Origin of the sequence: Paucibacter sp. KCTC 42545, from assembly GCF_001477625.1 — a bacterium.
Taxonomy (GTDB): Bacteria; Pseudomonadota; Gammaproteobacteria; order Burkholderiales; family Burkholderiaceae_C; genus Paucibacter_A.
Genome location: NZ_CP013692.1, coordinates 4633996 through 4859446, shown reverse-complemented (window position 1 = coordinate 4859446; position 225451 = coordinate 4633996). Strand labels below are relative to the sequence as shown.

Below are 225451 nucleotides of genomic sequence, written 5' to 3'. Positions count from 1 at the left end.
GCAATATTGCGGGCGTTGAACCTCAAGGTACTGCTTGCGTTGATGGTCCAGGCGGCGAAGAGGTCAAACCCACGTGAGAGGTTGGTTGTGTACAAGGTCGTCGGCGTAGCTTGCGCGGCATATCCTGGCCGATAAGTGAGTGTGGCTCCAGCGTGCAACGGCACTTGCTGCCAGCGATAGTCAACGCTTAGCAGCGCCGACCAGGGTTGCTGATTCTCCAAGCGACTGTTGGGTAGTTGCACCGCATCGACTTTTGACCAATACAGATTCAAGGCAGAGCGGACGTTCAACGGCGCCTTTGCGTCGATGAGAGAGGGAATCAGATCACCGGCGCGTCCTTTGACCTCAACCTCCAGCCCACTCGTCTGTGCCTTGGAAAAGTTTTGCGGAACCGCAATCCAACGGGGTACCTTGGCATAAGGCACATCCATTCGCGTGGTCACGTTCCTAATCAGGTCCCGGATCTCACGCTGGAAATAGCCAATACTCAAAAATGCACTTCCGGATAAGTACTTCTCAAAGGCTATGTCCAAACCGGTCGCCAGTTCGGGGCGCAAGGCCGAATTGCCAACCCTGTCCGGCGCGAGCTCGGTGTTACTGATTGTTATGTCGGGGAAAAGACCATTAATGATAGGCCGGGCCAACAACTGATTCAGCTCGGGAGCCTTGTAGGTGCGTGCCAAGCTCAGACGCACGATGTCGCGTTTCTTTGCGTCAAGGGCATAGTTCAAAGTTAACAGCGGAGACAGAACCGCGCTGGTGTTGCGCACGGGCGCGGTGGACACCTCAAGGACGCTGTTTGTTCGGATCTGCTCCCAACGTAGGCCGTAATAGGCCGACCAAAATGGCGCGATCTCCCATTCGTCTTGCACGTAAACTGCGCCGCGCGTCAACGTGGCAGCAAACGACTCGCCTTCGAGACTGTCGGTTTGCAGTATGCCGCGTTCAGTGACGGTGCGGCGCTCCTCCCGACGGCGTTGATCGAAGTCCCATCCCATGCTAACCGTATGCGCGTCTCCAGCGAGTTCCACGAGCTTACCGGACTGAGAAAGTCCACGTTCGTGGACATCTCCTAGGCTCAGGCGCTGGGGCCTCAACTCATTAGTCGACGTATCGCGGTAGAAAGTACTAGACTGAGACGCACTGTGGGTCTGTAGGCCGCCCATCTTCAACTCGAGTTTGCGCTCGGAAGTGAATACCTTGTTCCAACTCATGTTCAGGTTGACCGTATTGCCCTCGCCGCTTCCCACCGAATCGTCTTCTAGGCTTGGAAGACCAGCCAGAATCAGATTCGCATAGCTACTGTGGCTGTAGGATGCGATTCTCCTTAGGTAGGAATTCAGCCCAATCGTTTCATCGTCATTTAGCTTCCAGTTGAGGCGCGGTGCGGCGGTGATGAACCAGCCGCCGAACCCAGCTTGACCGCGTTGCACGGCGTGGGAAGGATTCCCATCCAGGCCTTCCATAATGCGCTCGTTGCGAATATTTTGGATACCATGCCATTCGAAATAGGCGAGCGGCAGGGTAGCCGACAGGCCGCCCTTGCGCTGCCCCCAGACATAGTTGAAGCCGGTAGTTGGATGCTCGGCATAATATTCGACGGTTGCTCGCAAATCATTCTGTGCACGACTAGGCGCCTCTTTCAGAATGATATTGATAGTACCGGCCACCGCTTGTGTACTCTGATCGGCGACGGCCGTTCTAGCAATTTCGATGCGTTCTACCAGCGCTGGGCTCATTTGATCCAGCGAAAATCCGGGAGGCGCGGGTTCGCCGTTGATCAGAACTTGCGTATAGCGCGCTGAAAGGCCCCGGAGTGTGGGCGAGCCGTTCTGCACATCGATGCCGGGAAGTCGTTTGAAGAGGTCTGGCAGCGTCGTGTCACCATACTTGTCGAGCTCTTCGCGGCCGAAGTACTGCTTGGCAATTTTCGACTGCCTGCGCAACTCGACGTCGGAAAGGGCACGCGAGTTGACTTCGACTCGTTCTAATTTGGTGCCGGCTGCGCGCCCGATGCCATCATTCTGTGGAATCTCTTGGGCTCGTATCGCAATGGGTATCACGGCAGTGAGCAAACAAGTGCGCCAAGCAAGTTGGTGTAGTACTGGTTTGTTCATCAGATAGGGGAGCAAAGCTTAGGCTGGCGAGCCGCGCGCGCCGCCAAGCGCGCCGACAGATCCTCAAGAATCGGCCAGAAATTAGTAAAATCGGGTACGACAGCGTGGGCGCCTAAGCACATCAGCTCGGTCGCCGCCGAACCCTCAGCAATCCCGATGAATGGGATTGCAACAGTGCCAGCGGCCTGCGCGTCCCAAACTCCGTCGCCAACGAAGACGGTCAATCCTCGTGCCGCTGGCGGGGTGTCCCGCCAACCTAAGGCGATCGCTTGAGAAAGAATATCGGGTCGCGACTGGAATTCCGAGGCGGTGCTCATGCACGGCCGTGCTAAGCCGAGGATGGATAACTTTTTAGTGGCGGATTCGCGCCAACAGCCTGTCGCGAATGCAAAGTTCCAATTTGGCTTAGTCTGCAGCCGAGCCAACAGGTCAAGCACGCCTGGCATCACTTGGCTGTCAACCGATCCAAGGGCGGCATACCGTGCAGCCATGGCCTGCTCGAAGCTCGCTTGCTCGCTACGGGTGGGCGTCCGACCATGGCGACGCTCGAAACTCGCCCGCAGGATGCCTGTATCGGTGCGATCGCTGAAAGTCGAAAAATCGAGCTCCTGCTCGATCAGCCCCGCATCCATCAGCAAAGATTGCAGGATGATCCGGTGCGGGGCGGCAGAGCGCAACACCGTGCCGTCAATGTCCAATACAAGCAGATGAGAAAGGCTGTCCAGGGGGGGGGGTGTGGTGGTCATAGTTCTTACGGGCGCACCCTCACGCCGCAACAAGGCTTGCCAAGCCACGCACGGAAATAGCACGCCTCCAGAGACCGGCCATGTACTCGAGGGCGCGCATTTCGAGGACACTGAGGTCTGGATGAAAAATATCGAACAACAACACGGTGCGCGAATTGTCCGAATCGTTCCATACCTCGTGTTCAAAAGTATCATCAAAAATCATCAGTCGGCCATCCTGCCAAGTTCGCACTTGTTCGCCTACGCGGATACGGCAGCCTTCTGATGTAGACAATGTCAGATGGCAGCGCAGATGGGCATTGGTGAAACCGCAGTGCGGAAGAATATGAGTGGTAGGCGCGATCGTCGAGAAGTACGTCATGCCGCAACTCAGAGCGCCCGGCACTTGGCGCAGTGCTTCGACAGTGTGGGGGAAATGTGCTCCCATCGCCGTGTTGTATTGACCAATGCGCGTTAGCGGATAGACGGACCAGTTACCCTTCCTAACACGCGTAGATTTGCGCTGCTGCTGCCCATGCATGGAAACGAATTCCAAATACTCCGATCTAATCTGTTGCGCGGCAGCTTCAATGGCCGCGGCCCAAGTGAATTCGCCATGATCCCAAAATGGAATGGCGCGCAAGTCTGGGAACCTGAAAGTGGGCTTTTGATCGTAGGCGGTGGCGTCCAAGACGCGCGCGCCCGTGGAACCACTTAGACCGACCAAGATACGTTCGATTTGTGCCGGTTCAATATTATTCCGAACCGCCCAGCGCTCCATAACAGTGCGATTCACATCAGGGTAAGACGTTTCTTCCATAGGACTAGTTCCAGCTTTCATTTAGATCGTTTTTTTATCCAAATCCAACAATTTATGTAAACGGTCAGATCGCACACGCGCTTGGCCGATGCCTATTGGTCGCGCGGCAAAACCGGTCATGCTGAGACGCCGAATTGCCCCTGCACTTGCGTCCACGCGATTGATAAAGTGGCAAGTACCGGCCTGCACCATGACCAGGCGATTGGGGCGCGGACGAATCGCGGTGAGGTTGGTGGACGACCGCTCGACAATATCTTCGATCAGCGAAAATTGCGTTTTCTTTGCGAGGTCTACCGAATCAACGTTTGCGGCTTCGTCCAGTATCATTAATTCACCACCCCAGCCGGGCTTCCATTCATCATGGAGATAAATAATGTATTCGCCGGTACGGCCGTTCCCGGCGTCGTTATGCCACCCAAGGCGTGTTCCAGCCTCGTACTGCCAAAACGAGAAGCTCATCTCCGTCCAATCCTGTTCGCTGCGGCCGTATATTTGCGGATGTGAACGCACCGCCTCTGCGAGTGCCTGCATCGCAGCTTGGAGGGGAGCTCCGATATCCCTATTTAACGAATTTAAGAGCCATCCTTTTGATTTAAATGCTGGTCCGTCGATACTCGGATCTACAACACTGTCAAATCGATTGAACTCGATACTGGTGAGATATTTGCGAAGTTCCGCCAGTAAGTCGACCGGTAAGAAGTTGTCGATAATTACGTAGCGTTGACCGAAAATAGGGCGGCGAATTTCGGCGTTGCTACGGCAGCCTCGCGCGCGCTCCAACGAATCCTCAAGCGCCGTCGCAAGACTCGCGACCGAAATGCTCGATTTCGCTAGAAATTCATCACTAATTTGAATGCCAAATTCGGCTTCGAGGCTAGTCAGGAGCTCCATCCAGGTGAGCGAATCAATGCCAAGTTCGCTCAAACTCAATGTCTCGAAATTTGGCATTGCGAGCAGTTCAGGCAGGCTCGGGCGCGCCGATGCATACTGTTCCGACTGATTAGCAAATAGTCGAGATGCAATGATCCCAATATAAAGTTCGCGGGCGCAGGGTGGTGATCCAGGCTGTTTCATGGGGAAGTTACGAATTTGACAAGGGCTGCGCGGTCAAGTTTGCCGATGGTGTTGCGCGGCAGGCTCGCACAGGTGACAACTCGAAATGATGGGGTGGTGACCCGGGCGAGCTTCGCGGCCAAGACAGCGGGCGTCAGGCGCGTCGTGGCGGCGACGAAATACAGAGTTTCGGCGCCCAGGCGATGGGGGTCAGCCACTACCAAGGCACAATGTTCCACGACTTCGGGAAGATCATCCAACAGGGCGTTCGGTGCTTCGATTGAAACGAACCTCCCGTCAATGCGGATCCGTGCTTCGCTTTGCCGGCACAGGTAGTGCAAGCCATCCTGCAGGTCGCGACGCACCAAATCGCCGGTCTTCCAGATGGTGCCGGGAGTGGCTTGATCGAAATACCCAAGAGGTGGACACGCTAGGCGCAGTACAAGTTCGCCCTCCATGCCGGACGCCGGCTCCAATATCTCTACCCCTTCGATCGCCGAGCCCATTCCGGTGAAGCCGATGAATGTCCCGCCGGTCTCAGTGGAGCCATAGCCAAAGATTGGCGGCAGACCGAAGCGCGCGTGAACAGCTTGCTTAAGTTCGTCGGAAGTTGACCCTGCTGCAATAAAAAACCGGGTCGGCAAACAGGGGCCATTGCGGACCGTTTTCACCAGCAGGCGCGCTATTGATGGCGTGACCACGACCATCTCGAACCGACCTGCGTCAAGGGCACTGGCGATCGCGGATGGCAGTTGCCTTTCGTCCACATGCAACTCGCATCCGGAGAGCAGCGCACTGAGCGCGATGCCGCTGCCGAGTGAATGTACGACTGGCAGAGGGAGCAGAACACGGTCACCGGGTCGAAGCCCCAATCCGTGGCGGTAACCTCGCGCTTCGGCGCGAAGACTTGCCGCACTTCGTTTAACGAGCTTGGTGGGTCCAGTCGAGCCCGAAGTGCAGTGAACAATCGCAAGCTCCTTACTCATAGGGGATAGAGGCGGCTTCGCGACACGCGTGAGGTGCTCCCCGTCCCAAATCACGGAGGCAGGGCCATCCTTGACTAGGGTAGCCATAGGCCATACAACTGCGCCGAGCGACCACGCCGCAACCATCGCGGCCAATGTTCGATCTGGCGACAGACTCGCTACGCCAACGATGTCCAAGTCACCGACATCGAGCTTTAGGAGGCGTTCGCGCGCCTTGTCGTATGAGCGGTGGAGCGGTGCTCCGTTTAGGTGGGCAGTTGAAGCCAGTAGATCGGCCGCCAGAGCCGTGCGAGCGTTAACCATCTCCCAGTGCTCGGCCGTTGGATTGAGGGGTCGAGTAGCGCGCGCAGCTGAGGATCGGCAGTACCGTCAGTACGGTGCCGACGACTGCGAGCCAAAGTGTCGGAATGGTTCCAAGCCAATAGGCCCCGGCACCGGCGAGCAGGCTTGCCGCCGGCATGGTGCCCCAGATAACGAACCGCATTGTTGCATTTACCCGGCTTGAAAGCGCAGCAGGGCAGAGCATCTGCCGCAGACTAATCTGAGAAACCGCAAAGGTAACGCCGCCGATTGCCGTGCCAAAAACAGATAGCATCAGTATCCCCAGCGCCAACTTGGGCGACGAGTCTGGCATTCCCATTGCCAGCGGCACAAGCGCCGTGGAACCGGCCGCGAGAAGCAGGCCACCGGCTAGCATTTGCCCGACCTCGAAATATCTACGTAATGGCGTAAGCAGCAAGGCCCCGAGAAAACCGCCAATTTCACCGGCCGTGTAGACGACTCCGAGGGAACCTGGGCCGAGTTTCAGGTGGGTAAGCACCAGGACAGGCATAAGCGTCGTAATCGCCGTAGCGAAGAAATTGGAAAATACTATGGCCAGCGCGATCGACCACAACACCGGCTCATTGCGAATGAAGCGAAAACCTTCCATCAATTCCGCGCGGAGATTGCGAGATGATGGCGCAGGCAGTTTCTCCTCTACTTCAGGCACGCGTCGTAACAGGGTGGCGCTGACAACATGCCCAAATGCATCGATGAGAAGCAAGAGCGGCGCGCTAATAGTCTTCATCGCCCAGCCTAATAGCGCCGGCGTGACCGCTCGCGCGGCGCGCGCAGTAGTTTCAATTTGAGCGTTGGCCTTGTAGGTATTGTTTGCGCCGACCAGCAAGGGGATATAGGATTGGTAGGCCGTGTCATAGAAGAGATTTGCCAAGCCGATCATGAACGTAACGGCCAGGAGAAATGAGAAGGATAATCCGCCGAGCCACCACAACAGCGGAATACTACAGAGTAGAAGCGCGCGGATAACTGCGGTAGACAGCATCACATTGCGCTTGCGCATTCGTTCAACCCAAGCTCCGGCAGGTAGGCCAAGAATCAAATAGCTGGCCGTCGATGCGGTGGCCAAATAGCCAATTTGGCGGCTGTCAGCCTGCAGAAATTCAATGGCGATGACCGGTAACGCCAACATCCAAGCTCGACCGCCCAGTCTCAGAGCGATGTCAGCAGCCCAGAATTGTCGAAATGCACTGGTCGCAGTACCGTGCCCGGCAGTGGAATTAGGTGTCATTGTCATATCAAGCCGCCAAAGTCGCGTCGATCGAATGTTCAAGATGAAGGCCCGCATCGGCAACTATTTTCTGCACATGTGAAGTGGTCACCACAAAGCGGTCCTTTCCATAGATCAAGTATTTGCGCTGATGCTCAAGTTTGGTGAAATTAACTGTCAAAACATTGGCGCCAGCATCTAGACCACGGCTTTGCCCACCGACACTGGTGCGTTCAAGAGCACTTACCGACGGGATCAAAATATTAGGATATAGAATTCGCAAACAGGCGATGGCATTTAGTGCCAAGTCATTATCTCCATTGGGTACATGCTCCATTGGCGTATTGGGCGCCGGGATGAACGGGCTCACGCTGCACATGTCGACACCCAATCTGCCCGCCAAGCGAATGTCCTCAGCGATACTTTCAAGGCTTTGGCCAGGAAGGCTTGAAATTAGGCCCGTACCAACCTTAAAGCCCAACGACTTGAGATCGTGTAGGCAGCGCAGGCGCTCTTCGAGACTTTCATGACGGAGCTGCCGGAATAACTCAGGATTACTGGTTTCGTGCTTGAGAATATAGCTACTTACACCCGCATCCCTTAGCCGATGATATTGGTTGGATGTGAAGTTTCCAAGATTAACAATAATCTCGAGTTTGGGGCCGTGGAACTTCATAAGGCGCCGGACTGCCGCTTCTACCACCGCGAGTAGCGTAGTGGTCTCACCGCCTTGGATGAGAATCACACGAATACCTGCCGCTACAATGGCAGCGCCCATTTCCACAATGTCGTCCTCGCTGAGTTGAAATCTTTCGTTTTGGCGAGTGTTTTCCCTGCGCATCGGGCAGTAGTCACAATTCACCCTGCAAACGTTGGTGACCTCGATGACACCACGTAATGTGATGGCATCTCCTGAACTGAGTTTGCGCGCTTGGCGCGCCGCCGCGAAAAGATTCTGCTGTTCCGTTCCGCGGGCGCGGAGTGCCTCGATAAGGGCACGTTGGTTGGTCATGCGTTTGCTCCAATTAATGGCTGAATGCAGTCCTCGGTGATTTCGAGGGATACGGCTTGTTCAAATATCAGTCCGGCATCCAGGGTGCTACGGTAAGACAGCACGACCGACGCCAAGGTGGGCTCAAATTCCACATGCCGGGCAACCCCATTGACGCTCACTAAGAGCGCTCCAGGGCGAACCAGCTTTCGGCTCAGGTTTAGAGTTAGCCGGGCAACGCCACGGGCTTGGATCTCAATGGCGTCAGGTGCAACCACTTGCGCCACCACGACCCCAGCACCACGGGGCTCACGGCGTTTGCTCACTTCGATCCAATGTGCACGCCCATGCGTCGCGTCAACCGTGCAATGCCGAACCAGGGTCGGCCACGCCACGCGCCTTTGCTTACCGAGCCACAGACCCAGAGCGTCGTAATGAGTTGAGCCCGGCATCAGATTCATGGTTTGCATCGGGTGGTCGCCGTACTCCACCAGGATCTGCCGTGCCGCGAAATGGCCGGCCGTTCGCAAACGCTCGATGGTCGACGCAGCTAACTCCGGCGGCACCTTTTGGTCCAACGTTCCGTTCAATGAGCGGATTGCGACTGGCAGTAGGTTTGCCTGTAGCTGAGCCGCTGCCATGTCAGGCCCGAAGCGCTCCCATACCGACAGTGCGCCATTGATCGAAAGGAGTGCGGCGAAAGACTCCCAGTGGCGCGCGGCAATGTTCCATGCGGCAATGGCACCCATCGAATGACCCGCTATGGCGCATCGATCGGGATCGACGTCGAGGTTCTGCAGTGCCCAGCGAAGCGCTGTCATCGGTAGGTCTTGCTGCCCGTAATGCCAACGCGCGTGGCGTACACGTGAGCCAAATAATCCGGCGAGCTCGAAGTTGCTAGTGTTGGTCACGCTAGTAACAGCCGTCGGACACAGTACGGCACATCCACTCAACGTGCCCCATGTGGTTGCCATCTTCGCGACGTCAGCGCCGCTGGAACCCGAACCATGTAAAAAGATCAGCGCACCTAGCCGTCCACTCGGTGGAAGCGGCGGGACGAATATCGTCATTTCGGAGCGGTCACCATTAGGAGCGACCAGTTCGATGGACCGGGTCCCTGGCTCCACCGGCGGCTGCGGAGCGGCTAGACTGGCCAAAACTTGATCCAGTTCCAAGCCTTCCGACTGCAGCGCAGCGCAGGCTTCCGATGCGGTTCCGCTCAGGCAAAGCCGGCGGATCCTTTGCGCGTCACTCGTCATAGAGGGGCCTCCGGATCGAATCGACGATGTCCGAGTTGCACAGGCGTGCGGCTCAACCGCTTGGCACCAATCGCGAGCAGACTCAGCGATGCCGCGAAATCCGCCGCCGGCACTTGCAACTCAAGAGCCGTGGCGCCGATGCGCCTGGCAACGGGCGCGAGTCTGTCTTTCAATGTCGGCAGATCGTCCAGAGTGACGCACGGATTCCCAGCAAGCACAATGCGGCGCCCGTCGCATACCCATCCATAGCAGTGCTCAGGTAGCGGCAGGAGGCTGCCGACGAGCGGCTGTGCCGTACCAAGCGCGATCTCAAGGGTGCCGCTCAGAGGCGCGCCGGGCGCATCCGCAAGTTCTGCTGCACAATTTTTCAGCGAAATATGGTATCTATGAACCCGCGTTCCGGCGGCGCGAATCTGCAACCGGGCAGCGAGGAAGCGCTCACGCTTGGCTGGTTCCACCCATACAGAAACTCCCGTCCAGCCACGGTGCCGCGCAGTTTGGGAAATGGCTTGTGCCAATCGTAAGGCGGCAGTAGTGCCCGTCAGTCGTCGATCGATCGTGACGCCCTTGAGCAGGAGGAAGCCTCCGATCTTCATGCCTCGATGAACGCCAGAAAGAGCCTGTCGGCCGTCCTCCAGCAAACCTATCCATATGTACGTGTCGGGTTGAGCCAATTCGCGTGCAAGACTTTCTCGCGGCAGACTTTCTGCCCCTAGAAACTCGTTCAACAGATCCAAGTCAGCTGGACCTAATATGCGTATTACGTCCATTTATCTTAACTACCAACCTTGGTGGGGACGGGCGCTCGACTGAAGGCAATAACCTTAGCTCCACAAGCGTTTTGGTTTTGAGACTGCGGCTGCGTTATTTTGGCCATACGCAGCAATGAGGCTCTTCCGGCCAAAAGATTGAGCATGCGGGAATTGGTCATGAAACGCTTATCCAAGTCGGAGTTGGCCCATTTGAATAAATCTGGATCGAAGGGATAGAATGTCGGGTAGAGCAGATCTTTCTCGTTGAGGCCGGTCTCAGCAGACAACGAGGTATGCGGCAGAATGCGGTACCCGACATGCATCGAAAGCTCGTCGGATGCGAGTTTCTCGTTGATATAACGGGCCGTGTTTGCAACTGTTTCACGACTCTCGTCCGGGCCGCCAAAAACTACGTTCACAGACATGCGAAGACTATGGCGGCGGCATATTTCGACGAATTTATCCATCGCGGCCAAATCGAAATTTTTGCCGAGCCGCTCCATTAGGCCTCCATCAAGGCTGTCTGGCGATACAACCACTGACTCAACGCCGCTATAACGCAACAGCTCCGCGAACTCTTCGTCGAATGGTCTTGCCGCGAAATAGGCCGACCAAGTCAAGCCTGGCCAGCGCTGTTCGGTCAGCATGCGCACGATTTGTTTTGCGAAGGTGATTCCACTATTAAAAATTCCGTCGGTGAAGAATATTCTTCGGAAGCCTGCATCGTAAATTCCAGAGATCTCCGCGCGCAACAATTCGAGGGGTTTCAGATCACCCGAGTTCTGACCAGTTATATATGCGTATGGGCAATAGACGCAGCGTTGGAAGCAAGTTTTGCGTCGCGTTTCCACACCGATCATCGAAAGACGATCATTCGCGTAAACGCGAACTAGATTGGGCTGGTGCGTTAGTGGCTCGGTGATAAATCCTTCATAACGTTGACCATCAATTACTTGAGGGCCAAGTTTGTAGCGACCGGGGTCATTGGCTATTTCCAGCATGACTGTCTCACCGGGGCCGCGTACTCCAACATGTAGGCCCAGCAGTTCAGTAAGACTGTCGGCAAAAAGGCTGTAGCCGGGGCCGCCGCCGACCAACACTGCATTCGGGTTGGCGACAGCCTTGACGCGGTTGGTAAAGCGCAGATAGTCGTCAATATGCCCTTCCCGGGCAAGGCCGATTGGATCGATGTTTCTGATAGCAAAACCAATCACGTCCCAATCGCCGCTCGCCCAAGTCAAATCGTCGAATGCCTGGGGAGTTTCCACGAAATCTACGACCAGGGTGCGATGCCCGGCCAAGTCGAGAGCCTGCTGTATGCAGCGTACGCCGATGGGGTAAATCGGTTCGTTACCCGGCATCGGCAAGCTTGACAGATTGATCAGCAGAATTTTTGACATAAAGAGCAGCGATAAGCGGGAAAGTGGCTGGGATATTGATACGAGATGAGGCGAGAAACAGGACGCGGTTGAATTACTGACCGCGTCCCGCGATCAATATTGCAGGCCGCGGTTAAATCCAGAAACTAACGCGGCAATGCAAAGCAATCAAGGCATTACTTATTGCCGACCGAACAGGATGGCTCATCCATGCATGCGATGAAGGACGGGTCCATCATTTCGAACAATTCAGCAGAGAGTCGATCAAAGCGCTCCGGATGGAATTCCATCAGGAATTCCATACCTTCCTTATGAAGGACGATACCGGCTTCGCCTAAGGTGGACTTGGGGTGCTCAGCCAGTGACTTCGAAAACTCTGAGTCATTCTTGAGACGGTCAATCAGGCGCTCCAAGCTGATAGCGGTAGCTTCAGCATATTGCTGCTGCTCGGCCACGTCGGGCTGCGGACGTTGCGCAACGATGGGCGCTTCTTCAATATGGTCAATCATGAATTTCCTTTCGTTGGAAAGCTGGGCGAAATGCCCAGGTTCGATTTCTATCACTGGAATCAAAACCATCTCGTCTCCCCCTTAAGGGGGAGGCAGCGAATGTCCGAAAAGCGTGCGCGCACTCAACCCCCATGTCATCAGGCCCTCCGCCCGGCTGACTTAGTCGCGGTGGAGTTTTCCCTGATGTTGGGAATTTTTCTTACCTGTAAGAGTTTGCTATATGAAATTTTCTAAATTAGTTAGAAAATGATTTATCCAGAGGATCCAACTTGTTTGCTTCAGGTTTGATGAGCACATCTTCTGAGGTTGAATATCGAACCGGAAGTGCTTTTCGGCAACGAGACTTCAATTCAGCCGTGCGCTCAAGGTCGAGGCTGTGAGACTGGTGATCGATCGCGGAGTGGCAGTTGCGCAAGTGGCGCGCGACTTGGATGGGCGTTAGGCGCAGCGGCGAGCCTAGAGGCGAGAGTTGATAGCGGATCAACAGCACGCTTTGCCGGGCAAGGACGTCATATAGCCTGGGCAAACCGAGATGAGTGGCGCAATAAGGAAGCCGCCACGCGCGCGCTAAATGGAACGCAACATATTGAAAAATGTCGCTGGTGCACCGGGAGGGCGGCATGCCTCCGGCCACCCCATCTTGAATTGAGGGATCGCGACTGCAAGGATCGTGGACGCGCTCAAGACCGAGATGTTTAGCCAGTGTGTGCGGCACTCCGACGGAACGTCGGCGGCGCTGTGGAAGGCAGGTGCAAGCAAGTCACATCGCTCCTATCTGTGGAGCTTTTGCACCGGCCTGATCAAGGATAGGCCGCAGACTGACCCACAACATCGCCGTGTGCCGCTCCGGCAAGCATGCGATGAAATTCCGGAGGTACAGAGCGGCGCGCTAGTCTGCGATGACTACTCTGGATACGGGGCGTTGCTAGCAAAACGCTTGCTGGAAGTCGGCTTCATGGCGCACGCGCGGCGCAAATTCTATAAACTCTGCGCAAATCATCGGCGCCGGATCAGAGATTTCAAGCCCGGCAGAGCTAGCCCAAGCGTTTAGCCGATGCACTAAAACTCTGGCTCATACTTCACCGATAGAAGGTGCCAGACGGCTCGGCCACATCCCAGGCAAACAACTACAGCCTCAACCGATGGGCGTGCTGTAGTCGTACGCCAAACCCAACTTGGCACCGATGGCGAGATCAAATGATGAAGAGAGGAGATTCCAGCGGTGCGACAGTAACTCGCCAATCCGACTGATCGGGTGCGCGAGCAGCCTTTCCGGAATGAAACAACAACAATGTTCAGCACGTGGATGATCCAAAACTAACAACCCTAGCCAAGCAAATTGGTGATCTCGACGATCTCGTGCAAGCAGTACGTCGCGGAACACCGGGCACGCAGACTTGGCAGCGTTTGCTTTCCGAGCATCTCGATGAAATTAACGGGATGATGCAAATATTGCGTATGACGGTTGTCATGGCTCGCCCTGATTCGGAAGTTCGAGATGCTGCTTTAGCGCTTCACGGTTCTTGCCGTAGAACTTCAGTCGCAATGTCTGGAACTCGAATCGACACGACATGCAGAATGGCTGTACAACTTGCGCTGGGCCTGTCCCAGGAGATTAAGTTGGCGGTGGAGTCCATCAACACCCAAACCTAACTCAGATCTGGTCAGGGCACTTAACAAGCCGGTAGCACTGGCGGTTACTCAAAAAGTCGGCGCTAGGAAGTCCCAGACCCTTCCTGCTGGGCCTGCGTGTCGTGAACGCCCAGGAAGGCTCAAGGACATGATTAACAAAGTCAATGTCGCTTTTCGCTCAAGTTGGAATCGCCAAGTACGGTAGGTTAAGAACTTGGCTTCCATGCCGCCGAACTTGGCGCGCCACCTGTAAAAGGTGGCATCCGAGAAGTCGCTCTTGCGGCAGATCTCAGCCACCGCCATGCCAGCCTTGACCTGCCCCCTCCCGCCGTACCAGCCATGCGGAAGTCCGGGTTGAAGGTTACTTGATCTCGTTGCGTGTAGCCGGTGGCGCCTGGTTCTTGGTGCGGTGGCGCTGCGCGAACTCGGCCGGCGGTATCCGACCCAGGCTGCTGTGCGGCCTCACCTCGTTGTAGTCCTGCCGCCAGATGGCGATCTCCGAGCGCGCCTGCGGCAGCGTCTGGAACCAGTGCTCGTTCAAGCACTCGTCGCGGAACTTGCCGTTGAAGCTCTCGATGTAGCCGTTCTGCATGGGCCGCCCTGGCTGGATGAGGATGTGCCGCACGTCGTGAGCTTGCGCCCAAGCGATGAAGGCCCGGCAGGTGAACTCCGGCCCGTTGTCGGTTCTCACCGCCGCAGGGTAGCCCCTGAAGATCGCGGCCCGGTCCAGCAACCGCGTCACGTACTGGCCCGAGATGCCGTAGTCCACGGCGATGTCCACACACTCGTGCGTGAAGTCGTCGGCCACAGTCAGGCACTTGATACGCCGGCCATTGGCCAGGCTGTCGGAAACGAAGTCCATGCTCCACACCTCATTGACTCGGGTCGGCACGGTGAGCGGCACGCGCTCGCTGGCTGCCCGTCTGATCTTCTTGCGCTTGCGCACCGCCAACTGCGCCTGGCTGTACAACCGATAGACGCGCTTGTGATTGACGCCTGGGAACTGTGGGCGCAGCACGTCATGGATGCGGCGATAGCCGAAGCGGCGCCGCACCTGTGCGATCTCGACGATCTTGGCGCTGAGTTGCTGCGTGGCCTCATCGACCACGGGCGGGTTGCGATAGCTGTCTCTGGAGAGCCCCACCAGGCGGCACGCGCGGCGTTCGGACAGATGGTGCTGGGCAATCATCTGGGTCGCCGCGTCGCGCCTGACCTGCGGGGCTAGGGCTTTACGCCGAAGACGTCCTTGAGCGCGTGGATGTCCAGGTGGGCCTCTGCCAGCAGGCGCTTGAGCTTGGCGTTCTCGCCTTCGAGCTCGCGCAGTCGCTTGGCATCCGTGGCCTGCATGCCGCCGTACTTGGCCCGCCACTTGTAGAACGTGGCGTCGCTGAAGCCGCCTTGCCGGCACAGCTCCTTGATCGGCATGCCGGCCTCGGCCTGCTTCAGGAACCCAATGATTTGTTCCTCAGTAAATCTGCTCTTCTTCATGTCCATCATTCTCCTGGTTGATGGACTTCCTCTCCATTACGCTGGTACGGCTGGGAGGGTGCAGGTCACGGTCACACAGCGATAGGGATTCCAAAAGTCAAGTAGGACGTCATATTCAGTGCCGTCGATGGTTAACTTACGGATATCTTGCGCAAGCTTGTCAGCAAACGTCGCGAGTTGATTGTCAAGCGGGACTGGGACTTCACAGATCTCGTTAGTAGGCGTACCAACGGTATCAATGTTTTCGCCTCCGACGATCTTGCCCTTGATGGACTTTCCTGAAGGAAGTGGCCTTCCGTTGATAGCAGTCCACGGACCTCGAACAACTCTACGGCGCTTGGGCTTACGTTGTTCAACAGGATCGCGGTCCAAAGGCCTGCTGACCATGACTTTGGCAAGCCCAGGAAAACGAGCCGTCAGAGTAGCAACGGCGGGCAGATCAGCCGCACCTTGTCCGTATCCGCCGGGTGCCTCATACATTTCAATCTCGGACGTTGGTCCAATACTACTGCTGCCAGTTGGCAACGGCTCTTTTGTTTGCTCCTCAGGCTCATCAAGTCTGGTTACCCTACGAGCCCGGCGCCCTCTTTCCCGGATGAGTTCCAGGGCAGTCCAGTTCGGATCAAGGTCGATAGACAAGATGTGGGTGAGCAATAGCGCATTGCCCACTTCGAGACCGCTGCATAACATCCCTAATGCGCGCAACTTGAAGATGCGGTGCAATACAGGGCATGGACAGTTTCTTCCTGATGGGTGCCAAGCCGCTGGTTCAAGACTCGCCGACGATGAAGTTGCACGAGTTGCTGGATTGGGTTGAGATCAGCCACAAGCTCAAAGGCTTGTACAAGCGTGAGGCCAGTAATGGCGGCGGACCTGAGCCCTATGCGCCGCTGGCGATGTTCAAGCTGATGCTGCTGGGCCAGTGGCATGGTCTGTCGGACACGCAGTTGGAGCATGCGCTCAAGGTTCGACTGGACTTTATGGTGTTCACTGGCTTCGAGCCCGGTGACGACAGCTTTCCTGATGCCACCACCATCTGCCGCTTCCGCAACCGATTGGTGACGGCCAAGCTCGATCAAGTGCTGCTGCGCCGGGTCAATGTGCAACTTGAAGGCCAGGGGCTCAAGGTGGCCGGCAGCCGGGGCGCCATCATCGACGCCACGATCATCGAGAGCGCGGCTCGGCCGAATCAACACATCGAAGTCGATGAGGACGGCCAGGCCGATGTGGTGGACAGTGCAGACGACGAAGCCCGCTGGGTCAAGAAAGGCAAGGACGCCTTCTTCGGCTATCGCGGCTACAGCGCGGTGGACACAGAAGATGGCTATGTCGAGCACGTCGAAGTCCACCCCGCCAACCAAGCCGAAGTCAACAAGTTGCCCGGCATCGTGGAGGCGCTCGCAGCGCAAGGCGTCCAGCCTGAGGGTGTGCTGGCCGACAAGGGCTACGCGAGCGCAGCCAACCGGGAGTACCTCAAGAACAAGGGCATCGGCGACCTGATCCAGTTCAAGGGGAGCCGAGGCAACCCGGTGCATCCTTTGCAGACGCAGATGAACCGGGCCATCGCCACGCTGCGCTACAAGGTCGAGCAAGGCTTCGGGACAATGAAGAGAAAGTTCCACCTGAGCCGAGCGCGGTACTTTGGCGCGGCCAAAACGCAGGCGCAAATGGCGTGGGCGGCGCTGGGTGTCAACCTGCTCAAGGCGATGAGGAAGCTGCAAAGCGGACGGCTGCAGCCGTGTGCAGGGAGTAGTCCGTCTTGATGGGCCAAAGGGCCCGAAGGAAGGGCCGAAAACCCTTCAAAACGCTCTAAAACCGAGCGATTTTTCCGCATCATGGAATCCTCGCCTGCCGCTGAGGTGGGCGAGTTTGCAGAGCGGGTTATGCAGCGGTCTCACTTCACGAAAGACGCCGGTAACGGCAAGGGGCCTTTCGAACGGTGGCCAAACCTCCAAAGGCAGCAATCCTTGCGGATCAGTCATACGCGCGCCTGCGATCCGCTTATAGATACGTTGACCAAGCTGTAAAGCCCCAGATTCCTTTAGTAAGGTAACCAGATATGGGGCCTCATCGTCGCTCCACCGATGTCGAACCTCGAAACGGATCGGGTTTGATTCCAGGTCCGTGTTATCCGGGTTGTAGATATACCGCTCAGGACTGAGTAGCTTTTCCGTGATGGATGCGTCAAGCAGAGGGGATGACACGGCCCAGAAGAATAAGAACAAGGTCGAACAAGGAATCAGGACTTCGGCTGTGGTCGCACTTGGCCGGACTCGGACTAAGAGCGAGTCGTACTCAAGTGTGCTTGCTAGCTCTGCCGTTAATCCTGCAAATGCGAGCGATGAACGTTTTACGAGACTCGTGTTCGCCGAATCGAAGTCTATTTCTACCGTCCGCTTGATCAACTTTGACGTGGGGCGAACCGGGGAGATCCTACCGGTTGGGCAGTCAATCTCTGCGCCGATATGGAGAAGAGGCATGTGAGCAAGCGAAACAAGGGCTCGCTCAATACGCCAATCTTCCTTCTGCACACCTGCTGAGAGGAAGAAGGTGTGAATGCCGAGTGCATCGGCCGCCCCAGGGAGAGGTGCCAGATTGCCGAACCAGATCACTCGCCAGCGTCCAAAAGGAAGGAGTAATCGAAGCTTGTTCTGTTTTGCCAAGGTGTCTCGCGATTGGCAACTGGGGCCACCCCGCCCTATGCCTGAGGAAGGTCAACTTTCTCATGCAATGGGTTCTGGCCTCGCAAACAATTTCACGAACCTCGCAAATAGTGAAAACTTCTCAAATAACGATCACGATGTCACTTGGGCAACTCAGCGGGTGCCAAATTCACAGTAATGCGCTTGTTATGAGGAAAACTCAAACCACTATTGAGCAAGGCCGCCCGCACCCGTTCGCGGGCCTCTTTGACCTCGGTATCGGCCAAACCGACCAAGGTGAAACTGGGCAGGCCATTGGCCAGATGGACCTCCACGCTGACGGCAACGGCGCTCATGCCATCGAGCGAGCGGCTATGAAGCAGGGCGAGTGACATGCAAAAACACTCCCTTGTGAGCGTTGGCAGCAGGCTTTGGCCGGGCTGGCGCACAGCGGCGGTGCGCGCACCAAGATGATGCAGAGGGCTTTGCGCACGACCCCCTTGCTGGTGCGCTCGTCGCCCACGTCACTCAGGGTAAGTGCTGGGATGAGCTGAGCGACTCAGGGCAGACCCGGGGGATGGATGGAGATTTGAGCACGCGGGCAGGCCATGGCTCTAGCTGGCACGGAAGCTGCAATGCCTGTAGCGAAGTGTTTCACCAAGCTTGTTCTCTCTCTTTCATTCGAAAACTGCCAGGAGTCTTGCCATGAAGTCAGCCTTCCCCGTCTCGCTCGCTCTCGCCCATGCCCTCGCTCTGGCGCTGGCTTCCACCGCCTTGCCCGCATTGGCCGAAGAGCCCGCTGCCGCAGCCGCCAGCCCGCTGAGCTTCAACCTCAGCCTGACCAGCGAATACCGCTACCGCGGCATTTCGCAGTCGCGTCTGGACCCCGCCCTGCAAGGCGGCGTGGACTACGCGGCTGAAAGCGGCTTCTACGTCGGCGCCTGGGCCTCGACCATCAAGTGGATCAAAGACGCGCCTTACAACGGCGGCGCCAATGCCGAGATCGACCTCTACGGTGGCTACAAAACCGAAGTGGCCAAGGGCCTGACCCTGGATGTGGGCGTGCTCAGCTACGTCTACCCCAGCAACAAGCTGGAAACCAGCGCCAACACCACCGAGGTCTATGGCGCACTGACATTCGGCCCGGTCACGGCCAAGTACTCGCACAGCGTGACCAATCTGTTCGGCACCGCCGACAGCAAGGGCAGCGGCTACTTCGATGTCTCGGCCACATTCGAGCTGGGCGAGGGCTTCACCCTGACCCCGCATATCGGCTACCAAAAGGTGAAGAACTTCAGCGCCGGCAGCTACACCGACTACGCCCTGACGGTGAACAAGGACTACGCCGGCTTCACCTTCGGCGCCGCCGTCATCGGCACCGATTCCGACGCCTATATGGGCGGCGCCAATGCCGACTCCCTGAAGAACCTGGGCAAGAGCCACCTGGTGGTGTCGGTCAAGAAGACCTTCTGAGCCACCGGCCTCACCGCATCAAGACAGCTAGAACCACGCGAGGAAACAACCATGAAAATGATCACTGCAGTCATCAAGCCCTTCAAGCTTGACGAAGTGCGCGAGGCGCTCAGCGCCATCGGCGTGCAAGGCCTGACCGTCACCGAGGTGAAGGGCTTTGGCCGCCAGAAAGGCCATACCGAGCTGTACCGCGGCGCCGAGTATGTGGTGGACTTTCTGCCCAAGGTGAAGATCGAAGCGGCCGTGGATGACGCAGTGGTCGACCAAGTGATCGAGGCCATCGAAGGCGCCGCCAAGACCGGCAAGATCGGCGACGGCAAGATTTTCGTCTCGCCGCTGGACCAAGTCGTGCGCATCCGCACCGGCGAAACCGGCAACGAAGCCCTGTAAAGCGCAGGGCGCGCCAGCGCCCGATTCCACACGCTCAACGCTCAATTTGCTCCCCCCGTCTGGAGACTCGAACATGAAGAAACTCTTTGCCAGTCTGGCCTTGGCCGCCACGGTGCTTGCCGCACCCGCCGCCTGGGCGCAAGACACTGCCAGTGCCGCGGCCTCTGCGGCAACCACCGCCAGCGCTGTTGTGGCTGACACCGCTTCGGCGCCTGCGCCTGCTGCTGCCACTGCGCCCGTCGCAGCAGCCGCAGCTTCCGCGCCTGCCGAAGCTGCCTCCGCCCCGGTGCTGGTGCCCAACAAGGGCGACACCACTTGGATGATGCTGTCCACCCTGCTGGTTATCATGATGACGGTGCCAGGTCTTGCCCTGTTCTACGGCGGCCTGGTGCGCAGCAAGAACATGCTGTCGGTGCTGATGCAAGTGATGGTGGCCTTCTCGATGATCGTGGTGCTGTGGGTGCTTTACGGCTACAGCCTGGCGTTCACCGAAGGCAACCAGTTCATCGGTGGCACTGACCGCTTGTTCATGAAGGGCATCTGGGACAACGTCACCGGCACCTTCGCCAACGCGGCCACCTTCAGCAAGGGCGTGGTCATCCCGGAAATGGTGTTTGCCGCCTTCCAGGCCACCTTCGCCGGCATCACCGCTTGCTTGATCGTCGGCGCCTTTGCCGAACGCGCCAAGTTCTCCGCCGTGCTGGCCTTCCTGGCCCTGTGGTTCACCTTCAGCTATCTGCCGATCGCTCACATGGTCTGGTTCTGGGCCGGCCCTGACGCCTACACCAGCGCCGATGTGGTCGACAAGGTCAACGGCACTGCCGGCATGATCTGGCAATGGGGCGCGCTGGACTTCGCCGGCGGCACCGTGGTGCACATCAACGCCGCTGTGGCTGGCCTGGTGGGTGCCTTCATGATCGGCAAGCGCGTCGGTTACGGCAAGGAAGCCTTCACCCCGCACAGCCTGACCCTGACCATGGTCGGCGCCTCGCTGCTGTGGGTGGGCTGGTTCGGTTTCAACGCCGGTTCCGCTCTGGAAGCCAACGGTTTTGCTGCCCTGGCCTTCATGAACACCTTCGTCGCCACCGCGGCTGCTGTGCTGGCCTGGTCGGTCGGTGAAGCGCTGCTCAAGGGCAAGGCTTCGATGCTGGGTGCTGCTTCGGGTGCTGTGGCTGGCCTGGTGGCCATCACGCCTGCAGCTGGCAACGTCGGCATTGGCGGCGCCTTGGTGATCGGCGTCATTGCCGGCTTCGCCTGCCTGTGGGGTGTGTCCGGCCTGAAGAAGCTGCTGGGTGCTGATGACTCGCTGGACGTCTTCGGTGTTCACGGCGTGGGCGGCATCGTCGGCGCCTTGCTGACCGGTGTGTTCAACTCCCCCGCCCTGGGCGGCCCCAGCTTTGTCGGTGACTGGGTCACGGCAACGACGGTGACGGCTGACGCCTACTCCATCGCCGCTCAAGTCCTGGTGCAAGCCAAGGCGGTTGGCGTGACGGTGGTCTGGTCGGCCGTCGTCTCGGTGATCGCCTTCAAGGTGGTTGATCTGGTGATCGGTCTGCGCGTGACGGAAGAAGAAGAGCGCGAAGGTCTGGACATCAGCTCGCACGGCGAGACTGCGTATCACAAGTAAGCACAAGTGATCCTTCAACCCGGCCCGCAAGCATGGCTTGGCGCGCCGAGGCGGTGACTGATTAGTTGGTCGCCACCACACAGCAAGGCCAGCGGGACGACAGTCCGGCTGGCCTTGTTCTTTTGTGCGCTCCCAAGTGGCGAAAACCTGCGGCCGACGCCTTCTGGCTGCGCAAAAATCTGGCATGGTGTCGGCATGAGCCATGCCAACAGCCCCCACAAAGAACTCCCCAGCTATTTCAAACTCGCCACCATCTGGCTTTTGCTGATGCTGCTGGTGTTCCTGGGCTTCAAGGCCTGGGAGCGCCAGCAAAAGCAAAGCCTGGTATCCATCAACGGCGGTGAGATCACCTTGCGCCGCGCCAGTGATGGTCATTTCCACTGGCCGGGCGAGGTCAACGGCGTGGCGGTGGACTTTCTGGTCGACACCGGCGCCACCAGCACCGCCCTGCCACAGGTCCTGGCCGAGCAAGTGGGGCTGCGGGCCGAAGCCGAGGTCGCCTCCAACACCGCCGGCGGCGTGGCGCGGGGCTACCGGGCCCGCGCCGATTTGCGCCTGCAGGGCGGCGTGAATGCGCAGCGCCTGCCCGTCACCGTGCTGCCCGCGCTCGACGCGCCCTTGCTGGGCATGGACATCTTGTCCAAGCTGAGCTTTACCCAGCATGGCGGCGAACTCTTGATCCGCAACGCCAAGCCATGAGGGCGCTGCTTGGCTTCGGTCTCGCCCTGGCGCTGAGCCTGCCGCTGCCGCAGGCCCAGGCCAAGCCCGTCTGCCCGCCACAAGCCGCCTTGCCCAGCGCAGCGCAAGCCGCCGAGCTGGCCGCCGCCGCGCCCGACCGCGGTTTTCTCTACCGCCTGCGCAAGGGCGGCCATGACTCTTATCTCTACGGCACCCTGCACATCGGCCGCATGGCCTGGTTCTTCCCAGGCCCGCAGCTGCGAGAAGCGATGAAGCAGAGCGATACCCTGGCCTTGGAGCTGGACCTCAGCGACCCCGCCACCCTGCAGGCCCTGAGCGCGCCACCCCAACATGCCCAGCCCTTTCATGCCAGCCCCGCACTGCAAAAGCGCCTGGCTGCCCAAGCACGCGCCGCCTGCCTGCCCGAACAGGCCTTGGCCCATCTGCACCCTTTGCTGCAGCTGAGCAACTACATGGCCCTGGACGCCCGCTGGGACGGCATGGACCCCAGCTTCGGCCAAGAGTTGATGCTCTCCACTTGGGCCCGCCAAAGCGGCATAACCATTCATGCGCTGGAAAGCGTGGACACCCAGCTGCAGGCGCTGCTGCCCGCCGATCCCAAGGAAGCGCAAACCCAGCTGCGCAAAGGCCTGCAACAGCTGGAACAAGGCCAGCTGCGCAAAAGCACGCGGCGCTTGGCGCAGGCCTGGGCCAACAGCGATATGGCCACCCTGAGCAACTATGCGGACTGGTGCGACTGCGTGGGCGACGCGCAAGACCGCGCCGAGCTGCGCGCCCTCAACGACGAGCGTAACCCCAGCCTGGCCGAGCGCCTTGCCGCCCTGCATGGGCAGGGCCGGCGGGTGCTGGCCGCCGTCGGCAGCCTGCACCTGAGCGGGCCGCGCGCCCTGCCCTTGCTGTTGCAGCAAGAGCACGGCTTCGAGGTGCAGCAATTGCATCCGTCGTACCATCAGCCCGCGTCATCCCCCTCGCATTAAACGACCCTCTTGAAGGAGCACAAAAGCATGGCCGACAACAGCTTCAGCAAATTCGTCCCCGGTTTTGATTTTCTGCAAGGCCTGGTGAAGAACGCCGGGGCGGCCTTGCCCGGCATCGGCCAGTGGGTGGCGCCGACGCTCAACCCGGAAGAGCTGGGAAAACGCATCGAAGAGCTGCGCACCGTGCAGTTCTGGCTCGAACAAAACGCCCGCATGTTGGGCGCCACCATCCAGGCCCTGGAGGTGCAGCGCATGACCTTGTCGACGCTGAAGTCGCTGAACGTACCGCTGGCCGAGCTGAGCAATGCCCTCAAGTTGCCCACCGCCGAGGCCATGTCCACCCCCGCTTGGCCGGCCATGCCTGGCATTCCCCCGGAGGTGATGGCCGCCGCCGCCCAAACGCTGCCCAAGACCCCTGCCCCAGCACCCAAGCCCGCCGCCAAAGCCAAGGCCGACAAATCTGAAACAGCAGCCCCGGCCATCCCGGCCGCCGTGGACCCGCTGCAGTGGTGGGGCGCGCTAAGCCAGCAGTTCACCCAGCTGGCCGCCACGGCGATGAAGGAAAACGCGACCGACGCCGCTAAGAACTTGGCCGGCGCCATCGTCAAACAATCGTTTGACGCCGCGGGCGACACCTTGCGCAAAGCCGCTGCGGTGCCCGGCGCCGTGGCCGGCAGCATGGTGGAATCAGTCAGCAAGAGCCTGGCGGCCAAACCCGCCACCAAGCCTGCCACCAAGGCCAGTGCCCACAAGCCGGCGGTGCGCAACGCCGTCAAGAAAAGCAAGCCCTGAGAGGCACCCCGCCCGTGAACGCAGCAACTAGCGCGACTGACGCCAAAGGCGCCTCCTCCGTCATCGACCCCACCCAGCGCGTGCAAGCGCAGGCCCGCGTGGTCGCGGCCCTGTCCAAACACCTGCCTAGCCACGCCCTGCTATGGCATGCCGAGGACACGATTCCCTTTGAATGCGACGGCCTGACCGCCTACCGCCAGCGCCCCTTGGTGGTGGCCTTGCCGGAAACCGAAGAACAGGTCGCGGCCATTTTGCGCAGCTGCTTTGCGCTGGGCGTGCCCGTGGTGGCGCGGGGCGCGGGCACGGGGCTGTCGGGCGGGGCCATGCCGCATGCGGCGGGCGTGACGCTGAGCCTGGCCAAGTTCAAACAGATCGTGCAGATCGACCCGGTGGCGCGCACAGCGCGCGTGCAATGCGGCGTGCGCAATCTGGCCATCTCAGAAGCCGCGGCCGTCCACGGCCTCTACTACGCCCCCGACCCCAGCAGCCAGATTGCCTGCACCATCGGCGGCAATGTGGCCGAGAACTCCGGCGGTGTGCACTGCCTCAAATACGGCCTCACCCTGCATAACGTGTTATCTGTGCGCGGCTTCACGATGGAAGGCGAGGCGGTGGAGTTCGGCGGTGCGGCGCTGGACGCGCCAGGCCTGGACTTGCTGAGCCTGATCGTCGGCAGCGAAGGCATGCTGGCGGTGACGACCGAGGTGACCGTCAAGCTAATCCCCAAACCACAACTGGCGCGCTGCATCATGGCCAGCTTCGACGATGTGCGCAAAGCCGGCGCGGCGGTGGCCAATATCATCGCCGCGGGCATCATCCCGGCCGGCCTGGAGATGATGGACAAGCCCATGACCGCGGCCGTGGAAGATTTTGTGCACGCCGGCTACGACCTGACGGCCGAGGCCATTTTGCTGTGCGAGAGCGACGGCACCGCCGAAGAAGTGGCCGAAGAGATTGAGCGCATGCAGGCCGTGCTGCTGAGCAGCGGCGCCAGCCGCATCGAAGTAAGTGCCGATGAGGCTCAGCGTTTGCGTTTTTGGAGCGGGCGCAAGAATGCCTTCCCCGCGTCTGGCCGCATCAGCCCCGACTACATGTGCATGGACTCCACCATCCCGCGCAAAAACCTGGCCGCCATCCTGCTGGCCATTGCCGAGATGGAAAAGAAGTACCAGCTGCGCTGCGCCAATGTCTTCCATGCCGGTGACGGCAATCTGCACCCGCTGATTCTGTTTGACGGCTCCGACCCCGACCAGCTGCGCCGCTGCGAGGAGTTTGGCGCCGAGATTCTGGAAACCAGCGTCGCCTTGGGCGGCACCGTGACCGGCGAGCACGGCGTGGGCATCGAAAAGCTCAACAGCATGTGCGTGCAGTTCTCGGCCGCCGAGCGGGAGCAGATGATGGCCGTCAAACGCGCCTTCGACGGCGCCGAACTGCTCAACCCCGGCAAGGTCATTCCGACCCTGCACCGCTGCGCCGAATACGGCCGCATGCATGTCAGCCGCGGCCTGCTGGCCCACCCCGATTTGCCGAGGTTTTGACCGATGACACTTGCCTTGACGGAGATTCAAGAACATATCCGCAGCGCCGCCGCCGAGGGCGCCCCGGTGCAGCTGCTGGGCTCGGGCAGCAAATCTTTTTACGGCGAAGTGCCGCAAGGTTTGCCGCTGCGCATCAGCGACTTCGCCAGCCTGCGCGGCATCAGCAGCTACGAGCCCAGCGAGTTGGTGGTGACGGTCAAGGCCGGCACGCCGCTGGCCGAGTTGGAGCAGGTGCTGGCCGAGCAAAACCAGCACCTGGCGTTTGAGCCGCCCCGCTTCGGTGGCCAAGGAACGGTCGGCGGCATGGTCGCCTGCGGCCTGAGCGGCCCGGCCCGCGCCAGCATGGGCGCCCTGCGCGAGCATGTGCTGGGCATCACCCTGCTCAACGGCCAAGCCGAGGCGCTGAACTTCGGCGGCACGGTGATGAAGAATGTGGCGGGCTACGACGTCTCGCGCCTGATTGCCGGCTCGATGGGCATTCTGGGCGTGATTCTGGAGGTCTCGCTGAAGGTGTTGCCGCTGCCGGTGGCCGAGGCCACTTTGCGCTTCGAGCAGAGCCAGGCCCATGCGCTCAATCAGCTCAATCGCTGGGGTGGCCTGCCCCTGCCCATCAACGCCAGCGCTTGGTGGGATGGCGCCCTGCTGCTGCGCCTGAGTGGCGCACAAGCGGCGGTGGACGCGGCCCGCCAGAGCCTGGGTGGCGAGCTGATTGCGCCCGAGCTGGCGCAGCCCTTCTGGCTCGGCCTGCGCGACCAAAGCGATGAGTTCTTTCAAGCGGCCCAGCGGGCCGTGCAAGGCGGCGCCGCGCTGTGGCGCTTGAGCCTGCCGCAAACCGCGCCGGCGCTGGACAAGCTGCACGGCGAGCAATTGCTGGAATGGGGCGGCGCCCAGCGCTGGCTCACCACCGCCATGCCCGCCGCCCAGGTCCGTGAGGCCGCCGCACAGGTGGGCGGCCACGCCAGCTTGTTCCGCGCCACGGACAAAAGCGCGGGCGTTTTTGCGCCGCTCTCGCCCCCCTTGCTGCGCATTCATCGCGAACTAAAAAAATCATTCGATCCCCAAGGGATCTTCAATCCGGGGAGGCTTTATGCCGGACTCTGAGCCGCTGGACCCCAGCGACTTGGCCATGCAGCGCTACTACGCCCAGCGCGCCAAGGAATATGAGGCGGTGTTTGAGAAGCCGCATCGCCAAGCCAATCTGGCCGAGATCAAAGCCTGGCTGCGCCAGCAATTCAGCGGCCGCACGGTGCTGGAGATCGCCACCGGCACCGGCTATTGGCTGCCCGCCGCCACCGCCAAGGCCAAGCACTGGCTGGGCACGGACATCAACCCCGAGACTCTTGCCGAGGCCCGCAGCAAGCCGCTGGACTTCGACAAGGTTGCCTTCATGCGGGCCGACGCCTATGCGCCCGGCCTTGTGGCGGCGGACACGCCCTCGCCTTTTGATGCTGGCTTTGCCGGCCTGTGGTTCTCGCATGTGCCCAAGGCACGCCAGCGCGAATGGCTGCTGGGCCTGCACAGCCAGTTGCAGGATGGCGCCCGCGTGGTGCTGATGGACAACCGCTTTGTGGAAGGCGACAGCACGCCCATCAGCCGCAAGGACGCGGAAGGCAATGGCTATCAGCTTCGCAGCCTCAGCGACGGCAGCCAGCACGAGGTGCTGAAGAACTTCCCCAGCGAAGCGCAGATGCGCCGCTTGTTGGCCGGTATTGCCGACGAGATTCAATGGCGTGAGCTGGACTATTTCTGGACCCTCAGCTACCGCGTACGACAGGAAAGCGCCTGATGCAAACCCAACTCGCCGAAGAGTTCAGCGGCACCAGCCACGGCAAGGCCGCCCAGGCCATTTTGAGCCGCTGCGTGCATTGCGGTTTTTGCACCGCGACCTGCCCGACCTATCAGCTGCTGGGCGATGAGCTGGACGGCCCGCGCGGCCGCATCTACCTGATCAAACAAGTGCTGGAAGGCGCCGAGCCCACCCGCAGCACCCAGCTGCATCTGGACCGCTGCCTGACCTGCCGCAACTGCGAAAGCACCTGCCCCTCGGGCGTGCAGTACGGGCAATTGCTGGAGATCGGCCGCGGCATCGTCGAGGCCAAGGTCGAGCGCCCCGCCGGCGAACGCGCCGTGCGCTGGCTGTTGAAAGAAGGACTGACCTCGCCCGCCTTTGCGCCCGCCATGCGCCTGGGGCAGCTGGTGCGCCCCCTGCTGCCCGCCACCCTGCAAGACAAAGTGCCCGGTAAAGCCCCCGCCAGCGCGCATGACTGGCCCCGCAAGCAGCACCCACGCAAGATGGGCTTGTTGCTGGGCTGCGTGCAGCCCAGCATGGCGCCCAATATCAATAGCGCCACGGCGCGCGTGCTGGATGCCGCCGGGATTCAGACTTTGGTGGCCGATGGCGCCGGCTGCTGCGGCGCCATTCGCAGCCATTTGAATGACCAGATGGGTGGCCTGGCCGATATGCGCCGCAATATCGACGCCTGGTGGCCGCTGGTGGCCGGACTGACCGAGGCCGGCAAGATCGAAGCCCTGGTGATGAACGCCTCGGGCTGCGGCGTCACGGTGAAGGACTACGGCCACGCCCTGGCCCATGACCCCGACTACGCCGACAAGGCCGCGCAGATCAGCGCCATCACCCGCGACCTGAGCGAGTTGCTGCCCGAGCTGGTGCCGCTGCTGCTACCGCAGCTGGGTACGCAGCAACAAGACACGCCACGCGAGAAGCTGGCCTATCACCCACCTTGCACCCTGCAACATGGCCAACAGCTGCGCGGCGGTGTCGAGCAAGGCCTGCGCGCCCTGGGCTTCGAGGTCAAGCTGGCCAGCTGCGACAGCCATTTGTGCTGCGGCTCGGCGGGCACCTACTCGGTCTTGCAGCCGCAACTGTCCAAACAGCTGCGCGACCAAAAGCTGCAAGCCCTGGCGCCCCTGCACGCGCAGACGATTGTCTCGGCCAATATCGGTTGCATCCAACATCTGCAAAGCGGCACCAGCACACCGGTGCGGCATTGGGTTGAGGTCTTGGCGGACTGCTTGCCTGGCGCCTGAGAACTTGTCCGTGGAAAACAGAGTTAGAACGCCTCAATGAAATCCTACGCAAACCTCGCAAGCCGCGTCGTCCGCATCCTCGGCCACCCCAATAGCGGCTGGTCGCCGGCTGATCTGGATGATGACAACGCACTCGAGCTGGAGTTCCGATTTGAGATCACCAGCGATGGCAACAAGAACTTCTTGCTGGTCTACCAATCCTTGGATGGCCGGTATGCCGCGGATTCTTGGCATGAAACCGAGGAAGAAGCGCTTGCCTGTGCGGAGGAATTGTTTGGCATCGCCCCCTCGGAATGGGTGAGGCCCGAGCCCTCGCTTTAGCCTTGTCGCTCCAGTAGTTTTCGGAGACGGGTCGCAAGGATTGCTCATGCAGCCCTGGATGCCCAGCACCCGCCTGCCGCCGCCAGGCTAGTCACGAACAAGCCCCAATTTGTTCGCATAGCGCCCACGCGTCACACGATCAAGGGCAAACCACAGCACCACTGTCATACCGATTTCGGACAATGCGAGCTCAGACAACAGGGGGAGGAGCCCGCAAGGGACCCTGTGCCAGCCAGTCCGGCGTTTGCCAGGACAAGCCAGCCGAGCCGAGAACCGGGCATCGCCATCGTGATGTCCGGTTTCTCTTTTTGGGCCCGCGCAAAACTTCCCCATCCCAAGAGGCGAAGACGCCGCTGAGCCAAGGCACACTGCGCCCATGTGGATAGGATTCTTGTTTGCCCTGGGCGCCGGCCTGATGTGGGGCCTGGTGTTTGTGGCGCCCCTGCTCTTGCCGGACTATCCGGCCGCGATGCTGGTGGTGGGCCGCTACCTGGCCTTTGGCCTGATCGCCTTGCCGCTGGCCTTGATGGATCGCGCGGCCCTGCGCGAGCTCAAAGCCGCTGATTGGCTGGAGGCCTGCAAGCTCAGCGCGATCGGCAATTTCCTTTACTACCTATGCCTGGCGGCCGCGATTCAGCGCGCCGGCGGGCCGCTGCCTACCGTCATCATCGGCACCCTGCCGGTGGTGATCGCCGTTATCTCCAACCGGCGCAATCGCGCGCGCGACGGCCTGCTGCCCTGGGCCCGGCTGGCGCCCTCGTTGGCCTTGATCGCGCTGGGCATTGCCTGCGTCAATCAGACCGAGTTGAGCCAACTCGCCGCCAAGCCGCAGGCCAATTTTCAGCATTACCTGGAAGGTGCTCTGCTGGCGGTGGCCGCCGTGGCCTGCTGGACTTGGTACCCGATCCGCAATGCCGATTGGCTGCGCGCGCATGCGGACCGCAGCCCGCGCGTCTGGGCCACCGCCCAGGGCCTGGTGACCTTGCCCATGTCTTTGCTGGGCGGCGCGCTGCTGCTGGGCCTGCACAGCGCCGGGCTGCCACCCTTGCCGGCGGACTTCAGCTTGCCGCTGGGTCCGCGGCCGTGGGCTTTTGTCGGCTTGATGCTGGCCGTGGGCCTGTTTGCCTCCTGGGTGGGCACCCTGTGCTGGAACGAGGCCAGCCAGCGCCTGCCCACCAATATCGTCGGGCAGCTGATTGTGTTCGAAACCCTGTCCGCACTGGCCTATGCCTTCACGCTCAGCGGCCAGGCACCCGCCGCCTTGACCTTGCTGGGCATCGCCCTGCTGGTGAGTGGCGTGTGGTGGGCGCTGCGCATCAAGCCTCAGGCCGCCACCAAGCCCGGCGCGTCGAGCAAGGCCTGAACCAGGGCGCCGATGCGGCGCAGCGCGGCCGGGTGCTCCGGCCCCCAACGGCCGCCCACGCCCAGGCGAATAAAGGAGCGAAAGCGCGGACTGACGCTGAACATCTGGCCGGGTGCGATGCAGATGTTTTCGGCCAGGCAGGCCTCGTAAAGCGCTACCGCATCCAGGCCACCGGGCAACTCCACCCACAGGATATAGCCTCCAGCCGGGTCGGTGACGCGGGTGCCCTTGGGGAAGCTCTGGGCGATCAAGCCACGCGCCTCGTCCACCCGCGCGGCGATGCTAGCGCGCATCTGGCGCAGCGCCGCTTCGTTGCCGGCCTGACTCAGCAGATCGGCCAGCGCCACCTCCAGCACAGCGGTTTGCGCGCCCGACTGCACGTCCTTGATCTTGCGTAGCGGCGCGGACCAGCGCCCCGCCTCCACCCAACCCAGGCGCAGGCCCGGCGCCAGGGTTTTGTTGAAGGAGCCGCACAGCATCACATGGCCGGTCGTGTCAAAGGACTTGACGGCGCGGCGCTTGTCATCTTGCTCTGCCAGGTCGTTGTAGATCACATCCTCGATCAAGGCGATGTCATGCGCGGCCACCAGCTGAGCCAGGCGCTTGCGTTCCAGCACCGGCATGCAAGCGCCCAGCGGGTTGGACAGCGTGGGCACCACCAGCACGGCCTTGACGTCTTGTGTCTCCAGCGCCAGCTGCAGCGCGTCCACCGAGATGCCGTGGCGCGGGTGGGTGGGAATCTCCAGCGCACGCAGATGCAAGCTTTGCAGAATCTCCAGAAAGCCGAAGTAAGTGGGCGACTCCAGCGCCACCACATCGCCGGGTTGAGTGACCGTCTTCAGGCACAGGGTGATGGACTCCATGCAGCCATTGGTCATGACGATGTCGTCGGCATGCAGCACGCAGCCCAGGCTCAGGCCATGCCGGGCCACGGCGCGCCGAGCCTCTTCGCGGCCCGAACCCAGCGGGTAGGTGCAGAGCAGATCACGCTGGCGCGTCACCACCCGGGTCAGGGCGCGGCGCACGCGTTCTTGGTCGAACATCTCCGGCCCCGGGCAGGCCGCGCCGAAGGAGACCATGTTTTGCTGCGCGGCCAGGTTCAGCACCTCGCGGCCTAAATCGCCCACCCGCACCGAGCAGCAGCGCCCGCTGGGGCGTGAGGCCTTGGGCTCAGGCAAAGGCTCGGGGCGGCTCTGCACGAAGTAGCCCGAGCGCGGCTTGGCGTGGATCAGCCGCGCATCTTCCAGCCAGTGATAGGCCTGCACGACGGTGGATTGCGACACGCCTTCTTGGCGCGCCAAGTCCCGCACCGAGGGCATGCGCTCACCACGCGCCAAGGTGCCCGCGCGGATGGAGCGCGCCAGCCGGTCGGCAATTTGAAGATAGAGCGGCTCGGTGCGGTTTGAATCGGTCATGGTCCGATTCTGTACGGTACACCGCGGTTACAAGCAATACAGATGAGGGCAAAGCCAGCCAACACAGTGCCGCCAAAACGCCCGCCTGTGCTTGTCCGCTTAGGGTAGCTGTGCCTCTGTTGCCGCCGGCGCGCAGGGCCCAAGCTTGCGGCCATGAACACCCTACTCAGAACCGATGCGCATTCCGCCGCCACGCTGCCAGGTTCACAGCGCCAAGCCGAGCTTCATCTTGCTGCCGCCCAGGCGCCGCTGGCACTGCCGTTGCGCGCCTGGCAATCGCGCACCGTGCGCGTCAGCCATGGCTGCCTGTGGCTGACCGAACAGGGCAAGCCGGAGGATGTGTTCATTCAGGCCGGCCAGCACATGCATCTGCTGGGCCCGGCGCGCTTCTACCTGAGTGCGGCCGGGGCGGCGGGGGTGCGGCTGAGCTTGACTTGAGCGGCTGAGTCAGTCGGGGAAAGAACCGCGAACGCAAGTCTCAGATTTTGGGGATCCGTATCCGGCTCACCATCAACGAGCCCGACACCGCGTACATCAGCGCCAGCGGGTGCAAGTAAAAACCGAACAGGTCCAGCTTGCCGCCCCACATCTGCTCGCCAATGGCGCCTTGCATGGCGGCCACGGCCAGCACGATCACCAGCAGCAAAGAGGTGGGGATGGGTGTGCCCTCGAAATACTTGACCTTGCTGCCGCCTTCGCTGAGTGCTTCGGCGGTGATATTGAAGCGGGCCAGGCGCGAAACGCCGCAGGCCACGAAGAAGACCAGGATGATGCGGTCGTACAAGCCCTGCATGCCGCAGGCATAAGCGATGGCCGCGGGCGCCACGCCGAAGGAGATGACGTCGGCCAAGGAGTCCAGCTCGCGCCCCAGCACCGACTGCTGCTGGCGCCAGCGCGCGATGCGTCCGTCCAGCACATCGAAGACAAAGGCCACCGGGATCAAGGCGCAGGCGTAGTAGATGTGCAGGATCTGGCCGGTCTGTAGATAGGACATCACCGAAAACAGGGCGCCCATGCCGGCGCAGGCATTGCCCAGGGTGAACCAGTCGGCGAGATGGAACTCGCGAATCATGGCGAAAGGTTTGTTGCGTGGCTTCATGCGCAAAGCATACGCGATGCGAGGGGCCGAGCGAGCGGGCCGCAGGACCGAACGGTTAGGCGGCCGGTGCCGCCGGCGTCGCCTCGTCTTCGGGCTCGCGCCGCAGCGCCTTGCGCAGCAGATGCGGCAGCAGCAGCCCCAAGGGCATGCGCATCCAATGCGCGCGCAGGTACAAAAAGCGCCGCGCGCTGCCGGTCCAGGCGTCCTCGCAGCTGGGGTGATCGGGCTGCAGGGCACGCAGGAAAACCGCGTCCATCAGCTTCAACACGCCAGTCGACGGGCCGGCCTGGCGCAAGGCCGCGCTGATCTCGGGCATGGGCGTGTGCAGCACCAGGCCGGTGTAGCGCAGGGCGTAGAACAGCACCCGGGCCAGGCCCAGTTCAAAAGCGCGCGCGCTGAGTGCGGGCCAGAAGGCGGGTTCGCTGCCAAAGTGGCGCAGCAGGCCGTCCAGATCCAGCAGGTCACGCAAGCCCTTGTCGAACTCGCCGTCGAGGAAAAGATGGCAGGCGCTATGCAAGACCATGTCCACATCGGCCAGGCGGTACAGCCCCGGCCAAGCGGCAATCGGCTGGGCATTCGCCAAGAGCTTGGCCGCATCGACCTGAATGCGCCCACTCAGCGGCAAGATGTTGTGGTGCACATCGATCACCGTCTCGCGCTGCACATGCTGCAGCGGCGGGATCTCGTGCATCCATTCCCGGTAGTAGCGCTGGTCGTAGGCATCATGGTGACCGGTCTGCCAGCCTTCGGCCATCAAGGATGCCTCGACACCGGGCAGGCGGTCCCGCGGCACCAGAATGTCCACATCCGAGAACAAACGCCCCTGCGCCAGCGGCAGTTCGCTCAACGCATAGGCCGCGCCCTTGAGCACCACCACCGGCATTTTGAGATCTTGCAAGGCCTGCGCGATCTTGCGGGCCTCCCAGCGCACGGCACGGCGCTGGCTGTCGGCCACGCGGCGCACCGAATCGAAATGCTTTTGCGGGCCGGGCGGCAACTGGGCCAGCACACCGGCGCGCTCAAAGGCAACCTCCAAGCGGCCCAGCAGATTGGCGCGCCGGCCTTGCTGCAGCAGCAACTCCCATTGGCGCAGCGTCCAGCTCAGGCAGTCTTGTGGACGCGCCAGGGCTTGCACCAGCAAGCTCGTGCCTAGGCTCATGGCGACACCTCCGCAGCATCCGCCAGCTGGGTGAAGAATTGGCAGGCCTGCTCCAGATCGCAGTACTCAAAGCGCAGGCAATGCGAGGCGGCCACGCGGTCCACCAAGGTCTCAAAGCCCTGGCGGCCATGCAAGTGGTAATTGAAGGCGTTGTCCACCAGGGCCATCATGGCCTCGGCGCGGGGCAAAGGCTTGGGCGTCACCGGGCTGCCAGCCACATAGCGCGGGAACACCACCCAGGCCAGCCGGGCGCGCTCGGTATTGCGCAAGACGCTGTCGGCCGGCGGCTTCATATGCGCGACCGTGCCCTTGACCGTGTCCCGCGTCAGCGGGCCGAACACGGCCTGCGGCGCAAAGGCCTTGATGACCTCGATGGAACGGTTCTTCAAGCTAACGGGTCGGGCCAGCGGCACCAGCTCGCCGGTTTGCGGGTCGATCAAGGTCAGCTCATCCGACAGCAAACGCCAGCCTCGATTCACCAGCCCGGCGCACAAAGTGCTCTTGCCCGAGCCAGGCGGCGCCGGCAGCACCATGGCGCGGCCACCGCGCTCGACCACCGCTGCGTGAATGATGATGTATTGGTGGCAGTGCCCGGACACACACCAGTTCAAGCCCCATTCCAGCATGGCCGAGGCATGCGGCAAGGCCATGGGCTTGAAGGGCCGAATGCCTTCAAACGAGAACTGCGCCTGTGGCCGCAACCAGTGGCGCAGGCCGTCCACCGCGTCAATGCGGGTGTCGAAATCGCAAAATTCCTCGGCCGTGCCCAGGGTTTGATCGGCATAGAGCGTGGCCAGCGCGTCGGCCACGCTGTCGAGCTGGGAGCGGATGCGCACCAGCACCGGGCCGGTGCGAATCAACAAGCCCTCGCCGCGCAGGGCTGATCTCAGGGCCGCAGCCTGCAGTTGCGCCAGTCTCACGAGGGCGATTGCTCGATCAAGCCAAGCTGCTCGAGGTAGTTCAGGTTTTGCGTGATGCGCGCCTCCAGCGCAGCATCACTTTCCCCCAGCAGCGCCTGGCTCAAGGCCGCGCTGGTCCAGGCTTGGGGGGAGGATTGAGCCAGAACGCTCAGCAATTCCTGGCCGCTGAAGGAGAGCAAATGGGTGTCGCCCGTCAGCTCATTGAACACCAGCTGCTGCTCATCAAGCAGGCGCATGTGCAAGGATGCCGAATTCAGCACCCGCCATTGGTGTATTTGTGCCCCCGGCACGCCCGACCCTGAACTTCGTCGCTTGAAATCAGAAGCTGACGACCACACCCATGGTGTAGTTCAGGTACTTGATGATCTTGGCATCATCCCAAGGCGATTCACCAGAGGGGCTGTAGTTCTTGTTCACGTGACCATTCCAAAGCGCAATGATCTGCGCCCGCGAAGGCACGGTTGTGGTGACCGAATTCAGAATCGCCGCGACCACCAATTGGGCGATTTGAATGCGCACTGAACCGCCTACCGCCATCGTCAGAACGCCGCCGAACGTTGTGCCGGTGGTGAAACCACTGTTCGGGAAATAGGTGGCGAACACCGTTCCGGAGGTGAAGCCTGTTGGGTAAGGAGTTCCCGCGACCGCCCAGTCCGCCGGGCGTTTGCGCGTGCCGCAGGCCGCATCAACCGTCTTACCCACAGCCCGGCTGACATTGGCCGACTGAAAACCCGTCGGGCCATGGCATTCGAGATTAGCGCCCAGCACTGGCCGGCTGGTCACGGTCATGGCCACAGGCGCCAGCGCCAGACCACCCTTGAGCAGGCGCCGACGAGCTTCCAGGCGAGACGCAGCTGTGGCTGCGACTTGGGGCATGGCGGGCTCTTGGCCTGAATCTAGCGGCTGTTGTTGATGCTGGTTCATGACAATTTCTCCCTGCGGCTTATCGGTACCTGACCTAGCGCAAGAGGACTAGAGTCGAGCGGTGAGACTTTGGAAGGAGTGTTCCACACAACGCACGCTGCCGCCATCGCGCGCCACCCCCTTGAACGGGTGGTGTCCCTTGAATTGAGGCGATATTTCGGCAATTCGGGAATTCTCCCGGGGCAAAGCTCAAACAGCACCGGCGCCAAGGGTGTTGCAAGCCTTCAGCTCACCCGCCGCCAAGCCGGTCTTGAACCAGCGCACGCGCTGCTCGCTGCTGCCGTGGGTGAAGCTTTCGGGCACGACCCGGCCTTGCGCCTGGCGCTGCAATTTGTCATCGCCAATTTGGGCGGCGGCATTGAGCGCTTCCTCAATGTCGCCCTGCTCCAACCAGCCCTTGCTTTGCTGCGAGAGCTTGGCCCAAACACCGGCATAGCAATCCGCCTGCAACTCCAGGCGAACGCTCAATGCGTTGTAGTCACGCTCGGAAACTCGCTGGCGGGCGCGATCCAGTTTTTCGGTCGTGCCTTGCAAATTTTGTAAGTGGTGACCAACTTCGTGAGCAATCACATAGGCTTGGGCGAAGTCGCCCGGCGCGCCCAAACGGGAGCGCAAGGTGTCGTAGAACGCCAGATCGATATAGACCGTGCGATCGGCCGGGCAGTAAAACGGGCCCATGGCCGACTCACCCATGCCGCAGGCGGTCTTGTAGCTGCCGCGAAACAAGCCCAATTTGGGCGGCGCGTACTGCTGCTGTTGAGCGGCGAAATAGCTGCCCCACACATCTTCGGTGTCGGCCAGCACTACGCTGACAAAGCGCGCGCCGACATCTTGCGGCTTGGCCCCAGGCGCATGTTGGACTGCGGGCGCGGACTGCGGCGCGCCGCCGCCATTGAGCAAGCCCAGAACCGTCATGGGATTAATGCCAAAGGCCCAGGAGGCCAGCAAAGCGATGACGATGCCGCCCAATCCGATGCCGCGGCCACCACCAAAGCCACCGCCCCCGCCGCCGCCGCCACCACTGCTGCCCCGCAAATCCTGGACGTTCTCGCTCTCGCGCTGACCTTCCCACTTCATCTTGGGCTCCTTGTGCTGTTCTATTCAACGCCCAGCGGCGCTACCGTCTATGCCGCGGATTGTGCGGCCTGTCGCGTCTCGCTTGGTGCGGCGGCATGGTCAACACCACACTGCGGGCAATTCTTACCCTTTGCTGGTGCCTTCAACGGCGCCATCGATTGCCAAATGCCACGCCAAGGAGCCGCCATGCCCAAGTTCAAACTGATCGCTGCCACAGCCCTGCTCGCATTCACTGGGCTCAGCCAAGCCGCCGACAGCAATGACTGGGAATTGCGCATCAAGAACCACGGCAATAGCTGGACGGCCAGTTTCAGCGGCCCGACGGACTACGGCCCCGCCGGCAAGCGCATCAAGGGCTCGGGCGTCATCGTCGAGAAGGCGCGCGCCCTGCGCCCCTTCAGCAAGCTGCGGCTCGAAGGCCCGATGAATGTGCGCCTCAGCCAGGCCAGCAGCGACGCCGCCCGCGTCTCGGCCGATGACAATATCGAGCCTCTGATCGACACCCGCGTTGAAGACGACACCCTGATCCTGCGTTTGCTGCCCGGCACGGGCTTCAGTACCCGCTATGCCCCCACCGTGTGGGTGGACAGCAAAAACCTACAAGCCCTGGTGTCCAGCGGCTCCGGCGATATCGCCATCGACAAGTTCAAGAGCGACAAGCTCAGCCTGAGCCTGAACGGCTCAGGGGACTTGCGCATCGGCTTGCTGGATGTGAACGAGCTCGACGCCAAGCTGTCCGGCTCAGGCGACTGCACGGTGGCCGGCCGGGCCGAGCGGCAGAACTGGCTGCTGCAGGGTTCGGGCGATGTGGATGCGCGCAGTCTCAACGGCAGCAGTGCCAAAGCCCAGCTGAGCGGCTCGGGCGATTTGAGCCTGGGCGTAACGCAAAACCTCGACGCCACCTTGCAGGGCTCGGGCGACTTGAGCTACGCCGGGCGCCCGGTGCTCAAACAAAACGTCAGCGGCTCGGGCGAGATCAGCCGCCGCTGAGGCGCGCCAGCCCGCAGACTTTCCCGCCGGCCGCCTCTGATTGGCTCAGAATAGAGCCATTCTCTGGAGGTGTCGATGAGCGACATGCAAGGCCTGCAAGTGCAGGATGAATTGGCCGGCATCTTGCTCGGCATGCATGAAGAAAGTCCCTTGCTGGTGGCGCTGTTTGATGCGCAGGATGTGCTGCGCTATGCCAACCGCGCGTTTCGCGCCGCTTATGCCGTGCAGCCCGACGGGAGGTTGAGCTGGTCCGACATGATGCGTGACAACTACGCCCACCGGCGCGGCGCCTTCATCGAAACCCAAGACATCGAGGCCTGGATCGCGGGCGTGCATTCCCGCCGCGGCAAGACAGCGCACCGCGCCTTCGAGGCCGATCTGTGCGACGGGCGCTGGATCTGGATGACCGAAAGCATTCAGCAACAGGGCTGGATGCTGTGCGTCGCCAGCGATATCAGCAATCTGCGCCAAGAAGGCCGCGCCCTGCGCCAAGCCCATGTCAAAGCCCTGGCCGCCGCCAATACCGACGCGCTGACCGGCCTGAGCAACCGCCGCCACGGCCTGCATCTGCTGGACCAGGCCTTGCTGGACAGCGAACCCTGGCCGCTCTGCGTCGCCCTGCTCGATCTGGACGACTTCAAGCAGATCAACGACAGCCTCGGCCACGCGGCCGGGGATCTGGCCTTGATCGACTTCGCCCGCCAGCTCCAGGCCGGCAGCCGCCGCGAGGACGGCTGCGCCCGCCTCGGCGGTGATGAGTTTTTGCTGATCCTGCCCGCTGCCGGTCTGCCGCAGGCCCAAGCCATCATCGAGCGCTTGCTGGAGCGGGTGCGCAAGGCCCGGCCCCTGCCCGATCATCCCGAGCTGGGTTACCACTGCTCGGTCGGCTTGGCGCAAGCCAGCTGGGGCGAAAACACCGAAACCCTGCTGTGCCGCGCCGATGCGGCGCTCTACGGCGCCAAACTGGCCGGCCGCAATCGCTACGTGCTGGCCGAATGAGGGCGCGCTAAATCCTGCGTGCTAAACCGCGTACCAGAGCGCGGCGAAGAAATGGCAGCCGCTGCCGGCCAGCACAAACAAGTGCCAGATGAAATGGCCATAGCGGATGCGGCCATCCAGCAAGAACACGATGGCGCCCAAGGTGTAGGCCAAGCCGCCCGCCACCAACCAGGCCAAGCCAGCGGCGGCCATGCGCGCCGTCAACGGCCCCAGGGCGAAGATCACCAGCCAGCCCATCGCCACATACAGCCCGGTTGACCAGAGCGGGTGGCGCAGGCGGTTGAACAGCTTGGCCGTCACGCCCAGGCCGGCAAATCCCCACACCAGGCCAAACAGCGTCCAGCCCCAGGCCCCATGCAGAACGCCCAGGGCGAAGGGGGTGTAGCTGCCGGCGATGAATAAATAAATGGCGGCGTGATCCAGCCGGTTCAGCCACAGCTTGGCGCGGCCCTCCGGCATGGCGTGAAACAGCGTGGACACCAGATACAGCAGCATCATGGTGAGCGAGAACACACAGGCCGCCACCACATGGCGTGTTTCGCCCTGCCGCGCCGCGGCAATGCTGAGAATGGGCAAAGACGCCACGGCCAGCAAAAAGCCAAGGCCATGACTGATGGCGTTGGCAATCTCTTCGCCCAAAGATTGATTTCGTGCGCTCATGCAGGCATTCTTGCAGTCTTCATGTGACCGTTGACGACAAGGCCCTTCAGATTCGACAAGCACTTGCGCCATGTCAGACCCCGCCCGCTTAAATCCGCCACTTGGCAACACCGATCACGGCTGGGCGCAGCCGAGCCTGACGCGGCGCCACTTGTTGGCCGCGACGGCGGGCATGGCGGTGGTGGCAGCTCGCGGGGAAGCCAAGGCGGCCGACAGCGAGCCCAGCCTGAGCGTGATGCTGGAGGAATTGCCGCCCTTTTCCTTCCGCGATGCGCAAGGCGAGCCCGCCGGCTACGCGGTGGAGCTGGTGCGCGAGATGTTGCGGCGGGCCGAGCTGAGCCCCAAGTTCGAGTTTTCGTCTTGGCAGCGGGTGATGGCCAAGGCGCGGGGCGACTCTGCCGTGCTGATCCCCACCATCGTGCGCCTGCCCGAGCGTGAGAAAGCCTTCTACTGGCTGGGCCCCATCTCCAAGCGCCACGGCATGGTGTACCGGCGCAAGGCCAGGCCGGATGTCAACGTGAGCAGCGTGCAGGACCTGCGCCAATACCGCACGGCGGTGGTGATGGGCGACATCTCTGAGCGCGAAATGCTTTCCCTGGGGCTGGACAGCGAACAGCACCTCGACCGCAGCACCGACTACGGCATCGCCCTGCGGCGCCTATTCTCCGACCGGGTCGAGCTGCTGGCCATCAGCCGAGTGCTGGCCCCGGCCATGCTCAAGCAATATGGCTATAACTTTGCCGATCTTGAGCCGGTCTTGAAGCTGCGCGAAACAGCCTCGTCGATGGCGCTGAATTTGGCCTCCGAGCCGGCACTGCGGCACAAGCTGCAACACGCTTTCGACGCCATGCGGCGCGACGGGGCGATGGCGACCACCATCGCCCGCTACCCCATGCTCAGCCTGGAGTAGCGCAGCCAAGGGGGGCAATCCCGCCCTGGCAGGGCGAAGCCAGCAGACTTACTTCAGTTCTGCAGCGACGGCGGGTTTGGGCAGGGGCAAGACCCGACCCTGCGCTTGCGCGGGCGAGCGTACATGCAAGATGTTCGCCAAGGTCGGCGCAATGTCAGCCACTTCCACCGGCGTTTTCACCTCGCCACGGCCCACCCAGGCCGGGCCCCAGCTCAGGATGGGCACATGGGTGTCGTACTCATACGGCGTGCCATGCGAGCTGCCGCCGACGCGGGAGCCGAACAACCAACCCGGCTTGACCACGATTTGCACCGGCGCGGCCACATCCGGGTGCCAGGACTTGCGCATGGCTTCCAGATAAGGCGTCTGCGTGTCCGTGCCCTGCAGCTGCGCCAGCGTGAAGACATCGGCCACACCCTTCATCTGCAGCAGCAAAGTCTTGGTTTCTTCGTAGACATCGGCGGGCTTCACGCCCTTGGCGGCGATCAGCTTGTCGTCGAACAAAATGCCCGCGGCCGAGAAGGCGGTGGCCCAGCGGCCCTCGCCGAACTTCTTCACCAAACCGCTATTCACCCAAGACAGCACCTGCGCCGGGTTGACCCGGTCCGCATCACGGCCCTGCGACTTGGCCCACTCGGGCGTGTCGGCAAAGCCGTGGTCGGCGGTCAGCACGGCCACATAGTTGCCGGCGCCGACCTTGGCGTCCAGATACTGGAAAAAGCCTTGCAGATAGCGGTCCAGATGCAGGAAATGGTCGTGCGAGAGGCGCGACTCCGGCCCGAAAGCGTGGTTCACATAGTCATGGCTGGACAGGCTGACCGACAAGATATCGGTCTTGGCGCGCACACCGCCGCCCAGGCCCTCGCCTTCGATGGCGGCGCGGGCAAAGGCCAGGGTCAGCTCGTCACCAAAAGGTGAGGGCAAGATATTGGCGTAGAACAAGGGGCCGGGCTTCTCGTGCTTATCACCCAAGATGGCCGGCAGCTTGTTGCCATTGCCCGAGTTGACTTGCCAGAACTGGCCATCCGGCACCGAGCGGGCATAGGCCGCTTCGGGCAGCAGCGGCGCCCAGGCCTTGCCGAAGAAAGCGTCGGCGGGCTTGGCGGCGTTGAAGTCCTTGACCCACTGCGGGTGGGCGGGCATGTAGTAAGTGCTCGAGGCGAACTGGCCCGTCTCACTCATATACATATAGGCCGTGCCCTTGTGGCCGGCCGGCAGGATGGCGCCGCGGTCTTTGCCGGAGACGGCAATCACCTTGGCCGCAGGGTCCACGCCGCGCAGCACATCGCCCACCGTCTCGGCGCGCAGATTGCGTGGGCTGGTGCCTGCCAACGGGGCGGTCTTGTTGCCGATGTAGGTGTGCGCCGCGTCCTGGGTGCAATAGACCATCTCGCCCGTCTTGGGGTCGCGCCACTCATTGCTGATGATGCTGGTGCGCTGCGGGTAAGCGCCTGTCAACATCACCGCGTGGCCAGCCGCCGTAACGGTGTGGCCATGGCCGTAATGGGCATTGGCAAACCAGGTGCCACGGTCGAGAAAGCGCTTGAAGCCATCGGGCTGCAGCTGGTCGCGGTAGTTCAGCACCTGGCGCATCGGCAAACCGTCCACCACCATGAAGACGACCAGCTTGGGCGGCGCCACATCCTGGCCCGCCTTGGCGATCAGCGGGGCCTTATCGGCGCTGGTGGCCTGCAGAGCTGGTTTGCCGCCGGACGCGCAACCCAGAAGGGCGCTGCTGGCCAGCAGGACGAATGAAATTTTGAGCTTGAACATGGGGCTGTTTATTGTTTTCGCAGCCCGCAAGCTTAGTCGATTCACTGGCGATCAAAGCAGCTTGCGCAGCACTGCGCCCGCCAGTTTTTCGCGCCAAGCGCACGCTGCTCGCCCAGCAAAGGCCGGGCTGCCGACTACTGGCCCTGCAAGCGGCCCTGCGCCAGCGCCAGCAACTCCGCAGCGCTCAGGCGTTGGCGCTCGCCGCAGGCGCTGGCCATGCGCAGGCTCAGGCTGACGCATTGGCCGTCAATCTCGTACGTGCCCGCCAGCTGTTGCTGCAAGCGCTGCTGCACCACTTCGGGCCGGGCCTGGGCCATATTGCCCAGGATCACCGCGTACTGGCTGGCGTCCAGGCGCACCACCACATCATGGCTGCGCACCCGGCCGCGCAGGCGCTCGCCCAGGGCGTGGCGCGCGCCGTTCAAATGCGCTGGGGTGACGAGTTGCTGGCCGTGGCTGCTCAAGCCCTGAATGGTGATCAACAGCAAAGCCGGCTCGGCGCCGCAGCGGCGGCTGGCCACCATTTCGCGCTGCAGCAGTTTCAGCAAGCCCGCCTCGTCCGCCACGCTCAGAACCTCCGGCCGGCCCGGGCGCTTGCGTGCGCCGGCTGGCGCGGGCGTTGCCACCAAGCTCAAACGTGCAGCGGAGGCGGCAGAGGCAATGGCGTTGTCGGTAGGCTGAAACATGCGCGGCGAACTCGTGGTTTCGTTTGTTCTGCAATGGATTGAGGCCATGTCTGCGCAGTGCGTTCTCCATGCAGGCCTCCCCAGACCTTGCCACGCAAACATGCCCTCATTGCTTAAAACGGATTGCCGCCGACAAACCCGACATCCGAATTGCAAAATTTTTTAGCCGGCACTGCCGCCCCTGCAAGCCAGGCGCTAGAGTGAGGGCAAAGGCGCCACGCCGCCCGGGCAAGACCTGCCCCCACGTCACCCGCAGCCGCCACCCCGGCCCCACGGTGCCGAGGCAAGAATCAGATAAACAAACAGTCAGACAGACGGACACCGAGGGATTGAGGACCACGTGAACACCAGCGCCAGCGACATCACCCAGATGCTGCAAGCCGCCGCCGCGGGCGACACCCAGGCGGGCGAGCGCGCGCTCAGCCTTTTGTATGGCGAGATGCAGCGCCTGGCGCGCAGCCGCCTGCACAAATCGGGCGAGCTGACCCTGCTGGACGCCACCGGCCTGGTGCACGAAACCTATCTGCGCCTGCAAGCCCAAGCCGGGCTGGACTTTGCCGACCGCCGCCACTTCCTGGCCTACGCCGCCAAAACCATGCACCACATCGTCATCGACCTGGTGCGCGCCGCCAGCGCCGAGCGCCGTGGCGGCGGGCAAACCCACATCACCCTCAACACCGCCCATGCCGAGCTGCCCCAGCAGCGCGACGACGAAATCCTGCGCGTGCATGAAGCCCTGGACGAATTGGCCGCGCTGGAGCCCCGCCTGGCCCAGGTGGTGGAGATGCGCTACTTCGGCGGCCTGCTGGAGACCGAAATCGCCGAGGCCCTGGGCCTGACCGAACGCACCGTGCAGCGCGACTGGCAAAAAGCCCGGCTGTTTCTCTCCCTCGCCCTGCAAGAGTGAATTGCCCCCGATGAGTCAAGCCAAGCGCATCATCAACAAAGCCCGCTGGCCCGAGCTCAGCCCCCTGCTGGACGAATTGCTGGACCTGGATCTCAGCGCCCGCGCCAGCCGCCTGATGGCCCTGCACCGCCAGGACCCCGAGCTGGCCGCCGACCTGGCCGAGCTGCTGGCCCGCCAAGCCAAACAAGAGGCGGCCGACTATCTGGCCACCCCCTTGCTCGGCCTGGCTGCACACGCCCTGGCCGCCGGCCAACTGGTGGGCGCCTACACCCTGGTGCGCGAGATTGGCCACGGCGGCATGGGCGCGGTGTGGCTGGCGCGGCGCACCGACGGGCGCTTCGAGGGCGAGGTGGCAATCAAATTCCTCTCGGCCGGCCTGGTCGGCCCGGGGGACGCCGGCCGCTTCGCCCGCGAAGGGCAAATCCTCGCCCGCCTGGCCCACCCGCACATCGCCCGCTTGCTGGACGCTGGCCTGGCCGCCGAGAGCAAAGCGCCCTATCTGGTGCTGGAATACATCGCCGGCCAGCCCATCGACCAATACTGCGACAGCCGTGGCCTGGACACCCGCGCCCGCGTGCTGCTGTTTCGCGATGTGCTGGCCGCCGTGGCCCACGCCCACACGCGGCTGATCCTGCACCGCGACCTGAAACCGTCCAACATCCTCGTGACCGCTAACGGCGAGGTCAAGCTGCTGGACTTCGGCATCGCCAAGCTGCTGGAAGCCGGCGACGAGGCGGGCGCGGCTGCTGGGGGTGCAGGTACGGGTTCAGCCACCAGTGCCGGCGCCGCCTCCGAACTCACCCAGCAAGCCGGCCGCGCCTTCACGCCCCGCTACGCCGCGCCCGAGCAAGTGCAAGGCAGCGAAGTCACCACCGCCACCGACGTCTATGCCCTGGGCGTGCTGCTTTACCTGCTGCTCAGCGGCCGCCACCCCACCGCCAGCAACGACAACGACGCCAACACCACCCCGCTGGAGCGCATGCGCGGCATCGTCGAGGTGGAACCCAAAAAACTCTCCGACGCCGTGCGCGGCAAGAGTGCGGAAGGCAAAGCGCAAGACCTCAGCAAAAAGAGAGCCGCCCGCGAACTGCGCGGCGACCTGGACACCATCGTCGCCAAGGCGCTCAAAAAAGTGCCCGCCGAGCGTTATGCCAATGCCGCCGCCCTGAGCGAGGAACTGCGCCGCTGGCTGGCGCATGAACCCATCAGCGCCAGGCCCGACAGTGCCGCCTACATCCTGTCCAAGTTTGTGCGCCGTCATCGCGTCGCCGTGGCGGCCGGCGCCCTGGGCCTGCTCACGCTCAGCACCAGCATCGGCGTGGCGCTGCGCCAGGGCCAGGAGGCGCAAGCGCAACGCGCCCAGGCCGAGGGCCTGATCGAATTCATGCTCGGCGATCTGCGCAAAAAGCTGGAGCCGGTGGGCCGGCTGGATGTGCTGGATGCCGTGGGCGAAAAGGCGCTGGGCTATTACGCCGCCCAACAAGCCGGCCGCCTGGACGCCGACGCGCTGGGCCAGCGCGCCCGAGCGTTGCACCTGATGGGCCAGATTGCCCAGCAGCGCGGCAAGCTCGACGAAGCCAGCCGCATGTATGACGCGGCCGCCGGCAGCACCGCCGAACTGCTGCAGCGCGCGCCCAAAGACGGCCAGCGCATTTATGACCATGCGCAGAGCGTGTTCTGGCTTGGGGAGGCGGCTTGGCGGCAGGGTCAGACGGACGAGGCAGAAAAACAATTCAAGCGCTACCTCGAATTGGCCGAGCAGCTGGGGCCGCTGGCGGCGGGCAAACCTGATTGGCTGGCCGAGCGAGCACATGCGGGGGTCAACCTGGGAGTCTTGCAGCTACAGGCTGGTCAGGCTCAGTCGGCATTGCAAAACTTTCAAAAAGCTTTGCTTGTCTATGAGCAACTGGCCCCGACGCAAACTGAATTGCGGGGGAACCAGATTGCAACGCTGGGCTGGATCTCCCGGGCGCATCAATACCTGGGAAGCTACGCCGAAGCCCTTGCGGCCGACCAGAACAAGCTGGCGGTGCTGGGCGGCATTCCCAACCGCGATCAAGACCACAAGTTGAAAGACCTAGAGGCCAATGCTCATCATGACGTCAGCCGTTCCCTTTTCTTTACGGGGAACAACGACGCTGCCCAGCTGGAATCCGAGAAGGCGGTCGCACAACTCGAGCAGCTGACTGCGGCAGACACGAGCAATCTTGACTCATTGGAACGACTCTGTTCCTTGCGTCTAGGCTTGGCCGAGATCCGCCTGGCCCGTGGTGGGCAAGACCTGACCCCCTTGCTGAACCAACTCAAGACCGATATTGCGCTCTTGCTGGCCACCGACGCCAAGCAGATGAGGTGGCAAGGCAATCTGCGAGGTCGCCTGCTGGCGTTGCGCGCCAATTTCGAGCGAAGCGAAGTCCTGTCTCATGCCTTAGCCCTAGAGATGACAAATTACTTGGCCGATATGAAGGCACGCGCTCAATCCGGTACTCGGATCAACAAAGAACAGCGACTGATACTGGCCCGAGTCGAGCTGAGCTTGGGCGAGCTTTTGGGCAGTAGCGAAGTCACCGAAGCCCAGTTGCATTGGCAAACGGCCGTCGAGCGCTTGCGTGCAGATGTCACAAAATCAGATGCGCCGGCGCTGGCCGTGACCGCATTGGCCCATTTCCGCTTGAATGCAATTGAAGAAGCGCGCCGATTGGCCGAAAAGCTGGATGCCTCCAGCTATCGGCATCCGGACTACCTCCGGCTCCGAACGCTGCTGCAAAAGGCGCCAACTTCTTCAGCTCAGCCAACAGGGAAAACATGACAACACCTAGCGACAAACCGGTTTTTACTTTCACCGTCAACGTCAGCGACGCCACCGACCCACCCACGGTCACCACCGTCCCCGCCGAAATCACCGTCGGCACCAGCAACGGCCTGATCGAGTTTGATCTGGCCACGCCGGGCTATAGCTTCGAGCCCGTAGCACCCATCGTCTTCAGCGAGCCGACAACCGACTTCCCCGACCTGTGGGCGGTCAGCGCGACCCAGGTCTTTATGCGCGACCGTTGCTCCAAGGCAGCCACGCTGAACTTCACCATCCATGTGGTTGAAGACAGCAGCGGCCGTTGCCTAAGCCACGATCCAATAATTACCAACCAACCGGATTGATTTCGACCTGCCCACGCTGACTTGCCGGGCTGCGATACTGCGCGCGCCGAACAAGCGCAAGCCTTGTGATTTTCTTTTGCTTCGCGTTTTGAGTTCGGCCATACAAAGCAGGCAAACACACAAGCTCACAGACTGGCAGCAGACCGCATGAAGCAACTCGCCCTCCTCCGCCCAGCCGCGCTGGCCCTCAGCACTGTTTTGATGAGCGCCGCGCCCGGCTGGGCAAGCGCCGCCGAGCTGTACAACAACGGCCCGGTGGTGGACGCTAACGGCTTGTCGATCAGGGCCGCCAAGGCCGCGACCTTCAGCTTCAGCGCGAAATCCGCTTCCAAGAACGCACTGGCCGAGGACTTCACCGTCACTGGCGCGGGCTGGCTGATCAGCAGCATCGACTTCTTTGCGCTGCAGAACAACGCCACAGCCTTCACACTGAAGGACGTCAGCTGGAGCATCCTGGCCGGCGACGCCAACAACGGCAGCGTCATCGCCAGCGGCATCACCGCGCTGAGCAACGGCGGCCTGCTCGGCTACCGGGTCACCGAGAGCAACTTGACCGACAAAACCCGGCCGATTTACCGCGCCAGCGCCGACATCGCCGATGTGAGCCTGAGCGCTGGGCACTACTGGTTGCGCTGGAGCATGACAGGCTCGCTCAGCTCCGGCCCTTGGACGGCGCCCACCTCGGACGCTCGCCTTGGCAATGCCATGTATTCGGCGGCCGGCAGCAGCTTCGCCGCCATCCTGGATGCCGGCAGCCAAGTCGGCGTGGAACTGCCTTTTGTGCTCAACGGCACGATGTTGGCCGCCGTGCCCGAACCGTCAAGCGCAGCCTTGGCGCTGCTCGGCGGCCTGGGCCTGGGCCTAGCCTGGCGCCTGCGCCGCAAGGGTCGGCCTGCGCAGGCGCGTTGAACTTTTCAGGGACGGAAGGTCGGAACGGGGTCAGGCCTTTACGTTGAAGTTTAAATTTGAGGCCAGACCTCGACCGCGCCAACCGCTCCCAACGGCCCTGACCCCAACCGCTCTAGCGGCGGTGCTGTGCAATGCGCTTTTGCAGAAACCCGTCGCCGACGCGCCTCGCACGCTGAGCGCTGCCGAGGCGGTGGCGGGTGGCCGGAAGTCCAGAACAAGGGCACCTAATTTGTTCGCCGGCTCGACGGCTGAACTCAAGCCGCCCTCAGTTAGGCTTGGGGGATGGCGCGCAAAAACTCCTCCTCCGCTTCTCGCTCTTCCGCCGCCCCTGCGGCGCACCAGCCTTCGGCCGCTCGGGCCGCCGCAGGCAGAGCCGCTGCAGCCAACAGCTCTGCACCCAACGCTGAATTCGGCAAGCCGCTGAGCGGCTGGCGCCTGCGTTGCTACACCATCATTTTTGAGGCCGACACGCGGGCCGGCCGGCGCTTTGATTTGGCGCTGATCCTGATGGTGCTGCTGAGCGTGGCCCTGGTGATGCTGGAAAGCGTGGGCAATTTGCGCGGCCGCTACGGCCCCTGGCTCACCGGCTTTGAGTACTTTTTCACCGCAGCCTTCACGGCGGAATACGTCTTGCGCCTGCTGTGTGTGCGCCACCCGCTGCGCTATGCGCTGAGCTTTTACGGCCTGGTGGATTTGCTGGCGGTGCTGCCCACTTACCTCGCGATTTTTGAGCCCAGCTTGTATGCGCTGGTGGATGTGCGGGTGCTGCGCCTGCTGCGGGTGTTCCGCATCCTCAAGCTGCAGGCTTATCTGCAGGAATACATCAGCCTGGGCCGGGCCTTGCGAGCCAGCGGGCGCAAGATTTTTGTGTTCTTGTCGGCCGTGCTGATGGTGGTGCTGATCATGGGCACGGTGATGTTCATCGTGGAGGGGCCGGAGCATGGTTTCACCAGCATCCCGGTGGGCGTGTACTGGGCCATCACCACGCTGACGACGGTGGGCTATGGCGACCTGACGCCCAAGTCGGATTTGGGCCGCGCGATTGCCTCGCTGATGATGTTGATGGGCTGGGGCGTGCTGGCGGTGCCGACCGGCATCGTGACCGCCGAAATGAGCGCCCAGCGCTTTCAGTTCCCACCCAAAACAACAACGCGCTCCTGCCATGAGTGCCTGACCGAGGGGCATCAACCGGACTCGAAGTTTTGCCGCAACTGCGGGGCCAAGTTGCCCACGTATCACAGCGAGTGAATGACTGAATGAATGACTCAATGAGTGAATCGATGGAGGCCCAAGGGATGAGCAGGACGACGATGGTGCGCACGGCGGAAGAACTGGCGCAAGCCCAATTGCTGGCCTACAACGCGAAGGATCTGGAGGCGTTTGTGGCCTGCTACAGCGAGGATGTGCGGGTTTGGCGCTTGGCGAGCGGCGCGGCCATGCTGCCATTGCCTTTGCAGCCGCAGTTGCAGGGGCGTGCGGCCTTTCGTGAGCTTTACCGCCAAGGGCCTTTTGCCGCACCGCAAGTGCAGGCGGAAGTGACGCAGCGCATCGTGATGGGCGATACGGTGATTGACCATGAGCGGGTGCATGGCCGGGGTGAGGGTGTGCAGCAGGTGGCGGTGGTGTATCGATGCCGGGAGGGATTGATCGCGGAGGTGTATTTCTTCTTGCCTTGAAGGCTGGAGGGGGCTGGCGCGGCGGGCGTTACGCGGCGATTGCCTGCTTGGTTTTTGTCTTGCTTTTGTCGGTCTAACTGCCGGTTGGCGGAGTCGACGTTGGGTTGCCGGGATTTCGCCCCGGCGGGCGACCTACTTTCTTGTCCGGACAAGAAAGTAGGCAAAGAAGCCGCCCCGAATGCCTGGCCCCTGCGGGGTCCGCTGCGGTGCTCGGCTTCGCCGGGCCGCGCCCAACTCACTGCGCTACGCTCCGTTCAAACAAAGGGCGCGAAGTCAGCCCTTGAAGGCGCTTCGCGCCGCCCGTCGAATCCTGTGCTCCTCGCCCAGGCAACACGGGGAGCCCCAAACGGCTCGCTGCGCGTCGCCTTGGTCCAAATCCAAGTCCAAACCCAAGCTGAAACCGTAGCCGTAGTCATCAGCGCAGCGCGTTCAGCGCGCGCCCCTCAAGCCGATGCGCAGCGAGGCGTGACTGTATTCAGTCCCGTTGAGCCTGGGTGAGGAGCGGAAGGTTTCTTGGGCGTCGCGAAGCGACTTCAAGGGCTGGCTTCGCGCCCTTTGTTTGAACGGAGCGTAGCGCAGTGAGTTGGGCGCGGCCCAAGGAACCTGAGCACCGCAACGGACCCCGAAGGGGCCAGGCGTCGGGTCGCCTTCTTTTGCTTACTTTTCTTGGCGAAGCAAGAAAAGTGAGTCGCCTGCCGGGGCGAATTCCCGGCTGGGCCTTCGAGCCAGCACCACCTCACCGCAGCAAGCTCAAGCACCACCACCAATCGCCCAGAATTTGCTTATTACCAATGAATTCTTGGGGAATCGAGGGTTTTCACTAGGATGGCGGCCTTAGCCCAAAAAGGTCGGGCGCCCCACCCACCTGAACGCCCACTCATCCCCCCGTGATTGAACTCCAAGACATTCATAAAAGCTTCGGCGCCAACAAAAAAGGCGGCGGCAGCAATGCAAAACAAGTCGTCACCGCGCTGGACGGCATCAGCCTCAGCGTCAAAGCGGGCGAAGTGTTCGGCATCATCGGCCACTCGGGCGCGGGCAAATCCACTTTGCTACGCGTGCTCAATCTGCTGGAGCGGCCCGACAGCGGCAGCGTTCGCGTTGCCGGCCAAGACCTGCTGAGCCTGGACGACGCGCATCTGCGCAGCGCCCGCCAGCGCATCGGCATGATTTTTCAGCACTTCAATCTGCTGGGCTCGCGCACCGTGGCCGAGAACATCGCCTGGCCGCTGCGCATTGCCCACTGGCCGGCCGAGCAGATCGCCCCGCGTGTAGCGGAACTTCTGGCCCGCGTAGGCCTGGCCGACCAAGGCCACAAATATCCGGCCCAGCTCTCGGGCGGGCAAAAGCAGCGCGTGGGCATTGCCCGCGCCCTGGCCACCGGCCCGGAGCTGCTGCTGTGCGACGAAGCCACCAGCGCGCTGGACCCGCAAACCACCCGCGCCATCCTGGACCTGCTGGCCCAGCTGAACCGCGAGCTGGGCCTGGCCATTGTGCTGATCACGCACGAGATGGATGTGGTGCGCCGCATCTGCGACCGGGTGGCGGTGCTGGAGGCCGGGCGGGTGGTGGAAATCGGCCCGGTGGCCGAGGTCTTCTTGCACCCCCAGCACGCGGTGACGCGCCGCTTTGTGCAGGAAGCGGAAAAGATCGACGAGAACGAGCTGAACGAAGACTACGCCCATGTGCCGGGTAGCCTGCTGCGCCTGACCTTCCAGGGCGAACGCACTTACGAGCCCTTGCTGGGCGAGGTGGCGCGGCGCAGCGGCATCGACTTTGGCATCTTGCATGGCCGCATCGACCGCATCAAAAGCACGCCCTACGGTCAGCTGACGATTGCCGTCACGGGCGGTGACCTAGCCGGCGCGCAAGCCCTGCTGGCCGAGCGCGGTGTGCGCGTTGAAGTGCTGCGCTGATTGCCCTGACAACAAGAAGAAAAAGTAAGAACCATGACCGAAATTCTGCTGACCATGGACTGGGCCGAAATCGGCACGGCCAGCGTCGACACCTTGTTGATGCTGGGCGGCGCCCTGCTCTTCACCGCCCTGCTGGGCCTGCCTCTGGGCGTGTTGCTGTTCCTGCTGGACCGCGGCCAGTTGCTGGACTCGCCGCGCGCCTACGGCCTGCTCTCGCTGGTGGTGAATGTGCTGCGCTCGCTACCCTTTGTGATTCTGCTGATTTTGCTGATCCCTTTTACCTTGCTGGTGACGGGCACCTCGCTGGGCGTGGCCGGCGCCATCCCGCCGCTGGTGGTGGGGGCCACGCCCTTCTTCGCCCGCTTGGTGGAAGCCGCCTTGCGCGGGGTGGATCGCGGCATCGTTGAAGCTGGCCAGGCCATGGGCGCCAGCCCGCGCCAGATCGTCACCCAAGCGCTCTTGCCCGAAGCCCTGCCCGGCATTTTGTCGGCGGCGACGGTCACAGCCATCACCCTGGTGGGCTACACCGCCATGTCAGGCGTGATCGGCGGCGGCGGCCTGGGTGACCTGGCCATCCGCTTCGGTTACCAACGCTTCCAGACCGAGGTGATGCTGGTCACCGTGGCCCTGCTCTTGGTCTTGGTGCAGCTGCTGCAGATGCTGGGGGATTGGGCGGTTAGGCGGCTGAATCGCCGTTGAGCTGATTGGCCAATCCGTTTCACACCCAGCATTCAATTTCCCCCGAGCCACAAGCTCATTTTTCTCTTCCTCTTTTCCTTTCTCTCACCCACATCCAAAGGGAACATCCACATGAAGCGCAAGACCCCATCGACCCTGCTCACCGCCGTTCTGAGCGCCGCCCTCTTGAGCGTGGGCGCCAGCGCCTGGGCTGAGAAGCTGAGCATCGCCGCCACCGCCGTGCCGCATGCGGAGCTGCTGGAGTTCGTCAAGCCCGGCCTGGCTCAGCAAGGCGTGGAGCTGGAGATCAAGGTCTTCACCGACTATGTGCAGCCCAATGTGCAAGTGGCCGAGAAGCGCCTGGACGCCAACTTCTTCCAGCACAAGCCTTATCTGGCCGAGTTCAACAAGGGCAAGGGCACGAACTTGGTGCCCGTGGCTGCCGTGCATGTGGAGCCTTTCGGCGCCTACTCGACCAAGCACAAGAGCCTGGCCGACCTGCCCGTGGGCGCCACCGTGGCCCTGCCCAATGACCCCACCAACGGTGGCCGCGCCCTGGTGTTGCTGGCGCGTGCCGGCGTGATCAAGCTGAAGGACATCAACAACATTCTGGCCACGCCCAAGGACATCGTGGAGAACAGCAAGAAGCTGAAGTTCCGCGAGATCGAAGCCGCCACCCTGCCCCGCATCCTGCCCCAGGTGGATCTGGCCCTGATCAACACCAACTACGCGCTGGAAGCCAAGCTGACCCCGGCCAAGGACGCCCTGGCGATTGAGGGCGCGCAGTCGCCTTACGCCAATGTGTTGGTGACGCGTGCCGAGAAGCAAAACAGCGACAGCATCAAGAAGCTGGCCGCGGCCTTGCAATCGGCCGAGGTGAAGAAGTTCATTGAGACGAAGTACAAGGGCGCGGTGGTGCCGGCGTTTTGAGTTTGTAGTGTTGAAGTTGTCGGCGGGCAGACGTCTGCCGAGTTGAGTTCATTGCACTTAGCCTGGCTTGCCTAGTACTCGCGCATTTGGCGCTAGTGCGAAGGCCCAGCCGGGATTTCGCCCCGGGGGCGACTCACTTTTCTTGCTTCGCCAAGAAAAGTAAGCAAAAGAAGGCGACCCGACGCCTGGCCCCTGCGGGGTCCGTTGCGGTGCTCAGGTCCGTTGGGCCGCGCAGAACTCGCTTCGTTCACTGCGTTCACTCCGCTCAAACAGCTGCGCGAAGTCAGTCGACGAAGTCGCTCCGCGACGCCCAACGAACCTTCCGCTCCTCACCCAGGCTCAACGGGACTGAAGACAGTCACGCCTCGCTGCGCATCGGCTTGAGGGGCGGCGCGCTAAACGCGCCGCACTGATGCCTTCGGCGACAGCGACAGCGACAGCTACGGCTACGGCTACGACTTTGGTTTCGGTTTCAGGTTGGGTTGGGGTTTCGACCGAGGCGACGCGCAGCGAGCCGTGTGGGGTTCCCCGTGTTGCCTGGGCGAGGAGCGCAGGCTTTGGCGGGCGGCGCGAAGCGCCTTCAAGGGCTGACTTCGCGCCCTTTGTCTGAACGGAGCGTAGCGCAGTGAGTTGGGCGCGGCCCGCCAAAGTCGAGCACCGCAGCGGACCCCGAAGGGGCCAGGCATTCGGGGCGGTTTCTTTGCCTTCTTTCTTGGGCGCCCAAGAAAGAAGGTCGCCCGCCGGGGCGAAATCCCGGCAACCCAACGTCAACCACGCCAACCGGCAGTTAGTCAGACACCTACCCAATGCCCAAACCAAGCCTCAAGCCACCTGAGGCAACGCCAACCGCTTGCTGCTCCGCGCATCAATCACCACCGTGTGTGCCGTCTTGTCCTGAATCGCCTGCCGGTTGCTGTCCCAAAACAGCTGAACAAAACCGGTCATGCCCGTCGCCATACCGGCAGCGTAGCCACCGTAGCGCTTGAAGCAAATCATCGGCGTCAGCGTCTTGCCGGTCAGCTCCACCACCTTCAGGCCCAGCAACTTCTTGCCCAGGGTCTGACCAGGCCACAAGACCGGCAGGATGGAGAAGTACAGCAGCGCCCAGAAATAGCTCAGGCCCACCTCGTTGATGATGCGCTTGAACTCGGCGCGCGGGTCAAAGTGATGTGCCTGAATCTCCGCTTGCTGGGCCTTGACCTGCGCCTCCAGGCGGGCGATGTGTTGGGCCTGCTTCTGTTGCTCTTGCTGCTGCACCATCAGCGCTGGAGCCGAAGCAGCGAGTGAACCAGGAGTTGAAGCACCCAGCGCTGCCGGATCAGCACTCACCTCAGTGGCAGCAACTTGAGCGCCACTGGCCGGCGCATCTTCGTTTTCATCGCCGTCGTTTGAGCCCGGCAGCGCTTTGCCGTACTTGACCGGAGCGGGTTCATGCAAATCATCCCAGGCCTGCGGCAGGCCAAGGCTCAGGCTGATGGCCAGCAAGATCCACAAGCCCACTGGCCGCCGCTTTGGTGCAGCAGCAGGGTTGGGCTGCGCAGCGCGATGCCGCAGCAGCAGCAAAAAGCCCGCGCCGATCGCCAGCAGCAAAAAGAAATTGCCCAGATTGGAAAAGGGCACCAGCACGGCCAGATCAATGCCCATGGCCAAAGCGCGCTGTTTGGGCGTGGCCAGGGGCAAGCCCAGCAGGCTGGGCGTCACATTCAGGTCTTCGGGCGTGACCCAGGCACGCGCGTCGAAGGCGGCGGGCAGGGATTCAGAGGCGGGGGGCGCTGTGTTCACGGCAGGTGCTGGCTTTGAAATTTGGCGCAAGCGTAGCGCATTGCACGCTGCGCGCCAGGCAGGCAGCGCCAGCAAAAAAACGGCTAGAGAAATTCAGCGCGGATGTCCACGCTGGACTGCTGACCCACCTCGTCCAGATGCTGGGCCAGCCAGGCCTGCGCTTGCGCCCGGCCGGCATCACGCAGGCGGCACAGAAAGGCCCAGTCGGTGTCCATCTTGGTAGTGACGCCTTGGGCGGCCATCAGCGCGTCGCAGCGGACGGAATGGATGCGCATGCGGCGGGCGTCGTGCGGGTCGAGCCGACCACGGTCGATCAGGCCGGTGACGAAGGCGATGGCGCGCATCTCGCGCATCAGCGAGGAGTTGAAGCTGATCTCATTGACGCGGTTGGCAATCTCGGCCGCGCTGCGCGGCACGCCTTTGCGCAGCACCGGGTTGACATGCACGATCAGTACATCGGCCGCCACATCGGCATAGATCAGCGGGAAGATGGCCGGGTTACCCATGAAGCCGCCGTCCCAGAAAAACTCGCCCTCGATCTCCACCGCCTGGAACAGCGTGGGCAGGCAGGCGCTGGCCAGCACCGCGTCAGGCGTGATGCCGCTGCCGGTGAAGACACGGATCTTGCCGGTCTCGACATTGGTGGCACTCAAAAACAGCTTGAAGGGCGCGTCCTGCTGCAAGGCATCGAAGTCGAACTGGCTTTGCACAATGGCGCGCAAGGGGTTGATATTGAGCGGGTTGAATTGGTAGGGCGAGAGCAGCTGCGTCATGGCCGAGGCCCACATCTGCAACGGCGACCATTCGGGCGGCAGCGCGTGGGACAGGCCATGCATAAAGGTCTCCAGCCAAGGCGCTGGCAGCAGCGGATTGACGCGCCCCGCCTGGGCCACGGCCGACCACAGCTCATGCAAGGCCTGGCGCGCACCATCCGGGCCGCCACGCCGCAGGCCGTCCGCCAGGGCCACGGCATTGAGGCTGCCGGCGCTGGTGGCGCTGACGGCATCGATGTGCAAGCCGCCGTCCGCCAGCAAAGCATCCAACACGCCCCAGGTGAAGGCGCCATGCGAGCCACCGCCTTGCAGGGCGAGATTGATCGCTTTGGGCTTGGCCATGACCGTGGCTGTGGGCTTGCGCGTGACGGGGCTGCTGCGTGGCATGAAGACTCCCGGGGGCCGTCGATGATGCATTCGAGTATGCCCGCAAGCCTGCATTTGTGTGACCCTTTGCGGGGTGACACACAGCAGTGCGTGAGCGCACCGCATGCTTCAGAATGACAGCAGTATTCATTCCCTCAGCCACTGCGTAGGCCCGCCATGAACGCCCAAGCTCACACCCACCGCCATGCCCGCCCCGCCTCGGCCCTGCTGCTGGCCGCCCTGCTGACCATGCTGCTCGGCGCCTGCGCCCAGCTACCCGGCAATTTCAGCGGTGTGCAGCCCGGCCTCAGCACCGGCGCCCAGCTGCGCGCGGCCCAGGGCCAGCCGGGCCGGGTCTGGCCCAATGCCGATGGCACGCAAACGCTGGAGTACCCGCAGCAGCCCTTCGGCACCCGCTGCATGATGATTACCGTGGATGCGAACGACAAGGTGCTGAGCGTGCTGGACGGCTTGTCGCCGCCGCAGCGCGCCCGCATTGAGGTGGGCATGAAGCCCGAACAAGTCAGCCGCATCCTCGGCCGCGAGCGCAGCCGCGTCTACTTCAGCAATAGCAATGAGGATGTGTGGGACTGGAATATCGAACCCGACCAAACGGGCTACCCCATGCGTTTCAATGTGCATTTCCAGAACGGCACGGTGCTGCGCACCAGCCAGAGCATGGTGTTCCCGACCCGGCCGTTCAGGGATTGAGCTGAGCTGAATGCCTCTCGCGTTCAGAACTTGTAGTTCAAGCCCACATTGGGCATCAAGCCGAAGCCCACTTCCTTCTTGCGTGTCTTGTAGTCGGCCGAGTACTGATAGCCCTCCACATTCTCGTGACCGTACGCATTGATCAGCTCGAAGGAGTAGCTCAGGCGCGGTGAGACGATCCAGTCGGCGCGCAGATCCAGGCGGTGGTAGGCCGGCAGGCGCTCGGAGTTGATCTCGCCGTAGACCGGCAGGATGCGGCCGCCGGCATCCGTGCGGCTGCCCACCACCGGGGTGGTTCGATTGCCGCTGTGATAACTCCACTTGGCGCCGAACTGCCAGCTGTCGGAGTATTTGTACTGGCCCACCAGATTGACCACCACCGGCTGGTCGTATTCGAAGCGGAACTGCTGGCCGGTCAAATCATTCTTGCGCTGCGCGCGTGACAGGCTCACCGAGGCCCAGCCGGAGAACTTGCTGTTGTTGATCGCATCCTTCTTGACGAAGAGCTCCAGGCCGGTGGCATCACCGCTGCCGCCGTTGATGTAGTTCAGCGCGGGGTCGCTGATGCCAAAGCCGCTGAGCTTCTTGACATAGGCCTCGGCCTTGACGGACCAGCCCTCGGGCAGGCGCTGATTGACGCCTACGACCGCCGCCTTGGCTCGCACATGTTCCAGCTTGGGGTTGCCTATGCCGGACAGGACCTGGGCGCCGTCGGGGAACTCATTGTGTTTGCCCAGGGCCAGGGTGAAGGTGGTGTTCTTCAGCGCACGCCATTCCAGGCCTAGGCGCGGCTCGGCATAGTTCTGCTTGAGATAGCCGTCGCGGGTGAAGTGCACGCCGAAGGTGGCAGCCAGCTCGGGGCTGATCTGCCAGCGGTCTTTGGCATAGAGATTGGCGTAGTTGACGGTCAGCTTTTCTTGCAACTTGACGCGCTGGCCGCTGCTGATGTCGCAGTTGGGATCGAACTCGGTGCAGCGCGCATCCAGCAGGTCCAGGCCCAGCTGGTATTTTTGCGAGAACAGAATCGTCCCCAGGGTCAGCTCATGATCCTCGGCCACGCGCAGGCGCAGCTGCTCGCGCACAAAGAGATTCTCGGTCTTGATGTCCACATCGGCCGCCAACCCTGCCTTGCTGCGGTTGCTGGAAGACCAATGGCCCACGGCCAGCTTGTTGCTGATTTGCGGGCTGATGCGGCTGTCCCACACCAGGGCCTGGGTATTGCTGCCGTACTTGGCCGAGGAGTCACCCACCAGCGCCGGCTGCTGCTGGCCCAGCCGCGTATCGGCCGGCACCGAGTAGTTGATTTCGTCCGCCGCGCCCAGGACGTAGAAGCTCAGCTCGTTGTCGGGGTTGAGCTTCCAGAGGTAGCGGCCCTGGTAGTCGTGGTACTTGGGCGCGGCGTAGATCAGGCCACTTTCTTCGTCGGTTTTCTTGCCGCGAATGAAGAGGTCGAAATAGCTGCGCTTGGCGGCGAAGTAAAAGCTTTGCGTTTCGTTGACCGGGCCTTCAAGCAGCAGGTCGGCGCCGGTCAGACTGGTGCTGATGCTGCCGCCGAATTTGTCCGTTCGCGGCTTGCGCAGCTGCACGTCGACGATGCCGCCATGCACATCGTCGTACTCGGGGCCGAAGGCGCCGGTGTAGAGGTCGAACTGCTGCACCAGATCGGCATGCACGGTGCTGACAAAGCCGCCGAGGTGGAAGACATAGCCCACCGGCAGAAAGTCGATGTAGTAGCTGTTGTCGCCGGGGCGCGAGCCACGAATGGCCGGCGCGGCATTGCCGTCGCTGGTCGCCACCACGCCGGGCAGGGTCTGCATGGCCCGCATCGGATCGTTGCCGCCGCCGGGCAGCTTGCTGAGTTCGTCCCGGGTCAGCACCTGCTTGCTGGCCTGCGGGCGGGCGGCGCTGACGGTGACCGGCGCGAGCTTTTCGGCATTGCCTTCTGATGCGCGTTCTGCGCTGCGTTCGGCAGCAGGCTCGGCGGCCGGCTCAGCATGGGCGGCCTGCAGCAAGGCCAGCAACAAGGCGGGCGCCAGGCAGGGGCGGGTTCGATGGGCGCGAATTTTCATGACAACTCTCAGGGCTTGCAGCCATGCCTCCCGCATGGTCTGGGGCTGCAAATGAACTGCAACGCGGCGCAGTCTCCCTGCGGAGAAGCCGCCGCGCAAAGCCCTTGGCCGAGGTAGCGCAGGCTGCACCGCCAGGGGGCGTTTGCCTGGGCTTTCAGCAGCAGCAGCGCCAGCTGCCTGGCCGACCTTGCTGCTGCGCAGTCAGCGCGCCTTGTGAACCCTCAGGCCGCCGGAGCTTGGGCGCTGAACCAGGCCGCCACCTGCTCACGCTGCGCCGGCGTGTAGTGCAGGCCCAGCTTGCTGCGGCGCCACAGCACATCGTCGGCGCAACCGGCCCACTCATGCTGCTGCAGATAGCGCAGCTCGGCCTCGAACAGACCGGGCGCCACTTCCGCGCCCAGGTCGCTGAGCTGGGTCGCCGAGCCCAGCAACTGCGTCAGACGCGCGCCGTAAGCACGCGCCAGGCGCCGCGCCAGCGCCACCGGCAAATAGGCATGGCGCAGGCGCAGCGCGGCCACCAAGGCCTCGTACTCCAGCTTGGGGTCCAGGCGCGGGCTGGGGCTTTGCGGTTTGATTTGCTGGCGTGAGATCCATTCCGAGAAATCACCGCCGGGCAAAAAGGCCTGCTCGGTCCAGGCTGCACGCCGCTCGCCACCCAGCATCTTGCCGACCAGATCGGCCGCGTCCTCGGCCAGCTTGCGGAAGGTGGTGATCTTGCCGCCCCACACGGTCAGCAGCGGCGCGCCGTCGCGATGGGTTTCCAGCAGATAGTCGCGCGTCACGGCGGAGGGGTCGCCCGAGGCGTCGTCCAGCAGCGGGCGCACGCCGGCATAACTCCACACCACATCGGCCTGCGTGACCGGCTTGGTGAAGTAACGGCTGGCTTGCTCGCACAAATACGCCACCTCGGCGTCCTCGATCTGCGCCTTGGCGAAGCCGTCCAGCGTGCTGCCGGGCACCTCCACATCGGTGGTGCCGATCAAGGTGAAGTCGCCCTCGTAGGGAATCGCGAAGACGATGCGTTTGTCGGGGTTTTGAAAGATGTAGGCATGGTCATGCTCGAAGCAGCGCTTGACCACGATATGGCTGCCCTTGACCAGGCGCAGGCTCTTGGTGGCCAGGGGCTCGCCCGCGGCCGGCAGGGCCACCTCGCGCAAGAAGCGTTCGGCCCAGGGGCCGGCCGCGTTGACCAGGGCGCGCGCTTGCACCACGCGTTCGCCCTGCGGGGTCTGGATGCGTGCCGTCCAGCCTTGGGGCCCGCGCTGGACGGACGTTACCGGGCTACGGCTGAGTAGCTCAGCGCCTTTGTCGCGCGCGTCCATGGCGTTGAGGATGACCAGCCGGGCGTCATCCACCCAGCCGTCGGAATAGACAAAACCGCGCCGGTACTGGGTCTTCAGCGGCGTGCCCAATTTGCTGCGCCGCAGATTGACGCCGCTGGAGCCGGGCAGCCACTCGCGCCGCGCCAGGTGGTCGTAGAGGAACAAACCCATGCGAATCATCCAGGCCGGGCGCATGGCCGCGTCATGCGGCATCACAAAGCGCAGGGCATGCATGATGTGCGGGGCGCTTTTGAGCAGCACTTCGCGCTCTTGCAAGGCCTTGCGCACCAGCGAAAACTCGTAGTACTCCAGATAGCGCAGGCCGCCGTGGATCAGCTTGGTGGAGGAAGACGAAGTGTGCGAGGCGAAGTCCTGCGCCTCAGCCAGCAGCACCCGCCAGCCGCGCCCGGCGAGATCGCGTGCAATACCCACGCCATTGATACCACCACCCACCACCAATACGTCAAAATCATTCATCACGCCATCCTAGCGCCAACGCCTGCGCCCTTCCTCATGACCACTTTTCTGCTCGCACTCGATCAAGGGACTTCCAGCTCACGCGCGATTGTTTTTGACGCGCAGGGGCAGATCAAGGCGCAAGCGCAGCGCGAGTTCCGCCAGCACTTCCCCCAGCCCGGCTGGGTCGAGCATGACGCCATGGAGATCTGGGACAGCCAGCTCGCCACCGCGCGCGAGGCCCTGGCCAAGGCCGGCCTGGTGGCCGCCGACATCAGCGCCCTGGGCCTGACCAATCAACGCGAAACCACCGTGCTGTGGAACCGCCAAACCGGCCTGCCCTTGCACCCGGCCATCGTCTGGCAAGACCGCCGCACCGCCGCGCTGTGCGCCGACCTGCGTGCGCAAGGCCTGACCCCCGTGGTGCAAGAGAAGACCGGCCTGGTGATCGACGCCTACTTTTCCGGCAGCAAGCTGAAATGGCTGCTGGACCATGTGCCCGGCGCACGCGAGCAGGCCGCGCGCGGCGTGTTGGCCTTCGGCACCGTCGACAGCTGGCTGCTGTGGCGCCTGACCGAGGGCCGGGTACACGCCACCGACGTGACCAATGCCTCGCGCACCATGCTCTTCAATGTGCACCGCAATGATTGGGACGATGAGCTGCTGCGCCTGCTGGACATCCCGCGCGAGGTGCTGCCGGCGGTGCACCCCTCCTCCCACCACTACGGCCAGGTGTCCGCAGCGCATTTGGGCGGTGAGATCGCCATCGGCGGCGTGGCCGGCGATCAGCAAAGCGCCCTGTTCGGCCAGGCCTGCTTCGAGGCCGGCATGGCCAAGAACACCTACGGCACCGGCTGCTTCATGCTGATGCACACCGGCGGGCAGTTCCAGACCTCGGCCAATGGCCTGATCAGCACCAGTGCCGCCCAGATTGACGCCAAGCCGCGCTACGCGCTGGAGGGCAGCGTCTTCATCGGCGGCGCGGTGGTGCAGTGGCTGCGTGACGGCTTGCAGGTGATCGAGTCCAGCGGCGCGGTGCAAGCCCTGGCCGCCAGCGTGCCCGACAGCGGCGGCGTGATGTTTGTGCCCGCCTTCACTGGCCTGGGCGCGCCCTACTGGAACGCCGATGCGCGCGGTGCCATCCTGGGCCTGACGCGCGGCAGCACCAGCGCCCACATCGCCCGCGCGGCGCTGGAAAGCATTGCCTTCCAAAGCGCCGCGTTGCTGCAAGCCATGAGCCGCGACGCGGTGGCCAAGGGCGGCATGGCGGTGTCTGAACTGCGGGTGGACGGCGGCGCTTGTGCCAACGACTTGCTGATGCAGTTCCAGGCCGATCTGCTGGGCATTCCGGTCGTGCGACCGCAGGTGATCGAGACCACGGCCTTGGGCGCCGCCTATCTGGCGGGCCTGAGCTGCGGGGTCTACGGCGGCTTGTCTGATCTGGCGGGCAACTGGCGCGCCGAGCGGGTGTTCCAGCCCGCCATGGGGCGCGAACAGGCGCAGGAATTGATGGCCAACTGGGAGCGCGCGGTGCGGCAGGTCTGCACCAACTGAACCCAAGCCCAAATGAAAAGACCCCCGCCGGTTGCCGGGCGGGGGTCAGGATTGGAGCTTGAACTCTAAATTACTTCAAGTGCGCCCAATCACCAAATGAAACGATGAAAGCGCATGGAGACAGTCGGCGCGCCGAGTTGCGTGCGCCCGAGTGACTGTTGATCGAATAGCCCGAAGGCGATTCGTAGCCATGCCAAACCTGGCTCTCCACGCTGAGCGAGGATGTGCCTCTAGCCCGACTGATTCATGAGGCCAAGTGCAATGGCGCACTGCTCATGGCATGCAAGGCTGCGCGCTCTTGGCAGCCGGCAAATTCCTTCCACCATGCCCGGTTTGTCCCCTGTCTGGCGGGCAGACCCTCGATGCGAAAAGGCAACTCGAAGGGTTTATCCCTGTGCTTGTTTGGTGGGGCCCGAGTGAAGAATTACCGACCGAACTTTACGGTCCGGAATTCCCTGGGCGGCGGTCGACGCGACATCGCCATCCCAATTCAACACCGTTGACCAAACTTGACTGGAGCTTTTGATGATTAAGCGAACACGACTTTGCCGTGCCTTGGGACTCATCTACGCGAGCGGGCTGACGCTGATGGGCAGCGCCGCCGTGGCGCAAACCACGCTGGAGCGGGTGGAAGTGACCGGCTCCTCGATCAAACGAATTGACGCCGAGACCTCGGTCCCTGTCACCGTCATCAACCGCGCCGCCATCGACAAGTCCGGCGCGTCCAATGTGCAAGAGTTGGTCAACGGGCTCAGCTCCAATAGTGGCGGCGGCCGCTCCATGGGCGAGTCCATCGGTGATAGTGACGCCACCGGTCAGGCCGGCGCTTCCATGCGCGGCCTGGGCCGCGAACGTACCCTGGTGCTGCTGAACGGCCGCCGCCTCACCCCCTATCCTTTCGCGGGGCAAGGCGTGGACTTGAACGCCATTCCACTGGCCGCCATCGAGCGCATCGAAGTGCTGCGTGACGGAGCCTCGGCCATCTACGGTTCCGACGCCATCGGCGGTGTGATCAACTTCATCACCCGCAGGGACTTTCAAGGCGGCGACATCACGCTCTCCTACGAATCGCCCGCACAGAAGGGCGGCAAAGTACGTGGCATCAACGGCGGCTTTGGCTTTGGCGACTTGAGCAAGGACAAGTTCAATGTCCTCGGCACGCTGAGCTACGAGAAATACGATGTGATTCGAGCGGCCGACCGTGATTTCGCCAAGACCGGCAACCGCCCTGACCTGGGCGTGGTCAAGTCCTCGGGCAATAGCTTCCCGGCGAATTCCTATCTCAACGACAGCTATATCGACCCCGTAACGGGCAAGGACAAGGCCGGCTCCTTTGTGCCAGGCGTCTCTGGCTTCCCCACCTGCAGCCCGCCGGACAGCTTCAAGGGCGGCTCAAACTGCCGCTACGACTACACCAGCAAAATCGACATCTCGCCCGCCTCCGAGCGGCTGGGTGGGCTGGCCCGCGCGACTCTCCAGGCAGCGAACGACCACACTTTGTTCGCCGAATTCGCCTACTCCAAGAACGAAATCACCTTCGGCTCATCGCAAACGCCGTCCAGCACGACAGGTCGGCCCGACTACCTCTACCCAGCCGGCGGCAAGTACTACCCCACTGCCGCCGTGGACGCCACCTTCCCTGGCTACCGCGGTGACCTGGTGATCGCCTGGCGCATGGTGGATGGTGGCCAGCGCCTGACCAAGACCACCAATGACATGACGCGTTTCCTCGTCGGTGCCGAGGGCAGCGTCGCCGGCTTCGACTACAAGCTGGGCTTGATGAAGGCCAAGGCCAAGGCAGTGGAGACATTCCTGACTGGCAATTTTTCCGACACCGAGTTGGTCAAGGTCTTGAAGACCGGCAATGTCAACCCCTTCGGCCCCAATGACGCGGCCGGACTGGCCTTGTTGAAGACTGCGGAACTGTCAGGTGAGAATCGCCGCTCGGAGACCACCACCGATGGCTTCGACTTCTCCCTCACCAAGGAGTTGTTTGCCCTTTCCGGCGGCAACGCCGCCTTGGCTGTAGGCATGGATCTGCGCAAGGAGAAGTACCTGGACGGCTACTCCGAGATCGCTGGCTCGGGTGACATCGTCGGCGGTTCCGGAAATGCAGGCAAAGTTCAGGCCGAGCGCGCTTCACAAGGCTTTTATGCTGAGCTGAACATGCCAGTTCTGAAGGCGGTGGAATTGAATCTGGCCTTGCGCCATGACCGCTACAACGGGTCCAAGGGTGAGTCGCGGGATGGCAAGTTTGACACTCCCGATGCCTCATCCACCAGCCCCAAGCTGAGTGTGCGCTGGAACCCGCTCCAGACCTTGTTGTTCCGGGCCTCGGTGGGCAAGGGATTCCGCATGCCCGCGCTGGACAATCTCTACAAGCCCAGGGCTGGCACCAATCTGGGTGGCAATTTCAATGATCCTTACTACAACACCCTGGTGGGCTGCTCCGTCACACCCAACCCCAATTACTGTGACACGCAGCTGACGGCTTACAACAATAGCAACCCCAAGCTCAAGCCCGAGAAGTCGGAGACTCTGGCGCTGGGCATGGTGTTCGAGCCGGTCAAAGACTTGTCGCTTGGCGTGGACTATTTCGATATCAAGCTCACCGACGGTATCAGCAATGTGACCGGCGACGACATCATGAAGGACTGGTACAAGAACCAGACCGGCCCCACCACGAGCAGCTCGGGTTACGCCTCTCGCTTGGTCTTGAATGCGCAGGGTTATCTGGACTACGTCAATGCGTCGATCGAGAACGTCAGCAAGCAGCGCGTTTCAGGCTTTGACCTCAGCGCCAAGTACCGTTTCAAAACCGACGTGGGCAGCTTCACCCCGGGTTGGGAGGCCACCCTGCTGACGCGCAGCAACAAGACCAATGTGGTCACCGGTGAGTTGGTGGAGAACCTGGGCAAGTACGACAAGGGCGGCCCTATCCCCAAGTTCAAACAAAACATCTCCTTGGACTGGGATGGTGGTGCCTGGGCTGCCGGCCTCAACTACTTCCGCCAAAGTGGTTATGAAGACTATGACCGCGTCAAGCAAGTCAGCGCTTACGATTTGTGGAGCCTGCAAGGTCAGTACAAGGGCTTTAAAAATCTGAACTTCACCGTGGGTGTGCGCAATCTGCTGGACAACAAGCCGCCGGTTACCGTGCAGGAAGACTACTTCCAAGTGGGCTTCGACCCCACTTACGCCGATGTGAAGGGCCGCACCTATTACCTGCGGGCGAATTACAAGTTCTGACGGTTTTTCCAAGAAAGCAAGCAAGCAGGCAGGCCTTCGGGCCTGCTTTTTTTGATCGATAGGAACGGCATGCACTACATCAACCCAGACTTGGACACGGCAAGCTTGTCCGCGACTTTTCAGCGCGAAGGTCGGGTCTTGATTCGCGACTTCTTTGAGCCGGTGGTCATCGAGGCACTCGCGCGCGCGGTCGATGGCATCGACTGGTCACTGAGCTTTCGCGATGCTGGGGGCGACCGTCTGCTGTCGGGCGAGCAACTGAGCCAGCTGAACCCCGAACAGCGCGCCGCCCTGGCCGATGGCATACACAAGCTGGCCGGCCAGGAGTTCCAGTTTTCCTTCTATACCGACTCTTTGGTGGCCGCAGCCAAACGCGGGGATTCGGATTTGCTGACGCGCTTCATGCGCTGGATGGCCGATGAGCAGTTCATGGTCAAGATTCGCGAGATCAGCGGGGTGCAGGAGATCAACCGCGTCTACGCCCAGGCCACCATGTACACCCGCGGCAGCTTTCTGGTGGTCCATGACGACCACGTGGACAACGAGAATCGCCGCCTGGCCTATGTGATCAATCTGACCCGGCACTGGCGGGCGGACTGGGGCGGCGCGCTGAGTTTTTGCGCGCCCGACGGCAGCATCAGTGAGAGCTTTTTTCCGCACTTCAACTCCCTCTCCCTGTTCCGCGTGCCGCAGAGCCACTTCGTGTCCTATGTGCCGCCCTTTGCCCAAGGCGAGCGCACCGCCATCACCGGCTGGTTGATCGCCGCCTGAGGCGAGATGGCCGTGCCAGGCCTCAGGCTTTTATCCTGGCCGTATAGGCCTCATGCCAGGCCGCGATGCTGCTGACCATGGGGGCGATCTCGCGGATCAGGGCAGTCAAGGCAGCAGGCACTTGCGCGGGGTCGCCACGGCCGCCGGCGGCCGTCTCCAAACTTTCGGCACTTTGCGCCAGCCGAGAAAGGCCGAGATTTCCTGACAAGCCTTTAAGCCGGTGCGCCGCGCTGGCCAGCGCGGGCAGGCCGGAGATGCGCGCTTCCTCGAACACGCTTTGGTACTGCGCATACTGCTTGGCAAAGGTGCCCAGCAATTTGGCCAGCAATTCCTGCCGGCCAGCGCAGCGGGTCAGCGCGGCTTCGAAGTCACAGCCTGGCAGATCGGGCCAGAAGCTGGTGCGCGCCGCAGGCGCGGTAGGCACAGTCGGCGCTGTCGGCACGGCCGAGTCTTGCGACTCGGTCGACACGCTGGTCGGCGGACTGGCCGGCGCCATAGCCGGCGCCCTAGGCTGCACATCTGGCGCCGCATCCAAGGGCACCAGCTGCGATGGGCTGATCGCGTCGGCAGCACGGCGCGGCAAGTCATGGCTGTGCTCAAGCAAGGCCTGCATCAGCTCGGCCTGGTCGATTGGCTTGGTGACATGGCCCAGCATGCCCGCCGCCACGCATTTGCGCCGCTCCTCCGGCAGGGCATGGGCGGTCAGGGCAATCACGCGCAGCCGGGGTGCCATTTGATGCAGGCGGCGCGTGGTCTCGTAGCCATCCATCTCGGGCATTTGCACATCCATCAGCACCAAGTCATAGCCCTCGGGCCCGGCCTCGCCAAGGCGGGCCAAGGCCTGCTCGCCGCTGTCGGCGCTCATCACCTCGGCACCGGCCAGGCACAGCAGGTCTTGCAGGATCTCGCGGTTGATGTCCACATCGTCCACGATCAAGATGCGCAAGCCGCGCAGCAAGTCCGGCGGCACCGCCGCATTGATCAAGGGCTGAGCATGGGCCTCGCCGCTGACCACCACACAGGGCAGGCGCAGGGTGAAGCAAGAGCCCTTGCCCACTTCGCTGCTGACGGTAATCTCGCCGCCCATGGCCTCGGCCAGGCGGCTGCTGATGGACAAGCCCAGGCCGGTGCCGCCGAACTGGCGGGTTACTGAACTGTCGGCCTGCTCGAAGGCTTTGAAGATGCGCGCCTGCTGCTCCGGCGCAATGCCCACACCAGTGTCTGTGACGCTCAGGCGCAGGCCATCGGCCGCTTGCGTCACGCCCAGCGTGACCCGGCCCTTGTCGGTGAACTTGATCGCATTGGCCAGCAAGTTGACGAGGATCTGCGTGACCCGCAAGGCGTCGATGGCCACCCAATCCTCGGCGACCTCATAGTCCAAGCGCAGGCGCAGATGCTTGGCCTCGGCGCGCTCGGCCACCAGGTCCAGCACCTCCCTGGCCAGGTGGCTGAGATTGCAGGGCAGCGGGTCAATTTCCAGCTTGCCGCTTTCGACCTTGGAGTAGTCCAGGATGTCGTTGATGACACTGAGCAAATGGCGGCCCGAGCGGGTGATGCGCTCGAAGCCGCTGCGCGCTGCCGCCGGGTCGCCGGCACGGCCCACCCCCAGCTGGGCCAGGCCCAGCACCGCATTCAAAGGCGTGCGGATCTCATGGCTCATATTGGCCAGGAATTCGCTCTTCACCCGCGCCAGATGCTCGGCCTCGTCTTTGGCCAGGCTCAGCTCGCGCTGCAAGCGCTTGAGCGAGGTCACATCGGTGCCCAGATTGAGCAGGGCATAAGTGCGCTTGCGTGCATCCAGCAGCGGCACAGTGGTAACCAGATAGTCGTGCATGCCGTCGACCGGATGCATGATTTGGCGCTCGGTGGTCATGCTGGCCTTGCCGGCGATCAGCTGGGCGTCGGTATCAGCGATTTCGGCCGCAATCTCGGCGGGCATGAAGTGGCGGGCGCTCAGGCCCAGCACCTGCTCGCGCCCGTGGCCGGTGGCCAGCTCGAAGCTGCGGTTGAGCAAGGTGTAGCGGCCCTGACAGTCGCGGATGCTCAGGGTGATGGGCAAGGCCTCGATGATGTCTTGCAGGCGCTGCTTCTCGGAGATCAGCTCGTGCGTGCGCTCATTCACCTGCTCTTCCAAGCGGGCGCGCTGCACGCGCAGCTCGTTCTCGGCGCGCAGGCGCTCGGTGATGTCGTGGGCGAAGGCCACCACAATGGTTTCGCCACACACATGCAAGCGCTCCAGCTTGATGTCCCACCAGATCGGTGTGCCGTCACGGTGGCGGGTTTGCCATTCGAAGTATTGCGCCCCCTGCGACAAGACCTCGCGCATATGCGCCAGCCCTTGCTCGCGCGAAAAAGGGTCGCCCGGAAAGAACAAGCTGGCATCCAGCTCGCTGATGCGCTCGCAGCCGTGCTTGAGCAGGGTTTGCGCATTGGCGAAGCGCAGCTGGCCGGTTTCGCCGTCCAGGATCAGGGTGCATGACAGCGAATGGTCCAGCAGCACGCGCATGCGGTCATCGCTGGCCCGCAACTCCTCTACCGCGGTTTGCTGCGCACGCAGCGTGTCGGCCAGCAGCTGGCGCGAACTGTCCAGCGACAGCATGACCTCTCGGAACAAAGTGCCATGGCGCAGCGCCAGCCAACCCACCACCAGGGCGCACATCACCAGCACCACCGCAAAGCTGGCCAGCGGGGGGAAGGTGTTGGGCTCCACCTTGCCCAGCAAATCCTGCTCCTGCATGAACCACAGGCCCAGAATGCCCAGCACCGTCAGAACGGTGCCGCGCACTGCCGCCCCCGGGCCCAGCAGCAGGCCCACCACTGCCAGCAAGGCCACCAAGGTGGCCATGCCGGAGGAGTACAAGCCGGTGCCGTAATAGGCCGCCGCCCCCAGTTGTAGAGCCAGTGCCGACCAACAGAAAAACAGGGTGCCGGCGCGCACACTGACGCGGTGGAGCAGGCCCAGCGACACCAGCGCAGCCCCCAGGTACAGCATGCCCGCAGCCATGCGCTGCAGGCGTGCCGCCCAGCTCAGCTCCGTCAGCATCAGCTTGGCGGCCAGAAAGGCCAGCACCCCCAACACCACCAGCAGCAAAAACACGCTGGCGCTGCGTTTGACGCGATCTTCCAGCCTGAGCTCGAAGTCCCTCAGCGTTTGCTGACGGCGTTGCCACGCCTTGGCACCACCCAATTCGAGTTTGGGCATGCTGCTGGGATCGGGGGGCGGGGCTTGCAAGCGCTGCTCCTCACCTGCGTGGCGCGGCCACTCAAACTTGCTGGTTCAGCTTGTCGATCACCCGCGCCAGGAACTGCTCCACCTCATGGCTTTGGCTGAAGGTGGTCATCACCGCATCCATATGCTGTTTGATGATGGTGCTGAGGTGGTCCTCTTGCGAGTGCGTCAGGCCCAGGTGCATAAAGCTGCTCTCAACCTGAGACGCCAGGCTCTCGAAGGTCGCCTTGACCTCCTCGATCTGCTTGTGATTGCGGGCCGAGATATCGGCCAGGGCATTGCGGGTCATGGCCACCAAATGACGCACATCGGCCAATTCACGCGCCGCCATCTCGGTGTCCAGCGCGGCCACGCGCACCAAGGCGCCCTCCACCAACATGGCCACGTTGTCGATGGCGCGGCCCATGCGCTCGGACTCGGCCTTATCCATCTCGATCGCGCTGCGGTCCATGCGCAGGTCGCGCACAAACACGATCACATTGCCATAGCTGAAACTGGTGTGCGCGCCCAGGGCGCGAATGCGCGCGCCGTCAGTCTGGGTTTGTAGGTGGTCAAGAATCGAATTCTCCAAGGCGCTGCACAGCCCGCGTGGATTGACCGACAGGTTCTCGCCGCGGCCGCGGATGCGCAGGCAGCCCTGTAAGGCATAGCGCTCCAAGGCGTCGAAGAAGGCCTTAGCCACGCCGGCGTAGTCTTTGCACACGCCCAGCTGACGCTGGTATTCCAGCACCACACCGGCCTCGCCCACCATATCGGCGGTGGAGAGCACGGCACTCATCACCTCATCGAGCTGGCCCGCCAGTTCACGCTGCTTGTCACGGCCGGCCAGCACCAGGCCGATCTTGGCCTGCAGCTCGGCAGCGTCAAAGGGTTTGGGCAGATAGTCGGCGCCACCGGCCGCATAGCCTTGCAAGCGCTCTTCGATGCTGGTGCGGGCGGAGTGGAAAATCACCGGGATCTCCGCCAGCTGCCAGTCGGCCTTGAGGCGGCGACAGGTCTCGTAGCCGTCCAGCCCGGGCATGTCCACGTCGAGCACGATCAGGTCGAAGACCTCGGTCGCGCAGCGCGCTAAGGCCTCCTCGCCACCGGTGACGCACGTCACTTGATACGCGCCCTCTAGCGTGGCTTCCAACATTTGGAGCGTTAGCTCGTCATCGTCCACCAGCAAAACGCGTGAAGATCCAGGCATAGGAGACCCCCTGATGACAACGGCAAATGGCAGTTGATCATCGCATAGGCCCGGCCGGCGCCAAACTTGTGCAACAGGGGAAATTTGCCCTCAAGGCAACAGCGCCCCTGCCTGCGAGGCAAGGGGCGCGCCTGTTTGCGATGGATGGCGGTGGGCTGGGCGGCCTAGGACGTTGGCCGGGTCAGAAGCCCAAGCTCTGGCCCACGCCCGCCAAAGTCGCCACGCCCAAGGCGGCGAAGATCAGCGCTGCAATGCCATGGACCAGGCGCACGGGGATCTTGCCGGCCATGCGGTCGCCCAAGAAGACGGCCGGCACATTCGCAATCATCATGCCCAGCGTCGTGCCCGCCACCACCGCCACAAAGGCGTTGAACTGGGCCGCCAGGGCGACGGTGGCGATCTGCGTCTTGTCGCCCATCTCGGCCATGAAAAAGGCCACGATGGTGGTGCCCAGCACGCCCAGCTTGAGCTTGCCGCCACCTTCCACTTCTTCATCGATCTTGTCCGGGATCAGCGTCCACACCGCCATGGCGATGAAGCCTAGACCCAAGACCCAGCGCATGGTCATGGGGCTGACCTGGGAGGTGATCCAGGCGCCGAGCGCACCGGCGCCGGCATGGTTGACCACGGTGGCAATGAAGATGCCCAGGCAGATCGGCAGAGGTTTGCGGAAACGTGCGGCCAGCAAAAAGGCGAGCAACTGGGTTTTGTCACCGATTTCGGCCAGGGCGACGACACCGGTAGAGACGAGGAAGGCTTCCATAAGGCTATGCGACTTCTTTCTTCTGCGGCCGGTGCTTGTTGCTCAACACGAAAAACCATTGACCACACCGAGACCAGCCGCGATGCAGGTCGATGTGGTCAAAGGTCTTGCCAGGTGTTGGAACTTCGGTACTGCGCGCGCCATGGTCATGTGGACCAAGTGTGTTGACGCGGGCCCGCCGGATCTAATCCGGGCGGCGGCTACTCCCCAATGACAGGCCAGAGTTTACCCTAGCCCCTTGCCTTGGCCGCGCGCGTGCCGGGCCGCATCCCTTAGGCTATGCGCTCCAACTCCCGCATCTGCGACAAATTTCATGCAATTCGCCTACACCATTGTTTATGTGGCCGATGTGGCCGCCTCCCTGGCCTTCTTTGAGCAAGCCTTTGGACTCAAACGCCGCTTTCTGCATGAGTCGGGCGCCTACGGCGAACTCGATACCGGCGCCACTGCCCTGGCCTTTGTGGATCATGAAACCGCCCGCGACAGCGTGGGTTGCGACTATGTGGTGGCGGCCAGCAGCGCCGCGCCGCTGGGGATTGAGATTGGCTTCGCCTGCGCCGATGTGGCCGCTGCCTTCGAGCGCGCCGTGGCCGCAGGCGCCACCGCGCTCAAAGCACCGCTGACCAAACCCTGGGGCCAGACGGTCGCCTATGTGCGCTGCCCCGACGGCACCCTGGTGGAACTGTGCACGCCGATGGGCTGATGCGCGGGCTCGGGCCCAAGAGTCGCGCTCAACTGGCCGAGTTGGGCATTCATGACCTGGCCCAGTTGCGCCAGCAAGATGCCTACGCGCTCTATGCCCGCCTCAAGGCGCAGTGGCCGGCCGCCAACCTCAATCTGCTTTACGCCCTGATGGGTGCGCAGGAAGACCGCGACTGGCGCGACATCGCCCGGCAGCGCCGCAGCGAAGTCCTGCTGCGCCTGGACGATATGGGCCTGGCACCCAAATGATCAAACGCCCCACCCTCGCCTGAGGGGGCGCGCAAATCCAGCCATGGATCCAGCGGCAGACGCCGATTGACAGCGGCAGGTAGACCGGGTGGAATGACCTGAGCACCGCCTCCCCGGGCAGTGACCGAGTGATTTGCCGAAGCCATCCATGTCAGGTTCCCGGAACGCTCTCCACTCCGCCAGCCCTGCGCAAGCCGATTACGCGAGCAAGCGCAGGCAACTCTTTGCGGGTGTCGGCGCCATCATCGCCCTGGCCTGCATCATGGCCTTGGCCGCCCTGTTCTACCTGAAACGCGATGCCGAGCAGCAGGCGCAAAGCTCGACGCAACATCTGGCCCGCTCACTGGTCCAGACCTTCGACGGCATGATCGATATGCTCGACCTGGCGCTGCAGGACACAGTGGACGAATTGGCGCGCCAGCACAGCCAGCCGCAGGTCGATGCGCAGCTCGTCAATCGCTACCTGATCAAGGTCAAAAATCGCCTGCCCAATGTGTCCTTTTTGCGGGTCACCGATGCGCAGGGACAGGTGATCTACGGCCTGGAGCCCTCCGCGGCGCCGGCCAATATGGCTGACCGGGAATTCTTCAAGCAGCTGCGCGACGCGGCCACGCCCGATGTCGGGCTGGCGGTGGCCAATCCGGTGCTTTCCAAAGTCAGCAAGCGCTGGGTCTGGACCTTCGCACGCCGCATCAACGGGCCAGACGGCCGCTTCGACGGCACCGTCTACGCTTCCATTTACATCGATGACATCGAGCACCTGCTCAGCCATATTCAACTCGGGCGCGGGGGCTCCATCGCCCTGCGCGACCGCGACCTCGGGCTGATCGCGCGGCAAACCTTCGAGCTGAGCAATCCGATCCCGATTGGCAGCCGGGTGCTGTCCAATAACTTTCGCCTGGCCTTGGCGGGGCATCCGGACGAAGGCGCTTATGTCGCCGACGCCAGCAGCCTCGATTCGGTCAGCCGACGCCACAGCTACCACCGCAGCCTGAAGTACGGTTTTTTGGTCAATGTCGGCACCTCCACCGATGCCATGGCCCAGGCCTGGTTGCCCAATGCGCTGGGCGTGGGCCTGCTGGTCGGCATGTTCGCCCTGGCCTTGGCTGTCTTGGCACGCCAGATCGACCATTCGTGGCGAACGCAGGATCGCTTGATCCTGCAGCTGCGCGCCCACACCGAGCAACTGGCACAGCAGCACCAGGAACTTGCCGGCAAAGAAGAACAGCAGCGCCAGTTGTTGACCAGCTTGCACACCGGCATCGTGGTGCACGCCACGAACACCCGCATCCTGTTTTGCAACCCCGCCGCAGCCACCATCCTCGGGCTCAGCCAAGCCCAGATGCTGGGCAAAGATGCCATCGATCCCAGCTGGTGTTTTGTTGACTGTGAGGGCCAAGCCCTGGCGCCCGAGGCCTATCCCGTGAGCCTGGTATTGGCCAGCGGTCAGGCCTTCGTCGACATGGTCATGGGCGTGCGGGTGCCGGGTGAGAGCGAGCTGCGCTGGGTCATGATCAGTGCCTTTGCCGAGCGGGACGACGCCGATCAAGTCCAGCATGTGGTGGTGAATTTCCATGACATCACCGAGATGAAGAATGCTGAGTCGCGGGTCTGGAGCGAGGCCAACTTCGACGCGCTGACCAAGCTGCCCAACCGCCGCCTGTTCCAGGACCGGATCGGCCAAGCCATCAAGCAATCGCACCGCGACCACAACCGCTTCGCCCTGCTCTTCATCGACCTTGATCACTTCAAGGAGATCAACGACACCATGGGTCACGACGTCGGCGACCAATTGCTGATCGAGGCCGCCCAGCGCATCCGCGCCACCGTGCGTGACTACGATACCGTCGCCCGCCTGGGCGGCGATGAGTTCACCGTCATCCTGACCGAGCTGCACGAAACCGAGGCGGTCGCCCAGGTGGCCGAGAAGATCATCAATCGGGTGTCAGAACCCTATTTGCTGCGCGACATTGAGTCCTATGTCTCCGCCAGCATCGGCATCGCGCTCTACCCCGACGACGGCAGCACGCAGATCGAGCTGACCAAGAACGCCGACCAAGCCATGTATGCGGCCAAGAGCAGCGGCCGGCAATGCTTCCGCTTCTTCACCAAGCCGATGCAAGAGGCCGCCATGCTGCGCATGCACATGGCCACCGATCTACGCCGCGCCCTGGGCAGCGGGCAGATCGAACTGCATTACCAACCCATTGTTGACCTCGCCACCGGCCATATCCGCAAGGCCGAGGCCCTGCTGCGCTGGCGCCACCCGGACAAAGGGCTGATCTCGCCGGCCGACTTCATTCCGGTGGCCGAAGAGACCGGCATCATCCACGAGCTGGGTGACTGGGTCTTCCATCAAGCCGTGCTGCAGGTGAAGCAATGGACCCGCAAATACGATCCCGCCTTCCAGATCAGCATCAACAAATCACCCGTGCAGTTCAGCAGCGAGCGCCCCGACCACCGCGACTGGATCGACCTGCTGAGCGAGCACGGCGTGCCGGGCCACAGCATCACCATCGAGATCACCGAGGGCGTGCTGATGGGCAATGACGCCCGTGTGGCCAAGAGCCTGCTGCAGTTCCGCGATGCCGGCGTTGCCGTGGCCATCGACGACTTCGGCACCGGTTACTCCTCGCTGTCCTACCTGAAGAAGTTCGACATCGATTTCCTCAAGATCGACCAGTCCTTCACCCACAATCTGCGCGAGGACTCCACCGAATTCGCCCTGTGCGAGGCGATTGTGGTGATGGCCCACAAGCTGGGCATCAAGGTGATTGCCGAGGGCGTGGAAACCGAGGCGCAAGCCCAGTTGCTCAGCCGCATGGGCTGCGACTTCGGGCAGGGCTATTTGTTCTCGCCCGCACTTGCAGCGGCGGACTTTGAGCGCCTGCTGCAAGCCGGACCTGCAGGTAGAGCCAGCCAAGCTGGCGAGCGCGCGATCAATTGAGGTGGCGAGCCTTCGCCGCCAAGCCTCAATCCCTGATCAATCAGCCAGGGCAGACAGCAACATGCCCTTGGTCTCGATGAAGCTCACCACCTGATCCAAGCCGCTCAGGGTCTTCAGATTGGTCATCACGAAAGGCTTGTCCGCCCCGCGCATGCGCAAGGTGTCAGCGGCCATCACGTCGAGGTTCGCGCCGACATGGGGTGCCAAATCTGTCTTGTTGATCACAAACAGATCGCTCTTGGTGATGCCGGGGCCGCCCTTGCGGGGAATCTTCTCGCCGGCCGCGACGTCGATGACGTAGATGGTCAGATCACTCAGCTCGGGGCTGAAGGTGGCGGCCAGGTTGTCACCGCCGGATTCAATGAACACCACATCGGCGTCGGGGAACTGGGCCAGCATGCGGTCGATGGCTTCCAGGTTGATGGAGGCATCTTCACGGATGGCGGTGTGCGGGCAGCCACCGGTTTCCACGCCCATGATGCGTTCGGCAGGCAGCGCGCCGCTAACTGTCAGGATGCGCTGATCTTCCTTGGTGTAGATGTCATTGGTGATGGCCACCAAATCCCAGCGCTCGCGCATGGCCTTGCACAGCATTTCCAGCAAGGTGGTCTTGCCGGAGCCGACCGGGCCGCCGATGCCAACGCGCAGCGGCGGCAGCTTCTTGCGGCGATTCGGGATGTGGTGCAGAGGCGTGGTGCTGGAGAGGCTCATGATCAGGATCGAAACAGGCGGGAGTACTGGGTTTCATGCCGGGCCGAGAGAATGGCCAACATGGGCGAAAAGACTTGTCGCTCGACGTCTGACAGGCTGATGGCCTGGGCCACCGCCGCCGGGATTTCGGCCGCCAGGCGGCTGAGCACACGCTGGCCGGCACTCTGCCCCAGCGGCACCGATTTGATGGCGGCCTGCACCATGTTCTCGGCCCAACCGAAGGCATAGGCCAGCAAGCCGTCTTGGGCGGGCGCGCCGCTCGCGGCCAGGGCCAAGGCCATCACCACCGGATAGCTGGGCGTACCTCCCAGCTCGGTGCAATGCTGCAGTTGGGCCGGCGTGGCGGTATCGTGATTGCGCAGCCAAGCCAGCAGAGAGCGGCCCATTTGCTCGGTTTGCAGGCGGAACTCCAGGCTCTCGCGGGTCTGCAGCACCCAGTCGTTGAGGCGCTGCAAACGCGCCACGTCAGCGGCAAGCCAGGCCGAGTGCGCCTGCGCCACCAGGGCCAGATCGCCACGCGCCAGGCTCAGGCCCAGCTGGGCCGACAGCCACTGCGCGGCCGAGGCTTCGTCGCGCACCTGGCCATGGTCCACCGCGGCCTCCAGGCCCTCGGAGTAAGAAAAGCCGCCCACCGGCAAGGCCGGCGAGGCCAGCCAGAGCAATTGCAAAAACGCGCTACTGGGGGCGGCGACTGACATCAGCTGTGCCCATGTCCGTGGTTGCAGCCTGGGCCATGCACATGCGGGGCCGGCGCTGCAGCATTCACCGCGATCTTGACGGGGATGCTCACCGGCTTGGGCGCAGCGGGCGTATGTGCATGCGCATGGTCATGTCCGCAGCCGGGGCCGTGCACATGGGCTGCGGCTGGCGCGGGGGCCGCATGGCTGTGGCCATGACCGTGCCCGGTGGTTTCTGCCGCATAAGCGCCGGCCTCGGGGTCGAAACCTTCGTTGACCTCGGTGACGGTCAGATGCATGGCGCGCAACATATCGGCCAACACATGGTCGGGCTCGATCATCAAATGGTCAGGTCGCAGGGCCAGCGCCACATGGCGGTTGCCCAGGTGATAAGCGGCGCGCGTCAGGTCAAAGGGCGAGCCATGCTCGCTGCAAGGCGTGATGCGCAGCAAGGGCTGCGGCTTGGCGATGACGCGCAAAAGCGAGCCATCTTCGGCCACCAGCACATCACCGCCGCGCACCAGGCTGCCGCGCGGCAGGAACACGCCCAATTCGCGGCCCGCATCGTCGTGCGCTGAGAAGCGGCTTTTCTGGCGCGTGTCCCAGTCCAGCTCGACCGTGCCGGCGCGCTTGAGCAGAACAGGAGCCAGGCCCTGGCCTTGAGGAAGGATTTTGGAAACTTGCAGCATGGTGTTGTTTGGCGCTGGTGAACGGAGTGAGCCTGAATTATCGGCGCCACCCCGGCGGCACGCTTGGGCGAGCCGGCAGTGGGGACTACAGCGCCAAGGTCATGTAGCGGCTGAAGGGGTCGAGCACATAGCTGCCAAAAGGCTCGCAAGGCACAAAGCCGCTGCTCAGGTAGAGCGCATGGGCGGGGGCGAAGTCGGGAGTGCTGCCGGTTTCCAGGCTCAGGCGCGCGAGGCCTTGGGCGCGCGCTTGGCCGAGGATGTGTTGCAGCAGGGCGCGCGCCACGCCACGGCCACGCGCCGCCGGCGCCGTGCGCATGGACTTCAGCTCGGCATGCTGCTCACCCAACAGCTTGATGGCCCCAGTGCCCAGCAGTTCCTCGCCTTGCCAGACAGTCCAGAACTGGATCTCGGGCCGGCGCAGGGCCGCCAAATCCAGCGCATGCACGCTTTCGGGCGGCGAAGTGCGGCGCATATCGGCGAGGTGATCTTCCAGGAAGGCGGCAATGCGCGGGTCCTGCAAATCGTCGAGGCGGATGCTCAGTTCGGTGCTCAAGGAGGGAGTCAGTGCGGCAGTCATGATCATTCGTTCATCAGAACAAGAAATAGCGCTGCGCCATCGGCAGCGAAGTCGCCGGCTCGCAAGTCAGCAACTGGCCGTCGGCCCGCACGGCATAGGTTTGCGGGTCCACCTCCATGCGCGGCAGGTAGTCGTTGAGGATCATGTTGCGCTTGCCCACGCCGCGGATGCCGCGCACCGCGGCCAGCGATTTATTCAGGCCATAACGCCGGCCCACATCGGCCGCCAGCGCGGCTTGCGAAACAAAGCTCAGGCTGCCGCGCGCCAGCGCGCCGCCGTAGGCGCCAAACATCGGCCGGTAGTGCACCGGCTGTGGCGTGGGGATGGAGGCGCTGGGGTCTCCCATGGCGGCCATGGCGATCATGCCGCCCTTGAGAATCAGCGAGGGCTTCACACCAAAGAAGGCCGGCTTCCAGATCACGATGTCGGCCCATTTGCCGACCTCGATGCTGCCCACCTCGTGGCTGATGCCATGCGCTATCGCCGGGTTGATGGCCAGCTTGGCCACATAACGCTTGACTCGCGCGTTATCGTTTTGCGGGCCATCGCCGGGCAAGGCGCCGCGCTGGGTCTTCATCTTGTGCGCCGTTTGCCAGCAGCGGATGATGACCTCGCCCACCCGGCCCATGGCTTGGGAGTCGGAGCTGAACATGCTGATGGCGCCGAGGTCGTGCAAGATGTCTTCGGCGGCGATGGTCTCGCGACGGATGCGGCTTTCGGCAAAAGCCAGGTCCTCGGCAATGGCGGGGTCAAGGTGGTGGCAGACCATCAGCATGTCCACATGCTCGTCCAGGGTGTTGATGGTGTAAGGCCGGGTCGGGTTGGTGGAGCTGGGCAGCACATTGGCCTCGCCCACCACTTTCAAGATGTCTGGCGCATGGCCGCCGCCCGCGCCTTCGGTGTGGAAGGTGTGGATGGTGCGGCCCTTGAAGGCGGCCACCGTGTCTTCGACAAAGCCGCTTTCGTTCAAGGTGTCGCTGTGGATCGCCACCTGGGTGTCGGTGGCCTCGGCCACGTTCAGGCAGTTGTCGATGGCCGCCGGCGTGGTGCCCCAGTCCTCATGCAGCTTGAGGCCGATGGCGCCGGCCGAGATCTGCTCATGCAGGGCGGCGGGCAGGCTGGCATTGCCCTTGCCGAGAAAGCCCAGATTCATCGGGAAGGCATCGGCCGCCTGCAGCATGCGCTCGATATGCCAGGCCCCCGGCGTGCAGGTGGTGGCAAAAGTGCCAGTGGCCGGGCCCGTGCCGCCGCCCAACATGGTGGTGACGCCGCTGCTCAAGGCTTCTTCAATCTGCTGCGGGCAGATGAAGTGGATATGGGTGTCCACCGCACCGGCGGTGACGATCATGCCCTCGCAGGCAATCACCTCGGTGCCGGGGCCGATGATGATGTCCACCCCGTCTTGCGTGTCTGGATTGCCAGCCTTGCCGATCGCGACGATGCGGCTGTTCTTCAGGCCGATATCGGCCTTGATGATGCCCCAGTGGTCGAGGATCAGGGCATTGGTCAGCACCGTGTCCACCGCACCTTCGTCCCGCGTGCGCTGCGACTGCGCCATGCCGTCGCGTATGGTCTTGCCGCCGCCGAACTTCACTTCTTCCCCGTAGCCGCCGGCCCGCAGGGTCAGGTCTTGCTCCACCTCGATGATCAGCGCCGTGTCGGCCAGGCGCAGGCGGTCACCGACCGTGGGGCCGTACATCTCGGCATAGGCGCGTCGCCCAATGGTTGCCATCACAAACTCCCTTGCACCAGGCCGCGAAAGCCGTAGACCACGCGATCGCCCGCCAATTCAACCAATTCCACCGTGCGCTGCTGGCCCGGCTCGAAACGCACCGCCAAACCCGACGCGATGTTCAGCCGCATGCCGCGCGCGGCTGCACGGTCAAAACCCAGCGCCGCATTGGTTTCGGCAAAGTGGTAATGCGATCCGACCTGGATGGGCCGGTCGCCCTGGTTTTGCACCACCAGGGTGATGCTGCGGCGGCCCGGGTTGAGGGCCAACTCGCCCTCAGGCGTGAAGAGTTCGCCGGGGATCATGCGGCCACCATGCGCGCCACCTGGCCCACACCCAAGCCCAGGCCCAAGAGCGCAATGCCGCCACCGAGCAGGCGCGAGCCCACGGGGGAATGGCGACGCAGCTGCAGACCGATCAGCAAGCCGGCGGCATGCAACAAGGCCGTGGCCAGCACCATGCCCAGCAAGGCCTGACCGGCGCCCAGCTCAGCCCCGTGAGCCATGCCATGGAACAGCGCGAAGCCGCCGACCAGCGTGGCCGCTGCGGCAGCGGGCATTTGCAGCCTAAATGCAGCCAGCAAGCCCAGCACCAAGACAGAGGCCGCGACCATGGGCTCCACCAGATTGCCGCCCCAGCCACTCAACGCACCCACCAGCAGCAAGGCCGCGAAGCTCAAAGGCGCCAGCCACACGCGCCGCATGGCCAGGCCGCTCCATAAGCCCACTGCCAGCATTGCAGCGAGGTGATCGGCGCCACTGAAGGGGTGCAGGAATCCGTCAAGCAAGGCAAGGCTGTGGCCATGTCCAGGCTCGCCGCTGTGGGCGCTCGCCAGCATGGGCAGCACGAGGAGCGCAAAGGCCAGGGTGAAGATGCGTTTCATGGGCTCGATTCCTTTTCTCAAACTGCAGCGCTATCGCGATGTGGGGATCAAACAATCGGTTGATGCACGGTGACCAGCTTGGTGCCGTCGGGGAAGGTGGCCTCGACCTGAATGTCGGCAATCATCTCGGCCACGCCGTCCATCACATCGGCGCGGCTGAGGACGTTGCGGCCCTCGCTCATCAACTGGGCCACGGTCTTGCCGTCACGCGCGCCTTCCATCACCGCGGCGCTGATGAAGGCCACCGCCTCGGGATAGTTGAGCTTCAAGCCACGCGCACGGCGGCGCTCGGCCAGCAAGGCGGCCGTGAAGATCAGCAGCTTGTCTTTCTCACGCGGGGTCAATTCCATAACGGTTCCTTAGCCAACGCCTGCTGCCGCTGAAGCGGCAGAGCATGCGGAGTCAATTCCATAACAGCACTGAGTCAACAAGTGCTTTTGTCAACGCAATAGCTTCAACCTAGCAAGCCTCATGCCGCAGGCACGAAACCTGCACCGTTACTGGCATGAGTTCCCCCGCCGCCCTGCCTTGCACCGATGCCCCGCAGCAAGTCATCACGCTGCGGCGGGACTACAACGCCTGGGTGGCCAGCGAGACGCTGGAAGACTACGCCCTGCGCTTCACCCCGCAGCGGGCGCGGCGCTGGTCCGCCGGGCGGGTGGCCAACACGGCTTTTGGCGCCTCGTCTTTTTTGATTCTGGAGGCGGTGGGCGCCACCTTGCTGATTCAGTATGGCTTCAGCAATGCTTTGTGGGCCATTCTGGCCACCGGGCTGATCATCTTTGCGGCCGGCCTGCCCATCAGCGTTTACGCCGCCCGCTACGGGGTAGACATGGACTTGCTGACCCGCGGCGCGGGCTTTGGCTATATCGGCTCGACGCTGACCTCGCTGATCTACGCCAGCTTCACCTTCATCTTCTTTGCGCTCGAGGCCGCGGTGATGGCCTATGCCCTGGAGCTCGCGCTGGACATCCCGCCGCGCTGGGGCTATTTGATCTGCGCCCTGCTGGTGATCCCGCTGGTGCTGCATGGCGTATCCGCCATCAGCCGCCTGCAGATGTGGACCTTGCCGCTGTGGCTGCTGATGCTGGCCGCCCCATTTGCTGGCGTGCTGTGGCATGACCCTGCCGCATTTGCGGGCGTGCTGCACCAAGCTGGCTCGCAAACCGGCTCGGCCGGCTTCGATATGCGCGGCTTTGGTGCAGCACTGACAGTGGGCGTGGCCCTGATCACGCAGATGGGCGAGCAGGCCGACTATCTGCGCTTCATGCCCGCAGCCACGCCCCAGACCCAGCGCCGCTGGTGGGCCGCCGTGCTGCTGGGCGGGCCGGGCTGGGTGCTGATGGGCGTGCCCAAGATGCTGGGCGGCGCCTTGCTGGCCTGGCTGGCCATCAGCCAGGCCGTGCCGCCGGAACGGGCGGTGGACCCGAACCAGATGTATCTGGCCGGCTACGAGGCGCTGTTCCCCGGCCACTATGGCTGGGCAGTGGCGGCCACCGCGCTCTTTGTGGTGATCTCGCAGCTGAAGATCAATGTCACCAATGCTTATGCCGGCTCGCTGGCCTGGAGTAACTTCTTCTCGCGGCTGACTCACAGCCACCCCGGCCGGGTGGTGTGGGTGCTGTTCAATATTGGCATCGCCGTGCTGGTGATGGAGATGAATGTGTTTGAGGCCCTGGGCGAGGTGCTGGGCTTGTTCGCCAATATCGCCATCGCCTGGATCATGGCGGTGGTGGCCGATCTTTTGATCAACAAGCCCCTGGGCCTCTCGCCCCCGGGCATCGAGTTCAAGCGCGCCTATCTCTACGACATCAACCCGGTGGGTGTGGGCGCGATGGCGCTGGCATCTAGCCTGTCCATCGCCGCGCATCTGGGCATGTTCGGCAGCATGGCGCAGGCCTTTTCGGCCCTGATCGCCATGGCCACCGCCTTGCTCAGCGCCCCGCTGATTGCCTGGGCCACCGGCGGCCGCTACTACCTGGCGCGCCAAGACCCGCCGCCCAGCGAGGATGGGGCGCCGCTGCGCCCGCGCCGCTGCGTGGTTTGCGAAGCCGCTTATGAAGGCCCCGATATGGCCCACTGCCCCGCCTACCAAGGCCCGATCTGTTCGCTGTGCTGCAGCCTGGACGCGCGCTGTGGCGACTTGTGCAAACCGCAGGCGCGGCTGGCGGCGCAATGGGCGGCCGCCCTGCGCGCCATCACGCCACAACGTTCCTGGGCGATTCTGGACCAGGGCCTGGCGCAGTTCCTGGGGCTGATGCTGCTGGCCCTGCCCTTGCTGGCGGCGCTGCTGGGCTTGCTGTACCGGCAAAGCGGCTTCTGGCGCGCCTACACGGCCCTGGCGGTGATGGCCGGTGTTGTCGCCTGGTGGCTGGTGCTGACGCACAAAAGCCGCGCAGTCGCGCAAGAAGAATCACGCCGCCAGACCCAGGCGCTGATGCGCGAGATCGCCTCGCACCGCCTGACCGACGAGGCTTTGCAGGCCGCGCGCCAGGTCGCCGAGCAAGCCAACCAGGCCAAGAGCCGCTACATCAGCGCCATCAGCCACGAGTTGCGCACGCCGCTCAACAGCATCCTCGGCTACGCGCAGCTGATGGCCGAGGACGGGCAGATCCCGCCGCAGCGCCGCCAGGCCGTGCAGGTGATCAAGCGCAGCGGCGAGCATTTGATGTCGCTGATCGAAGGCAGCCTGGACATCGCCCGCATCGAAGCCGGCAAGCTCTCGCTGAACCCCGCGCCCATGGCTCTGGCCGATGCCCTGCACGAGCTGGCCGAGATGTTCGAGCCGCAAGCCGCCGCCAAGGGCCTGGCCTTCCACTTCGAACCCCAGGGCAGCTTGCCCGAATGGGTGCGCGCCGACGACAAGCGGCTGCGGCAAATCCTCATCAACCTGATCGGCAACGCGATCAAGTTCACCCGCCAAGGCGGCATCACCTTGCGCGTGCGCTACGCCCGCGAGATGGCCCATATCGAGGTGGAAGACAGCGGCCCCGGCCTGACGCCCGCCGAGCTGAGCCGCATCTTCGAGCCCTTCACCCGCGGCGATGGCATGGCTGCACCCCAGGCCGCACCGGGCGCCGGCTTAGGGCTGACCATCGCCAAAATGCTGACCGATCTGATGGGCGGCGAAATGAGTGCGCGCAGCAAAACGGCGGCCGAGGGCAGTGGCGCCGTGTTCACCCTGCGCCTGTTTCTGCCACAGCTGCGCGAAGACGGCCGCGCCCGCCCCCAGCGCGTGGCCGAGACCCGGCGCGGCTATGCCGGGCCGCGCCGCCGCCTGCTGGTGGTGGACAACGAAGAGCCTGACCGATTGATGCTGGCCGAGCTGCTGCAAGGCCTGGGCTTCGATCTGCGCCAGGCCGCCAGCGGCCACGACGCGCTGGACCTGATCGTTAGCGGCTACCGCCCGCACGCCGTGCTGATGGATCTTGCCATGCCCGGCATCGACGGCTGGGAAACCATCGCCCGCCTGCGCCGGCTCTGCGGCGAGCTAGCACTCACGCCGCCGCAGATTGCCATCGTCTCGGCCAATGCCTTCGAGAAGGGTCAGCCCAATAGTGCCGACCTCGGCGCTGAGGACTTCATCCTCAAGCCACTGCGCCATGCCGAGCTGCTGGACTGGCTGGGCGCCCGCTTGGGGCTGGAGTGGCTGGCGCGCCCCGCCGCGCTCAGCCCGGCGCCGGCCGCCATCAGCGCGCTGGCAAGACCTGACCCCCAGCTGTTGGGCGGCCTGCGCCAGGCCCTGCAGCTGGGCTATTTGCGTGGCGTGCAGCAGGCACTGGATGAACTGGTCAGCCAAGCCCCGCAGAGTGCGGAATTTTGCGAGCGCCTGCGCGGCTTGGCGCAGCAGTTCCAGTTTGAAACCATTCAACAGCTCTTGGATGCCGACTATGCGCATTGACGCCCAAGGCAGCGCCGTGGTGCTGATCGTTGACGACATGCCCGACAACCTCAGCGTGCTGCATGACGCGCTGGATGAGTCCGGCTACACCGTGCTGGTGGCCTTGAACGGCGAGGCAGCCCTGCAGCGCGCGGCCCAGGCCCAGCCCGAGATCGTGTTGCTGGACGCGATGATGCCGGGCATGGACGGCTTCGAGGTGGCGCGCCGCCTGAAGGCTGCGCCCACCACCGCCCACATCCCCATCATCTTCATGACCGGCCTGACCGAGACCGAGCATTTGGTGGCAGCGCTTGCGGCCGGCGGGGTGGACTACGTCACCAAGCCGATCAAGCCCAAGGAAGTGCTGGCCCGCATGCAAGTGCATATGCAAGGTGCCCGCCAGGCCCAGCAAAGCCGCCAGGCCCTGGATGCCTTTGGCCACGCCAGCATCACGGTGCGCGCCAGCGATGGCCGGCTGATGTGGCAAACACCGCTGGCCCGCGAGCTGCTGCTGGCCTACTACGGCACGCAGGCCCCGCAAACGCCGGCGCCCGTGCTGAACTGGCTGCGCCGCCATGTGGCGGATGCCCGCGAGCGCCAGATCGAACCGCCGCGCCTGGTGGCCCAGTTGGGCGCACGCCGCCTGGCCTTCAGCCTGCACCGGCAGTTGGCCGCGCAAGAGAGCGAGGCCGATGAGGCCGACGACTGGCTGATCGTGATGCGCGAAAGCTCGGACGCCGCCCTGATCGAATCCATGGCCCTGAGCTTCAAGCTCACCGCCCGCGAGGCCGAGGTGCTGTACTGGGTGATCAAGGGCAAGATCAACCGCGACATCGCCGACATTGTGGGCAGCAGCCCGGCCACGGTGAAGAAACACTTGGAGCGGGTCTTCGCCAAGCTGGGCGTCGAAACCCGCACCGCTGCCGCCGGCATGGCGCTGACGCAGCTGCGGGCGCTGCATCCGCGCTGGGAGGTGTAAGACAGTGCTGTCGCATGTCATGCGGTGGAATACGCCCACATTGAGGCCATCCGCCGCGCCAATGCGACCAGGTCCTCGTACCGTCGGTGTTAGGCCGAGCTTGTGAAGCGTCCGAGCTAAGCCCTCAGACCACGCCCTGCTTGACCGGCAAGCCATGCGCCATCCAGGCGCCCATGCCGCCGCTCATATTGCGCACATCGGCGCGGCCGTTCTGCAAGAGGAATTGCATGGCCTGCTGGCTGCGGCCACCAGCGGCGCAGGCCATGATCAGGTCGGCGTCTTGCGGCAACTGCCCCAAGGCTTGGCCAAGTTGACTCAAAGGCAGGCAGATCACGCGCGGGTGGTCGTAGGCCAGACGGGCCACCTCATGGCCTTCGCGCACATCGACCAACCAGCATGCGCCGGTCTGCAAAGCCTGCAGGGCATCCACAGGCGTCAGATGAAGAGAGCTATTTGACATGTCGATCCTCAATTTCTCGGCGGGGTTGATGGGCAAACCTGGCGCTGCAAGGCTTCGCGGCGCTTGATTGGTTAATTGCGTATTTGCATTATTGCGCAAATATTGATGTTGCGCAAATGGCTTGGCGCAGCGCCGGCGCATAGTCAAACCATTGCCCCACCCACCCGCAGGAGATTCGCATGAGCAGCAAGAGCTACCAAGACATCACCCGCAGCGTCTCTGCCTCACTGGCCAAGCTGCGCGCCGATATCCCGCAAACCACCCGTGCCTTCTCGGCCCTGGCCCAAGCCGCCACGGCCGAAGGCGCGCTGGACAAGAAGACCAAGGAGTTGATCGCCATGGCCCTGGCCGTGGGCGCGCGTTGCGACGCCTGCGTGGGCTTTCACGCCCAGGCTTTGGTCAAGCTGGGCACCAGCCGTGCCGAGTTGGAGGAAGCCTTGGGCATGGCGATCTATATGGGCGGCGGCCCCTCGCTGATGTATGCGGCGGAAGCGCTCTCAGCCTATGAAGAGTTTGGCGGGCAGACCAGCCTGACTGAAGCAGCCAGCGGGGGCTAAGCCGGCCTTCAGCTGCGCCAGCCGGGCAGCCGCCAGTTGCGCCAGATCGCCAGGAAGCGTGCCCCGGCCGTGAAGGCGATGCAGGCAAACAAGCTCAGCCAGTCGGGGGCGTGCAAATGCTCCAGCAACAGGTAAAGCCAGCCGCCCAGAAAACCCAGAATGGCATAGGGCTGGTGATCGCTGAAGGCCTGCGGAATCTCATTGCAGACGATGTCGCGTAGCACGCCGCCGAACACGCCGGTGATCACGCCCATCAGCACCGCCACCAGGGGCGGCATGCCCACGGCCTGCGCGGCGTCCACGCCCACCGCCACGAACAGGCCAAGGCCCAGCGCGTCAGGGATCTGGATCAGGCGCCGCGTTGGCTCGAAGTGGCGCGCCCGCATGAACAGCACCGCGCCCACGCTGATGGCAAAGATCAGCCAGACGACGTTGACGCTTTCAACCCAGTAAAACGGCCGCCGGTCCAGCAGCAAGTCGCGCAAGGTGCCGCCGCCAAAAGCGGCCAGAAATGCCACCACGCAAACGCCCACCGGGTCCAGATGCTTGCGCGCACCGGCCAAGACGCCGGAGGTGGCAAAAGCCAGGGTGGCGGCAAACTCGATGCCATGCCGCAAGAACTGGCCGTAATGGTCAATCACCGCGCTATTCATCATCAAAAACCACCACCTCGCTTGCTAGGGCAGCGGATTGTGCCCTGCCTAGCAGCTACTTCGCCCCTGACAGCCGAAAGTGGCTAGGCCCAGCCGACCGGCTACTGCACGGCCAGCCCGCTCGGGCCCGGGTTCAGAGGGGGTCCTGAATGCTGCGCCCCTGCGCCTCGCCACGTTCGTACACAACATTGGCGCGGCCCACCAGCAAGGGGTCGAGCTGGCCGACCTTGTCCAGCGTCTTGTTGTTATAGGGCAGCTGATGCAGCACATAGCGCATGGCGTTGAGGCGCGCGCGCTTCTTGCAATCGGACTTGACGACGGTCCAGGGCGCCTCGGCGATGTCGGTGTGGAAGAACATCGCCTCCTTGGCCTTGGTATAGGTTTCCCATTTGTCCATCGAGGCCTTGTCGATGGGCGAGAGCTTCCATTGCTTGAGCGGATGCGCCTCACGTTCCTTGAACCGGCGGCGCTGCTCGGCGCGGCTGACCGAGAACCAGAACTTGATCACATGCATGCCCGAGCGCACCAGATTGCGCTCGAACTCGGGCGCCTGGCGCATGAACTCCACATACTCGTCATTGCTGCAAAAGCCCATCACCCGCTCCACGCCGGCGCGGTTGTACCAACTGCGGTCGAACATGACGATCTCGCCCGAGGTGGGTAGGTGCTGCACATAGCGCTGGAAGTACCACTGGCCGCGTTCCACATCGCTGGGCTTTTCCAGCGCCACCACACGGGCGCCGCGTGGATTCAAATGCTCCATGAAGCGCTTGATGGTGCCGCCCTTGCCGGCCGCGTCGCGACCCTCGAACAAGATCAGCACCTTGGCGCCGGTGGCCTTGACCCAAGCCTGCAGCTTCAGCAACTCGACCTGCAGCCGGTACTTTTCCTTCTCATAGCTGCGCCGCGACATCAGGTTTTTGTAGGGGTAGGCGCCGCTGCGCCATTGCGCCGACAACTCCTCGTCGGGGTTGCCGGCAAGACCTGCCCCCGGCTCCGTCGCCAGGCTGCCGTTGAGCTCACTCAGCAAGGCCTGGCGCAAGGCCTCGGCATCATCTTTGGACGCGCCGGCCACCACCGCACGCACCGAACTGGCCAGCGCCTCCGGTCCGCTGCTTTGCATGATGTCCTTCAAGGCCTCCAACTCGCGCGCCTGTGCCTTGGCCACCGACTCCTTCACCACATGGCGCGCGATGCGGGACTGGTCCAAGCTGCCGGCCGTGTCGCCACTGCGGCTGCGTCGGGGCTTGACGGCTGCAGCGACCGGGGCAGCTGCTGCGGCAGCAGCAACTGCAGGACCGGATTTCGCGGCGCCGCGCTTGGCGGCAGGCTTCTTGGCATTGCGGTCGGGGCGAGGGCTGGTGGTGCTCATGATGCGCAAGACTTTCTTGGTTGGCATGGGATTAACAATCTTGTCACATTCTCACCATCTGGCCCGCCACGCCTTGACGAAACTCAAGCCCGCCGCCCTCTGCACCAATTCCACGCCAAGCCATTGCCGATTGGCGTGAAATCTGGTCAGTTTTTGGAACCGAGCCGCCCGCCATGGGCGTGACCAGGGGTCAGGTCTTGCCCACCCCAGGCATCGCTTCGGTGCACGCGCCGCACTGCTTTGCGCCACCACGCCCCTTTGTGCACCAGCCTCGCCGCCACCTCCACCGAAAAAGACAAAAAAAGGCCCCGGTCTTGTGGACCGAGGCCTGAAATCCACCCAGAGGCGGTGGAGGAGACAACTGAAGATACTTAGCTTTAGCAGCTTCCGTGCCAGCTTTGAATTGGCGCGCGATTTCCCGGCCGAACTAGCGCCGACCTTGCGCTGCCAGGGCGGCGCCGACGCCGGCCCGGAGGCGCTGATTCCAGCCACCCGCCAGGCGCGCGCCGGGCTTCAGGCTTTGCGACATCAGCGGCACTGGCCTTTGCACAAACACCTCATCCGAAAAAATAACATCCGGCCGGCCATCGCCATTCACATCGCCCAGCGCCAGCACGCCGGTATAGGCCGAGAAGCCCTTGAACTTGGCGGGATAGCTGGCCTCGGCCGCCAGATTGCCATCACTGGTTTGCAAACGGGTCACAAAACTGCTGGTCGCGATTCCTCCCATCAGCACATCGAGGCGGCCGTCGCCATTGAGGTCCGCCAAAAGCAAGGGCGAACTGCCCTCGCCCAGGCGCTGCATTGCGCCCAACTGCCCGCCACTGCCCTGGGCAAACAAGGCCAGGCCATTAACGCGGTAACTCAGCACAAGGTCCGCACGGCCGTCGCCGTTGAGGTCGCCGATGGCCACATTGCTCGCCGTTTCATTCTGGTCGGCCACCATGAGCATGACAGGGGCGCCGAGATGACCGTCCGCACCTTGGTAAAGCAGCGCGGCGCCAGCGTAGCCGCTCAGACGCTGCGCGGTGACGGCAATGTCCGGGCGGCCATCACCGTTCAAGTCGCCAACAGCAAGATCCAGCTCGCCCGCGATAGCGACGGACACCGCCACCGAGTCATTCAGCAGCCAGGAGCCTGCATTGTTCCGCCAGACCTGGACCACGGCGTTGTCAGCGCCGAAGGTGACGATGTCCAAGCGGCCGTCGCCGTTCATATCGGCCAATCTCACCACCGTACCAATCGACGAGGGGCTGGCAATGCTGCTGTCGAGTTGAAGCTGGCCCGCCAAGGTTTGGGTGTAGATGTCGATGCCGCAGCTGCCCTTGTTGACCACCAAGTCTTGGCGCCCATCGCCATTGAGATCGCCAGCCACTAAGCCCGAGACGGGGCAAAAACCGGTCAAGGCGATGGGCACGCCGCCGCCCAAGCTGCCATCGGCTTGCTGGTAGAAGACCTGCAAGCCATAGGGCCAACCGAGTTGGACGTAGGTCGTGCTGGCCACAACATCAACCCTGCCGTCACCATTCAAGTCGCCTACGGCCACGTGGTAGCCCGCATTCATGTCAAGTACCGACGGTTTCAGACGCTGCGCCGCGCCAAAACGCCCCGGGTCGGCCGAGAAGCTCAGGCTTTGGTAAGCGGCGGCATTGCCCGCCAGATCCCTGACCTTGTCGATGCTGATGGTCACCGAGCTGCCACGCGTGAGCGGCCGGTCCGGCGTGAGCGTGACCTGGGCGCCGTTGACGGCAAACTGGGTCAGCGAAGGCGAGATGCCGCCCGCCTGAATGCTGATGCTGCCGGCGTTGACCGAGGCCGGGTCAACAGGCTCGCTGAAGTTCAGGATGATGGCGGCGGCCAAGGGCACATCCACCGCGCCGGCTATTGGGCTGGAGTTCGTCAGGGTCGGCGCGGTGGCGTCAATCTCGAATCGCCATTCCTGCGCTGCTACCAAGCCATTGCCCACCAGGTCTTGTGCCGCCGTGCTCAGCTTGGCGGTGTACTTGCCACTCAGCCAGGCGCTCTTGGGTACGAATTTGAGGCTGCGCTCGGCCACAGTAACGGTGCCCGCCACCGGCTGGCCATTGGCATCCAGCACCGTCAAGGCGCCCGCCAAGGTGCTGCTGTCCATGGCTTCGCTGAAGGCGATGTCCAGCGCGGCGCCGGCGCCTAGCGGCAGGCCGCTATTCAAGGCTGCGGCTGAGGCGGTGGGCGCCACGCTTTCGCTGCGCACGCTGCCCACACCGTAGGCGGTGATCATGCGACTGCTCTTGTTGCTTATGCCTTCGCTGGTGGCCGTGGTTTCATTGCGCACCGGGCCAATGCCGGGCGCCAACCAGTCATCGCTGACCGTGGTGACCACGATGGCCCGCTTGAGGCGGCTGGACTGCACCGTCATCACCGCCGTGGTTCGGGTGTGCAGGCAATCGGCCAGGCGGCCGGCCGGGGTGTCGATGGATTCCAGCGCCAGCATCACGGTGTCAGCCCGCGCGGCAACCGAGTCGAGCACGCCGTCGCCATCGAAATCCATCACCGCGCCCAGGTTCTTGTCCAGCACGACATGGCTGTCGCCCAGCCGCAGCGGATAGCGCAAGATCTGCAGCGGCCCGCCGGCCGCGGCCAGCGCCTCGGCATTGTTGCCGGGGATTTGGCGCACGCCGCTGCTGTCGGCCAGCAGCACGGTTTCGCCCTCGTTGGGGTCGCTGGACTGCTGCACGGTGCCCGTGCCGCCGGCCACGGCACGAGTGCCGGTCAGCCGAGTCGTGATCAAGGCGCTGCCGTCTGAATCTTGATAAATCCAGCGCGCACCCACCGTGGTGGGCATGAAGTTGCGGCTCGACAAGTCGGGGTTGGGCGCAGGGCCTGGGTCAGGGGCACCACCGCCGCCGCCTCCCCCTCCGCCACCACCGCAAGCGGCCAGGCCCAAGATCAAGCTGAAAACCAGGCTGGCCTTCAGACGCAAGAACTGCTTTGATTCAGTGTCAATCTGCATTACCCACCCTCGACATGGAATGCGCGCAGTAGAACGTGTACGCCATCCGCCGTATATCCCTCCTTCTGGGGCCGCCCTAGCATGGGCCTGTCTCTCTTGTCTTTTGTTGTTCTCTGTTGTCGTCGTGGCCACAGCGGTGATTTGTCGATTGAGTCACCAAGTCGCCCTCCTCATTGCCTTTCATTCTTGCCAACCGGAGTTCGTCACCATGCAAAGCCGTCGCTTCTTCACCCTCAAAGCCTTGGCCAGCGCCAGCGCGCTGGCTGCCCTGAGCCTGCTGAGCCATGGCGCTCAAGCGGCAGACACCATCAAGGTGGGCGTGCTGCACAGCCTCTCAGGCACCATGGCCATCTCGGAAACCGTGCTCAAGGACACGGTGCTGATGGCCATCGACGAGATCAACGCCAAGGGCGGCGTGCTGGGCAAAAAGCTCGAGCCCGTGGTGGTGGACCCGGCCTCCAACTGGCCGCTGTTCGCCGAGAAGACCAAGCAGTTGCTGACGCAGGACAAGGTCTCCGTCATCTTCGGCTGCTGGACCAGCGTGTCGCGCAAATCCGTTTTGCCGGTGGTGGAGGAATTGAACGGCCTGCTCTTCTACCCCGTGCAGTACGAAGGTGAAGAACTCAGCAAGAACGTGTTCTACACCGGCGCCGCGCCCAATCAGCAAGCGATTCCCGCGGTGGACTATTTGATGAGCAAAGACGGCGGCGGCGCCAAGCGCTGGGTGCTGCTGGGCACCGACTACGTCTACCCCCGCACCACCAACAAAATCTTGCGCGCCTACCTGAAGACCAAGGGCGTGAAGGACAGCGACATCGACGAGAAGTACACGCCCTTTGGCCACAGCGACTACCAAACCATCGTCGCCGACATCAAGAAGTTCTCGGCCGGCGGCAAGACCGCGGTGGTGTCCACCATCAATGGCGACTCCAACGTGCCCTTCTACAAAGAGCTGGGCAATGCCGGGCTGAAGGCCAAGGATGTGCCGGTGGTGGCCTTCTCGGTGGGTGAAGAAGAATTGCGCGGCGTGGACACCAAACCGCTGGTCGGCCACTTAGCCGCATGGAACTATTTCATGTCGCTGAAGAACCCCAGCAACACCGCCTTCATCAAGCAGTGGAGCGACTACGCCAAGGCCAAGGGCATTGCCGGCCACAAGGACCGGCCGCTGACCAATGACCCGATGGAAGCCACTTACATCGGCATCCATATGTGGAAGCAAGCGGTCGAGAAAGCCAAGAGCACGGATGTGGACAAGGTCATTGCCGCGATGGCCGGCCAGACCTTTACCGCGCCCTCGGGCATCACCTCCAAGATGGATGAGAAGAACCACCATCTGCACAAGTCGGTGTTCATCGGCGAGATCAAGGCCGACGGCCAGTTCAATGTGGTCTGGAAGACGCCCGCCCCGGTCAAGGCCAAGCCCTGGAGCCCCTACATCGAAGGCAATGACAAGAAGCCCGATGAGCCGGTGAAGAAGTAAGTAATCAAGCAAGTCATCAGGCGAGCAAGCGCACACGCTGGTTTGCTTGCCCGCTTGCTGCCGTGGCTTGACGTTTGCACCGCGAACGCAAAGCCACGGCCCCGGCCTCTGTCCTCCCCTCCTGACAACCTGGCTCCACGCGCCCATGCTCCGACATCTCTGCGCCCTGCTGCTTCTGCTCTTGGCCACCAGCGCCAGCCACGCCCTCACGCAAAGCGAGGCCCTGGCCCTGGTGCAGGGCGAGCCCGATGAGCGCATCGCCGCGCTGAACCAGACCATCCTGGCGCCCGATGCCGCCAGCATCGCCCTGCTGCAAGCCCTGGCCAACGACAGTGTGCGCCTGGCCGGGGGCCAGGTCTTGCTGGTGCAGGCCGACGGCAGCCGCGCCCGCAACGCCGTCAGCGGGCAAGACCTGACCCTGCCGGCCGACGCCGAAGAGGTGATGCTCAATAACCGCTTGCGCGGCGAGCTGGAAACCGCCTTGGCCGCGCTCAGCCTGTTCGACGCCGACCCCAAAGCCCGCTTAGCCGCAGCCCAGGCACTGGGCAAGCAGCCCAGCGAAGCCCGCCTGGCCCTGCTGGACAAAGCCTTGGCCAAAGAAGATGTGCCGGCCATCCAAGCTGCCCTGCAACTGGCCCGCGCCGCCGCCCTGCTGGGCAGCGAGCTGCCGGCCAAACGCATTCAGGCCGCTCACGATTTAGCGCTGGCCAAGACGCCGGCGACCGAGCTGCTGCTCAACGAACGCATCAGCATCGAGACCGACCCCGCCGTCAAACCCGCCCTGGAAGCCGCGCTGCGCCAGGTGCGCGAAGGCCTGGCATGGGGCGAGCGCCTGGGCCAGCTCTTCACCGGCCTGAGCCTGGGCAGCATCTTGCTGCTGGTGGCCCTGGGCCTGGCGATTTGCTATGGCCTGATGGGCGTGATCAATATGGCCCACGGCGAGCTGATGATGATTGGCGCCTATGCCACCTATCTGGTGCAGCTGGGCTTTCGCCACTACTTGCCGCCCAGCCTTTTTGACTATTACCTGCTGGCTGCGCTGCCCCTGGCCTTCGCGGCCTCGGCCGCTGTGGGCGCCTTGATGGAAGGCCTGGTGCTGCGCTGGCTTTACGGCCGCCCGCTGGAAACGCTGCTGGCCACCTGGGGCATCAGCCTGGTCTTGATGCAAACCGTGCGCACCCTCTTTGGCGCGCAGAACGTCGGCGTTGAAAACCCGGCCTGGATGAGCGGCGGCCTGCAGTTGCTGCCCAATCTGAGCCTGCCCTGGAACCGCTTATTCATCATCCTCTTTGCCGGCCTGGTGCTGCTGGGGGTGAGCCTGCTGATCCAGCGCACCCGCCTTGGCCTGTTCGTGCGCGGCGTGACACAGAACCGCCGCATGGCCGCCTGCACCGGGGTCAATACCGCGCGAGTGGATCGTTACGCTTTTGCGCTGGGCTCGGGCATCGCCGGGCTGGCCGGCTGCGCGCTCAGCCAGGTCGGCAATGTCGGCCCTGACCTGGGGCAGAGCTATATCGTCGACGCCTTTCTGGTGGTGGTGCTGGGCGGCGTGGGCCAATTGGCCGGCACGGTCTACGCCGCGCTGGGCCTCGGTTTGGTGAACAAATTGCTGGAAGGGCAGATGGGCGCGGTGCTGGCCAAGATTGCGGTGCTGCTCTTCATCATCGTCTTCATCCAAAAGCGCCCGCAAGGCATCTTCGCGATGAAGGGTCGCTCGGCGGAATCATGATCACCATGCCCACAACTACACACTCTCGCTCGCTCCTGAGCTGGCGCGGCTGGGCCACGCTGCTGGCGGCCTTGCTGGCGGTCTGCGTCCTGGCCCCGGCCCTGAACCTGCTGCTGCCCAGCAGCAGCGCCTTCCACCTCAGCGACTACGCCGTGGGCTTGCTCGGCAAGCTGATGTGCTACGCCATCTGCGCCCTGGCGATGGACTTGATCTGGGGCTTTGCCGGCATCTTGTCGCTGGGCCACGGCCTTTTCTTCGCGCTGGGCGGCTATGTGATGGGCATGTATCTGATGCGCCAGATCGGCGCTGACGGGCAGTACCAAAGCGCCCTGCCGGACTTCATGGTGTTTCTGGACTGGAAGACCCTGCCCTGGTTCTGGCGCCTGAGCGATAGCTTCGCCGCCACCCTGGCGCTGATCGTGCTGGTGCCGGGCGGCATCGCCTGGCTGTTTGGCTACTCCGCTTTTCGCTCGCGCATCAAGGGCGTGTACTTTTCCATCATCACGCAGGCGCTGACCTACGCCGCCATGCTGCTGTTCTTCCGCAATGAAACTGGCTTGGGCGGCAATAACGGCTTCACCGATTTCAAGCGCATTCTGGGCTTGCCCATCGCCACCCCAGGCATGCGCATGACGCTCTTCGTGCTCAGCGGCCTGGCCTTGCTGGGCTGTTATGTGCTGGCCTTGTGGATCACCCGCAGCAAGTTCGGCCGCGTGCTGCAGGCCGTGCGCGATGCCGAATCGCGGCTGATGTTCTGCGGCTACTCGCCCCTGCCCTACAAGCTGGCGATCTGGACCCTGTCGGCGGTGATGTGCGGTGTGGCCGGGGCGCTGTATGTGCCGCAGGTGGGCATCATCAACCCCAGCGAAATGAGCGCGGCCAATTCCATCGAGATTGCGGTGTGGGCCGCTGTGGGCGGGCGCGGCACCTTGCTGGGGCCGATTGCCGGCGCCTTTGCGGTGGGCGGCGCCAAAAGCTGGCTGACCGTCAGCGCGCCGGAGATCTGGCTTTACTTCCTGGGCGCGCTTTTCATCGCCGTGACCCTGTTCCTGCCCGATGGCTTGGCGGGCCTGTTCAACAAGCTGGCAATGCGCAAAGGCAAGGCATGACCCCCGAACTCTTGGAGCAAGGCCAGCAGCGCCTGCAAAAAACCAAGCCCGCCGCCGCCGAGCCAAGCTCCGGCGACCGCAGCGCCGGCTACTCGCGCGTGCATGAGCCCGGCTCGCTGGATCTGGCCCACGGCCGCATCCTCTACTTGGAAGAGGTCTGCGTGTCCTTCGATGGCTTTCGCGCCATCAACAAACTCTCGCTGGACATCGCTCCGGGTGAGCTGCGCTGCATCATCGGCCCCAATGGCGCGGGCAAGACCACCATGATGGACATCGTCACCGGCAAGACCCGGCCTGACTCCGGCCAGGTCTTCTTCGGCAGCACCATCGACCTCTTGCGCCACAACGAGGCCGAGATTGCCGCCATGGGCTTGTGCCGTAAGTTTCAAAAGCCCACCGTCTTCGAGGCGCTGAGCGTGTTTGAGAACCTGGAGCTGGCACTCAAAGGCCCGCGCGGTGTAGCCGCCGCGCTGTGGCACCGGCTGAACGGCCAGCAGCACGACCGCCTGGACGAGTTGCTGACGCTGATTCAGCTCGGCGATGAGCGCCACCGCCCCGCCGGCCTTTTGAGCCACGGCCAGAAGCAATGGCTGGAGATCGGCATGCTGCTGAGCCAAGACCCCAAGCTCTTGCTGCTGGACGAACCCGTGGCCGGCATGACCGACCAAGAAACCGAGCGCACGGCCGAACTCTTCCTCACCCTCAAGGGCCAACACACGCTGATCGTGGTGGAACACGATATGAGCTTTGTGGGCCGCATCGCCGAGAAGGTGAGCGTGCTGTGCGAGGGCAGTGTGCTGGCCGAAGGCACGCTGGCGCAGGTGCAGGCGGATGAGCGAGTGATCGAGGTCTATCTGGGGCGCTAGCCCTGAAAAAAGGCAGACCGGTAAGCCGGGCAAAACCGGATCGCAAACAGATCGCCAAGGGAGAAAACAACAATGCTTGAAGCCAAGAATATTCAACAGTTCTACAGCGGCTCCCACATCTTGCGCGATGTGTCGGTCAGCGCCCAGGCCGGCCGGGTCACCGTCTTGCTGGGCCGCAACGGCGTGGGCAAAACCACCTTGCTCAAGTCCTTGATGGGGCTGGTGCCGATCAAAAGCGGTGAGATCCGCTTCGACGGCCAGACCATCACCCGCGCCACCCCTTTCACCCGCGCCAGCATGGGCATCGGCTATGTGCCACAGGGCCGCGAAATCTTCGGCCGCCTGACGGTGGAAGAAAACCTCTTGATGGGCCTGGCGCCCAAGCCCGCCAGCACGCCCATTCCGCCCGCCTTGTTCGAACTATTCCCGGTCCTGAAGCAGATGCTGCAGCGGCGCGGCGGCGATTTGTCGGGTGGCCAGCAGCAGCAGCTGGCCATTGCGCGTGCGCTGGCGGCCGGGCCGAAACTGCTGATCCTGGATGAACCCACCGAGGGCATACAGCCCAGCATCATCAAAGACATCGGCCGGGTGATTCGCCAACTGGCCGACGAGGGCCTGAACGGCCAGCGCATGGCCGTGCTGCTGTGCGAGCAGTATTACGACTTCGCCGAGGACTTGGCCGACGACTTTCTGGTGCTGGAGCGCGGCGCGGTGATTGCCCAAGGCCAGGGCGCAGACATGGGGCCGCGAGGCATTCGGCAGCTGGTGTCGATCTGAACGGCGCGCTGGCAGGCGGGCGGGCCGATCTGCGGCGGCCATCTGCCACCAACTGTGACCCATGGCGGCGGCAGGCTTGTGGACTTTAAGCCAACACTCTTCCCCCTAAGCTGCGGGGGAGCCCCCGTTTGAGTCCTTGACGCTGCTGGCAGCGCCCCTCAGAGTCGACCCTCCTCCCTCCGGGGTGGACGCGCGCTTGGCGCGTTCGCCCGTCATGAAGCGCTTTCCGAGAAGTTTACTCAATGAAATTAGTTATCGCTACCGTATTTGCTGCCAGCAGCTTGCTGGCCACGGCCGCTTCTGCCGCTGCCGCGCCCGTCACCCTGACTTGGGAAGACGGCATCGGCTCCGCCTCCTTCGTCGGCAATAGTACCGGCAAGAATGAGTTCAGCCTCGACCTGTCCGCTTTGGGCAATGTCAACGAGCTGTACATCAATGTGAGCTCGAGCTTTGCCAAGAAGTCGGGCTTCGACATCAGCAGCGTCACCCTGGGTGATCAAGTCTTCACCGCCGTTCACAATGACGACGGCAGCAAGCGCTTCTCCGGTTTCGACAACTTCGAATTCAGCGCCCTGAACGTGAAGCCCGGCCAGTTCACGCTGACCATCTTCGGCACCAGCTTGGGCGGCGCCTTCGGCGGCAATATCAATGTCTCCGGCGCCCCGCTGACTGGCCCGGCCATCCCCGCCATCCCCGAGCCCAGCACTTACGCCCTGCTCTTGGCCGGCATCGGTGCCGTGGCCCTGGTGGCACGCCGCCGCAAGTCGGACTTCTAAGTCCGACTCGCCTCGCCAAACCAGGCCCTCACGGGTTTGGTCGGCAGGCCAATTAGAAGCCCGCGCAAGCCTTGGCCAGCGCGGGCTTTTTTACGTCCAGTGGTTCAAGGACGGAGCAGCCTCACATCGCCCACAACCGCGGCGGCGTCGCGCTCAGGCCCCACAACTCGTGCCGCCACGCGGCCCAGCATTGGCGCAGCAAGAGCAGGCTGGGTTCGGTCACGGCGCTGAGCGTGCGCAAGACCAGCACTTGCGGGTGCGCCGCCGTCACGCCGCTGCGCTCGCGCAGCTCGGGCGGCTGGGCCTCGATAAGGGCGCGCACGGCGTCCAGCGCACGCTGCTGGCGTTCTTTGGCGATGGCCTCGCCAGCCGCAAACACCAGCGTTGCCAGGCAGCGCTGGCCGGCCAGGCCCAGGGGGCTGTTCATCAGCAGCGCATCGTCGGCGCGGATCAGGCCGCGCTCCAGCCACACGCCCTCCACTTCCAGATGCTGGGCGAACTCGCCATGGCCGAAGGGTGCGCCGGCGGCGGGCAGGCCCAGGGCGGTGATGTCCCAAGTCAGCAGCTCGGCGCCGGGCGCCAGGCTAAAGCGCGCGTCGTTCAGGGCCGCGCAGCCGGGGTAGGCAATCGCTTCCAGCGGCAGCCACTCCAGGCGCGCGCCGGGCGCCAGCTTGGCCTTCACCTGCTGGGTCGCCCGGGCGCCGGCCTCGCTGCGGTAAAAGCGCGTGGCGCCGGGCGTGGTGACCAGGCCATGTGCCCCCTCGCCCACCGACATCTGCACGCTCAAGGTGTCGCCACCCACCAGGCCGCCGGGCGGATGGACCAGCACGTTGTGGCAAATCGCATCACCCTCGGGGTAGAGGGTCTGCAAGATGCGCAAGGGCCCGTCGTGGCGGTAGCGGGCCACGCTGCGGCCTTGCTCCAGGCTCAGGTCCAGGCTCAGTTCAGCGCGCCAACTCATGGCAAGGCCGGCACTGGGTCGAAGACGTAGCGTTGCGCGGTGGCGAGGCGGTTTGAAATCATGCGTGGATTGTGCCCAAGCCCAGGCCTGCACCGACTCGAAAGGGTCAGGTCTTGCCGAAATCCGCGGGCTGCCCCCCTTGGTTCACTGATTGATTGGGCAAGCCCGTGCTCGCTCACTGATACGCGCGCTGGCGCAGCCACTTGGTGGCGATGTACTTCACCCCGGCGATCACCGGCACGCCAGCGTGCAAGGTGACCGGGTCTTCCTGGCCTGCCGCATCCACGCTGGCGAAGTAAAGCGCCGCGCCGCGCTTGGGCCGCACTTCAAAGCCCAGCGTCGGAAAGCGGGTGCCGCCGCCAGCTGCCACTTCGTCCAGATAAAGAATGCAGGTACCCACGCGCTGGCCGCCGGCCTGCAGATGGCGCTGGCTGCCCGGCAGCGCGGGGTTGAAATAGTCGAAGTGCGCACGGTACTCGCCGCCGACGCCGTAACGCAGCACTTGCAGGCCCTCGCCATGGTCCACCGGCCAGTGCAGCAGCTCGGCCAGGCGGGCTTCGATGCGCGCCAGCAAGGCGAACTCGCCGCGCTGGAACCAGCCGCCGGCGCTGGTGCGCGCCTCATGCGGGCGCGATTCACCGAGCTGCTCATCCACCACGGTGGAGCGGCTCATGCGCTGATCGGCCAAGGCGATCAACTGATCGCATTCCTCATCGCTGAGCATGTCTTCAAACAAAACCAGTTGGGGGTGGTCAAGCACGGCCGTGATGCGCACCTGCTGGCCGTCGCTGCACTGCAGCTGATTGGCGGACTGCAGATCGATGGTGGGCCGCAGCAGCGTCTGCCCGGCAGGCAAGGCCTGACCCCGCAGCAGCTCGCGGCTCAGATGCGACTCACGCGCCTCGGCCACCGCCGCCGCTGACAAAGCCACGGCATAGCCGCCCTTCACCAGCAACTCCTGCATGGACTCGGCGCTGCAGCCGCGCGCCACGTTGTCGCCCAGCCAGGCGCGCCACTCGGGCGTCAATTGCTGCAAGAACATGGGCAACTCCATCCAGTGACATTCAAACTAAGGCACACAATACCTCAGCCAGTTTGCATGGGCATGACTGGGCCAAGCGCGCGCGCAAATGGGCCGCGCCGCAGCAACGAGAGAACAAATTGACTCTGACCCCAATTCAAGAAGCGCGGCTGTTGGCGGCTTACCCCGCCGTGGCGGCCCTGCCCGCGGCGATGCGCGAAGCGGTCTTGCGCCAGGATGCGCAGTGGGTGCAGCCCGCGCCGGGCACACAGGTTTTCAATGAAGGCATGGCTTGCCAGGGATTCCCCATGCTGCTCAGCGGCGAGATCCGGGTGGCCCGGGTGGCCGCCACGGGCCGCTCGCTGGAGTTGTACCGGGTCTTGCCGGGCGATTTGTGCGTGGCCTCCACGGCCAGCTTGTTTGGCCATCACCAACTGGCCGCGCAGGGCCAGTGCACCGAGGCTTGTGAGCTGGTGCTGCTGAGCCCGAGCGGCTTTGCCGCCTGGGCCGCTGACGCCGGCTTTCGCAACTATGTGTTCGGCCTCTTCGCCGACCGCCTGACCGAGTTGATGGCCCTGACCGAGGCCGTTGCCTTTCAGCGCCTGGATCAGCGTTTGGCCAGCACCTTGCTGGGTCATGGCGCGGTCTTGCAAATCACCCATCAAGCCCTGGCCGATGAGCTGGGCACGGTGCGCGAGATCGTCACCCGCCTGCTCAAGCGCTTCGAACGCGAGGGCTGGCTCAGCCTGGGCCGAGAGCGCATCGAGTTGCTGAATGTGGCGGCGCTGCGCCTGTTTGCGGCGCAAACCACGCCCTAAGTGACCCAGGTCACAGACTGGCCGGGCTGCGGCGGCGACAGTGGGGCATCCAAACCCACTCAGGAGTTCACCATGTTCAAAGTCAATGTCGGTTCCGCTGACCGCATCTTCCGCATCGTCGCCGGCTTGGCCTTGCTGGGCCTGGCGGCCACCGGCACCGTCGGTGCCTGGGGCTATATCGGCATCGTGCCGCTGTTCACCGGCATCTTCCGCTTCTGCCCGGCTTACCTGCCCTTCGGCATGAACACCTGCTCGCTCAAAGACAAGTCCTGAGGGACTAGGCCCCCATTAGGCGCACAAATTAGGCGCCGATTAGGCCCGCAATAGCCGAGGCAGCAAGTTGCCCAGCTGCAGGCGTCCGCTGGGCACTTCCACCCAGCGGTAGAAGGCCAGGGCGGCCAGATTGCTCAAGCCCCAGGCCGCCAGCATCATGACCACGCCGGAGGCGCCACCGGCCATGTCCTGATGCTCAAACACCGCGTTGAGCAGCAAGCAAACCGGGAAGTGGATCAGGAACAGTGCGTAGGAATGCGTGCCCAGCTGAGCCACCCAATGCGCCAGGCGCGGCGAGCGGATCAAGGGCTGCTGCTCCGGCGCTTGATCGTGGCGCGCCTGCCACCAGGCCAGGGCCAGCGCCGTCACCAAGGCCAGCGCGATGCGCTCGCGGAATTCCACCGCCAAGGCGCCTAGCACCAGTGCCGTCAGCACCCACAGGCCCACGCGGCGCTGCGGGCTCAGGCCCAGCCAATGCACCAGGGCACCCAGGCCGTAAGCACCAAAGAAATACAGCGCCCAGATGTCCAACTGCTCATCGCGGTTGAACACAAACAGCGAGGCCAGGCACAGCAGCAAGACCAAGGCCGGTGCCATCGCCATGCGCAGCCAGCGCCGCACTTGGCCCAGGCCGCGTGCGGGCTGCAGCCGGCGCGCCAGCCACATCAGGCCCAGCAGCATGGCAAACAATTGCAAGTCCATGGCCACATACCAGGCGCCCACGGTCAGCGACTCAAAACCCAGCAAGTCTTGCATCAACAAGCCATGCGCCAGCAATTGCGGCAGGCTCACCGAGGTGGGCGTCAACTCTTCCAGCCAGGGCTCCACCAACAACGAGCAGGCCAGCGTCAGGAACACCGCCGCCATGAAGGGCAAAGCCAGGCGCAGATAGCGCTTCCACAGCAACTCGGGCACGGCGCCCTGCAAGGCCTGACCCGTGGCCGACAAACCCCGCGCGCTCAAAAATCCACCGACGACCAAAAACACCTGCACGGCCAAGCGGCCGTAGTGGTGCAGAACCGACATCAGATGCGGCAGCCACGCCTCCACGGCGTGGGCAATCGGACCGTAGGCCGACAGGTGATGCAGCACGATGGCTTGCGCAGCCACCGCCTTCAAGGCATCGACATGCAGCAAGCGACGCCGAGATTTCTGGACAAGGAAACTCATGGGCCAAGAAAGAGCAAATGCACCGGTCCCTCGACAAAGCGAGGCAGCACGGTGCATGGACGAACAACAAAGTGGGAGGCTGGAAACAAGCGCCCGGGGCCTTGGCCCTGGGCTGGCTCACCTCGCGGTGAATCTCAAGCCAAGCCCACGATTGTAGTCGGCAGGGGCTTTTCGCGCTCGCCCTTTTCCGCCGCCTGCAAAGCGTGCCAGCGCCGCTCCAGCACCACGATCACCACCACATAGAGCGCCACGATGATGGCGGGGATGATCACAAAGCGCTGATCCGGGAAGGCATACCAAGCACCCAGCACCAAGACGGTGCGCGCCACGCCATGCGCGATGCCAATCCAATGCTGGATGAACCAGGACACCGGCAACCACATCAGCCCGGTCAAGATGCCCACGCTCATGGGCAGGGAGCTGTAGTCCTGCGCGGCAAACGGCAAGGCAATGGCGTAGACCAGCAAGGCCATGGCCACGGTCAGCATGAAGAGCTTGTCGAACTCATTCTTGGGCCGGCGCTTGTCCATCAGGTTCTCACCCGTCAGCCGCGACAGCAGCATGCCCAGGTAAACGATGGAGCCGGTGGCCGCGTACAGCGTGAGCACCGACACATACAAGGAGGCCACGCTGCCCACCAGGCCGATCACGCTCCAGGCGATCAGCCCCGCCAGCGGCATGGCCAAAAAGCGGCGGCGCGCGAAAGCCTCGCGCTGGGCATCAAGGGAAAGAACTGCTTGGGTTTGAACGGCGCTTGACATGCTGGGCTCCGGCGTTGAGTGGCTTGATGGGGCTACGTTAAATAGCTCCAGCCACAGCACCGGCCGCCAAGCGACGAATCAACGGCAGCGCCGACTCATCGCCAGCCACGCCGATGAACGGCGCGCCGCAAGAAGGCCTCAAGCGCTAGGAGCGTGCGCGGCTGAAATCCATGCCCGCGTTGGGCCCGCTTGGGTGCGCAGGCTAGGCGCCGTGCGCGGCTCGGGCTAGCCGCCCGGGCAAGCGCGGCAACGACGCATGGGCGCCCAAGCGGGCCCAACCCGGAGGGCCGAGGCGATTCGCCGCACCTGGCGGCGTTGCGCGCTCGTTGCAGGGGACGACCATGCGCCTCGCCCGCGCCTTGCCAGGCGCCGCGACTCGCCTCGGCGCGGGCATGGATTTCAGCCGCGCACGCTCCTAGGCCGCGCCCAGAAATACCCCAGGATGTAGAGCGACACCAGCACATCCATCAGCGCGCCGCCCATAAAACCGGCCGCCGCCGGCTGGCCCCAGTTCATCAGCACCAGCAGCACCAGGCAGGCTTTCTCCAGGCCGACGAAGATCAGGATGGGCGTGCGCCACTCGCTGCGCAGCGCCGCCAGAATCATCGCCAGCCCCACCAAACCCACCATCGCCCCCCAGTGCTGGGCCAGCACGGTGTAGGCCGGTACGTAGTCCAGCTGAAAAATCATCTTCAGCGTCCAGGCCGGCAAGAACAGCAGGCCGGCCGCGCCGGCGGTGATGGCGCCGGTCAGCAAGAAGAAGGGGCGGAAGGTGGTGTCAAAGAAGCGTTGCATGGGACGCAGGTGTAGCAGGGCTAACGCTGCGTGGCAATTCGCGTTTCAGTCTAGGAGGCTGTCGGGCTGTGGCTTGGGCCCAGCGCCATCTTGTCCCCGCACAATCGCGCTCATGAATCGGACGCACACCACATCAGCACGAACGGCCAAGTCTTTCGTCATGCGCGCTTTTTTGATCGGCTGCCTGGGCCTCGCAGGCGGCCTCTCCGCAGTGGCCGCTGGCACCACACCTGAAAAAGTGCAGGTGCCCAGCCTCGACCTGCGCGCAGGCCAGGCCCTCCCGCTCCTGGGTCACTGGTTTCCGGCGGCCGGCAATGCGTCATCCCGCGCACCGGCCATCGTGCTTTTGCATGGCTGCGGTGGCGCCTACGGTCGCGGGGGTGAATTGTCTGAACGCATGCAGGACTACAGCCAGATGCTCAATGCCGAAGGCTGGCATGTGCTGGTGCTGGACTCCTTGACGCCACGCGGCGAGCGCGAGCTGTGCACACAAAGAATCGGCACCCGCGCCATCACCATGACCGAACGCCGCCGCGACACCTTGGGTGCCCTGCAATGGCTGGCCGCGCGGCCCGATGTGGATGCCAAACGCCTGGCCTTGCTGGGCTGGTCCAACGGCGGCAGCACCGTGCTGGCCAGCACCAATCTGAACCACGCGGAAGTCAAAGCCGCCGCGCTGCGCCCGCGCGCGGCGGTGGCCTTCTACCCCGGCTGCGAAGCCGATCTCAAACGGGGCTATGCGCCAACGGCCCCGCTGCTGATGCTGACCGGCGCGGCCGATGACTGGACCGCCGCCGCGCCTTGCGAGGCGCTGGCCCAACAAGCCCAGGTGAAGTCCAGCGGCGCGAGCAGCGAAAAGAACGACGCCGTCGCCATCAAGCCCCAATTCATCGCCTACCCCGGCGCCTTCCACGGCTTTGATAGCAAGACGCCGGTGCGTGTGCGGGCCGATGTGCCCAATGGCGTCAAGCCGGGGGCCGGCGTGCATGTGGGCGGCCAGCCTGAGGCTTTTGCGCAGTCCCGCAGCGCCATGCTCAGCTTTCTGAAAGAACAATTGCGGGACCCACATTGACACCTAGCGCCTCAAGCCAGGGCCCCACTCTTGCGAGGAAGTTCTTTGATGCCAAGTCTTCAGATCACAGTACTCGCTACCGCTTAGAACGCGTCGAGCGGCGGCAGCGGAACGCCTGCCGCCTCGGGTTCAGCCGCAGCATCATGAAGTAGAGTCAATCACTTGCTGCCAGCCAAGTCACGGCGCAATTTGGAGGCATCAATGGCAACACTGGCTTCGATCAAATCGACACTGTGCGGGCTACTGGTTGGCGCATTGCTGGCTTTCAGCAGCGTCGCGGCGCCGCCCACAATAACGCTCACTGGCGGCGAAAAATTCCTGGACTCGTCTTATGGGCGCTGGCTAGGAAAGGTCTACAAAGAGGCTTTTCGGCGGCTTGGCTACGACTTCGTTCTTGTAGGCTACCCCTCGCAGCGAGCCATTCTGATGGGGGATAGAGGCGAGGTCGATGGCCAGGTTGAGCGTGGTTACGATTTCAACGTCGAACACCCCAATCTGATCCGTGTCGAAGAGCCCACGAATAAGGTGGCCTATAGCGCGTTTGCGGTCAGGCTTGGCTTGAAGCTGCAGGGCTGGGAAAGCATGCGAGGCAAGCCCTACCGTGTCGTCTCACGCCGAGGCATAGGAAGGACGGTTGAGCGGCTGTCTTTGATGGTGCCGAAAGAACAGCTGGTCTATGTTGAAAGCCCCGAACAAGCCTTGCAGATGCTGGTTTTGAGTCGAGCGGACATCTATATCGATTACGAGCCGCTGGTCGAAGAAACCCTGCTCGGCTTGCGCAAAAGTGAGCCGAAGACATTCGGCGACATCTACAAGGCCGGCGAAATGGACTACACCACCCACCACGCCTTTCTGCATTTCAGACATGCCGAACTGGCCAAACAACTTGCCGTGGTGCTGCGCGCGATGAAGCGTGAGGGCCTGTTCGAAAAGTACCGGGAGTAATCACGCAGCCGCTGGGACAAAGCCTTGAGCCACCACAGCGCAACAGTGCCGCTGCTCAGCGGAACTCAAACGCCTCTTGATGAAAGTCGCCAGCCGCCAAGCCCCCTGCCAGCAAGCCCTCGCGCAAAGCCTGGCCGAAGCGCGCCGGGCCGCAGAACCAAAGGCTGGCCTCCCGCCACTGCGGTGACATGGCCATCAAACGCTCCACACTCAGCTGCCCTTGCGTGGTGGACTCCAGCACATGCAAATTGACGCCTGCCGCAGCGGCCAGCTCCGCGATGCGCCGCGTGATGTCGGGGTCGCCCTTGCGGGTGCAGTAGAAAAGATCCACTTGCTGCGCCAGCAGCGCGGGCGCCTCAGCTGTGGGCGAAGCGGACGATGCGGCTTCGCGCAGCTGAGCCAGCTCTTGCATGCGCGCCAGGAAGGGCGTCATGCCAATGCCGCCGCCCACCCAAATCTGGCGCGGCTTGCCGTCCGCAAACACAAAACGCCCATAAGGCCCTTCCACCCAGGCCGCATCGCCCGCCTTCAGCAGCGTCGGCAAATTGCGGGTGTAGTCCCCCAAGGCCTTGATGGCAAAGCGCAGTTCGCCATCGCCCTTCCAGCTTGACGCGATCGTGAAGGGGTGCGCGCCTTCGCGGCTATCAAAAGTGGCCAGGCCGAACTGGCCGCTTTCGTGGCCGGGCCAGCCGGGCGCCAGCTTCAGGCGCAGCTCCAGCACATCCAAGGCCAGTTGCTTCACCTCCAGCACCTCACCCGCCACACGCCGGCGCAGGCCCACGCGGCCGAACAAAGACATCAAAGCCGCCACGCTGCCAAACAGCATCAAGGCCATGATCAGCCCGGCCGCTGGCCAGCCCAGCCCCTGCCAATAGCCCTGCGGCAAGAACACCACGCTGTGATAAACCATCACCAGATAGGTCGCCGGCAACAGCCGATGCAGGCGCGCAAACCAGCGGTAAGGCACCCGCCGCCACAAAGCCACCACCACCAGCGCCACCGCCAGATAGAGCGCCCATTCCGCCCAATCCTTGGCCGTGCCATGAAACGGCCGCAAAGCCTCCACCGCCTGGCTGGCCAAGCCCTTGGGCTTGACCATCAGCCCACTGCCGCGCAACTCCTTGACCACCAAGCGCAAGCCGTAATGGAACAGCGCAAGGCCGACGCCCCACTGAGCCAAGCTCTTGTGCAGCCGATAAGCCCGGTCCAGCCCGCCAACCCAGCGCTCCAGCCAAGGCATGCGCAAAGCCAGCACCATCGCCACGGACATCAAACCGATGGCCAGATAGCCGCTGAGATAAAGCCCGTCCAGATAAACCATCCAGCGCTGCAAATCCGGCGCGCCGTCCGCAGGCCAAGCAGGTAAGCCCAGCCATGCAAAGGCCAGCAGCACCAGAAGCACAAGCCATGTGGTCGAAGCTCTCATCATCACCATCATCTTGCGGTCCTCACGTCAGCCGGCTGGATGTCGAAGCCTGGGATGAGGATAGCAAGGCGGGCAGAGTGCCGTGGTGATCTGAAGCAAGGCTGAGGGAGGAACGAGCGACAACCAGGGTCAGATCGCCCAACTTGTATCGCTACTTAAGAAGCTGAAGGAGCGTCAAGCGATGTCCCTCAGCCAGCATTGGCTGAATATGAGGAAATACCGGGGCTTGGAGATGCAAGATGAGAGACCTGAACCTCAGGCTTCCTCGAACAGCTGGTTAGACAGCGGCAGTGGGAAGAGCTCCTACTACCTTGAGCGACAACTTTCCGGATGCTCCACGCTCTGCGAACAGAATCACCGGATTGCGTGCATCGAACGTCACGCCGATATCGGCTGGTACGCTGCTATTGAAAACAGGCAGGACGTTTATGAACGGCCGCGTGCGGGAGTTCTTCTCGGATCCAGCACTCAGTACATTTCCGTAGTGTGAATTAACTACGCCAGCGTAGATGTGATGAGCACCGTTCCATGTATGAAAGGACAGATACCCGTGCCGAAGCTCACTGGGACTGTCCGGCGCAACCGGATCATCAAGAAGCGGGAGTTGCATGTAGTGAAGCAGAGAAAGAAGGCAAATTTCGATATCTGAGCCTTGCTTTGCAACACTAGCCATGTCGATCGCGTCGGGAAAAATATCCGGCAAGAACGTGAGAAATGCGACCGTAAGGTCGTGAGCCATGAGCGGCTTAATCGCTGGGGGAAGTGCAATATTAATTGTTTTTGTTTGTTCGTCGGTCGATAGAACCCTATGGCGGGGCATTTTCTTAAGTGCCTTTGCCATTTGTGCGTCCGCGCCCTTTACGTAGCTACGAATTGGCCCTTGGTCTTTCATCTCGGGATGCGCGATTGAATGCGCAATGTCAACGAGATACGGAAGACCAAGCCTGATTCCTGGCGGAGCATCTTGCATTTGGCGAGTACTCAAAGAAACCGTCTGCAAACGATCGCGCATGCCAAGCAGCAAGCTCTTGACATCACCCTCATCAAAGGTTCCATCCTGAATCTTGCACAAGGAAGAATACATGAGCACAAGGTGCTTGGGATTGAGGTATCTGGCCGCCATGCGTTAATTGGGACAAGTGGAATCGTATCTCGCTGTCTAACGTGAAGTTGAGGCGCCTGCGCGGCTTTTCGCGCAGGTCGCCTCGAACGTAGTGTTAGGGATCATGTTTAGTAAACCGAACGAAGTTAATGACGACATCGTCTTTGCGCGGGATAATGGCAAAGCGATTCTTAGATTCAACTTGCAAGTAGACATGCGTCGGTGATAGAAAGATCAAGTTACCCTGAAGCGCGCCGTCTGGTGTTGTTACTTCTGAGTAAATTCCGCCTAGGTTGAAGTGTTGAAGGCTGATTTCAAATAGACGCGCTGCTCCGGCTGTGTTTGCCATTGGCAATAGGAAGGCGAAAACGATAACTACGGACAATGTGGCGAAATAGGTTCTCCCTCGGCAGAACGCGATGACCATGAACAGCACGCCAAGCGTTACAGCTACGAGGATAGGTGCGACAAATGCAGGTGTTGGATTATTGATGCACCCGTATAAGAAGGCCACAAGCAGCGCGACGTTCAAGAGAATCGATAAGGCAATTTGCGCAATCATCAACGCCCGACCTGTGTGTGATGCCTCTTTGCGCAGTTCCCGATATGAAATTACAACCGCAGGAACTGAAAAAACCAAGAAGGCGCCAACTATCGCAAGCAGGAGAAATCCGGCGAAGAACAATATTCGAAGCGAAAGCAAGTTGTCCAGCATCTCATAGGCGTAGAAGCCATGATTTGCCATATAGAAGCCGAAAAGATAGAAAGGGTACGTCGCAAAGAAGAAGCCGGAAACGAGGAAGGCGACCACTCGGAACACTATCCCGTTACCAGACTTAATGGCGTCTGATATCTTGTCTCCAAGGTCGGAAAGCCATGGCATATAGATGATCCCTAACGTGTTCTGTGGAGACAGGCCGCGCAACCTATACCAGCTCCGTGCTGTACAGAACAGGCTCGCCAAACAGTTGCAAGTGATTGTTCTAAAGACACAAATCGCTCGATCGACTGCACTTTTAGATGCAATAAATTTCTGACGAGAGCGGCCACTTACTCAAAATCATTTTCCGAGTCTAGGCTGCCGAGTGAGGCGGCGATGATGCCAGCTTTTTCATCCGTATCGGTGGCTCCCGGCGCAATTCGCGCCCAGGACTTTCCCGCAAGATCTACCGTCCCTGACTGCTGGCGACGCGGCTGTTAAAAAAAATAGCTAACTCGTTATCCACCTACGCTTCAGCCAACGGACCGGAGGAGTCCGCTTAACGGAAAAACGCGCAATCGTGGCCCATTGCACATGCTCACACCTTCCCCGTAAACACCCTCCCCAGCCACCCCAAGTACCAATCCAGCAGCCGCTGAAACCGGCTTTTCTTCGGTGCCTCATCAGCCGCCGACTCGGCAAGCACCGCCGCCACCGCATAACGCGCTTGCAAAGCGGTATTGAAAGCGGAGAAGAAGTCGCCGGCCATCTTCTGCGCGGCCATGTCCACCAGGCGGGAGCCGATTTGGGCGATCTTGCCGCCGACGCTGGCTTGCACTTCGTAGTGCAGAGTCGTTTCTGTGGGGCTCACGGGCTCCAGCCGCACCTGGGCCGTGCCTTTGCCGTGGCCGGCGGCGCCGCCGCTGCCTTCGAAGGCGAGGTGGTAGCTGCTGGGTGGCTGCAGGTCCGAGAGTTTGAGCTTGCCCTTGAACTTGGCTTTGACCGGGCCGATGGCCACCGTCATCAAAGCCTCGAACTCATGCTCGCCGATCAGCGTGAGGCTCTCGCAGCCCGTGATGCTGGCTTGCAGCAGGGCGGCGTCGTTCAGCGCCTCCCAGGCTTGGGCTTGCGAGACGGGCAGGGTTTCTTGGCCGTTGAGGTTCATGGTGGTGGCGACTGTGTCGAGAAGGATGAGGATGTGTTCGATCTGGCGCTTGTGCGGGCGCTTTGATTTCCGCCGGCATGAGGCTGCGACAGCCGCTGCGCCAGCGCTTCCAGGCTGGCCAGATTGTGCGCCGGCAGATGCAGGCTGACTTCGGGCAGCAGGGCACGCACCCCGGCGGCCTTGGGCTCGAAGCCGTCAAAACGTAACAGGGGATTCAGCCAGACCAGGCGGCGGCAGCTCAGGCGCATGCGCTCGGCTTCAAAGGCCAGGGCGGCGCAGCGCGGGTCATCCTCGCTGCCCTGCTCCAAGCCGTCGGTGATCAGCAGCACGGTGCTGTCGCTGTGCAGCAGGCGGCGGGCCCAGCGGCGGTTGAACTCTTGCAGGCAGGCGCTGATGCGGGTGCCGCCAGACCAGTCTTGCACCTGGCGCGATACCGCCGCCACGGCCAGGGTAACCCTCCCGTCAAACCACTGGCGCGAGAAGTAGAAATTTCTCGAAGAGAATTTCTACATGAAGAAGTCCAAGTTTTCCGACAGCCAGATCATGGATGCGCTCAAACGCGCTGAGGCAGGCTTGCCCGTTCCCGACCTATGCCGAGAGGTCGGCATCAGCACCGCCACGTTTTACAAATGGCGAGCCAAATTTGGAGGCATGGACACCTCCCTCATGGCCCGCATGAAGGAACTCGAAGAGGAGAATCGGCGCCTCAAGAAGATGTACATTGAGGAAAAGCTCAAGGCCGAGATTGCTGCGGAGTACCTTGCAAAAAAGTAACGTGGCCGTCTCGCCGCCGCGAGATGGCCAAAGAAGTGGTGGCCCAGCGTGGCACCAGCATCCGGCTGGCCTGCAACATCTTCACAGTCAGCGAGTCATGCTACCGCTACGAGGTCAAGAAGAATGACCAGGACGATCAAATCGCCGATTGGCTGATGCGGCTGACGGACAACAATCGCCACTGGGGCTTTGGCCTGTGTTACCTGTACTTGCGCAACGTCAAAGGCTTCCCATGGAATCACAAGCGCGTTTACAGGGTTTACCGGGCGTTGGAGCTGAACTTGCGCATCAAACCGCGTAAACGGCAGGTGCGGGGCAAGCCTGAGCCCTTGAGCGTGCCGCAGGCCATCAACGAAGTCTGGTCCATGGACTTCATGCACGATCAACTTGAGGACGGGCGCAGCTTCCGGTTGTTCAACGTCATTGACGACTTCAACCGAGAAGCGTTGGGCATCGAAATAGATTTCTCGCTGCCCTCAGAGCGCGTCATCCGGGCACTCAAGCAGATCATTGCTTGGCGTGGCAAACCACAGGTCATTCGTTGCGATAACGGCCCCGAGTACATCAGCGCAACCATCCAGCGTTGGGCACATGACTGGGGCATCAAACTCGACCACATCCAGCCGGGTAACCCGCAGCAAAACGCCTATGTCGAGCGCTTCAACAGGACGGTGCGCTATGAGTGGTTGTCGCAATACCTGTGGTCCGATTTGCAAGAGGCTCAGCTGTTCGCCACCCAGTGGATGTGGAAATACAATCACGACCGCCCAAATATGGCCTTGGGCGGCATCACCCCCAAGCAGCGACTGGCCAACGTTGCATGACCCTTTCTACTTCTCGATTCAATGTAAAACGGGGGGATTACCCCAGGTCGGGGTCGCGCTGCTTGAGCAAGCGGGTGATGGGCGTGAGGCGGGTGCCGAAGACAAAGCTCTCGACCTTGGGCGCGCGGCTATTGCTGCGCGGCATGGGGTTGGCCAGGCCATGGGCCAGATGCAAAAGCATGCGCGAGTAACGGCCCATGGAGCCGGAGATGTCGGCCAAGATCAGCAGCGGCGCCACCTTTTCCTTGCGCGCCTGGCGCGGCAGGGCCTGATGCTCGCCGCGCGCCTGGGCCCGCAGGCTGCCGCGCCAGTCCAGGCGGCCGCGTGTGGCAGTGGCCCAGCGGCGGGTCGGGCGGGCCTCCAGCAACCAGCTGCCTTGCAGCTGCGCCAGCAGGCGCTTGGCGGCGATCCACTCTTGCGCCGTCATGGTGTCGAAGTCTTGCTGGCGCAGCACCTCGCGCGCGCTCCAACTCAAACGGGCGTCGATCTCAATCTGCTGCTCAGGCTCGGGCACTTTGGCCTGCGGGCCGGGCGCATGCGGGAACAGGGCCTGGGCCAGGCGCCGGTTCTCCGGCAGGGCCGGCGTGCCGGGCTTGGCCTGGGCTTGCGGCAAAAGCATGCGCATGATGCGGCCGAGCAGATCGGGGTCGCGCCAGAAGATGGCAAAGGCTTGATCGAACAGGGGCCGGTGCTCGGCCCGGTCGATCAGGCAGGCGGCCAGGGTGGCGTGAAAGTCTTGGCGCGACTCCAGCCCTGCGAGCTGCAGGGCCTGCAAGCTCAGCAAGACGCGGTCGCTGCCCACCGCCATGCCGGCCTGGCGCAGCACGCGGGCGAAGTGCATGACGTTTTGCGCCAGATAACCTTCAGCCTCAGCGGGTGACGGCGCGGGGTTCTCAGCCACGGTCATCCACGATTCAGCGCCATCACACAAGCTCACCCACCCTCAACCACCCGCAACTGCTCCAGCAGCCGCGCGGCCTCGGAGCCCTGCACCCGGGCGATGTCGTCCTGGTACTTGAGCAGCACGCCCAAGGTGTCGTGCAAGGTGGCGGGATCCAGCACCAGGGCGTTCAACTCCAGCAGCGCGCGGGACCACTCGATGGTTTCGGCCACGCCGGGCAGCTTGTACAAATCCAACCGGCGCAGGCCCTGGATGAAGGCGACGATCTGGCGCGCCAGCGCGGCGGGCGCTTCGGGCACGCGCAGGCGCAGGATCTCCAGCTCGGTGGCCGCATCCGGAAAGTCCACCCAGTGATAGAGGCAGCGGCGCTTGACGGCGTCGTGAATCTCCCGCGTGCGGTTGGAGGTGATGACGACGATGGGCGGCGTTAGGGCTTTGACGAGGCCCAGCTCGGGGATGGTGATCTGGAAGTCACTCAGCACCTCCAGCAAAAAGGCTTCGAAGGGTTCGTCGGCGCGGTCCAGCTCGTCGATCAGCAGCACCGGTGCCACCGCATTGGCCGGGTCAATCGCCTGCAGCAAGGCACGCTTGATGAGGAAGCGCGGCGCGAACAGATCGCGGCTCAACTCCTCCCGCGAGGCCTGGCCCTCGGCCAGCTTGATCTCCAGCATCTGGCGGGCGTAGTTCCACTCGTAGGCGGCGCCGGCCAGATCCAGCCCCTCATAGCACTGCAGGCGAATCAGCGGCCGGCCCAGCATGGCCGCCAGGGTCTTGGCGATCTCGGTCTTGCCGGTGCCGGGCTCGCCTTCCAGAAACAGCGGGCGCTGCAGGCGCAAGGCCAAGAAGGTGGCGGTGGCCAGCGCGCGCTGGGCCACATAGCCCTGCGCGCGCAGCGCCGCCGCGGTGTCGTCAATGCTGGCGGGTAGCGGCGCGGAACTCACGCCGCCCCTGCCACCGCCCGCCCGGCCAGCACGGGAATCAACGCCGCGCGGTAAGCGGGCGAGCCATGCAGGTCCTGGTTCAGGCCGTCGGCGCTGACGGTGATGGCGGCCGTGGCAGCCGGGCTCCAGCTACTGCCCAGCGCCGCCTCCAGCTGCGGCTCACGGAACACGCCAGGCCCCGCACCGGTGACGGCCACCCGCACGCCCGCCGCAGTCTTCGCCACGAAGACGCCGACGATGGAAAAGCGCGAAGCTGGCTGCTTGAACTTCTGCCAACCCGCCTTGGCCGGCACCGGGAAGCTCACCGAGGTGATGATCTCGCCAGGCTGCAGCGCGGTTTCGTACATGCCTTTGAAAAAGTCATCAGCGGCGATGCTGCGCCGGTCGGTGTGCACCGTGGCCGCCAAGGCCAACACGGCGGCGGGGTAGCAAGCGGCCGGGTCGTTATTGGCCAAGCTGCCGCCCAGGGTGCCGCGATTGCGGACCTGGCGGTCGCCGATGCGGCCGGCCAGATCGGCCAGCGCCGGAATGGCGCTCAGCACGTCCTTGGACGCGGCCACCGTGGCGTGCGTGGTCATGGCGCCGATGACCAGCTTGCCGCCGTCCAGCCGAATGCCTTTCAGATCGGCCAGACCGCTGAGGTCAATCAAGGCCTCAGGCGCGGCCAAGCCCAGCTTGATGGCGCCCAGCAAGGACTGCCCCCCGGCGATCAGCTTGGCCTCGTCTTTGGCGCCGGCCTGGGCGGCTTCGGCGACCGAGCCCGCTTGTGTGTAGGTGAATGTCATGGCGTGTGTCTCCCTTGCGCTCAGCGATTGGCCTGCATGGCTTGCCACACCGCATGCGGGGTGGCGGGCATGGGCACATCCTTGACGCCGATGGCGTCGCAAATGGCATTGATCACCGCAGGCGGCGAGCCGATGGCGCCCGCCTCGCCGCAGCCTTTCACGCCCAGCGGGTTGTGGCTGCAGGGCGTGCCCTTGGCGGTCTTGATCAGGAAGCTGGGCAAGTCGTCGGCGCGCGGCATGGCGTAGTCCATATAGCTGCCTGTCAGCAACTGACCGCTTTCCTTGTCGTAAATGCCGTGCTCCAGCAAGGCCTGGCCGATGCCTTGGGCGATGCCGCCTTGCACCTGGCCTTCCACGATCATCGGGTTGACGATATTGCCGAAGTCGTCCACCGCGCTGAAGCGGTCCACCCGCACCTGGCCGGTTGCGGGGTCCACCTCCACCTCGCAGACATAGCTGCCGGCGGGGTAGGTGAAGTTGGTGGGGTCGTAGAAGGCGTTCTCGTTGAGGCCGGGTTCCAACTTGTCGAGCGGGTAGTTGTGCGGCACATAGGCCGTCAGCGAGACCGAGGCGAAGGGCACGCTCTTGTCGGTGCCGGCCACCTTGAAGACACCGTTCTCAAACTCGATGTCGGTGTCGGCCGCTTCCAGCAGATGGGCCGCGATCTTCTTGCCCTTGGCGATCACCTTGTCCACCGCCTTGACGATGGCCGTGCCGCCCACCGACAGCGAGCGGCTGCCGTAAGTGCCCATGCCGAACAGCACCTTGCCGGTGTCGCCATGCTCGATGCTGACGTCTTCGATCGGGATGCCCAGCTTGTCCGCCACCACCTGCGCGAAGGTGGTTTCGTGGCCCTGGCCGTGGGAGTGCGAGCCGGTGAAGATGGTCACCTTGCCGGTGGGGTGCACGCGCACCTCGCCGGCCTCGAACAAGCCCGCCCGCGCGCCCAGGGCGCCGGCGATATTGGACGGGGCCAGGCCGCAGGCTTCGATGTAAGTGGAATAGCCCAGACCGCGTTTGAGCCCCTTGGCCTCGCTGGCGGCGCGGCGTGCCGCGAAGCCGGCCACATCGGCCAGTTCCTGCACGGCGTCGAGCGTGGCGTCGTAGTCGCCCACGTCGTAGGTCAGGCCCACCGGCGTGGGGTACGGGAAGGTTCGGATGAAGTTGCGGCGGCGCAGCTCGGCGGGGTCAATGCCCAATTCCTTGGCTGCGGTTTCCACCAAGCGCTCCACCACATAGGTGGCCTCGGGTCGGCCCGCACCTCGGTAGGCATCCACCGGCGCGGTGTTGGTGAACACGCCGGTGACCTCGGCATAAATCGCCGGGGTGGTGTACTGGCCGGCCAGCAAGGTGGCGTAAAGAATGGTCGGCACGCTGCTGGCAAAGGTGGACAGGTAAGCGCCCAAATTGGCCGTGGTGTGCACTCGCATGGCGAGGAACTTGCCCTGCGCGTCCAGCGCCAGCTCGGCCACGGTGGCGTGATCGCGGCCGTGGGCGTCGCTCAAAAAGGCTTCGCTGCGGTCGGCGGTCCATTTGATCGGGCGGCCAACTTGCTTGCTGGCCCAGGTCAGCGCGGTTTCTTCGGCATACAAAAAGATCTTGGAGCCAAAGCCGCCGCCCACATCCGGCGCCACCACGCGCACCTTGTGCTCGGGGATGCCCAGCACGAACGCGCACATCAGCAGCCGCGCCACATGCGGGTTCTGGCTGGTGGTGTAGAGGGTGTAGCTCTCGTCGCCGGGGTTGTAGCTGGCGTTGGCAGCCCGTGGCTCGATGGCGTTAGGGATGAGGCGGTTATTGCAGTACTGCAGCTTGGTGACGTGGGCCGCGCCGGCAAAGGCCTGGTCGGTGGCGGCTTTGTCGCCGCAGCCCCAGGTGTAGCAGACGTTGCCGGGTGCCTCGTCGTGCACCTGGCCGCTGGACTGGGTGGCGCTGGCGGTGTCCACCACCGGCGCCAGCTCCTCATAGTCCACCATGATCAGCTGCGCCGCGGCCTTGGCCTGGGCATAGGTTTCGGCCACCACCAGGGCGAGGGCGTCGCCGACATAACGCACTTTGCCATCGGCCAGGATGGGGTGCTTGGGCTCTTTCATCGGCGAGCCGTCGAGGCTGTTGATGAGCCAGCCGCATGGCAGTCCGCCAACGGCGCGGAAATGCTCGCCGGTGAAGATGGCCAGCACGCCCTCGGCGGCCTCGGCCGCTGCGACGTCGATGCCCTTGATGCTGGCATGCGCGTAGGGCGAGCGCAGGAAGTAGGCGTAGCTTTGGCGGGGCAGCACCAGGTCGTCGGTGTACTGGCCGCGGCCGGTCAGAAAGCGGGCGTCTTCGCGGCGGCGGATGCTTTGGCCGATCAGGCCTTGTTGGGGCGCGTTCATCACTGGCCTCCCTTCATCGCGGCGGCGCCGGTCTGCACCGCACGCACGATGTTTTGGTAGCCGGTGCAGCGGCAGATATTGCCCTCCAGCGCTTCACGCACTTGCGTTTCGGAATGGCAGCCGTGGTGCTGCACCAGGTCCACCGCGCTCATCACCATGCCGGGGGTGCAGAAGCCGCATTGCAGGCCATGGCACTCTTTGAACGCGGCTTGCATGGGGTGCAGGCTGCCGTCAGCGGCGGCCAGGCCTTCGATGGTGCGCAGCTCGGCGCCGTTGGCTTGTACCGCAAGCAGGGTACAGCTCTTCACGGCGCGGCCGTTGATGTGAATGGTGCAAGCACCGCATTGGCCGGTGTCGCAGCCCACATGGGTGCCCGTCAGGGCCAGGTCTTCGCGCAGAAATTGCACCAGCAATTGATCGGCCTCGACCGTGCGCGTCAGCGTCTTGCCATTTACCTTGAGCGTGATTCTCTGACTCATCTCGTCTCCTAGTTTTTTTCACCAAGCGGCAGCACGCATCCTCGCGGCTGCACCGCCGCCGCGCTATCCGCCGTTTACCCGTATGTATATGCATACAGCTTCTGTTACGCGGACGGTTTTTCACCGGCGGCGCACCAAGCCGGCGGCAGGCGTTTAGCATCGGCCTATGGACAATCTTGATTTGACGGTTTTGCGCCAGGTCAGCCAGTGGCTGAGCGAAGGCCGCGGCGTGGTGCTGGGCACCATCACCCGCACCTGGGGTTCGGCCCCGCGCCCAGTGGGCTCGGTGGTGGCATTGCGTGATGACGGGCAGATTGCCGGTTCTGTCTCCGGCGGCTGTATTGAAGACGACCTGGTGGCCAAGGTGCGTGAAGGTGCGATGCACCTGAGCCGGCCCCAGCTCTTGCGCTACGGCATTGGCGCCGAGGAGGCCAACCGCTTCGGCCTGCCCTGTGGCGGCACGCTGGAGTTGATGCTGGAGCCGCTGTCGGCCCCCGGCTCACAAATCGACGCCCTGCTGCAGCGCCTGGAGCGCGGTGAACGGGTGCGGCGAGTCTTGGACCTGGCCAGTGGCGAAGTCAGCCTGGGCGAAGCGCAAGCGGGTGCCGATGTGGTGCTGCTGACCGAGCACAGCCTGTGCACCCACCACGGCCCGCAGTGGCGCTTGCTGATCATCGGCGCGGGGCAGATGACGCAGTACCTGGCCGATATGGCCAAGGCGCTGGACTATCAGGTGCTGATTTGCGACCCGCGCGAGGAATACACGCTGGAGGTGCCCGGCTGCACACTCAGCCGCGACATGCCGGACGACTGCGTGCAGGCCTTCGCGCCGGACGGCCACAGCGCCATCGTCGCCCTCACCCACGACCCCAAGCTCGATGATCTGGCCTTGATGGAAGCCCTGCGCAGCCCGGCGTTTTACGTCGGCGCCATCGGCTCACGGGTCAACCAGGCCAAACGGCGCGCGCGCTTGGCCGAGCATTTCGACCTCAGCGAAGAACAGCTGGCGCGGCTGCATGGGCCGGTGGGCTTGAACATCGGGGCGCGCACGCCGCCGGAGATTGCCTTGTCCATCCTGGCGCATATGACGGCGCAACGATATGGGGTGACGATTTAGGAATAGCCCACAGCACACAGCAGGCCCAGCACTTCGAGCCTTGGCGCCGCCCGGTCAACGGGGGCGCACCAGCAGGGTCTCGAAGCCCTTTTTCCGAACCCGGAGCTCGACCCCCATCATGGACAAAACCCACCACCGTTTCCACGAATTGTTTGCGCAACTGGGCCTGCCCCATGACCCGCTCAGCATTTATGACTTCCTGACCCTGCACGCGCCGCTGGCGCCGGAAGTCCGCTTGGCCGATGCCCCCTTCTGGAGCCCGGCGCAGGCCGAGATGCTGCGTCAGCAGCGCTGCGACGATGCCGACTGGGCGGAGTTGGTTGACCAACTGGATGCCTCGCTGCGCTACAACGGCTGAGCCCGGAAAAGGCCGCCTCGGGAGCAGCAGCAAGCCTGCTCAGGGGAACACGGTCATGAACAAATAGGTCGCGAAGATCGCCAGGTGCACCACGCCTTGCAGCACCGTGGTGCGGCCGGTGCCCAGTGACAGCGTGGCCACCAGCAGCGACAACATCACCAGCACGATGGAGGCGGCGTCCAGGCCCAGGGTGAGTTGCCAGCCATTGGCAATCGCCACCAAGGCGACGACCGGAATGGTCAGGCCGATGCTGGCCAGGGCCGAGCCCAGGGCCAGGTTGAGGCTGGTCTGCAAGAGATTGGCCTTGGCGGCCCCCAAGGCGGCCAAGCCTTCGGGCAGCAAGACGATGGCCGCAATGATCACGCCCACCAAGGTGGCCGGCGCGCCAATGGCCGCCACGCCAGCCTCAATCAAAGGCGAGATCGACTTGGCCAGCAAAACCACGGCCGCCAAGCCCAGCACCAACAAGCCGGCGCTGATCCACGCGGCGCGCGTGCTGGGTGGGGCCACATGGGCGTCGGCGCCGGCCACGGCGGCATCCTCGGGCGAGGGCAAAAAGTAATCGCGGTGGCGAATCGTCTGGATGAACAAAAAGGCCGCATACAGCAGCAAGCAAATCACCGCGATGAAGCCCAGCTGGCTATTGCTGTACACCGGGCCGGGTACGCTGCTGGTGAACACCGGCAGCACCATGGTCAGCACCACGATGGCGGCCAAAGTGCTCAGCGCCGCGTTGACACCCTTGATCTCAAAACGCTGCTCCAGATGCCGGTGCCCGCCCACCAGCAAGCAGATACCGACGATGCCGTTGAGGATGATCATCACGGTGGCGAACACCGTGTCGCGTGCCAGCGTGGTGGCCGACTCACCGCCGGCCAGCATCAGCGTGACGATCAGCGCCACCTCGATGGCCGTGATGGCGCCCGCCAGAATCAGGCTGCCCAGCGGCTCGCCCACCCGATGCGCCACCACCTCCGCGTGATGCACGGCGGCCAGCACGCCGCCCAACAAGCCGGCAATCATCAAGCCCTGGTAAACCAGGCCCAGGCTTTGACCAAAACCCATGGCCTGCCCACCCAGCAAAAGCCAGCCGATCACGGGGGCGGCAATGGTCCAGAGTGGCTGCGGGGCATGGGCTTGTGGCATTGATGACTGTCCTTGAACTTCTGAAATTGAACGAGCGGCCGGCTGGGCTGGCCGCCCGCTTGGCCCCTCACTTCTGCGCAGACCTTGGGGCTGATGTGGCGTCCGGCTTGTGGCCGGCGACTGCCCGCCCCTCATCGCGCGGGGTAGGCCCATCAATATAACCGCCGAGTTTGGCGACACGACGAGCAGCGCGGCGGAGAGCAGACGCCGCCCACGGCGCACTGGCCAACGCGGCGCCCCTCGTGGCGCGATCTTTCGTTATGTAGTCAGTTATATTTCGATCCTCAACAGCTTCTCACCGCCAAGCCATGTTGCTCCGCACCACCTTGCTCCGCCTCTCCTTTTTGCTGCTGAGCAGCCTGGCCGGCTTGGCGCCTGCGGCCTGGGCCGGCGAGCTGACCGTCTCGGCAGCCTCCAGCCTCAGCAATGCCTTCAAGGAGTTGGCGCCGGGTTTTGAAGCGCAGCAGCCGGGCAGCAAACTGCTGTTCAACTTCGCCGCTTCTGACGCCTTGCTGGCCCAGATTGCCAAGGGCGCGCCGGTGGATGTGTTCGCCGCGGCCGACCAAATCAGCATGGACCGGGCGCAAGCCCAAGGCTTGCTGGCCCCGGGCAGCCGGCGCAACTTCACCCGCAATCAGCTGGTGTTGATCAGCGCGGCCGGCGTGACGCCGCCGAAGTCCTTGGCCGACTTGCAAAGCCCCGCCTTCACCCGCTTGGCGCTGGGCCGCCCCGAAGGCGTGCCGGCCGGCCGTTATGCCAAGAGCACGCTGGAAGCCGCCGGCCTGTGGACCGCCCTCGCCCCCAAGGCGGTTTACGCCCAGAACGTGCGCCAGGCGCTGGACTATGTGGCGCGCGGCGAGGCCGAGGCCGGCATCGTCTACGCCACCGACGCCGCCCAGGCCGCAGACAAGGTCAAGGCCGCCTTCAGCATCCCCACCGCCGAGCCGATTCTTTACCCCGCCGCCATAGTGAGCGGCAGCGCTAACGTCAAGCTCGCTGGGCAGTTCCTCAGCTATCTGCAGAGCCCAGCCGCCCAGGCCGTGCTGGCTCGCCACGGTTTTCTCGCGCCCTGAACGTGATGATCGGAGACACGGCTTTGTTCTCAGCCCTGCAGGCCAGCTGGCCCGCGCTGGCGCTTTCGCTCAAGGTGGCGCTGTGGGCCACCGGGCTGAATCTGCTGCTGGGCACGGCGGCCGGCTTCGCGCTGGCGCGGCTGCGGGTGTTTCCGGGCCGCGAGCTGCTCGATGCCATGCTGACCCTGCCCATGGTTTTGCCGCCCACAGTGCTGGGCTACTACCTGCTGGTGCTGATCGGCAAGCGCGGGCCGTTGGGCGCCTGGTTGTTCGAGCATTTCGGCATCACCCTGATCTTCAGCTGGCAGGGCGCGGTGATTGCCGCGACCTTGGTGTCCTTCCCGCTGGTGATGAAGTCGGCCCGCGCGGCGTTTGAAAACCTCGACCCCCAGCTGGCCCAGGCCGCCCGTGTGCTGGGCCTGAGCGAGGCGGCGCTGTTCTTCCGCGTTAGCCTGCCGCTGGCCTGGCGCGGCATTCTGGCCGGGCTGCTGCTGGCCTTTGCACGGGCGCTGGGTGAGTTTGGCGCCACGCTGATGGTGGCGGGCAGCATCCCCGGCCGCACGCAAACCCTGTCCATCGCCGTCTACGAGGCGGTGCAAAGCGGGCAGGATGAGCTGGCCAACAGCCTGGTCATCATCATCTCCATCACCTGCGTCGCGGTGCTGCTAGCGGCCGGGCGTTTGGCGCCGGCCACGCGGAGGGCCGAGGCGTGATCGAAGTCCACATCCGCAAGCGCGTCAGCGCCAAGTTCAGCCTGGATGTGAGCTTCCACAGCCAGGCGCGCAACACCGTCATCTACGGCCCCTCGGGCGCGGGCAAGAGCCTGACGCTGCAGGCCATCGCCGGCCTGCTGCGCCCCGACAGCGGGCGCATTACCTTCCAAGGCCAAACCCTTTTCGCGGCGGGCGGGCCCGAGCTGCCGGCGCGCGAACGCGGCTTTGCCTATCTTTTCCAGGATTACGCCCTCTTCCCCCAGCTCACCGTGGCGCAGAACATTGCCTTCGGCCTGCAGCGCAGCTGGTTCAACCCCAGTGCCCGCAAAGCCGCCGCCCTACCTGCCGTGCAGCATTGGCTGGACCGGCTTGAACTGAGCCCGCTGGCCCAGCAGCTGCCGCATCAACTCTCGGGCGGCCAGCGCCAGCGCACGGCCCTAGCGCGCGCCCTGATAACCCAGCCGCGCGCCCTGCTGCTGGACGAACCTTTTTCGGCCCTAGACCCCGAGCTGCGCGGCCGTCTGCGCGAAAGCTTGCAAGCCCTGCTGGCCGAACTGCAGATTCCGCTTTTGATGATCACCCACGACCCGGACGACTTGGCCTTGTTCGGCGACACCCAATTGCTGCTGCGCGGCGGCCGCATCGTCAGGAACCCCGATGAGCCCGAGCAACACTGAAGACCCCCAGCTCCAGCTGGCCGCCGAACTGCGTTTGCGCCTGCAAGGCCAAGACCTGGGCGGCAGCCGCCAGCTGGCCTTGCTGGCGCAGATCGCGGAGCTGGGCTCACTCACCCAAGCGGCCAAGGCAGTGGGCTATAGCTACAAGGGCGCCTGGAACGCGATTGAGCTGATGAGCAACCTGGCCGGTGAGCCGCTGCTGGAGCGCCTGGCCGGCGGCAAGGGCGGGGGTTTTAGCCGCCTGACGCCACGCGGCGAGGCCCTGGTGGCCAACTACGCGTTGATCCAGCAAGAACACGCCCGCTTCATCGCCCGCCTCAACACCCAAGCCCAAGGCCTGCACGCCGACTACGCCCTGATGGGCAGCATTGCCATGAAAACCAGCGCCAGAAATCAGTTTGCCGGGACCGTCAGCGAGATGCGCCCCGGCGCGGTGAATGACGAAATCACACTGAGCATCATCGGCGGCCAGCAGATCGTGGCCAGCGTTACCCGCGAGAGCCGGCTTGAGCTGGGGCTGACACTGGGCGCCAAGGCCTTCGCGCTGGTGAAGGCCTCCAGCATCATCCTGATGACCGGCGAGCAAGACGTGAAGTTGTCTGCCCGCAACCAGCTGCGGGGTCAGGTCTTGCGCCTGCAGCCCGGCGCCATCAATTGCGAGGTGGTGCTGGAACTGGCAGGCGGCGGCACCGTGGCCGCCATCGTCACCCAAGCCAGCGCCGACAGCCTGGGCCTGTGCCCCGGCATGGCGGCCACTGCGCTGTTCAAAGCCTCCAGCGTGATCATTGGCGTGGCCGCCTAATCAACGCCTTGTTTGGGGAGCGCTCAGTCGGCTGAGAAGATGGCCTCGATGGCGCAGTCAAACAGCTTGGCAATCTGGAAAGCCAACGGCAGGCTGGGGTCATAACGCTCGTTTTCGATGGCATTGACGGTTTGCCGGGACACGTTCAGCCGCTCGGCCAGATCGGTTTGCGACCAGCCACGCTGGGCGCGCAGTTCGCGCAGAGAGTTTTTCATTAGCGGTAGCGCCGCGCCGCGATCAGCAGGCCCAACACCCACAAGGGCGCCATCGCCCCCCACACCACAAACATCGACAAACGCGGGTAGCCCAGCCCTTCCAGAAAGCCGTAGCCAAAGCTCAGCAAGGCGGTGCCTGCAAAGGCAAAAGCCAAGGCCTCGAACTGCACCCGGCGCTGCAATTCGTCCAGCCGCCGCATCTGGCGCATGATGGCCCAGAGCACCGCCACGGCCGGCAACATGGGGCTGAGCGCAGCCAGGTCACGCCAAGGGCTGGCCAGGTCGGCATGGCGGTTCAGCCAGGTGATGGAGGCCAGCAAAACCACGGCATATGCCAGCATCGCGCCGCCCAGTTCCTTCAGATACTGGCGGCTCCTACCGGTACCTGCGCTTTTCGCATTCAAAGTCATCATGACCAGCTCCTGTAAAGCATGCTTTCCAATTTCATCTTAGTCAGCGGCGCCAAACTTGTAAAGCATCCTTTACACATCGCCTGGGTTCTGGCGGCTTTGCTGATGCCCAGTCTGAGCCAGGCCCAGGCTCAGGCCAGCGTGCGCGAACAGGAAATGGCCGAATGCCGACCCGGTGAAATCAGCACCTGGGGTGATGGCAAAGACCGTGCGGCCGTGGCCGCCAAGCTGGTGTTTGTTTACGACCATCGCGGCGCGGCGCCTCAGTTCAACGAACGCGCAGTGTTGACCGCACTGGAGCGGGCGGCTGAGGCTTGGTCAGCCTGCGGTGTGCCGGGCCTGGTGGTGCGCGGTGAGATGACGCCCGCGCTGATGGCCGCCAACCCCGGCAATGTGCAGGTGCTGTGGAGTGACGCCGAAACCCGCGGCAGCTTCGCCCTGGCCAATCTGACCCAGCGCCGCCTGGCCCTGAGCCCGGCGGGCTTTGAGCTGCTGAAGCGCCGCAATCCCAGGCACCCGGCCGGCGAAACCTTGCAAATGACCATCTCGCATGAAATGGGCCACCTCTACGGCTTGGTGGCGCATTCGCGCCGCTGCGTCGATGTGACCTCGTACTACGACGACGGCAAGGGCCAGCATTGCCTGGCCCGCGACCCCAGCCAGCTCAAGACCGTCACTGAATACCGCGCCCAGCTGCCCACCGCTTGCGATATTCAGCGTTGCCGCGCCGCCAACGGCGCGGACAAGGGCAAGGGCTCTGCCGGCCGTTGATGGCCCAAGCGGCGCGACGGCTTATCGATTGATTGATGAACTTACTGCGAGCCGTAAATCATCAAGGCCGACATCAGGCAAGCCATAGGCTCGCGCTGCTCGGCCGGCAAGCTGCGCTGCAGCCAGATGCGCCCAGGGTGCAGCACCTCGACGGCGGCCACGCCGGTGCCGTTGCCTTCACGTTCGACCCGGTAGCCCGAGGCCGGTGATTTGAGGCCGCCACGATGCCGGCCAAAGCTGTACTGCTGCACCTCGTAGCGGCTGGCGTCGATCAGCAAGGCGCCGCGCAAAGGGCGCCATTCGTCGTCCAAGTCGAAGCTGACCTCGCGCTCTTTGTTGTCGCTGCGGCAGCTGCAGCGCAGATTGGCCTTGTCCTCTTCCAGATTGCCGACATTGCCAAGTTGCACGAGGCGCGACTGCGCGCGGTAGTCGCAGCGGCCCTGCCAGTGATCGGCCGTGCCATTGAACCCAAAGCGAAATCCTGAGCTGCTCTTCTGCACCGTGACATTGCCCAGCGTGGTGCTGCTATTCGAACCCCAGCCGCGTTTGACCTCGGTCACCCGGTAGGGGCCGACGTCGAAAGACTCATCCACCAGCGCGCCGATGAAGCTGCTGCGATTGGCCACCTCCAGCACATCGGCGTTGGGCGCAATGTCTGGCGGCGGGGTCATGCGGGCGGTGGGCAGCGCGCAAGCACTCAGCAGCAACACACTCAATAGCGCGGCGGTGCCTGCACCCGGGTAGCGCTTGGGCGTGATTGCCGTGGGCGTTGAAGTGAACAATTGGTGCTGCATCAGTGGCGCTCAAGCTGGCGGTGAAGGTGAGCTGCTAACGGCTCGTTGGCGCTGGCGGTGGACCGTGCCGGGAAAAGTACCGCATTGTCATATGCCGCCCGTGACGACGCCGCCGGCCAGCCACAGCCGTGTAGACACCTAGATCTAGCCCCGCAATTTTGTAATTGCTGCAGTGCACAATACTCGCTCTGCCATCAGCTTCAGCAAAGGGTCAGGCATGCGACGTGTTGTGTTCAATCAAAAGGGTGGCGTGGGTAAATCCACCATCACCAGCAACCTCGCGGCCATTGCGGCGCAGCAAGGCTTGCGCACCTTGGTGGTGGACCTGGACGCGCAGGGCAACTCCACTCGCTATCTGCTGGGCGAAGCGGCCGATGAGGCAGGCCAGCGCGGCGCGGCGGAGTTCTTCGAATCCACCCTGAGCTTCAGCGTGCGGCCGCCCAAGATGGCCGATTTCATCAGCGCCAGCCCCTGGGAGAACCTGCATGTGATGCGTTCCAGCCCCAAGCTGGAAGAGCTGCACAGCAAGCTGGAAAGCCGCTACAAGATCTACAAGCTGCGCGAGGCCTTGCAAGGCTTGAGCGAAGACTACGACCAGATCTGGATCGACACGCCGCCGGCGCTGAACTTCTACACCCGCTCCGCCCTGATCGCGGCGGACAGCTGCCTGATCCCCTTTGACTGCGACGATTTCTCGCGCCGCGCCCTCTACGGCTTGCTCGACAGCGTGAAAGAAATCCAGGCTGACCACAACCGCGAACTGGCCGTGGAAGGCATTGTGGTGAACCAGTTCCAGCCGCGCGCCAGCCTGCCGCAGCGCACGGTGCAAGAGCTGATCGATGAAGGCCTGCCGGTGCTGCAGCCCTACCTCAGCTCCAGCGTCAAGATCAAGGAATCGCACGAGTTGGCTCGGCCTATGATCCATCTGGATCCGCGCCACAAGCTCACGCAGGAGTACATGGCGCTGTTTGAATCGCTGCCATAACCCTAAGAGTCCACACCATGACCCAGGCGCAAGCCGTTTCGGAACAACTGGCCGCCCGCTTTCAACTCGAAGGCGTGCGCGATGTGGAATGCATCTTCCCAGATGTGTCTGGCTATCCGCGCGGCAAGCTCATGCCCGCAGCCAGCTTTGCACGCGGCCATGAGTTGCGCATCGCCCAAGCCATTGCCATGCAATGCGTGACCGGCGAGTATTCCTACGACCCGATCTTCCCTGACGCCGACCCCGATGTGCGCCTGCTGCCCGACCTGAGCACCCTCAGGCCCGTGCCCTGGGCGAGCCGGCCGCGCTATATGGCCATTCACGATTGCCTGGAGCTCAGCGGCCCCTGGAGCGGCCAGCTCTCGCCGCTGGCGCCGCGCAGCCTGCTCAAGCACGTGCTGGCGCGCTACCACGCGCTGGGCCTGCAACCGGTGGTGGCGCCCGAGATTGAGTTTTATCTCTGCGCCGCCAATCACGACCCCGCCCAGCCCTTGAGCGCCCCGATCGGCCGCAGCGGCCGGGCCGAGGCCGGCCACTCGGCCTTCAGCCTCAATATGCTCAATGAGCTGGCGCCCTTCTGGGACGAGTTCCACGCCGCCATCGACACCCTGGGCATTGCCGCCGACACCTGGATCCACGAAGTGGGCCGCACCCAGTACGAAATCAATCTGCTGCACGACGACCCCGTCACCGTGGCCGACCAAGCCTTTTTGTTCAAGTACGCGGCCAAGGAAGTGGCGCTCAAACACGGCCTCAACGCGGTGTTCATGGCCAAGCCCATCAGCGGCGAAGCCGGCAGTTCCATGCATCTGCACCAGAGCATCGTCGACGCCGGCGGCAACAACATCTTTTCCGCGCCGGACGGCAGCGCCACCCCAGCCTTCTTCCAGTTCATCGCCGGGCTGCAGCGCTACACGCCCGAGCTGATGCTGATCTACGCGCCCTTCATCAACTCCTACCGGCGCTATGTGAGCGGCAGCCAAGCCCCCGTCAACCTGCACTGGGGCCACGACAACCGCACCGCCGGCCTGCGCATCCCCGGCAGCGGCCCCGCCGCCCGCCGCGTGGAAAACCGCATCGCCGGCGCTGACGCCAACCCTTACCTGGCCATCGCCGCCTCACTCGCCGCCGGCCTGGCCGGCATGCAAGAAGGCCTGCGCCCCACCGAACCCCTGGTCGGCAACGCCTACGACCACGCCCACGACCTGCCCCGCAGCTTCATCCACGCCCACCAAGCCATGGCCCTGAGCGAAGGCGCCGCCCGCCTGCTGGGGGCGGAGTTTGTGCAGGGCTATCTGTCGGTCAAAGGCCTGGAGTTTGAGAGCTTCCAGAACGAGATCAGCGCCTGGGAGAGGCGGTTCTTGTTGCCGCAGGTTTAGGCGGAGCTTGATCCGCCCGCACTGGCATTCGCTTGCTGCGTTTGCATTTTTTCAACGGATGGCTGCCGCGCCCTCCATTTCCATGGGTTAACGACGCGGCGGCCTTATGTCCGTTGTCGGCGCTCATGTCAATGATTTGAACGCACCTGAGCCGAGACCAAACGTTTAACTTGAGCCGGGCCGAACGGCGTCGCCTCTAATGAACAATTGGCTATCACTTAGTCTCAGCGAGCTTAGTTTCTGTGACACCCTTCTTACCTTGGCCTTCATCCACAAGATGGAGTTTCGTGCGCGCATACATTACGCCCATCTTGACCTCCTGCCAGATGTAATAGAGCGCCCCAGGCTTGGCATCAATTTCTACTGTGTCAGTGTTCTCTGCCTTAGAAGCGATGGTGTGCTTGCCAGGTGAAACTTGTTTGTAGAGATAAGTGTTAGCAGCAGTCTGTCCGATAGGTTTGCCATCTACTTCGACATCCATCTTTATAGCGGCGCCCATGGACTCATTGCGATACACGTAGATTCCAGCCACATCACGTGGGGCAGTAAAAGTCTTGGCTGCGGCATCTTGGTTTGCGTCACCCATGTTGACCGACGCGCAACCGACTAAATTGACTGCAATCGCAGTCAATGCGAGAAATTTCTTCATACGGCTTTCCTTTTACGGAACCTTTGAACAACTACTGTGCGTTTGAACCTTGGCTAGGTCAGCCAAGATTTCCAGGGCGAACTTAGCCGGAGCCATTTACTAGCTTTGCCTTTCAGCTTGTTCGGTAAGGCGGCCTTTAACTGGTTGCCCTGGGCGTTGTGCTTTAGTTTTTCGTCACCCGAATGCTTACGATCTCAGAAGCGCCGAGGCCAAAGGTCGTGGGATTGGTAACCAGCAATTGACCTTGAATAGACAGCGTACAGGTCATGGTGAGTGCCTTTGACTCTGCTGAGGTTGCGCATCCAGAGCCGCTGCCTCCGAGCCAAGAAACGATGACACCATTGTTGCTGGACGTGATCTCGACTGAGTAGGTACCTGCTGACAGGGTGTATGAAAGCTGCACCCCGTCGGCGATCGTTTGGCTCTCGGAAACCACCGGTGGAGTGCTCTTATCCTCCCCACCACCGCCGCCGCCGCAACCGGACGTCATGACGCAAGCTGCAATTACAGCGAATACTGACTTCATAAAACTCCCTACTTGATTGACTTATTTCTAATGAGTCCTCTTCAACGAGGCAGCTTGCTCGCTACGACGTCGCCAGCGAAACGTGACATGTCAATCACTCTCGGCGACGCGTCAAAGGCTTCTTTCTGACCCCTAATGCTCGAAATGAACGGTGGCGGAAGAAGCACAACTCATCTTTTTATATCCGCTCTACAAGAGCGTTATGTAAATTGTATTCGGAGAAAATGAACACATCGGATCTGATCGCGATCCGAGAGAGTTGATGAGCCCGCTTGATGTTGTGCATGGAGGGCATGCCGCGAAGCCTAGACAGCCAGCGCTACCTATTCCCGACGCACCTCAAGAACCTCTGGTTTCTGTCCGGAATCTGGCAGCAGCCCATCTATCGCCGAGCTCAGTGAAGCGCTACTCGCGGTGCTCCAAAGTCGGATGAATGATCTAGCTAGGCTCGCCTCCCATTTCCAATCGCCCGCGCCGATCCGCCATTGGCCTTGATCCAGCTTCTCCACGTGCCAATTGCGCAGATAGATCGATCCATACCACCTCCCCCTTGGCGAAAACCTGTACCCCGCAACCCCGCCCCACCTCCTCATAATCCGGCACCCCAGCTCCCTCGGAGTGAAAGTGCCATGGCCACATCCAAGCCGCAGCTCTTGCTTGACTATGTCTACGCGCATGAGGCGCAGCGCCCGGAGCAGATCTATCTGAGCCAGCCGCTGGGCGGCGGGCGGGTGCAGGACTTCAGCTGGGCGAGCACGCTGGACCAAGCTCGCCGCATGGCGGCGCATTTGCAAAGCTTAGGTCTACCGCCGGGGGCGCGGATTGCCATCCTGTCGAAGAACTGCGCGCACTTCATCATGGCGGAGCTGGCGATCTGGATGGCGGGGGGCTGCACGGTGGCGATCTTCCCGACCGAGACCGCGGACACCGTGCGTTATGTGCTGGCGCACAGCGAGGCCAGCCTCTTGTTTGTGGGCAAGCTGGATCTCTGGGACACGCAGCGCGCCGGTGTGCCCGCCGGCCTGCCTTGCATCGCCTTGCCGCTGGCGCCTGACTCGGCCAGCAGCGAGATGCCGGGCTGGGACAGCATCACCCAGGCCACCAAGCCCCTGGCCGGCCAACCGGCGCGGCGGCCGGCTGAGATGGCCATGCTGATTTACACCTCGGGCTCCACCGGCCAGGCCAAGGGCGTGATGCACAGCTTCGAGCGCATCACGCGGGTGGCGGAAAGCAGCATGGCGTTCATCAAGCACATCATGCCGCCGGGCGTGCCGCTGCGCGTGCTGTCCTATCTGCCGCTGGCCCATGCGTACGAGCGTTCGGTGATTGAGTGCAACTCGCTGCAGGACGGCGGCTTCCACATCTTCTTTGCCGAGTCGCTGGACACTTTTGTGCAAGACCTGCGGCGTGCCCGGCCCACTATTTTTTGCTCGGTGCCACGGCTGTGGCTGAAGTTCCAGCAAGGCGTGTTCAGCAAGATGGCGCCGGCGCGGCTGGAGCGGCTGCTGCGCCTGCCTTTGCTGGGCGGCATGGTGCGGCGCAAGGTGCTGCGCGGCCTGGGGCTGGACGAGGTGCGGCTAGCGATGAGCACCTCGGCGCCCATCCCGCCCGAGTTGATTGCCTGGTACCGGCGCCTGGGTCTGAATCTGCTGGAGGGCTACGGCATGACCGAGGACTTCGGCTACTCGCACTGCAGCCCGCCGGGCCTGAGCGCGCCGGGCCGCGTGGGCCAGCCCATGCCCGGGGTGCAGACGCGCATCAGCGAAGAAGGTGAGATTTTGGTCAAGTCGCCGGGGCAGTTGCTGGGCTATTACAAGCGGCCGGACTTGGATGATGAAGTCTTCACCGCCGATGGCTTTTTCCACACCGGGGACAAGGGCGAGTACGACGCCCAAGGCCGGCTCAAGCTGACCGGCCGAGTCAAAGAATTGTTCAAAACTGCCAAGGGCAAGTATGTGGCGCCCGCGCCGGTGGAGAACCTGCTGCACGCCCACCCCTGCATCGAGATGAGCCTGGTCTCGGGCGTGGGCCAGCCAGCCGCCTACGGCCTGGTGGTGCTGAACGAAGCCCTGCGCCCGCAGCAAAGCGACCCGCAGCAGCGCGCCGAGCTGGCCCGCCAGCTCGGCCAGCATCTGGAGCAAGTCAACGCAGCCCTGCCGGACTATTCACGCCTGCGCATGCTGGTGGTTTTGCCCCAACCCTGGAGCATCGAGAACGGCTGCCTCACGCCCACCATGAAGGTCAAGCGCGCCCGCATCGAGGCCTTGGTGGCCGAGCGCCTGGCGGGCTGGTATGCCGATGCGGACAAGGTGCAGTGGGCCTGAGTGCGGCGCTAGCTCTGAGCGCGGTGGCCCTGGTGCTGAGATCACCCCACTTGCGCCGGCGAAGATTGGGTGTAGAACGAGTCGTATGAAAAGGCTCTACCCGATCTGCGTCGCCCTGGCGCTGCAGTTGATGACGGCGCTGGCCTGGGGGCAAGCCGTCACTTTGCGTTTCGTCGCCACGGAGTACCCGCCCTACACCAGCGTCCTCATGAGCAGCGGTGGGGCCATGGTGATTGCTTTGCGGGAGGCCTTGGCGCCTGCCGGCTACAAGGTGGAGGTGAGCTACCAGCCCTGGTCGCGGGTGAATGTGGAGTACCGCAAGTTTGACGGCGTGCTGGTGCTGTGGCCGCCGGAGATAGCCACCATGGGCTTGCACCACTTCATGCCCGTGTTCCGCAGCCGGCTGGGCTTCTTCGGCCGCGCCGACACGGCGGTTGATGTGTCCTCCTGGCGCGCCATCGGCCAGCGCAAGATTGGCACGGGGCGGGGCTATGGCTACCCCGCCGAGTTTCTGGGCGCCGGCCTCAATCTGCACCCGCATACCGATGACCTCGTCAATCTGCGCATGCTCAGCCGCTCGCGCCTGGATCTGGTGGCCCTGGAGCGCGCCGTCGGCATGCACCTTCTGCGCACCCAGCTGGCAGACGCCAAAGCCCAGATCCGCTGGCTGGAGCCTTCGTTTGCAGAGATACCCCTGGGCTGGGCCCTGACAGCGTCAGGCCCCGCGGCGGACGCCCAGGCGCAGCGCTTGCGGGCAGGGCTGGAGGCGCTACAAAAATCGGGCCGGCTGGCGGCCATTGCGCGGCAGTTTGATGTGGACAGCTGGTAGGCAAGCCGCTGCAGCGCGCGGGCCGAATGATGGCGCTTGCTACAGTTGCCCTCACTGCCACCGCCACATCGAAAGCGAGCTAGCCCCATGCTGCAACTCCACTACCACCCCAGCGACGCCAGCCTGATCCCGCACATCTTGCTGGAGGAATTGGGTGTCCCCTTCGAGCTCAAGCTGGTGGACCGCGCCAACAATGCGCAGAAGTCGGCGGCCTACCTCAAGCTCAACCCCAACGGCCTGATCCCGGTGCTGGTGGACGGCGATGTGGTGCTGTATGAAACCGCCGCCATCTTGCTGCATCTGGCCGACCGCTACCCCGAGGCCGGCCTGGCCCCGGCCCTGGCCACCGCGCAGCGCGCCGAGTATTACAAGTGGATGCTCTGGCTCAGCAACACCTTCCAGGCCGACTTCAAAACTTACTACTACGCCCAGCGCTATGTGGCCCCGGGCAACACCACCGGTGCCGCCGAAGTGAAGGCAATGGCCGAAGAGCGGCTCACCGGCGTGCTGACCCAGCTGGACACGCAAATGCACAAGAGCGGCGGCCCCTGGCTGCTGGGCGCGCAGTACAGCGCGCTGGACTGCCTGGCTTTTGTGCTGTGCTGCTGGGCCCGCAACTTCAAGCGCCCGGCGCGCGACGCCTCCGCCTATCCGCATCTGGCGCCCTATCTGTGCCGCATGTTGGCCCGCCCGGCGGTGCAACGCGCCTTCGCAACCGAGCAGCTGCCGGCCAGCTTCTTCGGCACGGATTGATTGAACAAATGTCTGAACCCATGACTGCTTCAATGAGTGAGCCCAACGCACTGGCCCAGGCCCTGCCCCTGGCCTGGAGCGATGACATCAGCAGCCTGAACTGGGACGAGTTGGTGGCGCTGTACCGCGCGGCGCCGCTGGGCAGCAAGAACGCCCGCGATCTGCAAACCGCGTTCAGCAATAGCCGCTTCCGCTGGCTGGTGCGCGATGCTCAGGGCGGCTTGGCGGGCGCGGGCAGGGCGCTGTCGGACGGGGTGGATTGCGCCTATCTGTGCGACATCGCCGTCCACCCCAGCCACCAGGGCACGGGCCTGGGCAAGCAAGTCGTGCAAAAGCTGCTGGACCAATGCCAGGGCCACCGCAAGATCATTCTTTACGCCGTGGCCGGCAAAGAGCCCTTCTACAAAAAGTTCGGCTTCCGGCGCATGCTGACGGCCATGGCCATTTTTGAGGACCCGGAAGGCGCTGTGGCGCGGGGGCAAATCGATGCGAACTGACAATGACTACGAGAAACTGGGCCGAGGGATCGGCCTCACGACAGCACTCGCACTCAGCCTGAGCTTGCTCAGCGCCTGCAGCAGCCAGGAGTGGTACGCCGCCGGCCGCGAGGCCCAGCGCGATCAGTGCAACAAGCTGATGGACAGCGCCCAGCGCGATCGCTGCTTGCAAGACGCCAATATGTCTTACGACCGTTACCAGCGCGAGAAGGCCCCAGCCCCCACGCCTGCCAAGTAGGCCCGAACTGGGCTGGCGGCTATTGCAGCAGCCGACCCGGGGCGGCGCTCGGCCAGCTCGGCTCCGCGCCGGCCATGTCGAATGGGTCAAGCACCTCGTCGGCCATGACAATGCGGCTGGCGGCGAGGTAGCGCTCAGCCACCCGCTCGGCGTCCACCCGCATGGCGGCGCTCACCATCACATAGCCGATGCGGTCGGCGTTCTCTTGCGGCGGGCGCAGCGCGTCGCCGCTGCGCTTGAGCATTTCCACGCAGCGCAGGCCAGGGAATAACGCGGTGGCTTGCTCGGGCAGATCAACCCGGCGTAGCTCGCCCTCATGCGCGGCCGCCAGCCAGCGCACCACGGCCACCTGCGTGGGCCGAGCCTGATCCTGCGCCAAGGTGGCAGCCGGCCACTGACCCAGATGCACATCCACCAGCGCCTCATGCACCGAATAGCCCAGCGCATAGCTGAGCAGGCGCGGCAGCTTGGCGCCCACCAGACGCCCATTCACGGCGACCAAGCGCAAGCCGGCCTCAGTGAGCATCAGCTCGGTATGGGCAGCGCCCCAGTCAAAGCCCAGGGCGTCGAGCCGGGCGAAAACAAAACGCTCAATCTCAGCGTACTGGCCTTGATTGGGCGTGAAGCAGCCGCCGCGAATCGCCACCGAGGCTGTTGACGCATATGGCGGCGCGAAGCTCTGCTTTTCATTCACGCCCAGCAAGTGGTGGCGGCCATTCACGCTGAAGGTGTCGCAGCCAATCAGCTGGCCGTGCCGCAGCAACTGCAGTTGCTGCAGCGGGTGCGACAACATGGCGGCGCGGGTGGCCGGGGCGGCTTCGGCATGATCCAAACCCTGCTCGGCAAGGTGGTGATGCAAGGCGGCGGGGTCGCGCAGCAAGCGCGCCGTCTCGGGGCGGATATGCGGCAGGCCCAGGGCCTGTGCCAGCCGCGCGGCGTCCAGCAGGCGCTTGTCGACCAGGCAGAGCAAGGCCTCGATGGGCCAGCGCTTGTGCAAGGCCAGCACCTCGCCCTGCACTTCGTCGTAATCAAAGCCCGGCAGGGTGATGATGCGCTGGGCCATTTCCAGCACGGCGCTGACCAGGGGCTGGCGTTGGTAATGCGCGAGGTCGGCGGTCAGGAAGCTGAAGGTGTCGCCGCGCTCGATGGCGGCCCGCATGATGTCCACATCATTGCCGCCCGGCAATTCGACGATCAAAAGGTGTGCCATGCGAAGTCTCCGCGCGCCGAGAGGGATCAACAACAGTGTGAGGCCCGGAGCGCTGATGGCTGGGGCCAGGTCCGACAGCCTCGACGCGTAGAGCTCCCGGTACCTTGTATCTTGCCCGCTCGGCAAAATTCAAAAGCGCCGATAAGCGCCGGCCCAAGTCCACAGTTCAGCGCAGTTCAGTGCAGTTCAGCCCGCAGCAAAGCGAGCCGTTGGTTCACGACACCTTGCTGCGCAGCAAGCGCAGGCCGTTGAAGACCACCAGCAAGCTGGCGCCCATGTCGGCGAACACGGCCATCCACATGCTGGCATTGCCGAACAGGGCCGCCAGCAGGAAGACGCCCTTGATGCCCAGCGCCAGGGCGATGTTCTGCACCAGCACGCTGCGGGTGCGGCGCGAGAGGCGGATGGTTTCCGGCAGGCGCTGCAGATCGTCATTCATCACGATCACATCGGCCGCTTCCATCGCGGTGTGGGTGCCGGCGCCGCCCATAGCAAAGCCGATATCGGCCTGCGCCAGCGCGGGTGCATCGTTGATGCCGTCGCCCGTCATGCCGGTCGGGCCATGGCGCTGCTGCAGCTCCTTGATCGCCGCCAGCTTGTCTTCCGGCAGCAAATTGCCGCGTGCCTCGGCAATGCCGGCCTGGGCGGCGATGGCCTGGGCGGTGGCGCTGTTGTCGCCGGTGAGCATCACGGGCGTGACGCCTAACGCGATCAGCTCGGCCACCGCTTGGCGGGACGAGGGCTTGATGGTGTCCGCCACCGCGCAGATGGCCAGCACACCCTGCTCACCCGCCAGCAGGGTGACGGTGCGACCGGCTTCCTCATGCACACGCAAGGCCGCCTCGATGGCCGGCGAGCATTGGCCGCGCTCTTCGATCCAGCGGTGATTGCCCAGCACGTAGCTGAGGCCATCGATGCGCCCTTCAACACCCCGCCCGGCGGCGGCCTTGAAGTCTTGCACGGCCGCGGCCTCACCCGCGCTCAGCAAACCTTGGGCGATGGCCTTGGACACCGGATGATCCGAGCGGCTGGCCAGGGCCAGGGCCAAGCGGGCCAGCGCTGCGCGGTCCATTTTGGCGACGATGGGCTGGAACTCCACCAGGCGCGGCTTGCCCTCGGTGATGGTGCCGGTCTTGTCCAGCGCCACGGCCTTGAGCATGCGTGCCTGCTCCAGATAGACGCCGCCCTTGATCAGAATGCCGCGCCGGGCCGCAGCCGCCAGGCCGCTGACGATGGTCACCGGGGTGGAGATCACCAAGGCGCAGGGGCAGGCAATCACCAGCAGCACCAGGGCTTTGTAAACCGCTTCCAGCCAGGTCCAGCCCATCAGCCAAGGCATGAAGGCCGCCACGGCCAGAGCCAGCACGAAGACCGCCGGCGTGTAGATGGCGGCGAACTTGTCGACGAAGCGCTGGGTGGGTGCACGCGCGCTTTGCGCTTCTTCCACCGCGTGGATGATGCGGGCCAGGGTGCTGTTCGAAGCCAGGGCGCTCACGCGGAATTCCAGCGCCGCCGTCTGGTTGATGGTGCCGGCGTAGACCTCGTCGCCCACGGCCTTGTCCACCGGCACGCTCTCGCCGGTGACCGGCGCTTGGTCGATGGCGCTGGCGCCTTGGGTGATCACGCCGTCCAGCGGCACCCGCTCACCAGGGCGCAGGCGCACGGTGGCGCCCACCGCCACGTCGGCGGTCAATTGGCGCAGCCAGCTGCCATCGGCTTGCAGGACTTCAGCCTCCTCCGGCGCCATGGCCAACAATGTCTTGATGGCATTGCGAGCCTTGTCCACCGCCCGCGCTTCGATCAGCTCGGCAATGGCATAAAGCGCCATCACCATCGCCGCCTCGGGCCACTGGCCAATCAGGAAGGCGCCGGTCACCGCCACCGCCATCAAGGCGTTGATGTTCAGGCGGCCGACGCGCAGGGCATAGAAGCCTTTTTTGTAGGTATCAAAACCGGCCAGGCCGATGGCGATGGCGGCCAGAGCCATGGCACCGAACTGGAAGGGCCGCGTGTCGGGCGCGAAGAAGGCAAAGCCTTCAGCCAGCAGGGCGAAGAACAAGGAGGCCAGCAGCCGCGGCAGGCCGGAGGCGATGGGCGCTGGGCTGTCTTCGCTGCTGCCATTCGCTGCAAGGTCCAGCGGCGTGGGCTCAAAGCCGGCTTTGCGGATGGCGGCCAAGGCGGCTTCAAGCACCGGGGGAGCCTCGGCCTTCAGCGACAGCACGCGCTGGCTGAGGTCGAAGCGCAAGGCGCTGACGCCGGCAATCGGCTCCAGGGCGCGGCGGATTTCAGACTCTTCCACCGCGCAGTCCATGGTGGGGATGCGAAAGCGCAAGGCGCCCTTGTCAGCGGGCAGCGGATCGGCGGGCGAACTGGGCGAAGAAGCTGTCTCGCAGGCCGACTTGCCGCAAGCATGGGCATGAGCAGGGGCATGTTCATGGCCGCTTGCGGCCGCTGGGGAATGCGTGTGTTTGTGCGTCATGGAGTCATTGGAAACCCTGAAGTGGGTATAGAGTCAAGCCCGATGATTGCAGAAAGGGATGGCCATGAAGATTGGTGAGTTGGCGCTGGCAACAGCGACCTCGGTGGAGGCGATCCGCTTCTACGAGCGCGAAGGCCTGATCCCCGAGCCCCGGCGCACCGCCGCCAATTACCGCAGCTACGAAGACGAGCATGTGCAGCGCCTGGCCTTCATCCGCAGATGCCGCTCTTTGGACATGGCGCTGGACGAAATCCGCGCGCTGCTGAGCTTCAAAGATGCGCCCAGCGCGGACTGCGGCGACGTCAACGCCTTGCTGGACGCCCATATCCAGCATGTGGCCGAGCGTGTCGTGGAGTTGCGGGCTCTGGAGCAAGAGTTGGTGGAACTGCGCGCACGCTGCAAGTCCGCCGCGGCCGGGGCCGACTGCGCCATTCTGAAAGAGCTGGGCCAGATGGACGGCGCCCCAGCCAGCACCACCGCGCCACGCAGCGGCCTGGCCCATGTGGGCGCGGCGCATGGTGGCCGGCAGCGTTCGGCCAAATAGGCAGACGGAACCGCACCGGGCGGCCTTTCACCAGAGCACTTTAGGCGCGAGCGGCAAGGCCTTCAGGTAATCGTGCAATTGCGCCGCCACGCTGGCGCGCGAGGCAGGGCTGAAGCTGTCCGGCAAAGCCGGCATGCTGCTGCCCGGCTTGAGGCTGGCGGGTGAGAGCAGTTGGCGCTGCCACGCCGCCGCATCGAGCTCGCGCGCCCGCTGCGCCAGATTGAGCGGCAGCTTGTCGCCGCCATAACCATTGACCTGATGGCAGCTGAGGCAGTACTTCTGCACCCAGGCCGCTTGGGTAGCCCAGCGCTTGGCCATCTGGCCGGGCAACAGGGCCGCGCGGCTGCTGGGGCGCAGGCTGATGTGCGCGACTTGGTAAGGCCAGAGCGCGCCGCCTTCGGCCTGCAGCTCGGGCGAGCGCAGGTTGTCCCACACCAGGTAATAGGGCGCCAGCGCGACCGCCTTCTCGTTTTGCAGCTGGTTGTCCACCTGAAAGGCCGCACCGTCGGCTCGGGCCACCACCAGAAAAGCCGCGTGCTTCAAAAAGCGCGCCACCGGAATGCGCGAGACAAAACCATCCAGCGCGCGCAGCTCAATTTCCTGCTCGGCGTCTTTGCGCCAACGCGGTCCCAGCAAATGGTCCAGCAGCTGCGGCGCCGGGTAGCCCAGGTAGCGCACCTGGCGCTGGCCGCCGCTCAAATGAGGCTCCAGCACCTCGATGGTTTGCAACTTAGCGGCCAGGCTGGCTTGCAGCACGGCCGGTGCGGGCAGGTCCAGCGCTTCCGCCGGCTGTGCTGCGAACAAGGCGGCTGCCAGCAGCAGCGTGGGGGTCAGGTCTTGCATGATGGTCGTACTGCTGAGTTCAATCGACAAGCGCGCTGTCAGGGCTGTTGAACAGGCTGAACGCCGAGTTTGGGCTTGAAAACCAGGGTGCTGCGGCTATGGGTCTGCACATCCTCCTCCAGCAAATGCTGCGGCCGGTAGCGGCCCGCTGCATGCAGCTTGGTTTGATCGTCGTAATGCGCATCGCCCCACACACCGCTCTGCCCCACCGGGTTGATGCCCTGGCTTTTGCCCGCTTGCGCGAAGTCGATGATGCGGCGGGTGGAGGGGCCACTCACCACCTTCCAGGGCGCATCGTCCCAACGCGCCGTCATATTGTTAGGCAGCTCGTAGCCACCGGGCACGGCCCAAGGGCCGACATTGAAGATCTTGTCCAGCGGCGCCTGCTTGCCCAAGGGGTGTTCATGCGTGAGCGTGTGCGCCCCGCCCCAGGTCCAGCGCTTGGCATCCGCGCCCAAGCCGCTGCGCAGATGGGCCAAGGTGGCGACCCAGGCTTCCTTGACGATTTCTGCCTCGCTCTCCATGGCGGGCGTGCCGCGCTTGTCCCACCAGGGGGACTGCGGGTCGGCCAGCAGGCGCGGCAGCGCAGGCGCCAGCAAGCGGCTGCGGCGCAGATTGTCAAAGGCAGCTTCGCCCAGTTCATCGGCCAACGCCGCGCGCGCCAGCTCCCACACAAACTGTTGGAACAGCACCGGCGCGCGCTGCGGCAGGCTGAACTTGCCGTCCCAGGCCGCCAGTTCTTCGACCAAGGCTTTCTCTTCCTCGCCCTGCGCTGCGTCACGCAGCAAGGGCAAGGCCGGCCGCAGCACGCGGGCGCTGTAGCCCGACTCCACATCGAGCTGCAAGGCGCGCGTGTTGGCACTGTTCCAACGGATGCTGGGCTCGCGCAAGAGTGAATCCAGGCGCTCGGCGCGGTCCCACAAGTTGTAATAGCCCGGCACCGGCACACTGCCCGCCGGCTGGTGGTTGGCCGACATCACATAGCCACGCGCCGGGTTTTCTTCCTGCGGGTTCTGGGCGAAGGGGCGCCAGCCCAGCTTCTCGGCCTCGCCCTTGCCGGCATCGAGGATGAAGCTGGGGTTCACGCCCTCCGGGCGGATCGGCAGGCGGGCCGCGGCCCACCAGGCGATGTCACCCGCGGCATTGGCCCACACCACGTTCAGGCCCGGGGCGTGGATCTTCTCGGCCGCCGCGCGGCCAGCCGCCAGGGTGTCGGCGCGGTTGAGTTCGTAAAAAGCCTGCAGCACCGGGTTCTCGGTTTCCAGCAAAGCCCACCACATGGCGATTGGCGTGCTGCCTTCTCCATCCTTCTTGCCAGGCACGATGTCACTGACGATAGGGCCATGCGGCGAGCGCCGCAGGGTCAATGCCACGGCGGGCTGGCCCTTCACCGCAATGCTTTCGACCCGGCTTTGCAGCGCCACCCAGCGGCCCTGGTGCCAGACCTCATTGGCATTGGCCGGGTTGACGCGCTCGGCCACCAGATCCAGATCGTCGTTCTGGAACATGGTGATGCTCCAGCCAAATTTCTCGTTATGCCCCAGCAAAGCCATGGGGTTGAGGGCCTGGAAGTGGCCGTACAACTCAAAGCCCGGCGCTTGCAGATGGGCCTCGTACCAAACCGCCGGCACGGCGAACTGGATGTGTGGGTCGCCCGCCAATAGCGGCTTGCCGCTGGCGCTGCGCGCCCCGGCCACGGCCCAGGCATTGCTGCCTTCGAACACCGGCAGGCCGGATTGCTCCAGCGCTGTGTGGCTCAGCAAGGCCAGGCGGTTCAGGTCTTGCATATCGCCGGGGCGCAGCTGCTGGCGCAGCACGCCGTCGGGCCGCCAAGCCAGGTCAAACAGGGCCAGGTATTGCGGCCCCAGCTGATCGCGCACCTGGCTCAGCACCGGCTCGGTACGGAAGGCGGCCGCAAAGCTGTAAGCCAGATAACCGGCGATGCTGACGGTGTCGGCCGGGGTGAAGGGGCGCTTGGGGATGCCCAGAATCTCAAACTCCAGGGGCGCGGGGCTCTGAGCCTGGAATTGGTTGACGCCGTCCAGATAGGCCACCAGCGCTTGCTTGGCCGGAGTGTCGACCTGGGCGAACTCTTTCGCTACATAGGCATCTGCATGGGCGCGGATGCCCAGGGTGCGGAACAGGCGGTCGGTGTCCAGTAGCTTGGGGCCGAGGATTTCGGCCAGCTCACCGCGCGAGAGGCGGCGCAGCATTTCCATCTGGAACAGGCGGTCTTGCGCATGGACATAGCCCAGAGCGCGATACATATCGGCCTCATTGCCGGCGCTGATATGCGGCACACCGAACTCGTCATAACGCACCGTGACAGCGGCACTCAAGCCAGCCAGGGCCAACTCACCACTGCGCTGCGGCTGCTTGCTGCGCACATGCCAGGCCAACACGGCGGCGCCCAGCAGCAAGAGGACCAGCAGGCCGGGCAGGACTTTTTTCAGCAAGAAGGATTTCATGGCGGCGCACGCTGCAATCAGAACAAGCCTGATTGCAGCACAGCCTGGGCCGGTTCAAGCCATGGGCTTACCCGGCGCCGCAGGAGATGGGGGTCAGGCCTTGCGCAAGCTGGCCAGGGTCTCAACGCGCTTGAGCAGCTCGCGATCGTTCCAGGGCTTTTTGAAGATGCCGTAAAGCCCTTGCACCTGATGCACCCGGGCCTGCATCTCGTCATGGCCGGTGATGGCAATGACCGGCATGTCCTCGGTCTCCATGCTGCCCTGCACGGCAGCGATCAGCTCAAAGCCATCCTTATTGGGCATTTCCAAATCGGTGATCAGCACCGCAAAGCGCTGCTCGGCCAGACGTTCCAGCGCCTCGACGCCATCGCGTGCCAGCGTGACCTCATAGCCCGCGCCCTGGAACAGCTTGCCCAGCTTGGCCCGGGCCACGGCCGAGTCATCCACCAGCAGCAGCTTGGCAGGCGCAGCAGGTACTGGTTCGGGCGCCGGAGGCGCTGGCGGAACAGGCGCCGCTTCCAGCTCGGGCATCTGGGTGGTGTTGGCCGCCTGCGTGGCCTTGAAGGCACGCGTTTCCTCGCCGCGCCGGGCGCTGATGAACCAGACCACCACGGCCAGGGGCACCACGATCAGCAGGGGCAGAAGATAGAGATTGAGGGTGTCGAACAGATCAAAGAACATGGTCGGCTTTCTTGGCGGATGCCCAATCTAACACCCGTATCTGGCGCCTAAACGAAAAAAAGCCGACCCTGAGGCCGGCTTTCATTGGCTTGAGACTCAGCGCTGAGTTCAGCGCTGCTCGCCAGCCACCATGCGGTAGCCCAGCGCGCCGATGACGGCACCGATGATGGGCGCCACCCAGAACAACCACAGTTGCTCCACGGCCCAGCCGCCCACATAGATCGCCACGCCAGTGCTGCGCGCCGGGTTGACCGAGGTGTTGGTGACGGGGATGCTGATCAGGTGAATCAGGGTCAAGGCCAGGCCGATGGCGATGGGCGCAAAGCCGGCCGGGGCGCGTTTGTCGGTGGCGCCCATGATGATCAGCAGGAAGAAGGCGGTCATCACCACCTCGGTGATCAGGGCCGCTTGCAGCGAGTACTTACCGGGCGAATGCTCGCCGAAGCCGTTGGATGCGAAGTCGCCGATTCTGCTGAAATCAGCACGGCCGCTGACGATCAAATACAGAACGCCACCGGCAGCCAAGCCACCCAGCACCTGTGCGGCAATGTAAGGCAGCAACTGCGCAGCCGGGAAGCGGCCACCGGCCCACAGGCCAATCGACACGGCCGGGTTGAAGTGGCCGCCCGAGATATGACCGACGGCGAAGGCCATGGTCAACACCGTCAGGCCGAAGGCCAGGGCCACGCCATGAAAGCCAATGCCCAGTGCGCCTGGGAACACTGCCGCCAAGACCGCGCTGCCGCAGCCGCCCAGCACCAGCCAGAAAGTGCCCAGAAACTCTGCACCGTATTTATTCATCCTGAACCCCTCAATCGTGTGAATGGAATGATTGACGCGACGGTCCGTCCCTCCGGGTGGCGCCGTCGTCCTGGCAGCTAAGCGGCCAAAGCAGCGCGCATTGTCAGCGCGCCTTGGCACCGCGCAGTGTCACGGATAGAGGTGACAAATACCCAAGCGGGATGACCCGGTGCGCCAGGCTGCCGGCGCTTGCTTCAGGGGTTCAGAGGGGCTGAAAGGGGATCAAAGAGGCCAGGCCCGCTGCGGCGCGCGCAGCTGCTCAAATGCAGCGGCCAGGCTCAGCACACCCACATCGTCAAAGCGCTTGCCGATGATTTGTAAGCCGATCGGCAGGCCCGCCGCCGTGTAGCCGCAGTTGATGCTGGCGGCGGGTTGCTCGCTCATATTGAAAGGCAAGGTGAAGGCGATGTGCTCAAACGGCCTTGCCGGGTCGTTCAGCGGGCTGGCCCATTCGGCCGCGAATGCTGGCACCGGGCTGACCGGCGAGAGCACATAGTCAAAGGGCTCACAGGCCGCCACCGCCGCTTCGCGGAACGCCGCCATCTGGCTATAGCCCTCGAACAGTTCGGCAGCGGACAAGCCCGCCGCCGTCTCCACCCAGGCGCGGATATAGGGCAACACCAGGGCCTGACGCTCGGCCGGGAGCTTGCAAAAGTCCAGCCAGGAACGCATGCGCCAGAACTTGTCCAGGCCCTCAATCATGGTGCGCGTGCTGAAGCCGGCCAGCGGCTCCACCTGCGCTCCAGCTGCGGCAAAGCGCTGCGCCGCGTCTTGCACGGCAGCGGCCACCTCGGGATCGACGGCCATGCCCCAGCCCGCATCAAGCATCAGCCCTAGCTTCAGGCCCTTGAGTGCAGCGGGGCGGATCTGCCAGTCCAGCGCTTGTGGCGGCAGGCTGCTGGCATCGCGCCAGTCTGGGCGGCTGAGTTCGCGCATCATCAGCGCGGCATCGGCCACCGTGCGGGTCATGGGCCCGGCCACCCGGCCGGCGTAGGCCGGCTTGATGGGAATGCGCCCGCCACTGGGCTTGAGCGTGAAGATGCCGCACCAGCCGGCGGGCAGGCGCAGCGAACCGCCGATATCGGTTCCCACATGCAAAGGCCCGTAGCCGGCTGCCGCTGCGGCCGCCGCACCGGCGCTGCTGCCGCCCGGGTTCTTGCTCAGATCCCAGGGGTTGCGGCTGAGCGGATGAAAGCTGGACAGGCCCGAGCTGAGCATGCCGTAGTCCGGCATGGTGGTCTTGGCCATCAGCACCGCGCCGGCTTCGCGCAAGCGGGCGGCGGGCGGTGCGTCCTCAGTCGCCGGGATCAGCTCGGTCGCTGCCGTGCCAAGCGGCAGCGGCGTGCCGCGGGTGGCGATGTTTTCCTTCAGGGTCAGCGGCAGGCCGTCCAGAGGCAAGGCCTGACCCTTGAGCCAACGCGCTTCCGAAGCGCGGGCTTGCTGCCGGGCTGACTCCGGGTCAAACGCATAGAGCGCGTGCAGCTGCGGCTCGCAGGCTTCGATATGCCGCAGCACCGCGTCCAGCACCTCCACCGGCGAGAGCTGCCGGGCCTGGTAGGCCGCCAGCAGCTGAGTCGCGCTCCAGCCCTGCAGCGGCTCACCCGTCATGGCTTGGAGGCGGCCTTGAGTTTGGCGGCGGCCTTGAGCATTTGCTCGACGTGGCCGTCGGCGCTCAGGCTGGCATAGACCGCAGCGATCTTGCCATCGCTGCTGATCAAGTAAGAGATGCGGTCGGCCATGCCGGGCACCAAGGTCAGTGCGGCGTCATAACTCTTCATCACCTTGGCACCGGCATCGGCGGCCACAGCGAACTTGCTGCGGCAGGCCTCGATGGAGAACTTCTTCAGCGTTTCGATGTCATCGTTGGAGATACCGATGACGGTGGCGCCCAGGTTCTTGAATTGATCGGTCGCCTCGGCGAACTGGTGGGCTTCGATGGTGCAGCCGCTGGTGAAGGCCTTGGGGTAGAAGTACAGCACCACCGGCCCTTCCTTCAGGGCAGCCGCCAGCTTGAACTGGAAGGGCTTGCCGCCCACCGCCGCCTCGGCCGCAAAGTCAGGCGCCGGCGCACCCACGGCCAAAGCGGCCTGGGCCAAGGGGCTGATCAGCATGAGGCCGCACAGGGCGAGGCTGGAGAGTTGTTTGAATTGCATGAGCTGGACCGCCTGTTTAACTAGAGGAAGAAGTTTGACTGATTGACAGCCCGATGATGCCTGTTTCACCACGCTCTTGCTCATGCCCAGCGCGGATAACCGGGCCGGCCCATCGGACAAGCGGGCATGAAGCCCAGGCCAAGCCCAGCACCGCCACGCCGGCATGACCCAGCCGTGACAGGTGAATGCTGCCAACTCGGCTGCCGCCATGACTTTTGACACCCGCCGCAGCACAGGCGGCAACCCACAATCGCCGTCCCATCAGCCACCCAAATGAACAGCGATATGAGTCATCGTCACGCCATGATCCCCCTGCCACGGCGCGGGCTCGCCGCCCTGGGCTTGCTACTGACGCTGAGCGCCTGCGGGGGCGGCAGTGGTGAGATCGACCATTTCGTCAACGACACGACCGAGGCCTCGCTGTGCGTGCTCTACAACTGCACCGAGTCCGACACCGTCGTGGTCGGCGACATCAGCCCCAAATACGTGGTGACGCAATCGTCGGGTGGCCAAGTGCATGTGGCGGCGCGCCTGGGCAAGACTGCTAATTTGCTGACCGTCGTGCGCCCCACCAAGGGCGACACCCTGACGGCCAGCCTGGGCGGCCAACAAAGCGAGCTACGCAATATCGACAAATACCGCATGGACTATGCGGTGGACTTTGCCTACGGCTCTGCCCAACCCAGCGTTGTTGTCAACTTCGTGCGCGCGGGTGAGGCGCATGCCAGCAGCGTCACCATGCCGGCGCCCTTTCGCATCCTGAGCCCCACCGGCCCCATCAACCTCGGGCGGCAAAGCGGCTTTCTGTGGGTACGCATGGATTTGGCCGGAGATGCACCGCTGAGCCTGCAGACCGCGCTGAGCTGCGTACGCGCAGACGGTAGCAGCTTCAAGGGCGATACCGCTGTGCCAAGCAGTTATGACGCCAATGCCAGCGGCGGCCCGGCATGGCGGGTCAGCACCCTTGACCTTGACCTGGCGCTGAACAATGTGGGCCTCGGCCTGGGCGGCAGCACCCCCAATAAATCACCGGTGCAGAGCTGCGAGCTGGACTTCAACTGGTTGCTCAGCAAACCCGGCAAAACAGCGGCCACCTTGTCCAAGTACAGCAGCATCCGCGCCGAGCGCAGCGCCGGCCACCATATCAGCTACGACGCCAGGCTCTGAGCCGGGCCTGACTATTCCCAGGCCTGCGCGGCCAGCAGCTGCACTGCCTCGGTGCCGCCGAAGGGCGCGGCCAAGGTGTCGAATTGTTCGCCCGGCAAGCCAGCATCCAGAGCTTGCGCCAAGCTCAGATAAGCCGCCCAGGGCCCGCTGCCCTCCAACATCGCTTGCTTGGCGAATGGCGGCAGCTGCAACATCGCCACCGCCGCGGCGGCCTGGCAACCCAGGAGGCGCGGCAGGCTGCTGGCCAGGCCCAGCAAATACAGGGCGCCGGACTCGGCCTCGCCGCTGGCGCGTGCCAAGGCTTCAAGCAAACGGGCGCGCGCCAGCGCGTGCGCTTGCAAGGCCTGGCCGGCCGGGCGCGGCGGCGCCAAACGCACCAGCAGGCGCGAAGTCCAGCGGTAAAGCGCGTCGCGGCCAAGCACCATCACCGCATGTTCGATCGAATCCAGCACCCGGCCCGGGCTGGCGCCCGCGCTATTGAGATGCTGCAGCAGGCGCACGCTCAGCGCCGCGTCGGCCTTGATGTCGGCAGCCAGCAAGGCCACATCATCGTCGCGCACCAAGCGGCCCAGCAGCTGCATCAGGGCCGCGGCTTGGGGCGGCAAGGCATGACTCAAATCGGCGGCCGGGCCGGCAGGTGCTGCCGCATCCAGGCGGCAGCTGGCCAGCATCACCGAGGGCTGATTCAGCAAGGCTTCCAGTGCATCAACATCCGGCAAATCCAGCAGCAGCTGGGGCAAGGCACCGCTTTGCAGCAGGCACAGGCTGATGGCCTGGCGGCGTGCGGCATCGCTGCTGGCCTCAGCCAATTGGGGCACGATGAAGTCGGGTCGGCCCAACTCAGCCAAAGCCTGGCCATGTTGTTGGCGCCAGCCCACCAGGGCACCGGCGGCACGCAAGCGCGCCAGCAGGGTCAGGGCTTGCTCGCTGCTGGCCAAGGGGGCTCCGGGTCGAATCAGCAAGACCATGCCGGCCAAGACTGCGCCGGGTTGTTCATTCGCATCCACGCTGCGCGCCAACCAGGCCAAGGGCAATTCGGTCAAGGCCCGCTGACCCTGGGCCACGCACAAACGCATGGCCGCCAGCAAGGCATTGGCATGGGCAGCACCGGTGCTGGCGTCGGCACGCGCCAGCAAGCGCTCCTGCTGAGCCGCGCCGAGTTGAAACTCAAAGCCCGCCAAATGACCTTGCGCCGACACCAGCGGCCGGCGGGCGCCGACCACCGTCAAGACCGGCTCCGCGGCAGGCTGTGGGGCGAGCGGCTTGGCCTGCACCTGAACGGGCACCCTCGCCTGCCCCCGCCCGGGTTGGGGCGCAGGCAAGGGTTGCTTGCGCCCGGGCAAGCAAGACAAGATTTGGGACAAAAAACTCATTCCCGCTAGCCTCGCAGCTTTTCGGCTCGCACGCTCGGTCGTGAAGCAGGGGCAATCCGGGCCAATTTGACCTACGCCGACTTACTCCGGCGCCAAGACCTTGGCTCGGCAGAAAAACAGCGCGCGGACTAGACTGGCCCCATGCCTCATCCCTGCCCCCTTTCCGTTCTCGACCTCGCGCCCATCGTTGAAGGCAGCAATGCCGGCGAGGCCTTGCGCCGAAGCATCGCCCTGGCCCAGCATGCCGAAGCCCTGGGCTACCGCCGCTTCTGGGTGGCGGAACACCACAATATGGACGGCGTGGCCAGCTCGGCCACTGCCGTGTTGATCGGCCAGCTCGCGGCGGCCACGAAAACCCTGCGGGTCGGCTCCGGCGGCATCATGCTGCCCAACCATGCGCCGCTGATGGTGGCCGAGCAGTTCGGCACCCTGGCCTGCCTGTTCCCGGATCGCATCGATCTGGGCCTGGGCCGCGCCCCCGGCACCGATCAAGCCACCATGCGGGCGCTGCGCCGCCACCTCAGCAGCGCCAGCGAAGACCGTTTCCCCGACGATGTGATTGAGCTGCAAAGCTATCTGGCCCCGGCCCGCGAGGGTCAGGTCGTGCGCGCCATCCCCGGCCAGGGCAGCGAGGTGCCGATCTGGCTGCTGGGCTCTAGCCTCTACAGCGCCCAGCTGGCGGCCTACCTGGGCCTGCCCTTTGCCTTCGCCTCACACTTCGCGCCCGATTTGCTGCAGCAAGCGCTGGACCTCTACCGCGCCCACTACCGCCCCAGCGAGAAGCACCCCAAGCCCTATGCCATGGTGGGCCTGAACGTGGTGGTGGCCGACGATGATGCGCAGGCTGCCTACCTCTTCACCTCGCTGCAGCAGCGCTTTCTGGGCATGCAACGCGGCCAGCGCGGCCTGCTGCCGCGCCCGGTGGACAGCATGGCCGGGCGCTGGACACCGCAGGAAGAAGCCGGAGTGGGGCGCATGTTGGCGGAGTCGCTGGTGGGCTCGCCCGCCACCGTGGCCGCCGGCCTGCGAGCCACCCAGACGCGCACCGGTGCCGACGAGTTCATCGTCGCCTGCGCCGTGCATGACGATGCCGCCAGGCGCCATTCCTACGCCTTGCTCGCGGCACTCTGAGGGCCTGCTTGGCGTTTGGTAAAACCCGCGCGCTATTCTTGCGGAGCTGCGCCACTGCTTTTCTCGCCATGCCCGCCCTCTTGCCTCACCGCCTTGTCAGCCGCTGCGCTGTTGCCCTGCCCGCCCTGCTCTTGTCCGCTTGCGCGGCGCTGAATCAGCAGGCTTACCAGCGCGAGCACGGCGCCCCTGATCCGCAGCGTTATGACCAGGCCCAGGCGACACCGCACGGCGGCGTCAGCTATCAGCAGCAGATCAAACCCTTGCTGCAAAGCCGCTGCGTGGTTTGCCACGCCTGCTACGACGCGCCCTGCCAACTCAAACTGGGCAGCTGGGAGGGCATCGCACGCGGCCTGAGCAGCACCCCGGTTTACGACGGCACCCGCCTGCGCCCGGCCGAGCCGACGCGGCTGTTCACCGACGCGCAAGTGGCCTCGCAATGGCGCGAGCGTGGCTTCCAACCGGTGCTCAACGAATTTGAGAACACGCCGCAGGCCATGCGCTCGGCCAGCTTGCTCTACCGCAGCCTGCTGCTCAAGCAAGAGCATCCGCTGCCGGCGGTGGACGTGCTGCCGGCCAAGTCTTTTGACTTCTCGATGGACCGGGCGCAAAGCTGCCCGCGGATCGAAAACTTCGAGGCCCATGCCAAGGCCCAGCCCCTGGCCGGCATGCCTTACGGCCTGCCCGGCATCAGCGCCGAGGAATTGAATCTGGTGGCACGCTGGCTGGAAGCCGGCGCGCCCGATGACGGCGCCTCGGCCCCCACGGCCACCGAGCAGCGCGAAGTCATCGCCTGGGAGAAATTCCTCAACAACGGAGGCAGCAATAAAGAGCGGCTGATGAGCCGCTACCTCTACGAGCATTTATTCCTGGGCCACCTCTACCTCAGCGACGAGGCGGCGCGCCAAGCCTACAAGCTGGTGCGCAGCAGCACGCCGCCCGGCCAGGCGATTGCGCCCATCGCCACAATGCGGCCGTTTGACGACCCCGGCAGCGCACCGTTTTACTACCGCTTGCAGCGTGACTTGGAACCCATCGTCGCCAAGACGCATATGCCTTACCGCTTCGACGCGGCACGCCGCGAACGCTACCGCGCCTTGTTCTTGAAGCCGCGCTACGAGGTGGCGCAGCTGCCCGGCTACGAGCCCACCATGGCCTCCAACGGCCTGGCCAGCTTTCAGGCCATGCCCAGCGACGCGCGCTACCGCTTCTTGCTGGACGACGCGCAGTTCTTCATCATGAACTTCATCAAAGGCCCGGTGTGCCGGGGCCAGGTGGCGTTGAACGTGATTGAGGATCGCTTCTGGGTCTTCTTCACCGACCCCGACAGCAGCCTGGGCCGTGACGCCGGCGAGCTGGTGCTGCGAGCCGGCGCCGCCGCCGGCCTGCCCGCCGCCCAGGGCAGCGATGCCTCGGTGTTCGACTTCTGGACCATTTACGCCAAACAAGAAAAGCAGTTCCAGCGCGAGAAGGCGCAAAGCCTGAGCGCCAACTTCGCCGCCCACGGCGGCCCCACCCTGGCCATGGTGTGGGACGGCGACCGCCATAACCCCAACGCCGCACTGACCGTGTTCCGCCAGTTTGAAAGCGCCAGCGTCGTCCAAGGTCTGGTGGGCGATACGCCCAAAACAGCCTGGGTGATCGGCTACCCGCTGTTCGAGCGCATCTTCTATTTGCTGGCGGCTGGCTTTGATGTCTACGGCGACATTGGTCATCAGCTGCACAGCCGGCTGTTCATGGACTTTCTGCGCATGGAGGGTGAATCCAATTTCATCAATTTGCTGCCGCGTGCGGCGCGGCCCGGCGTGGTGGCGCATTGGTATCGCCAGGCCCGGCCCGCCGCGCTGGAACAGATGCAAACCCTGGCGCTGACCGGCACGCATGAAAGCGCCATCCCCTTCAAGACCGCAGACCCCAAGGCGGAGCTGCTGAGCCTGCTGGCCAAGCGCATCGGCCCCGCCCTGCCGCAACGCTGGGCCTTGCAGCAAGAGCCCAACGCCGGCCTGCGCCGCGATCTGGCCCAGCTGGCCGCCCTGCGCGGCCCCAGCCTGGGCTGGCTGCCGGCGACGCTGTTCATGGAAGTCAGCGACGTCGCCGGGCCGCCGCGTTACTTCAGCCTGCTGCGCGAGCTGGGCCACCTGAATATGACCCGCTTGCTGCGCGAAGAAGGCGAGCTGTTGCCGGCCGAGAACGCCCTCACGGTGGCCAATGGCCTGATCGGCGCCTACCCCAATGTGCTGCTGCGGGTGAAGGCCAGCGAGCTGGCCGAGTTCAGCGCCGCCGTGGCCGCCCTGGGCAGCGAGGCCGACTACCGCCGCTTGGCTGACCGATGGGCCGTGCGCCGCAGCAACCCCGACTTCTGGGCCGCCAGCGACGCCTTGCACCGCGCCAGGCCCCGCCTGGCCGGGCCGGACGGCGGCTTGTTTGACTACAACCGGCTGGAGAATCGCTGAGGCGCCGAGCCGCAGAGTCCGAGGGACTTCAGTTGCGCGCCAGCAGCCCCTCGCCCAACCAGCGGCCCAGGGCCTGCGCGGCCAGGGCGGCGGCGTGCGGACTCTGCTCGGGGTCGGCGGCGGCGGCGGCCGCCATCTCGCAAAGGCTCGCAAAACTATCGCCCGCCTGCAGGGCCAGCAGTTGTTGCGCTTCCAGCGGCTCGAGGGAGCGCCAGCGCGTTTCCAGCGCGGCGTCGCGCCAGATCAGCAGCCAATGCGCATGCGCCTCGGGCTCCGCGAGCTCGGGTTCCGCTTCACCTTGCTCCGGTTCGTACTCACGCAGCTGCCGCCAGGCCGGCTCGATCGCCCATTGCAGGGGCAGCAGCTGCACGCTGGGCTGCAGCCGAAAGCATTGGCCACCCCAATCTTCGGGCGCAAGCGCCGCTAAGTCCTCCACGCCCAGCAACGCCGCGGCCTCGGCCGCATCGAAGGCGGCACGCAAAGCCCAGTCCATGCGGGCCAGCTCAATCAAGGAGGGATGCAACTGCGCCTCGTCCGCCATAAATTCAGCCAGGCCATCGCCAAACCAGCGGATGGAAGGCTGGTGGGGCGGGTGGGCATTTAGGTAGCGCAGCGCCAGGGCATCAAAAGCCTCATCGCCCAGCGCGCGGTGCAAGACCAGATAGTTGTCACGCAAGGCGGCTTGCAGGCGGGCGCGGTAGGCATGGCGGTAGGCGCGCAGGCCGGGGCTGAAGGTGGCGGGGCCTGATGACGAATCGGGCGAATCCTCACCCGCGATCTGGAACTGCAGGCGCTGCTGTTGCCGGCGCAGGACGGTGGCGGTGTTTGCTGGCGAGCTGATCATGCGGCTAGCCCCGATCCAGCAGCCGGGGCCAGGTCCTGCCTGGGTGGCATGGGCCAGACCCGCTGGCGCATCGGCTCAGGCCTGGGCTGAGGGTCCATTGGGCTGCAGGTCTGGCGCAGGAGCTGGCGCGCCTGGTCCAACTCCAGCAGCAAGTCCTGCAGCGGCGGGATCTTGTCATCGCGCTCAATCATGGTGGGTTTGGCCCCCAAGCGCAGCACGGTGTAGACGTAAAGCTGCCAGACCGCGTCGCACACCGGCGCATCATGGGTGTCGATGATCAAGTCGCCCTGATCCTCATGGCCGGCCAGGTGGATTTGCACCACTTGCTCGGGCGGCATGTGGTCGATGTAGTCGCGCGCATCAAAGCCGTGATTGCGGCTGGACACATAAACATTGTTAACGTCGAGCAGCAGGCGGCAGCCGCTGCGGCGCAGCAGCTGGGCCACAAACTCGGCCTCGCTCATCTCGTCTTCGGCGAAGCGGATATAGCTGGACACGTTCTCCAGCACCAGCGGCCGCTGCAGCAGGTCTTGCACCTGAGCGATGCGCGGCAGCAGATGCGCCAGCGCGGCCTCGGTGTAGGGCATGGGCAGCAGATCGTGCAGATTGCGGTGGTCCACCCCGGTCCAGCACAGATGGTCGGATACCCAGGCCGGCTGCACCCGATCAGCCAGGGCTTTGAGCGCGCGCAGATAGTCCAGATTCAGCGCGTCGCTGCTGCCGATCGACATCGACACGCCGTGCATCACCAGGGGATAGTCCGGGCGAATGCGCTCCAAGTGCCGCAGCGGGCGGCCACCGGGCACCAGATAGTTCTCGCTGATGATCTCCAGCCAATCCGGCTTGAGCCCAGCGGGCAGCGGCCGCGCGGCATCGGCAAAAGCAGCGTAGTGCTCGCTGCGCAAGCCAAGGCCGAAACCTTGCAGGGGTGAGGGCGAGGGGACGGGCATGGTGATCGATCCTGCGGAACAAGGCGCGGCCAGCGCGGTCAATACATCGGGCATGTGACAGGGGGCAGGGTCAGGTCTTGCCCCGCCCCAGTGACAGTGGCTGCCTTCTTTTGCTTACTTCAGCACCTTGCCGCCTTCCTTGGTGCACTCTTCTGCCGTCTTCTTGCTGACCCAGCCCTGGCCCTTGCAGCTGTTGTGGCCCTTGCACTCGCTCTTGGCGGTTTTGCATTCGGAGCTGCCCTTGCAGCCATTGATGCCCGAGCACTTGACCATGCCCATATCGCCGTCAGCGGCCTGAGCCACATTGGCAAAGCCGGCGGCGGCGAACAAGGTGGCGGCGGCGGCAGCGATGCTCAGGCCGGTGGCGGACAGGGTCTTCAGAGTGGAAGTGGTTTGTTGCATGACTTGCTCCTGGATGGAATGGATGAACTGGATGAAAGGGGTGACAAGGTTTGACGCTTCATGCAGGCGCTTGATACGCCCACGCTGCTTGTGTCGCCCGGCACCCCGCCCTTCTTACAGCCCGCCGAAAAAATTTTCGACATTTCTGAATGAGCTGGGGTTATGGGAGCAAAGACGCTGCATATTGGCGTGAGCGCAGCGAACTCACTAGAGTCGGCAGCACCTTGTCATGCCTGGCTGCCTGGCTGCAGCCCACACCCGCCATGTTGAACACCGAAGCCTCCAGCACCCAACACCCAGATCTGGACCTCTACGCCCTGCCCACGCTGGTGGACACCTTGGTGCAGGACCAGCTCGACGCGGTGCGGGCGGTGCAGGCGGCGGGCGCTCAAATTGCCGCTGCGGTGGCGGCGGCCTTGCCGCGCATCCAGGCCGGCGGGCGCTTGATTTATGTGGGTGCCGGCACATCGGGCCGGCTGGGTGTGCTGGACAGCGTGGAGCTCTACCCCACCTTCTCCTGGCCGCGCGAGCGCGCCCTGGCCCTGCTGGCCGGAGGCGAGCGCGCCATGTTTGTGGCCATTGAAGGGGCGGAAGACGATGGCCCGCAAGGCGCGGCGGAGATGCTGGCCCTGGCGCCCACGCCCAACGATGTGGTCTTGCTGCTGGCCGCTTCCGGCGCCACGCCTTATGTGATGGGCGCTCTGCGGGCGGCACGCGCAGGGGGCGCATTAACCCTGGGTTTTGCCAACAACCCTGGGGCGGCGCTGACGGCGCAGGCCGATATCGGCATCTTTCTGGACACCGGAGCTGAATTGATTGCAGGCAGCACGCGGCTGAAGGCCGGTAGCTCGCAGAAAATAGCGCTCAACACATTCTCGAGCGCACTGATGGTCAAACTCAACAAGGTCTACGGCAATCTGATGGTGGACCTCAAACCCACCAATGCCAAGCTGCTGCAACGCGCCCTGGCGTTGACCATGCGCATCAGCGGCGCCGATGAGGCGCGCGCGCAAGCCGTGCTGGCGCAGTGCGGCCACCACGTCAAGCTGGCGGTGCTGGCCCTGAACAAGCAGCTGAGCGTGGGCGAGGCTCGCGCCGCCCTGGACGCCGCCGACGGCAATCTGCGCCAGGCCTTGTTATCACCATGAGCGAAAAAAAGGTCAACCCCTGGCGCTGGATCCCCTCGCTCTATTTCGGCCAAGGCATTCCGTATGTGGTGGTGATGACGCTGTCGGTCATCATGTACAAAAACCTGGGATTTTCGAACACCGACATCGCGCTCTACACCAGCTGGCTCTATCTGCCCTGGGTCATCAAGCCGCTGTGGTCGCCGCTGATTGAGCTCTTCCACACCAAGCGCAGCTGGATCATTGCGCTGCAATTCCTGATCGGCGTGGCCCTGGCCATGGTGGCCCTGACCATCCCCGGCCCGCAGGCCTTTCAAATGACGCTGGCGGTGTTCTGGCTGATGGCCTTCGCCTCGGCCTCGCACGACATTGCCGCAGACGGCTTTTATATGCTGGCCCTGCCGCAGCACAGCCAAGCCGCTTTTGTCGGTGTGCGCTCCACCTTCTACCGCCTGGCCAATATCGGCGGCCAGGGCGGCTTGGTCTATCTGGCCGGTGAGCTGCAAGAGCGCACCGGCAGCATGACGACCGCCTGGAGCGCCGTCTTCGCGCTGCTGGCCGGGCTGTTTGCGCTGATGGCGGCCTATCACTTCTTCGTGCTGCCGCGCCCGGCGGCCGATGCCCAAGGGCCGGGCCGCGCCGGCTCGGCCGGCTTGCTGCGCGACTTCTTGCAAGTATTCGCGGAGTTCTTCCGCAAGCCCGGCATCTGGGTGATCCTGGGCTTTTTGCTGCTTTACCGTTTTCCGGAAGCACAGCTGCTCAAGCTGGCCACGCCTTTCTTGCTGGATAGCCAAGCCGACGGCGGCCTGGGCCTAACGACCAAGCAAGTCGGCATCGCCTACGGCACGGTGGGCCTCACCGCCCTGACCCTGGGCGGCTTGCTGGGCGGCTGGATCATCTCGCGCGTGGGCCTTAAAAAAGCGCTGTGGCCGCTGGTGCTGATGATGCATGTGCCCAATATCGCTTTTGTGGCGCTGGCCCTGGCGCACCCCGGCAGCTTGGTACTGATCAGCGCGGCGCTGGCCGTTGAACAGTTCGGTTATGGCCTCGGTTTCACCGCCTATCTGATGTACATGATTTTGGTCGCGGATGGTCCCCACAAGACGGCGCACTACGCCATCTGCACCGGCTTCATGGCGCTGGGCATGATGATTCCTGGCATGTGGAGCGGCTGGCTGCAGGATCAGCTGGGCTATCTGAACTTCTTCATCTGGGTGCTGGTGGCCACGATTCCTTCCTTCGCGATGGCGGCGCTGATCAAGATCCCGGCCGACTTCGGCAAGAAGCAGGACGAGGAGCCCGCATGAGTGCCGAGCCCAAGTCCAAAGCCTTGTCGCGCCGCAGCCTGATTGGCGGCAGCGCCGCCGCGCTGATGGCTTGCGCGCAGTCGCCGCTGAAGCCTGCCCTGGCCAATCCACCGCGCTTGCTGCCCGCGCCCGAACTGGCCGAGCAAGCGCCCGCAGTGCCGCGCGAGTTCCGCGCCGCCTGGGTGGCGACGGTGGCCAATATCGACTGGCCCAGCCGCAAAGGCCTCAGCACGGCCGAGCAGCAGGCCGAAGTGCGGACGCTGCTGGACAGCGCCGTGGCGCTCAAGCTCAACGCCATCATCTTGCAGGTGCGCACCAGCGCCGATGCGCTCTACCCCAGCGCGCTGGAGCCATGGAGCGAGTACCTGAGCGGCACGCAAGGCCTGGCCCCAGAGCCCTTCTACGACCCGCTGGCCTTTTGGATCAACGAGGCCCATGCGCGCGGGCTGGAGCTGCACGCCTGGTTCAACCCCTTCCGCGCGCGCCAAAGCCAGGCCCAATCGGCGCCCGCCGCCAGCCACCTGAGCCAGACCCAGCCGCAATGGGTCAAGCGTTACGGCGACCAGCTCTGGATCGACCCCGGCGAAGAAGCCGCCGCCAACCACTGCCTGGCCGTCATCGCCGATGTGCTGGCGCGCTACGAGGTGGACGGCATCCACATCGACGACTATTTCTACCCCTACCCCATCACCGAGCCGGCCAGCAAGCAAGAGCTTGATTTCCCGGATGAGCCGAGCTGGCAGCGCTTTGTGCAAAGCGGCGGCAGCCTGAGCCGCGCGGACTGGCGCCGGCGCAATGTCGATCAGCTGGTGCAGCGCATGCAGCAAACCATCCGGCTCAGCAGCAAGCCCTGGGTGCGCTTTGGCATCAGCCCCTTCGGCCTACCCAAGCCGGCGCTGCGGCCGCCGGGCATTGCCGGCTTCAGCCAGTACGACAAGCTTTATGCCGATGTGGAGCTGTGGCTGGCCAATGGCTGGCTGGACTATCTGGCGCCCCAGCTCTACTGGCCCATCAAGCAAGCGCCGCAGGCGTTTGATGTCTTGCTGGACTATTGGCGCGCGCAGAACCCGCTGCAGCGCCATATCTGGCCAGGCCTGTTCACCAGCAAGGTGACGGACAAGGCCGACAGCTGGCCGATCAGTGAGATCAGCGCGCAGATCGAATTGCAGCGTGCTCGCGCGCCCGCCACCGGCCATGCGCACTTCAGCATGGTGGCCTTGCTGCAGAACCGGCGCGGCCTGGCACTTGCGCTCAAGCAAGGCGTCTACGCTCAAGCCGCCATGCCGCCGGCCACGCCCTGGCTGGACGTCACGCTGCCGGAGCCCGCCCCCACCCCGCTGCTGCTGGCTTTGCCCACAACCGAGCCGGCCGATGCCGCACCGGCTTGGCAGTTGCGCCTGCCGCCCGGCAAGCCGGCGGAGGGTGAGCGCTACCTGCTCTGGAGCCGGCATGGCGAGCAATGGCGCTGGCAACTCGGCAGCGAGTTTGTCATCGCAGAGCAGGATCTCAACGCCCTGGTGATTTCGCGCCTGAGCCGCGTCGGCGTCGAGGGGCCAAGAAGCGCTTTCCGGCTCGGCTGAGCATTTGCGGCTAGGCGCGCCGGAATAAAGCCACGAATAAAAGCCTGTTGCCCCCATCGGCAGGGCTCGGATGAGGTCCAATTGGCCTCAAGTTTTTGATCCGCCGCGCGGCCATCAGCCGCGCCTACCCATTCCGCCCCTTCATGCCCAAACTCAGCACCCGCAGGGAGTCGTGGCTCTGGCCCTCCATCGTGGCCATTCTCTTGCTCGCCAACGCCACCGTGGCGATCTTCTTCTGGTGGTCGCTGAGCAGCAGCAAACAGCTCTTTGACGAGCGCGCTTACGCGCAGACGGCCAATATCGCCAACACGTTGGACGGCAATATCTCCAGCAGCATCGAGAAGATTGATCTGGTGCTGGCCAGCGTCGCCGATGAGCTGGAGCGCGAAATCCGCGCCGGTGGCATTCAGACCGACCAAGCCTTGAGCTTTCTGGCCCGCCGCCTGCAAAACATGCCCGAGCTGCCGGCCTTGCGCGTCTACGACGCCGAGGGCAACGGCCTGGTCAATGAGGGTGTGGAGCCCGCCGCCGATGTGGTCAACATCGCTGACCGGGACTATTTTCAACGCGCCAAGACCCAGACCGAGCCGCAGCGCATCTTGTCGCCCCTGCTCCGCTCGCGCGTGGATCAAAGCTATGTGATTGTCTCGGCGCGCCGCTTTGTCGATGCCCAGGGGCACTTCGCCGGCGTGGTCATCGCGCCCATCGGAGTTGAGTATTTCAGCAAGCTGATTTACGGACTTGACCTGGGTAGCGGCGGCACCGTCGCTTTGCGCGACGCCGATCAGCGCCTGATCGCGCGCAACCCGCCACTACCCGACAGCCCGGCGGGTGAGATCGGCAACCGCGTCGTGTCCAAGGAATTCCAGAAACTGATCGACGCCGGCGCCGTGACCGGGAATTTTCATAACGCTGACGGTGCCGGTGGCATCGACCGGGTGGTGAGCATGCGGCGACTGCACGCCGCACCCTTTTTGCTGGCGGTGGGCCTGGCCAGCCAAGACTATCTGCGCGGCTGGTATGGCGAGATCGCAGCGGCCGCCGCTTTGGTTTGCTGCTTCGCCATCGTCTCGGTGCTGCTGGGCCTGACCCTGCGCAAAGCCACCCAAGCCACTTTGCAAGCCAGCCTGCGCAATCGCATGTATCTGAAGCGGGCCAGCGACGGCATCATGGTGCTGGACGGCAAGGGTCGCCTGAACATCGTCAACGACCGCTTGTGCGAGTTGCTGGGCCTGAGCCGCGAACAGCTGGTGGCCATGAGCCGGCTCGAACTGCTGCAGCTGTGGCCGGACAAGCGCGCACGGGCGCGCACCTTTGTCGCCCTGCGCGCGGGCAATGAGTTGCTGAGCCTGGAAACGTTGATCCGCAAAGGGCAGGCAGGCGAGATGCGTGACGTGGAACTCAATGTCAGCGCTTTTGAGATCGCCGGCGAGCCCTGCTTCTACATCTCGGTGCGCGACATCAGCGAGCGCAAGGCGATTCAAGACCAGATCCGGGAGATGGCCTACCTCGATCAACTGACCCAGTTGCCCAACCGCCGCCTGCTCAGCGACCGGCTGGAGCTTGCTCTCGCAGCCAGCCAGCGCAGCAGGCAGTTCTGTGCCTTGATGATGCTGGACCTGGACAAGTTCAAACGTCTCAACGACCAGTGGGGCCACGATGCCGGTGACCTGCTCCTGATCGAGGTGGCCCGCCGCATGAAGACCTTGATCCGCGGCCAAGACACCGTGGCCCGCATGGGCGGCGATGAGTTCGTGGTGCTGCTGAGCGGCTTGGGCGAGGACTTTGACACCGCCGCCGCCAACGCCGGGCGGATCGCCGCCAAACTCCTCGACGCCTTGAACGCGCCCGTCGCGCTGGGGGCTGGCGCGCCGGACTGGCCCTGCCGCTGCAGCATAGGCATCAGCTTGTTTGTCGGCCGCGACAGCGCCACCGGCGACATCTTCAAGCAAGCCGACCTGGCCTTGTACGAAGCCAAGCATGCGGGCGGAGACGGCTTCAAGGTGTTCAGCGCGCCGTCGAGTGAGCCCGCCTGATCACGCCCCGCTCAAGCACACCAAGCCAGCCAGCGCCCATGCGGGTGTGACCAAGCCAGCGCCTGCTGCTGAATCTGCCCATTAGCGGCCCACTGCAGCGTCCACAAGGTGGCGCTGGCGCCGGCGCGCTCGGCGGCCAAGGGCGGCAGATCCAGGCCCGGTGGACGCAAGGCCGCCCCCTCGGCGCTGAGCCAAATCAGGCCATGCTGCAGCACCAGTCGCCGCACGCGCGCCTGATAGTCCTGCAAGGCGGCGGGCGTGAAGTAGTACAGCACCCAGCTATTGAACAGCACCACCTGGCTGCCGGCAAAGTCACCCGCGGCCAACTGCGCCTCCAGCACACTCAGCCCATCTTCACATTGCTTTATGCGGTGCTGGTCCACCAGGGCCACGGCTTGATCGAGCCGGCGCGCCCGCTCACGCTCATGCGGCCATAAGCAGGCATGCAGCCAGCGCAGGGCCGCCGGGTCCTGAACATCCAGCGGGGCCAGATCCAAACCCACGCGCTGCTGAAGCTGCCAAGCCTGCTCGGCCGGGGGCGCGGCGGCTGCGCCCAGCCAGTCACACACGATCTCGGGCCGCTCGGGCCCGACTGGCGCGCCGCGCACAAAGCCCGCGCCGGACTCGGTTTGATAGCGGTAGCGGTAACGGTCCACGCCCAGGTTCAGGCCCGCGCTGCAGCCGAAGTCGATCAAGCTCAGCACGCGGCTGCGGCTTCCGCTCAAGCCCGCGATGTGTTGCAGGGCCGGCCAGAGCACGGCGCAACGGCCGATCTCATTGGTCTGAGTGCGGCGCTCACGCAGGGATTCGATCAGGCTGGCCTGCTGCTGGCGCGCGAAATCCAGCAGCAGCGCCGGCAGCTGCGCGTCAGGCAAGCGTTGGCCGCCCACGCTGGGGTAGTAGTCCGCCAAGGGATGGGCCACGCCGGCCAACACCCGCTCATGCAGGGCCGCCAGCAGCAGATTGGGAATGGCTTGAGTGGGCGGCGCATGGGCCATCAGGGCGAGCAGCTCAGGCGTATCCGCCACCGCTTGGCATATCGCCACGTAGAGCGGGTCTTGCAGGCATTCCAGCGCGGCAAAATGACGAAACGAGACCGCTGCATAACCCGCTCTGCAAACTCGCCCACCTCAGCGGCAGGCGAGGATTCCATGATGCGGAAAAATCGCTCGGTTTTAGAGCGTTTTGAAGGGTTTTCGGCCCTTCCTTCGGGCCCTTTGGCCCATCAAGACGGACTACTCCCTGCACACGGCTGCAGCCGTCCGCTTTGCAGCTTCCTCATCGCCTTGAGCAGGTTGACACCCAGCGCCGCCCACGCCATTTGCGCCTGCGTTTTGGCCGCGCCAAAGTACCGCGCTCGGCTCAGGTGGAACTTTCTCTTCATTGTCCCGAAGCCTTGCTCGACCTTGTAGCGCAGCGTGGCGATGGCCCGGTTCATCTGCGTCTGCAAAGGATGCACCGGGTTGCCTCGGCTCCCCTTGAACTGGATCAGGTCGCCGATGCCCTTGTTCTTGAGGTACTCCCGGTTGGCTGCGCTCGCGTAGCCCTTGTCGGCCAGCACACCCTCAGGCTGGACGCCTTGCGCTGCGAGCGCCTCCACGATGCCGGGCAACTTGTTGACTTCGGCTTGGTTGGCGGGGTGGACTTCGACGTGCTCGACATAGCCATCTTCTGTGTCCACCGCGCTGTAGCCGCGATAGCCGAAGAAGGCGTCCTTGCCTTTCTTGACCCAGCGGGCTTCGTCGTCTGCACTGTCCACCACATCGGCCTGGCCGTCCTCATCGACTTCGATGTGTTGATTCGGCCGAGCCGCGCTCTCGATGATCGTGGCGTCGATGATGGCGCCCCGGCTGCCGGCCACCTTGAGCCCCTGGCCTTCAAGTTGCACATTGACCCGGCGCAGCAGCACTTGATCGAGCTTGGCCGTCACCAATCGGTTGCGGAAGCGGCAGATGGTGGTGGCATCAGGAAAGCTGTCGTCACCGGGCTCGAAGCCAGTGAACACCATAAAGTCCAGTCGAACCTTGAGCGCATGCTCCAACTGCGTGTCCGACAGACCATGCCACTGGCCCAGCAGCATCAGCTTGAACATCGCCAGCGGCGCATAGGGCTCAGGTCCGCCGCCATTACTGGCCTCACGCTTGTACAAGCCTTTGAGCTTGTGGCTGATCTCAACCCAATCCAGCAACTCGTGCAACTTCATCGTCGGCGAGTCTTGAACCAGCGGCTTGGCACCCATCAGGAAGAAACTGTCCATGCCCTGTATTGCACCGCATCTTCAAGTTGCGCGCATTAGGGATGTTATGCAGCGGTCTCGAAACTGCTGCGCCCAGGCTTGGCTTGATTCGAGATTCATGCCGCCAGCTTAGTGGCCGGCGCCGCAGAAAATGTCGGCTAGCCGACAAATTAACCCCGCACAAGCATGTCCGCCCCCCCCGCCCTGGCCCTCATGACCGCGCTGCAGAGCAATTCGCCACACTGGATTGGGAGTAAGACCCTCCCCTGTTGCCTCAATTGCAACGCCTGATGCCAGCCCGCCGCGTGGCACGCGGACGCAGCCTGTCCCCTCAGGGCGAGCCCACACAGACCTTTTACGCCATGACCCATGGCTAAATGGAGGCGCGCTTCACCGGCCCGAGTGCCAAACATAACTGTAGCCATCCCGGAGTTTCTTACCATTGGGATTGGGCAACGCCAAGATGGAGGTCTTTTATGAATTTACCGAATTACAATGAAGCGCAGTTTTTTTGGAGGTCCTTGATCAGGGAGGGATCTCTTTGTTAGATTTTTTTCGCACCAATCAGATAACTCGAACAAATGAGCCAAAAAAGAACACTAGTCGTTACCACCAGAGCTGATTTCTTCATGCCGAAGTTGCTCGCAAGCGTTCAATTAGATATTCATGAACCATTGCCAATTGATGTACTGCGCTTCGGCATTATTCACAAAGACAAATCGCCGCAGGATTTTGTAGACCAAGTGGCGATGCTAGCGTGGCCACGCGGAGTTCGCGAATATGTCGCCGAGACCCTCGATGATGAAGTATCTACAGACGGAACGAATGTATTAGATCTATTTGAGCAATACAATCAAATTGCAGTTTACTCGGTAAATCCTTGGAATGCCGACTTAATCAATCGTTTGATTGAACTGTACCCCCAAGAGAAGCTTAGCATTATTTGCTCCGATGACGAAATTGACCGTCACTGGAAGTATCAGTGCCTAATAAGGAGCGAACCAAATCGCTCTTCGGAACGCGATGCAGAACTACGCGAAAAATTGCTCTACCCTCCCAGCGTTGAAAAGGCATTCGAAGGGATGCGTCGTTGGCTAATCGGGCGCACCCCCTGGGAAGAAATGCTGCGCACAGGTCGGCGAGCACCTATTGAAATTCTTCCTCACATACCTCCAATTCTCAACCGAATTCCTGGCTTACAGGATGTAGAACGAAGCGAGAGTGTTTACCGAATCGTCCTCTTCCCGAAGCCATCGGTAGGAAAAGACCATTTCCTGGAAGCCGCGCGAAAGATCGTGCAAGAAAACAAAACACTCGCTCTCGAGATTGTTAGCTTCCGCAATGACATGCCCACCCTGTCGCTCATTGATGCAGGCACAAGACCAGTTTGGCTTCGCTGCTACCCATACCCGATCTACGAAGACATGTACCACCGCATTATCGCCGCATCACATGGGCTAGTGATTGTTCCGCGAGGGGGCCTATCAACGATTCGCGACGCTGTTCGCTACGGTTTAGACTTAATTTCAATTTTTCCAAATACTGCCAATGAATTAGCGGTGACAGCGGATATTGGACTCTTATTATCCCCACTCGAGAAATTGGAAATTCAAGGCATCGATTCCCAGCAACGCCGCAACTTCAATCGTACAGCGCTGGCACGCTACGAGTTTTCGTCAATAACAGCCTTCAGAAATATTTACTGTACGACCTGACGGGCGTAGCTAATTTAAGGGGGGACTGAAGTTACAAGGTACTGCCAATGCCGCAGTCCCCCTTCAGCGCCGCCTCGATGTCCGCGCGCAGGCTGGCCGGTGCGTCATTCGGGGCATAACGCTTGATCACCTGGCCATCGCGGCCGATCAGGAATTTGGTGAAGTTCCACTTGATCAGCTCGGTGCCCAGAAAACCGGGCTTCTGGCTTTTCAGCCATTGCCACAGCGGGTGAGCGTCGGCGCCATTGACCTTGATCTTCTCCATCATCGGGAAGCTGACGCCGAAGTTCAGCTCACAAAACGAGGCGATGTCCTCATTGCTGCCGGGGTCCTGCCCACCGAACTCATTGCTGGGGAAACCCACGATCACCAGGCCTTGCTCGCCAAATTCCTGCCACAGCGACTCCAGGCCTTTGAACTGCGGGGTGAAGCCGCATTGGCTGGCGGTGTTGACGATCAGCAGGACCTTGCCGCGCTGGCTGGCCAAATCGGCCGGCTTGCCGTCGATGGACAAGGCCTGAAAGTCGTAAACGCTGGACGCCATGGGGATGCTCCGATCTGCTGAGTTGCGCGGATATTAGCCGGCCCGGGGAAGCTCTGCACAAATCAGGCTGATCCCTGCTGCGCAGCCTCGCCCCGATTTATGCAGCGCTTGCCTTGCGCTCCAGCGCCGCCAGCAGGGCCGCGGCCAGAATGCAAACCCCGCCCAGCGCCGTCTTCACATCCAACTGGCCGCCGCCCAGCCACAGGGCCGAGAGTGCGGCCACCGGCACCTCGGTCAGCATGATGATGGCCGTCACATTGGCCGGCAGGCGCCCGGCGCCATACTGCAGGCTGAGGTTGGACAAAAAGAACAGCAGTGCCATGCCCGCCAAGGGCAGCAACCAGATCGGACCCGGCAGGCCGGGCCAGCTGATCACCGACGCGCCAGCCAGCAAGGCCGCCGCCGTGCCGGCCACGCCAACGCCACCGGCAAACATGGCCAAGGCGCAAGCGGCCGGGCCATTGCTGGCGGACTGGCGCCGCAACATCACATTGTTGAGCGCAAAAGTGAAGCCGCCGGCCAGGCCCAGCCAGTCAGAAAGACCCGCCGGCAGCGGCAGGCCGCCCCCTTCAGGCGACAGCACAATGGCCGCGCCGCCCAAAGCCAGCACCATGCGCAGGCCGGCCAGGGCCGTCAGGCGCTCGCCCAGAATCAGGCGCGCCAGCAGCACCGCCCATAGCGGCATCAAATAGAACAGCAGCACCACCCGCACCACATCCCCGGTGGCCACGCCGCAGTTGAAGGCGGTATTGGTCACGCCGGCAGCCAGCGTCACCAGCCAGAGGGCGGGCGTACGCGCCAGCTCGCGCCAGGCCTGCGGCTGACTGGCGCTGAGCACCAGCAGCGACAGCACGTACAGCGCCACCGTGGTCCACAGCGGGTGCAGCCCGAGCGCTTGAAACTGCCGAAACGGCCACCAGGAAAGCCCCCAGATCAGGGCGTTAAACATCAGCGCGAGTTGTGGCTTCAAAAAAATGGGCTCAGAGATGAATATGGGCTTGAAAAAGATCGCCGGGGGCGATACAAGACAGCGCGGTTGATCGTGCTTGGCGGCGGTTGGCCGGCAACAACAGATTCGTGCGAAAGCGCGGGCGCCCGGCCGCTTTGTCGGTCAACAATGGCCGGGGTTTATAGCATGGTGTTTTGCGTGGGCATGGCGCCCCTCAAACGCTGGGATTGCTGTCATTCACAGTTTTGCAAGGGAGAGACTCTTTTGAATCATCTGGCCTGCTTCACCCCGGGGGACTTCATTGCCGACCCCGCGCCTGATCTGACGAGCTTCCGTTGGCGCTTGCTCGCGCAAGGCGACTCCTGGTTTTCCACCGCCGATGACAAGCTCAATGCGCACGCCAATCTGCTGCAAGAGATGGTCTACAAGGCACCCACCTGCGCCGTGAACTGCGCCGGCAAGGGCGGCGCGTTGAGCCATCTGGTGGATCTGGAATCGGCGCCCGACTTTGTGCGCCTGCTCAGCGGCCCGGATTCACCGGTCTGGGACGGCGTGCTGCTGTCCATGGGTGGCAACGACATGATCGCCGCCGCGCAAACGCCCGCCAATGCCGCGGACGGCACACGCGTGCCCCTGCATCTGCGCCTCTTGCGCCACCAAACCGAATGGGGCACACCGGCCAGCGGCGTGGCGCGTTATTTCTCTGAACCCGGCTGGGCCACTTACAGCGAGTATCTGCGCACCAATGTCCGCCACCTGCTGACCCTGCGCGACCAAGGCCCCTCGGCCGGCAAGCCGATGTTCATGCACTGCTACGCCGTGCCGATGCCGCGCCCGGCCGGCGCCGAGGATGTGGGCCTGGGGCAATCAGGCCCCTGGCTCTACCCCGCGCTGAAGGCTTACGCCCTGCCGGCCGCCGATTGGGCGGCGGTGAGCCGGTTGATGGTCTTCCACCTGGCCTTGCTGCTGAAGAGCATGGCGGCCGACAAAGAGCAATTCCCCGGCCTGCATGTGTTCGACTCCACCACCGTGCCGCTGGCCCCGGCCACCCCCGGCAGCAGCGGTAGCAGCGGCGACTGGCATAACGAGATCCACCTCAACCACAGCGGCTGCTTCAAGATCGCCCGCGCTTGGTCAGAGCATGTGGAAAACGTGCTGAGCGGCGTCAAGGCGGTGGAGCCGAGCAAACGCCGCAGTTAAGCAGAGCCGCGCCGCCGCGCCATCCCTCAAAGCGGCGCCAGGTTCTCCCCGCGCAGGCCCACCAGCAGGGCGCGGCCTGAGCCGTCGACGCGAAACTCGCCGAAGCGGGCTTTGGCATAGCGCTCGGCCTCGCCTTCCTTGAAGAAGTAGGCATCGGTCACCAGCACGCGGCGGCCGTTTTTCTGCACCAGCGGGATCAGGACCTCGTCCGGCGCCAGCGCTTGGCCATCCGCGGCGCGCTGCGCGATCGCCAAGCCGCGCACATCCAGCTTGAGTACCAGCTGCGCCGCATCCTTGGGAAGCTCGCTGGGTGTGCCTGCGAGACCTGACCCCGGCGCGGCGGCAGCGGCCATGACCCGAAAGTTCAGCGCCATATAGTCGCCCTGCATCAGCGAGCGCGGGTCCACTGGCGCCAGCGGCAAAAAGATCGGTCGGCCGTGGCGGATCAGTTGCTCCTTCTGCCAGATGCCCAAGTTCGCCAGCAGCAAAGTGAGCAAGACCGTCAGGCCCAGCAGGCCTGCAGCAGGGCGCGTCCAGCGTGGCGGTGTGGCGGCAGCACCAGCGAGCGAGGCCGTTTCAAACCGACGGCTGCGCTGAGCCCAATACGCCATGGCCGCCAAGACGGCCGCCACCAGGATCAAAACCAAGGCCTTGCTGCTCAAGCTCCAGCTCAGCTGATAGTAAAAAGCGCCCAGCATCCAGGCGCAGCTCACGCCGGCCGCGGCCGCCATGCGCCAGCGCCCTGCGGTGGCGCACTGCGCCAGCATCAGCAAGCCAGCACCCAGCAAGGGGTTGAACCAGGCCAGCAGGGCCAAGGCTCCCGCCACACCCAGCAGCCAGACTTGGCTGCGCAGCGCCGGCCAGCAGCGCAGCAAGCAAGTGGCAGCGGCGAGGCTGCTGAGCGCCGACAGCAGGGGTGCCAGCCAGGCCAAAACCGTGTGCGCACTCGATGGCCAGCCGCCGACGCTGCCGCGCAACTCATGGGCCAAACCCAGGCCCGGGTTAGCCGGCAACAAAAACGTGCTGCCCGACACCAGGGCAAAGCCCAGCAAGAGGCCCAGGCCCCAGCCGCTGGCGAAACTTTCCAAGGCGGCAGCCGCCTGCGCCCGGCCGGACCCCAGCCAGCCCTTGGCCAGCTGCCATTGCGCGGCAAGCCAAAGGCCCAGCAAAAGATAGAGGCCCAGGTTCAGGCTCAAAGCCCAGGCTTCACGGCGGTATTCGCGACCAAAGTCACGCGCAAATTCGCCGGAAAATTCAAACCAAGCCTGCCACAGCGCACCCAGCGCCAAGCCTGCTGCCAGCGCCCCCAACAAAGCGCGCAACCAGGCTTGCGGCAAAACCCAGGCCAAGCCGGTGCTGAACAAGGCCAGCGTCAGCAGCACCGCACCGAAGGGCAGATGCAAGCCCTGCGACAGTCCGTATGCCAGCAAGCCCATGCCCGCGGCCATGGCGGCCAGGGCCAGTTGTTGCTGGAACAGGCCACTGGCAGCTTTTCCGCGCTCAGCACCGCCCTCGCCATCGACCTCACTCTGGCGCAACACCTGCACCGCCGCGCCCAGCAGCAGCGCCGCCACCGGCAAGCTGCCCAGGCCTTCGAGCGCGCTCTTCAGAATCAGGGCCAGCAAGACCAACAGCAAGCAGGCTAAAAGCCAAGCGCCCAGCGCCGTCAACACCACCACGGGCCAAGGCCGTGCGGGCGCTTCCGCGGGCGGCTGGGCCTCAGGTGGCAGCAGGCCTTGGGCTTGGGCGCGGGACCACAGGGCTTGTTGTTCAAGCAAGTTCATGCGGCCGCCCCAAGTTTCTGTTCCGACTCGCGCTGCCGGCGCGCAGCCGCCAGCAAGCCCTTGACCGAGAGGCTCAGCAAGCCTGCCCCCACCAAGGTCAGCAGGGCAAAGCTGGCAATTGGCTCGACCCGGTGGTCTTCCAGCAACCAGCGCCCCAGGCCAGCCAGCAGCAAGACATTGAGGGCCAAGGCCAGCACGCTAAGGCCAAAAATCTCGATATGCGCGGGCCGTGCCAAGCCGAACGTTGCGCCCGCCAACAGCAAAAGCGCCAAGCTAAACAGCACCGTCTCATCCCCGCCGAACAGCAAAAGCAAGGCGCTAACGCTCAGTTGCCCCACCGCCAGCAACAAGGCCAGGCGCCAGGACCAGATGCCTGCGCCCGTCCAGCGCCGCAAAGGCCGCCCCAGAAAAGCAAGAGGCACCGCCAGCAGCGCCCAGTGCAGCAATTGCAGGCCACGGATCTGCGCCGGCAAATGGCTATTGAAGAGCCTGATCGATGGGGCCTCGGCCTGCCACCACAGCGCGATCGCGGCCATCAACACCAGCACCCAGGGCGCCAAGAGCACATCGCTGCGCAAGGCCAGGCCCAGCGGCAAGCCCAGTGCGGCCCAAAGCGCGAACAACTGCCAGGGATCGGCGCCGGTCTGGTAGGTCTGACCGAAATAGGCGAACAAGCCGCCCAGCACCAAGAACAGCGCCAAGCCCAAGGCGGCGCGCAGCCTTGGCAGCAGCCAAGCGGCCAGGGCCAGCAGCAAGACCAAACCTTGCAGCAAGGCGAAGCGGCCGAAGCGCCCCAGATCGTCCCAGTTGGCGGCCAACCACATCAGCAGGCCAAAGGCGGCCAACGCTGCGGCCAGCACGGCCAGGCCTTGGATCAAGCGTTGCTGCAGCCCTGCGGGCTCCTGGCCCAGACCGGCCTCGCGCAGCAATTGCGCATGCTGGTTCGCGTCAAGGCCGTGTCGGCCGACCCAGCGATACAAGACCAAGCGGATATCGTCCATGCCCCACCCTCAAGCGTGTCATCGGGCACTGCCCGCCTTGCTTGCGCAACAGCAGCAAGTGTTATTCGAGGCTCAGTGCACCTCGTCGCAGCGCGCCAAGGCCAGCAGGCGCTCCACCTCATCGCGGTGATTGACGCAGTTGCGCTGATGCCAGCGCCGCACAATCCACATCGTGCTGGCCACCAGCAGGCCGAAGATGGAAATGGCGATGAAGGCCGACAAGCCGATGCGCGTCATGCCGGTGTAGAGCGCGCCCAGCGCCAGGATGCAGGCCTGCTCGTTGAAGTTCTGCACGGCGATGGAGCGGCCGGCGCCCATCAGGTTGTGGCCACGGTGCTGCAGCAGCGCATTCATGGGCACGACCAGATAGCCGCCAATCATGCCCAGCACGATCAGGAAGGGAATCGCCGCCCAGACATTGGTGATCATGTTCAAGCCAATGATCAACACGCCCATCAAAATGCCCAGCGGAATCACGCGCGTGGCGCGGTCCAAACGCATATAGACCGAAGCCACCACGGCGCCAATGGCCGTGCCGATGGCGACCACGCCGCCCAAGGTGGAGGCTTGCGTGGTGGTGTAGCCCAGCGCCATGGCTGCCCAAGCGAACACGATGATGCGCAGATTGCCCGACACGCCCCAGAACAAGGTGGTAGTGGCCAGCGAGATCTGCCCCAGCTTGTCGGCCCACAGACGCGAGTTGCAAGAAGCGAAGTCGCGCAGCAAGGTCAACGGGCTGTGCGACAGCGGCTGCAAGGCGGTTTGGGTGCGCGGGATGTAGAGATTGAAGGCCGCGGCGATCAGATACAGCACGACCAAGCTGCTGATGGCGGCCTCGGGTGCGGTGTCGATGCCGGTGTTGATGAAGGGCAGATCGATGCTCAAAAGCATCGGCGCCAGATGCGGCCCCACCAATTGCCCGCCCAGCAAAATGCCCAGAATGATGGAGGCGATGGTCAGGCCCTCGATCCAGCCATTGGCCTTGACCAGCTGCGAGGGCGGCAGCAACTCGGTCAGGATGCCGTATTTGGCCGGCGAATAGGCGGCGGCGCCCAAGCCCACGATGGCATAGGCCAGCAGCGGATGCGCGCCGAACAACATCATCAAACAGCCGAATATCTTGATCAGGTTCGAATAGAACATGACCTTGCCTTTGGGCACCGCATCGGCAAACGCGCCGACAAAAGGCGCCAGCAGCACGTAAAACAGCGCAAACATCGGGCCCAGGGCCGGAATCTGCCAGGCCGGCGAGCCATTGGTCTTCAACAACTCGATCGCACCGACCAACAACGCCTGATCAGCCAGCGAGCTGAAAAACTGCGCTGACATGATGATGGAAAAGCCTTTTTTCATGAGCCCATTCAATACTGCGGGAAAAAGGCCTACCGGTCCGACGCATGCAAGCGCGGCCCGGCATCCTGACATTTGATCGGTCGGCAAAGTGGATGCTGCGGCGGGTTTATAGCACGCAGCTCATGGCAGTGCCGTCACCGAGGTGCGGCCTGCGTCGGCGTCGGCTCGCCGGGCGGTGCCACAATTCAGGCCATGCCGCGTCCTATTGAAGCCCATATCCACCTCCCCGCCATCGCCCACAACCTGGCCCGCGCACGCGCCCGTGCGCCCGACGCCAAGCTCTGGGCCGTCGTCAAGGCCAATGCCTACGGCCATGGCATTGCCCATGCTTATGAAGCGATGCGCAGCGCCGACGGCTTCGCCCTGCTGGACTTTGCCGAGGCCAAATTGCTGCGTGAACTGGGCTGGCGCGGCCCGATCTTGCTGCTGGAAGGCTGCTTCGAGGCGCGCGACCTGGAGCTGTGCTCGCGCCTGAAGCTGTGGCACACGGTGCATTGCGAGCAGCAGATCGACTGGCTGGCCATGCATAAGACGCACGAGCCGCACCGCGTGTTCCTCAAGCTCAATAGCGGCATGAACCGCCTGGGTTTCACACCGCAAGCCTTCCGCGCGGCGTGGACGCGCCTGAATGTGCTGCCCCAGGTGGACGAAATTTCGCTGATGACGCACTTCTCCGACGCCGACGGCGAGATTGGCATCGAGGCCCAGGTGGCGGCTTTCGAGCGCGTCTGCGCCGACCTGCCGGGCGAGCGCTCCTTGAGCAATAGCGCCGCCATCCTGCGCCACAGCGAACGCCTGCGCAGCGACTGGGTGCGCGCCGGCATCTTGACTTACGGCGGCGTGCCCGACTATCCGGTGCACGACCAAGGCTTCTGGGATTTGCAGCCGGCCATGAGCTTGCGCTCCAAGATCATCGCCGTCCAGCACCTGCAGCCCGGCGACACGGTGGGCTATGGCTCCAGCTTCACCGCCACGGCGCCCATGCGCATCGGCGTGGTGGCCTGCGGTTATGCCGACGGCTACCCGCGCCACTGCCCCACCGGCACACCCGTGCTGGTGGACGGCCAGCGCTGCAGCACGGTCGGCCGGGTATCGATGGACATGCTGGCGGTGGACCTGACGGCGCTGCCCAAAGCCGGCGCCGGCAGCGAGGTCACGCTGTGGGGGCGTAGCAGCAAGGGTCAGGTCTTGCCGATCGACGAAGTGGCCCAGGCCGCCAAGACCATCGGCTATGAGCTGATGTGCGCCCTGGCGCTGCGGGTGCCGGTGACGGTTGATCACGGCGCCGCTGGCCTGGCAGGCTAGGCCTTGCGCCTCGCCCTGCCACCCACGGAGTTGGCGCCCCATGCAACTTGACTGGACGCCGGCCGATTGGGAGTTGGACTTCAGCTTCATCCGCGCCAGCGGCCCGGGCGGGCAAAACGTCAACAAGGTCTCCAGCGCCGTGCATCTGCGCTTTGACATTCAGCGCTCCAGCCTGCCCGCCCTGATCAAGACCCGCTTGGCGGCGCTATCGGACCAGCGCATCACGCAAGACGGCGTGGTGGTGATCAAGGCGCAAGACAGCAGAAGCCAAGAGCAAAACCGCGCCGACGCGGTGGCCCGCCTGATTGAGCTGGTGCAAAGCGTGGCCCACACCCCCAAAGCCAGGCGCGCCACCAAGCCGACCTATGGCTCCAAGATGCGCCGGCTGGAGGGCAAGGCACAGCGCAGCAGCATCAAGGCCGGGCGCGGCAAGGTCGGCTCCGACCATTGAAGCAGCCGCCAATCCGCTGAGTCGGCCAGCGCTGCAGTTCGTCGCAAGCGGGGTGCAAGGTTGAAGCGGCTGCGGCACATTGGACTCCATGGGCCGGACCAACCGGCGCCACCAGCCAAGGAGCTCAACACCATGTCACTTGCCACCGAACTTGAACGCCTGACGGAACTGCATCAGCGGGGCGCCTTGAGCGACGAAGAATTCCAGCGCGCTAAGGCCCGCTTGCTGCAGGACGATGACCCTCAGCCCGCGGCGCGGCCCCAGCCGCAGCAACAACAGCAGCAGCAACAACGCACAAGCGCCCCTGGCATGGGCGGTGCCCTGAATGCCCTTCAGCGCAGCCGCGATGACCGCTGGCTGGGCGGCGTGTGCGGCGGGCTGGCGCAGGTCAGCGGGCTGGCGTCCTGGCTCTGGCGCCTGATTTTTGTGGGCCTCGTGAGCTGCCACGGCTTTGGCGTGTTGGCTTACCTGCTGCTGTGGCTGCTGGTGCCGGTAGAAAAGCCGCCGCTGCTGCAGTTGGGCTGGCAAGACCCGAAGGCGCAATAGGCGGAGGGTGATCCGTCCTGGCCGACATCACGGCCAGGGCGCCACTCACAGTCACTTGCGCATTTGCTTACCCATTCACTTACGCGTAGCGGCGTACAGGCTGGCCAGGCACAGGCCCATGCCAGCCAAGGACAGCAAAGTCGGTTGCCAGCCCTCCAACAAGGCGGAGATGGCCAGCGCAATCACCGGGATCACCACGCCGGTCAAGGCGGCCCGCGCCGGGCCCTGGCGCTGGGCCAGCTTGAAATAAAGCACAAAAGCCGTCACCGAGCCGAAGACTGCCAGGTAAAGCAGCGACAGCAAATAGGGCAGGGAGCTGTCAAAACGCAGGCCCACGCCGGTGCCCAGCGCCAGCAGCATCAGGAAGACCGCGCCATAACCCATGCTCCAGGCCAGGATGGGCACCAGGGCCAGGCCGCGCCGCGTCAGCGTGAGCGTCAACACATTGCCGATGCAGGCGGCCAGCACGGCCAGCAGGCCCAGACCTAAGCCGAGAGCGGCATTGGGTCGGGCGCCGGTGGCGGCAATCTCGGGCCAGAAAATCATCACCACGCCCAGCACGCCGCCGCTGGCGGCCAGCAAAAAGCGAGACGTCACTCGCTGGCCGAAGAACAGCCGCCCGGACAAGGCATTGCCAAACACCATCAGCGAGAACAAGACCGCCACCAGGCCGCTGGGGATATGCCGCTCGGCCTCGTAGACCGACCAGTAGTTGCCGCTGTACTGCACGATGCCGGTCGCCAGCATCAGCACATGGGCACTCAGGGGCAGGCGCAGGCTCTCACCGCGCCAACGCGCCAGCGCCAGTAGCAAGACGGCGGCCAAGGCAAAGCGCCAGGCCACCGAGTTCAGCACCGGCACGCTCGAATCGAGCTGGTAGAGGATCACATGCCAGGTGCTGGCCCAGATCAGCGTCGGGCCCCAGAACAGCCAGCGGTCGGAGAGTTGCGGTTTCATCAAAATGGGCGGACAAGAAAAAGAACGGCGCCTGGCCAGCTGGCTAGGCGCCGATTGAAGAGGAACGAAACGCCGCTCAGGCGCTGCGCTTGAAGGCCGAGAGCAGCAAGCCCGCGCCAATGAACAAGCTGCCGAAAACGCGGTTCAGCAGCTTGACCTGACGCTCCGTGCGCAAGGCCTTCAAGACCCGCGAGGCCAGGATGGTGTAACCCGCCATCACCACCAAGTCGGTGAACATCAGGGTGGCAGCAATCACCACATATTGCGGCAGCAGGTCTTGCTTGAGGTTGAGGAACTGCGGCATCACCGCCAGCAAGAACACCGTGCCCTTGGGGTTGACGGCATTGAGCATCCAGCCGCGCAGCACCAACTGGCGCAGGCTGACCTGTGGCCCGCCCTCCTCGGCTTCGGCCACCAGCGGCTTGGCCGGGGCACGCCATTGCTGCACGCCCATCCACACCAGATAAGCCACACCGGCCCACTTGACGATGGCAAAGCCCAGATTGGAGGCCGCGATCAAGGCCCCCAGGCCCACGCCGACCAGCAGGATCTGGGTCAGGATGCCCAGGATCAGACCAAAAGTGGTGAAGTAGCCGCGTCGAAAACCATGGTTGAGGCCCGAGCTCATGGCTGCGATGGCGCCAGCGCCCGGCGACAGGCTGATGGCCCAGGAGGCCGCGAAAAAGCCCAGCCAGACAGAGAATTCCATGAAACAGCACTCCGAGAAAGAACCGCGGTTTTTAACATGCCGGGTCGGCCATGTCAGTCGCTCTCACGACAGACCCGGGCAAGCCGGGGACAATCAGCCCCATGGCAAGCAAAGAAAAATCCATCTACACCTGTTCCGACTGTGGCGGCAACAGCGCCAAATGGCTGGGCAAATGCCCCAGCTGCGGGGCCTGGAACACCTTGGTCGAAGGCGCGGCTGAACCGGCGGGCGGCAGCAAGAACCGCTACCAAGCCCTGGCCAAGAGCCAGCCCGTGGCCACCCTGGCCGACATCGAGGCCAGCGACTTCGAGCGCACCCCCACCGGGCAGGAAGAGCTGGACCGCGTGCTGGGCGGCGGCATCGTCGAAGGCGGCGTGGTGCTGATCGGCGGCGACCCCGGCATCGGCAAGTCCACCTTGCTGCTGCAGGCGATTGACGATTTGTCGGCCAAGATGCGCGTGCTGTACGTCACCGGCGAGGAGTCGGGCGCGCAAATCGCCATGCGCTCGCGCCGCCTCGGGCTGGCGGGCACGCAGGTGCGGGTGCTGGCTGAGATCAGCCTGGAGAAAATCCTGGCCACCCTGGATGCGGAGCAGCCGGCTTTTTGCGTCATCGATTCGATTCAGACCCTGTATTCCGAACACCTGTCCTCCGCGCCGGGCTCGGTGGCGCAGGTGCGCGAGTGCGCCGCCCACCTGACCCGCAAGGCCAAGGCCTCGGGCTGCGCCATGGTGCTGGTGGGCCATGTCACCAAGGAAGGCGCGCTGGCCGGGCCGCGCGTGCTGGAGCACATCGTTGACACGGTGCTTTACTTCGAGGGCGACACGCACAGCAGCTTCCGCCTGGTGCGGGCGATCAAGAACCGCTTCGGCGCTGTGAACGAGATTGGCGTCTTCGCCATGACCGAAAAAGGACTCAAAGGCGTGACCAACCCCAGCGCCATTTTTCTGTCCACCCACGGCGAGCCGGTGCCAGGCTCCTGCGTGCTGGTGACCCTGGAAGGCACGCGGCCCATGCTGGTCGAGCTGCAAGCCCTGGTGGATGCGGGTGGGCCAAATCCGCGCCGCCTGTCGGTGGGCCTGGAGAAAGACCGCCTGGCCATGCTGCTGGCGGTGCTGCACCGCCACGCTGGCGTGGCGACCATGGATCAAGACGTTTTCATCAACGCCGTGGGCGGCGTGCGCATCAGCGAGCCGGCGGCCGACTTGGCGGTGCTGCTGGCGATTCAAAGCTCGCTGCGCGGCAAGCCGCTGCCGCGCGGCTTCATCGCCTTCGGTGAGGTGGGCTTGGCCGGCGAAGTACGGCCGGCGCCGCGCGGGCAAGAGCGTTTGAAGGAAGCCGCCAAGCTGGGCTTCACCGTGGCCGTGGTGCCCAAGGCGAATGCGCCCAAAAAGGCCATCGAGGGCCTGACCGTGCATGCGGTGGATCGCATCGAGGACGCGATGGATCTGGTCAGAGGCCTGTAAAGGGCCGCGAGCGCTGCGCTTCGTCCAGCAATTTGCGTCCCTCGCGCTTGTTGCGGTACATGGCGTCGTCGGCGCTTTTGGCCAGGCTCAGCTCGTCTTGCCCATCCTGCGGGTACATGGCCAGGCCCAGCGAGCAAGTGACTTCCAGGCGCGCGCCGCTCAGCTCCATCGGCAATGAGACCTGATTGAAGATCTTCTCGACCACCAGCTGGGCGGTTTCATTGCTCATCGGGCCGGTCAACAGCACGACGAATTCATCGCCGCCAATGCGGCCCACCGTATCCGTTTCACGCACCGCGGCCTTGATGCGGCGTGCCACGGTTTGCAGCAACTGGTCGCCCACGGCATGGCCGAACTGGTCGTTGATAGGCTTGAAGCGGTCCAGGTCCAGCAGAATCAGGCCCAGGCGCTCCTGGTAGCGGCGCGCATTGGCCAGGGCGAAGCGGAAGCGTTCGTCGAAATGGGCCCGGTTGGCCAGATCGGTGAGCGGATCATGCAGCGCGAGGTAGCGCATCTGCTCCTCGGTTTGGCGGCGCTGGTGGATGTCCGACAAGGTGCCCACCATGGTCAGCGCCAGGCCATCGGCATCGCGCTGCACCACCATGCCACGCGACAAGACCCACAGCCATTGGCCGCCCGGTCCCTTGACCCGGTACTCGCTGGCCAGCGAGGAGGTCAGGCCGTCCAGGCAATGCTGAAAATCGCCTTGCACCCGCTCAAGGTCCTGCGGATGAATCAGTTCACGCAGCTGGCTCATGCTGGGCTCGGCCTGATCGGCGCTGATGCCCATGATGGCCTTCCAGCGCAGCGAGCAGTTCAGCTGGCCACTACCGACCTGCCATTCCCACACGCCATCGCCCGCGCCTTCCAGCGCGAAGGCCCAGCGCTGCTCGGTCTCACGCAGCACCACCGTCATGCGTTCGGCCAGATGCTGAGCGCGCTCGCGCGAGGTCAACATCAGCCAGACCAACAAGGCCAGCATCACGCTCAATACGCCGCCCAGCCAAGGCACTTGGCTCGCGAACCCGGCGCCGTGAGCGGGCGCAAAGTCCGGCCCCGCTTGCATGACCAAGGTCCAGTTCGCGCCCTCCGGGATGCGCAGCTTGCGGGCGGTCTGCAAGCCCTCGCCCGCTTCGATGAATTCGCCGTCGCTATTCAAAGCCGTGCTGCGAAAGTACGTGCTGCGCGCCTGCAAATGCTGCTCGGTGTAAAGCGCCAGCGACAGCCCCTCGGGCAAATGCTGGTAGAGGCCGGCGAACATGGCCGTCGGGTCGATGGGGGCAAGCACCCAGGCCAGCAACTGCTCACGTCGCAAGGCTTCGTTGGAAGGGCGCACCGCCCCTTTGAACACCGGCAGCGCTTGCAAATAGCCTTCGGCCACGCCCACTTGCAACTCACTCAGGTCCAGCCGCCCGGACAAGCTCAAGCGCCCCCCATCGCGGGCCTGCGCCAGCAAGAGCGGCAGCTGGGGCAGCTTCGTCAGCAGGCTGGGCGACACCTTGGCTAATTCTGAACCCGCACGAATCGGAGCCCCAGGCCCGGGATGCAGGCGCAGCAACAGGGCCAATTCATCCTGCCCAGGCCGCGCCCAAGCCACCAAAAGGTCATGCATATCCGCTTGGCCCGCGTGTGGCGGCAAGGTCTGAGCGTAGAGGCGCAATGCCGCCTCATCAGCTTGCGGATAGGCCGCCAGAAAACCTTGCAAACCCTGCAAGACCTGGCGCTGCGCATTCAGCTGCTGCTCAAAGCGCTGGCTCAATTCCTGCAGATTGCGATCAAAAGCTTGATTGACTTGCGTCTGTTCGCGTTGCGACTCGAAGCGCCAAAAGGCCGCCGTCAGTGCCAGCGCCAGCAACAACACCAACAAGGGCAAAAGCACGCGCAGCGGCCGCAAGGCCCGCGGCCAAGCAAAGGCCTCGGGGATGCGCGCGGGCATAGGCGCCAGACTCATGGCTGCTCACAGCTGAGCTGCTGTGATCGCTGGCCCTGGAGCGGCCGCTTTGCCGACAACACACCTTCCATGTCTCATGGCCTCTGAGGCTGAGCAGGTGTGATGGCGCGAAGCCTCGGCCTGCATGACAAGGGAGCACGGCAAACCCGCACAATGCGGGCTGGATCACTCCCAAAGAACCCGCAGAATACGCCAAGCCCATGACGAATCAAAGCCCTATTTCCCCCGCCCCGGCCGGACTGGCGCCACTGTTTGAGCCGCCTTATTTCGCGGTGATGTTCACCAGCCAAAGAACGGCTGGTGATGCAGGCTACGACGCCATGGCCGATCAGATGGTGGCACTGGCCGCCGATCAGCCCGGCTATCTGGGCGCCGAGAGCGTGCGCGATGCCACGGGTTTGGGCATCACCATGTCCTACTGGCGCAGCGAGGCCGATATCGCCGCCTGGCGTCGCCATGGCGAACACCAACTGGCGCGCGACCGTGGTCGCCAAGCCTGGTACAGCCACTACACCGTGCGCATTGCCAAGGTCGAACGCGCCTACGGCTGGTGCGCAGCCGATGGCAGCGCTGACCCGGCCAATCCGCTGGCAACCGTCCAAGCAAATGGCCAAACAAACGGCCAAACAAATGGTGAGGTGCAGCCATGAACGCCTGGATCGGTGGCGCTTTGGCCGTGGCGGCGATGTTTTTGGGCGGTGGCCTGTGGGGCTGGAAGGGTGTGATCCTGGCCCTGACGGGCATCGTGTTCTGGCTGCTGCTGCAGTTCTCGCGCCTGATGCGGGCGATGCGCGCGGCGTCAGAAAGCCCGGTGGGTCAGGTCCACAGCGCGGTGATGTTCAATAGCCAGCTGCGCGCGGGCATGACGGTGGCCCAGATCATCACCTTGACCCGCAGCCTAGGCCGCAAGCTCAGCGACACGCCGGAGACCTTCGGCTGGATCGACGCCGGCGGCGACCAAGTGGCGGTGGTCCTGCAAAAGGGCAAAGTGCAAAGCTGGGAATTGCTCAGAGGCGCGGAAAACCAGCCAAGCCAGACGCCCGAGCAAGGCGCCTGAGTAAGACGAATGACTAAGGCGGCGGATTAGGCTGTTTCGATCAGCCCTCAGCCGCGTCGACGGCGGCGGCTGGCCACAAAGCCCATCACACCCAGTCCGGCCAGCATCAGCGCATAGCTTTGAGGCTCAGGCACCGCAGCCGTTGGCGTGCCGAAGAAGCCCGCATGCGAAATGGTGCTGCCGCTGCCGGCCTTGACACCGTTGGCATCGATGAGCAATTGCGAGATGCCCCCCGCCACATTCTCGGCATTGAACAGGTAGAGCGAAAACGCATTGCCCTGCTTGATGCCGAGCACGAATTTGCCGGTTAGCGCCTGATCAAAGCGGACGCGGCCGTTGTCCAGCGCACCCGCGTCTTCCGTGAACGGATTGCCCGCAGCGGCGAACTTTTCGCTGCTGAAATACTGGTTGGTGCTGAAGGAAAAAGCACTGTTGATGGTGGCGAATGCACCGCTGGCGCCGTTCAGCTGGTTGTCGATATTGCCGCTGAAGGCGCCCAGGCATGAGACATAACCCGGCTGGCTGAGCAAGGTGCTGGAGGCGGCGCAGCTGAGATTGCTGGCGCTGATGTTCAGCGCATGCGTCGGACCGGCAAGGGCCATCATCGCGACGGCAACGAGGCTGCTCAGAGTTGAAGTGGATTTCATGGTGGGGCCTCCTGCGTGGGCCAAAAACTACTTGATGGCTCCAATATAGGGACGCCCCGCCGCCACACACGCCACCCTGCCCCCTGAGGCGCGGGGGGCAGCCAGGCGCCAGGCGGGTCATTCCGCCAAAAAAGTCACGCTCCAGCCGCCTGCTTGCCGCGCATAAAATGCCGCCACCCCACAGCAAGGACCTCTCATGTCTCTGGACGACCGCGACGGCAAAATTTGGATGGACGGCCAGCTGGTCGACTGGCGCGACGCCAAGATCCATGTGCTGAGCCACACCCTGCATTACGGCTGCGGCGCTTTTGAGGGCGTGCGCGCCTACAAGACCGATAAGGGCACCGCCATCTTCCGCCTGAAGGAGCACACCGAGCGGCTCTTCAACAGCGCCAAGATCCTGCGCATGAGGATCCCATTCAGCTTCGAGCAAGTGGCCGAGGCGCAAAAGCAGGTCGTGCGTGAGAACCAGCTGGAAAGCTGCTATTTGCGCCCGCTGACCTGGATCGGCTCCGAAAAGCTGGGCGTCAGCCCCAAGGGCAACAAGATTCACCTGATGGTGGCCGCCTGGGCCTGGGGCGCCTATCTGGGCGAAGAAGGCATGAAGCGCGGCATCCGCGTCAAAACCAGCAGCTACACCCGCCACCACGTCAACATCACCATGACGCAGGCCAAGGCGGTCAGCAACTACACCAACTCCATCCTGGCCAATATGGAAGCCACCGAGGATGGTTACGACGAAGCCATGCTGCTGGATGCCTCGGGTTTTGTCTCCGAAGGCGCAGGCGAGAACCTGTTTGTGATCAAGAACGGCGTGGTCTACACGCCCGATCTGTCGGCCGGCGCCCTCAACGGCATCACCCGCAACACCATCTTCCACATCTGCCAGGACCTGGGCCTGCAGCTGGTGGAAAAGCGCATCACCCGCGATGAGGTCTATATCTGCGACGAGGCCTTCTTCACCGGCACCGCCGCTGAAGTGACGCCGATCCGCGAGCTGGACCGCATCGAGCTGGGCCGTGACGATTACGTCGGCACACGCGGCCCCATCACCGAAAAAATCCAGGCTGCCTTTTTTGACATCGTGGGCGGCCGCAATCCGAAGTACGCTGACTGGCTGAGCCTGGTCTGAGACCAGCCACCCGATCCAGCCCCATTGACCCCCGAAAGAAGCCCATGAGCGAAGCAAAGTCCATCGTCGAAGTCACCGCTGCCGACGTCCAAGGCCCCGGCGTGGTGGCCTGCCCCAACCCCAAGATGGCGCTGTGGAGCAGCCACCCCAAGGTGTTCATCGACATCAGCCTCGACGGCCACGGCAAGTGCCCCTACTGCGGCACCGTCTACCAGCTCAAGGCCGGTGAAGTGCTGCACAGCCACCACTGATCTCAGCCCATGCAACGCCCCAAGGCCCAGACCGCCGCCCTGCTCGCCTCGCCCGAGGACACCGAGCAGCAGTTCTACGAAGCCCTGCAGTCGGCCGATCTGGACCGCTTGATGAACGTCTGGTCCGATGAGGACGATGTTTCCTGCGTCCACCCCGGCGGCCCACGCCTGGTGGGCTGCGGCGCCATCCGCGCGGCCTTCGAGACGATTTTTCAGCAAGGCGCGATCGGCGTGACGCCCGAGCGGGTGCGCCGCATCCACACCGGCGACACCGCCATTCACCAAGTGCTGGAACGCATCACGATGGAAACGCCCGAAGGCCAGCAAAGCGCCTGGGTGATCGCCACCAATGTCTATCTGAAAACCGCTTTCGGCTGGCGCATGGTGGTGCACCATGCCAGCCCCGGCACGGCGCATGACATTCAAGAAGTGATCGAAGAACCGGCGACCCTGCATTGAAAGTTCGCCCGCGTTTCGCTCCCGGCAGCTTCACTCGCAGCGCGCGACCGGCATGAAGTACCAAGCCCCCGCCTGGCTGCCCGGCGGCCATGCCCAGACCATCTGGCCCGCTTTTTTCGCCCGCAGCAGCGAGGCGCCGGCACTGCAGTTCCGGCGCGAACGCTGGCTGACGCCGGATGCCGACTTCATCGATGTGGACTGGCTGGACCCTGTGCTGCCAACAAGCCAGGCATCCACGGCGCAATCAAGCCCAAAGCCGCCCCTGCTGGTGCTCTTCCACGGCCTCGAAGGCAGCTCACAAAGCCACTCCTCGCAGGCCTTTGCCTCGGTGGCGCGCGCGCGCGGCTGGGCCTTGGCGCTGCCGCATTTCCGTGGCTGCTCGGGTGAGCTGAACCTGGCGCCGCGTGCCTATCACTCAGGTGATTTTGAGGAAATCGGCTGGATCCTGGCGCGCTGCAAAGCCAGCTACGGCGGCCCGATGATTGCCGCCGGCGTCTCGCTGGGCGGCAATGCCTTGCTGCGCTGGGCCGAAGAAAGCGGGGCTGCGGCAGCCGCCACCGTGCAAGCGGTTTGCGCGATCTGCTCGCCAGTGGATCTGGCAGCGGCGGGACACGCCATTGGCCGGGGCTTCAACCGCTTGGTCTACACCCGCATGTTTCTGCGCTCCATGGTGCCCAAGGCCTTGCACAAGCTGGCGCAGCACCCCGGCTTGTTCGATGGCGAGCGCCTGCGCGCGGCCAAGAATTTGTACGAATTCGACAATCTGTTCACCGCGCCCCTGCACGGTTTCCGCAGCACCGAGGACTATTGGCAGCGTGCGTCGGCCAAACCGCATCTGCGCGACATCCGCATCCCCGCTCTGGTGCTGAATGCCGCCAACGATCCTTTTGTGCCCGCCCACTGCCTGCCCACCGCCGCCGATGCCGGCCCGCATGTGACACTCTGGCAACCCGCGCAAGGCGGCCATGTCGGTTTCCCGCAAGGGCGCCCGCCCGGCCATTTGTTCGCGATGCCCGAGCAGGTCTGCCAATGGCTGGCGCAGTCGCTGCCCTAAGTGCAGCATTGACACGCCCTTGATCTCGCCGTTGATTGCCCGCAAACGCTAGAGAAGAAAGCCCCCGCCCGTGGACGCAATAGTCGAAGCCGCCCTGAAGAAATGGCCGAATGTGCCGCATTGCTACGGCTGGCTGGCGCTGGACGCGCGCGGCGACTGGTATATGCGCGACGAACGCATCCAGGCCGCCGGCCCCTTCCCCCAAGTCAAGGGCAGCCGGGTCACGCACGAAAAGCTGCGCCACTTCATCGAGCGCAATTACGCGGGGGACGAACACGGCTGCTGGTTCTTCCAGAACGGCCCACAGCGGGTATATCTGCAGCTGGAAGCCGCCCCCTGGGTCTGGCGCATTGACGCCACCGGCGCCGTCAGCAGCCACACCGGTCTGGCTACCGAGGTGCTGGCCAGTTACTTGGACGAGCATGACCGGCTCTTCCTCGCCACGCCAATAGGCCTGGGCCTGGTGCACAGCATGGACATGCTGGCTGCCGCCGATGCGGTACAGGCCGGCCGCTGGGACCCACAGCCTCGCCAGTTTGCCGAGTTGCTGCGGGAGTATCGGGTCGAGCTTTGCCCAGCCCCGGCGAGCGCGGCATAAGCGCAAGTCACATCGCCATTCAGACCGCCATACAGACGTGAAAAAGCCGACCCACGGGTCGGCTTTTCTCTTGCATCGGCCTGCCGTCTGGGCTCAGGCCATCAAGGCATCAGTTCGCGGCCGAAGCGGCAGCCGCCGGAGCCTTGGGCTCTTCAAACTTGGCGCCACCTTGGTTGGCCATATAGACCACGGCACGGCCGATTTCGTAGTCGCTGAAATCACCGCCGCCTTGCGCACCCATGGCGCCCTTGCCCTTCAGGGCGTGTTCCAGCAGCAAGTCATAACCCTGGCCCAGGCGTGGGCCCCAAGCGGCGGCATCGGCCAACTTGGGCGCGCCGGCGGCGCCGGTGGCATGGCAAGCGGAGCACTGGGCTTGGAAGACTTGTTCACCGGTCTTCATCACGCCGGCGCTGCTGGCGTCTTTGATCTCAATGCCACCGATGGGCTGGATGCGAGCGGCCACAGCCATGGCCTGCAGTGCTTCGGTGCCGGCCGAGGGCTTGCTCGACGTGGTGACGTAATTGGCCAGCAGGATGATCACGATGATTGGGATCAAGAAGGCGAAGAACACGGCCCAAGCCAATTGCTTGGGCGTCTTGATCGGCCCGGTGTGCGCATCTTCGTCGTGATGGTCGTTCGCGTGGTCTGGGGTTCCGCTCATGAAATCCTCGTTGGCTCAATCAGGTGGGCTGGTTGCGCCCCACAAAGCGCAGGGCGCAAAACCGCGAGATTATAAGTCGCCATGCGCACGCTCAAGCCAGGCGCACCGCCGGCAGCGTGGCGCTAGCGCGACTGCACCGGCCGGCGGGGCGCTGTCGGCGCGCGGCCAGATGCTGCGGGCGCTGTGGCACAAGTGATGGCGCGGGGTCAGGCCATGCGCGGGCTGAGTCAAGCCAAGCAATCACGCCTGCACTTTGCAGAGGGCTGGCCGGGCCGGGTTAGAATCCGGCTCCAATCGCTGCGACCGTGGTGAAGTGGATATCATTGGGCCCTCCGAAGGCTTAGGCGCAAGTTCGATTCTTGCCGGTCGCACCAAATCCCCCCACTGCTCCCTCCGCGCTGTTCCTTGCAACAGACGCCGCTGCCACCCGCCACGGGTTGAGCCAGGCAGCCGCAACACCCCTCCTTCTTTCAGCACCACGCACGCTTTCGGCACTTAAATGCCGATCAAGGCCTTGGCGCGGAACAAAAACTCCAGCCGGGCTTTCAAGTGCGTGTTGGGGCCATCAGCCTGGCCGTTGATGGCCTTGGTGACCGCCTTCACATCATCACGGTCGGCCATGGCGCCGATGCGCTTATCGGCCCAGAACCAGCAAGCCACATCCACCGCCAACAGCGGTTCATTGGCGATGCGCTCGGGGTGCGCCAGAAAGTCCTGCCCGCTGGCCTGGCTGTAGCGGGTGTAATTGGCGCGGCCGGTGAGCTGGATCAGGCCGCGGCCTTTGAAGCGGCGGCCATCACCCGGCTGCTTATTGCCTAGATCATTGCGGCCTTCGTAGGCCTCGCCGCTGGCCAGCTCTTCCGGGTACAAAAAGGAGCCTGACTCATGCGCCAGCTGGGCCAGAAAGTGCGCGATTTGCAGCTCACTGGTGATGCCGTATTTGGGCATGGCGGTCAAGAGAGGCTGGTAATACAGATCAATGCGGCTGGCGGTGGCCTGCGGCATCACGATGGCCAGCTTTTCTTCGACATAGCCGGGCGGCAGGCCCGCGATCAGCGCTTTGAGGGTGGCATCGCCGGGCACGATGATGCCGTCGGACTCGGGCAAGCCCATGATGCGGGTCTCAAATTGCTGGATCGCATCGATGGTCTTCAGGCCGATGCGCCCATCGGGCTGCAACTGGGCAGGCGGCTGCACACCCGCATAGCGGCCCAGGTTCATATTCAAAAGGTTCTGCACCACCATCACATCGATGATGTCGTTATGCGAGCCCCGCCCCACCGGTCCTTGAATGCACATGGTCTGACACTCCCAAGCCACTGATTGGAGGGCGCAGCCGGCACCCCGCGGGCCACACCGTCAGCGCCTGTTGAGGCGCCGCTGAGCGTGGCGCTTGAGTATCTGACCGAAGCGGGCCGCAGGCCAAGTGCAATCTTGGGGACGGCGCCGCCAGCGCGGTGCCCCAAAGCATTTCAGCCCGGCTTGGCCGGCGCGGTGAACCAGGCGCTCTTGGGCACGAACTTGGCTTGCTCGGGGTCGGCCAAGTAGTGGGGCGACATGATTTGCACGCCGTACTCATTGAACACGTCCTGAATATTGGCGTGTAAATTGCTCAAGACCAAGGCGCGTGGGCGCGGCTCGCTGGGCACGGCCTGGCAGACCAGGCGGTACTCGGGATAAAAGTCGGACAGCGCCGTCTGGAACACCTGCGGCGCCGGGCTGGCCAAAACGCCGGGCGTGCGCCGCGCGGCTTCTTCCAGCATGGCCTCGACCTGGCGCCAAGGCGTGTCGTAGCCAATCGTCACCGTGGTGTCGACGATGAAGCCCAGGCCCTTCACCGCGCGCGAATAGTTCTTGGTTACCGTGCCCAGCACCAGGGAGTTGGGCATGCTGAGCTCCTCGCCCAGGCCGGTGCGGATGCGGGTGGCAAACATGCCCAGCTCCACCACCGTGCCCTCGTGGTCGGCAATGCGCACAAACTCGCCGACGCGGATGGTGCGCGAGAACATCAAAATCATGCCGCTGGCGCCCTGGCCCACGATGCTGGAGGCGCCCAGGGAAATCATCAAACCCAAAAGCACCGACACGCCCTTGAAGGCCTCGGAGCCTGAGCCCGGCAGATAGGGATAGGCCATCACCAGCGCGAACATCCAAACGGCGAAGCTGATGATGCGGCGCGTGGCGCGCACTGTGTCGCGGTCCAGCCAGCCCAAGCTGACTTCGCCGCGCTCGATGCGGTCAAACACCGGGCTCATGATGTTGATGGCCGTGCGTGCGATGGCAAAGATCACCAGCGCCACAAACAGATCGGGCAGCGCATGCAAGATGCCCATGGCGATCCGTCCCGCCACGTGCAGCAAGTAGCCGCTGAGCTGCTCACCCCAAGGCCGGGTGTAGGGGAACTGGCTCAGCACATAACTGAGCCATTGGTAGGACAGCAAAGCCAGCAGCACCCAGCTGGCCAGACGCAAGGCCAGGCGCAAAAAGGCCAGCAGCTTGTCGCGCTGCAGCAGCTGGGTGCCTGCAATTTCCAGGCGCATGTCCTTGGTGGTCATCAAGCCCGCCAGTTTGGTGCCGGCCAGATTGCGCCCGCGCAGCACCAGCAGCACCAGGCCCACAAAAACCGCCGTGGCCACCAGGGTGGCCAGCGCGCCATGCCAGAGGCGCGAGCCGTCGCGGCTTTCACGGGTTTCGTTGATGACTTGTTCCAGTTGATGCTTGGCATGGCTGGCGGCCTGCTCCAGCGTTTCGCGCTCGTCCAGGTTGACATCGTCGGCGGTGAGGAAGAAGACCATCTCGCCGTCCACCATCAACACCCGGCCCTGGAGTTCTTTGCGCACCGTGACCGCACCCGGGCCCACCCGCGACAGCATCTCGTTGATGACCAGCTGCGCCCGGCGCGCCCGATCGGCCGGCTGCGTACCCATGAAGCTGGCACGAAAGGCGGTGATCTGGCGATTCAGCACCGTCACCGGCGCGCCCACGCTGGCCGGCAAGGCGCCGCCCTGGGCCAGCAATGACCCGGCCGAGCCCGGCGCATCAGCGGGCTCAGCGTCGACGCTGGCAGGGGCTGGCGCCGCTTGTTGTTGCGACTGCTGTTGCTGCTTATGTGGCGCCGCCGCATGGGCCACAGGGGCCGCAATAAAAGTGCCCGCCGCCAGTGCAGTCAGGCAGAACAAAACAGAGGCAGCAGCCAGGCGCATGCGAAGGATGGCGAGCATGGTGAATGTCGAGCCCGAGGGCTGCGAGTTGCGAACGCGGCGTTCGATGCGGGCGAGCATATCGCCTTGGCCGAGGGGCGGCCATCACTGACATTCACCTTCTTCGTCGGCGCAATCCACTGGGCTCACCCGGGCTCATCTTTCACACAATATGCACTGCGGGCGGCGGACTGCGCTGCATCGGCACGCCGCCCGACCGAAGGCTCGCGCCAGCTCAGAGCCTGAAGGCCTGCACCGCCGCATCCATGCTCTCGGCCTGGCCGCGCAAAGACAGGGCCGAGGCGGCCGATTGCTCCACCAAGGCGGCGTTCTGCTGAGTCATCGCGTCGATGGCACGCACGGCATCGCCCAGGTCATGGGTCTGTTCAGCCTGGCTGCGTGCCCGGCCGTCCATGCCCTGAATCACGCTGCTCACCTGGTTCACCTGGGCCAGAATTCTTTGCATGGACTCGCCGGCATCGGTGGCCAGGGTGGCGCCACTCTCCACCCGCTCGACCGAGTGCTGAATCAAGACCTTGATCTCGCGTGCCGCTGCAGCGCTACGCCCGGCCAGCGAACGCACCTCGGCCGCCACCACAGCAAAGCCGCGCCCTTGTTCGCCGGCGCGGGCGGCTTCAACCGCGGCATTCAGGGCCAGGATATTGGTCTGAAAGGCCAGGCCATCGATCAATCCGGTGATGTCGGCAATGCGATTCGAGGACTCATGGATGGAGGCCATGGTGCTGGCCAGCTGCTCAACCACCCGGCCGCCATCACCCGCCACGCCCGAGGTGCGTTGCGCCAGACCGGCCGCTTCGCCGACGGCGCGGGTGCTGTCACGCACCACCTGATCCAAAAAGTCCACATTGGCCGAGGTTTGCTGCAACTGCGCTGCCGCCTGCTCGGTGCGTGAAGCCAAGTCTTGATTGCCCAGCGCAATCTCCTGCGCCGCGCTGCGAATATTGCCGGCGCCGGCATGAATCTCTTCCACCAGTTGGCGCAGCCGCGCTTGCATATGCTGCAGCGCGACCAGCACCCGGCCCATCTCATCACGCCGGCCTTGCGGCACCGGCTGGCTCAAGTCGCCACCGGCAATGCGCTCGGCCACTTCAATCATCTGCGCCACCGGCGCCAGCAAGCGGCGCATGGCGCGCAACATGACCATGCCCATGACGGACAGCAGCAGGACCAGCGTGATCAGCAAGGCATTGCGCTTGAAGGCACTGCTTTCTCGACGCTGCGTCAGCTCGCTGCCCAAAGTTTTGAGCACCTGGGCCGACAGGTCCGACTGCAGCGCGGCCGCATTGGAAAAGCTGGCGGCCAACTGCTCCAGCGGGTAGTTCACATCCAGGCTCGCCGCTTTCAAGGCATCGTCCACCAGCTTGCGTTGCTGTTGCGCCTGGGGCAGCAGCGCGCTGAGGGCCGGGGCCAAATGACTCTCGCTGCCACTGGCGTGAATCGCCAGGCGCATCTCTTGCTGCAGGGCCTCGTTGTTCTCACGGTAGCGGGTCAGGGCGGCGGTCAGCTGGGCGATCTCATCCACCGCGGCGGCGCGCGCCATGCTGCTGAGCTCGGACAGCGCGTCGCCCACCTGGGGCGAAATCTGCAAGCCGGCGATGACGGCGTGATACAGAGCCGGGTCCACCTCCAGCGACAGGCCCGCATCGTGATTGAGCTCACCCATGGCCCGAAAGGCTTGCGCCGCCAGCGCCTGCTGGCCGGCCAGCAGCTTGGCCAAGTCCAGCTTGCCATCGCGCAGATCGGCGGCGAGCAGATCGAACTCGCTCGCCACGGCTTTCACCGCAGCCAGGTTGCGAGCAGACGCGTCTTCATTGGCCGCGAGGCGGGTCGAGACGGCCGCCAACGCCGCACGCACCGCCTGCTGCGCGGCAGGCAACTCTTCACGCGCGGCGGGTCGGGTCGACAAGGCTTCGGCGCCGAGTTGGCGGTGTATTTGCAAAGTCTTCAGCGCCGCTTGCCAGGCCTCGTTGGGCGGCAAACCCTGGGCCTCACGGGCAGCCTGCTCGGATTCGCTGGCGTATTTGCCAATCAGCAAGGCGCTGGGCACCACGCTCAGCAGCAAGGCGATCAGCCCGACCAGGATCAAGCGGGTTTTCAGACTCAGATGGTGTTGGGTCATGCGGGTCGACTCGACGTGTTTGGATTCAGTGTTTTGGGGAGGAGGCAATGCGTCGGCCTGAGCCAGCAGCACTCGCGCTCGCCTCGTCAAGCAGGCGAAGCGAGGTGGCGTGTGGAAAGGCGGGGGGCATTGCGCTCGTTCGGGCCTGGCGATGCCGCCAAGGCGCGGTGCGATTGCCCAGGCCTGGCTTCTGGGCGGAGCGAGCTAAGTCTTTGGATTCGAAACGCAAGACAGAAATTTTCAGAAAAGCACAAGGCGTCAATCCCTAATTTTCTGAAGCCGAGATGTCATCGTGATGACATATGCGGCCGTCGCCACCAAGACTGCGACCTCGCTTGCCGCCCCAGCGCAGTGCATGGACCCGGGCTAGGTTCAAGTCCGTACACAAAGCGCACCAAGATCGTTCAAGCTCAGGCCTTGCTGGCGCACCGGCTTGGGCCGTGGCTCAGGCACAGGCCTTGCATTGCTGGATGCATCAATCTGGTTCACGCCCACCGGGAGTCTTTTCACTCATGCATGCGCTCACTCTTCCCGCACCGGGTCATTTCGATGAAATGCTGTTGGCCAGCGGTGCACTCAGACCGCACTACCAGGCTTTTGCCGATTGGCTGCACGCCCAGACGCCCGCCGCCCTGGCGCACAAGCGCGCCGAGGCTGATTTGCTCTTCCACCGCGTGGGCATCACCTTCGCGGTCTATGGCGATGAGGCCGGCGCCGAGCGCCTGATTCCTTTCGACACGGTGCCGCGCATCGTGCCCGCCTCGGAGTGGCAGATGCTTGAAGCGGGCCTGCGCCAACGCGTCAGCGCCCTGAACAAATTCCTCTGGGACATTTATCACGACCATGAAATCATCAAGGCCGGCCTGATCCCGGCCGAGCAGGTGTTTGCCAATGCGCAGTACCAGCCGGCCATGCAGGGCCTGGACTTGCCGCTGGGCATCTACGCCCACATCACCGGGGTCGATCTGATTCGCCATTCCGACGGCGGCTATTACGTGCTGGAAGACAATCTGCGCGTGCCCTCGGGCGTCAGCTATATGCTGGAAAACCGCAAGATGATGATGCGGCTCTTCCCCGAGCTGTTCGCCCGCTACGCGGTGGCGCCGGTGGCGCACTACCCCACCCTGCTGCTCAACACCTTGCGCCACGCCAGCGTGGCCGAACACCCAACCTGCGTGGTGCTGACGCCGGGCCCCTTCAACAGCGCTTACTTCGAGCACGCCTTCCTGGCCCAGCAGATGGGGGTGGAGTTGGTGGAAGGCCAAGACCTCTTCGTCAAGGACGAGTTCTTGTACATGCGCACCACGGTCGGCCCGAAGCGGGTAGATGTGATCTACCGCCGCATCGACGACGCTTTCCTCGACCCGCTGGCCTTCCGCGCCGACTCCATGCTGGGCGTGCCGGGGCTGCTGTCGGTTTACAAGCAGGGCCATGTGATTCTGGCCAATGCCATCGGCACCGGCGTGGCGGACGACAAGTCCATCTACCCCTATGTGCCGGACATGATTCGCTTCTACCTGAACGAGGAACCCATCCTGCACAACGTGCCAACCTGGCAATGCCGCAAGCCGGCCGACCTGGACCATGTGCTGGCCAATATGGCCGAGCTGGTGGTCAAGGAGGTACACGGCGCGGGCGGCTACGGCATGTTGGTGGGGCCCGCCTCCACCCAGGCCGAGATTGAAGACTTCCGCGCCCGCGTCAGCGCCAACCCGAGCAATTACATCGCCCAGCCGACGCTGTGCCTGTCCAGCTGCCCCACGTTCGTGGAGGCCGGCATCGCACCGCGCCATATTGACCTGCGGCCTTTTGTGCTGACCGGCAAAGAGGTCACCATGGTGGCCGGCGGCCTGACACGGGTAGCGCTCAAGCAAGGCTCGCTGGTGGTGAACAGCAGCCAAGGCGGCGGCACCAAAGACACTTGGATTCTGGAGGCGTAATGACCCACCCCCGAAGCGCTGCGCGCAGCCTTGCAGGCCGCGCTTCGCCAGAGGCTCAGCACTTCGGCAGGCACAAACGGCTTGCCGTTTGTGTCCGGCCTCAGCCCCTCAAAGGGGCCAGCGCGATGGCCCGGCAAAGCCGGATCCCCGCGCTCCACCGGGCTTGGCTGCTTGTGTGCAAGCCGAGCGCCGTTTACCGAATGGAGGATTGACATGCTTTCTAGAACCGCCGCCCAGCTTTACTGGATGAGCCGCTACGTGGAGCGCGCCGAGAACCTCGTGCGCATGCTGGACGTGACCTATTCCCTCTCGCTGCTGCCGCAGTCGCGTGGCGCCATGACCGAGTTGGCAGCACCTCTGGCCGTGACAGGCACGCTGGAAGCCTTCACCAAAAGCAATCAGGCCCTGCAAGCCGATCAGCTGTTTCACTTCATGGCGCTGGACCTCAACAACCCGGCCTCGGTGCTGAGCTGCCTGCGCCAGGCGCGTGAGAACGCCCACGCAGTGCGCGGCCAGATCACCGCCGAGATGTGGGAGGCCATCAACGCCACCTGGCTGGACGGGCGCGAGCTGCCCAAGCGCGGCGTGCCCAATGTGTCGACCTTTTTCGACTGGGTGAAGGAGCGCTCGCACCTGATCCGCGGCGCCACACAGGGCACTTTGCAGCGCAACGATGCCTACTACTTCATCCGCCTGGGCACCTTCATCGAACGTGCCGACAACACCGCCCGCCTGCTGGATGTGAAGTCGCAGCTGATCGAACCGGCCCAGGCCAATCTGGCGCCGGTGAAGGTGGCGGCGGAAAGCGCGCAGGACTTCTACACCTGGAGCGCGCTGCTGCGCTCGCTCTCCGCCTTCGAGGCTTACCACGCGGTTTACAGCGACCGGCTGGACGCGCGCCGGGTGGCCGAGCTGCTGATCCTGCGCCCCGATGTGCCGCGCTCGCTGCGCGCTTGCTGCGACGAAATCCGCGATGTGCTGCCGCATATCGAGGCCCGCAGCGGCTCGCGGGACGCTGGCCGCATCGTCAAGCAAATGGCAGGGCGCATGGCTTTACGCCTGGAACATGGTACGGTGGACGAAGTGCTGGAGCTGGGTGTGCACCATTGGCTCACCACCTTCCTGGCCAAGTCAGCACAGCTGGGCGACGCGGTACGCGAAGCCTATTTCGAGGCCAATTGAGCGGCCTCTGAACGACGACCTGGGTCTTGCCGTGCACCTCGCCATCCACCACGAAACGGTTTACCGCTACGCCAGCCCCGTCAAGCGCAGCACCCAATACCTGCGCCTGACGCCGGTGGACACCCCCCACCAAAAAGTGCTGAGCTGGGCCCTGGACTTGCCCGCCCAGGCCAGCCGCTGCCTGGACGCCTACGGCAATGTGATGCATGTGCTGAGCATGGACCAGCCGCACAGCGAGATCCACCTCTTCGCCCGCGGCGTGGTGGAAACGCTGGACGCCCCGCCCGCCCCGGACCCGCAGGACGGGCGCTTCCCCCCGGCCGTGTTCCTGCGCGACTCGCCCCTGACCCAGGCCGATGCCGCGCTGCGCGCCTTTGCCGCCAGCCATGCCGAGGCCGTGGCGGCCCAGCCCCTGCAAGGCCTGCTGGGCCTGATGCATGCCCTGGCCCAACACATGCCCTACACGCCCGGCACGACGGACGCCGCCACACCAGCGGCCGAAGCCTTTGAGCGCCGGCTGGGCGTCTGCCAGGATCACGCCCAAGTGTTTGCCACCTGCGCGCGCCTGCTCGGTGTGCCAACGCGTTACGTCAGCGGCTATCTGGCCACCGATGCCGAGCATGTGGCCAGCCACGCCTGGGCCGAGGCCCGCCTACCCGGCACGGCCGAGCAAGGTGGCGGCTGGCTGGGTTTTGATGTGTCGAACCAATGCCTGGCGGATGCGCGTTATGTGCGCCTGGCCATCGGCCTGGACTATCTGGACGCCTGCCCCGTGCGCGGCATGCGCTTAGGCGGCGGCATCGAAGCGATGCAGGCCGCGGTGCAAGTGACGCTGGCCAGCGCCCAGACCCAAGCCTGAGCGGCCTGGGATAATTGCCCCTCTATCTAGCCTTCACCAGCCCACCGCCACCATGACTTATTGCGTCGCCATGCGCCTCAACGCGGGCCTGCTGTTCGCCTCCGATTCCCGCACCAACGCCGGGGTGGATCAGATCGCCACCTTCCGCAAGATGAGCATCTTCGAGGTGCCGGGTGAGCGCCTGATCACCTTGCTGAGCGCCGGCAATCTGGCCACCACCCAAAGCGTGGTGACCCTGCTGCGCCAGCGCTTGCTGGACCACAAAGACCACCTCAACAACCGCCGCAGCATGTACGACGTGGCCGAGTTGGTGGGCAAGACGGTGAAGGAAATCGTCGCCCGCGATGCCAATGCGCAAAGCCTGGGCCAGGGCGTGGACTTCGGCGGCAACTTCATCGTCGGCGGCCAGATCAAGGGCGAAGAACCGCGCATCTTCCACGTCTACGCGCAGGGCAATTTCATCGAAGCGACCGATGACACGCCCTACTTCCAGATCGGCGAATCCAAGTACGGCAAGCCCATCATCGACCGCGTCATCAACCCCAGCACCTCGCTGAAGGAAGCGGCCAAATGCACGCTGGTGTCGTTTGACTCGACCATTCGCAGCAACCTCTCGGTCGGCCTGCCCATCGACATGCTGCTCTACCTGAGCGACAGTTTCGCCCCCGCCGAACCGCACCGCATCACCGCCAACGACCCCTATTTCAATATGCTGCGCAATAGCTGGGGCGAGGGGCTGAAGAAGGCGTTTGCCGCCCTGCCGGATGAGGACTGGTTCAGCAAGTAATCAAGGGCGGCCAAGCAAGGCCGCCAAGGCATCGTCTCAGACGGGGCCATCCACCCGCATCGAGTAATCCACCGCCCGCACATCCTTGGTCAGGCGGCCGATGGAGATGCGGTCCACACCAGTGGCGGCGATCCAGCGCAGCTGCTCCAGCGCCACGCCACCCGACACCTCCAGCAAGGCGCGGCCGGCATTCAGCGCCACCGCTTCGCGCATCATGGCCTCGCTGAAGTTGTCCAGCAGCACGCTCACCGCGCCGGCGCCCAGGGCCTCTTGCAACTGGGCGATGCTTTCCACTTCGACCTGAATATCAACGCCAGACTGCAAGGCCTGCGCCGCATGCAGCGCTGCAGCCACGCCGCCGGCTGCGGCGATATGGTTTTCCTTGATCAAGATGCCGGCGTACAGCGCCAGCCGCTGGTTGGCGCCGCCGCCCACCCGCACGGCGTACTTCTGCGCCAGGCGCAGGCCGGGAATGGTTTTGCGGGTGTCCAGCACGGCGCAGCCGCGCGGGTTGCTGCTGGCGCCCTCGATGGCCTTCACATGCGCATGGGTGAGCGAAGCAGTGGCCGAGAGCAATTGCAAAAAGTTCAGCGCCGGGCGTTCGGCCGAAAGCAGGGCGCGGCCATCGGCCTCGATGCGGCAGACCAGGGTGTCGGCCACCATCTCGGCGCCTTCGGCATACAGCCACTCGATGCGGGCGCTGGGGTCGAGCGCGGCGAACACGCCCTCAAACCAGTCACGCCCGCACAGCACGGCGGCTTCGCGTACCCGCACATGCGCTTTGACGCGGCGCCCGGCCGGCACAAGCTGCGCGGTCCAGTCACACACGCCGATGTCTTCCTGCAGCGCTTCGCGGATATTGCGGGCGCGGGCTTCGGTGAGGGTTTCGTTGTGGTCGAACATGGCGGCGCCTGAGCTGAAATCGGGCCGCTAGTTTAGTTTCTTCAGCACCGGCTCCGGCGGCAAGCGCCGAAGCCAGCCAAGCCGGATCAGGCCGGCTCGCTGATCCACAGCGTCAGTGGCGGCAGGCCGGCAATCTCGCCGGTGATCATGTCGCCCGGCTGCAGCGGGCCCACGCCCTCGGGCGTGCCGGTGTAAATCAAGTCGCCGGGCTGCAGGTGATAGAGCTGGGACAGATTGGCCACGATCTCGGGCACGCTCCAGATCATGTCGGACAAATCGCCTTGTTGCTTGGGCACGCCGTTGACCGCCAGGCTGATATTGCCGCGCGTCAGCGGGCCTGTTTCGCTGGCCCGCACCAGCTCGGTGATGACCGCGCTTTGCTCAAAGCTCTTGGCCGTGTCCCAGGGCCTGCCGGCGGCCTTGGACTCGGCTTGCAGGTCGCGCCGGGTCATGTCCAGGCCCGCGCCGTAAGCCCACACGGCGGCACCGGCGGAGTCGGGCGTGAGCTTGAACACCGGCGCGCCGATGGCAATCACCAGTTCCATCTCGTAGTGGTAGTTCTTGGTGCCCGGCGGATAGGGCACGGTGGCGCCCGAGGGCACCAGGGCGCTGGCGGGCTTGGTGAAGTAGAACGGGGCTTCGCGCTCGGGGTTGCCGCCCATTTCGCGGGCGTGGGCGGCATAGTTGCGGCCCACACAGAAAATACGGCTAACGGCATAACGCGCCGTGCTGCCACGCACGGCCACACTGGGCTGCTCGGCAGGCGGGAAAATATAGACGGTGGGGGTGTTGGGGCTCATGATGGTCGAAGGCAGGTCAGGCATGATGAGTAAGACGCACAGCATACTTGGGCGGCAGCGCGGCAAACGGCCATATTCCGGTTGCTTTGCGCACAAATGTGGACTGTTTCCACGCGATACGCCTGGAATCGTTTAGGGTGGCGGCCATGTTCATTGCACGCGCTTTTTCATCCCTTCGCACCGTTCACGCCGGCCTGCTGCCGCTGGCCATCAGCCTGTGCCTGGGCGGCTGCGCCAGCCGCAACAGCCCTGCGCCCGGCGGCGCGAGCAGCAAGCCCGCCAACACCGGCAGCTGGCCCGATAAAGACGGCCCCGGCGCCACACCACCAGCCAATCTGCACCTGGTGCCCAATGCCAGCCCGCAGCTGGAGAACATTCGCAAGGGTGGCCCCAACAAGCCTTACGAGGTGCTGGGAGAACGCTACGAACCCGAGACGGGCGACGTGCCTCTGGTGCAACGCGGCCTAGCCTCCTGGTACGGCAACAAGTTCCACGGTCGCCCCACCGCCAGCGGCGAGGTCTACAACATGTACGCCATGACGGCGGCACATGCCACCATGCCCATTCCCAGCTATGCGCGGGTGCGCAACCCGGCCAATGGCCGCGAAGTGATTGTGCGCATCAATGACCGCGGGCCCTTTCACAAGGGCCGCGTCATTGACTTGAGCTACACGGCCGCGCTCAAGCTCGGGGTGCTGCACGGCGTGTCCACGGTGGAGCTGAGCCGCATCACCTACGAAGACATCCGCAGCGGTAAATGGCAGGGCCTGGACGACAAGCCGGCCGACACCCCCGTGTACGCCGCCACCGAAGCGGTGGGCGCCCCGCAGGCACCCAGCACGGCCACACTGGCCTCGGCGGGCAGCCTTCCCACCCCGTTGACGGCGCCCAGCGTCATGCCCGCCAAGGCCGCGCCGGGCTTCTGGGTGCAGTTCGGCGCCTTCAGCAAGCTGGCGGGCGCCGAGTCTTTCCGGCAGAAGTTGGTTCAGGAGGCCGACTGGATGGCACCTTTGCTGGCCGTCTTCAAAGACAATAATTTGCACCGCTTGCAAGCCGGCCCCTATGCCAGCCGTGAAGATGCCGGCCGCGCCGCCGAGCGGGTGCGCCTGGCCCTGGCCGTGCAAGGCGTGGTGCTGGAGCGGCGCTGAGGCGCGAGCAACAAGCAGTTCCCCCGCAAACACGCTTGTGTAGCGCTTGTGTAGAAGCGCCCAAATAGCGATCATCCAGCTAGCCGCCCCACATCCTCCGTCATGCCTCTATTCGATGCCACTACCCTGTTGCTGGTGATCGCTGTATTCAACGGCTTCATGGTGCTGGTGTGGCTGGTGTTGGCACGGCTGTTCCGCATTGCCCCAAAAGCCAGCCTCTTGCTGGCGGCGGCGAATTTGAGCTCGCTGCCCGGCATGTACTGCCCAACTTGCGCCAATGTGTGGCCGGAGGCGCTGGGGCCGTGGATGCAGCAGCTGCCGCTGCTGCTGAGCTTGAGCTTCCTGTCCTTGGGCGTGCAAAGGCTGACGCGCTTGCAGTTCCGTTACGGCCCGGTGCTGCTGATTGGCGGTCTGACGGCGCTGAGCATGCTGAGCTTGAACAGCGCGGGCTTGTCAGACCAAGCCATCAGCGCCTTCGCTTTTGGCGCCAGCATCCTGGCCTTGTTCTGCGCCCGCGACGTGTTGATGAGTGGGCGCATTGGCCGGCGCAAGCTGATCACCTTGTGGCTGATCTTGCCCTATGCCCTGCTGATCTTGCTGTTGCTGGCGCAGGCCAGCACCTATCTCTGGTTCCCGAGCGCGACGCATTGGTTTGTGCGCGGCCAGCTGCCCAGCCTGATCTCCGCTTGGATCCAGTTATTCATTTCGATGTGCATAGGCATAGGCCTGGTGGGCGTGCTGGTGGGGCGGCTGGTGCTGCGCATCACCCATATGACTCTGCGCGACCCACTGACCGATACCTTGAATCGCCGCGCCATTGCCAACGCTTTGCTGCCCCTGCAAGCTCAGGTTGAGCGCGGCCAGGTGCACAGCCTGGTCATGATCGACGTGGACCACTTCAAGTCCATCAACTCCAACTACGGCCATGCCGGCGGCGACGCCGCCTTGCTGCACTTGGTCGGCCTGCTGCGCGCCAATATGCGGGCGCTGGATCAGCTGGGCCGCCTGGGCGGTGAGGAGTTCTGCCTGCTGCTGCCGCACACCTCGCTCGCCGATGCCTGCCGCGTGGCAGAGCGCATGGCCCAGGCGGTGCGCAGCCAAACCCTGCAATGGGGCGAGCAGTCGATTCCCATGACCGCCAGCTTCGGCGTGGCCCGTTGCATCGCCGGTGACCCCAGCGGTGAACAAAGCATGGCCAGGGCCGATGCCCAGCTCTACCGGGCCAAGGCCAGCGGCCGTGACCGCGTCTGCAGCGAGGCCGAGGATGACTCCGACGCCATCAGCGCCAGCGGCTTCCTGCGGCCGGCCAAGGCGGAGTCGCCATGAATGCCGATCCCATCACCCTGATGGCGGCCCTGGTGCTGATGCTGCTACTGTCCAGCCTGTCTTGGGCGGCCATGGCCACGGCCCTCGGGGATGCCGTGCGGGTGTCGCGCTGCATGGCATTGGCCAATGGCCTGGTCGCCATTTCACTGGCCACGCATGCCCTGCGCGGCCAAGCACCCGACCTGCTGACGCACTGGGGCTCAGACCTCTGTTCCCTGGCCGGCCTGGCCCTGCTGCGGGCCAGCATTCCAGCACTCAGCAACAGAGCGCTGGCCTGGCGCAGCGGCCTGGCGGTCTGGCTGATTGCTGGCCTGGCCCTGGGTGTTATGCCTTACGAAGGTGACTTGCGCTGGCACAGCCGCGTCGTCTTCAGTGCCCTGGCCTTGCTGGCTCTGCTGGCTGCGCTGGACGCCTGGCGGCAGCTGCGCGAGCGCCTCAAGCCGGGCATGGCAACGCTCTTGTCCAGCCCCTTCTTCCTGATTGCGCTCTTGCTAGCAACTCGGGTGGTGGAATCACTGTTCATGTCGGAGCAGCTCAACGATCTACGCAACGCCAACTTGTTGAACCTGAGCTTTCTGTGGTCAAGCCTGCTGATGAATCTGCTGCTGAACACGACCGTGGCCTTTCTGGTGCTGATGTCGCTGATTCTGCGCATCCAGCAGCTCACCCGGCTCGACCCGCTGACACAGACCCTGAACCGACGCGCCCTGCAAGAAGCCATCGACACCGAGCATCTGCGCCTGCAGCGCGGCAAGCCCTATGCCCTGGTGATGATGGACATGGATCACTTCAAAAAGCTTAACGACGGCCTGGGCCATGCCGCTGGCGATGCAGCCTTGCTGCAGACGGTGGCCATCCTCAAGCAAAGCATGCGCGATGTGGATGCGCTCGGCCGCATCGGCGGCGAGGAATTCTGTGTGCTGCTGCCCCTGACCGGCCTGGCCGGCGCCGCCCTGGTGGCCGAACGCATGCGCCGCATGGTGGAGGAATGCGACTTCCAATGGCAGGGCAAGCCCTGGCCCCTGAGTGCCAGCTTCGGCATCGCCGAGGCCCTGCCCAGCGACATCAGCGCGGAAACCGTGTTGCAACGTGCCGACTTGGGGCTCTACTGGGCCAAGGCGCAGGGACGTAACCTGGTACTTGCGCGGGAGAGTTGAGCCGCTTGCGGCGGCAGCCAAACTAGCCGAACACGGCCCGTCCAGCTCAGCAGACTCAGGCCAGCGCGACCCGGTTGCGGCCCAGATATTTGGCCCGCAACATGGCGCTTTCGGCCCGCACCACCAGCAAGTCGGTGGCATAGGGCGGCGCATTGGCCAGGCCGATGCTGAGGGTCACATCCAGGTCGGGCGCCAGTTGCACCCAGGCATAGGCCTCAACGGCTTGGCGCAGGCGTTCGCACACCTCGAAAGCGCGGTCCGGCACCGTGTCGGGCAGAACCACCAGAAATTCCTCACCGCCCCAGCGCAGCAGCAGATCGCTGGCGCGGGTGTTGTCGCGCAGCATTTGCGCCAGCACCTGCAGCACCCGGTCGGCCACGGCCCGACCATGGCGCTCGTTGATGATCTTGAAGCGGTCCACATCGACCAGGGCCACCGTCAAGGCCGCCCCACTGCGTTCGGCGCGCTGCACCAGGGCGGGCATGCGCGCGGCCATGCAGCGATGGTTGCCCAGGCCGGTCAGCGGGTCGCGCAGCTGCGCTTCCTCGTCCTCGCTAGGTGTCACCGGATCCGAGGATTCGGCCGCGCGCGGCTCGGCGCTGACGTTTGCCAAGGCCCGTTCAGCCTCCATGCGGCTGACAAAGAAGCGCGCCTGGGCGCGCAGCTGCGCGGCACTGCGTTCGCGTGCAATGGCCTGATGGCACTCCAAGTGATGCAGGGCCAGCTCGGCCAGGCCCAGGGCCTTGTTGGCGCGGTAGGCGGCATGATGCAGACGCAGGGCGATATGGGCTTTGACGCGGCCCGCGGCACTGTCCAGCACCGCTTCCAGCAATTGCTTGGCGGCTTGTGCCTGACCCTGCGCCAGATGCAACTCGGCCAGGGAGCAGCGCAAGCGCCAGCCCAGGGCCAGGTAGCCTTGGCGATCAGCCAATTGCACACTGGCCAACAAGACGGCCTCGGCCTCGACCAGCTCGTGTAGATGCAGCAGGACTTCACCCCGATTGGTATCGCACAAGGCCAGCAAATAGTTGTCGCCCAGCGTCAAGGCATGCGGGCGCACCGCCAGAGCATGCAGGCGCGCACGCTGCAAGGCGTCCAGCCGCTCGCGCTGATGTTCAGGGTGCTGGCTGTGATTCAGCAGATTGAACAAGCCCAGCGCCACGGTGGCCAGATTGTTGTGCGAGACCATGCGCTCAAATTCACTGGCATCCTCGCCCAGCAGGGCCGCTGCTTCATTCATCAGACGCTCGGCCTGCCAGGGGTCGCCCATGCGCTCCAGGCAGGCGCCCACGGAGTTCAGCGCCACCGCCACCATGCGCTTGTCGCCCAGCTCACGCGCCCGCGCCAGGCTTTCGTTGATATGAGCCAGGGCGGCTTCAAATTCACCCAGGTCGGCACAAGCGAATGCCATCCAGCGCAGGAGTTCGCACAAGCGAGGCGTGCTGCCTTGCTCGCGCAGCAAGGGCAGCAGATCTTCACTGGCGGCCAGCATGGCTTCGGTATCGCCATGGCGGTAGAGGAAGAAGGCGCGCAGCACGGCCGCGCTCAGATGCTCCTCAAGAAAACCTTGGGCGCGCGCACTCTCCCAGGCGCGCTGGGCCAGCGCCAATCCGGCTACTACATTGCCTTGGCGTTGCGCATTGGCCTCATGCAGCCATTGCTGTATCTGGTCGCAGGAAACGTCACTGCAGGGAACTTCTTGCATGATGGCTGACAAGCTTGGCGAAGCTCGTAGCGTAGCCTAAGAATTCCCAAAGGCTGACGCGAACCTTGCAGCCTTCAGCGCAGGGCTGCGACAAGGCGCAGCTGCCGAACAAAGCGCAGCGGCGTCCTGCCCGCTGCGCTCGGCAAGCGTTCAGCGGCTTTGCGGCATCACAAACTCAGCACCCTTGGCCACGCTGGCGGGCCAGCGCTGCATCACGCTCTTTTGCTTGGTGTAGAAGCGCACGCCTTCTTCGCCGTAGGCATGCATATCGCCGAACAGGCTCTTCTTCCAGCCACCGAAACCATGCCAGGCCATGGGCACAGGAATCGGCACATTGATGCCCACCATGCCGACTTGGATGCGGCGCGCGAATTCACGCGCGACATTGCCGTCGCTGGTGTAGCAAGCCACGCCGTTGCCGAACTCATGGGCGTTGACCAGGTCCACCGCCTGCGCAAAGTCAGCCACCCGCACGCAAGCCAGCACCGGGCCGAAGATCTCTTCCTTGTAGATGCGCATTTCCGGCGTGACATGGTCGAACAAGGTGCCGCCGGTGAAGAAGCCGTCTTCAAAACCCGCCACCTTGTGGCCGCGGCCATCGACCAACAACTGCGCGCCTTCTTCAACGCCGGTGCCGATATAGCCCTCGATGCGATCACGCGCCTCGCGGGTGACGATGGGGCCCATCTCGGCGTCGAGTTCCATGCCGTTCTTGATCTTCAATGCACGGGCACGCTCGGCCAGCTTGGGCACGATCTTGTCGGCCACATCGCCCACCAGCACCGCCACGGAGATGGCCATGCAGCGCTCACCCGCCGAGCCGTAGGCCGCGCCGATCAGGGCGTCCACGGTTTGCTCGATGTCGGCGTCAGGCATCACCACCATATGGTTCTTGGCGCCGCCCAGGGCTTGCACGCGCTTGCCGTTCTTGGCGCCGGTCTCGTAGATGTATTGGGCGATGGGGGTTGAACCCACAAAGCTCAGCGCCTTCACATCGGGGTGATTCAAAAGCCCGTCCACCGCCAGCTTGTCGCCCTGCACGACGCTGAACACGCCATCCGGCAGGCCAGCTTGCTTGAACAATTCAGCCACGAACAAGCTGGGCGAAGGGTCGCGCTCGCTGGGCTTCAAGATGAAGCAATTGCCGGTGACGATGGCCATGGGCGCCATCCACATCGGCACCATGAAAGGGAAATTGAAAGGCGTCACGCCGGCCACCACGCCCAGGGGCTGGCGCAGGGTCCAGTTGTCCATGCCGGTGGAGACTTGGTCGGTGAAATCACCCTTAAGCAGCTGCGGCGCGCCGCAGGCGAACTCGACGATGTCGATGCCGCGCGCCACTTCGCCCAGCGCGTCGGTGAAGACCTTGCCATGCTCGGCCGTGATTATGGCGGCCAGCACTTCTTTGTTCTGGTTCAGCAGTTCCAGGAACTTGAACATCACGCGGGCGCGGCGCAGCGGGGGCGCATCAGCCCAGGCCGGGAAGGCGGCCAGCGCGCCGGCCACCGCCGCGTTGACATCATCCATGCTGGCCAGCTGAACCTGGCGCGCCACGGCGCCCGTGGTCGGGTTGAACACGGCCTGGCTGCGGCCGGAGTTGGCGGCTTGGGCTTGGCCGCCAATGAAGTGGGTCAGGTCAGCGGTACTGGTGTAGGGGGTGGGCATGACAGGTCTCCTTGAGCTTGGACAGAGTCTAGGCAGCTCGCGCCGCGCTGCCAATCCCAGTTCGCCGATTTGATTGTTCGATATCATGAACAATCATGAAAGCCGCCAAGCTCAACAAAGCCACCGAATTCCGCCACGATGTCTTGTGGGGCCAGCTCCATGCGCTCACCGTGATTGCCCAGCTGGGCAGCTTCACCAAGGCCGCGCAAAGGCTGGGCTTGTCGAAAGCGGCGGTCAGCCAGCGCATCAGCGAGCTGGAGCGCGCCATGGGCCAGACCCTGGTGGCGCGCACCACCCGCTCGGTGCGGCTCAGCGAAGCCGGCCGGGAACTGGTGGCAGAAACCGAGGCCAGCTTCGCCCACATCACCCGCACGCTGGGCGCGGCGCGTGATGCCGTGGGCCAGGCGCGCGGCCTCTTGCGCATCACCGCACCGGTGGCGCTGGGCCGCCAGCATGTGGCGCCGCTGCTGCTGAGTTTTTTCCAGCAGTACCCCGAGATTCAGGTGGAGCTGGACCTGAGCGACCGCCTGGTGCCGCTGGCGCAAGAAGGCTTTGACCTGGCGATCCGCCACACCAGTGCGCCGCCCGACACCCATGTGGCTTTCAAGCTCTGCGCCTCACGCGCCCTGCTGGTGGCCAGCCCCAGCTATTTGCAGGCGCATGGCGCGCCCAGCCATCCGCAAGAGCTGGCCGAGCACGCCTGCCTGGCTTATCTGCGCCCCGGGCCGGCCGCTTGGCTGTTCGAACGCACCAGCGACGCAGGAGCAAGCGCCGAGCCACAGCGCCAGCGCGTGCCGGTGCAAGGGCCGCTGCGCGCCGGCAATAGCGAGATCCTGCGCGAGGCCGCCCTCGCCCATCAAGGCCTGACCCTGTTGCCGGACTTCACCGTCGGCCCGGCCTTGCGCGATGGCCGTTTGGTCGAGGTGCTCAGCGACTGGCGGCCGGTCGGCTTTTTCGGCGAGGCGATCTACGCCATCCACCCCTGGAGCAACACCACGCCCAGGCCGGTCAAGCTCTTGATCGAACATCTGGCGAAACACATGAAGGCGGGGTTTGGGCCTGAAGTGAGCAAGGCCGCCGCCTCGAAGCGACTCAGCGGCTGAACACATCAAGCCCTCCACACCCAAACGGCGGGACAATACCGGCATGAGCACCTCCAAGCCCCCTCGCCCCTCTTCCTCCCGCCCGGCCGCTGCAAGGCCCGGTGGCCGCAGCGGCCCTGGCCCCGCCTCACATCCGGGCGCGCGCCAAGGTGCACGTCAAGGGGAGCGCCAGAGTGAGCGCCCGGGTGCCAGGCCGGATTCACGGCCAGATTCACGGCCTGGTGCGAAACCCAGTGGCGCCGCCGCCAAGCCCGCCGCCGCCCCCACACCCAAGGCGCCCCTGCTGCCGCTCAATGAAACCGAGATGGCGCAGTTGGAAGACTTGCTGGACCGCGTGCCCGCACCGCTGGAGCCACTGGACATCAGCATGTTGGACGGCTATTTGGTCGGCGTGCTGCTGCAGCCCAAGGCCGTGCCGGCTTTTCAGTGGGGCCGCTATGTGCTGGACAGCGAAGGCCGCGCCGCGCCGGCCGGCTTTGACAGCCGCGTGTTGATGAATCTGGTCAAGCGCCGCTACCAAGAACTCAACCAGGCCATCGTCGATCGCCAGTGGTTCGACCCCTGGGTGTTCGAGCTGGCATTCGATGAGGAAGACGAAGAGGCCGACGACGACGCCAATCCCTCGGAAGTGCTGTTCTCCTGGGTGGCTGGTTTTGCCCTGGCCACCGATGTCTTCCCCGATCTGCTGCGCGAGGATGCGGCCGATTTGCTGGAGCCCCTGGCCGCGATCTTCATGCATCTGGATCCCGAGGATCTGGAGGACGCCGACGACTTGCTGGAAGAGATTGAAACGCTGGAGCCGCCCAAGGACGTCAGCGAGGCGGTGGAAAGCCTCGTCAGCGCCTGCCTGATGCTGGCAGATGTGTCGCGGCCGCAAGCCCGGCCAGCAGCGCCACAGCGCCCGCCTGCCCGGCGCGGGCCGCCGCCTCGTGGCCGTTATTGAGCCGCTGAACCCGTAAGCCCGTGATACCGGGCTTCAGTACCGCCGCTCAGCGCGCGAACAAGCGCGCTGCGTGCAAGCCCAGGCCCGTGGCCACCGAGGCAAAGCGGTCGCCGCGCACCAAGGTGGCTTGCGGATAGTCGGCAGCGATGCGCTCGGCCAGCAAGCGCAGGCCGGTGGAGCCGCCGGTGAAGTAGAGCGCGTTGATCTGCTCGGGCTTCAAGCCAGCCATGGCCACGGTTTCGCGGCCGCATTGCACGATGCGGTTGATGTCGGCGTCCAGCGCCGCCACGGCCACGGTTTCCGACAGCTCGATCTGCAAGCCGTTCTCGACGATGCCGAGGTCGATCACCGTGTCGCCGCCGCCCGAGACCGCGATCTTGGCGCCTTCGGCGCGCGCCGCCAGCTCATGGCCCAGATGGTCTTCCACCACCGTCATCAGGCGCTGGTGATGCTGCACATTGCCGTAGAAACTGCGCATGCTGCGCAACTCGGCCACGCGACCGGGGCTGTAGACGGTGTTGATCAAATGCCAGGTGGCGAGGTCAAAGTAGACGCCGCTGGGCACTTCACGCGCTGGCGAGCCCGGGCGCTCGGGGCCGTGGCTGCGGTAGCCGAATTCACGCAAGATGCTGGCCAGCTCGACGTGGCGGTCAAAGTCGGTGCCGGCGATGTGCACACCGTGGTTGGCCAGGATGTCGTCACGACGATCCAGGCGCTGCATGCGCTGCGGGCCGACGCGCACGACGGAAAAGTCCGAGGTGCCGCCGCCGATGTCGGCCACCAGCACGATTTGCTCTTCGGTGGCCTGGCTTTCAAAGTCGAACGCGGCCGCGATGGGCTCAAACTGGAAATGCACTTCATCAAAGCCGGCCGCATGGGCCGCGCCTTCCAGCGACTTTTGCGCAGCGGCGTCACGCGCCGGCTCGCCATCCACAAAGAACACCGGCCGGCCCAGCACCACCTTGTTCAGTGGCGCGTCTGCGCCGGCAGCCAGCGCCTTGCTACGCAGGCGCTTGAGGTAGCCGGCCAGGATGTCGACGTACTTGATGCCACGGCCGCCGCCCACATCGGTGGTTTGGTCGATCAGGCCCGAGCCCAAAATGCTCTTCATCGAGCGCATCAGGCGGCCGTCGCTGCCTTCCACATAGGCGGCCACCGCGGCGCGGCCAAAGGCGCGCGGCGGGCCATCGGCGTCGTGGCGGCCTTCGACAAAATAGAACACCGCCGTGGGCATGGTCAGGTGGCCGGGCTCCAGCTCAACCAGGTCCATGGCGGCTTTTCCGTCACCGGTGTGGCGACGCGGAATGGCAATCGCCGAGTTGGACGTGCCAAAGTCGATGGCGCAAAAACTGGCCGAATGGGGGATGGAGGAGCTCATGGGGACCGCGAACAGAAGGGGCGCGGATTGTACCGGGCGCGCCCTTCTTCCGCCCTTGCCCCTCACTCAAGGCAAGGGCGACCCAGTCCCCGCGCGCGGGCTTAGAGCCCGTAGCAGCCGAAATCCATCGCGGGCTTGCGGCCGGCCATCAGCTCGGCCATGGCCAGGCCGGAACCGGCGCCATGGGTCCAGCCCAAAGTGCCGTGGCCGGCATTGATCCACAGATTGCTGGCCTTGCGGCTGCGGCCGATGTAGGGGATGTTGGTGGGCGTGCTGGGGCGCAGGCCGGTCCAGTAATTGGGTTCGCTCAGATCGGCCACGCCAGGGAACAGCTCCTCATAACGGCGTACCAGCGCGGCGCAGCGGGTGCGCGAGGTGGGGCGGTCGAGGTCGTTGTCAAAGCCGCACAGCTCGGCCGTACCAGCGATGCGGATGCTGTCACCCAGGCGCGAGATGGCGATCTTGCGCGTGTCGTCCAGCAAGCTCACCACGCTGGCCTGCTCGGGCTTCTTCAGCTTCAGGGTGGCGGAATAGCCCTTGGCGGGGTAGATATTGAGGAATTCGCCCAGCGGCTTGACCAGGGCCGGGGTGTAAGAGCCCATGGCGGCGACAAAGGCATCGGCCTTCAGGTCTTGCTTGGCGCCGCTGCGCACGGAGGCGATCTGCACCTGGTCGATGGTGGAACCCGTGCGCGACAGTTGCAGCACCTCGTGTTCCCACAGGAACTTGGCGCCGCGTTGCTGGCACAGCAGCGCCAGCTTCTGGGTGAACACGCAGGCATCACCCGATTCATCGCTGGGCGTGAAGGTGCCGCCGAAGATATTGGCACCGAAGCTGGCCAGGGCCGGCTCCACCTTCAGCACTTCTTCGCGGCTCAGCACGCGGCGGTCCACGCCGTGGCGGCGCATGATTTCGGCCCCGGCCACGCCATTGTCAAAGTCAGCTTGCGAGGAGAAGAAGTGCAGGATGCCGCGCTCTAGGCGCTCATACTCAATGCCGGTCTGCCCCACCAAGTCCTTCAGGGCGGCGTGGCTGTAGCGGCCCAGCTGCACCAGCTGCTCAACATTGCGCTCAAAAGCAGCGCTGGTGCACTGGGTCAGAAAGCTCAGGCCCCAGATCCATTGCTTGGGGTCCAGGCTGGGGCGGAACAGCAGCGGCGAGTCATCGCGCAGCAACCACTTGGCCACCTTGAAGGGCGCGCCGGCATTGGCCCAGGGCTCGCAAAAGCTGACCGAGATCTGCGCACCGTTGGCAAAGCTGGTTTCCAGCGCGGCGTCTTTCTGGCGGTCCACCACCGTCACCTCATGGCCCTGCTCCAGCAAATACCAGGCGGTGCAAACGCCGATGATGCCGGCTCCAAGTACGACGACTTTCATTGTCTGAACTCCATGCGTCAGGCCCCCAGCGGGCCCAGCAATAGTTGAAAACCCAAAAACCACATCAGCAGGGCAACGGCGCCATCAATGGCCCGCCACACCCAAGGCTTGCTGAGCATGGGCGCCGCCGCAGCCGCCCCGAAACCCAGCAAGGAAAACCACATCACCGAGGCCAGGCCCGCGCCCAGGCCAAAAGCCCAGCGTAGGTCAACACCAGCAACATCGGCAAATTGCGCGCCCACCGTACCCAAGAGCAGCACCGTGTCTAAATAGACATGCGGATTCAGAAATGTCATGGCCGCAGCGCTGAGCAAAGTGGCGCGCAAGTCCGTGCCGCTGGCCTGCGCCTGCAAGCTGCCCGCGCCCACCCAGGCGCGCTGCGCCGCCTTCAGGCCATACAGCAGCAAGAAGGCCGCACCACCCCAGCGAAAGACGTTCAACAAGAGCGGGCTGGAAGCAATCAGCGTGCCCAGGCCGAACAAGCCCAGGGCGATCAAGAGCACATCCGACAAGCTGCAAAACAGCACCACCGGCGCCACATGGCGGCGCAACAAGCCTTGGCGCAGCACCAGCGCGTTTTGCGCGCCGATGGCCATGATCAAGCCGGCGCCCGTCAGCCAACCTTGGGTCATTGCGGCAGCGCTGTCGGGAGTGAGGCTCATTGGGCGCGGATTGTCTACAGGAAGCCGGCAAACTAGAAGTAGGATTCATATTTCTCGGCACACATTAGGCGCACTAATGAAAGACCTCGATCTCGCCAGTCTCGATTGCCTCACCGCCCTGGCAGATGAACGCAGCTTCGAGCGCGCCGCCCAGCGCCTGGCCATCACCCAAAGCGCTGTCTCGCAGCGCCTGCGCAGCCTGGAGTCGCAAGTCGGCCAGTTGCTGGTGGTGCGCTCGCGCCCGCTGCGCCTGAGCGAGCCCGGCAAAGTGCTGCTGCGCTACGCCCGCCAATTGCAAGCCATGCGCACCGATATGGCACGCGAACTGGGCAGCCGGGTGGCGATGGACGAGCGCATTGCCATCGCCGTTAACGCCGACAGCCTGGCCACCTGGGTGCTGCCGGCGCTGGACCGGGTGGTGCAAGACGGCCTGAATCAGGGCTTCGGCCTGGAATTGGTGGTGGACGATCAGGACTTCACCCACGACTGGTTGCGCCAGGGCGAGGTGCTGGGCTGCGTCAGCACCGTGCGCCAGGCCCTGCGCGGCTGCGCGGTGCAGACGCTGGGGGTGATGCGCTATGTGGCGGTGGCCAGCCCGGCCTTTTGCGCCAAGCGCCTGCCCCAGGGGCTGTTCGAAGGCAATTTCGCCAGCACGCCCTTCTTGGTGTTCAACCGCAAAGACGACAGCCAGGCCCTGTGGGTCAGCAAGGCCTTCGGCGTGCGCCAGCCACGCCTGCAAGAACGCTATGTGCCTTCCAGCGAAGCCTATGTGCGGGCGGTGTGCATGGGCTGGGGCGTCGGCGTGGCACCCGAGCTGCAAGTGCGCCCGCTGATTCAAAGCGGCGAGTTGCAAGTGCTGCGGCCCGAGATCAGCGTCGATGTGACGCTCTACTGGCATCAGTGGAAGCTGCTGACCGAGCAGACCGCAGCGCCGGCCCGTGTGGCCTTGCTGGATCAGATTGGCCAGGCCCTGGCGGCCGGCGCCAAGCTGGCCCTGGCCTGACTGTGGCGCGCGCGCCAAGTGCTGCCGCCGCCGGTCGGCCCCGGCCGTGACAACAGTCACCTTTTCCCAACTAAGTACATATTTACCCCCAGTTTGGGGGTTCGTTTTTTGCCTGCCTGCCGCACACTCAAAGCACAAGAACGCAGCGCCTAAGTAGCAGCCTCGAAGCCGCCATCTGAATCGGCCCACACGAAGAGACAAGCGAGGTTTGATATGCGATTTGCACCTGCATTGCGCTTTTTCCGCCGCAGCCCCGCCACGCCCCTGGAGCAAGACCCGGCCGATATGGGCACTGCTTTCGGCATGGAAGCCAGCCTGGACGGCAGCGATGATTTCCGCAGCAGCCAGCCCCCGATGGAGCTGGAATCCCAGCGCGCCGCCGCTGGCAATGGCGGCCATCTGGAATCACCGCTGGCTTGGCTGTCCAGACGCAGCAACTGACTCACCCTCAGCGGCACGCCCAAAAAAAATGGGCCGCAATACGCGGCCCATCGTTTTCTTGGCGCCTGGCCAGATGGCCTAGGGCGCGAGAAAATTCAACTCAGCGCACCAGCAAGGTGGGCACGCGGCAGTTCGCCATCACCTTGGTGGCGACCGAGCCCATCACCAGATTGCCCAGCGCGCCATGGCCGTGCGAGCCCAGGACCAGCAGGTCGAAGTCGCCCTTGTCCGCGGTGCTGGCGATCACATCGGCGGCCGGGCCGACCTTGTTGACGTAGTCGACCTTGACCTTCTTGCGAGCGAAGAACGTGCGCAGGGTCTTGAGCACCTTCTCGCCTTCGTCGGCGTAGTAGCCCTTGAGCACTTCCTTGTCCAGCACAGCAGCGGCACGCGGTGGCACGGCCGGCACCACATGGATCACGGTGTAGGCATTGGTCTCGCTCAACCATTCGTCGTGAGCCGCCAGATAGGCCAACATGCGCTTGGTAAAGGGGCTGCCATCGACGGCGATCAAGATCTTCATGGTGTGTGCTCCAAGAGTTAGGTACTCAACAAATCCAACTCAAAGTCTGACAGCAAAGCAGGCGTTTTGCTTGACCTTCGTCAATCAAAAACCTCGATGTGTGCGTTTGCCAGAAAGCCCGCGGGCTCGTTCTTGCGCGCATGTCCTCGGGCATTGCAGATGACGCGGGTCACCCCCAAGCGGTAGTCGTTCTGGCAATGCAGATGGCCATGCAGCCATAGGCGCGCCAAGGGCAGCAGGGCTTCGTCGTCATTGCAAAAGCTAGCCGTGCCGGGCTGCTTGCCGTAGCGCGGATCGGCACTGCGCAGCGACGGTGCGAAATGGGTGATGACCACGGTGGCATCCCACTCACCGCTTTTTTGCTCACCCAGCGCCAACTGCTCGGCCAACCAGTCGCGGCAGCGCAGGGCCTCGGCGCGCACGGCGGCCGCATCAAAAGACTGGCCGTCGCGGCTGGCCGCCATCACGCGCTGAAAGTAGCCGGCGGCGCGCATAGCGCGCTCGCGCTGGGCCACGCCGAAGACATCGAAATCGCTCCAGCGCGTGCTGCCCAGAAAGCGCACGCGGCGGCCTTGATCATCAAGCCGGATGCAAGCGCTGTTGTCGAGTAAGGTGAAGCCCAGCTCGGCCGATAGGGCCTGCAAACCGGCCCGCGCCGCGTCGAAATCGCGCTGGTCATACTCATGATTGCCAGGCACAAAGATCACCGGCACCGGCCAGTTCTGAAAGCGGCGCAGGCCTTGCCAGCCGCTGTCGATGTCGCCGGCAAGGATCAACAACTCCGCGCCAGGTGCAGGCTCGGGCTCGAAGGCTTCGGTTTCGAGGTGGAGGTCGGAGAGGAGTTGGAGGCGCATGGGGCGGGATGAAGACTCAGGTGGCGGCCGGTGCCGCAAGAACCCGCTCGATCTTTGGGCTCGGAGCTGCTCGCTGCACGGTGTTGCAACAGGGCGGTCTGTCCCGCAAGGTCTAGTCAGTTGGGGACTTCGCCCGGACCCAATCAGGCCCTGCGGCCTGATTGGCGCCTGGCGGAGGATTGGCCGCCTGCCAGCGGCCAAGCAGAGCTACTCGCTGCGCTCGGGCGGTCTGTCCCGCAAAGTCTTAATTAGCGCCGTGGCATTGCTTGTACTTGCGCCCCGAACCGCAATGGCAGGGGTCGTTGCGGCCGAGCTTGGGGCCTTCGCGGCGCAGGGTTTCAACGCGATAGCGCTGCTCTTGCGTCAGGTCGCACAGGTCGGCCACGGTCACCACCATCTCTTCGATGGCGTCGTCCAAATCCTTCAACGGATGCTCGCGGTCCAGGGTGGCAACCACTTCCTTTTCCTCCGGCGTTTCGGCCGGCAGGTGGCGGTAGAGGCGGGCCAATGCAGCCATCACGGCATCGTTGTCCATCTCCGACAGCTCGGGGAAGCACAACGCGGCATGTTGGAAGCCAGCGACCCAGGGCATCAGGGTGCGCGAGATCAGGCTCATGCTGTTGTAGGTGGCGCGGGCTTCGGCCTGCTCGGGGTCTTCGTCGACCGGCGCTTGCTCAGCAGCCGCCTCGGCACCTTCAGCAGACTCAGCCGGCTCGTCCAGATCCAGCACCACGGGGTCGAACCAGCCGTCTTCCACCATGGCCTTGTTGAGTGCCGTGTGGCGGCGCTCGGTCAGCTCGCGGATGCGGGCCAGCCAGGTTTGGTCGACTTCCTCGGGCAGCACGCCACCGTCGTAATCGAAGATATTGGGCAGCCACTCATCGATGTCGATCAGGCGCGGTTGCACCAGCACACCGCAGAGATAGCCGTCCAGCATGGAGGCATCCAGCGGCTGCAGCGGCGCGGGCGTGTTGGCAAGCAATTCGTCGAGTTCGGCGAATTCGGATTCGGTCAGGTCGGAGGTGCTCATGCGCCAATTGTCGCCGCAGAAGCCAACAAACGGAATTGGCGGCGGCAAACAGCACGCTCATGCCTGCTTCAATTCACCTCGAACTGGTTTGTCGCCGCAGAAGCCAACAAACGGAATTGGCGGCGGCAAACAGCACGCTCATGCCTGCTTCAATTCACCTCGAACTGGTTTGTCGCCGCAGAAGCCAACAAACGGAATTGGGCGACAGCAAACTAGCCCGGCGGCGAGCTGCCCGCCACCACAGCCGGCAACTGCGCCCGCCCCGCCGCGGCGATCAAACAAGCGCGCATCCAGCGCTGGGCGCTGCGCGCCTCGCTGCGCAGATGCCACAGCATGTCGACATTGACCTTGGACAGCTGCACCGGCAGCGGCCGCTCCAGCAGCTTGTCGCGAAAGCCGGTGGCTTCGATGAAGCGGGTGGGCAGCACGGTCAGCAGGTCTGACTGCGACACCACCCGCCCCGCGGTGAAGAACTGATTCACCGTCAACACGATGCGGCGGCTGCGGTTCAACGCGTTCAGCGCTTGATCCACAAAGCCATGCGCCCGGCCGGAAAAGCTCACCAGCAAATGGTGGGCCGCGCAAAAAGCGTCCAGGTCCAAAGGCAAGTCGGCCAAGGGGTGGTCGCGGCGCATCACGCAGACGTATTCGCTGTCATACAAGCGGTGCTGGCGGATTGCCGCCTGGTTGCCCTGCGACTGCAGCGCTGCCACCGCGCTGGGGAAATAGCCCACGGCAAAGTCCACCTCGCCCTGCTCCAGCAAGGCGCGCGGATCGCGGGTGGTCAGCGGCAACACATGCACATTGGCCAGCGCCCGCGCCTCCTCCAACTGCGCCACCAGCGGCGGCAAAAGAAGCGCCGCGGTGGCATCGGCCATGGCGATGCGGAAGGTGTATTCCTCGCTTTCGGGCTGAAATTCACCCGGCACCAGCAGGGTTTGCAAGCGCTGGAGGATCAACCTCACCTCAGGCCACAGACCTTCGGCCCGGGAGGTGGGCTTCATGCCAAAGGCCTGTCGCACAAACAGTTCCTCACCCAGCGCCTCGCGCAAACGCTTGAGCGCGTGGCTGACGGCGGGCTGGGTCATGGCCAGGCGCTGCGCCGCGCGGGTCAGGTTGCGTTCGGCCATCACGGCGTCGAACACGCGCAGCAGATTCAGATCCAGATTAAGGAAGTTCATGACGGCGAATCAAGGTTGAGGCATTGATATGCGAATTGTTTATACAACGGATTCAAACAATTCATTAGCGGCATGCCTAGGGTTTACCCCATAATTCGCTCATCGCTTCAACAAGAAGCACCCACTGCAGTCAGTCCGCCTCGGTACCAACCGGTTAAAACGGAAGCGTCGACTGCCAAATCTAGGAAATACCATGAGCGTCGCTACCCAAACCTTCGGCCGTCCCCTGAGCCACAGCCTGCATTTCAATGTCCGCCACAGCGGTTCCTTCGCCGCCATCGGCGCCCGCGTCTGGTTGAACCTGGCTGCCAAGGTCAAGGCCCGTATCGCCGCCGCCTCCGAAGCCCGCGCTTCCCGCGAACTGCTGGCCCTGGCTCAAGAGTACGAGACCAGCATGCCTTCCTTCGCCGCCGAACTGCGCGCCGCTTACAACCGCCGCAGCTGAACCGCGCAGATCGGTTCGCCCAGAGAAAAGGCCCTTAGGGGCCTTTTTGCATTGGTGGCCCGCTTGTTGCCGGCCAATGCCAGCCACGCCTCAAGCAAGCAGCAAACGGCCCATGCTGAGCGCCAAGCCCGCCAGTGCCGCGCCCAGCACCACGGTCATCACACTTACCTGGTAGCGAAACAAGGCCACGGCGGCCACCAAGCCGATCAGCGCCGAGCGCCAATCGAAGGGCCCGGCCAGGCCCTGCGGCCACAGCACGTGATACGCAAAAAACAGCGCCAGATTGACGATCACGCCCACCACCGCCGCGGTGACGCCCGTCAGCGGCGCGGTGAGTTTCAAATTGCCATGCGTGGTCTCGATGAAAGGGCCGCCCAGCAAGATGAACATGAAGGACGGCAAAAAGGTGGCACAGGTGACCACGGTCGCCGCCACCGCGCCGGCCAGAAACAACGCGTCCGGGCCCAACAAGGCGCGGCTCCAGCCGCCGACAAAACCCACGAAGGCGACCACCATGATCAGCGGGCCAGGCGTGGTTTCGCCCAGGGCTAGTCCATCCATCATCTGCGCCGCATTGAGCCACTGAAAATGCTCCACCGCACCTTGGTAGACATAGGGCAGCACGGCATACGCACCGCCAAAAGTCAGCAAAGCCGCTTTGGTGAAGAACCAGGCCATCTGCGTCAGCACCGCATCCCAGCCGAAGGCCAGCGTCAGGCCGGTGATGGCCAAGAACCATAGCCCCAGAAAGAAGGCCAGCACGCGGCGGAAATGCCGCCAGCTGAACACGGCATGCGCGGGCGTGGGGGTGTCGTCGTCGATCAAGGCCGGGCCGCCAGACGCCTTGGCTGCGCCATGTCCGCCGCCGACCGCGAACTTGTCCGGCGCATAACGGCCGCCGAAATACCCAGCGACGCCAGCGCACAAAACGATCAGCGGAAAGGGCAGCTGCAAGGCGAAGATGGCCACAAACGCGGCCACGGCGATGCCCCACAGCCAGCCATTTTTCAAAGCCCGCGAACCGATGCGATAAGCGGCGAACACCACGATGGCCGTCACCGCAGGTTTGATGCCATACAACACCCCTGCCACCGCCGGCTGCTGACCAAAGGCCATATAGACCCAGGACAGCGCAATCAGAATGAACAGGGACGGCAGCACGAAAAGCCCGCCCGCCACCAGCCCGCCGGGCGTGCGATGCATCAGCCAGCCAATATAGGTGGCCAGCTGCTGCGCCTCCGGGCCGGGCAAGACCATGCAGTAATTGAGCGCATGCAGGAAGCGCCGCTCCGAAATCCAGCGGCGCCGCTCGACCAGTTCCTGGTGCATCAGCGCGATCTGCCCAGCCGGCCCGCCGAAGCTAACAAAGCCCAGTTTGAGCCAGAACACAAAGGCCTCACGAAGCGAGACGGGGTCGGGCGCGCTCGCGCCCTCCCCCATGCTGGGCGGTAGATTCGACATCCGGCGAATATCGCACAAGCAAAAAGAAGCCCGGCCGAGGCCGGGCTGGTTTACTTGCCGCCGCTGCTGTGCAAAGCGACGGCAGGCGCTGAGCGGACCTTACTCGGCCTGCAAGCGCGCCTCGATCAGCGCCTTGGTGGCGGGCAGTTCCACCGGCAGGTGGTAGGCCAGCTGGGCAAACAGCTCATCGTGCAGCTTCATTTCGGTGGCCCAGGCGGCCTTGTCGATATGGGTGGTGATGTTGAACTGCTCTTGGCTGAAGTTCAGGCCGTTCCAATTGATGTCTTGGTAGCGCGGTGTCACGCCGAACGCGTGTTCCTCGCCCTGGCCAGTGCCTTCCACGCGGTCCAGCATCCACTTCAGCACGCGCATGTTCTCGCCGTAGCCAGGCCAGACGAACTTGCCATCGGCGCCCTTGCGGAACCAGTTGACGCAGTAGATTTGCGGCAGCTTGGCACCGGTGGTGGCGCACAGGGTTTGCAGCTTCTTGCCCATGTCCAGCCAGTGCTGGAAATAGTCCGACATGTTGTAGCCCATGAAAGGCAGCATGGCGAATGGGTCGCGGCGCACCACGCCTTGCTGACCAGCAGCAGCGGCGGTGGTTTCCGAACCCATGGTGGCGGCCATGTAGACGCCTTCCACCCAGTTGCGAGCCTCGGTCACCAGCGGCACGGTGGTGGAGCGGCGGCCGCCGAAGATGAAGGCATCGATGGGCACGCCGGCGGGGTTGTCCCACTCGGAGTCCAGCGCCGGGTTGTTGATGGCCGAGACGGTGAAGCGCGCGTTCGGGTGCGCGGCCTTGGCGCCGGTTTCCTTGGCAATGGCGGGCGTCCAGTCCTTGCCTTGCCAGTCGATCAGGTGGGCGGGCGGCGTGTCGGTCATGCCTTCCCACCACACATCGCCGTCGTCGGTAAGTGCGACGTTGGTGAAGATCACGTCCTTGTTCAAGCTGGCCATGCAGTTGAAGTTGGTCAGCGTGTTGGTGCCCGGCGCCACGCCGAAGTAACCCGCTTCCGGGTTGATGGCGTAGAGGCGGCCATCGGCGGCAGGCTTGATCCAGGCGATGTCATCACCGATGGTGGTGACCTTCCAGCCCTCGAAGGCGGCCGGCGGGATCAGCATGGAGAAATTGGTCTTGCCGCAAGCGCTGGGGAAGGCTGCAGCGAAGTGGTACTTCTTGCCCTCGGGCGAAGTCACGCCCAGGATCAGCATGTGCTCGGCCAACCAACCTTGGTCGCGGCCCATGGTGGAGGCGATGCGCAGGGCGAAGCACTTCTTGCCCAGCAAGGCGTTACCGCCGTAGCCGGAGCCGTAGGACCAGATTTCGCGCGTTTCGGGGAAATGGACGATGTACTTGGTCTGGTTGCAAGGCCACTTCACATCGGCCTGACCGGCTTCCAGCGGTGCGGCCACGGTGTGGACGCAAGGCACGAACACGCCGTCATCACCCAGCACGTCCAGCACGGCCCGGCCCATGCGGGTCATGGTGCGCATATTCACGGCAACGTAAGGGCTGTCGGACAGTTCCACGCCGATGTGGGCGATCGGCGAGCCGATGGGGCCCATGCTGAAAGGCACGACGTAGAGCGTGCGGCCCTTCATGGCGCCCTTGAACAGCGCCTTGTCGCCGGTCTGCAGCAGTTCGCGCATCTCGGCCGGTGCCATCCAGTTATTGGTCGGGCCGGCGTCTTCCTTCTTGGCGGAGCAGATATAGGTGCGATCTTCAACCCGGGCGACGTCGCTGGGGTCGCTGCAAGCCAGGAAACTATTGGGGCGCAGGGCCGGATTGAGTTTCTTGAAGGTACCGGCGGCCACCAACTGCTCGCACAGGCGGTCGTATTCGGCTTGGCTGCCGTCGCACCAGTACACATCACGCGCTTGCGTGAGCGCGGCGACTTCGGCCACCCAGGCGATCAAACGCTGGTGTTTCACGTATGCCGGCACATTCAAGCGCAGGCCTTCCATCACGGGCTGGTTCATAGCTTTCCCAATCAAAGTTAAATCAGTATTGGGTCAAGCTCGGTAGCAAGCACTCACCTAATGGCGCGTGCCGCGGGTCGGGCCTGACCCAATGCCGTTCAACAGGCCGGCCCCGATAGGAGGCTTTGGCGAGATGTGGCAAAAGCCGACGCAGGGTGGTGTTCGGACTGGTGCAGCAGCACGAGCCCCGGTTGGGGCTCGCACAGACGTGATTGTCACCCCAATGTAACCATGCCGTAACTCGCCGAAACCCCGGGTTTATGCATTTGCCGAATGAAGCTATGCAAGAACTCACAGCTCGCGCGCGAACGTGACGCTGACCGGGTCACTCCGGATGTCGGTGTCGAAAACCATTCATCTCTGAACTTTGTTCGTTCATGTCTGAACTTTTACGGAGGGCGCCTTAGCGGGCGCGTCTTGGAGATAAGTGTGGGCCAGCGCGCTGAGCGCTGCCGATGCTCACCGCCTCAACTGGCCTACCTAGCGTGAGAGCCACCAGAGCCGCGCCAGCTGTGCCTCCTCCTTGACGCAGAATTCGCCAAAAGGGAGTGTGGCGATGGCGACAAAATCAGTCTGGCAGGCGCTGGGCATTCAGGACCAGTTGGCAGATCGAATCACCTTCGACTGCGAGAAGTGCGCAGAAGGCGGAACCGACGTCTATTTCCATCTGATGCCGCCGCCAAACCACCTTATGGACATGGTTCGCCGGTGGCGACTTATGACCGTGGCGGATGGCTTGCTCACCATCTATCCGTTCAAGAGCACGGTCAACGGATACGAACCCAAATATGAAGGCATCGATCGGATAGTCATCGGCCGGCGTCGCCATGACGCCTGGGAAGAGCCGGAGGGCGACGGTGACGTGCAAAGCCTGCTCGAACGCCTTCCCGAGGGGTTGGAGACCAATCCGCTGAACGGGCTGGGCTTCACCAGTCTCGATCGGTCGATCCCCCAGTCCATCGCTGCCGCGGCAAGCGGAGTACTAATCTTCATCCAAGGCGGGGACAAGCCGCCGTATCTCAAAGATGACCTCTACGTCATCAGCGAGCTGTACTTGAAGCGCCTTGTGCGTGGAATGAGATCAATTTCGTCGCGGCATCAGCGACAGGCGAGAACAGAGAAGCTGATTCTTGCCCACAACTCGCTGCTGTCGGCGATGGACGAAAATAAGTTTCCGCCACGCCAGAAGAAGCTCAGCCCCGAGGCCATGTACGAATTGGTCCAGGTCGGGCGAAACTACGCAGGCATCCCGAAGACGTCGCAGCGCAGTGTCGTGGGAATGGTCTCCGAGAACGCTCAGGCCATCGCAAAAAATGCACCGGATGTCTTGTACGAGCTGGCTGCCAAGATCGAGCGCGTGACGCTGCAGGAGATGATCGCCAAGTATGAGGACATGCTGACCAAGGGTCTGAAAGAGACTAAGTGGCAGCGCTTCTTCGAGGCGAACACCTTCATCCTCTCGCTCGTGTTCACGGTACCTACGGTGTTCGTGCAGGAGACGCCATATGTGCACGGAAAGAGGGTCGACGGCAAGGGCGGCAGATTTTCTGACTTCCTCATGCGTGGGCAAGGCACCGGCAATGTTGCGCTCATTGAGATCAAGTCGCCGGAGACGGATCTGCTGACGGCGTATCGCGCCGAGCAGCCGTGCCCATCCACGGAGCTGGTGGGCTCTATCACCCAGGTGCTGGGTCAGCGTCGGCGGCTCACCACTGGTTGGCACAACCTCAAGGGCGAGGACAATGGGGCGCTGTCAAACGCCGAGTTGTACTCGCCGCAGGCCGTCGTTTTGATCGGCAAGACGCCGACGGCCAAGGCAGAACGGGAAGCGTTCGAAGCCTTTAGGAACGTCGTGAAGGACGTCGCCGTGATCACATTCGACGAATTGCTACTGCGGCTTCAGTATTTATACGAGGCCCTGGCCGCTCAGCCTGCACCTCCGCCGCTGGACGTGGCGCCGCCTTCGCCCGATGCGACCGAGGGCGGCGACGAGAGCACTGATCTGTTTTGAGCAGAGCCGGAGGTAATCCGATAGTTCGAACAAGGGCGCAAAGAGCGCCTTCAGGCCTATACCTTACTTGGCGATTCCAACTTAAACGCAAAGCGAAAGCCTGGAGGGCCGTATGACCCTTGCTGGCCAAGGGGGGGCCAGCACGAAATGCGGAAGTGAAAACGAGGCTTGTCTAGGTCGGTGCCAGCACTGGTTCGAACCGAACGGATCATCGTCGTCGGTGCTTCAAGCGCTTGCGACGCCAGCAATGGGCTGGCATATGGATAAGGCAATGCCGTTGAGGCAAATCCCTGTTGAATTGCCTCACAAAATGAGGCGAACGACGTACGATTCGCCTCATGAGCACTTGGATCTGGGTACAACCGAACTGGCCTCGTCTAGTCTACGACGCCGCACTCGCTGCGCCCGAGCTGGCCGAGGCTTACACCATGCACGGCCTGGTATCAGGCAAGGCCTCTGCAATCGGCCTGGGCAGCACCAGCCAAATTGCGCTCGATGTGTTGACCGCCGAAGTGCTTTCCACGGCCGCTATCGAAGGCGAGCGGCTCAACGCCGATTCGGTACGGTCTTCGGTCTTACGTCGACTCGGATTGGCCAACACAGGTTCCAGCGACCGCCACGTTGACGGTCTGGTGGACGTGATCAGTGATGCCATGATGGTCCATGATCAGGCTCTCACCGAGGAGCGCCTGTGCCGCTGGCTGCGTATTCCATTGATCGCGGACACCGATTCCACGCTCATCGCGGACAGTGTTCCACGCGATGGCGGACACCCCGGACTGGGATCCTGAGTGACGGCGGGGATGGTAACGCACAGACCTCAGATGAGCGTTTAGTGGCCGGGTGGCGCAGGGGCATCAACGCCCGTTGGCCAGCTTCCTCATGGACTCCCCTTTGAGGGCCAGTTTGTGTGAGCCATGCACGATGCGGTCCAGGATGGCGTCAGCCAAGGTGGGATCATCCAGCCAGGTGTGCCAGGCCGTCACCGGCAATTGGCTGGTGATGAGTGTGGCGCGGCTGCCCACGCGGTCATCCAGCAACTCCAGCAGGTCATTGCGCTCGTGTGCGGCAATGGGGGCAATGGCAAAGTCGTCAAGAATCAGTAGGTCCAGTTTGGCCAGTTGAGCCAGCCGACGGGTGAAGCTGCCGTCCCCGTGCGCCACATGCAGTTCCTCCAGCAGGCGCGGGGCGCGGGCGTAGTAAACCGAGAAGCCCAATCGTGCAGCTTGCTGGCCCAGCGCGCAGGACAGCCAGGTTTTGCCGCAACCGGTGGCACCTGTGAGTAAAACGTTATGCCCGTGGCGTAGCCAGTCTCCGCCAGCCAGTGTTTGGATGGTGTCGCGGCTGAGTCCGCGGTTGCTGCGCCAATCGATGTCTTCCAGGCAGGCTGTGGAGACCTTCAGCCGGGCGGCTTTGAGCAGCCGCTCCTGGCGTTTGCCGTCGCGCCAGTCCAGCTCCCGCTGTACCAGCAACGCAAGGCGTTGGTCAAAGGGGAGTTCGGCAACGTGGATCTGGTTGGCAGGATCCGTCAGGGCTGCTGCCATGCCGTCTAGGCGCAGCGTTCTGAGTTGTTGCAGTGTGTGTTCGTTGAGCATGTTGATTCCTTGTTGAATCGGTGTTTTGTTTGGCGTCTTAGTTAGACGTTATGAATCGGGTTCTTCGATAAACACAGGCCCCTGCCGGGCCTTGTGTCCGGCCTCAGTGGTAGTAGTCGGGGCCGCGCAGGTTTGCGTGCAGGGGCAAACTGGTTTGGGTGGGCAGCGGCGCATCGATGGGACGCTGATCCAGGCCGCACTGCAAGATGGAGGCGACGCTTTTGTAGTTTGGCGCACGAATCGACTGGGCACGCGCGCACGCGGCCTCCAGTCGTTCATGGCCGTACTCCCGGCCCAGGCGCATGAGGCCCAGGCAGGATCGGTAGCCCTGCTCGGGATGGGCGCGGCGCTCCATCTGCCAGCGCACCACGGCGGCAGTGGCCGCACCGATGCCCTCGGCCCAGGTGATGAGCTTGTCCGGCGTCCATTGCAGGTGCGCCCGGTGCGAGGGTGGCATGTGCTCGGGCGCGGTGGAGTGGGCCCCTCGGTGCGGGCTCAGGGCATGGACAGCCACGCGGGCCTGGCCCTCCAGCACCTCCAGCGTGGTGGCCGTGATGCGCAGCTCCACCCGCCGGCCCACCAGGCGGTGGGGGGCGGAGTAGTAATGCCCATCGAGTTCAACGTGATAGTCGATGTTGACCCGCGCGGGCTTGAAGCGAGCGATGGCCATGCGCGTCGCCGGCAAGGGCCCCAGGAGAGGCCGATCCAGGCTGGCAAAGGCGCTGGCACGGCAGCCGGGCAGTTTCTTGAACGGGCGTTGGTTGAGCTCTTGCAGCAGGGCCGCAATGGCTTTGTTCAAGGCGGCCAGGCTGAAGAATTGTTGATGGCGCAGGCGCGCCAGAATCCAGCGCTCGACCACCTGCACGGCCACCTCGACCTTAGGCTTGTCGCGCGGCTTGGCCGGTCGGGCTGGCAGCACGGCCAGGCCGTAGTGGTGGGAGAGCTCATCCAGCAAGCGGTGGCTGGTGGGCTCGTAGCGGTCGGGCCGGATCATGAGCGCACGCGGCTGGTCAGGCACGAGCAGACGGGGCACCCCGCCGATGAACTCCAGCGTGGCGATGATGCAGGCGACCCAGTCGGCGGCCTTCTGGGCCGGCGTGGCGCAGGCATAGGTGTAGTTCGATGCGCCCAGCACGGCCACGAACACCTGCGCCTGGGTGATCTCGCCAGTGGCGGCATCCACCATGGGCACGGTCTGCCCGGCATAGTCCACGAAGAGCTTGTCGCCGGCCTCATGGGTCTGGCGCATGGAGCGCCTCAAGCGCTGGGCCCATTGCTGGTACTTCTCGCAAAAGGCGCTGTACTTGTAGGCCTGGCCCTGGTGTTGTGCTTGGTATTCCTCCCAGAGCAGCTGCAAGGTGACGCCGGGGCGTTTGAGTTCGATGTGAAGTGTGGCGTAGTCGGGCTCCAGGTGGCGGGACTGGCGTGCCACAGCGGGCCGGTAAAGCCGGCCCTGCAGTTCGGCGTCGCTCAAAGCCTGAGCGGCGTTCCAGTCCAGCCTGGCGACGCGGGCATAACTGGCGATCTCACTGACCGTGGATTTGGAGATGCCCAGCGAGGTGCCAATTTGGCGCTGGCTGAGTTTGCCGCTGTGCAGCAGTTGCAAAGTGTGTCGAATCTTGCTCATGGTGACTCTCGGTGTGGGCATCGCTGGGTTCCGGTGAAAAGACCGGGCAGCCTATGCCTCGTTGGAGTCACTCAGGACACAGCCAAAGTGTCCGCCATCAAAATGGAACGCTGTCCGCCATCAGCGTGGAATGGTGTCCGCGATGACGCTGGAATGCTGTCCGCCATCAACGTGGAATGGTGTCCGCCATGGCGTGGAATACGCAGCTGGCAATCGGCGCTGTTTCCGGGAAGCACCACAAGAATCCGAAGCATCGTCGTCGGTCGCTACCGCAACCATCCAGACCCGATGCAGATCGTCAGCGGCACGATGGAACACGGGAAGGTTCACTACGAAGCCCCGCCGTCCAAGGACGTGCCGGAGCACATGCAGCGCTTCCTGAACTGGTTCAACGCAACGGCACCTTCCCCTGCAGGCGGCGCAGGTGGCCGGCGCATCGATGCCTTGGCGCGAGCAGCCATTGCTCATGTTTGGTTCGAGAGCATCCACCCGTTCGAGGATGGCAACGGACGCTTGGGCCGAGCCATTGTCGATATGGCCATGATGCAGCACCTTCGTCAGCCCGTGCGACTGATCAGCCTGTCCACGCAGCTTGAGAAGAACCGCGGCGCTTACTACGACGCACTCAATCATGAACAGCGTGGCGACGGCGACGTGACCAAGTGGGTGCAGTGGTTTGCTACCCAGTGTTCGGCAGCCTACGAGCAGACCAGTCAGATCATTGACCGGGCCATCGAGAAGCGGCAGTTCTGGGAAGCGCTCAGTAAAGGACTGCCGGACCGAAAGCGCAAGGTTCTGCAGCGGCTCTTGGATGATGGCAACGGCGGCTTCCTTGGCGGCCTGAACGCCGACAAATACATGAAGCTGACTGGTATTTCCCGCGCCACTGCCTCGCGTGATCTTGCTGAGATGGTTGAGGCCGGGCAGCTATGGAGCCACGGCGCCGCCAAGGCGATCCGTTATTACGTCAACGTGCCAGGCTGGACGCACGGGATTGATCGGGATGGCACAGAGGCCGGGACCGAAGCGGCGGGCGCAACGAAGGCACCTGACCAGCAGGAGCTGCACGAGTTGAGGGCCAAGCTAGAGGACGCGGGCTTTATCGTAGGCCCGATGTCGGGCGATAAGGACCGGCAGTACATCGGCCCGGTTGTAGCCGTCACCGCCAGGTACGCCATGCAGGATCTCGGCCGCCGCCAGGTTGTCATCCACGATCTGGGCAATCTGGACCGTATCCCCGAAGTTGCCCAGAGGCTTGAAGTGACCTGCACCCTCCCAGCCGTACCAGCGTAATGGAGAGGAAGTCCATCAACCAGGAGAATGATGGACATGAAGAAGAGCAGATTCACTGAGGAACAAATCATTGGGTTCCTGAAGCAGGCCGAGGCCGGCATGCCGATCAAGGAGCTGTGCCGGCAAGGCGGCTTCAGCGACGCCACGTTCTACAAGTCGCTGTGAGCATGCCTCTTGGCAGCTCGGAGGTCGGCTCGCCACGGCTTGTTCAGCGAGCCAATAGCAACCGACTTTTTTGTCCATCAAGATTCCGTTCGAGGTATTCCAACAGGTTCATATATTCGTTTAGCTATCAATCTTAGGTGGCACCGAAAAGCTGTACTTGTAGAAGGGCTAGACACTGGACGCCACTGTGCTTTGTGACTTCCCCTCCGAGATAACGACACTGCCGGCAAGGTAGTCGTGCAAAGCGCGGCGCTTATCGTCCAGCAACATGACTACAAGCTCACTCCAGTACCAAATCTGTGTCGCCGTACCAACCCATGAAAGAGAAGCGAGCTCATATGCCGTAAGATTTTTAATTCGGTCCTGCCACCCTACGCCGTAGTAGAGGGCATCCGGTATGTGCGCAATTGCCCAAATGGTCGCAATGGCCTGAAGGATGGAAAGAACGCCGTCCACGGAAACCCTCAGCGTCGCGCGGCGCCAACCAAGAGGCTGCCCACTCACAGTCACTACCCGTATGCCAACCATGTGCTTCCCTAACGTCTTTCCGTACTTGGCGTGACAGCACAGCGAGTATGCAAAGAAAGCGAACGCTGTAGCTAGCGCAAGGACAAACCCGGCAAGCTTGGAGTCAGCCTCTAGCCAATTCTGCAAGAAGATGATGGGCAAGAAAATGAGAAAATCAATGATTCCAGCGAGGAATCGTTGCCAAAAGCTAGCGTAGTTCATGGATAGTCTTTTATCGTTTTAGCCAATTGGGCCTCAGTCGCATGGCGCGGTTGGCCGAGAAAGAAATGACGGTTCGCCGTGTCATAGCCTTGCCGATCCAGATGAGTGGATGGCGCATAACCCAGCCAACCTAAACAGCCAGTCCGGCAAACTGATCAAACTGTAGCACCTTTGAGCTGATAGAGCCGTTACGGTTTTGGGGCCAATATCCATTCGGCGTCCGCCATCTCAGGTCGTTGCTAGCGGCTTGACTCAACTCCGACCTCATCATCTGACCGCACATGATGAGTTTCTTGTCATCACTACGCCCGCCCCAGGGATTGGACTCGAGTTGGTCGTTAGCTGACGAGCTCGCGTGCGTTTTGGACTGAGGAACAATCGCAGCGATATATGCCCAAGTGCCTTGAGTTGCGGCTAGCAGACTTGGGCATGCGGAGGTTCCCGTCTTACTTGAAGTCCCCTGCGGTAGACACCACAAAGGCATCGGGACGTAAGTACTTGCGCCAGGCGGCATTGGCACTGTCCACCGTCACTGCCGCAAGGTCGGCTTCCTCGGCCTGAACCTTTGCCCAAGTCTCGCCCCGCTCAGCAAGGACATTGAGCATGCCGGACAGCGCGGCGATGTCCGTGCGACCTTGTCGACGAGCCTCTGCGAGGTCTTTCTTTGCACGAGACAGTTCGGCTTCTGTGATGCCGGCCTCGCTCATGCGTTTGATTTCTTCCTGTACCACCGCAATCACACGATCTCGCTTGTCCGGGGCATACGTGCCTCGGATAGTCAAGCTGCCGGCATCCCCATAGAAGCCCGCTTTGAGCTGAGCACTGACACCGTAGCTCAAACCCTCTTTGACACGCACGCGTTCCGCCAAACGGCTCTCGAGGCCGCCGCCACCGAAGATGTGGACGGCCAACGACATCGCAGCGTATTCGGGATCTTCACTGTTGATGGCAAAGAACTCCTGCAGTTGCACAATGGCGTTAGCCTTGTCACGCGCTACAGCGTCGAAGCGCGCCGCCGGCACAGGCCGGTACTGGGGCACATGGCGAACGAACTTCGCCGCCCTTGGGTTTTTCCAGTTGCCGAACAAGCGCTCAATCTCAGCCGGAAGGCCGTCAGGCAAAGCGCCTACGGCGCTGACACGCATAGTGTTTGCCGACCAGTAGTCGGAATAGAAGCTCTTCACATCGCTGAGCGTCGCGATTTGAGCTTCATGGATTTTGTCGTCCAGACTAGGGAGGTAGTCGGGATGCCCAAAGCTCACGCCACGCGCTGTGTTGAGATGCTCGCGAGCGGCCTCGCGGCGCAGAGTTTCTGGCTCCTGCCGCGAAGCTTGCAAGCCAGCGATGGTTCCTTTTTGGAGTCGATCAAAGGCATCTTGGGGCAGCGCCGGATCGCGCATGAGTTCAGCGACGAGGGTCAAAGCAGGCATTAAAGTGTCCCGCTCGGCTGTCAAATTGATCGTCACGCCCTGATCACCGCTATTGGCAACAAAACCTGCTCGAAGCTTGATGAGCGTATCCAATACCAACTGCTTGCTGGTCTTACTACTGCCCTCAGGTAAAAGACTGGCAATCAAGTCTGTGCCACGACGCGAAAAGGTGCTGTCTCGATCACCCCATTGCATATGCAACTGCACCTGCACCGAGTTGCTTCGCGTTTGCTTCCGGAGGGTGTGCAACACAATGCCACTGGGCAAGGTGTTGCGGGTCATGCGTGACTCCAACACTTCCGGCTCAGGGTTGAGTTGCTCTCCTTCCTCGACCTTGGGCGGTGG

The 225451-nt window shown here is 63.8% G+C and carries 205 protein-coding genes, 1 tRNA gene, 6 pseudogenes and 1 riboswitch (2 of these 213 running past the window's edge); of the genes and pseudogenes, 102 read left to right on the top strand and 110 right to left on the bottom strand.

Annotated elements, in window-relative coordinates:
- The 11 genes from AT984_RS20830 to AT984_RS20780 form a co-directional block, all read right to left on the bottom strand.
- Positions 1-2117: the 5' portion of a TonB-dependent receptor plug domain-containing protein gene (locus tag AT984_RS20830; RefSeq protein WP_082680231.1), read on the bottom strand. Its footprint begins 103 nt before the window's first position; 2117 of the gene's 2220 nt are visible here — the first part of the coding sequence; its start codon is at positions 2115-2117; the stop codon falls past the left edge of the window.
- Positions 2117-2863 carry an HAD family hydrolase gene (locus AT984_RS20825; protein WP_156422158.1) on the bottom strand — a complete coding sequence of 249 codons (747 nt, stop codon included), beginning with the start codon at positions 2861-2863 and terminating at the stop codon, positions 2117-2119. The genes AT984_RS20830 and AT984_RS20825 overlap by 1 nt, the downstream gene beginning before the upstream one ends.
- A gap of 19 nt (positions 2864-2882) precedes the next feature.
- Positions 2883-3662: an aspartyl/asparaginyl beta-hydroxylase domain-containing protein gene (locus AT984_RS20820; protein ID WP_058721744.1), complete on the bottom strand. Its 780-nt coding sequence runs from the start codon at positions 3660-3662 to the stop codon at positions 2883-2885.
- A 21-nt stretch (positions 3663-3683) separates the two neighbouring features.
- Positions 3684-4736: a 2OG-Fe(II) oxygenase gene (locus AT984_RS20815; protein WP_082680229.1), complete on the bottom strand. Its 1053-nt coding sequence runs from the start codon at positions 4734-4736 to the stop codon at positions 3684-3686.
- Complete coding sequence (locus tag AT984_RS20810) at positions 4733-5788, bottom strand: AMP-binding protein (RefSeq protein WP_335338592.1); 1056 nt, start codon at positions 5786-5788, stop codon at positions 4733-4735. The genes AT984_RS20815 and AT984_RS20810 overlap by 4 nt, the downstream gene beginning before the upstream one ends.
- Positions 5789-5996: 208 nt before the next feature.
- Positions 5997-7271 (bottom strand): MFS transporter, encoded by a 1275-nt coding sequence (locus AT984_RS20805; protein ID WP_197418194.1) that lies wholly within the window; start codon positions 7269-7271, stop codon positions 5997-5999.
- Positions 7272-7278: 7 nt separating this feature from the next.
- The gene (locus AT984_RS20800) at positions 7279-8262 is read right to left on the bottom strand and encodes a biotin synthase BioB (protein WP_058721740.1); all 984 of its coding nucleotides are present in this window, start codon (positions 8260-8262) and stop codon (positions 7279-7281) included.
- On the bottom strand, positions 8259-9311 hold the full coding sequence (locus AT984_RS20795; protein ID WP_231741813.1) for an alpha/beta hydrolase-fold protein: 1053 nt from the start codon (positions 9309-9311) through the stop codon (positions 8259-8261). The genes AT984_RS20800 and AT984_RS20795 overlap by 4 nt, the downstream gene beginning before the upstream one ends.
- Before the next feature lie 185 nt (positions 9312-9496).
- Positions 9497-10237, bottom strand: coding sequence for a hypothetical protein (locus AT984_RS20790; RefSeq protein ID WP_156422157.1), 741 nt, complete (start codon positions 10235-10237; stop codon positions 9497-9499).
- Between the two features lie 38 nt (positions 10238-10275).
- Entirely contained in the window at positions 10276-11652 is a 1377-nt protein-coding gene (locus AT984_RS20785; RefSeq protein WP_058721737.1) for a B12-binding domain-containing radical SAM protein, read from the bottom strand.
- 155 nt (positions 11653-11807) lie between these two features.
- Positions 11808-12209, bottom strand: coding sequence for a hypothetical protein (locus AT984_RS20780; RefSeq protein WP_058721736.1), 402 nt, complete (start codon positions 12207-12209; stop codon positions 11808-11810).
- A 241-nt stretch (positions 12210-12450) separates the two neighbouring features.
- On the opposite strand from AT984_RS20780, the pseudogene AT984_RS24035 reads away from it, so the two are divergent.
- The 3 genes and pseudogenes from AT984_RS24035 to AT984_RS23140 all read left to right on the top strand — a co-directional run.
- Positions 12451-12573, top strand: a pseudogene (locus tag AT984_RS24035) (hypothetical protein); the annotation flags it as partial.
- Positions 12574-12810: 237 nt separating this feature from the next.
- Positions 12811-13191 carry an IS66 family transposase gene (locus AT984_RS24030; protein ID WP_082680227.1) on the top strand — a complete coding sequence of 127 codons (381 nt, stop codon included), beginning with the start codon at positions 12811-12813 and terminating at the stop codon, positions 13189-13191.
- A gap of 251 nt (positions 13192-13442) precedes the next feature.
- The gene (locus tag AT984_RS23140) at positions 13443-13793 is read left to right on the top strand and encodes a hypothetical protein (RefSeq protein WP_156422156.1); all 351 of its coding nucleotides are present in this window, start codon (positions 13443-13445) and stop codon (positions 13791-13793) included.
- A gap of 198 nt (positions 13794-13991) precedes the next feature.
- Here the strand turns inward: AT984_RS23140 and AT984_RS23720 are convergent.
- The 3 genes and pseudogenes from AT984_RS23720 to AT984_RS23135 form a co-directional block, all read right to left on the bottom strand.
- A pseudogene (locus AT984_RS23720) lies at positions 13992-14075 on the bottom strand (transposase); the annotation flags it as partial.
- A 58-nt stretch (positions 14076-14133) separates the two neighbouring features.
- Positions 14134-15260 (bottom strand): IS3 family transposase gene (locus tag AT984_RS20775; RefSeq protein ID WP_442952147.1). Its coding sequence is split into 2 segments (ribosomal slippage): positions 14134-15017 and positions 15017-15260, totalling 1128 coding nucleotides; the frame shifts between segments, so codons are not numbered across the junction.
- A 36-nt stretch (positions 15261-15296) separates the two neighbouring features.
- Complete coding sequence (locus tag AT984_RS23135) at positions 15297-15899, bottom strand: hypothetical protein (RefSeq protein ID WP_156422155.1); 603 nt, start codon at positions 15897-15899, stop codon at positions 15297-15299.
- A 92-nt stretch (positions 15900-15991) separates the two neighbouring features.
- On the opposite strand from AT984_RS23135, the gene AT984_RS20765 reads away from it, so the two are divergent.
- On the top strand, positions 15992-17023 hold the full coding sequence (locus AT984_RS20765; RefSeq protein ID WP_058719059.1) for an IS5 family transposase: 1032 nt from the start codon (positions 15992-15994) through the stop codon (positions 17021-17023).
- Between the two features lie 36 nt (positions 17024-17059).
- On the opposite strand, the gene AT984_RS23130 is transcribed toward AT984_RS20765, so the two are convergent.
- Positions 17060-17923: a hypothetical protein gene (locus AT984_RS23130; protein WP_156422154.1), complete on the bottom strand. Its 864-nt coding sequence runs from the start codon at positions 17921-17923 to the stop codon at positions 17060-17062.
- 143 nt (positions 17924-18066) lie between these two features.
- Positions 18067-18297: pseudogene (locus tag AT984_RS20755) on the bottom strand (magnesium chelatase domain-containing protein); the annotation flags it as partial.
- 310 nt (positions 18298-18607) lie between these two features.
- On the opposite strand from AT984_RS20755, the gene AT984_RS20750 reads away from it, so the two are divergent.
- From AT984_RS20750 to AT984_RS20695, 12 genes are all read left to right on the top strand, one after another.
- Positions 18608-19375, top strand: coding sequence for a TorF family putative porin (locus AT984_RS20750; protein WP_058721733.1), 768 nt, complete (start codon positions 18608-18610; stop codon positions 19373-19375).
- 51 nt (positions 19376-19426) lie between these two features.
- Positions 19427-19765: a P-II family nitrogen regulator gene (gene glnK, locus AT984_RS20745; protein WP_058721732.1), complete on the top strand. Its 339-nt coding sequence runs from the start codon at positions 19427-19429 to the stop codon at positions 19763-19765.
- Between the two features lie 73 nt (positions 19766-19838).
- Complete coding sequence (gene amt / locus AT984_RS20740; RefSeq protein ID WP_058721731.1) at positions 19839-21392, top strand: ammonium transporter; 1554 nt, start codon at positions 19839-19841, stop codon at positions 21390-21392.
- A 195-nt stretch (positions 21393-21587) separates the two neighbouring features.
- Positions 21588-22091 carry a retropepsin-like aspartic protease family protein gene (locus tag AT984_RS20735; RefSeq protein ID WP_058721730.1) on the top strand — a complete coding sequence of 168 codons (504 nt, stop codon included), beginning with the start codon at positions 21588-21590 and terminating at the stop codon, positions 22089-22091.
- Positions 22088-23068, top strand: a complete 981-nt coding sequence (locus tag AT984_RS20730) for a TraB/GumN family protein (protein ID WP_058721729.1) — start codon at positions 22088-22090, stop codon at positions 23066-23068. Before AT984_RS20735 ends, AT984_RS20730 begins: the two co-directional genes overlap by 4 nt.
- 27 nt (positions 23069-23095) lie before the next feature.
- Complete coding sequence (locus AT984_RS20725; protein ID WP_058721728.1) at positions 23096-23860, top strand: PhaM family polyhydroxyalkanoate granule multifunctional regulatory protein; 765 nt, start codon at positions 23096-23098, stop codon at positions 23858-23860.
- A gap of 62 nt (positions 23861-23922) precedes the next feature.
- On the top strand, positions 23923-25398 hold the full coding sequence (locus AT984_RS20720; RefSeq protein WP_058722508.1) for an FAD-linked oxidase C-terminal domain-containing protein: 1476 nt from the start codon (positions 23923-23925) through the stop codon (positions 25396-25398).
- Positions 25399-25401: 3 nt separating this feature from the next.
- Positions 25402-26499 carry a glycolate oxidase subunit GlcE gene (gene glcE, locus AT984_RS20715; protein ID WP_058721727.1) on the top strand — a complete coding sequence of 366 codons (1098 nt, stop codon included), beginning with the start codon at positions 25402-25404 and terminating at the stop codon, positions 26497-26499.
- Positions 26486-27184, top strand: a complete 699-nt coding sequence (locus AT984_RS20710; protein ID WP_058721726.1) for a class I SAM-dependent methyltransferase — start codon at positions 26486-26488, stop codon at positions 27182-27184. Before glcE ends, AT984_RS20710 begins: the two co-directional genes overlap by 14 nt.
- Positions 27184-28446 (top strand): glycolate oxidase subunit GlcF, encoded by a 1263-nt coding sequence (gene glcF, locus AT984_RS20705; protein ID WP_058721725.1) that lies wholly within the window; start codon positions 27184-27186, stop codon positions 28444-28446. The genes AT984_RS20710 and glcF overlap by 1 nt, the downstream gene beginning before the upstream one ends.
- A 36-nt stretch (positions 28447-28482) precedes the next feature.
- Complete coding sequence (locus tag AT984_RS20700) at positions 28483-28767, top strand: hypothetical protein (RefSeq protein ID WP_058721724.1); 285 nt, start codon at positions 28483-28485, stop codon at positions 28765-28767.
- A gap of 376 nt (positions 28768-29143) precedes the next feature.
- Positions 29144-30130 carry a DMT family transporter gene (locus AT984_RS20695; protein ID WP_058721723.1) on the top strand — a complete coding sequence of 329 codons (987 nt, stop codon included), beginning with the start codon at positions 29144-29146 and terminating at the stop codon, positions 30128-30130.
- Here AT984_RS20695 and AT984_RS20690 read toward each other — a convergent pair.
- Positions 30091-31545 carry an aminotransferase-like domain-containing protein gene (locus AT984_RS20690; protein ID WP_058721722.1) on the bottom strand — a complete coding sequence of 485 codons (1455 nt, stop codon included), beginning with the start codon at positions 31543-31545 and terminating at the stop codon, positions 30091-30093. The two genes, AT984_RS20695 and AT984_RS20690, sit on opposite strands and share 40 nt — an antisense overlap.
- Positions 31546-31698: 153 nt before the next feature.
- Here AT984_RS20690 and AT984_RS20685 point away from each other — a divergent pair, with 153 nt between their 5' ends.
- Positions 31699-31983: a DUF2917 domain-containing protein gene (locus tag AT984_RS20685; RefSeq protein WP_058721721.1), complete on the top strand. Its 285-nt coding sequence runs from the start codon at positions 31699-31701 to the stop codon at positions 31981-31983.
- A gap of 40 nt (positions 31984-32023) precedes the next feature.
- Here the strand turns inward: AT984_RS20685 and pssA are convergent, their stop codons facing one another.
- From pssA to ypfJ, 6 genes are all read right to left on the bottom strand, one after another.
- Positions 32024-32644 (bottom strand): CDP-diacylglycerol--serine O-phosphatidyltransferase, encoded by a 621-nt coding sequence (gene pssA, locus AT984_RS20680; RefSeq protein WP_058721720.1) that lies wholly within the window; start codon positions 32642-32644, stop codon positions 32024-32026.
- 55 nt (positions 32645-32699) lie between these two features.
- Positions 32700-33803 carry a nucleotidyltransferase domain-containing protein gene (locus AT984_RS20675; RefSeq protein ID WP_058721719.1) on the bottom strand — a complete coding sequence of 368 codons (1104 nt, stop codon included), beginning with the start codon at positions 33801-33803 and terminating at the stop codon, positions 32700-32702.
- Positions 33800-34723: an HprK-related kinase A gene (locus AT984_RS20670; RefSeq protein WP_058721718.1), complete on the bottom strand. Its 924-nt coding sequence runs from the start codon at positions 34721-34723 to the stop codon at positions 33800-33802. The genes AT984_RS20675 and AT984_RS20670 overlap by 4 nt, the downstream gene beginning before the upstream one ends.
- On the bottom strand, positions 34720-34959 hold the full coding sequence (locus AT984_RS20665) for an HPr-rel-A system PqqD family peptide chaperone (RefSeq protein WP_058721717.1): 240 nt from the start codon (positions 34957-34959) through the stop codon (positions 34720-34722). The genes AT984_RS20670 and AT984_RS20665 overlap by 4 nt, the downstream gene beginning before the upstream one ends.
- A gap of 82 nt (positions 34960-35041) precedes the next feature.
- Positions 35042-35599: a hypothetical protein gene (locus AT984_RS20660; protein ID WP_231741479.1), complete on the bottom strand. Its 558-nt coding sequence runs from the start codon at positions 35597-35599 to the stop codon at positions 35042-35044.
- 237 nt (positions 35600-35836) lie between these two features.
- A complete protein-coding gene (gene ypfJ, locus AT984_RS20655; protein ID WP_058721715.1) occupies positions 35837-36724 on the bottom strand; it encodes a KPN_02809 family neutral zinc metallopeptidase in 888 nt (295 codons plus the stop codon).
- Between the two features lie 186 nt (positions 36725-36910).
- Between ypfJ and AT984_RS20650 the strand changes: the two genes are divergently transcribed.
- Both AT984_RS20650 and AT984_RS20645 read left to right on the top strand, forming a co-directional pair.
- Positions 36911-37714 (top strand): head GIN domain-containing protein, encoded by an 804-nt coding sequence (locus AT984_RS20650; protein ID WP_197418193.1) that lies wholly within the window; start codon positions 36911-36913, stop codon positions 37712-37714.
- Positions 37715-37789: 75 nt separating this feature from the next.
- On the top strand, positions 37790-38713 hold the full coding sequence (locus AT984_RS20645; protein ID WP_197418192.1) for a GGDEF domain-containing protein: 924 nt from the start codon (positions 37790-37792) through the stop codon (positions 38711-38713).
- Positions 38714-38734: 21 nt separating this feature from the next.
- Here AT984_RS20645 and trhA read toward each other — a convergent pair whose 3' ends face one another.
- Positions 38735-39373 carry a PAQR family membrane homeostasis protein TrhA gene (gene trhA / locus AT984_RS20640; protein ID WP_058721713.1) on the bottom strand — a complete coding sequence of 213 codons (639 nt, stop codon included), beginning with the start codon at positions 39371-39373 and terminating at the stop codon, positions 38735-38737.
- A gap of 70 nt (positions 39374-39443) precedes the next feature.
- Between trhA and AT984_RS20635 the strand changes: the two genes are divergently transcribed.
- Positions 39444-40283, top strand: a complete 840-nt coding sequence (locus tag AT984_RS20635) for a substrate-binding periplasmic protein (RefSeq protein ID WP_058721712.1) — start codon at positions 39444-39446, stop codon at positions 40281-40283.
- A 48-nt stretch (positions 40284-40331) separates the two neighbouring features.
- On the opposite strand, the gene AT984_RS20630 is transcribed toward AT984_RS20635, so the two are convergent.
- On the bottom strand, positions 40332-42056 hold the full coding sequence (locus AT984_RS20630) for an alkaline phosphatase family protein (protein WP_058721711.1): 1725 nt from the start codon (positions 42054-42056) through the stop codon (positions 40332-40334).
- Between the two features lie 134 nt (positions 42057-42190).
- A complete protein-coding gene (locus tag AT984_RS20625; RefSeq protein ID WP_058721710.1) occupies positions 42191-42742 on the bottom strand; it encodes a diguanylate cyclase in 552 nt (183 codons plus the stop codon).
- 340 nt (positions 42743-43082) lie between these two features.
- On the opposite strand from AT984_RS20625, the gene AT984_RS20620 reads away from it, so the two are divergent.
- The 9 genes from AT984_RS20620 to AT984_RS20580 all read left to right on the top strand — a co-directional run bounded on the left by AT984_RS20620 (position 43083) and on the right by AT984_RS20580 (position 52914).
- Positions 43083-43649, top strand: a complete 567-nt coding sequence (locus tag AT984_RS20620) for an ECF-type sigma factor (protein ID WP_197418191.1) — start codon at positions 43083-43085, stop codon at positions 43647-43649.
- Positions 43650-43659: 10 nt separating this feature from the next.
- Positions 43660-46458, top strand: a complete 2799-nt coding sequence (locus AT984_RS20615; protein WP_058721709.1) for a protein kinase domain-containing protein — start codon at positions 43660-43662, stop codon at positions 46456-46458.
- Positions 46455-46805 (top strand): hypothetical protein, encoded by a 351-nt coding sequence (locus AT984_RS20610; protein ID WP_058721708.1) that lies wholly within the window; start codon positions 46455-46457, stop codon positions 46803-46805. Before AT984_RS20615 ends, AT984_RS20610 begins: the two co-directional genes overlap by 4 nt.
- 147 nt (positions 46806-46952) lie before the next feature.
- Entirely contained in the window at positions 46953-47714 is a 762-nt protein-coding gene (locus AT984_RS20605; protein ID WP_082680224.1) for a PEP-CTERM sorting domain-containing protein, read from the top strand.
- A gap of 282 nt (positions 47715-47996) precedes the next feature.
- Positions 47997-48962 (top strand): ion transporter, encoded by a 966-nt coding sequence (locus tag AT984_RS20600; RefSeq protein ID WP_082680223.1) that lies wholly within the window; start codon positions 47997-47999, stop codon positions 48960-48962.
- 47 nt (positions 48963-49009) lie between these two features.
- Positions 49010-49390, top strand: coding sequence for a nuclear transport factor 2 family protein (locus AT984_RS20595; RefSeq protein ID WP_197418190.1), 381 nt, complete (start codon positions 49010-49012; stop codon positions 49388-49390).
- An 887-nt stretch (positions 49391-50277) separates the two neighbouring features.
- Positions 50278-51306 carry a methionine ABC transporter ATP-binding protein gene (locus AT984_RS20590; protein WP_058721706.1) on the top strand — a complete coding sequence of 343 codons (1029 nt, stop codon included), beginning with the start codon at positions 50278-50280 and terminating at the stop codon, positions 51304-51306.
- Positions 51307-51339: 33 nt separating this feature from the next.
- A complete protein-coding gene (locus AT984_RS20585; protein WP_058721705.1) occupies positions 51340-52005 on the top strand; it encodes a methionine ABC transporter permease in 666 nt (221 codons plus the stop codon).
- A 111-nt stretch (positions 52006-52116) separates the two neighbouring features.
- Positions 52117-52914 (top strand): MetQ/NlpA family ABC transporter substrate-binding protein, encoded by a 798-nt coding sequence (locus AT984_RS20580; protein WP_058721704.1) that lies wholly within the window; start codon positions 52117-52119, stop codon positions 52912-52914.
- 822 nt (positions 52915-53736) lie between these two features.
- Here the strand turns inward: AT984_RS20580 and AT984_RS20575 are convergent.
- Together AT984_RS20575 and AT984_RS20570 are read right to left on the bottom strand one after the other, a co-directional pair.
- Positions 53737-54696: an RDD family protein gene (locus AT984_RS20575; RefSeq protein WP_058721703.1), complete on the bottom strand. Its 960-nt coding sequence runs from the start codon at positions 54694-54696 to the stop codon at positions 53737-53739.
- 83 nt (positions 54697-54779) lie between these two features.
- Positions 54780-55856, bottom strand: coding sequence for a patatin-like phospholipase family protein (locus AT984_RS20570; protein WP_442952155.1), 1077 nt, complete (start codon positions 55854-55856; stop codon positions 54780-54782).
- 156 nt (positions 55857-56012) lie between these two features.
- Between AT984_RS20570 and AT984_RS20565 the strand changes: the two genes are divergently transcribed.
- Positions 56013-56546 carry a hypothetical protein gene (locus AT984_RS20565; RefSeq protein ID WP_058721702.1) on the top strand — a complete coding sequence of 178 codons (534 nt, stop codon included), beginning with the start codon at positions 56013-56015 and terminating at the stop codon, positions 56544-56546.
- Between the two features lie 23 nt (positions 56547-56569).
- Here the strand turns inward: AT984_RS20565 and AT984_RS20560 are convergent, their stop codons facing one another.
- Positions 56570-58615 carry a TonB-dependent receptor plug domain-containing protein gene (locus AT984_RS20560; protein ID WP_197418189.1) on the bottom strand — a complete coding sequence of 682 codons (2046 nt, stop codon included), beginning with the start codon at positions 58613-58615 and terminating at the stop codon, positions 56570-56572.
- Between the two features lie 221 nt (positions 58616-58836).
- Positions 58837-60414: a glycerol-3-phosphate dehydrogenase gene (glpD, locus tag AT984_RS20555; RefSeq protein WP_058721700.1), complete on the bottom strand. Its 1578-nt coding sequence runs from the start codon at positions 60412-60414 to the stop codon at positions 58837-58839.
- 36 nt (positions 60415-60450) lie between these two features.
- Between glpD and glpK the strand changes: the two genes are divergently transcribed.
- From glpK to AT984_RS20540, 3 genes are all read left to right on the top strand, one after another.
- On the top strand, positions 60451-61947 hold the full coding sequence (gene glpK, locus AT984_RS20550; protein ID WP_058721699.1) for a glycerol kinase GlpK: 1497 nt from the start codon (positions 60451-60453) through the stop codon (positions 61945-61947).
- A 525-nt stretch (positions 61948-62472) separates the two neighbouring features.
- On the top strand, positions 62473-65196 hold the full coding sequence (locus AT984_RS20545; RefSeq protein ID WP_082680221.1) for a TonB-dependent receptor plug domain-containing protein: 2724 nt from the start codon (positions 62473-62475) through the stop codon (positions 65194-65196).
- A gap of 69 nt (positions 65197-65265) precedes the next feature.
- Entirely contained in the window at positions 65266-65967 is a 702-nt protein-coding gene (locus tag AT984_RS20540) for a 2OG-Fe(II) oxygenase (RefSeq protein ID WP_058721697.1), read from the top strand.
- 22 nt (positions 65968-65989) lie between these two features.
- On the opposite strand, the gene AT984_RS20535 is transcribed toward AT984_RS20540, so the two are convergent.
- The 3 genes from AT984_RS20535 to AT984_RS20525 form a co-directional block, all read right to left on the bottom strand.
- Entirely contained in the window at positions 65990-69199 is a 3210-nt protein-coding gene (locus AT984_RS20535; protein ID WP_058721696.1) for an ATP-binding protein, read from the bottom strand.
- Between the two features lie 31 nt (positions 69200-69230).
- On the bottom strand, positions 69231-70385 hold the full coding sequence (locus AT984_RS20530) for a response regulator (protein WP_082680220.1): 1155 nt from the start codon (positions 70383-70385) through the stop codon (positions 69231-69233).
- 181 nt (positions 70386-70566) lie between these two features.
- Positions 70567-71148, bottom strand: coding sequence for a TMEM165/GDT1 family protein (locus AT984_RS20525; protein ID WP_058721694.1), 582 nt, complete (start codon positions 71146-71148; stop codon positions 70567-70569).
- A gap of 50 nt (positions 71149-71198) precedes the next feature.
- Positions 71199-71373, bottom strand: a riboswitch (yybP-ykoY riboswitch).
- 88 nt (positions 71374-71461) lie between these two features.
- Between AT984_RS20525 and AT984_RS20520 the strand changes: the two genes are divergently transcribed.
- The 3 genes from AT984_RS20520 (at position 71462) to AT984_RS20510 (ending at position 75046) form a co-directional block, all read left to right on the top strand.
- Entirely contained in the window at positions 71462-71851 is a 390-nt protein-coding gene (locus AT984_RS20520; RefSeq protein WP_058721693.1) for a VOC family protein, read from the top strand.
- A complete protein-coding gene (locus tag AT984_RS20515) occupies positions 71851-72099 on the top strand; it encodes a TfoX/Sxy family DNA transformation protein (RefSeq protein ID WP_058721692.1) in 249 nt (82 codons plus the stop codon). The genes AT984_RS20520 and AT984_RS20515 overlap by 1 nt, the downstream gene beginning before the upstream one ends.
- Before the next feature lie 148 nt (positions 72100-72247).
- Positions 72248-75046: a bifunctional diguanylate cyclase/phosphodiesterase gene (locus AT984_RS20510; protein WP_058721691.1), complete on the top strand. Its 2799-nt coding sequence runs from the start codon at positions 72248-72250 to the stop codon at positions 75044-75046.
- A 36-nt stretch (positions 75047-75082) separates the two neighbouring features.
- Here AT984_RS20510 and ureG read toward each other — a convergent pair whose 3' ends face one another.
- From ureG to AT984_RS20470, 8 genes are all read right to left on the bottom strand, one after another.
- Entirely contained in the window at positions 75083-75757 is a 675-nt protein-coding gene (gene ureG, locus AT984_RS20505; RefSeq protein WP_058721690.1) for an urease accessory protein UreG, read from the bottom strand.
- 2 nt (positions 75758-75759) lie between these two features.
- Positions 75760-76455 (bottom strand): urease accessory protein UreF, encoded by a 696-nt coding sequence (locus AT984_RS20500; RefSeq protein ID WP_058721689.1) that lies wholly within the window; start codon positions 76453-76455, stop codon positions 75760-75762.
- Positions 76455-77123: an urease accessory protein UreE gene (gene ureE, locus AT984_RS20495; RefSeq protein WP_058721688.1), complete on the bottom strand. Its 669-nt coding sequence runs from the start codon at positions 77121-77123 to the stop codon at positions 76455-76457. The genes AT984_RS20500 and ureE overlap by 1 nt, the downstream gene beginning before the upstream one ends.
- Before the next feature lie 85 nt (positions 77124-77208).
- Complete coding sequence (locus AT984_RS20490) at positions 77209-77700, bottom strand: GNAT family N-acetyltransferase (RefSeq protein ID WP_058722502.1); 492 nt, start codon at positions 77698-77700, stop codon at positions 77209-77211.
- Between the two features lie 13 nt (positions 77701-77713).
- Complete coding sequence (gene ureC, locus AT984_RS20485; protein ID WP_058721687.1) at positions 77714-79432, bottom strand: urease subunit alpha; 1719 nt, start codon at positions 79430-79432, stop codon at positions 77714-77716.
- Entirely contained in the window at positions 79432-79737 is a 306-nt protein-coding gene (locus AT984_RS20480) for an urease subunit beta (RefSeq protein ID WP_058721686.1), read from the bottom strand. Before AT984_RS20480 ends, ureC begins: the two co-directional genes overlap by 1 nt.
- Positions 79734-80315: a HupE/UreJ family protein gene (locus tag AT984_RS20475; protein ID WP_058721685.1), complete on the bottom strand. Its 582-nt coding sequence runs from the start codon at positions 80313-80315 to the stop codon at positions 79734-79736. Before AT984_RS20475 ends, AT984_RS20480 begins: the two co-directional genes overlap by 4 nt.
- A gap of 47 nt (positions 80316-80362) precedes the next feature.
- Positions 80363-80665: an urease subunit gamma gene (locus AT984_RS20470; protein ID WP_058721684.1), complete on the bottom strand. Its 303-nt coding sequence runs from the start codon at positions 80663-80665 to the stop codon at positions 80363-80365.
- A 155-nt stretch (positions 80666-80820) separates the two neighbouring features.
- Here AT984_RS20470 and AT984_RS20465 point away from each other — a divergent pair, with 155 nt between their 5' ends.
- The gene (locus AT984_RS20465) at positions 80821-84216 is read left to right on the top strand and encodes a hybrid sensor histidine kinase/response regulator (protein ID WP_058721683.1); all 3396 of its coding nucleotides are present in this window, start codon (positions 80821-80823) and stop codon (positions 84214-84216) included.
- A complete protein-coding gene (locus tag AT984_RS20460) occupies positions 84197-85174 on the top strand; it encodes a response regulator (protein WP_058721682.1) in 978 nt (325 codons plus the stop codon). The genes AT984_RS20465 and AT984_RS20460 overlap by 20 nt, the downstream gene beginning before the upstream one ends.
- A gap of 124 nt (positions 85175-85298) precedes the next feature.
- Here AT984_RS20460 and AT984_RS20455 read toward each other — a convergent pair whose 3' ends face one another.
- Positions 85299-85634 carry a rhodanese-like domain-containing protein gene (locus tag AT984_RS20455; protein ID WP_156422152.1) on the bottom strand — a complete coding sequence of 112 codons (336 nt, stop codon included), beginning with the start codon at positions 85632-85634 and terminating at the stop codon, positions 85299-85301.
- 179 nt (positions 85635-85813) lie between these two features.
- On the opposite strand from AT984_RS20455, the gene AT984_RS20450 reads away from it, so the two are divergent.
- Positions 85814-86191, top strand: a complete 378-nt coding sequence (locus AT984_RS20450; RefSeq protein WP_058721680.1) for a carboxymuconolactone decarboxylase family protein — start codon at positions 85814-85816, stop codon at positions 86189-86191.
- 8 nt (positions 86192-86199) lie between these two features.
- Here AT984_RS20450 and AT984_RS20445 read toward each other — a convergent pair whose 3' ends face one another.
- The 3 genes from AT984_RS20445 to AT984_RS20435 all read right to left on the bottom strand — a co-directional run bounded on the left by AT984_RS20445 (position 86200) and on the right by AT984_RS20435 (position 91208).
- Positions 86200-86844, bottom strand: a complete 645-nt coding sequence (locus AT984_RS20445) for a trimeric intracellular cation channel family protein (protein WP_058721679.1) — start codon at positions 86842-86844, stop codon at positions 86200-86202.
- 133 nt (positions 86845-86977) lie between these two features.
- Positions 86978-88243, bottom strand: coding sequence for a polyphosphate kinase 2 (gene ppk2 / locus AT984_RS20440; RefSeq protein WP_231741477.1), 1266 nt, complete (start codon positions 88241-88243; stop codon positions 86978-86980).
- Positions 88244-88643: 400 nt separating this feature from the next.
- A complete protein-coding gene (locus tag AT984_RS20435) occupies positions 88644-91208 on the bottom strand; it encodes an FG-GAP-like repeat-containing protein (RefSeq protein WP_058721678.1) in 2565 nt (854 codons plus the stop codon).
- A 208-nt stretch (positions 91209-91416) separates the two neighbouring features.
- Here AT984_RS20435 and urtA point away from each other — a divergent pair, with 208 nt between their 5' ends.
- From urtA to AT984_RS20405, 6 genes are all read left to right on the top strand, one after another.
- Positions 91417-92691 (top strand): urea ABC transporter substrate-binding protein, encoded by a 1275-nt coding sequence (gene urtA, locus AT984_RS20430; protein WP_058721677.1) that lies wholly within the window; start codon positions 91417-91419, stop codon positions 92689-92691.
- Between the two features lie 145 nt (positions 92692-92836).
- On the top strand, positions 92837-94420 hold the full coding sequence (urtB, locus tag AT984_RS20425) for an urea ABC transporter permease subunit UrtB (protein WP_058721676.1): 1584 nt from the start codon (positions 92837-92839) through the stop codon (positions 94418-94420).
- Positions 94417-95529 carry an urea ABC transporter permease subunit UrtC gene (urtC, locus tag AT984_RS20420; protein WP_058721675.1) on the top strand — a complete coding sequence of 371 codons (1113 nt, stop codon included), beginning with the start codon at positions 94417-94419 and terminating at the stop codon, positions 95527-95529. The genes urtB and urtC overlap by 4 nt, the downstream gene beginning before the upstream one ends.
- Positions 95526-96395 carry an urea ABC transporter ATP-binding protein UrtD gene (gene urtD, locus AT984_RS20415; protein WP_058721674.1) on the top strand — a complete coding sequence of 290 codons (870 nt, stop codon included), beginning with the start codon at positions 95526-95528 and terminating at the stop codon, positions 96393-96395. The genes urtC and urtD overlap by 4 nt, the downstream gene beginning before the upstream one ends.
- A 72-nt stretch (positions 96396-96467) precedes the next feature.
- Positions 96468-97172, top strand: coding sequence for an urea ABC transporter ATP-binding subunit UrtE (urtE, locus tag AT984_RS20410; protein ID WP_058721673.1), 705 nt, complete (start codon positions 96468-96470; stop codon positions 97170-97172).
- A gap of 242 nt (positions 97173-97414) precedes the next feature.
- Positions 97415-97948, top strand: a complete 534-nt coding sequence (locus tag AT984_RS20405) for an FxDxF family PEP-CTERM protein (protein WP_082680219.1) — start codon at positions 97415-97417, stop codon at positions 97946-97948.
- Between the two features lie 121 nt (positions 97949-98069).
- Here AT984_RS20405 and AT984_RS20400 read toward each other — a convergent pair whose 3' ends face one another.
- Positions 98070-98909 carry an urease accessory protein UreD gene (locus AT984_RS20400; RefSeq protein WP_058721671.1) on the bottom strand — a complete coding sequence of 280 codons (840 nt, stop codon included), beginning with the start codon at positions 98907-98909 and terminating at the stop codon, positions 98070-98072.
- A 175-nt stretch (positions 98910-99084) separates the two neighbouring features.
- On the bottom strand, positions 99085-99951 hold the full coding sequence (locus AT984_RS20395; RefSeq protein WP_197418188.1) for a 2OG-Fe(II) oxygenase: 867 nt from the start codon (positions 99949-99951) through the stop codon (positions 99085-99087).
- Positions 99952-100070: 119 nt separating this feature from the next.
- Here AT984_RS20395 and AT984_RS20390 point away from each other — a divergent pair, with 119 nt between their 5' ends.
- The gene (locus AT984_RS20390) at positions 100071-100748 is read left to right on the top strand and encodes a Crp/Fnr family transcriptional regulator (RefSeq protein ID WP_231741476.1); all 678 of its coding nucleotides are present in this window, start codon (positions 100071-100073) and stop codon (positions 100746-100748) included.
- A 72-nt stretch (positions 100749-100820) separates the two neighbouring features.
- Entirely contained in the window at positions 100821-101021 is a 201-nt protein-coding gene (locus AT984_RS20385) for a YgaP family membrane protein (RefSeq protein ID WP_058722499.1), read from the top strand.
- A 39-nt stretch (positions 101022-101060) separates the two neighbouring features.
- On the opposite strand, the gene AT984_RS20380 is transcribed toward AT984_RS20385, so the two are convergent.
- The 3 genes from AT984_RS20380 to AT984_RS20370 all read right to left on the bottom strand — a co-directional run bounded on the left by AT984_RS20380 (position 101061) and on the right by AT984_RS20370 (position 103747).
- Positions 101061-102191, bottom strand: a complete 1131-nt coding sequence (locus AT984_RS20380) for an acyltransferase family protein (protein ID WP_197418187.1) — start codon at positions 102189-102191, stop codon at positions 101061-101063.
- Positions 102192-102325: 134 nt separating this feature from the next.
- The gene (locus AT984_RS20375) at positions 102326-102952 is read right to left on the bottom strand and encodes a DUF7010 family protein (protein WP_058721668.1); all 627 of its coding nucleotides are present in this window, start codon (positions 102950-102952) and stop codon (positions 102326-102328) included.
- A gap of 399 nt (positions 102953-103351) precedes the next feature.
- Positions 103352-103747 carry a hypothetical protein gene (locus tag AT984_RS20370; protein ID WP_058721667.1) on the bottom strand — a complete coding sequence of 132 codons (396 nt, stop codon included), beginning with the start codon at positions 103745-103747 and terminating at the stop codon, positions 103352-103354.
- Between the two features lie 160 nt (positions 103748-103907).
- On the opposite strand from AT984_RS20370, the gene AT984_RS20365 reads away from it, so the two are divergent.
- Both AT984_RS20365 and AT984_RS23125 read left to right on the top strand, forming a co-directional pair.
- Positions 103908-104819, top strand: coding sequence for a dienelactone hydrolase family protein (locus AT984_RS20365; protein WP_058721666.1), 912 nt, complete (start codon positions 103908-103910; stop codon positions 104817-104819).
- Between the two features lie 201 nt (positions 104820-105020).
- A complete protein-coding gene (locus tag AT984_RS23125; RefSeq protein WP_156422151.1) occupies positions 105021-105764 on the top strand; it encodes a hypothetical protein in 744 nt (247 codons plus the stop codon).
- A 55-nt stretch (positions 105765-105819) separates the two neighbouring features.
- On the opposite strand, the gene AT984_RS20355 is transcribed toward AT984_RS23125, so the two are convergent.
- The 5 genes from AT984_RS20355 to AT984_RS20335 all read right to left on the bottom strand — a co-directional run bounded on the left by AT984_RS20355 (position 105820) and on the right by AT984_RS20335 (position 110600).
- The gene (locus AT984_RS20355) at positions 105820-107190 is read right to left on the bottom strand and encodes a ferredoxin reductase family protein (protein WP_082680387.1); all 1371 of its coding nucleotides are present in this window, start codon (positions 107188-107190) and stop codon (positions 105820-105822) included.
- Between the two features lie 277 nt (positions 107191-107467).
- A complete protein-coding gene (locus AT984_RS20350; RefSeq protein WP_156422150.1) occupies positions 107468-108274 on the bottom strand; it encodes a hypothetical protein in 807 nt (268 codons plus the stop codon).
- Between the two features lie 133 nt (positions 108275-108407).
- Complete coding sequence (locus tag AT984_RS20345) at positions 108408-109175, bottom strand: hypothetical protein (protein WP_156422149.1); 768 nt, start codon at positions 109173-109175, stop codon at positions 108408-108410.
- 415 nt (positions 109176-109590) lie between these two features.
- On the bottom strand, positions 109591-110157 hold the full coding sequence (locus tag AT984_RS20340; RefSeq protein ID WP_058721661.1) for an SRPBCC family protein: 567 nt from the start codon (positions 110155-110157) through the stop codon (positions 109591-109593).
- Positions 110154-110600: a VWA domain-containing protein gene (locus tag AT984_RS20335; RefSeq protein ID WP_058721660.1), complete on the bottom strand. Its 447-nt coding sequence runs from the start codon at positions 110598-110600 to the stop codon at positions 110154-110156. Before AT984_RS20335 ends, AT984_RS20340 begins: the two co-directional genes overlap by 4 nt.
- Positions 110601-110667: 67 nt before the next feature.
- Here AT984_RS20335 and AT984_RS20325 point away from each other — a divergent pair.
- Positions 110668-111755, top strand: a protein-coding gene (locus AT984_RS20325; RefSeq protein ID WP_156422128.1) for an IS3 family transposase whose coding sequence is annotated in 2 segments (ribosomal slippage) — positions 110668-110920 and positions 110920-111755 — 1089 coding nt in all. Because the reading frame shifts where the segments join, the coding sequence is not laid out codon by codon here.
- A gap of 37 nt (positions 111756-111792) precedes the next feature.
- Here the strand turns inward: AT984_RS20325 and AT984_RS20320 are convergent.
- From AT984_RS20320 to AT984_RS20300, 5 genes are read right to left on the bottom strand one after another with little or no spacing between them, the layout of a single operon-like run.
- Entirely contained in the window at positions 111793-112656 is an 864-nt protein-coding gene (locus AT984_RS20320) for a vWA domain-containing protein (RefSeq protein WP_231741475.1), read from the bottom strand.
- Between the two features lie 32 nt (positions 112657-112688).
- Positions 112689-113597, bottom strand: coding sequence for an AAA family ATPase (locus tag AT984_RS20315; RefSeq protein WP_058721658.1), 909 nt, complete (start codon positions 113595-113597; stop codon positions 112689-112691).
- Positions 113594-114382 carry an FAD binding domain-containing protein gene (locus AT984_RS20310; RefSeq protein ID WP_058721657.1) on the bottom strand — a complete coding sequence of 263 codons (789 nt, stop codon included), beginning with the start codon at positions 114380-114382 and terminating at the stop codon, positions 113594-113596. The genes AT984_RS20315 and AT984_RS20310 overlap by 4 nt, the downstream gene beginning before the upstream one ends.
- Before the next feature lie 20 nt (positions 114383-114402).
- On the bottom strand, positions 114403-116757 hold the full coding sequence (locus AT984_RS20305) for a xanthine dehydrogenase family protein molybdopterin-binding subunit (protein ID WP_058721656.1): 2355 nt from the start codon (positions 116755-116757) through the stop codon (positions 114403-114405).
- Positions 116757-117236, bottom strand: coding sequence for a (2Fe-2S)-binding protein (locus AT984_RS20300; protein ID WP_058721655.1), 480 nt, complete (start codon positions 117234-117236; stop codon positions 116757-116759). The genes AT984_RS20305 and AT984_RS20300 overlap by 1 nt, the downstream gene beginning before the upstream one ends.
- Before the next feature lie 166 nt (positions 117237-117402).
- Here AT984_RS20300 and AT984_RS20295 point away from each other — a divergent pair, with 166 nt between their 5' ends.
- On the top strand, positions 117403-118353 hold the full coding sequence (locus AT984_RS20295; RefSeq protein WP_058721654.1) for an XdhC family protein: 951 nt from the start codon (positions 117403-117405) through the stop codon (positions 118351-118353).
- 118 nt (positions 118354-118471) lie between these two features.
- Positions 118472-118711 carry a DUF2789 domain-containing protein gene (locus AT984_RS20290; protein ID WP_058721653.1) on the top strand — a complete coding sequence of 80 codons (240 nt, stop codon included), beginning with the start codon at positions 118472-118474 and terminating at the stop codon, positions 118709-118711.
- A 39-nt stretch (positions 118712-118750) separates the two neighbouring features.
- Here AT984_RS20290 and AT984_RS20285 read toward each other — a convergent pair whose 3' ends face one another.
- The gene (locus AT984_RS20285) at positions 118751-119857 is read right to left on the bottom strand and encodes a calcium:proton antiporter (protein WP_058721652.1); all 1107 of its coding nucleotides are present in this window, start codon (positions 119855-119857) and stop codon (positions 118751-118753) included.
- Positions 119858-120165: 308 nt separating this feature from the next.
- On the opposite strand from AT984_RS20285, the gene modA reads away from it, so the two are divergent.
- The 4 genes from modA to AT984_RS20265 are packed head-to-tail and all read left to right on the top strand — an operon-like array spanning position 120166 to position 123122.
- Positions 120166-120930, top strand: coding sequence for a molybdate ABC transporter substrate-binding protein (gene modA, locus AT984_RS20280; protein WP_058721651.1), 765 nt, complete (start codon positions 120166-120168; stop codon positions 120928-120930).
- Between the two features lie 5 nt (positions 120931-120935).
- Complete coding sequence (gene modB, locus AT984_RS20275) at positions 120936-121643, top strand: molybdate ABC transporter permease subunit (protein ID WP_442952154.1); 708 nt, start codon at positions 120936-120938, stop codon at positions 121641-121643.
- Entirely contained in the window at positions 121640-122320 is a 681-nt protein-coding gene (locus tag AT984_RS20270) for a sulfate/molybdate ABC transporter ATP-binding protein (RefSeq protein WP_058721650.1), read from the top strand. Before modB ends, AT984_RS20270 begins: the two co-directional genes overlap by 4 nt.
- On the top strand, positions 122301-123122 hold the full coding sequence (locus AT984_RS20265; protein WP_058721649.1) for a TOBE domain-containing protein: 822 nt from the start codon (positions 122301-122303) through the stop codon (positions 123120-123122). The genes AT984_RS20270 and AT984_RS20265 overlap by 20 nt, the downstream gene beginning before the upstream one ends.
- A 23-nt stretch (positions 123123-123145) precedes the next feature.
- On the opposite strand, the gene AT984_RS20260 is transcribed toward AT984_RS20265, so the two are convergent.
- The gene (locus tag AT984_RS20260) at positions 123146-123337 is read right to left on the bottom strand and encodes a helix-turn-helix transcriptional regulator (RefSeq protein WP_058721648.1); all 192 of its coding nucleotides are present in this window, start codon (positions 123335-123337) and stop codon (positions 123146-123148) included.
- On the bottom strand, positions 123337-123750 hold the full coding sequence (locus tag AT984_RS20255; protein WP_231741474.1) for a hypothetical protein: 414 nt from the start codon (positions 123748-123750) through the stop codon (positions 123337-123339). The genes AT984_RS20260 and AT984_RS20255 overlap by 1 nt, the downstream gene beginning before the upstream one ends.
- A gap of 102 nt (positions 123751-123852) precedes the next feature.
- Here AT984_RS20255 and AT984_RS20250 point away from each other — a divergent pair, with 102 nt between their 5' ends.
- Positions 123853-124518: a hypothetical protein gene (locus tag AT984_RS20250; RefSeq protein ID WP_156422148.1), complete on the top strand. Its 666-nt coding sequence runs from the start codon at positions 123853-123855 to the stop codon at positions 124516-124518.
- Positions 124519-124559: 41 nt separating this feature from the next.
- On the opposite strand, the gene AT984_RS20245 is transcribed toward AT984_RS20250, so the two are convergent.
- Positions 124560-125312: a hypothetical protein gene (locus AT984_RS20245; RefSeq protein ID WP_058721646.1), complete on the bottom strand. Its 753-nt coding sequence runs from the start codon at positions 125310-125312 to the stop codon at positions 124560-124562.
- Between the two features lie 217 nt (positions 125313-125529).
- On the opposite strand from AT984_RS20245, the gene AT984_RS20240 reads away from it, so the two are divergent.
- Positions 125530-126297 (top strand): ParA family protein, encoded by a 768-nt coding sequence (locus tag AT984_RS20240; protein WP_058721645.1) that lies wholly within the window; start codon positions 125530-125532, stop codon positions 126295-126297.
- 17 nt (positions 126298-126314) lie between these two features.
- Positions 126315-127676, top strand: a complete 1362-nt coding sequence (locus AT984_RS20235) for a glutamine synthetase family protein (RefSeq protein ID WP_058721644.1) — start codon at positions 126315-126317, stop codon at positions 127674-127676.
- Between the two features lie 214 nt (positions 127677-127890).
- Here the strand turns inward: AT984_RS20235 and AT984_RS20230 are convergent, their stop codons facing one another.
- Positions 127891-128325, bottom strand: a complete 435-nt coding sequence (locus tag AT984_RS20230) for a DUF2846 domain-containing protein (RefSeq protein ID WP_058721643.1) — start codon at positions 128323-128325, stop codon at positions 127891-127893.
- A gap of 163 nt (positions 128326-128488) precedes the next feature.
- Positions 128489-128851 carry a hypothetical protein gene (locus AT984_RS23120; protein WP_156422147.1) on the bottom strand — a complete coding sequence of 121 codons (363 nt, stop codon included), beginning with the start codon at positions 128849-128851 and terminating at the stop codon, positions 128489-128491.
- Positions 128852-129480: 629 nt separating this feature from the next.
- On the opposite strand from AT984_RS23120, the gene AT984_RS20225 reads away from it, so the two are divergent.
- The 5 genes from AT984_RS20225 (at position 129481) to AT984_RS20205 (ending at position 133492) form a co-directional block, all read left to right on the top strand.
- The gene (locus AT984_RS20225) at positions 129481-131175 is read left to right on the top strand and encodes an AMP-binding protein (protein WP_058721642.1); all 1695 of its coding nucleotides are present in this window, start codon (positions 129481-129483) and stop codon (positions 131173-131175) included.
- Between the two features lie 85 nt (positions 131176-131260).
- Positions 131261-132004, top strand: coding sequence for a substrate-binding periplasmic protein (locus AT984_RS20220; protein WP_058721641.1), 744 nt, complete (start codon positions 131261-131263; stop codon positions 132002-132004).
- Between the two features lie 87 nt (positions 132005-132091).
- Entirely contained in the window at positions 132092-132757 is a 666-nt protein-coding gene (locus AT984_RS20215; RefSeq protein WP_058721640.1) for a glutathione S-transferase family protein, read from the top strand.
- A gap of 32 nt (positions 132758-132789) precedes the next feature.
- A complete protein-coding gene (locus AT984_RS20210; protein WP_231741473.1) occupies positions 132790-133254 on the top strand; it encodes a GNAT family N-acetyltransferase in 465 nt (154 codons plus the stop codon).
- Positions 133244-133492: a hypothetical protein gene (locus AT984_RS20205; RefSeq protein WP_058721639.1), complete on the top strand. Its 249-nt coding sequence runs from the start codon at positions 133244-133246 to the stop codon at positions 133490-133492. Before AT984_RS20210 ends, AT984_RS20205 begins: the two co-directional genes overlap by 11 nt.
- 19 nt (positions 133493-133511) lie before the next feature.
- Here the strand turns inward: AT984_RS20205 and AT984_RS20200 are convergent, their stop codons facing one another.
- Positions 133512-134702, bottom strand: coding sequence for a hypothetical protein (locus AT984_RS20200; RefSeq protein WP_058721638.1), 1191 nt, complete (start codon positions 134700-134702; stop codon positions 133512-133514).
- 214 nt (positions 134703-134916) lie between these two features.
- Positions 134917-137181: a heavy metal translocating P-type ATPase gene (locus AT984_RS20195; RefSeq protein ID WP_058721637.1), complete on the bottom strand. Its 2265-nt coding sequence runs from the start codon at positions 137179-137181 to the stop codon at positions 134917-134919.
- A gap of 58 nt (positions 137182-137239) precedes the next feature.
- Between AT984_RS20195 and cadR the strand changes: the two genes are divergently transcribed.
- Complete coding sequence (gene cadR / locus AT984_RS20190) at positions 137240-137725, top strand: Cd(II)/Pb(II)-responsive transcriptional regulator (RefSeq protein ID WP_442952152.1); 486 nt, start codon at positions 137240-137242, stop codon at positions 137723-137725.
- Positions 137726-137752: 27 nt separating this feature from the next.
- Here the strand turns inward: cadR and AT984_RS20185 are convergent, their stop codons facing one another.
- The 6 genes from AT984_RS20185 to AT984_RS20160 all read right to left on the bottom strand — a co-directional run bounded on the left by AT984_RS20185 (position 137753) and on the right by AT984_RS20160 (position 144671).
- A complete protein-coding gene (locus AT984_RS20185; RefSeq protein ID WP_156422145.1) occupies positions 137753-138598 on the bottom strand; it encodes a c-type cytochrome in 846 nt (281 codons plus the stop codon).
- Between the two features lie 8 nt (positions 138599-138606).
- Positions 138607-141036 carry a penicillin acylase family protein gene (locus tag AT984_RS20180; protein ID WP_156422144.1) on the bottom strand — a complete coding sequence of 810 codons (2430 nt, stop codon included), beginning with the start codon at positions 141034-141036 and terminating at the stop codon, positions 138607-138609.
- A gap of 93 nt (positions 141037-141129) precedes the next feature.
- The gene (locus AT984_RS20175) at positions 141130-141717 is read right to left on the bottom strand and encodes a response regulator (protein WP_058721635.1); all 588 of its coding nucleotides are present in this window, start codon (positions 141715-141717) and stop codon (positions 141130-141132) included.
- A gap of 108 nt (positions 141718-141825) precedes the next feature.
- Positions 141826-142518, bottom strand: coding sequence for an aquaporin Z (gene aqpZ / locus AT984_RS20170; protein WP_058721634.1), 693 nt, complete (start codon positions 142516-142518; stop codon positions 141826-141828).
- A gap of 222 nt (positions 142519-142740) precedes the next feature.
- A complete protein-coding gene (locus tag AT984_RS20165; protein WP_058721633.1) occupies positions 142741-144126 on the bottom strand; it encodes an amidase in 1386 nt (461 codons plus the stop codon).
- Positions 144123-144671: a peroxiredoxin gene (locus tag AT984_RS20160; RefSeq protein ID WP_058721632.1), complete on the bottom strand. Its 549-nt coding sequence runs from the start codon at positions 144669-144671 to the stop codon at positions 144123-144125. Before AT984_RS20160 ends, AT984_RS20165 begins: the two co-directional genes overlap by 4 nt.
- Before the next feature lie 285 nt (positions 144672-144956).
- Here AT984_RS20160 and AT984_RS20155 point away from each other — a divergent pair, with 285 nt between their 5' ends.
- Positions 144957-145838: a hypothetical protein gene (locus tag AT984_RS20155; RefSeq protein ID WP_156422143.1), complete on the top strand. Its 882-nt coding sequence runs from the start codon at positions 144957-144959 to the stop codon at positions 145836-145838.
- A gap of 11 nt (positions 145839-145849) precedes the next feature.
- Here the strand turns inward: AT984_RS20155 and AT984_RS20150 are convergent, their stop codons facing one another.
- Positions 145850-147211, bottom strand: a complete 1362-nt coding sequence (locus AT984_RS20150) for an HDOD domain-containing protein (protein ID WP_156422142.1) — start codon at positions 147209-147211, stop codon at positions 145850-145852.
- Positions 147212-147352: 141 nt separating this feature from the next.
- Between AT984_RS20150 and AT984_RS20145 the strand changes: the two genes are divergently transcribed.
- Both AT984_RS20145 and AT984_RS20140 read left to right on the top strand, forming a co-directional pair.
- Positions 147353-148342, top strand: a complete 990-nt coding sequence (locus AT984_RS20145) for an LLM class flavin-dependent oxidoreductase (protein ID WP_058721629.1) — start codon at positions 147353-147355, stop codon at positions 148340-148342.
- A gap of 68 nt (positions 148343-148410) precedes the next feature.
- Complete coding sequence (locus AT984_RS20140) at positions 148411-150792, top strand: fatty acid cis/trans isomerase (protein WP_058721628.1); 2382 nt, start codon at positions 148411-148413, stop codon at positions 150790-150792.
- Between the two features lie 28 nt (positions 150793-150820).
- On the opposite strand, the gene AT984_RS20135 is transcribed toward AT984_RS20140, so the two are convergent.
- The 3 genes from AT984_RS20135 to bufA2 form a co-directional block, all read right to left on the bottom strand.
- Positions 150821-151636, bottom strand: a complete 816-nt coding sequence (locus AT984_RS20135) for an HvfC/BufC N-terminal domain-containing protein (protein ID WP_058721627.1) — start codon at positions 151634-151636, stop codon at positions 150821-150823.
- On the bottom strand, positions 151633-152586 hold the full coding sequence (gene bufB / locus AT984_RS20130; RefSeq protein ID WP_082680385.1) for an MNIO family bufferin maturase: 954 nt from the start codon (positions 152584-152586) through the stop codon (positions 151633-151635). Before bufB ends, AT984_RS20135 begins: the two co-directional genes overlap by 4 nt.
- A 114-nt stretch (positions 152587-152700) precedes the next feature.
- Positions 152701-152988: a BufA2 family periplasmic bufferin-type metallophore gene (bufA2, locus tag AT984_RS20125; RefSeq protein ID WP_058721626.1), complete on the bottom strand. Its 288-nt coding sequence runs from the start codon at positions 152986-152988 to the stop codon at positions 152701-152703.
- Between the two features lie 263 nt (positions 152989-153251).
- On the opposite strand from bufA2, the gene AT984_RS20120 reads away from it, so the two are divergent.
- The 4 genes from AT984_RS20120 to AT984_RS20105 all read left to right on the top strand — a co-directional run bounded on the left by AT984_RS20120 (position 153252) and on the right by AT984_RS20105 (position 159038).
- Positions 153252-154136 carry an N-acetylmuramic acid 6-phosphate etherase gene (locus tag AT984_RS20120; protein WP_058722493.1) on the top strand — a complete coding sequence of 295 codons (885 nt, stop codon included), beginning with the start codon at positions 153252-153254 and terminating at the stop codon, positions 154134-154136.
- Entirely contained in the window at positions 154133-155422 is a 1290-nt protein-coding gene (locus tag AT984_RS20115) for an MFS transporter (RefSeq protein WP_058721625.1), read from the top strand. The genes AT984_RS20120 and AT984_RS20115 overlap by 4 nt, the downstream gene beginning before the upstream one ends.
- Positions 155419-157002, top strand: a complete 1584-nt coding sequence (locus AT984_RS20110) for a glycoside hydrolase family 10 protein (protein ID WP_058721624.1) — start codon at positions 155419-155421, stop codon at positions 157000-157002. The genes AT984_RS20115 and AT984_RS20110 overlap by 4 nt, the downstream gene beginning before the upstream one ends.
- Before the next feature lie 143 nt (positions 157003-157145).
- On the top strand, positions 157146-159038 hold the full coding sequence (locus tag AT984_RS20105) for a bifunctional diguanylate cyclase/phosphodiesterase (RefSeq protein WP_156422141.1): 1893 nt from the start codon (positions 157146-157148) through the stop codon (positions 159036-159038).
- An 11-nt stretch (positions 159039-159049) separates the two neighbouring features.
- On the opposite strand, the pseudogene AT984_RS20100 reads toward AT984_RS20105, so the two are convergent.
- Both AT984_RS20100 and AT984_RS20095 read right to left on the bottom strand, forming a co-directional pair.
- Positions 159050-160120 (bottom strand): annotated as a pseudogene (locus tag AT984_RS20100) (DUF2332 domain-containing protein); the annotation flags it as partial.
- A 143-nt stretch (positions 160121-160263) separates the two neighbouring features.
- On the bottom strand, positions 160264-161295 hold the full coding sequence (locus AT984_RS20095; RefSeq protein ID WP_058719059.1) for an IS5 family transposase: 1032 nt from the start codon (positions 161293-161295) through the stop codon (positions 160264-160266).
- A 608-nt stretch (positions 161296-161903) separates the two neighbouring features.
- Here AT984_RS20095 and AT984_RS23115 point away from each other — a divergent pair.
- On the top strand, positions 161904-162989 hold the full coding sequence (locus AT984_RS23115) for a hypothetical protein (RefSeq protein ID WP_156422140.1): 1086 nt from the start codon (positions 161904-161906) through the stop codon (positions 162987-162989).
- A gap of 31 nt (positions 162990-163020) precedes the next feature.
- Here the strand turns inward: AT984_RS23115 and AT984_RS20085 are convergent, their stop codons facing one another.
- Positions 163021-163533, bottom strand: a complete 513-nt coding sequence (locus AT984_RS20085; RefSeq protein ID WP_058721620.1) for a glutathione peroxidase — start codon at positions 163531-163533, stop codon at positions 163021-163023.
- Positions 163534-163630: 97 nt separating this feature from the next.
- Positions 163631-164482, bottom strand: a complete 852-nt coding sequence (locus AT984_RS20080; protein WP_058721619.1) for a DMT family transporter — start codon at positions 164480-164482, stop codon at positions 163631-163633.
- Positions 164483-164746: 264 nt separating this feature from the next.
- Between AT984_RS20080 and AT984_RS20075 the strand changes: the two genes are divergently transcribed.
- Positions 164747-165682 (top strand): hypothetical protein, encoded by a 936-nt coding sequence (locus tag AT984_RS20075; protein ID WP_058721618.1) that lies wholly within the window; start codon positions 164747-164749, stop codon positions 165680-165682.
- Positions 165683-165708: 26 nt separating this feature from the next.
- Here the strand turns inward: AT984_RS20075 and AT984_RS20070 are convergent, their stop codons facing one another.
- The 3 genes from AT984_RS20070 to lplT form a co-directional block, all read right to left on the bottom strand.
- On the bottom strand, positions 165709-167466 hold the full coding sequence (locus AT984_RS20070) for a GDYXXLXY domain-containing protein (protein ID WP_058721617.1): 1758 nt from the start codon (positions 167464-167466) through the stop codon (positions 165709-165711).
- A complete protein-coding gene (locus AT984_RS20065) occupies positions 167463-168467 on the bottom strand; it encodes a DUF2157 domain-containing protein (RefSeq protein WP_058721616.1) in 1005 nt (334 codons plus the stop codon). The genes AT984_RS20070 and AT984_RS20065 overlap by 4 nt, the downstream gene beginning before the upstream one ends.
- Positions 168468-168539: 72 nt before the next feature.
- A complete protein-coding gene (gene lplT, locus AT984_RS20060; RefSeq protein WP_058721615.1) occupies positions 168540-169820 on the bottom strand; it encodes a lysophospholipid transporter LplT in 1281 nt (426 codons plus the stop codon).
- Positions 169821-170012: 192 nt separating this feature from the next.
- Here lplT and alr point away from each other — a divergent pair, with 192 nt between their 5' ends.
- The 3 genes from alr (at position 170013) to AT984_RS20045 (ending at position 172122) form a co-directional block, all read left to right on the top strand.
- Complete coding sequence (alr, locus tag AT984_RS20055) at positions 170013-171125, top strand: alanine racemase (RefSeq protein ID WP_058721614.1); 1113 nt, start codon at positions 170013-170015, stop codon at positions 171123-171125.
- Positions 171126-171165: 40 nt separating this feature from the next.
- Positions 171166-171576 carry an alternative ribosome rescue aminoacyl-tRNA hydrolase ArfB gene (arfB, locus tag AT984_RS20050; RefSeq protein WP_058721613.1) on the top strand — a complete coding sequence of 137 codons (411 nt, stop codon included), beginning with the start codon at positions 171166-171168 and terminating at the stop codon, positions 171574-171576.
- Between the two features lie 132 nt (positions 171577-171708).
- On the top strand, positions 171709-172122 hold the full coding sequence (locus AT984_RS20045) for a PspC domain-containing protein (RefSeq protein ID WP_058721612.1): 414 nt from the start codon (positions 171709-171711) through the stop codon (positions 172120-172122).
- A gap of 75 nt (positions 172123-172197) precedes the next feature.
- Here the strand turns inward: AT984_RS20045 and AT984_RS20040 are convergent, their stop codons facing one another.
- Both AT984_RS20040 and AT984_RS20035 read right to left on the bottom strand, forming a co-directional pair.
- Positions 172198-173079 (bottom strand): DMT family transporter, encoded by an 882-nt coding sequence (locus AT984_RS20040; RefSeq protein ID WP_058721611.1) that lies wholly within the window; start codon positions 173077-173079, stop codon positions 172198-172200.
- A 76-nt stretch (positions 173080-173155) separates the two neighbouring features.
- Entirely contained in the window at positions 173156-173788 is a 633-nt protein-coding gene (locus AT984_RS20035) for a LysE family transporter (protein ID WP_058721610.1), read from the bottom strand.
- A gap of 101 nt (positions 173789-173889) precedes the next feature.
- Between AT984_RS20035 and radA the strand changes: the two genes are divergently transcribed.
- Entirely contained in the window at positions 173890-175254 is a 1365-nt protein-coding gene (gene radA, locus AT984_RS20030) for a DNA repair protein RadA (RefSeq protein WP_058721609.1), read from the top strand.
- Here the strand turns inward: radA and AT984_RS20025 are convergent.
- Positions 175241-177205: a diguanylate cyclase domain-containing protein gene (locus AT984_RS20025; RefSeq protein ID WP_082680213.1), complete on the bottom strand. Its 1965-nt coding sequence runs from the start codon at positions 177203-177205 to the stop codon at positions 175241-175243. The two genes, radA and AT984_RS20025, sit on opposite strands and share 14 nt — an antisense overlap.
- A gap of 200 nt (positions 177206-177405) precedes the next feature.
- Here AT984_RS20025 and AT984_RS20020 point away from each other — a divergent pair, with 200 nt between their 5' ends.
- Together AT984_RS20020 and AT984_RS20015 are read left to right on the top strand one after the other, a co-directional pair.
- Complete coding sequence (locus AT984_RS20020) at positions 177406-177855, top strand: antibiotic biosynthesis monooxygenase family protein (RefSeq protein ID WP_082680212.1); 450 nt, start codon at positions 177406-177408, stop codon at positions 177853-177855.
- On the top strand, positions 177852-178262 hold the full coding sequence (locus AT984_RS20015; protein ID WP_058721607.1) for a hypothetical protein: 411 nt from the start codon (positions 177852-177854) through the stop codon (positions 178260-178262). Before AT984_RS20020 ends, AT984_RS20015 begins: the two co-directional genes overlap by 4 nt.
- A gap of 47 nt (positions 178263-178309) precedes the next feature.
- Here AT984_RS20015 and AT984_RS24025 read toward each other — a convergent pair.
- Positions 178310-178426, bottom strand: a pseudogene (locus AT984_RS24025) (PEP-CTERM sorting domain-containing protein); the annotation flags it as partial.
- A 679-nt stretch (positions 178427-179105) separates the two neighbouring features.
- Here AT984_RS24025 and AT984_RS20005 point away from each other — a divergent pair.
- The 5 genes from AT984_RS20005 to AT984_RS19985 all read left to right on the top strand — a co-directional run bounded on the left by AT984_RS20005 (position 179106) and on the right by AT984_RS19985 (position 182403).
- The gene (locus AT984_RS20005) at positions 179106-180041 is read left to right on the top strand and encodes a branched-chain amino acid transaminase (RefSeq protein WP_058721605.1); all 936 of its coding nucleotides are present in this window, start codon (positions 179106-179108) and stop codon (positions 180039-180041) included.
- 44 nt (positions 180042-180085) lie between these two features.
- Positions 180086-180292: a zinc-finger domain-containing protein gene (locus tag AT984_RS20000; RefSeq protein ID WP_058721604.1), complete on the top strand. Its 207-nt coding sequence runs from the start codon at positions 180086-180088 to the stop codon at positions 180290-180292.
- A gap of 9 nt (positions 180293-180301) precedes the next feature.
- Positions 180302-180751 (top strand): YybH family protein, encoded by a 450-nt coding sequence (locus tag AT984_RS19995; RefSeq protein WP_058721603.1) that lies wholly within the window; start codon positions 180302-180304, stop codon positions 180749-180751.
- Positions 180752-180803: 52 nt separating this feature from the next.
- Positions 180804-181805, top strand: a complete 1002-nt coding sequence (locus tag AT984_RS19990; RefSeq protein ID WP_058721602.1) for a YheT family hydrolase — start codon at positions 180804-180806, stop codon at positions 181803-181805.
- Positions 181806-181875: 70 nt separating this feature from the next.
- A complete protein-coding gene (locus AT984_RS19985) occupies positions 181876-182403 on the top strand; it encodes a DUF2946 family protein (RefSeq protein ID WP_058721601.1) in 528 nt (175 codons plus the stop codon).
- Between the two features lie 109 nt (positions 182404-182512).
- On the opposite strand, the gene AT984_RS19980 is transcribed toward AT984_RS19985, so the two are convergent.
- Positions 182513-183064, bottom strand: a complete 552-nt coding sequence (locus AT984_RS19980; protein WP_058721600.1) for a c-type cytochrome — start codon at positions 183062-183064, stop codon at positions 182513-182515.
- 299 nt (positions 183065-183363) lie between these two features.
- On the opposite strand from AT984_RS19980, the gene AT984_RS19975 reads away from it, so the two are divergent.
- A tRNA-Arg gene (locus AT984_RS19975) sits at positions 183364-183438 on the top strand.
- A gap of 121 nt (positions 183439-183559) precedes the next feature.
- Here the strand turns inward: AT984_RS19975 and AT984_RS23325 are convergent.
- From AT984_RS23325 to AT984_RS19960, 3 genes are all read right to left on the bottom strand, one after another.
- On the bottom strand, positions 183560-184363 hold the full coding sequence (locus AT984_RS23325; protein ID WP_197418186.1) for a glycoside hydrolase family 19 protein: 804 nt from the start codon (positions 184361-184363) through the stop codon (positions 183560-183562).
- A gap of 173 nt (positions 184364-184536) precedes the next feature.
- Positions 184537-186285, bottom strand: coding sequence for a mechanosensitive ion channel family protein (locus AT984_RS19965; protein WP_058722491.1), 1749 nt, complete (start codon positions 186283-186285; stop codon positions 184537-184539).
- A gap of 214 nt (positions 186286-186499) precedes the next feature.
- Positions 186500-188404: a methyl-accepting chemotaxis protein gene (locus AT984_RS19960; RefSeq protein WP_058721599.1), complete on the bottom strand. Its 1905-nt coding sequence runs from the start codon at positions 188402-188404 to the stop codon at positions 186500-186502.
- Positions 188405-188916: 512 nt separating this feature from the next.
- On the opposite strand from AT984_RS19960, the gene AT984_RS19955 reads away from it, so the two are divergent.
- The 4 genes from AT984_RS19955 to AT984_RS19940 all read left to right on the top strand — a co-directional run bounded on the left by AT984_RS19955 (position 188917) and on the right by AT984_RS19940 (position 193172).
- Complete coding sequence (locus AT984_RS19955) at positions 188917-190344, top strand: circularly permuted type 2 ATP-grasp protein (RefSeq protein WP_058721598.1); 1428 nt, start codon at positions 188917-188919, stop codon at positions 190342-190344.
- A gap of 213 nt (positions 190345-190557) precedes the next feature.
- On the top strand, positions 190558-191526 hold the full coding sequence (locus tag AT984_RS19950) for an alpha-E domain-containing protein (protein ID WP_058721597.1): 969 nt from the start codon (positions 190558-190560) through the stop codon (positions 191524-191526).
- A 31-nt stretch (positions 191527-191557) separates the two neighbouring features.
- Positions 191558-192385, top strand: a complete 828-nt coding sequence (locus AT984_RS19945; protein WP_058721596.1) for a transglutaminase family protein — start codon at positions 191558-191560, stop codon at positions 192383-192385.
- A 52-nt stretch (positions 192386-192437) separates the two neighbouring features.
- Entirely contained in the window at positions 192438-193172 is a 735-nt protein-coding gene (locus AT984_RS19940; RefSeq protein ID WP_058721595.1) for a proteasome-type protease, read from the top strand.
- 36 nt (positions 193173-193208) lie between these two features.
- Here the strand turns inward: AT984_RS19940 and nadC are convergent, their stop codons facing one another.
- Positions 193209-194075 (bottom strand): carboxylating nicotinate-nucleotide diphosphorylase, encoded by an 867-nt coding sequence (gene nadC, locus AT984_RS19935; protein WP_058721594.1) that lies wholly within the window; start codon positions 194073-194075, stop codon positions 193209-193211.
- A gap of 86 nt (positions 194076-194161) precedes the next feature.
- The gene (locus AT984_RS19930; RefSeq protein WP_058722490.1) at positions 194162-194875 is read right to left on the bottom strand and encodes a fumarylacetoacetate hydrolase family protein; all 714 of its coding nucleotides are present in this window, start codon (positions 194873-194875) and stop codon (positions 194162-194164) included.
- A 146-nt stretch (positions 194876-195021) separates the two neighbouring features.
- Here AT984_RS19930 and AT984_RS19925 point away from each other — a divergent pair, with 146 nt between their 5' ends.
- The 3 genes from AT984_RS19925 to AT984_RS19915 all read left to right on the top strand — a co-directional run bounded on the left by AT984_RS19925 (position 195022) and on the right by AT984_RS19915 (position 198506).
- Positions 195022-196023, top strand: a complete 1002-nt coding sequence (locus AT984_RS19925) for a septal ring lytic transglycosylase RlpA family protein (RefSeq protein ID WP_082680210.1) — start codon at positions 195022-195024, stop codon at positions 196021-196023.
- Positions 196024-196125: 102 nt separating this feature from the next.
- Entirely contained in the window at positions 196126-197349 is a 1224-nt protein-coding gene (locus AT984_RS19920; protein WP_082680209.1) for a GGDEF domain-containing protein, read from the top strand.
- Positions 197346-198506: a GGDEF domain-containing protein gene (locus AT984_RS19915; protein WP_058721592.1), complete on the top strand. Its 1161-nt coding sequence runs from the start codon at positions 197346-197348 to the stop codon at positions 198504-198506. The genes AT984_RS19920 and AT984_RS19915 overlap by 4 nt, the downstream gene beginning before the upstream one ends.
- Positions 198507-198561: 55 nt before the next feature.
- Here AT984_RS19915 and AT984_RS19910 read toward each other — a convergent pair whose 3' ends face one another.
- Both AT984_RS19910 and AT984_RS19905 read right to left on the bottom strand, forming a co-directional pair.
- Positions 198562-200211, bottom strand: a complete 1650-nt coding sequence (locus AT984_RS19910; protein ID WP_156422139.1) for a tetratricopeptide repeat-containing diguanylate cyclase — start codon at positions 200209-200211, stop codon at positions 198562-198564.
- A gap of 150 nt (positions 200212-200361) precedes the next feature.
- Positions 200362-201876 (bottom strand): CoA-acylating methylmalonate-semialdehyde dehydrogenase, encoded by a 1515-nt coding sequence (locus AT984_RS19905; RefSeq protein ID WP_058721590.1) that lies wholly within the window; start codon positions 201874-201876, stop codon positions 200362-200364.
- A 95-nt stretch (positions 201877-201971) separates the two neighbouring features.
- Between AT984_RS19905 and AT984_RS19900 the strand changes: the two genes are divergently transcribed.
- Together AT984_RS19900 and AT984_RS19895 are read left to right on the top strand one after the other, a co-directional pair.
- Complete coding sequence (locus tag AT984_RS19900; protein ID WP_058721589.1) at positions 201972-202979, top strand: LysR family transcriptional regulator; 1008 nt, start codon at positions 201972-201974, stop codon at positions 202977-202979.
- 43 nt (positions 202980-203022) lie between these two features.
- Entirely contained in the window at positions 203023-203922 is a 900-nt protein-coding gene (locus AT984_RS19895; protein ID WP_231741472.1) for a YecA/YgfB family protein, read from the top strand.
- 46 nt (positions 203923-203968) lie between these two features.
- On the opposite strand, the gene AT984_RS19890 is transcribed toward AT984_RS19895, so the two are convergent.
- The 3 genes from AT984_RS19890 to AT984_RS19880 form a co-directional block, all read right to left on the bottom strand.
- Positions 203969-205300 carry an Hsp70 family protein gene (locus tag AT984_RS19890; RefSeq protein ID WP_058721588.1) on the bottom strand — a complete coding sequence of 444 codons (1332 nt, stop codon included), beginning with the start codon at positions 205298-205300 and terminating at the stop codon, positions 203969-203971.
- Positions 205301-205401: 101 nt separating this feature from the next.
- Positions 205402-206676 (bottom strand): D-amino acid dehydrogenase, encoded by a 1275-nt coding sequence (locus AT984_RS19885; protein ID WP_058721587.1) that lies wholly within the window; start codon positions 206674-206676, stop codon positions 205402-205404.
- 17 nt (positions 206677-206693) lie between these two features.
- A complete protein-coding gene (locus tag AT984_RS19880) occupies positions 206694-207308 on the bottom strand; it encodes a LysE/ArgO family amino acid transporter (RefSeq protein ID WP_156422138.1) in 615 nt (204 codons plus the stop codon).
- A 106-nt stretch (positions 207309-207414) separates the two neighbouring features.
- Between AT984_RS19880 and AT984_RS19875 the strand changes: the two genes are divergently transcribed.
- Both AT984_RS19875 and AT984_RS19870 read left to right on the top strand, forming a co-directional pair.
- The gene (locus AT984_RS19875) at positions 207415-208341 is read left to right on the top strand and encodes a LysR family transcriptional regulator ArgP (RefSeq protein WP_058721585.1); all 927 of its coding nucleotides are present in this window, start codon (positions 207415-207417) and stop codon (positions 208339-208341) included.
- Between the two features lie 213 nt (positions 208342-208554).
- Positions 208555-208782: a hypothetical protein gene (locus tag AT984_RS19870; RefSeq protein ID WP_156422137.1), complete on the top strand. Its 228-nt coding sequence runs from the start codon at positions 208555-208557 to the stop codon at positions 208780-208782.
- A 100-nt stretch (positions 208783-208882) separates the two neighbouring features.
- Here the strand turns inward: AT984_RS19870 and AT984_RS19865 are convergent, their stop codons facing one another.
- From AT984_RS19865 to AT984_RS19850, 4 genes are all read right to left on the bottom strand, one after another.
- Positions 208883-209305, bottom strand: coding sequence for a universal stress protein (locus tag AT984_RS19865; protein WP_058721583.1), 423 nt, complete (start codon positions 209303-209305; stop codon positions 208883-208885).
- A gap of 80 nt (positions 209306-209385) precedes the next feature.
- Positions 209386-210159: a metallophosphoesterase gene (locus tag AT984_RS19860; RefSeq protein WP_058721582.1), complete on the bottom strand. Its 774-nt coding sequence runs from the start codon at positions 210157-210159 to the stop codon at positions 209386-209388.
- A 244-nt stretch (positions 210160-210403) separates the two neighbouring features.
- Complete coding sequence (locus AT984_RS19855; RefSeq protein ID WP_082680383.1) at positions 210404-211189, bottom strand: YecA/YgfB family protein; 786 nt, start codon at positions 211187-211189, stop codon at positions 210404-210406.
- Between the two features lie 212 nt (positions 211190-211401).
- Positions 211402-212370, bottom strand: a complete 969-nt coding sequence (locus AT984_RS19850) for a LysR family transcriptional regulator (RefSeq protein ID WP_058721580.1) — start codon at positions 212368-212370, stop codon at positions 211402-211404.
- A gap of 193 nt (positions 212371-212563) precedes the next feature.
- Here AT984_RS19850 and AT984_RS19845 point away from each other — a divergent pair, with 193 nt between their 5' ends.
- Positions 212564-212815 carry a hypothetical protein gene (locus tag AT984_RS19845; protein ID WP_058721579.1) on the top strand — a complete coding sequence of 84 codons (252 nt, stop codon included), beginning with the start codon at positions 212564-212566 and terminating at the stop codon, positions 212813-212815.
- A gap of 90 nt (positions 212816-212905) precedes the next feature.
- Here AT984_RS19845 and chrA read toward each other — a convergent pair whose 3' ends face one another.
- The gene (gene chrA / locus AT984_RS19840; RefSeq protein ID WP_058722487.1) at positions 212906-214255 is read right to left on the bottom strand and encodes a chromate efflux transporter; all 1350 of its coding nucleotides are present in this window, start codon (positions 214253-214255) and stop codon (positions 212906-212908) included.
- Positions 214256-214375: 120 nt separating this feature from the next.
- Entirely contained in the window at positions 214376-216256 is a 1881-nt protein-coding gene (locus tag AT984_RS19835) for a phosphoenolpyruvate carboxykinase (GTP) (RefSeq protein WP_058721578.1), read from the bottom strand.
- A 556-nt stretch (positions 216257-216812) separates the two neighbouring features.
- Here AT984_RS19835 and AT984_RS19830 point away from each other — a divergent pair.
- Both AT984_RS19830 and AT984_RS19825 read left to right on the top strand, forming a co-directional pair.
- On the top strand, positions 216813-218267 hold the full coding sequence (locus tag AT984_RS19830; protein WP_058721577.1) for a Shedu immune nuclease family protein: 1455 nt from the start codon (positions 216813-216815) through the stop codon (positions 218265-218267).
- Positions 218268-218605: 338 nt separating this feature from the next.
- The gene (locus AT984_RS19825; protein ID WP_058721576.1) at positions 218606-219058 is read left to right on the top strand and encodes a DUF4172 domain-containing protein; all 453 of its coding nucleotides are present in this window, start codon (positions 218606-218608) and stop codon (positions 219056-219058) included.
- A gap of 66 nt (positions 219059-219124) precedes the next feature.
- On the opposite strand, the gene istB is transcribed toward AT984_RS19825, so the two are convergent.
- Positions 219125-219862 carry an IS21-like element helper ATPase IstB gene (gene istB, locus AT984_RS19820; RefSeq protein WP_058719889.1) on the bottom strand — a complete coding sequence of 246 codons (738 nt, stop codon included), beginning with the start codon at positions 219860-219862 and terminating at the stop codon, positions 219125-219127.
- Positions 219863-219965: 103 nt separating this feature from the next.
- Positions 219966-221510 carry an IS21 family transposase gene (gene istA, locus AT984_RS19815; protein ID WP_058721575.1) on the bottom strand — a complete coding sequence of 515 codons (1545 nt, stop codon included), beginning with the start codon at positions 221508-221510 and terminating at the stop codon, positions 219966-219968.
- Positions 221511-221576: 66 nt separating this feature from the next.
- On the opposite strand from istA, the gene AT984_RS19810 reads away from it, so the two are divergent.
- Together AT984_RS19810 and AT984_RS19805 are read left to right on the top strand one after the other, a co-directional pair.
- Positions 221577-222782: a Fic family protein gene (locus AT984_RS19810; protein ID WP_231741471.1), complete on the top strand. Its 1206-nt coding sequence runs from the start codon at positions 221577-221579 to the stop codon at positions 222780-222782.
- A 36-nt stretch (positions 222783-222818) separates the two neighbouring features.
- A pseudogene (locus AT984_RS19805) lies at positions 222819-222935 on the top strand (transposase); the annotation flags it as partial.
- 180 nt (positions 222936-223115) lie between these two features.
- Here AT984_RS19805 and AT984_RS19800 read toward each other — a convergent pair.
- The gene (locus AT984_RS19800) at positions 223116-223676 is read right to left on the bottom strand and encodes an RDD family protein (RefSeq protein WP_058721573.1); all 561 of its coding nucleotides are present in this window, start codon (positions 223674-223676) and stop codon (positions 223116-223118) included.
- A gap of 446 nt (positions 223677-224122) precedes the next feature.
- Positions 224123-225451: the end of a M16 family metallopeptidase gene (locus AT984_RS19795; protein ID WP_156422135.1), read on the bottom strand. The gene runs 1452 nt beyond the window's last position; the window shows 1329 of its 2781 coding nt (coding positions 1453-2781); its start codon lies beyond the right edge, outside the window — the gene reads right to left on this strand; the stop codon is at positions 224123-224125.

What these genes read in the sequence shown, in the direction of transcription:
- AT984_RS20810 (WP_335338592.1), bottom strand. Translation starts at nt 5,788, where the DNA reads ATGGCTACCCTAGTCAAGGATGGCCCTGCCTCCGTGATTTGGGACGGG.
- urtC (WP_058721675.1), top strand. Translation starts at nt 94,417, where the DNA reads ATGATCACCATGCCCACAACTACACACTCTCGCTCGCTCCTGAGCTGG.
- AT984_RS20205 (WP_058721639.1), top strand. Translation starts at nt 133,244, where the DNA reads ATGCGAACTGACAATGACTACGAGAAACTGGGCCGAGGGATCGGCCTC.
- AT984_RS20235 (WP_058721644.1), top strand. Translation starts at nt 126,315, where the DNA reads ATGACCCAGGCGCAAGCCGTTTCGGAACAACTGGCCGCCCGCTTTCAA.
- bufA2 (WP_058721626.1), bottom strand. Translation starts at nt 152,988, where the DNA reads ATGCAACAAACCACTTCCACTCTGAAGACCCTGTCCGCCACCGGCCTG.
- AT984_RS20685 (WP_058721721.1), top strand. Translation starts at nt 31,699, where the DNA reads ATGAACACCCTACTCAGAACCGATGCGCATTCCGCCGCCACGCTGCCA.
- AT984_RS19915 (WP_058721592.1), top strand. Translation starts at nt 197,346, where the DNA reads ATGAATGCCGATCCCATCACCCTGATGGCGGCCCTGGTGCTGATGCTG.
- AT984_RS20750 (WP_058721733.1), top strand. Translation starts at nt 18,608, where the DNA reads ATGAAGTCAGCCTTCCCCGTCTCGCTCGCTCTCGCCCATGCCCTCGCT.
- AT984_RS19955 (WP_058721598.1), top strand. Translation starts at nt 188,917, where the DNA reads ATGCATGCGCTCACTCTTCCCGCACCGGGTCATTTCGATGAAATGCTG.
- AT984_RS20150 (WP_156422142.1), bottom strand. Translation starts at nt 147,211, where the DNA reads ATGAGTTTTTTGTCCCAAATCTTGTCTTGCTTGCCCGGGCGCAAGCAA.
- AT984_RS20435 (WP_058721678.1), bottom strand. Translation starts at nt 91,208, where the DNA reads ATGCAGATTGACACTGAATCAAAGCAGTTCTTGCGTCTGAAGGCCAGC.
- AT984_RS20465 (WP_058721683.1), top strand. Translation starts at nt 80,821, where the DNA reads ATGAGTTCCCCCGCCGCCCTGCCTTGCACCGATGCCCCGCAGCAAGTC.
- urtA (WP_058721677.1), top strand. Translation starts at nt 91,417, where the DNA reads ATGCAAAGCCGTCGCTTCTTCACCCTCAAAGCCTTGGCCAGCGCCAGC.
- AT984_RS20470 (WP_058721684.1), bottom strand. Translation starts at nt 80,665, where the DNA reads ATGGAATTGACCCCGCGTGAGAAAGACAAGCTGCTGATCTTCACGGCC.
- AT984_RS20445 (WP_058721679.1), bottom strand. Translation starts at nt 86,844, where the DNA reads ATGAATAGCGCGGTGATTGACCATTACGGCCAGTTCTTGCGGCATGGC.
- AT984_RS20265 (WP_058721649.1), top strand. Translation starts at nt 122,301, where the DNA reads ATGAGCCCGAGCAACACTGAAGACCCCCAGCTCCAGCTGGCCGCCGAA.
- AT984_RS20020 (WP_082680212.1), top strand. Translation starts at nt 177,406, where the DNA reads ATGACGAATCAAAGCCCTATTTCCCCCGCCCCGGCCGGACTGGCGCCA.
- AT984_RS19830 (WP_058721577.1), top strand. Translation starts at nt 216,813, where the DNA reads ATGGCGACAAAATCAGTCTGGCAGGCGCTGGGCATTCAGGACCAGTTG.
- AT984_RS20710 (WP_058721726.1), top strand. Translation starts at nt 26,486, where the DNA reads ATGCCGGACTCTGAGCCGCTGGACCCCAGCGACTTGGCCATGCAGCGC.
- AT984_RS20725 (WP_058721728.1), top strand. Translation starts at nt 23,096, where the DNA reads ATGGCCGACAACAGCTTCAGCAAATTCGTCCCCGGTTTTGATTTTCTG.
- AT984_RS20105 (WP_156422141.1), top strand. Translation starts at nt 157,146, where the DNA reads ATGCCCAAACTCAGCACCCGCAGGGAGTCGTGGCTCTGGCCCTCCATC.
- AT984_RS19925 (WP_082680210.1), top strand. Translation starts at nt 195,022, where the DNA reads ATGTTCATTGCACGCGCTTTTTCATCCCTTCGCACCGTTCACGCCGGC.
- AT984_RS20145 (WP_058721629.1), top strand. Translation starts at nt 147,353, where the DNA reads ATGCCTCATCCCTGCCCCCTTTCCGTTCTCGACCTCGCGCCCATCGTT.
- glcE (WP_058721727.1), top strand. Translation starts at nt 25,402, where the DNA reads ATGACACTTGCCTTGACGGAGATTCAAGAACATATCCGCAGCGCCGCC.
- AT984_RS20585 (WP_058721705.1), top strand. Translation starts at nt 51,340, where the DNA reads ATGACCGAAATTCTGCTGACCATGGACTGGGCCGAAATCGGCACGGCC.
- AT984_RS19920 (WP_082680209.1), top strand. Translation starts at nt 196,126, where the DNA reads ATGCCTCTATTCGATGCCACTACCCTGTTGCTGGTGATCGCTGTATTC.
- AT984_RS20545 (WP_082680221.1), top strand. Translation starts at nt 62,473, where the DNA reads ATGATTAAGCGAACACGACTTTGCCGTGCCTTGGGACTCATCTACGCG.
- glcF (WP_058721725.1), top strand. Translation starts at nt 27,184, where the DNA reads ATGCAAACCCAACTCGCCGAAGAGTTCAGCGGCACCAGCCACGGCAAG.
- AT984_RS20820 (WP_058721744.1), bottom strand. Translation starts at nt 3,662, where the DNA reads ATGGAAGAAACGTCTTACCCTGATGTGAATCGCACTGTTATGGAGCGC.
- AT984_RS23125 (WP_156422151.1), top strand. Translation starts at nt 105,021, where the DNA reads ATGGCAACACTGGCTTCGATCAAATCGACACTGTGCGGGCTACTGGTT.
- AT984_RS20580 (WP_058721704.1), top strand. Translation starts at nt 52,117, where the DNA reads ATGAAGCGCAAGACCCCATCGACCCTGCTCACCGCCGTTCTGAGCGCC.
- AT984_RS20345 (WP_156422149.1), bottom strand. Translation starts at nt 109,175, where the DNA reads ATGCCATGGCTTTCCGACCTTGGAGACAAGATATCAGACGCCATTAAG.
- AT984_RS20255 (WP_231741474.1), bottom strand. Translation starts at nt 123,750, where the DNA reads ATGATGACTTTGAATGCGAAAAGCGCAGGTACCGGTAGGAGCCGCCAG.
- AT984_RS20260 (WP_058721648.1), bottom strand. Translation starts at nt 123,337, where the DNA reads ATGAAAAACTCTCTGCGCGAACTGCGCGCCCAGCGTGGCTGGTCGCAA.
- AT984_RS20665 (WP_058721717.1), bottom strand. Translation starts at nt 34,959, where the DNA reads ATGCGCCTGCTTGATGAGCAGCAGCTGGTGTTCAATGAGCTGACGGGC.
- AT984_RS20300 (WP_058721655.1), bottom strand. Translation starts at nt 117,236, where the DNA reads ATGAGTCAGAGAATCACGCTCAAGGTAAATGGCAAGACGCTGACGCGC.
- AT984_RS20045 (WP_058721612.1), top strand. Translation starts at nt 171,709, where the DNA reads ATGTCACTTGCCACCGAACTTGAACGCCTGACGGAACTGCATCAGCGG.
- AT984_RS20385 (WP_058722499.1), top strand. Translation starts at nt 100,821, where the DNA reads ATGTTCAAAGTCAATGTCGGTTCCGCTGACCGCATCTTCCGCATCGTC.
- AT984_RS19845 (WP_058721579.1), top strand. Translation starts at nt 212,564, where the DNA reads ATGAGCGTCGCTACCCAAACCTTCGGCCGTCCCCTGAGCCACAGCCTG.
- AT984_RS20780 (WP_058721736.1), bottom strand. Translation starts at nt 12,209, where the DNA reads ATGGTTTTGATTCCAGTGATAGAAATCGAACCTGGGCATTTCGCCCAG.
- AT984_RS20240 (WP_058721645.1), top strand. Translation starts at nt 125,530, where the DNA reads ATGCGACGTGTTGTGTTCAATCAAAAGGGTGGCGTGGGTAAATCCACC.
- AT984_RS20110 (WP_058721624.1), top strand. Translation starts at nt 155,419, where the DNA reads ATGAGTGCCGAGCCCAAGTCCAAAGCCTTGTCGCGCCGCAGCCTGATT.
- AT984_RS20460 (WP_058721682.1), top strand. Translation starts at nt 84,197, where the DNA reads ATGCCGACTATGCGCATTGACGCCCAAGGCAGCGCCGTGGTGCTGATC.
- AT984_RS20605 (WP_082680224.1), top strand. Translation starts at nt 46,953, where the DNA reads ATGAAGCAACTCGCCCTCCTCCGCCCAGCCGCGCTGGCCCTCAGCACT.
- AT984_RS20615 (WP_058721709.1), top strand. Translation starts at nt 43,660, where the DNA reads ATGAGTCAAGCCAAGCGCATCATCAACAAAGCCCGCTGGCCCGAGCTC.
- AT984_RS19885 (WP_058721587.1), bottom strand. Translation starts at nt 206,676, where the DNA reads ATGAAAGTCGTCGTACTTGGAGCCGGCATCATCGGCGTTTGCACCGCC.
- ureG (WP_058721690.1), bottom strand. Translation starts at nt 75,757, where the DNA reads ATGAGCCTCTCCAGCACCACGCCTCTGCACCACATCCCGAATCGCCGC.
- glnK (WP_058721732.1), top strand. Translation starts at nt 19,427, where the DNA reads ATGAAAATGATCACTGCAGTCATCAAGCCCTTCAAGCTTGACGAAGTG.
- AT984_RS20540 (WP_058721697.1), top strand. Translation starts at nt 65,266, where the DNA reads ATGCACTACATCAACCCAGACTTGGACACGGCAAGCTTGTCCGCGACT.
- AT984_RS20165 (WP_058721633.1), bottom strand. Translation starts at nt 144,126, where the DNA reads ATGACGGGTGAGCCGCTGCAGGGCTGGAGCGCGACTCAGCTGCTGGCG.
- chrA (WP_058722487.1), bottom strand. Translation starts at nt 214,255, where the DNA reads ATGGGGGAGGGCGCGAGCGCGCCCGACCCCGTCTCGCTTCGTGAGGCC.
- AT984_RS20490 (WP_058722502.1), bottom strand. Translation starts at nt 77,700, where the DNA reads ATGACTGCCGCACTGACTCCCTCCTTGAGCACCGAACTGAGCATCCGC.
- AT984_RS20660 (WP_231741479.1), bottom strand. Translation starts at nt 35,599, where the DNA reads ATGCCCCAAGTCGCAGCCACAGCTGCGTCTCGCCTGGAAGCTCGTCGG.
- AT984_RS19930 (WP_058722490.1), bottom strand. Translation starts at nt 194,875, where the DNA reads ATGAGCCCCAACACCCCCACCGTCTATATTTTCCCGCCTGCCGAGCAG.
- urtD (WP_058721674.1), top strand. Translation starts at nt 95,526, where the DNA reads ATGACCCCCGAACTCTTGGAGCAAGGCCAGCAGCGCCTGCAAAAAACC.
- AT984_RS19850 (WP_058721580.1), bottom strand. Translation starts at nt 212,370, where the DNA reads ATGAACTTCCTTAATCTGGATCTGAATCTGCTGCGCGTGTTCGACGCC.
- ypfJ (WP_058721715.1), bottom strand. Translation starts at nt 36,724, where the DNA reads ATGAAGTGGGAAGGTCAGCGCGAGAGCGAGAACGTCCAGGATTTGCGG.
- AT984_RS20560 (WP_197418189.1), bottom strand. Translation starts at nt 58,615, where the DNA reads ATGAAAATTCGCGCCCATCGAACCCGCCCCTGCCTGGCGCCCGCCTTG.
- trhA (WP_058721713.1), bottom strand. Translation starts at nt 39,373, where the DNA reads ATGAGCGCACGAAATCAATCTTTGGGCGAAGAGATTGCCAACGCCATC.
- AT984_RS20005 (WP_058721605.1), top strand. Translation starts at nt 179,106, where the DNA reads ATGTCTCTGGACGACCGCGACGGCAAAATTTGGATGGACGGCCAGCTG.
- AT984_RS19990 (WP_058721602.1), top strand. Translation starts at nt 180,804, where the DNA reads ATGAAGTACCAAGCCCCCGCCTGGCTGCCCGGCGGCCATGCCCAGACC.
- modA (WP_058721651.1), top strand. Translation starts at nt 120,166, where the DNA reads ATGTTGCTCCGCACCACCTTGCTCCGCCTCTCCTTTTTGCTGCTGAGC.
- AT984_RS20370 (WP_058721667.1), bottom strand. Translation starts at nt 103,747, where the DNA reads ATGCAACGCTTCTTTGACACCACCTTCCGCCCCTTCTTCTTGCTGACC.
- arfB (WP_058721613.1), top strand. Translation starts at nt 171,166, where the DNA reads ATGCAACTTGACTGGACGCCGGCCGATTGGGAGTTGGACTTCAGCTTC.
- AT984_RS20290 (WP_058721653.1), top strand. Translation starts at nt 118,472, where the DNA reads ATGGACAAAACCCACCACCGTTTCCACGAATTGTTTGCGCAACTGGGC.
- AT984_RS23120 (WP_156422147.1), bottom strand. Translation starts at nt 128,851, where the DNA reads ATGAAGTCAGTATTCGCTGTAATTGCAGCTTGCGTCATGACGTCCGGT.
- AT984_RS20395 (WP_197418188.1), bottom strand. Translation starts at nt 99,951, where the DNA reads ATGTTCTTGCAGCAATTGACGCCCGAGTGGCGCGCCTGGCTGGGCGAC.
- AT984_RS20025 (WP_082680213.1), bottom strand. Translation starts at nt 177,205, where the DNA reads ATGAGTCTGGCGCCTATGCCCGCGCGCATCCCCGAGGCCTTTGCTTGG.
- AT984_RS20450 (WP_058721680.1), top strand. Translation starts at nt 85,814, where the DNA reads ATGAGCAGCAAGAGCTACCAAGACATCACCCGCAGCGTCTCTGCCTCA.
- AT984_RS20735 (WP_058721730.1), top strand. Translation starts at nt 21,588, where the DNA reads ATGAGCCATGCCAACAGCCCCCACAAAGAACTCCCCAGCTATTTCAAA.
- urtE (WP_058721673.1), top strand. Translation starts at nt 96,468, where the DNA reads ATGCTTGAAGCCAAGAATATTCAACAGTTCTACAGCGGCTCCCACATC.
- AT984_RS19960 (WP_058721599.1), bottom strand. Translation starts at nt 188,404, where the DNA reads ATGACCCAACACCATCTGAGTCTGAAAACCCGCTTGATCCTGGTCGGG.
- lplT (WP_058721615.1), bottom strand. Translation starts at nt 169,820, where the DNA reads ATGAAAAAAGGCTTTTCCATCATCATGTCAGCGCAGTTTTTCAGCTCG.
- ppk2 (WP_231741477.1), bottom strand. Translation starts at nt 88,243, where the DNA reads ATGCCAACCAAGAAAGTCTTGCGCATCATGAGCACCACCAGCCCTCGC.
- AT984_RS20120 (WP_058722493.1), top strand. Translation starts at nt 153,252, where the DNA reads ATGTTGAACACCGAAGCCTCCAGCACCCAACACCCAGATCTGGACCTC.
- AT984_RS20700 (WP_058721724.1), top strand. Translation starts at nt 28,483, where the DNA reads ATGAAATCCTACGCAAACCTCGCAAGCCGCGTCGTCCGCATCCTCGGC.
- AT984_RS19965 (WP_058722491.1), bottom strand. Translation starts at nt 186,285, where the DNA reads ATGCTCGCCATCCTTCGCATGCGCCTGGCTGCTGCCTCTGTTTTGTTC.
- AT984_RS20635 (WP_058721712.1), top strand. Translation starts at nt 39,444, where the DNA reads ATGTCAGACCCCGCCCGCTTAAATCCGCCACTTGGCAACACCGATCAC.
- AT984_RS19855 (WP_082680383.1), bottom strand. Translation starts at nt 211,189, where the DNA reads ATGAGCACCTCCGACCTGACCGAATCCGAATTCGCCGAACTCGACGAA.
- AT984_RS19950 (WP_058721597.1), top strand. Translation starts at nt 190,558, where the DNA reads ATGCTTTCTAGAACCGCCGCCCAGCTTTACTGGATGAGCCGCTACGTG.
- nadC (WP_058721594.1), bottom strand. Translation starts at nt 194,075, where the DNA reads ATGTTCGACCACAACGAAACCCTCACCGAAGCCCGCGCCCGCAATATC.
- alr (WP_058721614.1), top strand. Translation starts at nt 170,013, where the DNA reads ATGCCGCGTCCTATTGAAGCCCATATCCACCTCCCCGCCATCGCCCAC.
- AT984_RS19875 (WP_058721585.1), top strand. Translation starts at nt 207,415, where the DNA reads ATGAAAGACCTCGATCTCGCCAGTCTCGATTGCCTCACCGCCCTGGCA.
- AT984_RS19800 (WP_058721573.1), bottom strand. Translation starts at nt 223,676, where the DNA reads ATGAACTACGCTAGCTTTTGGCAACGATTCCTCGCTGGAATCATTGAT.
- AT984_RS20515 (WP_058721692.1), top strand. Translation starts at nt 71,851, where the DNA reads ATGCGCGGGCTCGGGCCCAAGAGTCGCGCTCAACTGGCCGAGTTGGGC.
- modB (WP_442952154.1), top strand. Translation starts at nt 120,936, where the DNA reads ATGATCGGAGACACGGCTTTGTTCTCAGCCCTGCAGGCCAGCTGGCCC.
- AT984_RS19860 (WP_058721582.1), bottom strand. Translation starts at nt 210,159, where the DNA reads ATGCGCCTCCAACTCCTCTCCGACCTCCACCTCGAAACCGAAGCCTTC.
- cadR (WP_442952152.1), top strand. Translation starts at nt 137,240, where the DNA reads ATGGCCATGAAGATTGGTGAGTTGGCGCTGGCAACAGCGACCTCGGTG.
- AT984_RS20520 (WP_058721693.1), top strand. Translation starts at nt 71,462, where the DNA reads ATGCAATTCGCCTACACCATTGTTTATGTGGCCGATGTGGCCGCCTCC.
- glpK (WP_058721699.1), top strand. Translation starts at nt 60,451, where the DNA reads ATGACCACTTTTCTGCTCGCACTCGATCAAGGGACTTCCAGCTCACGC.
- AT984_RS20295 (WP_058721654.1), top strand. Translation starts at nt 117,403, where the DNA reads ATGGACAATCTTGATTTGACGGTTTTGCGCCAGGTCAGCCAGTGGCTG.
- AT984_RS20115 (WP_058721625.1), top strand. Translation starts at nt 154,133, where the DNA reads ATGAGCGAAAAAAAGGTCAACCCCTGGCGCTGGATCCCCTCGCTCTAT.
- AT984_RS19940 (WP_058721595.1), top strand. Translation starts at nt 192,438, where the DNA reads ATGACTTATTGCGTCGCCATGCGCCTCAACGCGGGCCTGCTGTTCGCC.
- AT984_RS20595 (WP_197418190.1), top strand. Translation starts at nt 49,010, where the DNA reads ATGAGCAGGACGACGATGGTGCGCACGGCGGAAGAACTGGCGCAAGCC.
- istA (WP_058721575.1), bottom strand. Translation starts at nt 221,510, where the DNA reads ATGCCCACACCGAGAGTCACCATGAGCAAGATTCGACACACTTTGCAA.
- AT984_RS20140 (WP_058721628.1), top strand. Translation starts at nt 148,411, where the DNA reads ATGCCCGCCCTCTTGCCTCACCGCCTTGTCAGCCGCTGCGCTGTTGCC.
- AT984_RS19870 (WP_156422137.1), top strand. Translation starts at nt 208,555, where the DNA reads ATGCGATTTGCACCTGCATTGCGCTTTTTCCGCCGCAGCCCCGCCACG.
- pssA (WP_058721720.1), bottom strand. Translation starts at nt 32,644, where the DNA reads ATGAAGCCACGCAACAAACCTTTCGCCATGATTCGCGAGTTCCATCTC.
- AT984_RS19880 (WP_156422138.1), bottom strand. Translation starts at nt 207,308, where the DNA reads ATGACCCAAGGTTGGCTGACGGGCGCCGGCTTGATCATGGCCATCGGC.
- ureE (WP_058721688.1), bottom strand. Translation starts at nt 77,123, where the DNA reads ATGCTGCAAGTTTCCAAAATCCTTCCTCAAGGCCAGGGCCTGGCTCCT.
- AT984_RS20815 (WP_082680229.1), bottom strand. Translation starts at nt 4,736, where the DNA reads ATGAAACAGCCTGGATCACCACCCTGCGCCCGCGAACTTTATATTGGG.
- AT984_RS20245 (WP_058721646.1), bottom strand. Translation starts at nt 125,312, where the DNA reads ATGCAGCACCAATTGTTCACTTCAACGCCCACGGCAATCACGCCCAAG.
- AT984_RS20525 (WP_058721694.1), bottom strand. Translation starts at nt 71,148, where the DNA reads ATGGAAGCCTTCCTCGTCTCTACCGGTGTCGTCGCCCTGGCCGAAATC.
- AT984_RS20095 (WP_058719059.1), bottom strand. Translation starts at nt 161,295, where the DNA reads ATGGACAGTTTCTTCCTGATGGGTGCCAAGCCGCTGGTTCAAGACTCG.
- AT984_RS20475 (WP_058721685.1), bottom strand. Translation starts at nt 80,315, where the DNA reads ATGAAACGCATCTTCACCCTGGCCTTTGCGCTCCTCGTGCTGCCCATG.
- AT984_RS19900 (WP_058721589.1), top strand. Translation starts at nt 201,972, where the DNA reads ATGAAAGCCGCCAAGCTCAACAAAGCCACCGAATTCCGCCACGATGTC.
- AT984_RS19910 (WP_156422139.1), bottom strand. Translation starts at nt 200,211, where the DNA reads ATGCAAGAAGTTCCCTGCAGTGACGTTTCCTGCGACCAGATACAGCAA.
- AT984_RS20610 (WP_058721708.1), top strand. Translation starts at nt 46,455, where the DNA reads ATGACAACACCTAGCGACAAACCGGTTTTTACTTTCACCGTCAACGTC.
- AT984_RS20155 (WP_156422143.1), top strand. Translation starts at nt 144,957, where the DNA reads ATGAGTCATCGTCACGCCATGATCCCCCTGCCACGGCGCGGGCTCGCC.
- AT984_RS20690 (WP_058721722.1), bottom strand. Translation starts at nt 31,545, where the DNA reads ATGACCGATTCAAACCGCACCGAGCCGCTCTATCTTCAAATTGCCGAC.
- AT984_RS19825 (WP_058721576.1), top strand. Translation starts at nt 218,606, where the DNA reads ATGAGCACTTGGATCTGGGTACAACCGAACTGGCCTCGTCTAGTCTAC.
- amt (WP_058721731.1), top strand. Translation starts at nt 19,839, where the DNA reads ATGAAGAAACTCTTTGCCAGTCTGGCCTTGGCCGCCACGGTGCTTGCC.
- AT984_RS19890 (WP_058721588.1), bottom strand. Translation starts at nt 205,300, where the DNA reads ATGAGCTCCTCCATCCCCCATTCGGCCAGTTTTTGCGCCATCGACTTT.
- AT984_RS20630 (WP_058721711.1), bottom strand. Translation starts at nt 42,056, where the DNA reads ATGTTCAAGCTCAAAATTTCATTCGTCCTGCTGGCCAGCAGCGCCCTT.
- AT984_RS19905 (WP_058721590.1), bottom strand. Translation starts at nt 201,876, where the DNA reads ATGCCCACCCCCTACACCAGTACCGCTGACCTGACCCACTTCATTGGC.
- radA (WP_058721609.1), top strand. Translation starts at nt 173,890, where the DNA reads ATGGCAAGCAAAGAAAAATCCATCTACACCTGTTCCGACTGTGGCGGC.
- AT984_RS23325 (WP_197418186.1), bottom strand. Translation starts at nt 184,363, where the DNA reads ATGTGCATTCAAGGACCGGTGGGGCGGGGCTCGCATAACGACATCATC.
- AT984_RS20250 (WP_156422148.1), top strand. Translation starts at nt 123,853, where the DNA reads ATGCCCAGTCTGAGCCAGGCCCAGGCTCAGGCCAGCGTGCGCGAACAG.
- AT984_RS19995 (WP_058721603.1), top strand. Translation starts at nt 180,302, where the DNA reads ATGCAACGCCCCAAGGCCCAGACCGCCGCCCTGCTCGCCTCGCCCGAG.
- AT984_RS20400 (WP_058721671.1), bottom strand. Translation starts at nt 98,909, where the DNA reads ATGAGTTGGCGCGCTGAACTGAGCCTGGACCTGAGCCTGGAGCAAGGC.
- AT984_RS20455 (WP_156422152.1), bottom strand. Translation starts at nt 85,634, where the DNA reads ATGTCAAATAGCTCTCTTCATCTGACGCCTGTGGATGCCCTGCAGGCT.
- AT984_RS20070 (WP_058721617.1), bottom strand. Translation starts at nt 167,466, where the DNA reads ATGAACTTGCTTGAACAACAAGCCCTGTGGTCCCGCGCCCAAGCCCAA.
- AT984_RS20220 (WP_058721641.1), top strand. Translation starts at nt 131,261, where the DNA reads ATGAAAAGGCTCTACCCGATCTGCGTCGCCCTGGCGCTGCAGTTGATG.
- aqpZ (WP_058721634.1), bottom strand. Translation starts at nt 142,518, where the DNA reads ATGAATAAATACGGTGCAGAGTTTCTGGGCACTTTCTGGCTGGTGCTG.
- AT984_RS20230 (WP_058721643.1), bottom strand. Translation starts at nt 128,325, where the DNA reads ATGAAGAAATTTCTCGCATTGACTGCGATTGCAGTCAATTTAGTCGGT.
- AT984_RS20310 (WP_058721657.1), bottom strand. Translation starts at nt 114,382, where the DNA reads ATGACATTCACCTACACACAAGCGGGCTCGGTCGCCGAAGCCGCCCAG.
- AT984_RS20625 (WP_058721710.1), bottom strand. Translation starts at nt 42,742, where the DNA reads ATGTTTCAGCCTACCGACAACGCCATTGCCTCTGCCGCCTCCGCTGCA.
- AT984_RS19835 (WP_058721578.1), bottom strand. Translation starts at nt 216,256, where the DNA reads ATGAACCAGCCCGTGATGGAAGGCCTGCGCTTGAATGTGCCGGCATAC.
- urtB (WP_058721676.1), top strand. Translation starts at nt 92,837, where the DNA reads ATGCTCCGACATCTCTGCGCCCTGCTGCTTCTGCTCTTGGCCACCAGC.
- AT984_RS20210 (WP_231741473.1), top strand. Translation starts at nt 132,790, where the DNA reads ATGAGTGAGCCCAACGCACTGGCCCAGGCCCTGCCCCTGGCCTGGAGC.
- AT984_RS19865 (WP_058721583.1), bottom strand. Translation starts at nt 209,305, where the DNA reads ATGAAGATCTTGATCGCCGTCGATGGCAGCCCCTTTACCAAGCGCATG.
- AT984_RS20065 (WP_058721616.1), bottom strand. Translation starts at nt 168,467, where the DNA reads ATGGACGATATCCGCTTGGTCTTGTATCGCTGGGTCGGCCGACACGGC.
- AT984_RS20805 (WP_197418194.1), bottom strand. Translation starts at nt 7,271, where the DNA reads ATGACACCTAATTCCACTGCCGGGCACGGTACTGCGACCAGTGCATTT.
- AT984_RS20795 (WP_231741813.1), bottom strand. Translation starts at nt 9,311, where the DNA reads ATGACGATATTCGTCCCGCCGCTTCCACCGAGTGGACGGCTAGGTGCG.
- AT984_RS20175 (WP_058721635.1), bottom strand. Translation starts at nt 141,717, where the DNA reads ATGTTCTTTGATCTGTTCGACACCCTCAATCTCTATCTTCTGCCCCTG.
- AT984_RS20765 (WP_058719059.1), top strand. Translation starts at nt 15,992, where the DNA reads ATGGACAGTTTCTTCCTGATGGGTGCCAAGCCGCTGGTTCAAGACTCG.
- AT984_RS20825 (WP_156422158.1), bottom strand. Translation starts at nt 2,863, where the DNA reads ATGACCACCACACCCCCCCCCCTGGACAGCCTTTCTCATCTGCTTGTA.
- bufB (WP_082680385.1), bottom strand. Translation starts at nt 152,586, where the DNA reads ATGCCCGTCCCCTCGCCCTCACCCCTGCAAGGTTTCGGCCTTGGCTTG.
- AT984_RS23115 (WP_156422140.1), top strand. Translation starts at nt 161,904, where the DNA reads ATGCCGAAGTTGCTCGCAAGCGTTCAATTAGATATTCATGAACCATTG.
- AT984_RS20085 (WP_058721620.1), bottom strand. Translation starts at nt 163,533, where the DNA reads ATGGCGTCCAGCGTTTACGACTTTCAGGCCTTGTCCATCGACGGCAAG.
- AT984_RS20695 (WP_058721723.1), top strand. Translation starts at nt 29,144, where the DNA reads ATGTGGATAGGATTCTTGTTTGCCCTGGGCGCCGGCCTGATGTGGGGC.
- AT984_RS20080 (WP_058721619.1), bottom strand. Translation starts at nt 164,482, where the DNA reads ATGTTTAACGCCCTGATCTGGGGGCTTTCCTGGTGGCCGTTTCGGCAG.
- AT984_RS19895 (WP_231741472.1), top strand. Translation starts at nt 203,023, where the DNA reads ATGAGCACCTCCAAGCCCCCTCGCCCCTCTTCCTCCCGCCCGGCCGCT.
- AT984_RS20035 (WP_058721610.1), bottom strand. Translation starts at nt 173,788, where the DNA reads ATGGAATTCTCTGTCTGGCTGGGCTTTTTCGCGGCCTCCTGGGCCATC.
- AT984_RS19980 (WP_058721600.1), bottom strand. Translation starts at nt 183,064, where the DNA reads ATGAGCGGAACCCCAGACCACGCGAACGACCATCACGACGAAGATGCG.
- AT984_RS20530 (WP_082680220.1), bottom strand. Translation starts at nt 70,385, where the DNA reads ATGCCTGGATCTTCACGCGTTTTGCTGGTGGACGATGACGAGCTAACG.
- AT984_RS20160 (WP_058721632.1), bottom strand. Translation starts at nt 144,671, where the DNA reads ATGCAATTCAAACAACTCTCCAGCCTCGCCCTGTGCGGCCTCATGCTG.
- AT984_RS20350 (WP_156422150.1), bottom strand. Translation starts at nt 108,274, where the DNA reads ATGTATTCTTCCTTGTGCAAGATTCAGGATGGAACCTTTGATGAGGGT.
- AT984_RS20645 (WP_197418192.1), top strand. Translation starts at nt 37,790, where the DNA reads ATGAGCGACATGCAAGGCCTGCAAGTGCAGGATGAATTGGCCGGCATC.
- AT984_RS20180 (WP_156422144.1), bottom strand. Translation starts at nt 141,036, where the DNA reads ATGAAATCCTTCTTGCTGAAAAAAGTCCTGCCCGGCCTGCTGGTCCTC.
- ureC (WP_058721687.1), bottom strand. Translation starts at nt 79,432, where the DNA reads ATGGCAACCATTGGGCGACGCGCCTATGCCGAGATGTACGGCCCCACG.
- AT984_RS20215 (WP_058721640.1), top strand. Translation starts at nt 132,092, where the DNA reads ATGCTGCAACTCCACTACCACCCCAGCGACGCCAGCCTGATCCCGCAC.
- AT984_RS20785 (WP_058721737.1), bottom strand. Translation starts at nt 11,652, where the DNA reads ATGTCAAAAATTCTGCTGATCAATCTGTCAAGCTTGCCGATGCCGGGT.
- AT984_RS20340 (WP_058721661.1), bottom strand. Translation starts at nt 110,157, where the DNA reads ATGAACCTCAACGGCCAAGAAACCCTGCCCGTCTCGCAAGCCCAAGCC.
- AT984_RS20675 (WP_058721719.1), bottom strand. Translation starts at nt 33,803, where the DNA reads ATGAGCCTAGGCACGAGCTTGCTGGTGCAAGCCCTGGCGCGTCCACAA.
- AT984_RS20305 (WP_058721656.1), bottom strand. Translation starts at nt 116,757, where the DNA reads ATGAACGCGCCCCAACAAGGCCTGATCGGCCAAAGCATCCGCCGCCGC.
- glpD (WP_058721700.1), bottom strand. Translation starts at nt 60,414, where the DNA reads ATGAATGATTTTGACGTATTGGTGGTGGGTGGTGGTATCAATGGCGTG.
- AT984_RS20040 (WP_058721611.1), bottom strand. Translation starts at nt 173,079, where the DNA reads ATGAAACCGCAACTCTCCGACCGCTGGCTGTTCTGGGGCCCGACGCTG.
- AT984_RS20225 (WP_058721642.1), top strand. Translation starts at nt 129,481, where the DNA reads ATGGCCACATCCAAGCCGCAGCTCTTGCTTGACTATGTCTACGCGCAT.
- AT984_RS20000 (WP_058721604.1), top strand. Translation starts at nt 180,086, where the DNA reads ATGAGCGAAGCAAAGTCCATCGTCGAAGTCACCGCTGCCGACGTCCAA.
- AT984_RS20285 (WP_058721652.1), bottom strand. Translation starts at nt 119,857, where the DNA reads ATGCCACAAGCCCATGCCCCGCAGCCACTCTGGACCATTGCCGCCCCC.
- AT984_RS20135 (WP_058721627.1), bottom strand. Translation starts at nt 151,636, where the DNA reads ATGATCAGCTCGCCAGCAAACACCGCCACCGTCCTGCGCCGGCAACAG.
- AT984_RS20200 (WP_058721638.1), bottom strand. Translation starts at nt 134,702, where the DNA reads ATGGCACACCTTTTGATCGTCGAATTGCCGGGCGGCAATGATGTGGAC.
- AT984_RS20480 (WP_058721686.1), bottom strand. Translation starts at nt 79,737, where the DNA reads ATGATCCCCGGCGAACTCTTCACGCCTGAGGGCGAGTTGGCCCTCAAC.
- AT984_RS20365 (WP_058721666.1), top strand. Translation starts at nt 103,908, where the DNA reads ATGCGCGCTTTTTTGATCGGCTGCCTGGGCCTCGCAGGCGGCCTCTCC.
- AT984_RS20195 (WP_058721637.1), bottom strand. Translation starts at nt 137,181, where the DNA reads ATGACGCACAAACACACGCATTCCCCAGCGGCCGCAAGCGGCCATGAA.
- AT984_RS20355 (WP_082680387.1), bottom strand. Translation starts at nt 107,190, where the DNA reads ATGAGAGCTTCGACCACATGGCTTGTGCTTCTGGTGCTGCTGGCCTTT.
- AT984_RS20380 (WP_197418187.1), bottom strand. Translation starts at nt 102,191, where the DNA reads ATGAGTTTCCTTGTCCAGAAATCTCGGCGTCGCTTGCTGCATGTCGAT.
- AT984_RS20405 (WP_082680219.1), top strand. Translation starts at nt 97,415, where the DNA reads ATGAAATTAGTTATCGCTACCGTATTTGCTGCCAGCAGCTTGCTGGCC.
- istB (WP_058719889.1), bottom strand. Translation starts at nt 219,862, where the DNA reads ATGCTCAACGAACACACACTGCAACAACTCAGAACGCTGCGCCTAGAC.
- AT984_RS20800 (WP_058721740.1), bottom strand. Translation starts at nt 8,262, where the DNA reads ATGACCAACCAACGTGCCCTTATCGAGGCACTCCGCGCCCGCGGAACG.
- AT984_RS20510 (WP_058721691.1), top strand. Translation starts at nt 72,248, where the DNA reads ATGTCAGGTTCCCGGAACGCTCTCCACTCCGCCAGCCCTGCGCAAGCC.
- AT984_RS20650 (WP_197418193.1), top strand. Translation starts at nt 36,911, where the DNA reads ATGCCCAAGTTCAAACTGATCGCTGCCACAGCCCTGCTCGCATTCACT.
- AT984_RS20570 (WP_442952155.1), bottom strand. Translation starts at nt 55,856, where the DNA reads ATGCCACGCAGCAGCCCCGTCACGCGCAAGCCCACAGCCACGGTCATG.
- AT984_RS20375 (WP_058721668.1), bottom strand. Translation starts at nt 102,952, where the DNA reads ATGTCAAGCGCCGTTCAAACCCAAGCAGTTCTTTCCCTTGATGCCCAG.
- AT984_RS20500 (WP_058721689.1), bottom strand. Translation starts at nt 76,455, where the DNA reads ATGTCAGTCGCCGCCCCCAGTAGCGCGTTTTTGCAATTGCTCTGGCTG.
- AT984_RS20565 (WP_058721702.1), top strand. Translation starts at nt 56,013, where the DNA reads ATGAACGCCCAAGCTCACACCCACCGCCATGCCCGCCCCGCCTCGGCC.
- AT984_RS20015 (WP_058721607.1), top strand. Translation starts at nt 177,852, where the DNA reads ATGAACGCCTGGATCGGTGGCGCTTTGGCCGTGGCGGCGATGTTTTTG.
- AT984_RS20730 (WP_058721729.1), top strand. Translation starts at nt 22,088, where the DNA reads ATGAGGGCGCTGCTTGGCTTCGGTCTCGCCCTGGCGCTGAGCCTGCCG.
- AT984_RS20600 (WP_082680223.1), top strand. Translation starts at nt 47,997, where the DNA reads ATGGCGCGCAAAAACTCCTCCTCCGCTTCTCGCTCTTCCGCCGCCCCT.